This window comes from Sphingobium terrigena (genome assembly GCF_003591655.1).
Taxonomy (GTDB): Bacteria; Pseudomonadota; Alphaproteobacteria; order Sphingomonadales; family Sphingomonadaceae; genus Sphingobium; species Sphingobium terrigena.
Genome location: NZ_QVRA01000010.1, coordinates 1 through 174,432 on the forward strand (window position 1 = coordinate 1; position 174,432 = coordinate 174,432).

At 64.0% G+C, this 174,432-nt stretch carries 164 protein-coding genes, 2 tRNA genes and 1 pseudogene; 89 read left to right on the forward strand and 78 right to left on the reverse strand.

Going from position 1 to position 174,432, the window contains the following annotated elements; translation table 11 throughout:
* A partial coding sequence (locus D0Z70_RS12315) for a ParB/RepB/Spo0J family partition protein (protein ID WP_147418760.1) occupies window positions 1-1,053 on the reverse strand: 1,053 nt, incomplete at its 3' end.
* 502 nt (window positions 1,054-1,555) lie between these two features.
* Between D0Z70_RS12315 and D0Z70_RS12320 the strand changes: the two genes are divergently transcribed.
* A complete protein-coding gene (locus tag D0Z70_RS12320) occupies window positions 1,556-2,239 on the forward strand; it encodes a sce7726 family protein (RefSeq protein ID WP_147418761.1) in 684 nt (227 codons plus the stop codon).
* Here the strand turns inward: D0Z70_RS12320 and D0Z70_RS12325 are convergent.
* The 10 genes from D0Z70_RS12325 to D0Z70_RS12370 all read right to left on the reverse strand — a co-directional run bounded on the left by D0Z70_RS12325 (window position 2,236) and on the right by D0Z70_RS12370 (window position 9,197).
* Window positions 2,236-3,306 (reverse strand): beta family protein, encoded by a 1,071-nt coding sequence (locus D0Z70_RS12325; RefSeq protein WP_119746839.1) that lies wholly within the window; start codon window positions 3,304-3,306, stop codon window positions 2,236-2,238. The genes D0Z70_RS12320 and D0Z70_RS12325 overlap by 4 nt on opposite strands.
* Before the next feature lie 12 nt (window positions 3,307-3,318).
* A complete protein-coding gene (locus tag D0Z70_RS12330) occupies window positions 3,319-3,810 on the reverse strand; it encodes an ImmA/IrrE family metallo-endopeptidase (protein WP_119746841.1) in 492 nt (163 codons plus the stop codon).
* 8 nt (window positions 3,811-3,818) lie between these two features.
* Window positions 3,819-4,286, reverse strand: a complete 468-nt coding sequence (locus D0Z70_RS12335) for a hypothetical protein (RefSeq protein WP_147418762.1) — start codon at window positions 4,284-4,286, stop codon at window positions 3,819-3,821.
* Window positions 4,287-4,364: 78 nt separating this feature from the next.
* Window positions 4,365-5,579 (reverse strand): tyrosine-type recombinase/integrase, encoded by a 1,215-nt coding sequence (locus D0Z70_RS12340; RefSeq protein ID WP_119746846.1) that lies wholly within the window; start codon window positions 5,577-5,579, stop codon window positions 4,365-4,367.
* Between the two features lie 153 nt (window positions 5,580-5,732).
* A tRNA-Phe gene (locus tag D0Z70_RS12345) sits at window positions 5,733-5,808 on the reverse strand.
* Window positions 5,809-5,856: 48 nt separating this feature from the next.
* Window positions 5,857-6,051 carry a DNA gyrase inhibitor YacG gene (locus tag D0Z70_RS12350; RefSeq protein WP_119746848.1) on the reverse strand — a complete coding sequence of 65 codons (195 nt, stop codon included), beginning with the start codon at window positions 6,049-6,051 and terminating at the stop codon, window positions 5,857-5,859.
* The gene (locus tag D0Z70_RS12355) at window positions 6,041-7,030 is read right to left on the reverse strand and encodes a ribonuclease (protein WP_119746850.1); all 990 of its coding nucleotides are present in this window, start codon (window positions 7,028-7,030) and stop codon (window positions 6,041-6,043) included. Before D0Z70_RS12355 ends, D0Z70_RS12350 begins: the two co-directional genes overlap by 11 nt.
* An 8-nt stretch (window positions 7,031-7,038) precedes the next feature.
* Window positions 7,039-7,611 (reverse strand): Maf family protein, encoded by a 573-nt coding sequence (locus D0Z70_RS12360; protein WP_119746852.1) that lies wholly within the window; start codon window positions 7,609-7,611, stop codon window positions 7,039-7,041.
* Window positions 7,612-7,631: 20 nt separating this feature from the next.
* On the reverse strand, window positions 7,632-7,850 hold the full coding sequence (infA, locus tag D0Z70_RS12365; RefSeq protein WP_003049127.1) for a translation initiation factor IF-1: 219 nt from the start codon (window positions 7,848-7,850) through the stop codon (window positions 7,632-7,634).
* A gap of 63 nt (window positions 7,851-7,913) precedes the next feature.
* Window positions 7,914-9,197, reverse strand: coding sequence for an adenosylmethionine--8-amino-7-oxononanoate transaminase (locus tag D0Z70_RS12370; protein ID WP_119746854.1), 1,284 nt, complete (start codon window positions 9,195-9,197; stop codon window positions 7,914-7,916).
* A gap of 123 nt (window positions 9,198-9,320) precedes the next feature.
* Here D0Z70_RS12370 and D0Z70_RS12375 point away from each other — a divergent pair, with 123 nt between their 5' ends.
* The 3 genes from D0Z70_RS12375 to D0Z70_RS12385 are packed head-to-tail and all read left to right on the forward strand — an operon-like array spanning window position 9,321 to window position 11,868.
* Complete coding sequence (locus D0Z70_RS12375; RefSeq protein WP_119747109.1) at window positions 9,321-10,073, forward strand: hypothetical protein; 753 nt, start codon at window positions 9,321-9,323, stop codon at window positions 10,071-10,073.
* Window positions 10,070-11,269, forward strand: coding sequence for a M48 family metallopeptidase (locus D0Z70_RS12380; RefSeq protein ID WP_239018904.1), 1,200 nt, complete (start codon window positions 10,070-10,072; stop codon window positions 11,267-11,269). Before D0Z70_RS12375 ends, D0Z70_RS12380 begins: the two co-directional genes overlap by 4 nt.
* Window positions 11,266-11,868 (forward strand): hypothetical protein, encoded by a 603-nt coding sequence (locus D0Z70_RS12385; protein WP_119746858.1) that lies wholly within the window; start codon window positions 11,266-11,268, stop codon window positions 11,866-11,868. Before D0Z70_RS12380 ends, D0Z70_RS12385 begins: the two co-directional genes overlap by 4 nt.
* 24 nt (window positions 11,869-11,892) lie before the next feature.
* On the opposite strand, the gene D0Z70_RS12390 is transcribed toward D0Z70_RS12385, so the two are convergent.
* The 10 genes and pseudogenes from D0Z70_RS12390 to mnmA form a co-directional block, all read right to left on the reverse strand.
* A complete protein-coding gene (locus D0Z70_RS12390; protein WP_119746861.1) occupies window positions 11,893-13,932 on the reverse strand; it encodes a M13 family metallopeptidase in 2,040 nt (679 codons plus the stop codon).
* A 101-nt stretch (window positions 13,933-14,033) separates the two neighbouring features.
* Window positions 14,034-14,663, reverse strand: a complete 630-nt coding sequence (bioD, locus tag D0Z70_RS12395; RefSeq protein WP_119746863.1) for a dethiobiotin synthase — start codon at window positions 14,661-14,663, stop codon at window positions 14,034-14,036.
* Window positions 14,660-15,784: an 8-amino-7-oxononanoate synthase gene (locus D0Z70_RS12400; protein WP_119746865.1), complete on the reverse strand. Its 1,125-nt coding sequence runs from the start codon at window positions 15,782-15,784 to the stop codon at window positions 14,660-14,662. The genes bioD and D0Z70_RS12400 overlap by 4 nt, the downstream gene beginning before the upstream one ends.
* Window positions 15,785-16,087: 303 nt before the next feature.
* Window positions 16,088-18,044 (reverse strand): annotated as a pseudogene (locus D0Z70_RS12405) (alpha/beta hydrolase family protein).
* A 100-nt stretch (window positions 18,045-18,144) separates the two neighbouring features.
* Window positions 18,145-20,271 carry a sodium-translocating pyrophosphatase gene (locus tag D0Z70_RS12410; protein WP_119746867.1) on the reverse strand — a complete coding sequence of 709 codons (2,127 nt, stop codon included), beginning with the start codon at window positions 20,269-20,271 and terminating at the stop codon, window positions 18,145-18,147.
* Window positions 20,272-20,489: 218 nt separating this feature from the next.
* A complete protein-coding gene (gene thiL / locus D0Z70_RS12415) occupies window positions 20,490-21,404 on the reverse strand; it encodes a thiamine-phosphate kinase (RefSeq protein ID WP_119746869.1) in 915 nt (304 codons plus the stop codon).
* 113 nt (window positions 21,405-21,517) lie between these two features.
* Window positions 21,518-21,964 (reverse strand): transcription antitermination factor NusB, encoded by a 447-nt coding sequence (nusB, locus tag D0Z70_RS12420; RefSeq protein ID WP_119746871.1) that lies wholly within the window; start codon window positions 21,962-21,964, stop codon window positions 21,518-21,520.
* Between the two features lie 115 nt (window positions 21,965-22,079).
* Window positions 22,080-23,369 (reverse strand): histidinol dehydrogenase, encoded by a 1,290-nt coding sequence (gene hisD, locus D0Z70_RS12425; protein WP_119746873.1) that lies wholly within the window; start codon window positions 23,367-23,369, stop codon window positions 22,080-22,082.
* 105 nt (window positions 23,370-23,474) lie between these two features.
* On the reverse strand, window positions 23,475-24,137 hold the full coding sequence (gene hisG / locus D0Z70_RS12430; RefSeq protein ID WP_119746875.1) for an ATP phosphoribosyltransferase: 663 nt from the start codon (window positions 24,135-24,137) through the stop codon (window positions 23,475-23,477).
* A 443-nt stretch (window positions 24,138-24,580) separates the two neighbouring features.
* Window positions 24,581-25,702: a tRNA 2-thiouridine(34) synthase MnmA gene (gene mnmA / locus D0Z70_RS12435; protein ID WP_119746877.1), complete on the reverse strand. Its 1,122-nt coding sequence runs from the start codon at window positions 25,700-25,702 to the stop codon at window positions 24,581-24,583.
* A 107-nt stretch (window positions 25,703-25,809) separates the two neighbouring features.
* Between mnmA and D0Z70_RS12440 the strand changes: the two genes are divergently transcribed.
* The 3 genes from D0Z70_RS12440 to D0Z70_RS12450 all read left to right on the forward strand — a co-directional run bounded on the left by D0Z70_RS12440 (window position 25,810) and on the right by D0Z70_RS12450 (window position 27,020).
* Window positions 25,810-26,106, forward strand: coding sequence for a hypothetical protein (locus tag D0Z70_RS12440; RefSeq protein ID WP_182913948.1), 297 nt, complete (start codon window positions 25,810-25,812; stop codon window positions 26,104-26,106).
* Window positions 26,107-26,212: 106 nt separating this feature from the next.
* Window positions 26,213-26,512 (forward strand): CtrA inhibitor SciP, encoded by a 300-nt coding sequence (gene sciP, locus D0Z70_RS12445; RefSeq protein WP_006952381.1) that lies wholly within the window; start codon window positions 26,213-26,215, stop codon window positions 26,510-26,512.
* A gap of 250 nt (window positions 26,513-26,762) precedes the next feature.
* On the forward strand, window positions 26,763-27,020 hold the full coding sequence (locus D0Z70_RS12450; RefSeq protein WP_119747113.1) for a GlsB/YeaQ/YmgE family stress response membrane protein: 258 nt from the start codon (window positions 26,763-26,765) through the stop codon (window positions 27,018-27,020).
* Between the two features lie 119 nt (window positions 27,021-27,139).
* On the opposite strand, the gene D0Z70_RS12455 is transcribed toward D0Z70_RS12450, so the two are convergent.
* Entirely contained in the window at window positions 27,140-27,388 is a 249-nt protein-coding gene (locus D0Z70_RS12455; RefSeq protein WP_119746879.1) for a GlsB/YeaQ/YmgE family stress response membrane protein, read from the reverse strand.
* A 265-nt stretch (window positions 27,389-27,653) separates the two neighbouring features.
* On the opposite strand from D0Z70_RS12455, the gene D0Z70_RS12460 reads away from it, so the two are divergent.
* The 9 genes from D0Z70_RS12460 (at window position 27,654) to ribH (ending at window position 38,405) form a co-directional block, all read left to right on the forward strand.
* A complete protein-coding gene (locus D0Z70_RS12460) occupies window positions 27,654-28,823 on the forward strand; it encodes an efflux RND transporter periplasmic adaptor subunit (RefSeq protein ID WP_119747115.1) in 1,170 nt (389 codons plus the stop codon).
* An 81-nt stretch (window positions 28,824-28,904) separates the two neighbouring features.
* Window positions 28,905-32,069, forward strand: coding sequence for an efflux RND transporter permease subunit (locus D0Z70_RS12465; protein WP_119746881.1), 3,165 nt, complete (start codon window positions 28,905-28,907; stop codon window positions 32,067-32,069).
* Between the two features lie 59 nt (window positions 32,070-32,128).
* The gene (locus D0Z70_RS12470; RefSeq protein ID WP_119746883.1) at window positions 32,129-33,394 is read left to right on the forward strand and encodes a DUF445 domain-containing protein; all 1,266 of its coding nucleotides are present in this window, start codon (window positions 32,129-32,131) and stop codon (window positions 33,392-33,394) included.
* Window positions 33,395-33,511: 117 nt separating this feature from the next.
* The gene (locus tag D0Z70_RS12475; RefSeq protein WP_119746886.1) at window positions 33,512-34,234 is read left to right on the forward strand and encodes an energy transducer TonB; all 723 of its coding nucleotides are present in this window, start codon (window positions 33,512-33,514) and stop codon (window positions 34,232-34,234) included.
* Window positions 34,235-34,410: 176 nt separating this feature from the next.
* Complete coding sequence (locus D0Z70_RS12480) at window positions 34,411-34,881, forward strand: hypothetical protein (protein WP_119746888.1); 471 nt, start codon at window positions 34,411-34,413, stop codon at window positions 34,879-34,881.
* A gap of 35 nt (window positions 34,882-34,916) precedes the next feature.
* Window positions 34,917-35,870 (forward strand): bifunctional diaminohydroxyphosphoribosylaminopyrimidine deaminase/5-amino-6-(5-phosphoribosylamino)uracil reductase RibD, encoded by a 954-nt coding sequence (gene ribD, locus D0Z70_RS12485; protein WP_119746890.1) that lies wholly within the window; start codon window positions 34,917-34,919, stop codon window positions 35,868-35,870.
* 134 nt (window positions 35,871-36,004) lie between these two features.
* Window positions 36,005-36,619, forward strand: coding sequence for a riboflavin synthase (locus D0Z70_RS12490; RefSeq protein ID WP_119746892.1), 615 nt, complete (start codon window positions 36,005-36,007; stop codon window positions 36,617-36,619).
* 72 nt (window positions 36,620-36,691) lie between these two features.
* On the forward strand, window positions 36,692-37,972 hold the full coding sequence (gene ribB / locus D0Z70_RS12495) for a 3,4-dihydroxy-2-butanone-4-phosphate synthase (RefSeq protein WP_119746894.1): 1,281 nt from the start codon (window positions 36,692-36,694) through the stop codon (window positions 37,970-37,972).
* A gap of 10 nt (window positions 37,973-37,982) precedes the next feature.
* Window positions 37,983-38,405 carry a 6,7-dimethyl-8-ribityllumazine synthase gene (ribH, locus tag D0Z70_RS12500; protein WP_017184317.1) on the forward strand — a complete coding sequence of 141 codons (423 nt, stop codon included), beginning with the start codon at window positions 37,983-37,985 and terminating at the stop codon, window positions 38,403-38,405.
* Window positions 38,406-38,569: 164 nt separating this feature from the next.
* Here the strand turns inward: ribH and D0Z70_RS12505 are convergent, their stop codons facing one another.
* Entirely contained in the window at window positions 38,570-39,664 is a 1,095-nt protein-coding gene (locus D0Z70_RS12505; RefSeq protein ID WP_119747117.1) for an alkene reductase, read from the reverse strand.
* 132 nt (window positions 39,665-39,796) lie between these two features.
* Here D0Z70_RS12505 and D0Z70_RS12510 point away from each other — a divergent pair, with 132 nt between their 5' ends.
* From D0Z70_RS12510 to ssb, 6 genes are all read left to right on the forward strand, one after another.
* Entirely contained in the window at window positions 39,797-40,615 is an 819-nt protein-coding gene (locus D0Z70_RS12510) for a DMT family transporter (protein ID WP_420820380.1), read from the forward strand.
* Between the two features lie 9 nt (window positions 40,616-40,624).
* The gene (locus D0Z70_RS12515; RefSeq protein ID WP_119746898.1) at window positions 40,625-41,287 is read left to right on the forward strand and encodes a COQ9 family protein; all 663 of its coding nucleotides are present in this window, start codon (window positions 40,625-40,627) and stop codon (window positions 41,285-41,287) included.
* Window positions 41,288-41,376: 89 nt separating this feature from the next.
* Complete coding sequence (locus D0Z70_RS12520) at window positions 41,377-41,631, forward strand: FeoA family protein (RefSeq protein ID WP_119746900.1); 255 nt, start codon at window positions 41,377-41,379, stop codon at window positions 41,629-41,631.
* On the forward strand, window positions 41,628-43,490 hold the full coding sequence (gene feoB, locus D0Z70_RS12525) for a ferrous iron transporter B (RefSeq protein ID WP_119746902.1): 1,863 nt from the start codon (window positions 41,628-41,630) through the stop codon (window positions 43,488-43,490). The genes D0Z70_RS12520 and feoB overlap by 4 nt, the downstream gene beginning before the upstream one ends.
* Before the next feature lie 74 nt (window positions 43,491-43,564).
* Entirely contained in the window at window positions 43,565-44,137 is a 573-nt protein-coding gene (locus D0Z70_RS12530) for a LysE family translocator (RefSeq protein WP_119746904.1), read from the forward strand.
* A 73-nt stretch (window positions 44,138-44,210) separates the two neighbouring features.
* Entirely contained in the window at window positions 44,211-44,774 is a 564-nt protein-coding gene (gene ssb / locus D0Z70_RS12535) for a single-stranded DNA-binding protein (RefSeq protein WP_119746906.1), read from the forward strand.
* A 51-nt stretch (window positions 44,775-44,825) separates the two neighbouring features.
* Here ssb and D0Z70_RS12540 read toward each other — a convergent pair whose 3' ends face one another.
* The 3 genes from D0Z70_RS12540 to D0Z70_RS12550 form a co-directional block, all read right to left on the reverse strand.
* A complete protein-coding gene (locus tag D0Z70_RS12540) occupies window positions 44,826-45,704 on the reverse strand; it encodes a UTP--glucose-1-phosphate uridylyltransferase (protein ID WP_119746908.1) in 879 nt (292 codons plus the stop codon).
* A 99-nt stretch (window positions 45,705-45,803) separates the two neighbouring features.
* Complete coding sequence (locus D0Z70_RS12545; RefSeq protein ID WP_182913953.1) at window positions 45,804-46,247, reverse strand: hypothetical protein; 444 nt, start codon at window positions 46,245-46,247, stop codon at window positions 45,804-45,806.
* 161 nt (window positions 46,248-46,408) lie between these two features.
* Entirely contained in the window at window positions 46,409-46,582 is a 174-nt protein-coding gene (locus D0Z70_RS12550) for a DUF1674 domain-containing protein (RefSeq protein WP_119746910.1), read from the reverse strand.
* Between the two features lie 140 nt (window positions 46,583-46,722).
* Here D0Z70_RS12550 and D0Z70_RS12555 point away from each other — a divergent pair, with 140 nt between their 5' ends.
* The 4 genes from D0Z70_RS12555 to D0Z70_RS12570 all read left to right on the forward strand — a co-directional run bounded on the left by D0Z70_RS12555 (window position 46,723) and on the right by D0Z70_RS12570 (window position 51,063).
* Window positions 46,723-48,012: an RsmB/NOP family class I SAM-dependent RNA methyltransferase gene (locus D0Z70_RS12555; protein WP_119746912.1), complete on the forward strand. Its 1,290-nt coding sequence runs from the start codon at window positions 46,723-46,725 to the stop codon at window positions 48,010-48,012.
* 52 nt (window positions 48,013-48,064) lie between these two features.
* Window positions 48,065-48,556 (forward strand): diguanylate cyclase, encoded by a 492-nt coding sequence (locus D0Z70_RS12560; RefSeq protein ID WP_119746914.1) that lies wholly within the window; start codon window positions 48,065-48,067, stop codon window positions 48,554-48,556.
* Window positions 48,557-48,634: 78 nt separating this feature from the next.
* Complete coding sequence (rpe, locus tag D0Z70_RS12565; protein WP_119746916.1) at window positions 48,635-49,297, forward strand: ribulose-phosphate 3-epimerase; 663 nt, start codon at window positions 48,635-48,637, stop codon at window positions 49,295-49,297.
* A 14-nt stretch (window positions 49,298-49,311) separates the two neighbouring features.
* Window positions 49,312-51,063, forward strand: coding sequence for a heparinase II/III family protein (locus D0Z70_RS12570; protein WP_119747121.1), 1,752 nt, complete (start codon window positions 49,312-49,314; stop codon window positions 51,061-51,063).
* A 56-nt stretch (window positions 51,064-51,119) separates the two neighbouring features.
* Here D0Z70_RS12570 and D0Z70_RS24620 read toward each other — a convergent pair whose 3' ends face one another.
* A complete protein-coding gene (locus D0Z70_RS24620; RefSeq protein WP_147418763.1) occupies window positions 51,120-51,626 on the reverse strand; it encodes a hypothetical protein in 507 nt (168 codons plus the stop codon).
* A complete protein-coding gene (locus tag D0Z70_RS12575; protein WP_119746918.1) occupies window positions 51,601-52,104 on the reverse strand; it encodes a Panacea domain-containing protein in 504 nt (167 codons plus the stop codon). Before D0Z70_RS12575 ends, D0Z70_RS24620 begins: the two co-directional genes overlap by 26 nt.
* A 224-nt stretch (window positions 52,105-52,328) precedes the next feature.
* Here D0Z70_RS12575 and purH point away from each other — a divergent pair, with 224 nt between their 5' ends.
* From purH to D0Z70_RS12600, 5 genes are all read left to right on the forward strand, one after another.
* Window positions 52,329-53,930 (forward strand): bifunctional phosphoribosylaminoimidazolecarboxamide formyltransferase/IMP cyclohydrolase, encoded by a 1,602-nt coding sequence (gene purH, locus D0Z70_RS12580; protein ID WP_119746920.1) that lies wholly within the window; start codon window positions 52,329-52,331, stop codon window positions 53,928-53,930.
* 176 nt (window positions 53,931-54,106) lie between these two features.
* A complete protein-coding gene (locus D0Z70_RS12585) occupies window positions 54,107-54,439 on the forward strand; it encodes a UrcA family protein (RefSeq protein WP_119746922.1) in 333 nt (110 codons plus the stop codon).
* Between the two features lie 176 nt (window positions 54,440-54,615).
* Complete coding sequence (locus D0Z70_RS12590; RefSeq protein ID WP_119747123.1) at window positions 54,616-56,139, forward strand: NAD(P)/FAD-dependent oxidoreductase; 1,524 nt, start codon at window positions 54,616-54,618, stop codon at window positions 56,137-56,139.
* A 16-nt stretch (window positions 56,140-56,155) separates the two neighbouring features.
* The gene (locus tag D0Z70_RS12595) at window positions 56,156-56,539 is read left to right on the forward strand and encodes a GtrA family protein (protein ID WP_119746924.1); all 384 of its coding nucleotides are present in this window, start codon (window positions 56,156-56,158) and stop codon (window positions 56,537-56,539) included.
* Window positions 56,517-58,280 carry a hypothetical protein gene (locus D0Z70_RS12600; protein ID WP_182913949.1) on the forward strand — a complete coding sequence of 588 codons (1,764 nt, stop codon included), beginning with the start codon at window positions 56,517-56,519 and terminating at the stop codon, window positions 58,278-58,280. Before D0Z70_RS12595 ends, D0Z70_RS12600 begins: the two co-directional genes overlap by 23 nt.
* Here D0Z70_RS12600 and msrB read toward each other — a convergent pair.
* Genes msrB through D0Z70_RS12615 form a run of 3 tightly spaced genes read right to left on the reverse strand, consistent with a single transcriptional unit; the run spans window position 58,261 to window position 60,908 of the window.
* Window positions 58,261-58,737 carry a peptide-methionine (R)-S-oxide reductase MsrB gene (msrB, locus tag D0Z70_RS12605; protein ID WP_119747125.1) on the reverse strand — a complete coding sequence of 159 codons (477 nt, stop codon included), beginning with the start codon at window positions 58,735-58,737 and terminating at the stop codon, window positions 58,261-58,263. The genes D0Z70_RS12600 and msrB overlap by 20 nt on opposite strands.
* An 18-nt stretch (window positions 58,738-58,755) precedes the next feature.
* Window positions 58,756-59,946, reverse strand: coding sequence for an ABC transporter permease (locus D0Z70_RS12610; protein ID WP_182913950.1), 1,191 nt, complete (start codon window positions 59,944-59,946; stop codon window positions 58,756-58,758).
* Window positions 59,943-60,908, reverse strand: a complete 966-nt coding sequence (locus D0Z70_RS12615; RefSeq protein ID WP_119746930.1) for an ABC transporter ATP-binding protein — start codon at window positions 60,906-60,908, stop codon at window positions 59,943-59,945. Before D0Z70_RS12615 ends, D0Z70_RS12610 begins: the two co-directional genes overlap by 4 nt.
* Before the next feature lie 34 nt (window positions 60,909-60,942).
* On the opposite strand from D0Z70_RS12615, the gene queG reads away from it, so the two are divergent.
* A complete protein-coding gene (gene queG, locus D0Z70_RS12620) occupies window positions 60,943-61,977 on the forward strand; it encodes a tRNA epoxyqueuosine(34) reductase QueG (RefSeq protein ID WP_119746932.1) in 1,035 nt (344 codons plus the stop codon).
* Here queG and D0Z70_RS12625 read toward each other — a convergent pair.
* A complete protein-coding gene (locus tag D0Z70_RS12625) occupies window positions 61,974-62,348 on the reverse strand; it encodes a hypothetical protein (protein WP_119746934.1) in 375 nt (124 codons plus the stop codon). The genes queG and D0Z70_RS12625 overlap by 4 nt on opposite strands.
* On the reverse strand, window positions 62,345-63,013 hold the full coding sequence (locus tag D0Z70_RS12630; protein ID WP_119747127.1) for an EI24 domain-containing protein: 669 nt from the start codon (window positions 63,011-63,013) through the stop codon (window positions 62,345-62,347). The genes D0Z70_RS12625 and D0Z70_RS12630 overlap by 4 nt, the downstream gene beginning before the upstream one ends.
* 111 nt (window positions 63,014-63,124) lie before the next feature.
* Between D0Z70_RS12630 and D0Z70_RS12635 the strand changes: the two genes are divergently transcribed.
* Entirely contained in the window at window positions 63,125-64,138 is a 1,014-nt protein-coding gene (locus tag D0Z70_RS12635; protein ID WP_119746936.1) for an adenosine kinase, read from the forward strand.
* Here the strand turns inward: D0Z70_RS12635 and D0Z70_RS12640 are convergent, their stop codons facing one another.
* Genes D0Z70_RS12640 through tsaD form a run of 3 tightly spaced genes read right to left on the reverse strand, consistent with a single transcriptional unit; the run spans window position 64,139 to window position 67,705 of the window.
* Window positions 64,139-65,680 (reverse strand): lipopolysaccharide biosynthesis protein, encoded by a 1,542-nt coding sequence (locus tag D0Z70_RS12640; protein ID WP_239018905.1) that lies wholly within the window; start codon window positions 65,678-65,680, stop codon window positions 64,139-64,141. It abuts the gene before it with no gap.
* Window positions 65,681-65,702: 22 nt separating this feature from the next.
* Window positions 65,703-66,674, reverse strand: coding sequence for an NAD(P)H-dependent glycerol-3-phosphate dehydrogenase (locus tag D0Z70_RS12645; RefSeq protein ID WP_119746940.1), 972 nt, complete (start codon window positions 66,672-66,674; stop codon window positions 65,703-65,705).
* Entirely contained in the window at window positions 66,671-67,705 is a 1,035-nt protein-coding gene (gene tsaD / locus D0Z70_RS12650) for a tRNA (adenosine(37)-N6)-threonylcarbamoyltransferase complex transferase subunit TsaD (RefSeq protein WP_119747129.1), read from the reverse strand. The genes D0Z70_RS12645 and tsaD overlap by 4 nt, the downstream gene beginning before the upstream one ends.
* Before the next feature lie 44 nt (window positions 67,706-67,749).
* Between tsaD and hemC the strand changes: the two genes are divergently transcribed.
* From hemC to D0Z70_RS12670, 4 genes are all read left to right on the forward strand, one after another.
* Window positions 67,750-68,676 carry a hydroxymethylbilane synthase gene (gene hemC / locus D0Z70_RS12655; protein WP_119746942.1) on the forward strand — a complete coding sequence of 309 codons (927 nt, stop codon included), beginning with the start codon at window positions 67,750-67,752 and terminating at the stop codon, window positions 68,674-68,676.
* A complete protein-coding gene (locus D0Z70_RS12660) occupies window positions 68,673-69,356 on the forward strand; it encodes a uroporphyrinogen-III synthase (protein WP_119746945.1) in 684 nt (227 codons plus the stop codon). Before hemC ends, D0Z70_RS12660 begins: the two co-directional genes overlap by 4 nt.
* Window positions 69,353-70,246 (forward strand): hypothetical protein, encoded by an 894-nt coding sequence (locus D0Z70_RS12665; protein WP_239018906.1) that lies wholly within the window; start codon window positions 69,353-69,355, stop codon window positions 70,244-70,246. The genes D0Z70_RS12660 and D0Z70_RS12665 overlap by 4 nt, the downstream gene beginning before the upstream one ends.
* A 109-nt stretch (window positions 70,247-70,355) precedes the next feature.
* On the forward strand, window positions 70,356-71,102 hold the full coding sequence (locus tag D0Z70_RS12670; protein ID WP_119746947.1) for an esterase/lipase family protein: 747 nt from the start codon (window positions 70,356-70,358) through the stop codon (window positions 71,100-71,102).
* A gap of 16 nt (window positions 71,103-71,118) precedes the next feature.
* Here the strand turns inward: D0Z70_RS12670 and gltX are convergent, their stop codons facing one another.
* Window positions 71,119-72,447 (reverse strand): glutamate--tRNA ligase, encoded by a 1,329-nt coding sequence (gltX, locus tag D0Z70_RS12675; protein WP_119746949.1) that lies wholly within the window; start codon window positions 72,445-72,447, stop codon window positions 71,119-71,121.
* Between the two features lie 117 nt (window positions 72,448-72,564).
* Complete coding sequence (locus D0Z70_RS12680; protein ID WP_119746951.1) at window positions 72,565-74,226, reverse strand: NAD+ synthase; 1,662 nt, start codon at window positions 74,224-74,226, stop codon at window positions 72,565-72,567.
* Between the two features lie 135 nt (window positions 74,227-74,361).
* Between D0Z70_RS12680 and D0Z70_RS12685 the strand changes: the two genes are divergently transcribed.
* On the forward strand, window positions 74,362-75,297 hold the full coding sequence (locus D0Z70_RS12685; protein ID WP_119746953.1) for a ribose-phosphate pyrophosphokinase: 936 nt from the start codon (window positions 74,362-74,364) through the stop codon (window positions 75,295-75,297).
* A 165-nt stretch (window positions 75,298-75,462) separates the two neighbouring features.
* Here D0Z70_RS12685 and D0Z70_RS12690 read toward each other — a convergent pair whose 3' ends face one another.
* Complete coding sequence (locus D0Z70_RS12690; RefSeq protein ID WP_119746955.1) at window positions 75,463-75,699, reverse strand: hypothetical protein; 237 nt, start codon at window positions 75,697-75,699, stop codon at window positions 75,463-75,465.
* A gap of 49 nt (window positions 75,700-75,748) precedes the next feature.
* On the reverse strand, window positions 75,749-76,168 hold the full coding sequence (locus tag D0Z70_RS12695; protein WP_119747133.1) for a VOC family protein: 420 nt from the start codon (window positions 76,166-76,168) through the stop codon (window positions 75,749-75,751).
* Window positions 76,169-76,233: 65 nt separating this feature from the next.
* On the opposite strand from D0Z70_RS12695, the gene D0Z70_RS12700 reads away from it, so the two are divergent.
* Window positions 76,234-77,043: an inositol monophosphatase family protein gene (locus D0Z70_RS12700; protein WP_119746957.1), complete on the forward strand. Its 810-nt coding sequence runs from the start codon at window positions 76,234-76,236 to the stop codon at window positions 77,041-77,043.
* Between the two features lie 18 nt (window positions 77,044-77,061).
* On the opposite strand, the gene D0Z70_RS12705 is transcribed toward D0Z70_RS12700, so the two are convergent.
* On the reverse strand, window positions 77,062-79,224 hold the full coding sequence (locus D0Z70_RS12705) for an AsmA family protein (RefSeq protein ID WP_119746959.1): 2,163 nt from the start codon (window positions 79,222-79,224) through the stop codon (window positions 77,062-77,064).
* A 175-nt stretch (window positions 79,225-79,399) separates the two neighbouring features.
* On the opposite strand from D0Z70_RS12705, the gene rpmI reads away from it, so the two are divergent.
* The 5 genes from rpmI to pheT all read left to right on the forward strand — a co-directional run bounded on the left by rpmI (window position 79,400) and on the right by pheT (window position 84,464).
* Window positions 79,400-79,603 carry a 50S ribosomal protein L35 gene (gene rpmI / locus D0Z70_RS12710; protein ID WP_004208916.1) on the forward strand — a complete coding sequence of 68 codons (204 nt, stop codon included), beginning with the start codon at window positions 79,400-79,402 and terminating at the stop codon, window positions 79,601-79,603.
* 13 nt (window positions 79,604-79,616) lie between these two features.
* Window positions 79,617-79,979: a 50S ribosomal protein L20 gene (gene rplT, locus D0Z70_RS12715; protein WP_006952270.1), complete on the forward strand. Its 363-nt coding sequence runs from the start codon at window positions 79,617-79,619 to the stop codon at window positions 79,977-79,979.
* Window positions 79,980-80,198: 219 nt separating this feature from the next.
* Window positions 80,199-80,813: a LysE family translocator gene (locus D0Z70_RS12720; protein WP_119746961.1), complete on the forward strand. Its 615-nt coding sequence runs from the start codon at window positions 80,199-80,201 to the stop codon at window positions 80,811-80,813.
* A 145-nt stretch (window positions 80,814-80,958) separates the two neighbouring features.
* On the forward strand, window positions 80,959-82,050 hold the full coding sequence (gene pheS / locus D0Z70_RS12725; RefSeq protein WP_119746963.1) for a phenylalanine--tRNA ligase subunit alpha: 1,092 nt from the start codon (window positions 80,959-80,961) through the stop codon (window positions 82,048-82,050).
* Window positions 82,047-84,464 (forward strand): phenylalanine--tRNA ligase subunit beta, encoded by a 2,418-nt coding sequence (gene pheT / locus D0Z70_RS12730; RefSeq protein WP_119746965.1) that lies wholly within the window; start codon window positions 82,047-82,049, stop codon window positions 84,462-84,464. The genes pheS and pheT overlap by 4 nt, the downstream gene beginning before the upstream one ends.
* 22 nt (window positions 84,465-84,486) lie before the next feature.
* Here the strand turns inward: pheT and D0Z70_RS12735 are convergent, their stop codons facing one another.
* On the reverse strand, window positions 84,487-85,386 hold the full coding sequence (locus D0Z70_RS12735; RefSeq protein ID WP_119746967.1) for a DMT family transporter: 900 nt from the start codon (window positions 85,384-85,386) through the stop codon (window positions 84,487-84,489).
* Window positions 85,379-86,398: a threonine aldolase family protein gene (locus D0Z70_RS12740; RefSeq protein ID WP_119746969.1), complete on the reverse strand. Its 1,020-nt coding sequence runs from the start codon at window positions 86,396-86,398 to the stop codon at window positions 85,379-85,381. Before D0Z70_RS12740 ends, D0Z70_RS12735 begins: the two co-directional genes overlap by 8 nt.
* Before the next feature lie 138 nt (window positions 86,399-86,536).
* On the opposite strand from D0Z70_RS12740, the gene D0Z70_RS12745 reads away from it, so the two are divergent.
* The gene (locus D0Z70_RS12745) at window positions 86,537-87,628 is read left to right on the forward strand and encodes a branched-chain amino acid aminotransferase (RefSeq protein WP_119746971.1); all 1,092 of its coding nucleotides are present in this window, start codon (window positions 86,537-86,539) and stop codon (window positions 87,626-87,628) included.
* Between the two features lie 137 nt (window positions 87,629-87,765).
* The gene (locus tag D0Z70_RS12750) at window positions 87,766-88,974 is read left to right on the forward strand and encodes an FAD-dependent monooxygenase (RefSeq protein WP_119746973.1); all 1,209 of its coding nucleotides are present in this window, start codon (window positions 87,766-87,768) and stop codon (window positions 88,972-88,974) included.
* A 190-nt stretch (window positions 88,975-89,164) separates the two neighbouring features.
* Here the strand turns inward: D0Z70_RS12750 and D0Z70_RS12755 are convergent, their stop codons facing one another.
* Window positions 89,165-89,677: a cytochrome b gene (locus D0Z70_RS12755; protein WP_119747135.1), complete on the reverse strand. Its 513-nt coding sequence runs from the start codon at window positions 89,675-89,677 to the stop codon at window positions 89,165-89,167.
* A gap of 25 nt (window positions 89,678-89,702) precedes the next feature.
* Window positions 89,703-91,646 carry an acetate--CoA ligase gene (gene acs / locus D0Z70_RS12760; RefSeq protein ID WP_119746975.1) on the reverse strand — a complete coding sequence of 648 codons (1,944 nt, stop codon included), beginning with the start codon at window positions 91,644-91,646 and terminating at the stop codon, window positions 89,703-89,705.
* 185 nt (window positions 91,647-91,831) lie between these two features.
* On the opposite strand from acs, the gene D0Z70_RS12765 reads away from it, so the two are divergent.
* Window positions 91,832-92,503: a glutathione S-transferase family protein gene (locus D0Z70_RS12765; RefSeq protein WP_119746977.1), complete on the forward strand. Its 672-nt coding sequence runs from the start codon at window positions 91,832-91,834 to the stop codon at window positions 92,501-92,503.
* A gap of 23 nt (window positions 92,504-92,526) precedes the next feature.
* Here D0Z70_RS12765 and D0Z70_RS12770 read toward each other — a convergent pair whose 3' ends face one another.
* Together D0Z70_RS12770 and D0Z70_RS12775 are read right to left on the reverse strand one after the other, a co-directional pair.
* On the reverse strand, window positions 92,527-93,684 hold the full coding sequence (locus tag D0Z70_RS12770) for a GGDEF domain-containing protein (protein WP_119746979.1): 1,158 nt from the start codon (window positions 93,682-93,684) through the stop codon (window positions 92,527-92,529).
* Between the two features lie 93 nt (window positions 93,685-93,777).
* Window positions 93,778-94,656 carry a LysR substrate-binding domain-containing protein gene (locus tag D0Z70_RS12775; protein WP_119746982.1) on the reverse strand — a complete coding sequence of 293 codons (879 nt, stop codon included), beginning with the start codon at window positions 94,654-94,656 and terminating at the stop codon, window positions 93,778-93,780.
* A 335-nt stretch (window positions 94,657-94,991) separates the two neighbouring features.
* Here D0Z70_RS12775 and D0Z70_RS12780 point away from each other — a divergent pair, with 335 nt between their 5' ends.
* The 6 genes from D0Z70_RS12780 to D0Z70_RS12805 all read left to right on the forward strand — a co-directional run bounded on the left by D0Z70_RS12780 (window position 94,992) and on the right by D0Z70_RS12805 (window position 103,377).
* Complete coding sequence (locus D0Z70_RS12780; RefSeq protein ID WP_119746984.1) at window positions 94,992-97,283, forward strand: CDC48 family AAA ATPase; 2,292 nt, start codon at window positions 94,992-94,994, stop codon at window positions 97,281-97,283.
* 127 nt (window positions 97,284-97,410) lie between these two features.
* A complete protein-coding gene (locus tag D0Z70_RS12785) occupies window positions 97,411-98,055 on the forward strand; it encodes a class I SAM-dependent methyltransferase (RefSeq protein ID WP_119746986.1) in 645 nt (214 codons plus the stop codon).
* 116 nt (window positions 98,056-98,171) lie between these two features.
* Window positions 98,172-99,272 carry a helix-turn-helix transcriptional regulator gene (locus tag D0Z70_RS12790; protein ID WP_119746988.1) on the forward strand — a complete coding sequence of 367 codons (1,101 nt, stop codon included), beginning with the start codon at window positions 98,172-98,174 and terminating at the stop codon, window positions 99,270-99,272.
* Between the two features lie 101 nt (window positions 99,273-99,373).
* The gene (locus tag D0Z70_RS12795) at window positions 99,374-101,392 is read left to right on the forward strand and encodes a TonB-dependent receptor (protein WP_119747137.1); all 2,019 of its coding nucleotides are present in this window, start codon (window positions 99,374-99,376) and stop codon (window positions 101,390-101,392) included.
* A 109-nt stretch (window positions 101,393-101,501) separates the two neighbouring features.
* Window positions 101,502-102,278 carry a sterol desaturase family protein gene (locus tag D0Z70_RS12800; protein ID WP_119746990.1) on the forward strand — a complete coding sequence of 259 codons (777 nt, stop codon included), beginning with the start codon at window positions 101,502-101,504 and terminating at the stop codon, window positions 102,276-102,278.
* Window positions 102,279-102,342: 64 nt separating this feature from the next.
* Window positions 102,343-103,377, forward strand: a complete 1,035-nt coding sequence (locus D0Z70_RS12805) for a LacI family DNA-binding transcriptional regulator (protein ID WP_119746992.1) — start codon at window positions 102,343-102,345, stop codon at window positions 103,375-103,377.
* A 54-nt stretch (window positions 103,378-103,431) separates the two neighbouring features.
* Here the strand turns inward: D0Z70_RS12805 and D0Z70_RS12810 are convergent.
* A tRNA-Thr gene (locus D0Z70_RS12810) sits at window positions 103,432-103,506 on the reverse strand.
* Window positions 103,507-103,619: 113 nt separating this feature from the next.
* Here D0Z70_RS12810 and D0Z70_RS25670 point away from each other — a divergent pair.
* A complete protein-coding gene (locus D0Z70_RS25670) occupies window positions 103,620-103,748 on the forward strand; it encodes a hypothetical protein (protein ID WP_275402213.1) in 129 nt (42 codons plus the stop codon).
* Here the strand turns inward: D0Z70_RS25670 and D0Z70_RS12815 are convergent.
* Window positions 103,745-105,526 (reverse strand): aminopeptidase P family protein, encoded by a 1,782-nt coding sequence (locus D0Z70_RS12815; protein ID WP_119746994.1) that lies wholly within the window; start codon window positions 105,524-105,526, stop codon window positions 103,745-103,747. The genes D0Z70_RS25670 and D0Z70_RS12815 overlap by 4 nt on opposite strands.
* A 111-nt stretch (window positions 105,527-105,637) precedes the next feature.
* Between D0Z70_RS12815 and D0Z70_RS12820 the strand changes: the two genes are divergently transcribed.
* Window positions 105,638-107,713, forward strand: coding sequence for a S9 family peptidase (locus D0Z70_RS12820; protein ID WP_119746996.1), 2,076 nt, complete (start codon window positions 105,638-105,640; stop codon window positions 107,711-107,713).
* A gap of 125 nt (window positions 107,714-107,838) precedes the next feature.
* Window positions 107,839-108,234, forward strand: a complete 396-nt coding sequence (locus D0Z70_RS12825) for an acyl-CoA thioesterase (protein WP_119746998.1) — start codon at window positions 107,839-107,841, stop codon at window positions 108,232-108,234.
* Between the two features lie 29 nt (window positions 108,235-108,263).
* Here D0Z70_RS12825 and D0Z70_RS12830 read toward each other — a convergent pair whose 3' ends face one another.
* From D0Z70_RS12830 to D0Z70_RS12845, 4 genes are all read right to left on the reverse strand, one after another.
* Window positions 108,264-110,108 carry an ABCB family ABC transporter ATP-binding protein/permease gene (locus tag D0Z70_RS12830; RefSeq protein ID WP_119747000.1) on the reverse strand — a complete coding sequence of 615 codons (1,845 nt, stop codon included), beginning with the start codon at window positions 110,106-110,108 and terminating at the stop codon, window positions 108,264-108,266.
* Window positions 110,109-110,262: 154 nt separating this feature from the next.
* Window positions 110,263-112,446 (reverse strand): excinuclease ABC subunit UvrB, encoded by a 2,184-nt coding sequence (uvrB, locus tag D0Z70_RS12835; protein WP_119747002.1) that lies wholly within the window; start codon window positions 112,444-112,446, stop codon window positions 110,263-110,265.
* Between the two features lie 40 nt (window positions 112,447-112,486).
* Complete coding sequence (locus D0Z70_RS12840; protein WP_119747004.1) at window positions 112,487-112,915, reverse strand: hypothetical protein; 429 nt, start codon at window positions 112,913-112,915, stop codon at window positions 112,487-112,489.
* Window positions 112,902-113,843, reverse strand: a complete 942-nt coding sequence (locus tag D0Z70_RS12845; protein WP_119747006.1) for a LysM peptidoglycan-binding domain-containing protein — start codon at window positions 113,841-113,843, stop codon at window positions 112,902-112,904. The genes D0Z70_RS12840 and D0Z70_RS12845 overlap by 14 nt, the downstream gene beginning before the upstream one ends.
* Before the next feature lie 247 nt (window positions 113,844-114,090).
* Between D0Z70_RS12845 and D0Z70_RS12850 the strand changes: the two genes are divergently transcribed.
* Entirely contained in the window at window positions 114,091-114,642 is a 552-nt protein-coding gene (locus D0Z70_RS12850) for a DUF3617 domain-containing protein (protein WP_239018908.1), read from the forward strand.
* 82 nt (window positions 114,643-114,724) lie between these two features.
* Entirely contained in the window at window positions 114,725-115,240 is a 516-nt protein-coding gene (locus D0Z70_RS12855) for a DUF3617 domain-containing protein (protein WP_119747010.1), read from the forward strand.
* Window positions 115,241-115,252: 12 nt separating this feature from the next.
* On the opposite strand, the gene D0Z70_RS12860 is transcribed toward D0Z70_RS12855, so the two are convergent.
* The 3 genes from D0Z70_RS12860 to D0Z70_RS12870 form a co-directional block, all read right to left on the reverse strand.
* Window positions 115,253-116,470 carry an MBL fold metallo-hydrolase gene (locus tag D0Z70_RS12860; RefSeq protein ID WP_119747012.1) on the reverse strand — a complete coding sequence of 406 codons (1,218 nt, stop codon included), beginning with the start codon at window positions 116,468-116,470 and terminating at the stop codon, window positions 115,253-115,255.
* A gap of 525 nt (window positions 116,471-116,995) precedes the next feature.
* A complete protein-coding gene (locus tag D0Z70_RS12865; protein ID WP_119747014.1) occupies window positions 116,996-118,045 on the reverse strand; it encodes a ribonucleotide-diphosphate reductase subunit beta in 1,050 nt (349 codons plus the stop codon).
* Window positions 118,046-118,137: 92 nt separating this feature from the next.
* On the reverse strand, window positions 118,138-120,018 hold the full coding sequence (locus tag D0Z70_RS12870; protein ID WP_420820381.1) for a ribonucleoside-diphosphate reductase subunit alpha: 1,881 nt from the start codon (window positions 120,016-120,018) through the stop codon (window positions 118,138-118,140).
* A gap of 527 nt (window positions 120,019-120,545) precedes the next feature.
* Between D0Z70_RS12870 and D0Z70_RS12875 the strand changes: the two genes are divergently transcribed.
* The 8 genes from D0Z70_RS12875 to D0Z70_RS12910 all read left to right on the forward strand — a co-directional run bounded on the left by D0Z70_RS12875 (window position 120,546) and on the right by D0Z70_RS12910 (window position 128,100).
* Complete coding sequence (locus D0Z70_RS12875) at window positions 120,546-121,190, forward strand: glutathione S-transferase family protein (RefSeq protein ID WP_119747018.1); 645 nt, start codon at window positions 120,546-120,548, stop codon at window positions 121,188-121,190.
* A 138-nt stretch (window positions 121,191-121,328) separates the two neighbouring features.
* Entirely contained in the window at window positions 121,329-122,849 is a 1,521-nt protein-coding gene (locus D0Z70_RS12880) for a fumarate hydratase (RefSeq protein WP_119747139.1), read from the forward strand.
* A gap of 74 nt (window positions 122,850-122,923) precedes the next feature.
* On the forward strand, window positions 122,924-123,328 hold the full coding sequence (locus D0Z70_RS12885; RefSeq protein ID WP_119747020.1) for an endonuclease domain-containing protein: 405 nt from the start codon (window positions 122,924-122,926) through the stop codon (window positions 123,326-123,328).
* Window positions 123,329-123,409: 81 nt separating this feature from the next.
* A complete protein-coding gene (locus D0Z70_RS12890) occupies window positions 123,410-123,643 on the forward strand; it encodes a hypothetical protein (protein ID WP_119747022.1) in 234 nt (77 codons plus the stop codon).
* Window positions 123,644-123,850: 207 nt separating this feature from the next.
* Window positions 123,851-124,906, forward strand: coding sequence for a DUF3667 domain-containing protein (locus D0Z70_RS12895; protein WP_119747025.1), 1,056 nt, complete (start codon window positions 123,851-123,853; stop codon window positions 124,904-124,906).
* Window positions 124,907-124,936: 30 nt separating this feature from the next.
* Window positions 124,937-125,854, forward strand: a complete 918-nt coding sequence (locus tag D0Z70_RS12900) for an EamA family transporter (protein WP_119747027.1) — start codon at window positions 124,937-124,939, stop codon at window positions 125,852-125,854.
* An 88-nt stretch (window positions 125,855-125,942) separates the two neighbouring features.
* Window positions 125,943-127,304: a methyl-accepting chemotaxis protein gene (locus tag D0Z70_RS12905; RefSeq protein ID WP_119747029.1), complete on the forward strand. Its 1,362-nt coding sequence runs from the start codon at window positions 125,943-125,945 to the stop codon at window positions 127,302-127,304.
* Window positions 127,305-127,500: 196 nt separating this feature from the next.
* Window positions 127,501-128,100, forward strand: coding sequence for a glycine zipper 2TM domain-containing protein (locus D0Z70_RS12910; protein WP_119747031.1), 600 nt, complete (start codon window positions 127,501-127,503; stop codon window positions 128,098-128,100).
* A 37-nt stretch (window positions 128,101-128,137) separates the two neighbouring features.
* Here D0Z70_RS12910 and D0Z70_RS12915 read toward each other — a convergent pair whose 3' ends face one another.
* A complete protein-coding gene (locus tag D0Z70_RS12915; protein WP_239018909.1) occupies window positions 128,138-128,659 on the reverse strand; it encodes a thermonuclease family protein in 522 nt (173 codons plus the stop codon).
* A 151-nt stretch (window positions 128,660-128,810) separates the two neighbouring features.
* Here D0Z70_RS12915 and D0Z70_RS12920 point away from each other — a divergent pair, with 151 nt between their 5' ends.
* Window positions 128,811-129,224 carry a globin domain-containing protein gene (locus D0Z70_RS12920; protein WP_119747033.1) on the forward strand — a complete coding sequence of 138 codons (414 nt, stop codon included), beginning with the start codon at window positions 128,811-128,813 and terminating at the stop codon, window positions 129,222-129,224.
* 9 nt (window positions 129,225-129,233) lie between these two features.
* Here D0Z70_RS12920 and D0Z70_RS12925 read toward each other — a convergent pair whose 3' ends face one another.
* Window positions 129,234-129,521, reverse strand: coding sequence for a hypothetical protein (locus tag D0Z70_RS12925; protein ID WP_119747035.1), 288 nt, complete (start codon window positions 129,519-129,521; stop codon window positions 129,234-129,236).
* Window positions 129,522-129,668: 147 nt separating this feature from the next.
* On the opposite strand from D0Z70_RS12925, the gene D0Z70_RS12930 reads away from it, so the two are divergent.
* Genes D0Z70_RS12930 through D0Z70_RS12950 form a run of 5 tightly spaced genes read left to right on the forward strand, consistent with a single transcriptional unit; the run spans window position 129,669 to window position 132,621 of the window.
* On the forward strand, window positions 129,669-130,049 hold the full coding sequence (locus tag D0Z70_RS12930; protein WP_119747037.1) for a RidA family protein: 381 nt from the start codon (window positions 129,669-129,671) through the stop codon (window positions 130,047-130,049).
* Between the two features lie 6 nt (window positions 130,050-130,055).
* Entirely contained in the window at window positions 130,056-130,412 is a 357-nt protein-coding gene (locus D0Z70_RS12935) for an ArsC family reductase (protein WP_017181978.1), read from the forward strand.
* Window positions 130,409-131,452, forward strand: a complete 1,044-nt coding sequence (locus tag D0Z70_RS12940; protein WP_119747039.1) for a glycerophosphodiester phosphodiesterase — start codon at window positions 130,409-130,411, stop codon at window positions 131,450-131,452. Before D0Z70_RS12935 ends, D0Z70_RS12940 begins: the two co-directional genes overlap by 4 nt.
* A gap of 36 nt (window positions 131,453-131,488) precedes the next feature.
* Entirely contained in the window at window positions 131,489-131,914 is a 426-nt protein-coding gene (locus D0Z70_RS12945; RefSeq protein ID WP_119747041.1) for an RrF2 family transcriptional regulator, read from the forward strand.
* 38 nt (window positions 131,915-131,952) lie between these two features.
* The gene (locus tag D0Z70_RS12950) at window positions 131,953-132,621 is read left to right on the forward strand and encodes an MBL fold metallo-hydrolase (protein ID WP_119747043.1); all 669 of its coding nucleotides are present in this window, start codon (window positions 131,953-131,955) and stop codon (window positions 132,619-132,621) included.
* A 130-nt stretch (window positions 132,622-132,751) separates the two neighbouring features.
* Here D0Z70_RS12950 and D0Z70_RS12955 read toward each other — a convergent pair whose 3' ends face one another.
* Window positions 132,752-133,183: an MAPEG family protein gene (locus tag D0Z70_RS12955; RefSeq protein ID WP_119747045.1), complete on the reverse strand. Its 432-nt coding sequence runs from the start codon at window positions 133,181-133,183 to the stop codon at window positions 132,752-132,754.
* 208 nt (window positions 133,184-133,391) lie between these two features.
* Between D0Z70_RS12955 and rpmF the strand changes: the two genes are divergently transcribed.
* The 4 genes from rpmF to ihfA all read left to right on the forward strand — a co-directional run bounded on the left by rpmF (window position 133,392) and on the right by ihfA (window position 136,025).
* Window positions 133,392-133,571, forward strand: a complete 180-nt coding sequence (rpmF, locus tag D0Z70_RS12960; protein WP_006957677.1) for a 50S ribosomal protein L32 — start codon at window positions 133,392-133,394, stop codon at window positions 133,569-133,571.
* A 67-nt stretch (window positions 133,572-133,638) separates the two neighbouring features.
* Window positions 133,639-134,661, forward strand: a complete 1,023-nt coding sequence (plsX, locus tag D0Z70_RS12965; RefSeq protein WP_239018913.1) for a phosphate acyltransferase PlsX — start codon at window positions 133,639-133,641, stop codon at window positions 134,659-134,661.
* Window positions 134,658-135,626 (forward strand): beta-ketoacyl-ACP synthase III, encoded by a 969-nt coding sequence (locus D0Z70_RS12970; protein WP_119747049.1) that lies wholly within the window; start codon window positions 134,658-134,660, stop codon window positions 135,624-135,626. The genes plsX and D0Z70_RS12970 overlap by 4 nt, the downstream gene beginning before the upstream one ends.
* A gap of 102 nt (window positions 135,627-135,728) precedes the next feature.
* On the forward strand, window positions 135,729-136,025 hold the full coding sequence (gene ihfA / locus D0Z70_RS12975) for an integration host factor subunit alpha (RefSeq protein ID WP_006957683.1): 297 nt from the start codon (window positions 135,729-135,731) through the stop codon (window positions 136,023-136,025).
* 7 nt (window positions 136,026-136,032) lie between these two features.
* Here ihfA and D0Z70_RS12980 read toward each other — a convergent pair whose 3' ends face one another.
* The gene (locus D0Z70_RS12980; RefSeq protein WP_119747051.1) at window positions 136,033-136,503 is read right to left on the reverse strand and encodes a low molecular weight protein-tyrosine-phosphatase; all 471 of its coding nucleotides are present in this window, start codon (window positions 136,501-136,503) and stop codon (window positions 136,033-136,035) included.
* Window positions 136,500-137,951: a helicase HerA domain-containing protein gene (locus tag D0Z70_RS12985; RefSeq protein WP_119747053.1), complete on the reverse strand. Its 1,452-nt coding sequence runs from the start codon at window positions 137,949-137,951 to the stop codon at window positions 136,500-136,502. Before D0Z70_RS12985 ends, D0Z70_RS12980 begins: the two co-directional genes overlap by 4 nt.
* Window positions 137,952-138,073: 122 nt before the next feature.
* On the opposite strand from D0Z70_RS12985, the gene D0Z70_RS12990 reads away from it, so the two are divergent.
* Both D0Z70_RS12990 and ppc read left to right on the forward strand, forming a co-directional pair.
* On the forward strand, window positions 138,074-139,942 hold the full coding sequence (locus tag D0Z70_RS12990; RefSeq protein WP_119747055.1) for a methyl-accepting chemotaxis protein: 1,869 nt from the start codon (window positions 138,074-138,076) through the stop codon (window positions 139,940-139,942).
* Window positions 139,943-140,005: 63 nt separating this feature from the next.
* Window positions 140,006-142,708 (forward strand): phosphoenolpyruvate carboxylase, encoded by a 2,703-nt coding sequence (gene ppc / locus D0Z70_RS12995; RefSeq protein WP_119747057.1) that lies wholly within the window; start codon window positions 140,006-140,008, stop codon window positions 142,706-142,708.
* Window positions 142,709-142,723: 15 nt separating this feature from the next.
* Here ppc and D0Z70_RS13000 read toward each other — a convergent pair whose 3' ends face one another.
* Window positions 142,724-143,713: an acyltransferase family protein gene (locus D0Z70_RS13000; protein WP_119747059.1), complete on the reverse strand. Its 990-nt coding sequence runs from the start codon at window positions 143,711-143,713 to the stop codon at window positions 142,724-142,726.
* 177 nt (window positions 143,714-143,890) lie between these two features.
* Window positions 143,891-144,442, reverse strand: a complete 552-nt coding sequence (locus tag D0Z70_RS13005; protein WP_119747061.1) for an outer membrane protein — start codon at window positions 144,440-144,442, stop codon at window positions 143,891-143,893.
* A 314-nt stretch (window positions 144,443-144,756) separates the two neighbouring features.
* Here D0Z70_RS13005 and D0Z70_RS13010 point away from each other — a divergent pair, with 314 nt between their 5' ends.
* Both D0Z70_RS13010 and D0Z70_RS13015 read left to right on the forward strand, forming a co-directional pair.
* Entirely contained in the window at window positions 144,757-145,434 is a 678-nt protein-coding gene (locus D0Z70_RS13010; protein WP_119747064.1) for a peptidase, read from the forward strand.
* A complete protein-coding gene (locus D0Z70_RS13015) occupies window positions 145,434-146,120 on the forward strand; it encodes a hypothetical protein (RefSeq protein ID WP_119747066.1) in 687 nt (228 codons plus the stop codon). Before D0Z70_RS13010 ends, D0Z70_RS13015 begins: the two co-directional genes overlap by 1 nt.
* Window positions 146,121-146,364: 244 nt before the next feature.
* Here the strand turns inward: D0Z70_RS13015 and D0Z70_RS13020 are convergent, their stop codons facing one another.
* Window positions 146,365-146,817: a peptidylprolyl isomerase gene (locus D0Z70_RS13020; RefSeq protein WP_119747068.1), complete on the reverse strand. Its 453-nt coding sequence runs from the start codon at window positions 146,815-146,817 to the stop codon at window positions 146,365-146,367.
* Window positions 146,818-146,985: 168 nt separating this feature from the next.
* Here D0Z70_RS13020 and mgtE point away from each other — a divergent pair, with 168 nt between their 5' ends.
* On the forward strand, window positions 146,986-148,419 hold the full coding sequence (gene mgtE / locus D0Z70_RS13025) for a magnesium transporter (RefSeq protein ID WP_119747070.1): 1,434 nt from the start codon (window positions 146,986-146,988) through the stop codon (window positions 148,417-148,419).
* 31 nt (window positions 148,420-148,450) lie between these two features.
* On the forward strand, window positions 148,451-148,849 hold the full coding sequence (locus D0Z70_RS13030) for a DUF1489 family protein (protein ID WP_119747072.1): 399 nt from the start codon (window positions 148,451-148,453) through the stop codon (window positions 148,847-148,849).
* A gap of 288 nt (window positions 148,850-149,137) precedes the next feature.
* Here D0Z70_RS13030 and D0Z70_RS13035 read toward each other — a convergent pair whose 3' ends face one another.
* The 5 genes from D0Z70_RS13035 to D0Z70_RS13055 form a co-directional block, all read right to left on the reverse strand.
* On the reverse strand, window positions 149,138-150,535 hold the full coding sequence (locus D0Z70_RS13035; protein WP_119747074.1) for a UdgX family uracil-DNA binding protein: 1,398 nt from the start codon (window positions 150,533-150,535) through the stop codon (window positions 149,138-149,140).
* A gap of 168 nt (window positions 150,536-150,703) precedes the next feature.
* Window positions 150,704-151,168 carry a hemerythrin domain-containing protein gene (locus D0Z70_RS13040; protein WP_119747076.1) on the reverse strand — a complete coding sequence of 155 codons (465 nt, stop codon included), beginning with the start codon at window positions 151,166-151,168 and terminating at the stop codon, window positions 150,704-150,706.
* A gap of 58 nt (window positions 151,169-151,226) precedes the next feature.
* On the reverse strand, window positions 151,227-151,574 hold the full coding sequence (locus D0Z70_RS13045; protein WP_119747078.1) for a hypothetical protein: 348 nt from the start codon (window positions 151,572-151,574) through the stop codon (window positions 151,227-151,229).
* An 87-nt stretch (window positions 151,575-151,661) separates the two neighbouring features.
* The gene (locus D0Z70_RS13050) at window positions 151,662-152,906 is read right to left on the reverse strand and encodes a putative DNA modification/repair radical SAM protein (RefSeq protein ID WP_119747080.1); all 1,245 of its coding nucleotides are present in this window, start codon (window positions 152,904-152,906) and stop codon (window positions 151,662-151,664) included.
* Window positions 152,907-152,967: 61 nt separating this feature from the next.
* A complete protein-coding gene (locus D0Z70_RS13055; protein ID WP_119747082.1) occupies window positions 152,968-154,827 on the reverse strand; it encodes a CHASE3 domain-containing protein in 1,860 nt (619 codons plus the stop codon).
* A 104-nt stretch (window positions 154,828-154,931) separates the two neighbouring features.
* Between D0Z70_RS13055 and D0Z70_RS13060 the strand changes: the two genes are divergently transcribed.
* Genes D0Z70_RS13060 through D0Z70_RS13070 form a run of 3 tightly spaced genes read left to right on the forward strand, consistent with a single transcriptional unit; the run spans window position 154,932 to window position 160,150 of the window.
* Window positions 154,932-158,519 carry a hydantoinase B/oxoprolinase family protein gene (locus D0Z70_RS13060; RefSeq protein ID WP_119747084.1) on the forward strand — a complete coding sequence of 1,196 codons (3,588 nt, stop codon included), beginning with the start codon at window positions 154,932-154,934 and terminating at the stop codon, window positions 158,517-158,519.
* A gap of 45 nt (window positions 158,520-158,564) precedes the next feature.
* Window positions 158,565-159,560 (forward strand): MlaD family protein, encoded by a 996-nt coding sequence (locus D0Z70_RS13065; RefSeq protein WP_119747086.1) that lies wholly within the window; start codon window positions 158,565-158,567, stop codon window positions 159,558-159,560.
* Window positions 159,557-160,150 carry an ABC-type transport auxiliary lipoprotein family protein gene (locus tag D0Z70_RS13070; protein ID WP_119747088.1) on the forward strand — a complete coding sequence of 198 codons (594 nt, stop codon included), beginning with the start codon at window positions 159,557-159,559 and terminating at the stop codon, window positions 160,148-160,150. Before D0Z70_RS13065 ends, D0Z70_RS13070 begins: the two co-directional genes overlap by 4 nt.
* A 49-nt stretch (window positions 160,151-160,199) precedes the next feature.
* Here the strand turns inward: D0Z70_RS13070 and D0Z70_RS13075 are convergent, their stop codons facing one another.
* The 7 genes from D0Z70_RS13075 to D0Z70_RS13105 all read right to left on the reverse strand — a co-directional run bounded on the left by D0Z70_RS13075 (window position 160,200) and on the right by D0Z70_RS13105 (window position 168,593).
* A complete protein-coding gene (locus D0Z70_RS13075) occupies window positions 160,200-160,856 on the reverse strand; it encodes an ATP-binding cassette domain-containing protein (protein WP_119747090.1) in 657 nt (218 codons plus the stop codon).
* Window positions 160,853-161,620 carry an ABC transporter permease gene (locus D0Z70_RS13080; protein ID WP_119747092.1) on the reverse strand — a complete coding sequence of 256 codons (768 nt, stop codon included), beginning with the start codon at window positions 161,618-161,620 and terminating at the stop codon, window positions 160,853-160,855. The genes D0Z70_RS13075 and D0Z70_RS13080 overlap by 4 nt, the downstream gene beginning before the upstream one ends.
* Entirely contained in the window at window positions 161,608-163,728 is a 2,121-nt protein-coding gene (locus tag D0Z70_RS13085; RefSeq protein WP_119747094.1) for a RyR domain-containing protein, read from the reverse strand. Before D0Z70_RS13085 ends, D0Z70_RS13080 begins: the two co-directional genes overlap by 13 nt.
* A gap of 8 nt (window positions 163,729-163,736) precedes the next feature.
* Window positions 163,737-165,290: a C1 family peptidase gene (locus tag D0Z70_RS13090; RefSeq protein ID WP_119747096.1), complete on the reverse strand. Its 1,554-nt coding sequence runs from the start codon at window positions 165,288-165,290 to the stop codon at window positions 163,737-163,739.
* Window positions 165,291-165,320: 30 nt separating this feature from the next.
* Window positions 165,321-166,235: a hypothetical protein gene (locus D0Z70_RS13095; RefSeq protein WP_119747098.1), complete on the reverse strand. Its 915-nt coding sequence runs from the start codon at window positions 166,233-166,235 to the stop codon at window positions 165,321-165,323.
* 61 nt (window positions 166,236-166,296) lie between these two features.
* The gene (locus D0Z70_RS13100; RefSeq protein ID WP_119747100.1) at window positions 166,297-167,928 is read right to left on the reverse strand and encodes an SUMF1/EgtB/PvdO family nonheme iron enzyme; all 1,632 of its coding nucleotides are present in this window, start codon (window positions 167,926-167,928) and stop codon (window positions 166,297-166,299) included.
* On the reverse strand, window positions 167,925-168,593 hold the full coding sequence (locus D0Z70_RS13105) for a hypothetical protein (protein WP_119747102.1): 669 nt from the start codon (window positions 168,591-168,593) through the stop codon (window positions 167,925-167,927). The genes D0Z70_RS13100 and D0Z70_RS13105 overlap by 4 nt, the downstream gene beginning before the upstream one ends.
* A 211-nt stretch (window positions 168,594-168,804) precedes the next feature.
* Between D0Z70_RS13105 and D0Z70_RS13110 the strand changes: the two genes are divergently transcribed.
* Window positions 168,805-170,418, forward strand: a complete 1,614-nt coding sequence (locus D0Z70_RS13110) for a caspase family protein (RefSeq protein ID WP_239018910.1) — start codon at window positions 168,805-168,807, stop codon at window positions 170,416-170,418.
* A gap of 155 nt (window positions 170,419-170,573) precedes the next feature.
* Here D0Z70_RS13110 and D0Z70_RS13115 read toward each other — a convergent pair whose 3' ends face one another.
* A complete protein-coding gene (locus D0Z70_RS13115) occupies window positions 170,574-171,233 on the reverse strand; it encodes a hypothetical protein (protein ID WP_239018911.1) in 660 nt (219 codons plus the stop codon).
* Between D0Z70_RS13115 and D0Z70_RS13120 the strand changes: the two genes are divergently transcribed.
* On the forward strand, window positions 171,232-172,155 hold the full coding sequence (locus D0Z70_RS13120) for a toll/interleukin-1 receptor domain-containing protein (protein ID WP_119747145.1): 924 nt from the start codon (window positions 171,232-171,234) through the stop codon (window positions 172,153-172,155). The genes D0Z70_RS13115 and D0Z70_RS13120 overlap by 2 nt on opposite strands.
* 95 nt (window positions 172,156-172,250) lie before the next feature.
* Here D0Z70_RS13120 and D0Z70_RS13125 read toward each other — a convergent pair whose 3' ends face one another.
* A complete protein-coding gene (locus D0Z70_RS13125; RefSeq protein WP_119747104.1) occupies window positions 172,251-173,009 on the reverse strand; it encodes a class II aldolase/adducin family protein in 759 nt (252 codons plus the stop codon).
* 226 nt (window positions 173,010-173,235) lie between these two features.
* Here D0Z70_RS13125 and rpsU point away from each other — a divergent pair, with 226 nt between their 5' ends.
* Together rpsU and D0Z70_RS13135 are read left to right on the forward strand one after the other, a co-directional pair.
* Window positions 173,236-173,442, forward strand: a complete 207-nt coding sequence (gene rpsU / locus D0Z70_RS13130) for a 30S ribosomal protein S21 (protein WP_006957190.1) — start codon at window positions 173,236-173,238, stop codon at window positions 173,440-173,442.
* A gap of 72 nt (window positions 173,443-173,514) precedes the next feature.
* Window positions 173,515-174,078: an FKBP-type peptidyl-prolyl cis-trans isomerase gene (locus D0Z70_RS13135; protein WP_119747106.1), complete on the forward strand. Its 564-nt coding sequence runs from the start codon at window positions 173,515-173,517 to the stop codon at window positions 174,076-174,078.
* The last annotated feature ends 354 nt before the right edge of the window (window positions 174,079-174,432 follow it).

The following is a 174,432-nucleotide window of genomic DNA, read 5'->3' on the forward strand; positions in this document are numbered from 1 at the left end:
AGGCGCAGTCGCCACCTTGGCCCGCACGGCGGCATGCCGATGCAGGTCGACATAGCTGGCCAAAGGAGCGGAAAGTTCGGGGCGGACCGTCTTTTCCAGCTCGTCGCCGCGTTCCAGACGCCGTGCTTCCTTCTGGCTGATATAGCCCTCATGGACCGCAACGTCGCCGCCATGGCCGACCGCGATATAGATGCGGCCTCCCTTCTTCTTGGGGCAATGGACATGCTCCCAATGATGGAAGGTCTCGCCGCGGGCCAGGACTAGGACATCGTTCCATCCCGCCTCGCGATAATCATCCGCCAGCGCGGTGATCGCGTCCTCCTGCGCCTGCCAGAACTGCCCTGCATCGGCAAAATAGCTGTCTCCGCCGAACAGGTCGGCGACGATCTCGCCTGTGTAGAGGGACAGGTCGAACAGCGCCTTGCTGGTGGCGATGGCGTGACCGCCCATCAGCCAGCTTTTGAGCGCGTGGCCAATCGGCGTATAGGCGCTGCCATCGTCCAGCAGGGCCAGCCATTCGCGCTGTCTTGGCCGGGACGCGAGGGTCAGGTGCCGGACGGTGACGGCATCGATAGCCCCGTTGCGATAAAGGGTGCGAATACGTGGCAGCAGGTTGCCCAGCGCCAGCGTTCGCTTCACCTGCAGCGAGGTGAGGCCAAAGGTCAGCGCTATGTCTTCGGGCGAACGGCCTTCCCTGACCAGCCGGGTGAAACTCTCCCAGCGCGTCACCTCGTCGGGATCGAGCCGGGCGATATTCTCGATCAGCGAGGCTTCGAGCGCAGCGGCATCGTCGCCCGCTTCCATGACCGCACAGGGTAGCGGATCGATGCCGCCGCTCTCCTGCGCCACGGCAAGGGCGGCATGATAGCGCCGCTTGCCTGCCACGATCTCGTAGGTGGTGGGACTGCCGTTCTGCCGTACGATCAGCGGCACGAGTATGCCCCGTGCCCGCACGGAGGGCAGGATGTTGGTAAGGTCTGGCTGCTTCTTCACGCCGCGCATGTTGGCGGGCGAGACCGAGAGGCAGGCGATGTCGATATGCTTGAGTTCCATGTCTTTCTGCTCCTTCTCTAACAGCGCACCGGCCCCGGACGGCGGGGTGGGCGGCAGGAGCGATCCGGCAGTCCCGCCGAACAAGGCGGGCCGCACCTGAAAGGCCGGAACTCAAGTGGAGGAGCCGCGCACAGCGCGGTTTGCGGCACGCCGCGGCGGGACTAGAGGAGAGGGACGCCCACCCCGCTTGTTCGGAGCCGCAACAGCCTCATCGCGCCCCGCGCGATGGCCGCTGGCCGGTCAGTGACCGGCACGCGTGAGCGATCGTCACCCGGCAGGGACGAGACAAGCGCAGCGCAGGCTCGGTGGCGCGAAGCGACATAGAGCGCGGTCCGGTCAAGGACACGCCATGGACTTTTGTGCTTGTCAGCCCTTGGGCGTGGATATCGATTAGTTGCAAGTCGCAGGAAATGGATCATCATGTTTCAATGATGACGTCTGCATCGCTTGACATACCTCTCGGAATGCATTTGAGGCCGCGTTCATTGCAAGGAGGCTATGGATGGATGAAGCTCAGATCAAAGCAGCTGTTCTCAACCACCTCCGATCCGTTGCCCCGCGAGGAAAAAAGCCAACGGTTACAAGTGAGTTCACTCTAGGAAATGCGTCAGTGCGCGCCGATCTTGCAATTCTGGCGGACGAATTTATCGGTGTTGAGATCAAAAGCGCTACCGATACGCTGAAGCGCGTTCCCTCTCAGATGGCAGGCTATGCGCTGCACTTTGACCAAGTTGTCCTGGTTGTAGCGGAACGGCATCTAAAGCGTTTGGTGGCGGAGGATTTGTGCGGCGCATCGCTTTGGACTGTGACCAAGGACGGCGGCATTGTCCCCGTGCATCACGGGCGCGCTAACAAGATTGCTGCTCCGGCTTACATGAATTTGCTGACCCAGGCTGAAATTGAGCGCTTGGTCTATCGCCCGAACGCTCAGCGTCCAAGCAGTGCAGGTTTAAGCGACGCGGCGATTCGTAACGCTTTCACCAAAGCGTTTGAGCAGCGTTATAATCCGACCAGCGAGACATTCTGGCGTGCTGTGGCTCGGCGCAAGATCCGGGCGCAGGATCTGACGCTGCTCAGCAGGTTCTCGGAAGAGCGAGTTCGGCGCCGTGCTGTCGCACAACAGCAGGCGGATTTCTGGCAAAGCTGGACCGACAACTTTCGATCAAATTTCATGCTGACGGCTTAGAGGTCCCAGTCTTCCTCGGTATCCCTCGCGGCTCCAGGATCACCATAGAAGCACTGCACTTGCAGATGAAGGTTTACCCTGGCCGCAGTCGCTTTGTTCGGGTTTGAAATCGCCGACATGTCTCCGGCGGCGGTTCGCTCGATCATTTGCGTCCCCCACACACGCAACGTCGGGTCCCAACAGCTTGTGTCGCGCATCAAGGCCGAGGCTTGGAACTGATATGCGGCAAATCCAAAGTCATCTGATCGAAAAAATTTCCAGTTATCTTGCAAAGGATAGTCGATGCGCGGGGCGGGAGTTCCGCCACCTCCGAGCTGCTTTTCTGCTCTGACGCTACCTCTATCGCTGTAGATCAGGCTCCTCGTACCGATTTGGCCCCTAACCTCGTTGAACAACAGGCGCTCATAGATCGCCTGCTCTGTCAGGTCTTTGAACCCTTCAGGAAACGAAGAAGCGGAAATTGAAACGCGGGCGGCCGGTGCCCGACTTAGAATGGAATTTATATATCCTACGCAGATTGCGGCAGCCTGCAGATGATCGCGACTGGCCCGGCCGAAATCCAATACGAATATGACGTCCCTCCCGCCGTCGCTATTGGCCGCGATTGTCGCCGCCAAAAGATCAAGCGCTCCAAAAGCTAGTTTTGGTACGATGACAAACAGCCCACGGCCGAGCTTGTGCAGGCACTGCACTTGAGCGGGTAATTCTGCGGTGTGTTGAAGCTGCACAGCTGGAATGAAGTTAGGATGCACTTCAATAAATGCGCACCAGTTGGCATAGGCTTCTGCTGGCTGCCGCAAGGCATTAAGTTGATGATGGACCGGCCTGACTGCGTCCTTGCTGTCTGGATCAGCAAGTGAAATGACGCAGGGCCGCTCTCCATAGGCAAGCGCCAAACGTTCGAGGCCACGATCTAGATTATGGGAACTGCTCCATGGCCTAAGATGGACTATTGGAAGCAATGCATCCTTGGTCTGACCCGGTAGCTCTTCAAGGGCTCGCATTTCTGCGGGATAGAGAGACAAAAGGGGAAGATACGGAATCTCATCCAAATTACGAAGAGCCATGCATCCCCCAGTTTATAGCCCAAGCTTAATTTTCATTGCAGATTCGGATACACCAAATCGCTTTGAAAGATGCAGCGGAATATCATTGATATTCAAGACCTCACTATTCGCCTTGATCCTCTGAACAAGGTGATCTGGCATGAGTATGTCAGCCGCCAGCCTATTCGCTTCAGCTTCTATTTTGCCGGATAAGCTCGATCGGTAGAGAACGTCATCGGTAATACCTTTGCCGATTTCGGATTGGTGAAGCAAAAAATGTGCGATCTCATGCGCCACCGTAAATCTTTGCCGAACTGCCGCATCATGGCGGTTTACACGGATTACAAAGCTATTGCCTTCCGGTCTGATCTCACCTGAAATGCCAGGGGCCAGGGTCGCCGCCTTGACGCTTAGACCGAAGCCTCTTGCCAACGCAGCAAGATCAACGGGTGCCTCCGCTTGATGCTGTTCAACGGCTGCTCGCAATTTCGCAGGCAAATTGCTCCATTCTCGGCTTACAGTCATTTAAGCACCTATCTGCCTTCATCCGACGAACTATCGTCGTCGGCTGCGAGGTCATCATTTCTTCCACCTCCGAAAAGGACGGAATCTACCCGACTCTGTATCAGCTCAGCGATGGTTGCAGAGTCGAGAATTTTCTCAGCCTCCCTCTTCAAATAATCACGAATTTGCGCCTGTTCCATGTGGCGCTCCACCTCTTCGATTGCCACCTTTTTTGCAGCTTTCTTCGCCGCCTTCTCGGATGCGCCCCTGACCTGATCAAACCCCCAGAAGGCTGCGATAGCGAGTCCGACACCTAAAACTGTGATGATCAAAGCTACAGCGGCAAGAAGGGTGGCTGCTAAATCAGGATAGCTCCAGCCCCAAGACTTCAAATTCCCTGCTACAATAAGCGCAATGGCTGCGCCGCCGCCTCCTAACAATGCGCCCAGAAGGCACCAAAGGACGCGGCTGGCCGACGGTTGCGATTGTTCTGTCACCACCCCTCCTCTAAAAGATCAGCCATTCTACGCGGAATCCTGAAAACTCACCACCATGTCTTGGCACACGGTCCGCCATCAACGTCTGCCGAAGCGCGCCTTGATAACCTTTTCAGCCGCACGGAGCTGATCGAGATAGTCACTCCAATATTGCATCATTTTCACCCGCTCGTTCCAATGCTCCCCGCGCAGATAGGCGCGTCGGACATCGTTGTTTTCGACATGGGCCAATTGCCGTTCGACCGCGTCTGGATGCCATTTGCGGCTTTCGTTGAGCAGCGTGCTGGCCGTCGCGCGGAAGCCGTGCCCGGTCATCTGCGTCTTGTCATAGCCCAGCCGCCGAAGCGCGGCGTTGACGGTGTTCTCCGACATAGGCCGTCTCGGGTCGCGAATGCTGGGAAACAGATATTTGGAATGGCCCGTAATGGGGTAGAGTGCTTCGAGCAGATCCATCACCTGGGTCGACAGCGGCACGCGATGCGCACGTCCCATTTTCATCTTCTCCGCCGGGATCGTCCAGATAGCGAGATCCGGGTCGAACTCGGTCCACTCGGCATGACGAAGCTCGCCGGGGCGGACGAAGGTGTGGATGCCAATCTTGAGCGCAATTTCTACAGCGGGCTGGCCCTCATAGCCCCACAGCGCTCGAAGCAGCTCTCCGACCTCACCAGGGTCAGTGATGGCGGCGCGATGTGTGACCTTGGGCGTAATGAGCGCGCCTTGGAGATCAGCGGTGACGTCGCGTTGCGCGCGGCCGGTGGCGATGGCGTAACGTATAATGCTGCCGCAGGTGGTTCGCAGCCGCCTTGCCGATTCGTAACGGCCCTTCACCTCGACCGTGCGCAGGACAGCGAGGACTTCCGGCGCGGTCAGTTCGCCAATCGGCCGCTCGCCGATGATCGGCTCGGCATAGCGCAGCAGCCAGCGCATCTTTTCCATCGTGGCTTTCGAACGCCCTTCGGCTTCCAGCTTGGCAAGCCATTCCTGCGCCACTTCGCCAAAACTCGTTCCGCCATTCAGCGCTAGGGCGCGTGCAAGCTTTTTATGGGTGGATGGGTTTGTGCCACGTTCGAGCAGCTTGCTGGCTTCCGTGCGCTTCTCCCTGGCCTCCTTGAGCGAAACTTCGGGATAAACGCCGAGGGACAGGGTCTGCCGTTTGCCGCGATGCGAGAAGTTCCAGCGCCAGTAGCGGGCGCCATTCGGATTCACGAGCAGATAGAGCCCGTGCATGTCACCGACCTTGAACGGCTTCTCGCGGAGCCCGACTTTGCGAATGGCGGCATCTGTGAGCATGACGATGTTTTCCCGGTTTCAATGCCGTGAAAAATACCGTTGGCGCATCCAGGTGGCAAGGTACGGGCCCGGACGAGGGTGGACCAGATACCGCAAACCGCTAAAAATGTACCGTCGATTCCGGACGGCTATGGACATGAAAAACAAGGGAAATGGTGCCCGGAGACGGATTCGAACCGCCGACACAGCGATTTTCAATCGCTTGCTCTACCAACTGAGCTATCCAGGCACAGCCAACTGCGGATGGCTCCGCCCGATGGAAGCGTGCCTATAGTCGTCAATCTGCGTCGCTGTCTAGCCCATAATCGCTGCTTTTTTGCATCCCTTCTTCCGCCGGCGGACCGGGTACGCGATAGCCCTCGCCCAGCCATTGCAGCAGGTCGCGGTCGCGGCAGGCGGGGCTGCAAAAGGGGCGGGTTTCCGGCTTTGCGGGCTGGCGGCAGACCGGGCAGGCAGCGGATTTAGGCGACATGGCCCGCCCCCAGCGCCAGCGTCGCGCCGGCCGTCAGGGTGATCGCGCCGCCGCGCCGCTTGGCCAGTTGTTCGATCCAGTCACTCTTGCGATAGAGCAGGTCGATGATCGCCGGTGCGGCCGTCAGCGTCGCCGGGCCACCATTGCCATGCCGCTCCGCCCGGCGCAGCAGCGCCAGCGCTGCTGTCTCGACCGGATCGGCGCGCAGCAGTTCGATCAGGTTGGCCCGCTCGCGCTTGCGGATGATCTGGAGGAAGCCGAAGCCGTTGACCGCGGTGCGCTCGAACGGAAGCGGCAGATATTTGTCGATCTGCGCCGCCGCGATCATCCGCTCATCCTTGTTGTTCATGGTCGGCAGGTCGATGCCGATCGACCCTGACAGCCCCATGCGGCGAATCGTCTGCGCCGCAATCTTGGCACCCTTCGGCCCCAGCTGCGCAGGTGGTAGCGATCCGTCGACATCGATCAGCAGCATGGCGGGCGTGACGTAAAGGCGAAGCGCCGCCGCCTCGGTGCCAACATCGCCGCTGATCGCCTCTTCCATCAACTCGGTCCAGCCGACGGCTTCCAGCCGGTCCTCCTCATGCGCGGGGCAGGGGACGACCGGGGTACCGGTGGCGCGCAGCCTTTGGAGCAGGCTTGGCCCGGCATGGGGCTTGCTGCCGGGCTGGGCGATGCGACCCTTGGCGCGTTTGGGACGGCCCTCTTCGGGGATCGCTTCGCGCAATATTTCGACCAGCACGGTCGATCCTTCGGACGTGCGCGGCGGCAGCGGCTCGATCAGCACTTCTTCCTGGCTGATCAGCCGCACGACGCCGCGCTTCTTGGGGATCAGCGTCTGGGTCAGACGACCCTGCGCAACGGCACCTGCGCGCACCCCGCCGGTCTCGCGCTCGATCAGCGCCTCGACCAGGCGGCCCTTTTCCACCAGCGCGGCGCGGGCCTCGCCAATGCCTTCTTCGTAAAGCCATTCGGCCATGTCAGTTCCTAATCGATTGCATAGCCCGCCGCCTTCAACAGCGTGCGGGTTTCATAAAGCGGCAGGCCCATGATCGCGCTGTGGCTGCCCTGAATCGCGCGGATCAGGCCAGCGGCCCGCCCCTGTATGGCATAGCCGCCCGCCTTGCCCCGCCATTCGTCGCTGGCCATATAGCGGTCGATCTCGCTGCGCTCCAGCGGCTTGAAGGTGACGATGTTGGTGGACAGGCGATGTCGTGCCTTGCCTGCGGCATCGATCAGCGTGATCGCGCTCAGTACGCGATGTCGCCGCCCCGACAGCAGGGTAAGGCAGGCGCGTGCCTCCTCCTCGGTCTCTGCCTTGGGCAATATGCGCCGACCCGCCGCAACGACCGTGTCGCCCGACAGGATCAGTGCGCCCGGATGTCGCGCCGCGACGATCGCCGCCTTGTCCGCCGCGACCCGCGCGGCATAGACGGACGGCAATTCGCCCTTGCGCGGGGTTTCGTCGCAATCGGCCGGGGCCACGGCATCGGGCGCAACGCCGATCTGCCCCAGCAGCGCCAGGCGCCGGGGGGATGCGGAAGCAAGAATGAGCCGCATCGGGCCTGACACCCGTTGGCTTATTTGAAGCGGTAGGTGATCCGACCCTTGGTCAGGTCGTAGGGCGTCAGTTCGACCAGCACCTCGTCCCCCACGAGGACGCGGATGCGATTCTTGCGCATTTTACCAGCGGTATGGCCGAGGATCTCATGATCATTCTCAAGCCGGACGCGGAACATGGCGTTGGGGAGAAGCTCCACAACCTGTCCGCGCATTTCAAGCAGTTCTTCTTTGGCCATAATATCCCGAATTCAAAAAATCGCGCCGCCATAGCGCCAATTCATCCAAAATGAAAGGCGGCTTCATGCGCTGAAATGATCGCCCGATGCGACGAGTGCTGCAAAGATGCCATCAAGCTGCTGCGCGTCGGTGCAATAGGGCGGCATCAGATAGATGGTGTTGCCCAATGGCCGCAGCAAGAGGCCGTGTTGCAGGAAGAAAGCGCGCAGCCGCGGTGCAAGATCGGACAGATAGCCTGCGTCGGGCGTGACGATGTCGATCGCCGCGATCGTGCCCAACTGGCGCGGATGGGCGAAGGCGGGGTGCTGCGCCAGCTTTGCGAGTCGCGTGGCAATCCCATCGGCCAGTGCGGCGATTCGCCCGCGTACATCCTCCTCCCGCCAGATGGCGAGATTGGCGACGGCTGCGGCGCAGGCGATGGCGTTGGCGGTGTAGCTGGACGAATGGTAGAAGAGCCGGGCGCGGTCGGTCGACCGGTGCGCCTCGAAAATCCGCGCCGTCGCCAGCGTCGCAGCGAGCGGGATCGCGCCGCCGGTAATGCCCTTGGCCACGGCCATGATGTCCGGCACAACGCCCGCCTGCTCGCAGGCGAACAATGTGCCGGTGCGGCCCCAGCCGGTCATCACTTCATCGGCGATGAACAGCACGTCATGGCGACGGCAGATCGCCGCCATCTCGCGCAGGACATGCGGCGGATAGAGCAGCATCCCGCCAGCCCCCAGCACAAGCGGCTCGACGATGAAGGCGGCGGGCTTGTCGCGACAGGCCGCGTCCAGCGCGTCCAGGCAGGCTTGCTCCTTGCCCGGCGTTGGGAACGGGATGGTGCCGACATCGAACAGCAACGGCGACCAGGCAGCATTATAGACGCCGCGTTCCCCCACCGACATCGTGCCGATCGTGTCGCCATGATAGCCATGTTCCAGCACCAGGATGCGGCTGCGTGGCTCTGCCAGCCCGTCGAGTGCCAGATTGTGCCAGTAGCCCAGCGCCATTTTGAGCGCGACCTCCACCGCCGTCGATCCGCTGTCGGAGAAAAAGACGTGGGCAAGCGGGTCGCAACCCGGCGCATGGGGCGCGATGTCGATCAGGCCGCGCGCCACCGTTTCGGCCGGTTCATGGGTGTAGCCGGCAAAGATCAGCTGATCCAGCTGCCCCGCCTGCTGCGCGATGGCAGCGGCGATGCGCGGATGGCAATGGCCATGCGTCGTCACCCACCAGCTGGAAATCCCGTCGATCAGCGTGCTGCCATCAGCCAGATGCAGCAACGCCCCGTCGGCGCGCACGACATGGGGGATCGGCTCGTTCAGGCCATGCTGGGTGAAGGGGTGCCAGACGGGAGAGGTCATGGGGTGGCTTTAGGCGAGGGGAAGCCGAAGCGATAGCCGCCAAACGGACTTGCGCCGGGAACAGGAGCGTCCTTATGATGGAATGTCATCTGTGGGGCGCAGGTGACAAATGGGGGGATGTCATTGAAACGCTGTTCGTTCTGGCTCGGCCTTGTCCTGAGCATGGGCATTTTCGCGATCGCGCCTGCCGACGCGCAGGAACGCTCCGCTGTCAGGCAGGGATTTCAACTCGCAACGAACAGCAACAAGCGGATTTTGGTCTTTCCGCCTTCGGTTCGCGTGGGCGCGCAATCGACCGGCGGCATGTTTGAGCCCAACGCCGAATGGACCGAGCGGGCCAAGATGAATATCCAGGGCGCGCTCAAGATATTGCAGGCGAAACTGGGCAATCAGGTGATCGTCGCACCGGATGCGGATGGCGATCAGGCGCGCAATCTGCATGAACATATGTCCTTGTTCGCCGCCATCTCCCAAGCCGTGATCGAATATCAGTTCTTCGTGGGCAACCGGCTGCCGACCAAGAAACGCGACAATAAGGCGGAGATATTCGACTGGTCGATGGGCCAAAGTGTCGCGAACCTGCCCGGCGCGGACAGCGCGGACTATGCTTTGTTCATCTACAACAAGGACGCCTACGGATCGACCGGGCGCAAAATGTTGCAGATGGTCGCGATGCTCGGAGGTGTAGGTGTCACGTCGGGTGAACATGTCGGCTATGCGGGCCTCATCGACCTGAAAACCGGCGATCTCCTTTGGCTCAATGCCGATGGCGCAATGGGCGGAGACGTGCGGGAGGTTGACGGGGCAGACAAGCGCGTTGCCCAACTGCTTGAAGATTTCCCCGGCAGCCAGATCGGCAAGGCCGCACAGCAATGAGGCGTATTGTCGCACGGGTTGCAGCCGGACTCGCGTGTCTCCTCGCGCAGGCTGCCGCCGCAGCGCCTGCCCTGCCTCCCCCTTATGCTGGCGCATACCAACCGCAGGGTGTCGATGAGATTGGACTCTGGCGGGAGATGGACGAGGATGAGCAGCGCCTTGCCTCATCCAGTCTGGTCATTCGGGACGAAAAGCTGACCCGCTATTTGACCAAGATCTTGTGCGATACCGTAGGCGCAGACCGGTGCAACTCGGCACGCATCTATGTCGTACGAGAACCGACCGTCAATGCAAGCATGGCACCCAATGGAACCATGCGCATATTCAGCGGCATTCTCCTTCGCTTCCAAAATGAAGCGCAGTTAGGCGCAGTCCTAGGCCATGAGTTTGGCCATTTTGAAGGCCGTCACTCGTTGGTGCATTTCAAGTCGAGGCGGCAAGGCACCGATCTTCTGGCTTGGGCGGCGGTGCTGGCGAGCCTTGCCCCCAGCTATGATGTTCGGCGGTCCTACCAGGATTTGAAATTGTCGGTGTATGGCAACCTGTATCGGTTCGGCAGGGATCAGGAGCGGGAGGCGGACGCCCTGGGAATCAGCTATCTGAACAGGAGTCAATTTCCGCCGCAGGCCGGGTCACAATTCTGGCAGAATATTATGGCGGAATTCGAGGCATCTGCGCGGGCGAGGGGATTGAAAAAGCCGAACTTCGAGCGGATAGCCTTTACTGCATCGCATCCGCCGCACGGCGAGCGCGCGGCGACGCTGGCGAAGCTCGCCCTGCCCGATGCGGCGGCGCGGGATGCGGGTGCTGATCGGTATCGCGCTGCCCTTGCGCCATGGCTGCCACTGTTCCTGGAAGATCAGATCAAACTCAATGATTTTGGTGCGAGCGATTATCTCATTCAATCACTGGCACAGTCTGACTGGACAGCGCCTTTGTGGTTCGCGCGCGGCGAACTCTATCGGTCGCGCGGTGCCCAGCGCGATCTGGTCAACGCTGCCGAATTTTACGCACAGGCCATAGCGGCCGACGGGAGCATGGCTGACGCCTATCGGGGGCTTGGCCTGTCCCTCGTCAAGACCGGTCGTCGCTCCGAAGGCGCGCAGGCGTTGCGGACCTATCTCGAAAAGAAACCGGGCGCGAGCGATGCGTCCATGATTCTGATGATGCTGCCAAAGGAAGGGACGGGCAATTGACCGCAAAAACCCGCATCATGGCGGTTGCGATGATCGCGACTGGCCTCCTCTCGCTCGCATCGCCAAGCCTTGCGCACAAACTCCATGAAAAAGGGGCAGCCGTCGCCGTTGCCAATGCGCCGCTCTGGGTGACGCCCTCGCGCGACTGGAACCAGTTGAGCGGGCGCATCGGCAAATATGCCGAGACCTGGACGCTGGACGGCGGACAACTGAACGACGTTACCTTCTATGGCGGCATTCCCGCAGGTGAGTCGTTGGTAAGGGAGCGGAGCAAGAAGCACGATCCCTTGCCCAAATTCACGGCGGAAACTCTGTTGATTGAAGTGCCCGAACTTGTCGAGCGCACCTATCGTGCGTTCAAGGGCATAGGCACTTTCTCCCTGATCTCAACCGATCCGGCTCCATTTCTGGGCAAGGACGGCGTGCGTTTCACCTATGAATATACGGACGATGACGAACTGACGCGAAAGGGAGAAGCGAGGGCGGCGATCATCGGCGGCAAGCTCTACATGATGACCTTTGATGCGCCGCGCCTCAACTATTTCGGCAAGACAATCGCTGACTATCGAGCGCTGGCAGACTCCGCCACGCTTCGATAGCCGCGATTATCAAGCAGGCGGTCCTTACCAGATCTTCACCCGCTCTTCCGGTTTCAGGCTCAGCTTGCCGTCTGGCGCGGGTTTGAAGGCGTCATACCAGGTGTCGAAATTGCGCACGATGTCGGCGCGATATTGTGATGGGGCGTGCGGGTCGGTGACCAGCCGCTGGCGCAGGTTCGCCTCGCGATAATTGCGCCGCCACACCTGCGCCCAGCCCAGGAAAAAGCGCTGGTCGCCGGTCATGCCGTCGATCACCGGTGCGGGCTTGCCGCCCAGCGATGCGTGATAGGCGTCGAGCGCCACAGCCAGCCCGCCCAGATCGCCGATATTCTCGCCCAGCGTGAACGCCCCCTTCACATGCGCGCCGGGGAAGGGTTCATAGGCATCATATTGCTTGATCAGCTTGTCGGTCAGCCCCTTGAAATTGGCGACGTCGGCATCGGTCCACCACTGGTTGAGCTTGCCGGTCTCGTCATATTTCGCGCCCTGATCGTCGAAATGATGGCTCAGTTCATGGCCGATCACCGCGCCGATGCCGCCATAATTGACGGCCGGGTCGGCATGGGGATCAAAGAAGGGCGGTTGCAGGATGGCGGCAGGGAACACGATCTCGACCATGCCGAAATTAGCGTAAGCGTTGATCTCCATCGGGGTCATGCCCCATTCCCAGCGATAGATGGGCTTGCCGAGCTTGCCGATATTATAGTCGAAATCAAACTGGCTGGCGCGCATCGCATTGCCCAGCAGGTCGTCGCGCTGGATGGTCAGGCCCGTATAGTCGCGCCATTTGTCGGGATAACCGATCTTGGGGGTGAAGGCCGCCAGCTTCTTGTGTGCGCGCGCCTTGGCGGTGTCGCTCATCCAGGGCAGGCCGTCGATGCGGCGGCCCATGGCGGCGATCACATTCTTGACCAGAATGTCCATTGCCGCCTTGGTCTCTGGCGGGAAATATTGCGCGACATAGGCCTTGCCGACTTCCTCGCCGAGCGAGTCCTTGAGGAAATCGACGCCCCGCTTCCAGCGCGCCTCACGCTCCGGCGTGCCGGACAGGGTGGTGCCGTAAAAGGCGAAGTCGGCGTTGGCGATGCTGTCGGGCAGCTTGTCGGCATAGGTGTGCAGGCTGCGCAGCAACAATGCGTCCTTCAGCACGCCGATCGGTGCCTTGGCGATCAGCGCGGCTTCCCCGGTGATCGCCGAAGGCTGGGCGACGAGCAGGTCGGTGGGGGTCAGGCCGTTGGCCTTGAAATAGGCAGCGAAGTCGAAGCCGGGCGCGGCCTTTTGCAGCGCGGCCAGCGTCAGCTTGTTATAGGTCCTGTCAGCGTCGCGGCTGTCAATCTGGGTCCAGTGGACCTTGGCGATTTCCGTTTCGAACGCCATTAGCGCGGCGGCGCGGGCCTGGGCGTCAGCTTCACCCGCCAGCGTCAGCATCGTCTCCAGATGCGCCACATAGGCGGCGCGGATCTTGGCCATTTCCGGCTTTTCATCCAGATAATAGTCGCGGTCGGGCAGGCCAAGGCCGCTCTGGCTCATCGAGAGGATGTAGGTTTCGGGGTCCTTGTCATCCTGCCCGACATAGAAGCGGAACGGGCCGCTGATTCCGCTGCGTGCTGCCTTGGCGGCGACAAGCGCGTACCCGGCCTTGTCCTTCACGCCCTTGATCTCGGCCAGCCAGGGCTTGATCGGGGCCAGTCCCTTCGCCTCGACCGCAGCGGTGTCGAGATAGCTGGCATAGGCCGCGCCGATCTTGCTGTTGGCGTCGCCCTTGGCCGCGTCCAGGATCGCGCGGGTGCGGCTGCGCGACAGTTCGTCCAGCGTGTTGAACGCGCCATAGTTGGACTTGTCGGCGGGAATGGGCGTGTTCTTTGCCCATGTGCCGTTGGCATGGAGGTAGAAATCATCGCCGACCTTTACCGACGGGTCCATGCCCGCGGCGTCGAAGCCATAGCTGCCATAGGTCGGCTTGGCGGGGGCGGTAGCGGTTGGCGTGGCAGGCTGTTGCGCGTGCGCGATGCCGGCGGTCAGCGCGAGCGCGGAGGCGGCAGCGCGCAGGAGGAGGTGGTTCATCAAAGCATCCCTTGCTTGAGTGGGCGCGGCGAACCGCACCCGGCATGACGGGACTTGAACGCCTGTCCAACTATCCTGTCCATGTCGTTGGTCGAATATTATCAGCCGTTGAAAGGATCGGAAAGCCGGATATGCGCGGCAAAGGCGGCGGCCAGCTTGGCGGGACCAAGCGGATCGAGCAAAGGCAGGCGGCCAAGGCTGGGGACTTTCGCCAGCTGCGGGATGATCCGTTCATTTTCTTCATGGCGCTCGCCGATGAAGGCGATGCCCGCGATCGGCACTTTGCGGGTGCGCAGCGCTTCGATGCTGAGCAGGCTGTGGTTGATCGTGCCGAGCGCGGTGCGGGCGCACAATATGACGGGCTGGCCCCAATAAGCGAACAGGTCTGCCATCAGCAGCGTCTCGCTGACCGGCACCAGCACGCCGCCCGCGCCCTCCACGACCAGCGGACCATCGACCTGCGGCAGGGTCAGGCGGTCGAGACTGATCTCTACCCCGTCGATCCGCGCGGCGAGATGGGGGGAGGCGGGGGTAGTCAGGCGATAGGCTTCGGGCAGGATATGCCTGGCGGGCAGGCCGGAGAGGCGGGCGACCTCCTCCTTGTCGCCATCTGGATCGATGCCGGCCTGGATCGGCTTCCAATAATGCGCTCCCAGCATCGCGGCCAAGCCAGCTGCGAATACCGTCTTGCCGATGCCGGTGTCGGTGCCGGTGATGACGAAGATGGTCATTTGACGATCCGCACAAGTTCACGGCCCAGCGCGGCGATGTCGGCGCGGCTGACGTTGAGGGTGAGCGAGATACGCAACCGGCTGGTGCCGGGCGGGACGGTGGGCGGGCGGATGCCGCGCACGTCGAAGCCGGCTTCCTGCAGGGCGGCGGCGGCGGCCATGGTGCGGGCGTCGCCACCCAATATGACCGGCACGATCTGGCTGCGTGGGGCGGGCAGGCCGAGCGGGCCGCAGATGGATTCGGCTGCGTCCTGCCGCAACGTCGTCAGCCGGTCGCGGAGGTCGCTCGCTTCCTCGATCCGGTCGAGCGCGGCAGAGACGGCGACCGCCATCAGCGGCGAGGGCGCGGTGGAAAAGATGAAGGCGCGGGCGCGGTTGATGAGATAATCGATATGGATGCGCTGGCCGCAGATCAGCGCGCCTTCGACCCCCATCGCCTTGCCGCAGGTGTGCAGGGTGATGACATTGTGCAGGCCATCAAGCCCGGCGGAAAGCCCGCGTCCGCCCGGACCGAATACGCCGGTGCCATGGGCTTCGTCCAGGATCAGCATCCCGCCATGTTTGGCCGCCAGCTTGGCGAGATCGGCCAGCGGGGCGATGTCGCCGTCCATCGAATAGAGGGTTTCGACCGCGATCCAGATGCGGCCCTTGCCCCCTTCGGCGCGGAAGGCGGCGATCAGGTCGGCGAAGCTCTGCACGTCGTTGTGGCGGGCGAACATAGCGGCGGCCTTGCTCATGCGGATACCGTCATGGGCGCTGGCATGGATCAGTTCATCGGCGACGATCAGGTCGCCGCGCTGGGGCAGGGTGGCGAACAGGGCGAGGTTGCCTGCATAGCCATTGGCGACGAACAAAGCGGCCTGGGTGCGGAAGAAGTCGGCGGCCTTCGCCTCCAGCCCTTCATGTTCGGGGGCATTGCCGCGTAGCAGGCGCGATCCGCCGGACCCGACCGGCACGCCGCGCCCGATCGCGTCGGCCACAGCACCCGCAATGATCGGATCGCCCGACAGGCCGAGATAGTCGTTGGAGGCAAAATCACGGCCCGACCGGGGGATCAGGCGGCGCAACCGGCCACGCGATTCCAGCGCGGCCAGCTGTCTGGCAAAGGGTTCGGCGGTCATGGCCGGGGCTATAGGCGCGGGGGCGGAACTTCGCAAACTTCGCCCATATCGATATATGTAAATTTTAGGCGAAACTTTGCGCGGCCCCCGGCGCGGCGGCGGGGGCGGGACGGACGATGCGAAAGAGCGGATCGGGCGGGACTGTAGCAGGATGGGGGGATGTAGGACAGGGTGAGGATGGTCGGACATCGGCCCCCTGGTAGGGGTGACTTTTCCTTGATCCATTCGCGTTTCGAGCGGAGCCAATAAACCAATCAAGCCTGCCCGCGACCGACGCCCTATGGGCACTGCTGCCAATGACTGTTACGCCGGATTATGGGCTTTGAGAAATGCGTCCATCTGTTCCAGAAATTCCACCCGATCCGCCTCGCGGGAAAAATGATGATCGGCCAGCGGTTGTTCGACATAGATATAGTCGCGCCCCTGTACCTTGCCGGCGGCCTTTAACTTTTCCGCCATCTCGCGTGATTGGCTGACCTGAACGCGACGGTCCTTCTTGCCGTGCATCAGCAGGATCGGCGTCTCAAATTGCGCGGCGAAATGGACCGGGGAAACGGCCACGAAATCGGGCGCCTGTTCCTTCAGCCAGGCCTTGCGCGTGCCATGGTAGAGGAAGCGACTGTCATAGCGCATCATCGCCGCCAGGTCCGATACACCAGCATAGGAGATAGCGCAGCGATATTTCGCCGGGTCACGCTGGGCCGCGCGCATTGCTGCATAGCCGCCATAGGAAGCGCCCACGATGCAGACGCGTTTCGGGTCGGCAATGCCTTGTTTGACGGCCCAGTCGACCGCATCATTCAGGTCGTCCTGCATGGCAAGGCCCCATTGCCCTTCCCCCTTCCGCAAAGGCGGTGCCATAGCCCGACGAGCCGCGATAATTAGGCTGCAGCACGGCATAGCCGCGCCAGGCCAGGAATTGTACCCACCAGTCCCAATCTTCGCTGTCGCGGGCGAAGGGGCCGCCATGGGGCATCAGGATGAGTGGCAAATCCTTTACTGCCGATCCGACCGGGAGGGTCAGGACGGCAGCGATCTCCAGCCCATCGCGCGCCTTGTAGCGAATGGTCTTGACCGGGCCGAGGCGCGCCTTGGTCGCAAAACGGTCGCTGACCTTGGATAACAGGCTCATCACACCGGCATTAATGTCGTAATAATAATAGGCACCTGGCTGATCAGGCGCGCCGACATGGACGATCATCTTCTGTCGGTCGCGGCTGAGCGATAGGATACGCGCGCGCTGATTGGGGACGGCCTTGTCCAGGTCTGCCTGAATCTGGGCCAGCGTTGCGTCGAACCAATGGACCGATGGCGCGTCGGCGGTATAGCTGACGCCTGCCAGCGCCATGCCGCTGCTGTCGGCGGATATGGATCCTAAATCGAAGCCGGGAACGGAAAAAATCTTCTTTCCTAGTTCCAGCGTGGTCAGGTCCAGTTCATAGAGGGCGTCCGTGCCGTCCCGATCGTCGTCTGCAATCGCCTTGGTCGGATCGGCGGTAAAAAGCACCGGCGAGATAAGCGATTCGTCGCGACGGCGATTGGCGCGATCAATCGTGCGGAAAGAGGCTTTCGCGTCCGGGCGATAGAGCAGCGTCGCTGTCCGATTGGCATCATTATAGCCCACGCCCATCCGAACAGTGCCGGTCGCGTCGGTAAACCAACTCCCGACATGGGGCTTTGGTGCGATGACGCTGCGCATCCGTCCAGTGCTGACGTCGATTTCATCGACCCTGGGCCAGAAGCCGGGTTCGCCATAATATATCGAGGTTTGATAAGAGAGCATGATGCGCGGCGTGCCGTCGCGGGCAATCCAGATGACATCATCGGCATTTTGCGCGGCGAGATTTTTCGCCAGCAGATTTATTTTGCTGCCGTCGCGTTTAATGCTGGCGACGCGGCTGATATACCAAGGCATCCCCTGCACGTTGGTTTCGGTGCCCATCCCTGCAATCAACCAGTCGTCATTGACCCATTGCCACCAGTTGAGGTCGTTTTCGCCCAGTCCTATCGAACGCAGGCCGTCACCCCCCTCAAATATGTCCGCGATGACGAGTCGCTGTACTCCGTTGATCGCCACGCGGCTGGCGACATGCAGGCCATTGGGCGACAGGGCGGGCGCATCCATCAGCGGCAGGGCGGCGAAGTCCTTTAACGTATAGGCGGGTTGAGCAGGCGGGGCCGGTGCAACGGTGGCATTGGTTTGCGCCAGCGCGGCGAAAGGCAGGGCGCTGCCGACAAACCATGCAAAAAGTGCCTTCATTCCTATCCCCCCAAAAAACGATCAACCCCACCCTGAGAAATAGGGCGGGGTTGGCGCTTCGTCACGATATTTTTGTTATCGTTTCAATCCGTTGTGGAGCCTACACCCCCCCATGCGCCAGCGCCGCCAGCAGCAGCAGCGCGACGATGTTGGTGATCTTGATCATCGGGTTGACCGCTGGCCCGGCGGTGTCCTTGTAGGGATCACCCACCGTGTCGCCGGTGACGGCGGCCTTATGGGCTTCGCTGCCCTTGCCGCCATGGTTGCCATCCTCGATATATTTCTTCGCATTGTCCCATGCGCCGCCGCCACTGGTCATGGAGATGGCGACGAACAGGCCCGATACGATGACGCCCAGCAGCAGCGCGCCAAGGGCGGCAAAGCCGTTGGAGACGCCCGCGACGGCGGCGATGACGAAATAGACGATGATGGGTGCCAGGACGGGCAGGAGCGAGGGGATGATCATTTCCTTGATCGCCGCCTTCGTCACCAGATCGACCGTGCGGGCATAGTCGGGCTTGCTGGTGCCGTCCATAATGCCCTTATTTTCCGCAAATTGCGCGCGGACGTCTTTTACCACGTCACCAGCTGCACGGCCCACGGCGGTCATGCCCATCGCCCCGAACAGATAGGGGAGCAGTGCGCCCAGCAGCAGCCCGACGATGACATAGGGGTTGGAGAGGCTGAAATCGACCGGGGCGGTGAGGCCCAGCGCCGAATTGTAGAATTTCAGATCCTCCGTATAGGCGCCGAACAGCACCAGCGCGGCAAGGCCCGCAGAGCCGATGGCATAGCCCTTCGTCACCGCCTTGGTCGTGTTGCCGACCGCGTCCAGTGCATCGGTCTTGACCCGGACGCTGTCATCGAGATGCGCCATTTCGGCGATCCCGCCCGCATTGTCGGTGACAGGGCCATAGGCGTCGAGCGCCACGACCATCCCGGCCAGCGCCAGCATGGCGGTGGCGGCAAAGGCGATGCCGATGAGGCCCGCCAGCTGGTGCGCGACGATGATGCCCGCGACGATCACCAGCGTGGGCAAAGCGGTCGATTCCAGGCTGACGGCCAGCCCCTGAATGACGTTGGTGCCGTGGCCGGTTTCGGATGCCTTGGCGATGGAGCGGACCGGGCGGTAATTGGTGCCGGTATAATATTCGGTGATGACCACGAGCAGCCCGGTGACGGCCAGCCCGACCATCATCGACCAGAACAGGTCTATGCCGGTATAACCGCCGACCCCGTCCAGATCCGCGCCGAACACGGCGTGCATATCGCCCAGCGTGCGCCAGGTGACATAATAGATAGCGGGGATGGAGAGGATCGCGGTGACCCAGAAGCCCTTGTAGAGCGCGCCCATGATCGACTGGCTGGCCCCCAGTCGGACGAAATAGGTGCCGATGATGGAGGTGATGATGCACACGCCGCCCACGATCAGGGGGAGCGACATCAGGTTCATCTTGAAGGCGTTGTCGACGCCCGCGACCAGCAGCGCGATCAGCACCATGGTCGCGCCGACGGTGACGACATAGGTTTCGAACAGGTCGGCGGCCATGCCCGCGCAGTCGCCGACATTGTCGCCGACATTGTCCGCGATGACGGCGGGGTTGCGTGGGTCATCCTCCGGTATCCCGGCCTCGACCTTGCCAACCAGATCCGCGCCGACGTCTGCGGCCTTGGTAAAGATGCCGCCGCCAAGGCGCGCGAAGATGGAGATGAGCGATGCGCCGAACGCCAGCGCGACGAGGCTGTCGATGACGAGGCGGTCGTCAGGCGCATGGCCTGCCGGGCCGGTCAGATACCAGAAGAACAGGCTGATCGCGAGCAGGGCCAGGCCCGCCACGAGCATCCCGGTGATCGCCCCCGCCCGGAAAGCGACCGTCAGCCCGCTTTGCAGCGTGCCGCGACAGGCTTCGGCGGTACGGACATTGGCGCGCACCGAAATATTCATGCCGATGAACCCCGCCGCGCCCGACAGGATCGCGCCGATCAGAAAGCCGACCGCCGAGGTCAGCCCCAGAAAATAGAATACCAGCAGCGCGACGACCGCGCCGACAATGGCGATGGTGGTATATTGGCGGCCGAGATAGGCCTTCGCCCCTTCCTGAATGGCGTCCGCGATGGATTGCATGGTGGCGTTGCCCGCAGGGGCGCTTAGCACCTGGCGGCTGGTGAACAGGCCGTAGAGCACGGCCAGCAGGCCGCACCCTATGGCGATGGTGACGATTGGCATAGATGTTCCTCTCCCCCAATTATGACTTTCATCGGCCGCTCCGCAGGGAATGACGGGCGGACGAAGGGCGCATCGGCGGGCGGCCGGACGGGTGGGGTCCGGCATCTGGCACCGCGTCAATCAGCATCAGGTACACGCACATAAGCGGTCCAACCGGGCTGAGAATAGGGTGAGAGGAAGCTACAGGCCCGACAGCGCGCGTCAAGCGAGTTGGGGGACTATCCGTGTTCCCAGCCAAGTATGGCCGGTAATGGCACGGTTGCGCCGTCGATCATCAGGGTAAGGCCCGCGCCGGTGGCGACATGGCCGATGCGGATGGCGCGCACCGGGGGCGTGGTGCCGCGCGGCAGGGTGAAGAGCAGTTCATAGTCATCGCCCGCTTGGGCCGCGGCGATCTGGACGGCGGTGCTGGCCCCGCGCACGCTTTCGAGCGCTGGGGACAGCGGAATATGGTCGATGGTGATGGCGACGCTGCTGGCCTGCGCCATACGCTGCGCGTCGATCAGCAACCCGTCCGACAGGTCCATCATTGCGGTCGCAAGGGGGGCGATCAGCGCGCCTTCGGACAGGCGGGGCCGGGGGCGGCGATAGGCGTCGACCAGCGGGCCGGCCGCGGCGGGATCGGCGCGGGCGAGGGAGAGGCCGATGCCCGCGTCCCCCACCGGGCCGGTGACGTAGAGCGTGTCGCCGGGCTGTGCGCCGCTACGTGCGGGGATGGGACCGCTCGCCTCGCCGATCGCGGTCAGGCTGTAGCTGCGCGGGGCACCGTCGGGCATCTTCACCGTATCGCCGCCCAGCAATGGCAGGCCGTGCCGGTCAAGCGCTTGGCCCAGCCCGGCGAGAAAGGCGGCGTCCCACGCTTCATCACCCGACAGCGCATAGTTGAGCAGGCAGCCGACCGGCCGCGCGCCCTTGGCCGCGAGGTCGGACAGGTTCACGGCGGCGAGTTTCCAGCCAATGTCGGCGGGCGGATCGGAGGGAAGATAATGGACCCCGTCGACCATCGTGTCGCTGGTGAGGATCAGGCGGGTGCCGCCGACGGGCAGCACCGCGACATCATCCATCAACCCCTGCGCGGCAGGGTGGTTGGCCAGCAGGCGCAGCAGGGTGAGGAAGCGGGATTCGGCGGACATGGCTATACCCTACCGTTCGGGCTGAGCGAAGTCGAAGCCCTACATCGAGCGCAGCGAGATGCCTTCGCTTTGCTCAGGCGTGCCCTTCGACTTCGCTCAGGGCGAACGGAGCTTTATTTCCGCGCGTCCTTGGCCACCGCGTCGAGCAACCCGTTGACGAAGCCGGATTCGCGCTTGTCGTAGAATGCGTGGGCGACGTCGACATATTCGCTGATGATCGTCGCGGTCGCGATGTCGGCGCGGGCGAGCAGTTCATAGGCGCCTGCGCGCAATATCTGGCGCATCGGCTTGTCGAGCCGGTCGAGACTCCAGCCGCTCGACAGGCGGGCGACGATCAGCGCGTCGATCTCGTCGCGGCGCTTGTCCACGCCCGACACGACGTCATCGAAAAAGGGCTGCTCCGCCGGGGCGTAGGTCACATCCTCGATCGTCGCGCCGAGGCGATGGGCATGGAATTCGTGCAGCAGGATATGGACGGGGGTTCCCTCCATTTCGAGCTGGTACAGCGCCTGGACCGCAGCAAGGCGTGCGGCAGAGCGGGATTTGGAGCGTGCGTTCATAATGTCTTCCTTAGCCGTTCGGGCTGAGCTTGTCGAAGCCCTCTGCTGAGCGAAGCGAAGCGGCTTCGCCTTCGGCTCTGCCCAGCCCTTCGACTTCGCTCAGGGCGAACGAAATTTATGTTAAACGGAGAGATACTGAAGCAGCGTGCGCAGGGAGCCCTTCGGCTTCCGCGAGCGCCACCGCCGCCGGGCCGATCGCGCGGATCGCGGCATCGTCGAGGCTGAGGAAGCTGGTGCGCTTCATGAAGTCGAGCACCGACAGGCCCGACGAGAAGCGCGCGCGGCGGCCGGTGGGCAGGACGTGGTTGGGACCGGCGACATAATCGCCGACCGCCTCGGGGGTCATCCGGCCCAGGAATACCGACCCTGCGTGGCGCACCTTGGCGAACAGCGCGTCGGGATCATCAACGGCCAGTTCGAGATGCTCGGCGGCCAGGCGATTGACCAGCGGCATCGCCTCGTCAAAATCGCGCACGACGATGATCGCGCCATTGGCGGTCCAGCTGGCGCGGGCGACCTTTTCCGTGGCGAGCTGGCCAAGCCGACCCTCCACCGCACGTTCGACCGCATCGGCAAAGGCCGCGTCATCGGTGAACAGGATCGACTGGCTGGTCGGGTCATGTTCCGACTGGCTGAGTAGGTCCGCGGCGATCCAGTCCGGGTCGTTCTTAGCGTCGGCGACGACGACGATTTCGGATGGGCCAGCGACCATGTCGATACCGACCACGCCGTAAAGCTGGCGTTTGGCTTCGGCGACCCAGGCGTTGCCGGGACCGGTGATGACGTCCACCGGGGCGATCCGGTCGGTGCCATAGGCGAGCGCGGCAACGGCCTGCGCCCCGCCGACGCGCCAGATTTCCTCGATCCCCGCAATCTGCGCGGCGGCCAGCACCAGCGGGTTGATCTCCCCACCCGGCGTTGGCGTGACCATCGCGATGCGCTGCACGCCCGCGACCTTGGCGGGGATGACGTTCATCAGCAGCGAGCTGGGATAGGCGGCGCGACCGCCCGGCACATAGAGGCCTGCTGCATCCACCGCGCTCCAGCGCGCGCCCAGACGCACGCCCGCGCTGTCCACGCCGTCGCTGTCCACGGGCTTCTGCTTTTCATGATAGGCGGTGATCCGCGCAGCCGCGAGTTCCAGCGCGTCGCGCAGCGGGGTCGAAAGGGCGTCCAGCGCGGCGCGGGTTTCCGCTGGCGTCACCGCCCAGCCGGTGACGTTCAGGTCATGCTGGTCGAAGCGCTGCGTATAGTCCGCCAGCGCTGCGTCGCCGCCAGCGCGCACGGCTTTCAGGATCGCGGTGACGTCGCGCGAGACATCTTCGTCCGCTTCACGGCGCGCATCGACCAGCGTGGTGAAGGCGGCAGCGAAATCGGGGGAGGTGGTGGTGAGGCGCTGGCTCATGGGCGTGGTCCTGGCGCCAAAAAGCTGCGTGCTCCCGCGCAGGCGGGAGCCCAGTCGAGAGGCCAGAACTGAACTCCAGCCTGCGCGGGAGTAGGTGAGTGCCAATCAAGCCGCATCCCGCACCCCCACGGCCTTGCGAAACGCCTCCACCATCGGCGCGAGTTCGGCCGAGCGCATCTTGAACGCGGCGCGGTTGACGATCAGGCGGGCGCTGATTGGCATGATGATGTCGGTTTCAACCAGGCCATTGGCCTTGAGCGTTGCGCCCGACGACACCAGATCGACGATGCGGCGCGACAGGCCGAGCGACGGGGCCAGCTCCATCGCGCCGTTCAGTTTGACGCACTCCGCCTGAAGCCCACGCGCTTCATAATATTTGCGCGTGAGGTGGGGATATTTGGTGGCGACGCGGACATGGCTGATCGCGGCTTCATCTTCGTCGGCCAGGTCGGCTGGTTGCGCGACCGACAGGCGGCAATGGCCGATGTCGAGGTCCACGGGCGCGTAGAGTTCGGAATAGTCGAATTCCTCGACCACGTCGGAGCCGACAATGCCGATCTGGGCCGCGCCATGGGCGACGAAGGTGGCGACGTCGAACGCGCGCACGCGGATGATCGACACGTCGGGGCGATTTGTCGCGAAGCGCAGCGCGCGGCTTTTCTTGTCATGAAACTCCGCCTCCGGCTCGATACCGGCTTTTGCGAGCAAAGGCAGCGCTTCATCGAGGATGCGGCCCTTGGGAATGGCGAAGGTGAGGGTGCGAGTCATGACGCGCGGGCCTTAGCGGGGCCGGGGGGGGAGGGCAAGGATTTGGGCTTCTTCTTATCCCCTCCCCTCCAGGGGAGTGGACCAAGGGGTGGGGGCGAGCCGTAATCGCCAACGCTGGATTTTACTGCAAGCCCCCACCCCAACCCCTCCCCTGAAGGGGAGGGGCTTATAGCGTCATGACCTGCCGATAGCTTGGATAGCAAATGCTTCCGTCAGTGATTCCAAAGGGTCATCATCATGCAGCCAGTATGATTTGATCCCAGTATTCGTATCGAAATGATAAATATGACAGCTATCGTATCGGCTATAATCTACACGCCGAAGCTTCACGGTTTCGCCCTCTTGAAATGGGATTTGAGTTGGTGGTGCGGAAACAGCCCGAAGCACCCTATAGAATGCGCCTGGTTCCATAACTGCCTCTCGGCCATCCCAATCATTCAACATCAGGCGACTTCCACCATCGCGCTCTGCGCGCTGGCGATCCAGCCGCCACCCAGCACATGGTCGCCATCATAGAGCACCGCCGCCTGCCCCGGCGCGACGCCATATTCGGGGGTGTCGAACAGCAATTGCCCGTTCACCAGCCGCGCGGGCACCGGCTTTGCCATCGATCGCACTTTCGCGGTCAGCGGCCCGGCAAAGTCGCGGCCCAGCCAGTTGATGTCGGTGAGGGTCGCGCCCGATACCGCCAGCGCCGCCTTTGGCCCTACGATCACGCGCTTGGCCGGCGCATCCAGGCGGATGACATAGAGCGGGTCGGGCTGGCCGCCAATTTCCAGCCCCTTGCGCTGGCCGACGGTGAAATGGATCATCCCCTTGTGCCGGCCCAGCACCCGGCCATCGATATGGACGATGTCACCGCCTGCATCCGCGTCGGGGCGGAGTTTGCGCACGATCTTGGCATAATCACCGTCGGGAACGAAACAGATGTCCTGGCTGTCGGGCTTCAAGGCTACGGCCAGCCCCAGTTCGGCGGCGATTTCGCGCACCATCGGTTTCGGTAACCCGCCCAACGGAAAGCGAAGATAATCAAGCTGCGCCTGCGTTGTGGCGAACAGGAAATAGCTCTGGTCGCGCGCGGGGTCAGCGGCGCGGTGTAACTCTGCGCCCTGCGGCCCTTCGACCCGGCGGACATAATGGCCGGTGGCGAGGCAATCGGCGCCCAGATCGCGCGCGATCTGGAACAGGTCGGTGAATTTCACCCCCATATTGCATTTGACGCAGGGGATAGGGGTGCGTCCGGCCATATATTCATCAGCAAAGTCGGCGATCACCGACTCGCGGAAGCGGCTTTCATAGTCGAAAACATAATGGGCGATGCCGATGCGGTCGGCGACGGCGCGCGCGTCGCGTATGTCCTGCCCCGCGCAACAGCTGCCGGTGCGGCCTACTGCCGCGCCATGATCATAAAGCTGGAGCGTGACGCCGATCACTTCCGCGCCGGTTTTGGCGGCAAGCGCGGCGACGACGGAAGAATCGACCCCGCCGGACATGGCAACGACAATGCGCCGCGCGTCGAGCGGATCTGCCAACTGGAATTGGGGCAATTGGAACTCAGGCTGCATGGCTGTGCCTATAGGGATGATGGGCGTCGGGTGCCAGTGTTTCAGCTTTGCGACGAAGCGAGCGCCTATTTACCGACCCTTATCCATTGCCGCGTAGAAGCAGCGTCATGGATTTGAGTTTTCTTCGGACAGGCGGGCTGAACCCCGCCAACGCCAGACCCCTAGGCCGCGCACGCGTGCCGGTCTGGCCGTTCCTGCGGGCTGCCTGTGCAGCGCAGCAGGCGGCCAGCCCGACCGCCCAGGCGGTTGCGGGCGTCCTGCGGGGGCAGGATGGAACGGAGGACTGGATCCAGGAACTGGCGGGCATTTTCGCGCCACGTTCCGGCGGCATGATCGAAGCCGTTCGGCTCGCAGGAAGCTTTAATCCGCTGATCGCGAACCGTCTAGCTGTGGGGAAAGGATGATGAAGGTGGCGTTTACCTTGGCGCTTTAGCCGTTCTTCAGGGCTGAACATATATCAAGGTTTCGCTGCTGGATTTGACAACGCCAGCGCCGCTTTTGAGGGTAGTAATGATCGAAAACCAGAAAATACGGCCAGCCCAGGTCGTCGGGCCGCTCGGAGAACCGCTGACGCTGGACAGCCTCCCGCCACCGGACACGACCCGCTGGGTCGTGCGGCGCAAGGCCGAAGTCGTGTCGGCCGTCAATGGCGGTTTGCTGACCGTGGATGAAGCGTGCGCACGCTATAATCTGACGCTGGAAGAATTTGCCGGCTGGCAGCGGGCAGTCGACCGGTCGGGGATGCACGGCCTGCGCGTGACGCGCATCCAATATTATAAATCCCTCTACGAGCGGCAGCAGAAATATTGATTCGCCCGCGCGGGCATCAGTGATGCAGCATGAATGGGGCCCCCGGAGAGCATCCGGCGGCCCCTTTTGCGTAAGAATTCATCCGGGAATGTGCCTTTGGCGCATCTGCACCAACAAAAACCGCCTGTAACGACGCGGGACGGGGATGGTTTCCCGCCCGGAATCATTTTCATCCCATGGAACAGGCTGCCCCTTGCACCGTTAATCCCGCAGCACCCAACCCGCTGGGGGCGTGGTCAAGGAGAGTATCATGGGCATCATTATGTGGCTTATCGTCGGTGGCGTCATTGGCTGGCTTGCCAGCATGGTCATGCGGACGGACGCGCAGCAGGGCATCCTGCTCAATATCGTCGTCGGCATCGTTGGCGCATTCATCGGCGGCATGATTTTCAGCGGTGGTTCGATCAACAATGCGGGCCTGACGCTGTACAGCTTCCTGGTGTCGCTGGTCGGCGCGATCATCCTGCTGGCGATCGTCAATCTGGTCCGTCGCGGATCGGTGCGCTAACCGCACCTGTCACGACTGACCGCCCAAAAGGCCGCGCCTCCAAACGGGGCGCGGTCTTTTTTTGTTGAGTTCCGCACCGGCCCGCTCCAAAAATGCGCTCTTCCGCGCATTTTCAAAAACTATCTCCGCGCGGCGAACCAGCGATAGAGGGCCAGCACGGCGACCGATCCCAGGATCGCAGCGATGAAGCCTGCGCTCTGGCCCGGCGCATAGAAGCCCGCAAGCCGACCGACAAAGCCCGCCAGCAGCGCCCCGGCGATGCCCAGCAACATGGTGACGATACAGCCGCCAGGATCGCGTCCCGGCATGATCAGCTTCGCGATTGCTCCGGCCAGCAGGCCGATCATAATCCAACCCAGCAAATCCATGGCGCGCTCCTCTCCCTCGATGCTTCGCACCCGACACATATAGCGCCATAATCGGGGGCTTTTGGCAAATGAATCCCGTGCCACGCCGCAACCGGTCCCCTTCGCGCCAAACGAGCCACCGTGCTATTTCCTCCGCTCTGGCTTATACAGTTGCGCAATATCGCTTTGCTCTCCCCCTTTGACCCATGATATTGGGGGTTGAGGGCGGTGCTATATTCATATAACACAGTTGCTGGATGGCGAAGCGCCGGAGAGACAGAATCGCATGAATTACGAAACCCAGGTCATGGCCGACTCAACTGTCGTCTTGGACGATGAGGATGCGCGCGCGCGCAAGCGGCGGCTATGGCTGGTCGCCGCGGTGATCGTCGTCGCGCTGGTCGGCAGCGCGGTGTGGATTTCGATACGGGGCGGCGGTGCCGCCGCGCCTGCGGCCACGGCGCAGGTGCCGGTCGTGACTGTCAGCAGTCCGGGCCAGTCGACCGTTGCACGCACGGTGACCGCGACCGGATCGCTTGGCGCGCGGGTTGATATGCCGGTCGGGGTCGTGGGCGAAGGCGGCATGGTCGCCCAAGTCCTGGTGCAGCCGGGCGACTGGGTCCGCGCCGGGCAGGTGCTGGCGGTGATCGAACGGTCGGTGCAGGCGCAGCAGGTCAACTCGCTCGCCGCGCAGGTTGATGTCGCGCGTGCCGACGCGAAGCTGGCGCAGGCGCAGCTGGATCGCGCCAAGGCGCTGGTCGGGCGCGGTTTCATCAGCGCGGCGGACATTGACCAGCGCACCGCAACCCGTGACGCGGCCAATGCGCGCGTCAATGTCGCCATCGCCCAGCTCGCCGAACAGCGCGCCCGCACCGGGCGGCTGGACATTCGTGCGCCCGCCAACGGCCTGGTGCTGACCCGCGCGGTCGAGCCGGGACAGATTGTGGGGTCTGGCAGCGGCGTGTTGTTCCGCATGGCCAAGGATGGCGAGATGGAATTGCTGGCGCAGGTGGCCGAGGGTGATCTGGCGACGCTGCGTCCTGGGAACAGTGCCATTGTGACTCCGGTGGGTGGCAAGGACCAGTTTGCCGGACGGGTGTGGCAGGTATCGCCCGTGGTCGATCCGCAGACACGGCAGGGCATCGCCCGCATCGCGCTCCCCTATCAGCCTGCGATCCGGCCGGGCGGTTTTGCATCCGTCACCATCACCAGCGGATCGGGCAACGCCCCCTTACTGCCGGAATCGGCGGTGCAGAGCGATCCCAAGGGCAATTATGTCTATGTGATCAATGGCAAGAATGAAGTCGAACGGCGCGCCGTGACCGTGGGTCAGGTGTCTGAGGCGGGCGTGGCCGTGACCAGCGGCATTACTGGCAATGAAAAGATTGTGACGTCGGCCGGCGCTTTCCTGACGCCGGGGCAGAAGGTCAAGCCAGAGCGCCTCAAGGCTTCGTAAATATAGGTTGCGCCCTGTATCAGGGCGGCTGTGCGACGGGATGAAGGGACGGATTGCGTCCGGCGAAGGAAGCTGTAGCCCATGAATTTTCGGAATATGTCGGCCTGGGCCATTCGCAATCCGGTGACGCCGCTCGTCATGTTCGCGGCGCTGCTGCTGGCTGGTCTGGTCAGTTTCAGCCGCATGGACATCAACAATAATCCCGACATCAGCTTTCCGATGGTCAGCGTCATCGTCAGCCAGCCGGGCGCGGCCCCGACCGAGCTGGAAACCCAGGTCACCCAGCGGGTCGAGGCGGCGGTGCGCGGCATTAGCGGCGTCGATGAAATCACATCCTTCGTGTCCGAAGGCCGGTCGCTCAGCAACGTCCAGTTCGTGATCGGCACGCCGGTCGACCGGGCCGTCAACGACGTTAAAAACGCGGTCGACCAGATTCGCAGCGACCTGCCCGACGGCATTTTGGAACCGCAGGTCACCCGCATCGACATTGATGGCGGGCCGATCGCCTATTTCAGTGCCGAAGCGACCGACATGACGCTGGAGGAATTGTCCTGGTATGTCGACAATACCGTGGCCAAGCGGTTGCGGTCGATCAGCGGCATGGCGGGGGTCAATCGCGGCGGCGGCGTCAGCCGGGAAATCCGCGTCATTCTGGACCCCGCCAAATTGCAGGCGTTCGGCATCACCGCCGCGCAGGTCAACCAGCAGTTGCAGCAGGTCAACATCAACGCGGCGGGCGGGCGCACCGAAATTGCCGGGGCCGAACAGTCGATCCGCGTGCTGGGCAACGCTGCCAATGCGCGTGATCTGGGCGCGACCCAGATCGCCATCAGCGGCGGCCGCACGGTCAAGCTGGCCGACATTGCCGACGTGCGCGACATGTATGCCGAACAGCGCAACCTGTCGTTGATGAACGGGCGTCAGGTCACCAGTTTCAGCATGGAAAAGGCCAAGGGCGCGTCCGACGTCACCGTCTATGACGAGGCGATGAAGGAACTGGACAAGCTGCGCAAGGAAAACCCCAAGGTCACCTACAAGCAGCTTTACACCAGCGTCGATTATACCAAGGAGCAGTATCACAGCGCGATGGCCGCGATGATCGAGGGCGCGGTGCTGGCTGTCGTTGTCGTGTTCCTGTTCCTGCGCGACTGGCGTGCAACAACGATTTCGGCGCTGGCGATCCCGCTGTCAGCCATCCCGTCCTTCTGGTTCATGGACATGATGGGCTTTACGCTGAATGGTATTTCGCTGCTCGCGCTCAGCCTCGTGGCTGGCGTGCTGGTCGATGATGCGATTGTGGAGATTGAGAATATCGTGCGCCACATGCGCATGGGCAAGAGCGCCTATCAGGCGTCGATCGACGCGGCGGACGAAATTGGCCTGGCCGTGCTGGCGACGACGATGGCGATCGTCGCGGTGTTCCTGCCCGTCGCCTTGATGCCGGGGATTTCGGGGCAGTTCTTCATCCAGTTCGGCATGACCGTGGTGGTGTCCGTGCTCATGAGCCTGGCCGTCGCGCGGCTGATCACACCAATGATCGCGGCCTATTTCCTGAAAGCCCATGGTGCCGAAAGCCATGGTGAAGGCTGGCTGATGGACCGTTATATGGACGTGTTGCGCTGGTCGCTCGATGAGCGCAAGGCGATTGCCCATCGCGCGCGGGGCGGGTGGCGGCGTTTTACCGCGATCTTTCTGGATCACCGGATGTGGACGGTCGGTTTTGGCTTTCTGGCCTTTGTCGCGACGATCATCGCTTTTGCCACATTGCCGATGACGTTCCAGCCGACCACCAATACGGATTTCAGCCAGGTGAAGATCGAAACCGTGCCGGGCAGCACACTTGCCCAGACGACGGCGATCACGCGCAAGGTGGCCGATATGCTTTCGGCTGATACCGACGTGGTCGAAGCCGCCTTTGCCGACATCGAAACCACCAGTGCCGACATTTTCCTGACGCTCAAAAAGGATCGACCCATTTCTTCGGTCGATTGGGAGCGCAAGGTCGCACCGAAATTCCAGACAATTGCCGATGCGCGGGTCAATTTCCAGTCGCAGTCGGGTGGCGGCTTTGGTCGTGACATCATCCTGATGTTCGGGTCTGACGATCCCGAAAAGTTGGATGCAGTGGCCAACCAGCTGGTTGCCGAAATGGCCAAGGTTCGCGAGTTGCGGGCACCCCGTGTGCAGGGCGACATGCAGCGACCTGAAATCATCATCAAGCCCCGCCTGGACCTGGCCGCCAGCATGGGAGTGACCACCGCAGCGCTCAGCCAGACCATCCGTATCGCGACGATCGGCGAGATTGACCAGAATAGTGCGAAATTTTCGCTCTCCGACCGGCAGATCCCGATCCGCGTGTCGATCGCTGAGGATAGCCGCAAGGATATCGGTACGATCGAAAATATGCCGGTGCCCACGATCAACGGCGGATCGGTGCCCTTGAAGGTGGTCGCCGACATCAGCTTTGGGGCCGGGCCGACGCAGATCCGTCGCTATAACCAGATCCGTCGCATCGTCGTGGGCACCGATCTGGCACCGGGCGTCGTGACGAGCGAAGGCATGGCCAAGCTCAACGCGCTGCCGTTGATGAAGGCGATCAACGAAGGCCGCGTCCAGGGCGTGCAGAAGATCAATGCGGGCGACGCCAAATGGCAGCTGGAGATGCTCCAGAATTTTGCCATCGCCGTTGTGTCGGGCATCCTGCTGGTGCTGGCGGTGCTGGTCCTGCTCTACAAGCGGATCATGCCGCCCTTCGTGAATCTGGGATCGTTGCTCCTCGCGCCATTGGGCGGCGCGCTGGCGCTGCATGTCGCGGGGCAGCCACTGTCGATGCCGGTGTTCATCGGCCTGCTGATGCTGCTGGGCATCGTCGCCAAAAACTCGATCCTCGTCATCGACTTCGCCCTGGAGGAGATGGAGAAGGGCGTGCCCAAGTTCGAGGCGATCATGGATGCGGGGCACAAGCGTGCCCAGCCGATCGTCATGACCACGGTGGCGATGGTCGCGGGCATGGTGCCGACCGCCCTGTCACTGTCGGGCGATGGTGCCTGGCGCGCGCCGATGGGCATCACCGTGATCGGTGGCCTGATCCTGTCCACCGTGCTGACGCTGGTGATCGTGCCGGCAACCTTCAGCCTTGCCATCGCGATCGAAAGCTGGGTCGGGCCGCGTTTGGGCCGGGGTCTGCTGACCTACAAGCCGGGCGATGACAAGGATGCGCCGGGGCATGTGCAACCGGCGGAGTGAGGCGGACGGCAAAACAACGCTTTGCCTGAACGAAAGGGCGGCGTAACCGTTGGGGAGCCATGAAGTTGCTCCGCGTCCCCCGGTCGATCGGCGAAAGCCAGCCCAATCCTGCGCGACGGATGCGGTTGCTGGCGACGGGCATGTTGCTGGCGATGGCGGCGCTGTTCGTCGCTGCGCGCAGCACCGCGCATCTGCACCCGGCCATCGGCTTCGTGCAGGCCTTTGCCGAGGCGGCGATGGTCGGTGGGCTGGCTGACTGGTTCGCTGTCACCGCTTTGTTCCGCCATCCGCTGGGCCTGCCTATCCCACATACCGCGATCATCCCGCGCAACAAGGATCGGATCGGCGAGACGCTGGCCATCTTCCTGCGCGACAATTTCCTGACGCCTGCCGTCGTCGCCCGGCGGATGCGCGGCATGGATGTCGCCGCCGCTGCGGGTCGTTTCCTCGCCAGTCCGTCGGCGGGCGACGGACGGTTGCGTGAGGGCGCGTCGCGGCTGATCGCCGATATGCTGGAGGCGCTGGACCAGGAACGGCTGGGCGGCATGGTGAAGGGCGCGATCGGCCAGCGGCTGCGCGGCATCAACATCGGCCCGCTGGTGGGGCAGGCGATCGAAGCAGCGATGCGCGACGGGCGCCATGCCCCGGTGATGGACGGCATCATCCACTGGGCCGACCACACGCTGGAGGCGAATGATCATCTCATTCGCCAGATGGTGCATGACAAGGCGGGCAAGGTGCTGCGCTGGACGGGTCTGGACGAAAATCTGGCCAATGCGATCATCGACGGGCTGCGCAAGATGCTGGCGGAAATGGCCGCCGATCCGGGTCACAGCCTGCGGCTGAAGGCCGAGGAGGGGATGGCGAAGCTGGCCTTCGATCTCCAGTTCGACATTGAGATGCAGGCGAAGGCAGCCCAAATCCGCGACGAGATTCTCGACAATCCGGCGATGCAGCGCTGGATCGACGGATTGTGGGAACAGGCTCGCAGCGGGTTGCTGCGCGCGGTGCGCGATCCGGGCAAGGCGATGGCCGGGCGACTGGGCGAGGCGCTGCGCCAGCTGGGTGGCACGTTGCAGGAGGACGCGCGGCTGCGCCATGTCATCAACCGCTTCGTGCGGCGCGCGGCGGTGGGGGCGACCGCCACCTATGGCGATGCGATCGTCCGGCTGGTCAGCGACACGGTGCGCGGCTGGGACGCGGGCACCATCACCAATCGGCTTGAGGGCGCGGTTGGCCGCGACCTGCAATATATCCGCATCAATGGCACGCTGGTCGGCGGGTTGGTGGGGCTGATCATCCATGCCATCGACACGCTGTTCTGAGCAGCGAAAGCATAGCATCTACGCGACCTGAAAAATGATGTTGCAACATATCATAGAAATATGATGTAACATGTCATGCACCGTCCAACAGCGGACGGGCAGGAGAGGAGTCGGGCAATGCGGATGAGCATGATGCAGGCAGCGATCGGGCATGGGAGAATAGCAGGTGCAGGCGAGAGGCCAGTGCCGTCGGGCTATCGCAGCGGCAACGGATCACCGGTCGGCATTGGTGGGGCCATCGCCGTCCATGCGCTGGTGATCGGGGCGTGGCTGTTGATCCCCAAAGAGGTGATCGACACGGTTTTCACACCACCGCCGTTTGAAACCTATCCGGTGGAAGCCGACAAGACACCCCCGCCTGAACCTGTCGAGCCGACCATCGAGAAACCGATCAAGACTCGCCCGACCGAGCAGCGACCCACTGCTACGGACCCGATTGTGCCGGGCGCGCAGGGCGATCCCGTCCTGACCGGTGGCACCGGGGCGGGGGACGGGATTGATCCTGGCCCCACCATCATCCAGCCGCCTGCCGATCCGCCCCGCACGCCAGTGTTGGTTGATGCCGGTATCGATCCGCGCGCGTTGTTGCAGTTTCAGCCCGATTATCCCGGCGCGATGATCCGTCAGGGACTGGAAGGGGCGGTGACGGTACGGGTGACGATCAACGCGGAAGGGCGCGTCACCGACATTGCAAGAATTTCGGCGACCGACGAGAGTTTCTGGATCGCCACCCAGCGCCACGCCCTGCGCAAATGGCGCTTCCGCCCCGCCACGCGCGATGGCGTACCAGTGGCGACGACGAAACCGCTGACGGTGCGCTTTACACTGACGGACCGGTGACGCCATTCCTCCCCTTTAAGGGGAGGGGGACCGTTCGCGAAGCGAATGGTGGAGGGGTGTCACCCTATCGATAGGGTGACACCCCTCCGTCAGGGCTGCGCCCTGCTACCTCCCCTGCAAGGGGAGGATAGTTCACGCGCATCACCCCTTTTGCATCCGGCCGCGGCCTGCACTATATGGGCGACATGGCGATTTTTCCCCGTCCCGTTTCCCCCAAGAGCGCGCTTGGCGATCTGTGGGGCTATTTCCGCCAGCCGCGCCAGCATAAATGGCCGCTGCTGGGGGTTTCCATGGCGTTCACCTGGGTGATCGTGTGGACCTTCATCACCGACGCCAACACGAACACCATGCCGACGCGCAACAAGATCATCTATTTCCAGAGCTGGGACGCGAATCGCAGCGATGCGGCGATCATCCTGCAACAGAAGATGGATCTGGCCCGGCGCGACGCCATATTGCAAAAAAATCAGGTGGAGATGCAGAAGATCGCCGATGCGTTCGGCATCGACTGGCGCAAGGATGAGGCGCGCAATACCGCCCGGCGCAAGGAAGCGGTCAAGCAGATCAACGCCATGCTCGACCAGCGGCTGGTGAAGGCGGAGGCTGAGAGCAAGCCGGTCGCGCAACCGGAAGTCGCCAAGCCCTGAGCCAGGCGTCGACGCTTGCCGCCGACCGGCGTTTCATGGCTGCGGCCATCGCGCTGTCGGGGCGCGGGCGCGGGCTTTCTACCCCCAATCCCAATGTCGGCTGCCTGATCGTCAAGGACGGCCATGTCGTCGGGAGTGGCTGGACGCAGAAGGGTGGCCGCCCCCATGCCGAGGCGCAGGCGCTGGGGCAGGCGATGGAGCAGGCCCGTGGGGCGACGGCCTATGTGACGCTGGAGCCCTGCTTTCATCTGTCGCCGCGTGGGCCGCGCTGTGCCGACCTGATGGCGCGCGCCGGGGTGGCGCGGGTGGTGATCGCGTTGCGCGATCCTGATCCGCGCACCGACGGGCAGGGCGCGGCCTGGCTGCGCGAACGCGGCATCACGGTCGAGATGGGACTGCTGGCCGACGAAGCCGCGCGCGCCATGGCGGGCTTCGTGCTGCGCCAGACGCGCGGGCGGCCGCATGTGACGCTGAAACTCGGCCTCTCGCTTGATGGACGGATTGCGCTGGCGGACGGCTCTAGCCGCTGGATCACCGGGCCGGATGCGCGCGCCCATGCCCATGTCGAACGCGCGCGGCATGACGCGATACTGGTGGGCGGCGGTACGCTGCGCGCCGATGCGCCGGGGCTGGACGTGCGACTGGCTGGGCTGGAGGATCGCTCGCCGCGCCGGATATTGCTCAGCCGGAGCGATGCGCCCGCCGGCTGGGAACGGATCGGCGCGCCCGACGAGATTGCCGCGCTCGACCGGGTCGATCATCTGCTGGTGGAGGGGGGCGCGGAAACGGCAGCCGCCTTCCTGCGCGCGGGGCTGGTCGACCGATTGCTGCTTTATCGCGCGCCGATCATCATCGGCGCGGGGCTGGCGGGGATCGGCGACATTGGTCTCATGGATCTGGCTCATGCGCATGACCGCTGGCGGTTGACCGACGAGCGACGGCTGGGGGTCGATCGTCTGGAGGTTTACGAGGCGGTGCCGAGCGCTTAGAGGAACGACCAACTCATCCCGTTCGGGCTGAGCGAAGTCGAAGCCCTCGCCTGAGCGCAAGCGAAGGCACCTCACTGCGTTCGGCGCAGCCCTTCGACTTCGCTCAGGGCGAACGGACAATTGGATTTCGACCTATGTTCACTGGCATCATCACCGACATCGGCACCATCCGCCAGGCGGAGCAGCGCGGCGACCTGCGGCTGGTGATCGGCAGCGCCTATGACATGGCGTCGGTCGCGATCGGCGCGTCGATCGCCTGTTCGGGGGCGTGCCTGACCGTGGTGGAAAAGGGCGCGGACTGGTTTGCGGTCGATCTGTCGGCGGAAACCGTCGCGCGCACCGCGCCGGGCCTGTGGGCGCAGGGCGGCCGGCTCAATCTGGAACGCGCGCTCAAGGTCGGCGATGAGCTGGGCGGGCATATTGTCACCGGTCATGTCGATGGCGTCGGCCATCTGGTGTCCGCCACGCCGCAAGGCGATTCGACCCGGCTGGTCATTGCCGCGCCTGCCGCGCTGGCCGCAGCGCTTGCGGCCAAAGGGTCGATCACGCTGGACGGGATTTCGCTGACCGTGAACAGCGTCGAGGATCAGCCCGATGGCAGCGTATATTTCGGCCTGAACATCATCCCGCACACTGCCGCGGAAACGACGCTGGACGCGCTGCCGCAGGGGCGGGCTTTCAATCTGGAGATTGATGTGCTGGCGCGCTATCTCGATCGGATGATGAGTGTTCGTGCCCACACAATGTGATTATCTCTTGAAATAATCACATTGTAGTGTGATACATGACCCATCCCGGCGATCGGGAAGGAGTCGTTCGTCATGTCCTCTGCCCTTGTTGATACCGTCCGCAGCCTCGTCACCGATGGCGGCATGTCGCGATCCGGCCTTGCCCGTGCGGCGGGTCTGCACGCCAATTCGCTGCGCAAGCTGGGAGAGGGCGACTGGAACCCGACCGCCGACACGCTGGGCAAGCTGGAAGCCTATCTGCTCAAGCGCGAGGGCGGCACGGCGCTCGCCTCTCCCGAAGAAATCATCAACGAAGCCCGCAACGGCCGCATGTTCATCCTGGTCGATGATGAAGATCGCGAGAATGAGGGCGATTTGGTGATCCCGGCGCAGATGGCGACCCCCGATGCGATCAATTTCATGGCCACCCATGGCCGCGGCCTGATCTGCCTGGCGCTGACCAAGGACCGGGTCGATGAACTGGGCCTCAGCCTCATGAGCCGCAACAATGGCACCCGGCATGAAACCGCCTTCACCGTGTCGATCGAGGCGCGCGAGGGCGTGACCACCGGGATCAGCGCGGCTGACCGCGCCCGCACCATCTCCGTCGCGATCGACGGGTCTAAGGGCAAGGCGGATATCGTGACGCCCGGCCATGTCTTTCCGCTGGTGGCCAAGGATGGCGGCGTGCTGGTGCGCACCGGCCATACCGAAGCGGCAGTGGACGTCGCGCGACTGGCGGGGCTCAACCCGTCGGGCGTCATCTGTGAAGTCATGAAAGATGATGGCACGATGGCGCGGCTCGATGACCTCATCCCCTTTGCTGCCAAGCACAAGATGAAGATCGGCACGATCCGCGACCTGATCGCCTATCGCCGCCGCCACGACCATATCGTCCAACGCCGCGCCGAAACCGTGTTTCAGAGCCAGTGGGGTGGGGACTGGAAGGCGATAAGCTTTTACAACAAGGCGACCCAGACCGAGCAGTTGGTTATGCAAAAGGGTAATGTCGATCCCGACAAGCCGACACTGGTGCGGATGCATCAGTTCGCGCCGCTGAGCGACACGTTCGGCAAACAGGGGCCGCGCGCCGGTATGCTCGCGCGATGCATGGAAATGATCGGTGAGGAGGGCGCGGGCATCCTTGTCGTCCTGCGCGGCGACGAACCCGATATGCTGACCCGGATGCTGCAACATCATGCCGGGATTGAGCAGGGCGACATGGACGAACTGCGCAATTATGGCGCGGGCGCACAGATATTGTCGGAACTCGGCGTGCATGACATGGTGCTGCTGACCAACAGCCATCACAGCCTGATCGCGCTTGACGGTTATGACCTGGCCGTGGTTGGGCAGCGTCCGATCGAGCTGTAAAGGATTTATCATGGCCAAGTTCCTGATCGTCGAAGCGCGTTTCTACGACCATCTCAACGACCTGCTGATCGAGGGCGCGAAAGCCGCGCTCGATGACGCCGGGCATAAATATGAGGTGGTGACCGTGCCGGGCGCACTGGAAATCCCTGGCGCGATCGCGCTGGCGGCGGAAAGCGGCCGCTATGACGGTTTCATCGCCATCGGCGTGGTGATCCGCGGCGAAACCTATCATTTCGAAGTCGTGTCGAACGAAAGCGCGCGCGGCCTGATGGCGCTCAGCATGGATGCGATCGCGATCGGTAACGGCATTTTGACGGTCGAAAATGAAGCGCAGGCGCTGACCCGCGCGAAGCGCACCGAAAAAGACAAGGGCGGCGAAGCGGCCAAAGCGGCCATCGCCATGCTGGCCCTGCGTGAACGGTTCGGGGCGTAAAAAAGAGAATTCCCCCCTGCAAGGGGAGGATTGTAAGTAGAGCGCCGGAAAATTCGTAAAGCACCCGTCATTCCCGCGCAGGCGGGAACCCATGTTTCGTTACGCAGCTGGATTGGCGGCGGCTCATTGGATCCCCGCTTTCGCGGGGATGACGGGTAATGTGGTTACGCCGTGGCGCTTTGTTCGGCCAGCGCCGGATAGTCAGTATAACCCAACTCACCCGGACTATACCAGGTCTCCATGCCCTTGATCGGGTTGAGCGGCGCATCGCTGCTCAGTCGTTGCACCAGGTCGGGATTGGCCATGAAGGGGCGGCCAAAACTGATCGCATCGGCCAGCCCACTGTCCAGGTCGGCCTGCGCCCGGTCCTTGTCATAGTCGCTGTTCAGGATCAGCGGACCCTTGAAATGCTGGCGGATCAGTGGCGATTGGCGCGGCACGTCGGTTTTGCCGAACGAGCCGTCCGGTCCCGGGTTGCGCAGTTCGAGCGAGGCGATGCCGATCGCGTTCAGCACTTCCGCCGCATGGGCAAACAGCGGCCCAGGGTTGCTGTCATTCACGCCCTGCGCATCGCCATTGGGCGACAGGCGCACCGACACCTTGTCCGCGCCGATCGCATCGGCCACCGCCTGTGTGACTTCAGCCAACAACCGCACACGGTTTTCGATGCTGCCGCCATATTGGTCGGTGCGGAAATTGGCATTGTCGCGCAGGAACTGGTCGATCAGATAGCCATTGGCAGCGTGGATTTGCACCCCGTCAAACCCGGCGCGGATCGCATTGCGCGCGGCGGTGACATAGGTCTCGATCAGGCCGGGAATTTCGTCCGTCGCCAACGGACGCGCCGTTTCAAACGGTTTCTTGCCCTCATAAGTGTGCGCGTCGCCTGCGGTTGCTGTTGCGCTGGACGATACCGGCTGCTCGCCGGTCACGCTCGAATGGACCTGTCGCCCCATATGCCACAGCTGGACGATGATCCGCCCGCCTGCCTCATGCACGGCCTGCGTCACCGGCGTCCAGGCAGCGACCTGCTCGTCCGACCAGATGCCAGGCGCATAGGGCCAGCCCAGCCCCTGGCGCGAAATGCCTGTGGCTTCGGTGATGATCAGGCCCGCGCCCGCGCGTTGGCGATAATAATCCGCCATGATCGGGGTCGGCACATGATCGCGTGTGGCACGGCCACGTGTCAGCGGTGCCATGATGACACGGTTGGAGGCGGTGATGGTGCCGATCTGGAGAGGGTCGAACAGCTTGGACATGGGATCTACCTTGATAAACATTGCGAAATGCAACGGGACTTGGCGAAAAAAGCCAGCTAGGGAGCCGCCATGGCGAGTTCAACCCCGATTGCCCGTGCGGATATGCCCAAATTGGCATTTCCTGCCCTCATATTGGCAAATCTCATCCTGCCGGTTGGCCCGGTGCTGGTGCGGCTGGCCGATGTCGGGCCGGTCGCAGCGGCCTTCTGGCGACTGACGCTGGCCCTGCCTTTCCTCATCCTGCTGGCGCTGCCGGGGCTGCGCCGCACCGCGCCGACGATCCGCGAATGGGGCGCGCTGGTCTGGTCCGGGCTGTTTTTCGCGGGGGATCTGGCCGCCTGGCATATCGGTATCCTCTACACTAAAGTCACCAACGCCACCATATTCGGCAATATGAGCGGGCTGATGCTGCCGATCTGGGGGCTGGTCGTGCTGCGCCAGCGTCCCAAGCGGATGCAGGCGATCGCGCTCACTCTGGCGGCGGCGGGCGCGGCGGTGATGATGGGGGGCAGCTATAACCTATCGCCCCGCTACCTTCACGGCGACCTGCTCTGCCTGCTCGCGGGTGCCCTCTACACCGGCTATCTCTTGATCGTGCAGGGAGTGCGCGGCCGGCTCGACAGCTGGTCGGTGCTGGCGATCTCCAGCGTCGTCAGCGCGCCGCCGCTGCTGCTCTGCGCGCTGTGGCTGGGTGAGCGGATCATGCCGGGCGACTGGACCCCGCTGGTGCTGCTGGCGCTGACCAGCCAGTTGATCGGGCAGGGGCTGCTCACCTATGCGATCGGTTGGTTCACCCCGCTGGTGCTGGGGTTGAGCCTGCTCCTGCAACCCGCTGTCTCGGCCGTGCTGGGCTGGATGCTGTTTGGCGAATGGTTGAGCGTCACCGACATGATAGGGACGATGGCGGTTGCCGCCGCGCTGGTGCTTGTGCGGCTGCCCTCGCGTGCCTAGATTGGTGCCATGAGCGACATTGCCGACATGACCCTCGACGAAATCCGCGCCCTGCTGGCACCCGTGATGGCGCGCCATGCCGCCTTTGATGGCTGGCGCAAGGAAGCCGTCGCGATGGCGGCGGCGGAAAAGGGTGTCGATCCCGACATAGCCGCGCTCGCCTTTGCCGATGGGCCGGTCGACATGATCGACGCCTGGTTTGCCAGCATCGATGCGCGGATGCGGGACGTTCTGCCGACCGAAACGCTCGATACGCTGTCGATCCGGCGCAGGATCATCGCGCTGGTGGAGGCGCGGCTCGACCTGCTAGCGCCCGACCGCGAAGCGCTGCGCCGCGCCATCGCCATCCTCGCCATGCCGACCAATGCGGCTCGCGCGACCCGGTTGGGCTGGCGCGCGGCCGATGTCATGTGGCGTGCGGCAGGCGACAATGCCACCGACCTTGCCCATTATACCAAGCGGATGACGCTGGCCGGTGTCTATGCCGCGACCCTGCTGGTGTTCGTGGACGACGAGAGTGAGGTCCATGCGGACAGCCGCGCCTTTCTCGCCCGGCGGATCGAAGGCGTCATGCGGTTCGAGAAGCTCAAGGCGCAGGTCAAGGGCGTCGGCGGCGGCGAACGGCTCAGCCTGGCGCGTTTCATCGGGCGGCTGCGCTACCCGGCGATATGATCTGCCGTGCCGGACGCTATTTCCTTCTGGTCTTTCCTAATCGGTATTGATAGTCACTCGCAGCGATTGCCCTGTGAGTATCTGTCCCCGTGCGCCTGACCGAATTGCCCCTGCGCCAGCCTGCCTTTGTTGACCTGATCGACTGGTCCGTCCTGTCCCCGTCGGAAGGGCAGCGGCTGCGCGAATTTGGCCTGTGCGAAGGGGCGAGTGTCGAGGCGCTGCACCATGGTGGCCTGTGGGGCAAGGGGCCGATCGCCTGCAAGGTGGGCCGCATGACCATCGCCATGCGCCGCAATCACGCCGCCGCCGTGACCGTCCGCACCGGACCGGACGCCGCGCCATGAGCGTGCTGCCGCTTGTCGCGCTGGTCGGCAATCCCAATGCTGGCAAGAGCGCGCTGTTCAACGCGCTGACCGGCGCACGGCAGAAGCTGGGCAATTATCCTGGCGTCACGGTGGAGCGCAAGGCGGGGCGGCTGGCGCTGGCCGACGGTCGCCCGGTCGAACTGGTCGATCTGCCCGGCACCTACAGCCTCAACGCCGCCAGCCCCGATGAACTGGTGACGCGCGACGTCGTGATGGGCAGGCAGGCGGGCGAAAGACGGCCCGATGCGTTGGTGATCGTCGTCGATGCCTCCAATCTCGACAATCATCTGCGATTCGCGCTGGAACTGATCGCGCTCGGCCTGCCGACGATCGTGGCGCTCAACATGGTCGACCTTGCTACCCGCGACGGGCTGGAACTTGACGCCGCCGTGCTGGCGCGCGAACTGGGCGTGCCGGTGATCGCAACGGTGGCGGTGCGCAAGCGCGGGCTTGACCATCTGCGCGAAGAATTGGGCGGCCTGTTGGGCAGCGCCGCGCCGGAGGCCAAAGCCCTGCCGCCGGAACGCGATTTCGATGTGGTGCGCGGGGAAGCGCGGCGTATTGCCCGCGCCGCGATCGTGCGCGAAACCCCTTCGCGCCGCCTGACCGCCGCCGTCGATCGGGTGGCGTTGCATCCCGTGTTCGGGTTGCTGCTGCTGCTTGGCTTGCTGTTCGTCATGTTTCAGGCGGTCTATGCCTGGTCCGAAGCGCCGATCGCCATGATCGAGGGGCTGGCCGAAGCCGCCGCTACCGCTACTCGCGATGCGCTGCCCGACGGGATGCTGCGATCCTTCCTGGTCGATGGCGTCATCAATGGCGTGGGGTCAGTGGTGGTGTTCCTGCCGCAAATCCTCATCCTCTTCTTCTTCATCCTGATGCTGGAGGCGACCGGCTATATGGTCCGCGCCGCCTTCCTGATGGATGGCATCATGGCGAAGGTCGGCCTGTCGGGCCGCGCCTTCATTCCTTTGCTCTCCTCCTTCGCCTGCGCCATTCCCGGCATCATGGCGACGCGCACGATCGCCGATCCTAAGGACCGGCTGACCACCATCCTCATCGCGCCGCTGATGACCTGTTCGGCGCGGCTGCCGGTCTATGCCGTCATCATTGGCGCCTTCATCCCGGCGCGCGATGTGCTGCCGGGCGTGGGGTTGCAGGGCTTCGTCCTCTTCTGCCTCTATGTCGCGGGTATCATCGGCGCGATGCTGGTGGCGCTGATCCTGCGCATGACCGTGACCAAGGGCGCAAGTGGCGGTTTCCTGATGGAAATGCCCAAATATCAATGGCCCCGGCCGCAGGACATATTGCTTGGCCTGTGGCAGCGCGCGATCATTTTCCTCAAGCGCGCCGGTACGATCATCTTCACCTCCACCGTGATCCTGTGGGTGCTGCTGTCCTATCCCAAGCCACCGGAAGGCAGCGCCATCAGCCAGGTCGATTATTCGATTGCGGGGCGGATAGCGGGTGGTCTCAACGTCATATTGGAGCCGATCGGCTTCAACCGCGATATTTCGCTGGCGTTGATCCCGGCGATGGCGGCGCGCGAAGTCGCCGTGTCGGCGCTGGCCACCGTCTATTCGATCGACGCTGGCGATGACGAGGCGCTGCTGGAACGCAGCCTTGGCGACCGGTTGAAAGACCAGTGGCCGCTGCCCACCGCGCTGGCCTTCCTCGCCTGGTTCATCTTCGCGCCCCAGTGCATCTCGACCATCGCGGTGACGCGGCGCGAAACCAATGGCTGGAAATGGCCCTTGTTCATGCTCGGCTATCTGTTCGTGCTGGCCTATGTCGCGGCGGGCATAACTTTCTGGACCGCGACGGCATTGGGTCTTAGCTGAATTTGCGGCGGATCAAGGTAGGCGCTGCCATGACCGACTAAGCCGGCCGGATAGTCCTTCCTTGGAAACCGGATATGGCCACCGCGCCCTTTCTCATTGCGATCTGGGCCTTGCTGCTGACGCCCGGCCCGACCAATACGCTGATGGCGCTGGCCGGGGCGCAAGGCGGGTGGCGGTCCACACTGCGGCTGGTCCCGGCGGAACTGGCAGCCTATCTGCTGATGGGGCTGCCGGCCGCGTTGATCGGTGCCGATGCCATGGCCCAGTGGCCCGACCTGGCGCGCATCCTGAAATTCGGCGCGGCCTTGTGGATATTCTATCTCGCCATCATCCTGTGGCGGATGCCATCCGGCCGGGTCGCGGCGCAGCCGGTCGGCATCGCCCGACTGTTCATCACGACCCTGCTCAATCCCAAGGGGCTTGTGGTCGGGCTGGTCCTGTTGCCATCGCCGCGTGACCCGCAGTTTGGCCCGCATCTGATGCTGTTCGGCGCATCGGTGATTCTGGCCGCGAGCCTATGGGCAGGGTTGGGCGCGCGGGCGGGGCGGGGCGAAAGTGGTGGTGATGCACGCTGGCTGCGCCATATCGCCGGGTCATGGCTGGCGCTGTTATCGGGCGGTCTGCTACTGGGAGCCATGACGCATTGAGCCGTTCCCCATGTCGCCGCTGGATTTGCCGCCGCGCGTCGCTATAAAGGCCCGCTAATCTCTCGGAGGAATCATGGCAGGCTCGGTCAACAAGGTCATTCTGGTCGGCAATCTGGGGGCCGACCCGGAGGTCAAGAGCTTCCAGAACGGCGGCAAAATCTGCAATTTGCGCATCGCCACGTCCGAAAGCTGGAAGGATCGCAATACGGGCGAAAAGAAGGAGCGCACCGAATGGCACACGGTTGTCATCGGCGGCGAAGGGCTGGTCGGTGTTGCCGAGCGTTTCCTGCGCAAAGGCTCCAAAATCTATATCGAAGGTCAGCTGCGCACCCGCAAATGGCAGGACCAGAGCGGCAATGACCGCTATTCGACCGAAGTCATGGTGCAGGGTCCAGGCGCGGTCCTGACCATGCTGGACGGCGCGCCCGGTGGCGGTGGTCAGGGCGGCGGTCGCTCGCAGCAGGGCGTCAGCGACTGGGGCGCATCGTCGGGCGGCTATGATGATTTTGGCGGCGGCAATAGCGGCGGCGGCTTTGGCGGCGGCCGTTCATCGGGCGGCGGCGCATCGAGCGGCGGCCGCGGCAGCGCAGGCAGCCCCAATTTCGATAATGATCTGGATGACGAAGTGCCGTTCTGATCGGCATGATGCGTTCTAAAAAAGGGGCGGTGGAAACCGCCCCTTTTTTTATCAGCCGCGCGCCAGTTCTTCCATCACAAACGCCCGGATATGGTCGCGCAGGTCGTCCCGCTCCAGCGCCAGCGCCAGATTGGCTTCGACATAGCCGGCCTTTGACCCGCAATCGAACCGGCGGCCATCGAAGGTGACGCCGTGGAAAGGCTGCTTCCCGATCAATGCGGCCATAGCATCCGTCAGCTGGATTTCGCCGCCTGCACCTTTTTCTTGGCGCTCCAATATCTTCATGACCTCAGGCTGGAGGATATAGCGCCCCGGCAGGATCAGGTTGGACGGCGCGGTCCCGGCGGCGGGCTTTTCGACCAGCCCCTTCACCTCCGTCAACACGCCATTGCGGACGCCCGGATCGATCACGCCATAGCTTGGCGTCTGCTCCATCGGGATTTCCAGCGCGCACACCAGATTCCCGCCGACCTTCTCATAGGCGTCGACCATCTGCTTCATGCAGCCATGGCCCGGCGCGCCCTTCAAAAACTCGTCGGGCAGCAGGATCGCAAACGGTTCGTCGCCGATAATGTCGCGCGCGCACCAGATCGCATGGCCCAGGCCCAGCGATTCCTGTTGGCGCAGGAATACCGCATCGCCCGGTGCCAGCCTTGTGCCTTCCAGCGCCGACAGATCCTTGCCGCGGTAGCGCTGCAACGTCTCGCATTCAAAGGCGATGTCGAAATAATCCTCGATCGCGCCCTTGCCGCGCCCGGTGACGAAGATCATCTGCTCGATGCCCGCCTCGCGCGCTTCATCCACCGCATATTGGATCAGCGGGCGGTCGACGATGGGCAGCAATTCCTTGGGCACCGCCTTGGTCGCGGGCAGAAAACGAGTGCCCAGGCCCGCGACGGGAAAAATAGCTTTGCGAATCGGCTTGGTCAAATCGGCGTCCCTTTACCCCTGTTGCCGCAATCCCGAACGGTTTGGCGGCGCAATGAAAAAGGTCAAGCGCGTCGAACGATGGGATGTTCCGGCAGATGACTATACCGCAAGCAGACGGTTTGCGACCGTTTCCAGATCGCCTATTTCGCTGTTCAGTTGCTCAAATGTGACAAATTGATGGATATTGCGTTGATCGCGGCAAATAAATCCGCCCGGCTGGGGCTGATGAAAGCCCTGGATGATCAGCGCGCGAAAGCGGTCGATCCGCTGGATGTCGCGTTCGATCGCCGCGATTTCGGTCAGCGCGCTGGCGTTGCGTCGGTCGCGCATCGCCACCATCGTGCGCAATTCGGTCATCAGCTTGGCCATGGACGGCCGGGTGCGCGCGCCAACGGTGCGAATATCGCCCATCTTCTCGCGCATCAGCCCGATCTTGGTTTCCAGGCTCTGTTCCAGCATTGTCCAGGCACACACCAGCCGCCCGACCGCGCACAGCAACGCCGCATCCTCCGGCGCATAATCCGACACCGTTTTTATACTCATATCCGCAACCAGATGTACGCCCACGCCCCATTCTCCTTATTGCCCCCTGTCCTGCGCAGGCGGGGACGGATAGGCCAGAGCGGCGCGCACCATCGCTCGCGGCGGTGGCACGGCATATCGGAAAACGTGCAATATAGGCGGCGAGCCGAAAGCGTTACCTCTCAGAAATCAATCGCTAAACCCTTGCGCTCCCAATCGCCGTAGCGAACCGGGCTGAGCTCTTCCAAAGACTGCGGCGGGCTGTCGATCGGGTCCGGTTGCGGCACGGGCGGGCTTTTGGAAAGATGAGCGGGCGGCTGCACATGCGCGGGGCGCTTGCCATTATAATGTCCCATAAAGCCGCCTTTCGATTGCGGAGCGCCGCAGCGACGCCCCTGTCCTCAAGCCGCCATTTGGGCGGCAACAGCCCCAAGCGCAAGGGTATGTAGGGGCGGCACGCTTTCTTATCCCTGCAAAATGGCCTAGGCGCGGGCGCATGGCTCAATCTCCCCGCCCCGCTGACGTCCCCGGCCTGCCTGCGCGTCGTTCCGCCCTCAAATTGCTCGACGCCGTGCTGCGGCGTGGCGATCCGCTTGAAATCGCGCTGCATGGTGCCTGTCAGGGTCTGGCCGATCGCGCCGATCGGGCGCTGGTCCATGCCATCGCCGCCGAAGTGCTGCGCCATTTGCCCGATCTCGATGCGCTGATTGACGGCGCGACCCGGCTGCCGCTGCCCGACGATGCCAAGGCGCGCATGGTGCTGCGCATCGCGCTGGTGCAGGTGCTGGTGCTGGGCACCGCGCCCCACGCCGCCATCGCCACTGCGCTGCCGCTGGTCGATGGCGGGCCGCGCAAGCTGGTCCATGGCGTGTTCGGCACGGTGACGCGCAGCGCGCCGGTGCTGCCCGTGCCGCCGACTTTGCCCGCCGCCGTCGCCGACCGCTGGACCGCCCAATGGGGGGCAACGATGGTAGAGGCCGCCGCGCGCGCCTATGCCATCCGCCCGCCCGTGGACGTCAGCCTGCGCGATCCTGCCGCCACCGCTGACTGGGCGACACAGTTGGGCGGCGTCAGCCTGGCACCGGGCCATGTCCGCCTGCCCGATGGCGCGAATATCCCAGATCTGCCGGGCTTTGCCGATGGCGCGTGGTGGGTGCAGGATGTCGCCGCATCCTGCCCCGCGCGCCTGCTGGGGGCAGGGGAGGGCCGCCATGTGCTCGACCTGTGCGCCGCGCCTGGTGGCAAGACGATGCAACTGGCCGCCGCCGGATGGCGCGTCACCGCGATCGACCAGTCGAAAAAGAGGCTGGAGCGGCTGACCGAAAATCTGACCCGCACCGGCCTGCCCGCGGACGTCGTGCAGGCGGACCTGCGCCAGTGGCAACCGGACGAGCCCGTCGATGCGATCCTGCTCGACGCGCCCTGCACCGCGACCGGCATTTATCGCCGCCATCCCGACGTGCTGCACCGCATCGGCCCGCGCCAGATTGCCGAGCTGGCGGAGCTGCAAGGCGAATTGCTCGCCCGTGCTGCCGACTGGCTGAAACCGGGCGGCGTGCTGCTCTACGCCACCTGTTCGCTGGAACAGGCCGAGGGCGAGGACCAGATCGCCCGCTTCCTTAGCCAGCGCACGGACTTCGCGCTTGTCCCGGCGCAGGTCGATGAATTACCCGACGGCATGGCCCCCACGCCGCGGGGCTGGCTGCGCACCCTGCCCGACACATTGGCGGACCAGGGCGGCGCGGACGGATTTTTCATCGCGCGTCTTGCCAAGGCAGCAAACTAAGCCTTAACCATGAAGCACTTAGGATGACCATTCCTCGTCAGGAAAGTGCGCCGTGCGTCCGATCGAACCTTTGCCCCTGCACCATAGCTGGCCGCTCTACGACCTGCGCGAACATCTCGCCCCGGTGATGCTGGACCCGTCGCTGGCGCGCAACGATGCGGCGCTGGCGGAGCGGGGGCTGGGCCTGTGGCATTGCGACCTGACCGATGAAAGCCTGACCTGGACCGCGGGCGTCTATGATATTTTCGGGCTGGAGCGGCATATATCGGTGCCGCGCGCTTTGTCCGTATCGCTTTATGCCCCGGACTCGCGCGAAGCGATGGAGCGCCTGCGTAGCTATGCCATCCGCCACAAGCGTGGCTTCACCCTGGACGTCGATATTCATCAGGCAGACGGCATGGGCCAGTGCGCCATGCGGCTGATCACCGCGCCCGTGCTGAACGATGCGCAAGAGGTGATCGGCCTGCACGGCGTCAAGCAGATGCTCCCCCATGGCGCGGCCCCTTCCCACCGGCTCGATCCAACGATTTTCGTGATGTTATAGCGGTCTGGGTGCGTTCCCTACCCCACCCCCAAATCACCCGTTGCCCTTGGACGGAGGCATAGCTAAGGCGAACGGTTAATGACACCCTCGATCCTCATCTCGCCCTCCATCCTCTCCGCCGACTTCGCCCGTCTGGGTGAGGAGGTGCGCGCCATTGACGAAGCGGGCTGCGACTGGATCCATATCGACGTGATGGACGGCCATTTCGTGCCGAACATCACCATCGGCCCGGCGGTGGTCAAGGCGTTGCGCCCGCACACGAAAAAGACGTTCGACGTCCATCTGATGATCTCGCCGGTCGATCAATATCTCGACGCCTTTGCGCAGGCGGGCGCGGACATATTGACCGTCCATCCCGAAGCAGGACCGCACATCCACCGCTCGATCCAATATATCAAGTCGCTGGGCGTGCAGGCCGGCGTGGTGCTGAATCCCGGCACCCCGGCCAAGATGCTCGATTATCTGATCGACGACGTGGACCTCATCCTGGTCATGAGCGTCAACCCCGGTTTCGGTGGGCAGAGCTTCATCGGGAATCAGCTGCGGAAGATTGAAGCCATCCGCAAGATGATCGACAAGAGCGGCCGCGACATCCGGCTGCAGGTCGATGGCGGCATTGATTTCACCACCGCGCCCAAGGCGATTGCCGCCGGGGCCGACGTGCTCGTTGCAGGCACCGCAACTTTCCGCGGTGGACCATCGGCCTATGCCGATAATATCCGGAAGCTGCGGGGCGGGTGAACGAGGTCCGGCGCATGTCCGCCCGCAAGACGCCCGAACCCACCGCGCCGGAAGGCAGCGATGACGGCATCGAACAGGGCAAGCGTCTCATCCGCGTCGCGGATGACAAGGGGCTGTCGCTGGCGCAGAAGATCGCCAATCATTTCTATCTGCTCAGCTGGAAAACGCCGATCCACGGCCGCAAGCTGCGCGGCAAATATCCGCTCAAGCTGCTCGCGGTCCCCGATGACGAATTGCCCGGTGACACGCGCGCGGGGCAGGCGATCCGCGCGGGCTATTTCCTGTTTCGCGGCAAGAAGCAGATTATCGACACACTCGATTTCGCCCGGATCGACCTCGACCCCGCCTTTGCCGACTATCTGCACAGCTTTCGCTGGCTGCGCGATCTGGCGAGCGCCGCCAGCCGCGAACAGGCGGCGCCGATCGCTGAAAATGTCATGCGCAAATGGCTTGTCGCTCATGCCGAAACCCCCAGCGAACCGGCCTGGCGCGCGGACAATGCGGGCTGGCGGCTGTTCTTCTGGACTGCCCATGCGCCGCTGATCCTCTCGTCGAGCGATCTGGTCTATCGCTCGCTGGTCCTCAATTGCATCGCCCGCACCGCGCGGCATTTGGATCGTATAGCTGACAAGGCACCGATGGGCCTGCCGCGCCTTGTCGGCTGGAGCGCGATCGTCGCGGCCTCGATGCTGATGCCCGGCGGCGCGGCACGCAAATTGTTCGGCGAAGCGGGTCTTAAGCGCGCGATCGACAGCAGCTTCTACCCCGATGGCGGCATCGTCTCCCGATCCCCGCTGGCGCAGGTGGAGGCGGTGATGGCGCTGTCCATGCTGCGCGCCGTCTATGACGTGAGACGCGAAACCGCGCCTGCTTTCCTCAATGACGGGCTGACCCGGATCGTCCCGGCGCTGCTGGGCCTGATCCATGGCGATGGCGGGCTGGGTAGCTGGCAGGGTGCGGGCGCGATCGACCCCCTGATCGTCAATGCCGTGGTCGCGGCCAGCCGGGTGCGTGCCCGGCCGCTGCGGCAGGCGCGCGACTGGGGCTATCAGCGGATCGCGGCAGGCGGGACCGTGGTGCAGATCGACGCCGCCCCGCCACCGGTCGCGCGCCTCGCCGACGCAGGCTGCGCCTCGACGGGTGCGATCGAGATCAGCGATGGCCCCCATCGCCTGATCGTCAATTGCGGCGGCGCAGGGCTGGAGGGGGCATGGATACCGCGCGATCTGGCGCAGGGGCTGCGCACCACTGCCGCGCACAGCACGCTGGTGCTGGACGATTGCAACAGCACCGCGCTGATGCCCGACGGTACGCTGGGGCGCGGCGTTACCGAAGTGGAGCTGAACCGGCAGGAACTGGACAATGGCAGTCGGGTGGACCTGTCCCATGACGGCTATGTCCGCCGCATAGGCTATGTCCACCGCCGCCTGCTGCTGGTCAGCGGCGACGGCAAGGAAATCCGTGGCGAAGATATGCTGACCCCCGCGCAGCGCCGTCGCAAGCCCGCCAAACGCCCGGTCCTGCTGCGCTTCCACCTCGCCCCCGGCGTCGAACCGACGCTGACCGCCGACAATCAGGGCGCGCTGCTGCGTATCGACATGGGCGCGCTCTGGCAATTCCGCACCGGCACCGGCGTGCTGACCGTCGAGGACAGCCTCTGGGTCGACGGCGACGGCAGGCCACATCCGACCAGGCAGTTGGTCGTAACCAGCGAAGCGCTGCCCGGCGGATCGAGCATTGGGTGGCTGTTCAAGCGGGTGGGGTGAGGCGAGGTTTCGACTTCGATTGTGATCGGTTGGGCGCTTTGATAGCGTTGTGAAGTCTAATCAACCTTACCAGTCATTCTGCTATATAATTTCTCAGCTTCGCTCAATGCCGGCGGTAAAAATCCATCGGCATGTCTTTCGACTGTAGATCTGAATACGCCCTTCGCAACGCTGTTGACAATGAACACCATTCCAGAAAGCATTGAAATAATGAAAGCTGCTACCACAGGAGCCGTCGCTTTGAGCAAGGGGCTTTGCCAATGAAAAATTGCTAGAAATAACAGTATCGATATGATGCCAATCACTCCAAGCGCAACGCCACCTACGACGTAGCGTGCTTTGTTAAAAAATTTCTGTTCATCTCTTAAGTCCGAGATGTAATTTGTCAGTGCAGTGCTTAGAGCGGAGTTCGCTTGAGCTTGCTCAAGCAGTGGCTCGATATCAGCTAATCGCTGCTCGATTTTATCTAGGCGCGAATCTGAAGGCGATCTGTTATTTTCCTCATCCATTGCAGCAGCGGCTGCTGCTGCAATGGAATCAAGCTGCGGTGGTGTTTTTGACAAGCCGCGTCTCTTTTAGACTCTCAAAGTGATCTCGCATGTCTTGATCATTTATCGGCGTGTATAGCCCTTTGTCGTACGCCTTGCTCCAAGGAGTGTTTGGTTGATGGGTAAGATTGGATAGAGCGTATGCGGATAGCTTGCCATAAGAAGCTACGACCTCTCGCATTAAATTCTCTTCATCGCTTCCCATTTCTTCCGTTATGGGAACGGATGTTCCTTTTACGTATGCCCGCGTATCCACGGGTCGAGAGCCGATGCCACTGAAAGCCCGATATACGGTCGGATAAACTGGACCATATTGCCAAGCCTGAGGCACTTCTCTCGAAAGCGGTCGACCAAGCAAAGTCAATGCCCAGCCATCGGAAATGTATATTAGTTTTATAAGTTGCATTATCGTCAAAGGCTGACCTGCCTCTGAACGGATATCTAAAATTTTGTTAGCAAGCGCCCGTGGATCATGGGCGTTTTCACGACTCATCGGATTGCCCTTCCTTTATAGAGTGCTGTTAGCGACAACTTAGGTTGTCAATCACAAAATGTCCAGTTTCTTCATTGATAATGATAATCTTTTTCAAACTAATTTCACCAACGCTTGAGTGCTTGAAGATGCAGAGTTGATAGAAGCATCGAGGCTGTATTTTTGCGCTGTCAGCCCTTAAGGGACCGGCGCAAAGTCGTCCTGCAACCAGAAAGCCTTGTCTCATGACCGCCACTCCCGCTGACTATCCCATCAAGCGCGCCCTCTTGTCCGTGTCGGACAAGGCTGGCCTTATCGAACTGGGGCAGGCGCTGGGGAAGCATGGCGTCGAGCTGGTGTCGACCGGCGGCACGGCGAAGGCGCTGCGCGACGCGGGCCTCACCGTCATGGATATTTCCGACCTCACCGGCTTTCCTGAAATGATGGACGGCCGGGTCAAGACGCTGCATCCCAAGGTGCATGGCGGCCTGCTGGCGGTGCGCAGTAACCCGGCGCATGTGGCGTCGATGGACGAACATGCCATCGGCGCGATCGACCTGGTGGTGGTCAATCTCTATCCCTTCGCCGCGACTGTCGCCAAGGGGGCCGAGCGCGCGGAGATTATCGAGAATATCGATATTGGCGGGCCGTCGATGGTGCGCTCTGCCGCCAAGAATCATGAGAGCGTGGCGATCGTCACCGATCCGGCTGACTATGCCCGGCTGATCGCGGAAATGGACGAGAAGGGTGGGGCGACCAGCTACGACTTCCGCCGGATGCTGGCGGCCAAGGCTTATGCCGCGACTGCTGCCTATGATTCGATGATCGCCAGCTGGTTCGCCTTCGCCGATCAGGGCGTGATGTTCCCCGAAACGCTCGCTGTCGCCAGTACGCTGTCGACCACGCTGCGCTATGGCGAAAACCCGCACCAGTCCGCCGCCCTCTACCTGCCGACCGGCCCGTCCGCCAATGGCATCGCGCAGGCGAAACAGATTCAGGGCAAGGAACTGTCCTATAATAATTACAACGATGCCGATGCCGCGCTGGAGTTGGTCAGCGAGTTTCGCGACGGCCCGCCCACCGTCGTCATCGTCAAGCACGCAAACCCCTGCGGCGTGGCGACCGGCGCGACCCTGATCGAGGCCTATGAAGCCGCGCTTGCCTGCGACAGCGTATCGGCATTCGGCGGCATCATCGCGGTCAACCGCCCGCTCGACGGCCCGACCGCCGAAGCGATCAGCGGGATATTCACCGAGGTCGTCGCCGCACCCGACGCCGATGATGCGGCGCGCGCCATCTTTGCCAAGAAGAAGAATCTCCGCCTGCTGCTGACCGGCGACCTGCCCGATCCAGCCCGCCCCGGCCTCCAGCTCAAGACGATCGCTGGCGGCGTGCTGGTGCAGAGCCGTGACAATGGCCAGATCGACCGTGATGCGCTGAAAGTCGTGACCAAAAGGGAGCCGACGGAGCAGGAACTGGCCGACTGCCTCTTTGCCTGGACCGTCGCCAAGCATGTGAAGTCCAACGCTATCGTCTATGCCAAGGGCGGCAGTACCGCGGGCGTCGGCGCAGGCCAGATGAACCGCCTCGAATCCGCGCGCATTGCGGCATGGAAGGCGAAGGACGCCGCGGAAAAAGCTGGCTGGAGTGAACCGCGCACCATCGGTTCGGCGGTCGCTTCCGACGCCTTCTTCCCCTTCGCCGACGGCTTGCTGGCTGCGGTTGAGGCGGGGGCTACCGCTGTCATCCAGCCGGGCGGCTCGATCCGCGACGATGAAGTCATTGCTGCCGCTGACGAAGCGGGTCTCGCCATGATGTTCACCGGGATGCGCCACTTCCGGCATTAATCCTCCGCGGGTGCGAAGTAAAAGCCTTCGCATCCGCAAAATAACGGTTTTCTGCCACTTTTTATCAACTGGCCTCTTTTCAACAACGGCCTGTGCGCTTATTTAGAGCATGACCCTACTTCCACGTCAGACGTGGGGCGGACAATTAGAAAAGCATGTTCGACAGGAGAAACAGGATGACTGCAAAGACGCTGGTGGCACTGGCCGCCGCTATGGCTCTTGCGCTGCCCGGCGTGGCAAGTGCGGGCAATGACAATATGGACGTGATCGTCGATGGCCGTTCGGGTACGGAAACCCGTTCGATCGCCGTATCGGTCGCCGACCTCAACCTTGCCAGCACCGCCGGTTTGCGCCGCGCCGACTATCGCGTCACCCGCGCGGCCAAGCAGGTCTGCGGTTTCGTCAACGGTTCGATCATCCCGGTCAGCGACGATTATCGCAATTGCTTTGGTGAAGCGCTCAACGGCGCGCGCACCGACCTCAACGCCATGGCCCAGCGCCAGGGCTAAGCGTCTGCCCGGTTCCCCTCACGAAGGGGACTGCAGGGGGCCGTTTCGCACCGCGCGGGACGGCCCTTTGTCATGCGGCTCGTTTCGTGTGCGATCCTTACCGCGCGTTAACCAGTCCTTAGAATATTTCCTTCACTCCCATGGCGACGAAAGACCATCCGGGGGAATTGCCTGTCATGCCGCGTATCGACCAAAGCGTGGACGTCGCCATCATCGGCGCAGGCCCGGCGGGCCTGACCGCCGCCTATCTGCTGACCAGGCAGGGCTATAGCGTCACGGTGATCGAAAAAGACCCGGTCTATGTCGGCGGCATCAGCCGGACGGTGGAACTGGACGGCTTCCGCTTCGACATTGGCGGGCATCGCTTCTTTTCTAAATCGCAGCAGGTCGTGGACCTGTGGAATGAAATCCTGCCCGATGACTTCATCCAGCGTCCCCGGATGAGCCGCATCTATTATGAGGGCAAATTCTACTCCTACCCCCTCCGCGCGTTCGAGGCGCTGTGGAATCTGGGCGTCTGGCGCTCGACGCTGTGCATGGCCAGCTTTGCCAAGGCGAAGCTGCTGCCCAACCGCAATGTCCGTTCCTTTCAGGACTGGACCGTCAACGCCTTTGGCCACAAGCTTTTCTCCATCTTCTTCAAAACCTACACCGAGAAAGTGTGGGGGATGCCGTGCGATGAAATGTCGGCCGACTGGGCGGCGCAGCGGATCAAGGGCCTGTCGCTCTGGGGCGCAGTCACTGACGGGCTGAAACGCTCGCTTGGCCTCAACAAGAAACCCAATGACGGCATGGCGACCAAGACGCTGCTCGAAACCTTCCGCTATCCTCGCCTTGGCCCCGGCATGATGTGGGAAAAGGCGCGCGACCATGTGGTCGATGGCGGCAATCAGGTGCTGATGGCGCACAGTTTCAAACGGCTGGAGCAGGATCAGGGGACGAACCGCTGGCGGCTGGTGGCGCAGGGGCCGGAAGGTGAGGTCGTCATCAACGCCGCTCATGTCATTTCGTCCGCTCCCATGCGCGAACTGGCCGGCCGCATCCATCCGCTGCCCGCGACCCTGCCCGAAGCGATGGATCTTAAATATCGCGACTTCCTGACCGTCGCGCTGATGGTGAAGGGGGAGGATATTTTCCCCGACAACTGGATCTATATCCACGACAGCAAGGTGCAGGTCGGCCGCATCCAGAATTTCCGCAGCTGGTCGCCCGAAATGGTGCCGGACCCGACGCTTGCCTGTGTGGGGCTGGAATATTTTTGCTTCGAAGGCGATGGCCTCTGGGCCTCGTCCGACGCGGATCTGGTCGCGCTGGCGACGAAGGAAATGGCGCTGCTGGGCCTCTGCAACCCCGACGATGTCGTTGGCGGCGCGGTGGTGCGGCAGGAAAAGGCCTATCCGGTCTATGATGACGCCTATGCCGCCAATGTGCTGGCGATGCGCACCGAACTGGAGGCGCGCTATCCGACGCTGCACATGGTCGGGCGCAACGGGATGCACCGCTATAATAATCAGGACCATGCGATGATGACGGCGATGCTGACCGTCCGCAATATCGTCGCGGGCGCGCGCGTCCATGACGTCTGGTCGGTCAATGAAGATGCCGAATATCATGAGGCCGGCGAAGAAGGCCAGGATGCCGATGCGCAGACAGCGCTGGCCAGCACCCGCGCCGTGCCGTCCCGCCTGAAGGCCGCCTGATCCCGTGCGCGTATTGATGGTGCTGGTCGCACGACTGATGTTCGCCCGCTATCTGCTGGCCAGCATCTGTGCGCTGTCCAGCGACATGGCGCTTTTCCTGATGCTCGACCATGTCGGCGCGGCCCCGATGCTGGCGGCGTTCGGCGGCTATGCCATCGGCCTCGTCGTCCACTGGACGATCAGCATCCGCTTCGTATTCGATACCGGCACCGGCCCGACCCATGCGCAGCGCGCCGGGTTCGTGGCCAGCGCCCTGCTGGGCATGGGCATTACCCTTGCCATGGTTGGCGGACTGAGCCTGGTCGGCTTTACGCCGACCTTCGCCAAATTGCTGTCCGTGCCGGTCAGCTTCCTCACCGTCTATGCGATCCGCAAATATGGCGTCTTTGCCCGCGCCTGATGGCAGGCGGGTGGCGCTGCTGGCGCTCCTCGCCTGGCTGCTATGCAGCGCGGCGATGCTGTGGCTGTTCCATGGTGATTTCGCCACGCTCGGCTTTCGCGATCCCGATGACGCGATGCGGCTGGCGCAGGTGCGTGACTGGATCGGCGGACAGGCCTTTTGGGACGTCAGCCAGCATAGGGTGAACCCGCCCATCGGCGGCCCGATGCACTGGTCGCGGATCGTCGACATGCCCATCGCAGCGCTGATCCTGCTACTGAGCCCGCTGACAGGCATGGCGACGGCGGAATTGCTGGCCTGCGTGATCGTACCACTCCTGTTGCTGGGCGGGCTGACGAGCGCCTTGTTCATCGCGGCGAAACGGATTGCAGGGGCGGGGATTGCGCTACTGGCGGTCGCATTGCTGCTGACTGCACCCTCAATCCTCGTCCAGTTCACGCCGTTGCGGATCGACCATCATGGCTGGCAGATCATTGCGGCGGCGCTGGCGCTGTGCGGCGCGACGGACGCCCGCGCGGCGCGCGGCGGCATCGTTGGGGGGCTGGCGCTGGCACTCTGGCTCCAGATTTCGAGCGAAGGCCTGCCCTATGCCGCGCTGTTTGCCGCAGTCTTTGCCCTGCGCCACTGGATCGACCGGGCAGAAACGCCGCGCTATGTCGGTTTCACTGTCGCCATTGGCGGTGCCGCGCTGATACCGCTGATGCTGCTGCGTGGTCCCTCTGCGGTTTTGGCGCGCCACTGCGATGCGCTCTCCTTCGTTTATGTCTGGCCCTTGGTAGCGCTGGCCGTTGCAACGCTTCTGGCTGCGCGCCTGATTGGCCCGTCCACCCCGCTGCGCCGCTTCCTTGTCGCCGCAATCGGCGGCGGTGCGGCGCTGGTGACTTTCGCGCTGACTGGCGGGCCTTGCCTGTCGGGCGATCCCTTCGCGGCGCTGGGTCCGCTGGCCTACAAGCTCTGGTATTTGCAGGTCATGGAAGGGCGACCGATCTGGGAACAGAGCTGGTCGATGGCAGGCGTTATCCTGCTGCCGTCTTTGCTCGGCCTGATCGCCACATTGCTGGCAGCGCGCAGTGCAAGCGGCCCGGCGCGGATGCGCTGGCTGACACTCGCGTTATTGCTGACCGGGGCGATGCTGGTGGCGATCATGGTGATGCGCGCCGTATCGGTGGCGCATCTGCTGGCGCTGCCCGGCACCGCCTGGCTGCTGATCGCGCTGTTCAGCCGGGTGCAGGCATCGGCCAGCGCAATCGTGCGGATATTCGGGTCGGTCGCGCTGGTGCTGCTGACCCCGGCGGGCCTGTGCGCGCTCTGGGTCGCGATCGCCGCCACGCCCGAACCGGCGAAGAAGGCCAGCGCAAACTGTCGGGCGGCCAGCGTGCTGGCCCCATTGCGCACCCTGCCGCCCACCACCCTGTTCGCACCGATTGATCTTGGCCCCGACATCCTCGTCCAGACCCGCCACAGCGTTATCGGCACAGCCCATCATCGCAATGCGGCGGGGATTACGGCGGTGATCGAGGGTTTTGCCGATGCGCCCGATCGGTCCCGCGCGGTCATCGGCGCAACCAGCGCGCGCTATGTCGTGATCTGCGACGGCCTCAACGAATATCGCCTCTATGGGCAAGCTAACCGTAAGGGTCTGGCCGCCCAACTGGCGCGCGGCGCGACGCCAAACTGGCTGGAACCACTGCCGACCAAAGGCCCGCTCAAAATCTACCGGATCAGGCCGCCACGAAGCTGAGCGCCACACCGTTCATGCAATAGCGCAGCCCGGTGGGCTTGGGGCCGTCATCGAAAACATGGCCCAAATGCCCGCCGCAGCGCGCGCAATGGACTTCGGTGCGGGGATAGCCCAGGTCGAAGTCGCGGTTGGTGCCGACCGCCTTGGGTAGCGACGCATAGAAGCTCGGCCAGCCAGTGCCGCTGTCAAATTTGGTTTTGGAACTGAGCAGCTTTTGCCCGCATCCGGCACAGGCGAAAATCCCGGCCCGATGCTCTTTGTTGAGCGGACTGGTGAAGGGATGTTCGGTCGCCTGCTTGCGTAGCACATTATAGGCGAGCGGGGAGAGCCGCTTGCGCCACTCCGCATCGCTCAAGGCAAAAGGATAGGCGGCCTCCGCTCGATCAAGGCCCAGCCGCCACCAGCCCAGCGCTACCGCGCCGGTCGTCACGCCACCCAGGAAAAGTCGCCGGTTCATGATGTCCTTGAACACCCCTCAGCCTGTCGTGTTCCTGAACAGATTTTTCCACCAGCGCCCGCCCGACTGCATGACATGACGGCGGAACAGCAGCACGCCCACGCGGATGATCAGCGCCACGAACGCCGCCTGCCAGACCAGCGCCAGCAGATGCGGCCACAGCGCATCATCCTGCGCTGCCCGCGCGATCATCGCGAAGGGCGAACTGAACGGGAATATCGTCGCGGCCACCTCCGCGGGCGATCCCATATGGTCGACGGCGTAGCTCGCAAAGAAGAAGATCAGCATCTGCCCCATGGTCACCGGCATGTTGAGCGTCTGCACCTCCCGCACCGTAGCCGCCTGCGCGCCGATCCCCAGGAACAAAGACCCCAGCAGCGTGTAGGCCATGGCGAAATACAGCACGGCGAGGATCAGGAAGATCGGCCAGCCGACCGCGGGCGCTGGTAGGCCCGAAGCGGACCCATGCAACGCCAGGAAGATCGCAAAGGCCGTCCCGCCCCAAAAGGCGATGCCGACAAAGCTCATCGCCAGCATCGCCATCAGTTTCCCTAGGAAAATCGCGTCGATCGGCACGGCGGCAGCCAATATCTCGATGATCTTGTTGGTCTTTTCCTCGACCAGATTGGACAGGATCATACCCGCCAGCAGGATCGTCAGGAAGAACATGACGACCTGCGCCACCCGGCCGATCAGCAGCCGCGCCTGCGCCTGTGCGCCAAGGCTGGTCGCGACTTCCTGCCGCTCTACCCGCACCAGCCGCAGCGTATGTTCGGCCTGCGCCGCGCTGGCGATCAGGCTGAGATCGCCCTGCATCTTGTCGAGATCGTCGGGCTTGCCGGTCAAGATCGGGTGCGCCACCGAGCCCGAAAGGATCGCCACCACCGCCGAATCGGGCCGTGCCAGTTGCTCGCGCGGTGCCGGGGTCAGCGGCACCCGCCGCACCCGGACCAGCGCCTGATCCCCCATACGTTCGGTCAGGCGCTGGTGCGCGCGTTCCAGCCGTGCCGCCTCGCTCGCGGGCATGGCGATGCCGACCATCGGGCGCAGGTCGGTGCTGGTGATTTTCTCGCCTAAGCCCGCAAACACCATGCCGATCAGGATCGGCAGCAAGGGTCCCAGCAGAAACAGGATGAAGGTGCGCGACAGCACCACCGCGGTGAAATCCCGCCGGGCGATGACCAGAGCGGCGCGTATCATCTCTCTCATGCGTCCTGCTCCCGCGCCTGCGCCTCTTCCATCTGGCGCGCGGTTGCTTCGCCGGCGATGGCGACGAAGGCGTCGTGGAGCCCTGGCCGTTCGATCGAAAGGCTCTCAATCCCCGCCTGCCCGTCCAGCAATGCGCGCAGCAGCGGCTCGATCCCGTCGTCGGGCAGGGCGAAATGCCATGCGCCATCCTCCACCACCGTATCGGCGGGCAAAGCGCGCCGCCACGCCCCGTCGCTTGCCTTGGTACGCAGCCGCACCTGCGGGCGCAGCCGGTCGCGCGCGTCGGCCACCGTCCCCTCGAATCGTATGCGCCCGCCCGCCACGATGGCGATCCGCTCGCATAGGCGTTCGGCATGGGCGATGACATGGGTGGAAAAGAGGATGGTGACGCCCCGCCGCGCCTGTTCGCGGATCAGCGCCTCCAGCTTCTCCTGATTAATCGCGTCCAGCCCGGAAAAGGGTTCGTCCAGCACGATCAGCCGGGGTTCGTGGATGATCGTCCCGAACAATTGCACCGTCTGCGCCATACCCTTGGACAGCTGGCGGATCGGCTTGTCGATCGCGCCGCCCATGCCATGCCCCTCCAGCATCGCCCGCGCCCGTTCGCGCCCTATTTTCAGCGGCAATCCGCGCAGCGCGCCCATGAAGGCAATCGCTTCAAACGCCTTCATCGACGGATACAGCCCGCGTTCCTCCGGCAGATAGCCCACCTGCCGCGCCATCCGCAGCGGCGCAGTGTCGCCCAGCAGCGACCGCACCCCCTCGTCCGGGTCGATAATGCCCAGCAGTGTGCGCAGCAGCGTGGTCTTGCCCGCGCCATTGGGTCCCAGCACGCCATAGATCGACCCGGCAGGCACGGCGATGTCGACGCCGTCGACCGCGCGGAAGCTGCCGAATGTCTTGACAAGGCCATGGCCTTCGAGCGCATAGCGGAGGGGCGGGGCCGGAGTGTCGCCGTTCATCCGCTCCTGATAGTGTTCCCCCATGCCAACGCAAATGGAAAGCTTGGAAACCCGCCTGAAGGTGCAGGCCGCGTCGCTGGGCTTCGCCGCCTGCGCCATTGCGCCCGCCGACGTGGCACCACAGGCCGGGCAGCGTCTGGGCGAATGGCTTGATGCCGGGCATCATGGCGACATGTTGTGGATGGCCGAACGCGCGGGACAACGCGGATCACCGCACGGCCTGTGGCCCGACGTGCGCAGCGTGGTGATGCTGGGGATGAGCTATGCGCCGGGGCGCGATCCGCTGGCACTGGCGGACGTGGGCGACCGGGCGCGCATCTCGGTCTATGCGCAGGGCAGGGACTATCATGATGTCGTCAAAAAGGGGTTGAAGGCGCTGGCCCGCTGGCTGGTGGAGCAGCAGCCCGGCGCGCTCAAGGTGTTCGTCGATACAGCGCCGGTCATGGAAAAGCCGCTGGCGCAGGGGGCCGGGCTGGGCTGGCAGGGCAAGCATAGCAATCTGGTCAGCCGCCAGCATGGCAGCTGGCTGTTCCTGGGCGCGATCTACACCGAAATCGCGCTGCAACCCGACCCGCCGGAGGTCGACCATTGCGGCAGCTGCACCGCCTGCCAGACGGCCTGCCCGACCGACGCTTTCCCGTCGCCCTATGTCGTGGACGCACGGCGCTGCATTTCCTATCTGACGATCGAGCATAAGGGGCCGATCCCGCACGAATTGCGGGAGGGCATCGGCAATCGCATCTATGGCTGCGACGATTGTCTGGCGGTCTGTCCCTGGAATAAATTTGCCGAGGCGGCCGCGGCTAACAAGGCCTTCCTGGGCCGCGCCGAACTCGCCGCCCCAGCCATCGCCGACCTGCTGGCGCTCGACGACGCCGCGTTTCGCGAGATTTTCTCCGGCTCCCCGATCAAACGCATCGGTCGCAATCGGATGGTGCGGAACGCAGCCATTGCAGCGGGGAATAGCGGCGACGGGCGGTTACTGGGACGATTGCAGACGCTGGCGGGCGATGATGATCCGGTGGTGGCCGAAGCGGCGGTGTGGGCGATCGGGCGATTGTCGGCCTAACGCGCCCGCAACGCCGTCGCGCAGGCCGCCGGATCGACGTCGCTGCCAGCGGGCGAGCGCGCATCCACATGGGTCACCACCGGCTCCTTGCCGCGCGCCGGGGCGTAGAGATAGGTGTCGAGGACGCAGCGGCCATTGGCAAATTGCAGCTTGCGCACCGTGGTTTCGCGAATGTCGAGCCGGGGCGTGCCGAACATCTGGGTCAGCGCGCGCGCGTCCGCGCCCATCAGCGGGCCGGGCTTGCCAAAGGCGCTGGCCGGGGGACCGGCGGGCGGCGGCGCGATCCCGGTTTGCGGCACCACGCCGCCCGCACCACAGGCGGCAAGCGGCAGCGCCAGCAGCGCGATCAGGGCAAGGCGGGGGGCGTTCATACAGGCTTCCTTCTGACGCCGTGCAGCATGTGGACCGCCATAGCCGCGCTCCAGATCGGCGCAAGCAGGTTGACCAGCGGGATGAGGAACAGAAGCGCCGAAGCGAGCCCCAGAAGCCACCGGTTGACACGCGGGATCGGCGGATGGTCCGGATGGCGCGGCTCGACCATGTCGGCCAGATCGCGGCCCAGCAGATAGGCGTTGAGCGCCAGAAAAAGCCCGATCGTTCCCACCCCCGTCACCAGCAGCGCGATGTAGGCGGGCAACGCGAGCACGTTCCAGCCGATCGTTCGCGCAACCGACGCCAGCGCACAGCGGATGCTGCGTGCCAGCCCGACCGGGCGCGCGTCCGCCGCTGCATCCGGGTATCGATCCGTTTCTACTGCTGCGATAATGTCGTCGGCGAACAGGCCCATCACTGCCATTGCGGTCGCGCGGAACAGCAGCCAGCCTGCTGCGATAACGATCAGCGCGGTCGCCGCCGCTTCCGCCATGCCGCCGCCGCCCCAGCCATAATGCAGCCGCAGCGCATGGACCCCCGCCCACAGCCCCACCGCCAGCAGGGCAAAGACCAAAAGTGTCAGCAGCAATGTCTTGACCAGCAACCGCCGGGCGGCAGCGTGGAAGATCAGCGGGAAGGCGCGCAGCGCGGCGGTCAGGACCATCGGGTCATTATCCGGCCTGCCGCGACGCCCGTCAATCGCGCGCTGTTGCATGGGCGCACGCGCGCCGATAGAGACGGCAGCCTGACATTCCCCGTACCATAAGGATTTTGCGTGACCGCTTCCGCTCCAGTTTCGGCCCCGACGCTTGACGTCGTCGCCATCGGCAATGCCATTGTCGATGTTCTCGCGCGCAGCGATGACGCCTTCCTTGCCGAACATGCGCTGACCAAGGGCGGGATGCAGTTGATCGACGCCGACATGGCGGAAAGCCTCTATGCCGACATGGGACAGGCCAAGGAAATCAGCGGCGGGTCGGCCGCCAACACGCTGGCGGGCCTCGCCGCGCTGGGCAAGACATGCGGCTTTATCGGCCAGGTGAATGACGATCAGCTGGGCGCGGTGTTCAGCCATGACGTGCGTGCGATCGGCATCCGTTTCGACACGCCCGCCATGACCGGCGATGTGCCGACCGCCCGCTGCCTGATCCTCGTCACGCCAGATGCGCAGCGGACGATGAACACGTTTCTGGGTGCCTCGCAATTTCTGCCGGAGGCCGCGCTGGACCTGGATATGATCCGCTCGGCCGGCATCCTCTATCTCGAAGGCTATTTGTGGGACCCGGAGCAGCCGCGTGCGGCCATGCGGGCGGCGATCGATGCGGCGCGGGGGGCCGGGCGCAAGGTCGCCTTCACCCTGTCCGACAATTTCGTGATCGACCGCCACCGCGCCGACTTCATCGACCTTATCGACCATGGCCAGATCGACATCCTCTTTTCCAATGAGGGCGAAATCCAGTCGCTGGCGCAGATCGACGATTTCGACAAGGCCGTGGCGGCGATTGCGGCCAAGGTGCCGGTGCTGGTCTCGACCCGCAGCGAAAAGGGTGCGGTCGCGATCGTTGATGGCGTGCGTTGCGAAGCGCCTGCTGCGCCGGTCGCGCAAATCATCGACACGACCGGCGCTGGCGACCTGTTCGCCGCCGGCTTCCTCGCTGCCCATATTGACGGGCGCAGCGTGGCCGATTGCCTGGCATTGGGCGCAGCGGCGGCGGCCGAGGTGATTTCGCACTGGGGCGCACGACCGGAGGATGATCTGGGCGTGATCCGCGACAGACTGTTCGCCTGATCAGTCTGCCTTCTGCTTGCGGAACAGGGTGCGGTCATCGGGGCCAAAGCCCCAGCGCCAGATGACCACGCCATAAGCGCCCAATATCGCCCAGACGCCGACGACCAGTTCGACCCATTCGAGGCTGGGCGGCAGGGCAACGAAAGCGGCACCGACGATGCAGGCGACACCTGCCGCGCTCAGCAGGGGCCAGCGCCAGGCGTTGATCGGCGCATCGAGCAGCCGTGCCAGCAGCTTGGCCTTGACGATGGCACCGACCGCTAGCGCCAGGCACAGCGCCAGCGCCGGGGCGGCGGCAACCGCCATGACCGGCAGGTCGAGCCGGCGCGCGAGCAGGATCAGCGCGAAGCTGAATGCGGCCTGGCAGCCGATCATGCCGAGCGAGATCATCAGGTTGCGGTGGCGGGCGATATAGACCAGCGCCGATTCGCTGACGACCGCGGTCGCAGCGATCACTTCGGCCATCAGCAGGAAGGCGAGCGCGCCGGTGCCGCTGACGAAATGCGGGCCGACCAGCCCCATCACCGCTTCGCCCGGTATCCCCAGCGCCAGCGCTATCCCCGCCTGCGCCGCGATGATCCAGAAGCCGACCTGGCTGACCTGCCGCGCAATCGCGGCCATATTCCCCTCCGCCAGATTGCGGGTGATGACCGGACCCAATATCGGGTCGAAGCTGGTCTTGAGTTTCTGCGGCAGCGATGCGACCTGCTGCGCGATATAATAGATGCCGATCACCGCCGGGCTGACGAACAGGCCCAATATCGCCATGTCCAGCCGCCGCGATCCCCATTCCACCCCGTCGGCAGCGGCGAGAGGCAGGTTGCGCCGCGCCAGCCGCCACAGCCGCCCGGCATCGGGCCGCCAGCCGACCGGCAGGCCATAATGGCGCGCCATCGGGATGATCGAGGCGATGAAGGCGGCGATCATCGATACGGCATAGGACAGGATCAGTCCGTCGCGGGTCGAATAAAAGGCAAAGGCAAAGGCACCGATGCTGATCGCCCAGGGTTCGATGATCGACCGCGCCCGCACGGTCGCGCCGACATCGAATTTATAGGCGCAGGCGGCCAGCGCTACGTCCGACCCGGCAACCGCAATGACGATCAGCGCCAGCAGCCGGTCGAGGCCGTTAATGCCGCTATTGGGAAACATCGCCTGGGGAAAGGCGACCAGCAGGCCTGCGCCCAGCAGCGCGGCGATCATCGTCACCAGCATCGCGTCCGTGACGACATGGGCGTGGGGCCGTTCGGTCTGGCTGAGCGCACCCGCCAGCCCGCGTTTCAGGCCGAGCGTCGCCAATTGCGCGACAAATTCGACCACCAGCACGGCGTATGCGAAGCGGCCCAGCGTTTCGGCTCCATAGACCCGGCCTGCGATGAACAGGAAGGGCAGCCGTGCCGCCAGGCGAAGGAGGAAACCGAACACATTGGTCCGCCCGCCCTTGGCCAGGGCGGCGATGTCATCCTCGTCCTTCGACGCAGGAAGCTGTGCGGTCAATCGACTCCCCTCTGTCGTCCCGTCTGATGACTGGAATGTAGCCATGATGGTGCGGGTGCGCGACGGCTTATTCGGGCCGCAACGGACGCGCGAGCAGCGCGTCGATCACGGTGCCGAGCGGCGCGGCATCGGCCAGCAAGGCGCAGACGGCTTCGACCACCGGCATTTCTACCCCCGCTGCCCGCGCGGCATCGCGCAGCACCGGGGCGGTAAACGCGCCTTCGGCCACGGTGCGGCGGTTGGACAGCAGGTCAGCGGCGCTGCGGCCTTCGCCCAGACCCTGGCCCAGCGAGAAGTTGCGCGAATTGGTGGACGAACAGGTCAACACCAGATCGCCCAACCCCGACAGCCCGGCCAGCGTTTCCGCCCTTGCGCCGCGTGCCAGGCCAAAGCGCGTCATTTCGGCAAAGCCCCGGCTGATCAGCGCCGCGCGGGCATTAAGGCCCAGCCCCGCGCCGTCCGCTACGCCGCACGCGATCGCCAGCACATTCTTGACCGCGCCACCAATTTCCGCGCCGGTTACATCGTCGGACAGATAGGGGCGGAAAGCCGGGCGGGCGATCCGCGCTGCCAGTTGTGCGCCCAGCACGGCATTGTCGCACGCCAATGTGATCGCGGTCGGCAATCCTTTGGCCACTTCATGGGCGAAGGTCGGGCCGGACAGGACGGCGATGGGCGATGTCGGCTGCGCTGCACGGGCCACTTCCCCCATCAGCAGGCCGGTGCCCGCCTCTATTCCCTTGGAACAGAGGATCAGCGGCACGCCGGCGGGTGCCTGGGCCACGACGCTCCGCAAATGCTGGGCCGGGCTGACCACCAGCAGCATGTCGCAGTCGCCAAGGTCGGCCATCGCGCTGGTCGCACGGATGGACGGGGCCAGTGTGATGCCGGGCAGATAGAGCGGATTTTCCCGCGCGCCGTTGATCGCATCGACCACATCGGTCTCCAGCGCCCACAGCGTCACGGCCTGCCCGTCGGCGGCCAGCAATTGCGCCAGCGCCGTGCCCCATGCGCCCGCCCCGATGACTCCAGCCTTCATGCTTTCACCCCGGCGCCGCGCGCCTTTTCTGCCGCCGGATCGAGCGGCCAGCGCGGCCGGGCGGGAACGGTCAGGTCGTCGATCAGTCCCACGGCAAAGCGCTCCGCTCCCGCCCAAGCGATCATGGCAGCATTATCGGTGCAGAGCCATAACGGCGGCGCGACAAAGGGCAGGCCATGGTCTGCCGCCAGCTTTTCCAGCGCCCTACGGATCGCCTGATTGGCTGCGACGCCACCGGCCACGACCAGCGCGGTGATGCCGTCCGCCTGCCCAAGCGCACGGCGGGTGCGGTCGATCAGGCAGTCGATGACCGCCTGCTGGAAACTGGCCGCGATGTCGGGGGTCGAATGATGGCCGGACTGGACCGCGCGCATGACCGCGCTTTTGAGGCCTGCAAAGGAGAAATGCGGTTCCGCCGTGCCGAGCAGCGGGCGGGGCAGGGGAACGGCTTTGGGATCGCCCTGCGTCGCGGCCTTCTCCACCTGCGGGCCGCCGGGATAGCCCAGCCCCAGCAGTTTCGCGGTCTTGTCGAACGCCTCGCCCGCCGCATCGTCTATGGTGGTGGCCAGCCGCGCATAGTCGCCGGGGCCGCGGACCAGCAAAATCTGGCAATGGCCGCCCGACACCAGCAGCAGCATATAGGGAAATTGCAGCGTCCGGTCGGACAGGCGCGGCGAGAGGGCGTGGCCCTCCAGATGGTTGACCGCGATCAGCGGCTTGCCCGCCGCATGGGCCAGCGCCTTGGCGGTCACCAGCCCGACCATGACCCCGCCGATCAGGCCCGGCCCCGCGGTCGCGGCGATCACATCGACCTGATCGAGCGTCATCTCCGCATCCGCCAGCGCGGCTTCGATCAGGGGGCTGAGCGCCTCGACATGGGCGCGGGCGGCGATTTCGGGGACGACGCCGCCATAGGGGCGATGCGCCTCCTCCTGCGTGGCGAGGCGATGCGCAAGAATCCGCCCGTCGGCCGTCACCAGCGCCGCTGCGGTTTCATCGCAGCTCGATTCCAGGCCGAGGATGATTGTCATTGTCGCTTCCATCTAATGCCCGTGGTCATTAGAGCAAGCCGCATATGATTTTGTCCGAACGACCGTTGCGCCTCGGCACCAGGGGTTCGCCCCTTGCGCTGGCCCAGGCCCGCATGACCGCCCGCGCCTTGTGCGATGCCCATGGCTGGCCCGATGGCGCCGTGGCGATCGTCACCGTGCAGACCAGTGGCGACCGGATACAGGACCGGGCGCTCGCCGAAATTGGCGGCAAGGCGCTATGGACCAAGGAACTGGACCGGGCGCTGGTCGAGCGCGAGATAGATTTTGCGGTCCACAGCATGAAGGATGTGGAGACGCTGCGCCCCTCCGCGATCCGTATCGCCGCGATGCTGCCGCGCGCCGATGTGCGTGACCGGCTGGTGGGGGCCGACAGTTTCGACGCGTTGCCCGCCAATCCGGTCGTCGGGACCAGCTCGCCGCGCCGCGCCGCGCAGGTGACGCGGCTACGCCCTGACGCCACCATCACGCTGTTCCGGGGCAATGTCGCGACGCGGCTGGCCAAGCTGGCGGCGGGGGATGTCCATGCGACCCTGTTGGCGGCGGCCGGGCTGGACCGGCTGGGGCAGGGCGATGTCGGTGTGACCATCCCGATCGATATGATGCTGCCGGCGCCATCACAAGGAGCCGTGGGGATAGAGGCGCTGGCGGACAATGACGCGGTGCTGGCGGTGCTGGCGGCGATCAGTGATCGTGACACGTTCGATTGCGTCATGGCCGAGCGTAACCTGCTGATGGGGCTGGGCGGCACCTGCCATTCGCCGATCGCGGCGCTGGCGCTGGTGGATGGCGATCGGTTGCACCTGCGCGCGGAGATTATCAGTCCGAACGGGCAGGAAACGGTGAGCGAGGACGCCCGCATCGACCCGCAGGACCGGGATGCCGCGCAGGCGATGGGTCGCCGCCTGCTCGACCGGGCCAGTCCGGCGCTGCGATCCCTGTTCGAGGCGTGAGGCGGGTTCTGATCCTGCGGCCCGAACCGGGGGCGGGCAGGACGGCGCAGGCCATGGCGCGGCTGGGGCTGGAGGCGGTGGTGCATCCGCTGTTCGCGCCGCAGGCATTGGAGTGGAAAGCGCCGCTGGCCGGGAACTTCGACGCGCTGCTGATGACCAGCGCCCATGCGGCGCGGCTGGCGGGGCCAGCGCTGGCGGCGTATCGCGGGTTGCCCGCTTATGCCGTCGGCAGCGCGACGGCGACGGCTTTGCAGGCGCAGGGATTTGATCGCGTGGTCGCGGGCGATGGCGACGCCAGCGCCATCGCGGCACAGATCGCAACTGACGGTCATCGCGCCGTGCTGCATCTGGCAGGCACGACGGTTGCGCCGATGGAGACGGGACAGCTGCATGTCACGCGGATCGCCGTGTATAGCATGACCAGCCTGCCGCCTGACCCGGCCTTGTTGTGTGACGCGGTGCCGGGAACGGTGCTGCTGGTCCATTCGCCGCGTGCGGGGGAGCGGCTGGCGGCGCAAGTCCCGATGGCTGCGCGGGCCGGATTGCATATCGTCGCCATCAGTCCGACGGCTCTGGCGGCGTGCGGCGCGGGCTGGGCCAGCGGGACTGCGCCGGCCCAGCCACGCGATGACGACATGCTGGCCCTTGTCGTTCGTTTGTGCGAAGGATCGGGGCTATGAACGGCGAAAGGGGCAGCATGAGCGACGAGGACGGCCTTGGCAGCATGACCCCGACCCCGCCTCCCGCGCGGCGGCGCAGCATGGTGCCGCTGCTGATCCTGATCCTTCTGGCCTTTGCCGTGGGGGTTGCCGTCACCGTCTGGGCATGGCCGCAGATCCAGCGCCGCTGGGGCGATCCGCAGCCGCAGGCGGCCAGTGTTGCGCCGCTGCTGGGAAGTATCGCGCCCACTCTGGCGCAGCGTCCGCTCAGCGCTGACGCGGCGCAGATGCTCGACGCGCGGGTGGTACAGCTGGAAGAGCGGCTGACCCGCATCACCGTGGAGGCGCAGGCGGCATCGGGCAATGCCGCGCGGGCTGAAGGGCTGCTGGTCGCCTTTGCTGCGCGCCGGGCGCTCGATAGCGGCGCGCCGCTCGGCTATGTCGAGGGGCAGTTGCGGCTGCGCTTTGGCCAGGCCCAGCCGCGCGCGGTTGCGACCATCATCAATGCCGCGCGGGAGCCGGTGACGCTGGCCGACCTGCGCTCCGGGCTGATCGACATTGGCGACCGGGCAACGACCCCGCCTGCCGATGCGAGCTGGTGGACCGCGATTGAGCATGAAGCGCGCGAATTGGTAACGATCCGCCGGGCCTCGACCCCTTCGCCGCGCCCGCAGGAGGGATTTGACCGGGCGATTCATTATCTCGACGGCGGGCGGGTCAATGCCGCGTTGGCGGAGGTGGAGCGGCTGCCGGGCCGTGCGGTCGCGGATCGCTGGATCCAGTTGGCCCGCCGTTATCTGGAGGCGCGCCGTGCGCTTGACCTGATCGAGACGGCGGCCATATTGGAGCCGCGCGTGTTGCGCAGCGCCGAAGGCGCACCGGTCGCGCAGACGTCGCCGCTGGCACCCTGATCCAATATTGCGATAAACAGTTTCTCTGCCGCGATGAAACCGATGGACGCGGACCGCGTTTGTCACGACATTGTCATCTTTGCCTTCGGGTCAAAGGGATTTTGTCGTCGTGCCACCTTATGCTGCCGTCACCACTTTCTGGAAGGATCGCCTCGCGTCTGGCCCGCGTGCTGTCGCCCGGCCATCGGTCCAGCATCTGGTCGGCAATATGGCACTCCCCTTTGATCTGGCACGCACGCGGGCGCAGGCCGATGCGCTGGCGCAGAATATCCGGGGTGATGGTCGCGCGGTACTGCTGATCCCCGGCCTGCTGGCGTCGGACGCGCGGATGGAGCCGATGCGCGCGATCCTGAACAGGGCCGGGTTTGACGCCCATCACTGGGGTCAGGGCCGCAATTACGGGCCGAAGGCGGATAGTCTGGAGGCCATCGACCGCCGGGTAGACGAGATTCGGCGATCGACGGGCAGGCCGGTGACACTGGTCGGCTGGAGTCTGGGCGGGCTTTATGCGCGCGAATATGCCAAATTGTCGGCGGCCAAGGTTGGCGGCGTGGTGACGATGGGCACGCCCTTTTCCGGCGACCCGCGCGCCAACCATGCCTGGCGGCTCTATCAGCTGGTGTCGGGCATGCCGGTCGACCGCCCGCCCTTTCCCTGTACGCGCGAAGCCAAGCCACCCGTGCCGACGGTCGCGCTCTGGTCGCGGCGCGATGGGGTGATCCTGCCCGAATGCGCCAAGGGCCGCAGCGGGGAGCGGGACAGCGCGATCGAGGTCGATTGCACCCATATGGGTTTTGCCGCCGCGCCCGAAGGCATTGCCGCCGTGGGTAAAGCGCTGGAGTCGATGCGCGGCTGAGACGGTCGCGCCGTCCTTAGCCCTGAAGGCGGGCTAGGGCTTCGTCCCGGCCGATCAGCGGGAGCAATTGTCCCATGTCCGGGCCATGATCCAGTCCGGTGAGTGCGCGGCGCAGGGGGAGGAACAGCGTCTTGCCCTTGCGGCCGGTTTCGTCCTTCAGCGCTGATGTCAGGGTGCGCCAGATGTCGGCGTCGAACGGGGCGTCGGTCAGGATGCGGTGGGCGCTGGCGAGGAAGTCGCGATCTTCTGCTTCGGGTGCAGGCGCATCCACGGGGCCGGTGACGATCCGCCACCAGTCGGCGGCACCGGCGACCGTCTCCAGATTGGGGCGGATGGCGTCCCAGGCCGGAGCGTCCATGCCCTCGGGCAGGCGGGTGGCGACCGCCTCATAAGGCAATAGGTGGACGATCTTCTGGTTGAGGGTCGCAAGTTCGCCTTCATCGAAGCGGGCGGGCGCGCGGCCGAAATGAGCAAAGTCGAAACTGTCGATCAGGGGCTGCATGTCCGCAAATGGCTCGATCGGCTGACTGCTCCCCAGCCGCGCCAGCAGCGAGGCGATGGCGGCTGGCTCCAGCCCGATTTCGCGGAAATGGGCGACGCCGAGCGATCCCAGCCGCTTGGACAGCTTGCCCTCGCTGCCCGTCAGCAGCGCTTCATGCGCAAAGGCGGGGAGTGCCGCGCCGAGCGCTGTAAACATCTGGATCTGGGTCGCGGTGTTGGAGACATGATCCTCCCCGCGCAGGACGTGGGTGACGCCCATGTCGACATCATCGATGACCGAGGGGAGCATGTAGAGCCAGCTGCCATCGGCGCGGCGGATGACCGGGTCGGACAGCAATTTGGGGTCGAAACGCTGGTCGCCGCGGATGAGGTCGGTCCAGACGATCGGCTGGTCATGGTCCAGCTTGAATCGCCAGTGGGGCGCGCGGCCTTCGGCCTCGTAAGTGGCGATCTGGTCCGGGGTCAGCGTCAGCGCGGCGCGATCATAGACGGGCGGCAGGCCGCGCCCCAGCAAGACCTTGCGGCGGAGGTCGAGTTCCTGGCTCGTCTCGTAAGCGGGATAGACGTGGCCCGACGCCCTGAGCGCTTCAAACCGGGCTTCGTAGAGGGCGAAGCGGTCTGACTGTTTGGTTTCGGCGTCCCAGTGGAGGCCGAGCCATTGCAGGTCGGCGCGGATCGCATCGGCATATTCGGGGCGCGAGCGTTCAAGATCGGTATCGTCGAGCCGCAGCAGGAACTGCCCGCCGCTCTTTTGCGCCCACAGCCAGTTATGCAGCGCGGCGCGGATATTGCCGACATGGAGGTGGCCAGTGGGTGAGGGGGCGAAGCGGGTGATGACGGTCATGGGTTAATCCTAAATCCGTTCGGGCTGAGCGAAGTCGAAGCCATCCACTGAGCGGAGCGAAGTGGCTTCGCTACGCTCAGCTTGACCCTTCGACTTCGCTCAGGGCGAACGGGGAAATCATAATGTTCTAAACGCATTGGTGATCGGATACCGGCGGTCGCGGCCGAAGTTGCGGCTGCCCAGTTTTACGCCGGGGGGCGACTGGCGGCGTTTATATTCCGCGACATAGAGCAGCCGCTCGATCCGCGCGACCGTCTCGCGCTCGAACCCGCGCGCGACCAGCTGGTCGACCGACAATTCTTCCTCGACCAGGCCGTAGAGGATCGGGTCCAGCACCTCATAGGGTGGCAGGCTGTCATCGTCGCGCTGATCGGGGCGTAGTTCGGCGCTCGGCGGCTTGGTGATGACCCGTTCGGGCATGACCGGGCCGGTGGGGCCAAAGCCTTCGCCCAGCGACGGGACATTCTCGTTACGCCAGCGCGACAGGTCAAACACGGTGGTCTTATAGGCGTCCTTCAGCACCGAATAGCCGCCCGCCATGTCGCCATAGATGGTGGCATAGCCGACCGACATCTCGCTCTTGTTGCCGGTGGTCAGCAGCATGTGGCCGAATTTGTTGGACAGCGCCATCAGCGTCACGCCGCGGATACGCGACTGGATATTCTCCTCGGTCAGGTCGCGCTGCCGCTCCGCAAATACGCTTGCCAGCATCGTGTCGAACGCGCCGACCGCCGGTTCGATGGGGATGGTGTCGTAACGCACACCCAGGAGGCGCGCGCATTCGACCGCATCGTCAAGGCTCTCCTGACTGGTGAAGCGCGACGGCATCATCACGCACCATACCCGGTCTGCGCCCAATGCATCGACCGCGACGGCGGCGGACAGCGCCGAATCGATCCCGCCGGACAGGCCCAGCACCACGCCGGGAAAGCGGTTGCGGTTCACATAGTCGCGCAGGCCCAGGACCATCGCGTTATAGATATCGGCGGGCCGTTCGTCGGGGATATGGCAGTCGCCGGGCAGGCACACCCACTGGCCGTCCCATTTTTCCCACTGGGTCAGCACCAGCGCCTCTTCCCAGTCCGGCAACTGCTGGGCGATGCCGAAATCGGCGTTCATGACGAAGGACGCGCCATCGAACACCAATTCGTCCTGCCCGCCGACGCGGTTGAGATAGACCAGAGGCAGGCCGGTTTCGCGCACCCGCGTGCCGGCCACCATGGTTTGGCGACGATCATCCTTATCAACCTCATAGGGGCTGCCATTGGGGCTGATCAATATTTCCGCGCCCTCGCTTTTCAGATGCGCGGTGACGAAGGGGAACCAGATATCCTCGCAGATCGGCACGCCGATCTTCACGCCGCGAAAGTCGATCGGTGCTGGCAGCGGGCCGGGGGCGAACAGGCGTTTTTCGTCGAACGTGCCGTAATTGGGCAATTCGCGCTTCTGCCGGATCTGCGTCACCGCGCCGTCCTCTAGCAGGGCGACGACGTTGAACAGGACTCCATGCGCGGCAACCACGGTGCCGACCAGCATTGCGGGGCCACCATCGGCGGTCGCCTGCGCCAGCCGGTCCAGTTCCTGATTCGCGCGCTCGACCAAAGCGGGTTTCAGCACCAGATCTTCGGGCGGATAGCCGATCAGCTGCAATTCGGGATAGACGATCAGGTCCGCGCCAACGGCCCTGTCCCGCCATGCCAGCATCGCGTCGGCATTGGCGGCAAGGTCGCCCACCGATTGGGTCATCTGGGCGAGGGCGATCACAAGTTTGTCGGTCATGACCGGGGCCGTTAGAGCATTTTGCCGCCACGCGCAAAAGCGCCTTTCCAGCAGGAACGGACGCGGCTAAAGGGGCGGCGTTTTCACGCAGCGTCATCAATTCGTCACGCCGCCAAATAGCAGGGGGACTTGGCCATGAAGCTCATGACCGGCAATTCCAACAAGCCGCTCGCGGCCGCCATCGCCGACTATATCGAAATCCCCCTGACTGACGCCAGCGTCCGCCGCTTCGCTGATGAGGAAGTGTTCGTGGAAATCCACGAAAATGTCCGGGGCGAAGATGTGTTCGTGATCCAGTCCACCAGCTATCCGACCAACGACAATCTGATGGAATTGCTGATCATGATCGATGCGCTGAAACGCGCATCGGCCAAGCGGATCACCGCCGTCGTCCCCTATTTCGGCTATGCCCGGCAGGACCGCAAGCCCGGCCCGCGCACGCCCATCAGTGCCAAGCTGGTCGCGAACCTGATCACCAAGGCGGGCGCCGACCGCGTCCTGTCGGTCGATCTGCACGCCGGGCAGATCCAGGGTTTCTTCGACATTCCGACCGACAATCTGTTCGGTGCGCCGGTCATGTCGGCGGACATTCAGGCGCGCTTTGGCGATCGCAATATCATGGTCGTGTCGCCCGACGTCGGCGGCGTCGTGCGCGCGCGGGCGCTTGCCAAGCGGCTGGATAATGCGCCGCTCGCCATCGTCGACAAGCGCCGCGAGCGCGCTGGCGAATCGGAAGTAATGAACATCATCGGTGACGTGAAGGGCCGCTTCTGCGTGCTGATCGACGATATCGTCGATTCGGCGGGCACGCTGTGCAACGCGGCGAGTGCGCTGAAGGCCGCCGGTGCCGAGGAAGTGGTCGCCTATGTCAGCCATGGCGTGCTGTCGGGTGGCGCGGTCGCGCGGGTCGAGGCGTCGGACCTGCTGGAACTGGTGATCACCGATTCGATCCAGGGCACCGACGCGGTCAACAATGCCGCACATATCCGCCATTTGCCGATCGCGCCTTTGCTGGGCGAGGCGATAAAGCGGATTGCGGACGAGAGTTCGGTGTCGAGCCTGTTTGATTGACTTTGTTGGCGACTGACGTGGGTTCCGCCGTACCTCATCCTCCCCTTTAAGAGGAGGTGGCAGCACGAAGTGCTGACGGAGGGGTGTCGAGCTATCGTTAGGACGACACCCCTCCGTCTGGCCTGCGGCCCGACACCTCCCCTGCAAGGGGAGGATCAAGAAATGCTAACCCGCTGGCAGCAGCACCAGCGGCACGGACAGGATCATGATCAGCGCGGCCACGACACGCTGGCCGCGCGATATGCCGAGCGGCTTGTCCTGCCAGACCATCGGACAGGCCAGCACCGCCAGCGCGATCAGCAGATTGGACAGGGTGACAGCGCCGCCGACCGGCATGTCCTGCCGCAGCGCAAGGCCCGAAAACAGGGCGACAAAACTCAGGAACCAGCCAATTAGCGCCATGGGCAACCCCCTTGTTCGCGAGTCTTAGCGTGACGGGGTTGCCGAAGGCTTAAACCCAGGGATCGTAGCTGCCAAAACTCCAGACATTGCCTTCCGGGTCGAGCGCGCTGTAGCCGCGGCCCGGATAGCCGTCATTGTCGCGCGGCTCATCGACCACGACCGCGCCTTCATTACGGGCGTGGAGGCAATGGGCATCGACATCGGGCACCACCACATAGACGCATCCGGTGATCCCGCCCAAATCGCGCGCAGTGGACCAGGTGTAGAGCGATTCGGCGGCCATATCCTGCACGCTGCCCAGCATGATCATGCCAGCGCCGAGCACCAGTTGGGCATGATGGATGATGGTCGGGTCGGCATCATCGGCATAGATGGCGTGTCGCACGAAACCGAAGGCGTCGCACAAAAAGTCGATCGCGGCAGGGGCGTCGGCATAGCGCAGGCATGGGATTACAGGCGAACCGGGCATTTTTCCCTCCTTCTCCATTGGCACGCAGTCTAGCGTAAAGGCCGCGCAGCCGCTAGGCGAAGGGGATGACCACCCGCGATGACCTGGCCCTTGCCAACCGCCTTGCCGACGCCGCTGGCGCGGCGATCCGCCCTTTTTTCCGCGCCCGCTATGACATGGAATATAAGGCGGACAAATCGCCGGTGACGGAAGCCGATCGCGCGGCGGAGGCCGCGATCCGCGCGATATTGGAAAAAGAGCGTCCGGGCGACGGCATCATTGGCGAGGAATATGGGTCGGTGCGCGAGGATGCCGAACGGGTGTGGATCCTCGATCCGATCGACGGCACCCGCAGCTTCATTGCCGGTCGGCCGATCTTCGGCACGCTGATCGCGCTGACTCAAGGGGGGTGGCCGACCATCGGTATCATCGACCAGCCGATCGGCAAAGAACGGTGGGCCGGGATGGCGGGGCAGCCGACGACCTTCAATGGCCAGCCGATCCGTACCCGCGCCTGCCGTGCGATCGAGGGTGCAGGCATTGCGACGACCAGCCCGCACCTCTTCGATGATGGCGACGTGCCGCCCTACATGGCGCTGGTCGCGGCGGTCTCCGGCGGATCGCCGCGGCAGGGACCGGTCTATGGCGGGGATTGCTACAATTACGGCCTGGTTGCGTCGGGCTTCCTCGACATCGTGATCGAATCGGGGCTGCAATCCTATGATTTCGCCGCTTTGGTGCCGGTGGTCGAGGGCGCTGGCGGGCTGATGTGCGACTGGCACGGCGAACCGCTGACCGCGGACAGCGACGGCCATGTGCTGGCGCTGGGCGATCCGGCGCGGCTGGAAGATGTGCTGGAGGCGATGGCGAACGCCGCGCATGGCCACAGCCACTAAGTTATAGGGGGAGGGTGGTCAGAAAATCCCCAGAAATTTCTTGTCCTGGCGTTTTTGCTCGCTTTTGCTGCCCTTGCCCTTCTCATCCTTTGCCGTCGTACCCTGGCCGACATCGTCTCGTGGATTGCCGCGCTTGGTGCGCTGGGCGATCGCATTGGCACCGGACAGGATCGGTCCGCACGCCGCGCCCTTCGCGTCGCCCACATCGGCGAAGGCAATGACGGCTGCCAGTGGCGTCCCCACGACCGCCAGTCCCGCGGCAACGCCACTGCGTGCCAGCAGTTCAGGACTGATGACCGACATGCCGGGCCGCGCGAAATAGCCATTGATGCCGATCGGCGACTGGCCGGAAAAGAGGCTGATCTTCTTGCTGTCGGCGCGGAAAGCGATGTCGAGGCTTTCGTTGCGGAAGGAAAAGCCGCCCCGGCCGATCATCACATTCTTCCTCGTGTCGATCAGGATCGGGTCGGCGGCTGCCACGCCATTGCGCACGGTGAAGGCGATAAGGCCGCAATTGATCTGCACGGGATCCTTGAGCTTGCCCGCAAACATCTTGGTAGCGAAGGTGCCGATGTCGAGTTCCGACAGTTGGACGTTGCGCGCCCACATGGTGCCTGCTGGCAGGATCACGGCGATACGGCCATTGGCGGTCGCCAGTGAATCATGCAGCGTGTCGCCCATCCCCGTCATCTGCACCCGGCCCTTGATCGTGCCGGTCGTGCCGGACTGTTCGACACCCCAGCGTGCCAGCAACGTGCCCATGGGCGTGGGGGCAAGGCGAATGTCGTAGCTGGTCCTGACCGGCGTGCCACGCGCGTTGATCTCTATGTCCGACGCGACATGGCCGCCCGACATGTCGAAGGTCAGAGGTGAGAGGGTGAGCAGGCTGCGGTCGAGTTTCAGGGTCAGGGCGATGTCGGAAATGGGGACGCGCTCGGCCCGGACGCGCTTGACGCTGTAGGTTACGTCGGCGTCGAAATTACGGATCGCCTCGACCCGCAGCGGCGTGTCAGGCAGCAGGCGCGGCGTGCCCTGCACCGTCTCGATCACGCCAGCCGCGCCCTGCTGTTCGATCTTTTCAGGATCATAGCCAAAGAAGGGCGCGGCATCGATGATGTCGAGCGTTTGGGTCGCCAGGTCGGCTTTGAGCAACAGGCGGCCATCGGGAAGCGACGCGGTGAAGCCGCCGACCAGGTCGCTGGCGCCAAAGCGTCCCTGCAATTTGGTGAAGCGCCATTCGTCGCCGACCTTGGCCAGGGCCGAAGTGAACCGATAGGCGCGCGTGTCGGGAATGGCTGCACCCAAAAAATCGAACAATAGGCTGAGGTTAGGACCGCGGGTGACAAGGCGCAGGTCGCTGCCTTCCAACTGCGTCGCGCCGGGCAGTGTGCCGGTGACGTCCACGACCGTCGCACCAGCCTGCGCGCGCAGTTGCAGGCTGTTCTTGCCGCGCGAGACCGTGGCGTTCGGGGACAGCAGGCTGCCTTTGAGCGAGAACGGCTTGTTTCGCATAGTGCCGGTGCCGGACAGGCGTATATCGCTGATAAAGCGCGTATCCTTCGCCCGGACCGTCTCGAACCCGATGTCGGCATTCAGTTGTAGGCGCGGATCGCGGTAGCGCAGCGTGGTGCCTGCCAGCCTGGCCTGGGTTATCAGGGGGAACACCATCGGCTTGCCGTCCGCCTTGGGATCACCCAGCGTCCAGGTGTTATGCTTATGGTCGCGCGACCATTCCAGATCGACCGCGCCATTGCGCAACTCCAGCCATGGCAGGCGGACCTTGTCGCCGAAAATCAGGCTGAGCGGCGCGACCCGCGCGTCGATCAGGTCGGCGCGGAACAGGTCGGGCTGGCTCGCCCAGGGCAGATTGGCGATGCGCGCCTTCTCAGCCCGGAACTTGATGCTGATCGGCGCGAAATAGAGCTGGAAATCGCCGCCGACGCTGACTTCGCGCTGGAGCCGGTTGCCCAATATCTGTTCGAAAGGGCTTTTGAGGAAGCGCCCCTTGGTGATGAACAGGATCAGCCAGATCGCGAAGAGAAAGCCGACAATGCCCAGAAGGAGGCGCACGGGCCATGGCAATCTGCGCCACCATTCGCGTAGCGCGGTCGCATGGGCGCGATAGCCTGCGCGGGGCGCGTGGGCCGGGTTTTCCGAAATCTGCGCATCACCATCGACCATGGCGGCCTCAACGCCCCGGCAGGCCAAATGGCTCCGACACGCGCCATGTGCGAATCGCTTGCCTTTCCTTGCCCACCCGCCTATGCGCGCCCTTCGCGATATTCAGTGGGACCGCCCGGCTAACTAGGGCTGCCGGGGCTGTCTGTAATCGTCGCGCTACGCAAAGGAGACGAAAATGCCCAAGCTCAAGACCAAGAGCGGTGTGAAGAAGCGCTTCAAATTCACCGCTTCCGGCAAGGTCAAGCACGGCGTCGCTGGCAAGCGTCACCGTCTGATCAGCCACAACGCCAAATATATTCGCCAGAACCGTGGTACTTCTGTGCTGTCCGATGCCGACGTGGCTCACGTCCGCCTCTGGGCGCCCTACGGCCTCAAGTAAGGAGTAAGGGACAATGGCACGCGTCAAACGGGGTGTTACCACCCGCGCCAAGCATAAGCGGCTTCTGGTACAGGCGAAGGGCTATTATGGCCGTCGCAAGAATACCATCCGCGTCGCCCGTCAGGCGGTCGAAAAGGCTGGCCAGTACGCTTATCGCGATCGCAAGGTCAAGAAGCGCAGCTTCCGTGGCCTGTGGATCCAGCGCATCAACGCGGGTGTCCGCGCTGAAGGCCTGACCTATTCGCAATTCATGCATGGCCTCAAGCTCGCCGGTGTGCAGTTGGATCGCAAGGTTCTGGCCGACATTGCGATGCACGAAGGCGAGGCGTTTAGCGCCATCATCGCCCAGGCCAAGGCTGCGCTGCCCGCAGCATAAGGCCGTCGGTCGCAAGATCGTCAAAAGGGCGCCGGGGCAGATGCTTCCGGCGCCCTTTTTGTTTTCTGGCCACACTAATCCCCGTTCGGGCTGTTCTGACAAGTCACTTGCCTCGTCAGAATGTCGAAGCCCCGCACTTTCTTGAAGGAAAGAACGGCCCTTCGACAGGCTCAGGGCGAACGGATTTTATGATGAGCCGCCATCATGAGGACCAATCCCATGTCGCTGCATCTCTGGTGGCTTTATGTGACCGCCGTGTTCCTGATCTCCGCCACGCCGGGGCCGAACATGCTGCATGTGATGACGCAGAGCATCACCCATGGCCCGCGCCGCGCGCTGGCGACGATGGCTGGGTTGATGAGCGCAGTGCTGCTGTGCCTGATCGCGTCGGCGCTGGGGCTGGGGGCGTTGCTCAAGGCATCGCCGCGTCTGTTTGATGTGCTGCGCTATGCTGGCGTCGCCTATCTGGTCTGGCTGGGGATCAAGGCTTGGCGCGCGCCGGTTGGCAGCGCCGCAGCCGCCGCTCCAGCGCGTTCGCATCATGCGCTTTATGCGACCGGACTGCTGACCGGCCTGTCCAACCCCAAGCTGATCATCTTCGCCGCCGCGCTGTTTCCGCAGTTCATTGACCCTGACCGTCCATTCGGGATGCAGCTGGCGATCCTGGTGATCAGTTTCGTGGTGATCGAGCTCGGCTGGCAGGCTGCTTATGCACTGGGCGGGATCAAGCTGGCCCGTTGGCTGGCACCGGTGAACCGCCAGCGCCTGTTCAACCGCGCGACCGGCGTGATGTTCATCGGCTTTGGCGGCGCTTTGCTGGGCGCGCGGGCGTAAGCTGGAGCTGAAAAACACCTCGTTATGCTGAACTTGTTTCAGCATCCATTGACGCGACGGCTGTTTTCCATTCCTAGGCTGAGCCAATGGATCCTGACTTTCGTCAGGATGAAGTGAATAGTAATCGCCGCGCAGGACAGATGAAATGACAGACATTAGCGCATTGAAAGCCGGGCTGATTGCCGACATTGCTGCCGCCGACACGCTGGACGCAGTCGAAGCGTTGCGCGTTGGCGCGTTGGGCAAGAGCGGGGTCATTACCGGCCTGCTCAAGACGCTGGGCGGCATGTCGCCGGACGAGCGACTGGAAAAAGGCCCGCCCATCCAGGATCTGCGCGAATCCGTGACTGCCGCGATCGCCGCGAAGAAGGCGGCGCTGGAGCAGGCGGCGCTCGACGCGCGGCTGGCGTCTGAGAAGATCGACATGACGCTGCCCGCCGATCTGGGGCCGCAGGGGAGCGTTCACCCGGTTAGCCAGGTGATGGACGAATTGGCGGAAATCTTCGCCGATCTGGGCTTCTCGGTCGCGACCGGACCGGAGATTGAGGACGACTGGCATAATTTCACCGCGCTCAATATTCCTGAAACACACCCGGCGCGCGCGATGCACGACACCTTCTACTTCCCCGACGAGGAGGGGCAGAAGCGGATGCTGCTTCGCACCCATACATCGCCGGTGCAGATTCGCACGATGATGACGACGCCGCCGCCGATCCGCATCATCGCGCCGGGCCGTGTCTATCGCAGCGATAGCGACGCAACCCACACGCCGATGTTCCACCAGATTGAGGGGCTGGTGATCGACAAGGGGATCACGTTGGGGCATCTGAAATGGACGCTGGAGACCTTCCTCAAGGCCTTTTTCGAGCGCGAGGATATCGTCCTGCGGCTGCGCCCCAGCTACTTCCCCTTCACCGAACCCTCTGTCGAGGTTGATGTCGGTTACACGCTGGTGAATGGCCAGCGGGTCATTGGCGGGGACGGCGATGCGGCGGACGGCGGCTGGCTGGAAGTGCTGGGCAGCGGCATGGTCAACCGGCGGGTGATCGAGGCGTGCGGGCTGGACCCGGACGAGTGGCAGGGCTTTGCCTTTGGCACCGGGGTCGACCGGCTCGCCATGCTCAAATATGGGATGAACGACTTGCGGGCCTTCTTCGACGGCGATCTGCGCTGGCTCAAACATTATGGTTTTTCGGCGCTAGACGTGCCGACGCTGAGCGGGGGAGTGGGCGCATGAAGTTCACCCTGAGCTGGCTCAAGACGCATCTCAAGACCGAGGCGGACTTGCCCACGATCCTCAAGACGCTCAACGCCATCGGGCTGGAGGTCGAGGGTGTCGAAAATCCGGCGGAGAAGCTGGGTGGCTTCAAGATCGCGAAGGTGCTGACCGCCGAGCGTCACCCGCAGGCGGACAAGTTGCAGGTGCTGACCGTCGACCATGGCGACGGCACGCCGTTGCAGGTCGTGTGCGGCGCGCCCAATGCGCGTGCGGGGCTGGTCGGCGTATTCGGGACCGAGGGCGCGGTTGTGCCCGCCAACGGCATGGTGCTGAAAAAGACCGCGATCCGCGGTGTCGAATCCAACGGCATGATGTGTTCGACGCGCGAGCTGGAACTGGGCGATGATCATGACGGCATCATCGAACTGGATGCAGGCGCGCCGGTGGGGAAGGTCTATGCCGACTGGGCGGGCCTCAATGATCCGGTCATCGACGTGTCGATCACGCCCAACCGGCAGGATTGCATGGGCGTGCGCGGCATCGCGCGCGATCTGGCAGCGGCGGGGCTGGGGACGCTGAACGCGATCATCGTGCCGGAGATAGCGGGCGTGGGTCCGGGACCGGACGTGCGGACGCAGGATGCGGAAGGCTGTCCGGCCTTCTTCGCGCGGACCGTGCGCGGCGTGACCAATGGCCAGTCACCTGAATGGATGGCCAAGCGCCTGAAGGCGATCGGGCAGAAGCCGATCAGCACTTTGGTCGACATCACCAACTATATCATGATCGACTTGGGCCGGCCGCTGCACGTCTATGACATGGCGAGCCTGAAGGGCGGGCTGGTGGCGCGCAAGGGCAAGCCGGGCGAGCAGGTGCTGGCGCTCAATGGCAAGACCTACACCGTCGATGAGACGATGACCGTCATCGCCGACGATGAAGCGGTCCACGACATTGGCGGCATCATGGGGGGCGAACATTCGGGCGCGCAGGACGGCACGACCGACGTGCTGATCGAATGCGCCTATTTCACGCCCGAACGGATCGCGATGACGGGGCAGAAGCTGACCCTGACCTCGGATGCGCGCGGGCGGTTCGAGCGTGGGGTCGATCCGGCCTTTCTGGACAATGGCCTGTCGATTGCGACCAGCCTGGTGACGCATCTGTGCGGCGGCACGCCCAGCGAGGCGACCCGCGCGGGCGCGCCGCCGGTGACGCCCAAGATCGTAGCCTATACCCCCGACCAGTGCCTGACGCTGGCGGGCGTCTATGTGGCGGCGGATGAGCAGAAGCGCATCCTCGAAAGTCTGGGCTTTGTCGTGGGCGGGCAGGAAAACCGCACCGATTATGAGGATGGCGTGCCGGTGATCGTGCCGGGCACCTGGTCGATCACCGTGCCAAGCTGGCGGCGCGACGTCGATGGTTGGCCCGACATTGTCGAGGAAGTCGTGCGCATCGTCGGGCTGGAGCATGTGCCGTCCACCCCGCTGCCGCGTATGCCGGGCGTTGCCCGTCCGACCGCCACGCCTGAGCAACTGGTCGAGCGCCGGGTGCGTCGGACGGCGGCGGCGCGCGGCCTTGCCGAGGCGATCAACTGGTCCTTCCTGTCGGAAAAGGAGGCCGCTTCCGTGGGCGGGGGGCAATGGACGCTGGCCAATCCGATTTCGGAGGATCTGAAGGTCATGCGGCCTTCGCTGCTGCCCGGCCTGCTGTCGGCCAGCCGTCGCAATATGGATCGCGGCGCGGCATCTGTGCGGCTGTTCGAACTGGGGCGGCGCTATTTCAAACAGGGCGAGCGGGCTACCGTTGGTTTCGTGCTGGCGGGCGAGAAGCAACCGCGCAGCTGGCAGGATGGTAAGGCGCAGCCCTTCACCGCCTATGATGCCAAGGCCGACATCACGGCGCTGCTGGCGGCGGCAGGCGCGCCGGTCGCCAATCTCCAGAGTTTCGGCGAGGCGTCAGCTGCCTATCATCCCGGCCAGTCTGGCACGTTGCGGTTGGGGCCGAAGGTCGTGCTGGCTGAATATGGCGTGCTGCATCCGGGTCTTGCCAAGCAGTTCGGGCTGAGCGGCACGGTGGTGGCGGGCGAAATCTTCCTCGACGCGATACCGGGCAAGCGCAAGGCGGGCTTCATGCGCGCGCCCTATGCGCCGCCCGCCTTGCAGGCGGTGAAGCGCGATTTCGCCTTTGTCGTGGCTGACGCCGTTGAGGCTGATGCGCTGGTCCGGGCGGTCAAGGGCGCGGACAAGAAGGCGATCGTGGACGCGCGCCTGTTCGATGTCTTTACCGGGCCGGGCGTGGACGAAGGCAGCAAATCGCTGGCGATCGAAGTCACGCTCCAGCCGGGCGAGAAGAGCTTTACGCAGGAAGAGCTGGACGCGATCAGCGCGGCGATCGTGAAGGCGGCGCAGAAGCTGGGCGGCGTGTTGCGGGGCTGAACCGACGCGCGGGCGGGGGAATTTACCCCGCCTTCGCCCGCAGCGCGATGGCCATGCCTGCGATCGCCAGCAAGGCGCCACCGGCGGCAAGGCCGGTCCAGCGATAGCCCTCCACCAGCGTGGAAATGAGCATCGCGATGATCGGGATGAGGACGCTGGTGTAAGCCGCGCGGCCCGCGCCCATGCGCTGGATCAGGCGGAAATAGAGGGGGAAGGTGACGACCGACCCGGCCAGCCCCAGCCAGGCGACGCCCAGCCAATAACCCGCGCGCCATTCGGCCACCGGCGGGCCGACCGTGGCAAGCGCATAGGCCGCGTCCACCGCTGCGCCGATCAGCATTGCCCAGGCCAGCACCGCGATCATCGGCAGGCGGCGGGCAATCTCCATCCCCTGCATGACATTGGCGGCAGACGCGCTCAATAATCCGGCGACAGCGAAGCCGACACCCACCAGCACGTCACCCGGCGCGATGCCGGCGGCGCGATATTCATGGGTCAGCATCAACGCAATGCCGGTCATCGCGACCGCCGACCCGGCGATGAAGGCGCGGCCGACCGGCTGGCGGAAGATCAGGAAGGACAGGATGGAGTTGGGGATCAGCAGCATGGCGTAGATCACCGCGACGACGCCCGATGTCAGGGTCAGTTCGGCCCGATAGACGAAGTTGAAATTGAGGACGAATTGCGCCGTCCCCAGCAAGGCGGCAAAGACCAGTCCCGCGCCGCCGATCCGCAAAGACACGCCGCGCATCCGGCAAAAGACGGCCATGGCGACCCCCGCCAGCGCGAAGCGATAGCAGACCGACCAGCTGGCGGGCACGCTGCCAATCTGGTCGCGAATGACGATCCAGGTCGAACTCCAGATCAGCGTGACGAGGATGAAGGGGAAGAGGATGCCGCCCTTGGCTGCGGGTTCAGCCATGGTCGAGCGCCCGCAGAGCGGCGGCGAGCGGCGCGACGCTCGCGGCATCCTGCGACCAGTTGGTGACCAGCCGCGCGGCCCCTTCGCCCCAGTCGTAGAAATCGAAGCTTTGCCCGCGCAGCGTTGCGGCTTCGGCAGCGGTAAGGCGGATGAACAGTTCATTCGCTTCGACCCGGTGGAGCAGGCGATCCGGCGCGGCCTGCGCCAGCGCCTGCGCGGCGGCATTGGCGGCGCGGGCGTTCGTGAGCCACAGATCATCCTCGACCATCGCCAATATCTGCGCGGCGAGATAGCGGCCCTTGGAGAAGAGATGCCCCGACCGCTTGCGCCAGCGGGCGGCCTCAGTGGCGCGCGCATCCGCTTCCGGTCCGAAGAACAGCAAGGCTTCGCCGATCATGCCGCCATTTTTGACGCAGCCAAAGCTGAGCGCATCGACCCCGGCGCGCCAGGTCAGATCGGCAGGCGCGCAACCCAGATGCGCCACCGCATTGGCGAAGCGTGCGCCGTCCATGTGGAAGCCAAGGCCATGGGTGCGGGCGATGTTGCCCAGTGCGGCGACTTCATCGGGGGCATAGACGCGGCCATATTCGGTGGCGTTGGTGATGCTGATCACGCGGGCCGGCACCTGATGCACGTCGGGGCGGATTGTCGCCAGTCGCGCGCTGACCGCTTCGGGGGTGAGTTTCGCGCCGTCGCCCGGCAGCGTCATCAGGCTGGCGCCATGGGTGAAGAATCCGGGCGCGCCACATTCGTCGACGACGATATGCGCTTCGTCATGGCAGATCACCCCGCCATAGGGCGGGCAGAGCGTGGCCAGCGCGATGCTGTTGGCCGCCGTGCCGGTCGCGATCCACAGCGCCCGGACTTGCGTGTCGAACAGGGCGGAGAAGGCGGAGTCCAGCCGGGCGCTCCACTGGTCGCCATCATAACCATGGTCGGCTTGGTCGGCCGCTGCCATGGCCGCCATCACCTGCGGGCAAACCGGGGTCGCATTGTCGGAAAAAAAGTGCATGGGCGAGCGATAGCGGGCGGACAGGGGAGCGCCAAGAGGCCAGCATCGGTCCAATGGCCTGATGGGTCAGTATAGTTGACGTTGTTTCATCCGCCTATTTGTGACATAGGCACGCCGTCCAACCCAAGGAGACAGACTATGGACGTCGAGCAGACATCGCGCTTTACCGTCACCCCAAGCCCCAGGGCTGTGTCGGCGGACGAGCGTGCCGTATTGCTGGCGGACCCCGGTTTCGGGCGGATTTTCACCGATCATATGGTGACGATCCGCTATACCGAGGGGCAGGGCTGGCACAGCCATGCGGTCGGCCCGCGTGAGCCGTTCCAGATCGACCCGGCCTGCGCGGTGCTGCATTATGCGCAGGAAATCTTTGAGGGGATGAAAGCCTATCGGCTGGAAGATGGAAGTATCGCCATGTTCCGCCCGGAGGAAAATGCCCGCCGTTTCGCCGAATCGGCCGAACGCATGGCGATGCCCGCGCTGCCGCAGGACATATTTCTGGAGGCGGTCGAGGCGCTGGTGCAGATCGACGCTGACTGGATTCCGGGCGGGGAGGGCAGCCTCTATTTGCGCCCCTTCCTGTTCGCGAGCGAGAATTTCCTCGGCGTGCGCCCCTCCAACGACTATATTTTCTGCGTCATTGCCTCGCCTGCCGGTGCTTATTTCAAGGGTGGCAAGAAGGCGGTGACTTTGTGGGTGTCGGAACATTTCACCCGCGCGGCGCGCGGCGGCACGGGCGCTGCCAAATGCGGCGGCAATTATGCCGCGTCGCTCGTCGCGCAGAAGGAAGCGACCGGCCATGGCTGCGATCAGGTCGTGTTTCTGGACGCGGCGGAGAATAAATGGGTCGAGGAACTGGGCGGCATGAACGTCTTTTTCGTCATGGACGACGGGTCGATCGTCACGCCGCCGCTGGGGGGCACCATCCTGCCTGGCATCACCCGCGATTCGATCATCACCCTGGCCCGCGCCAAGGGGCATGATGTGCGCGAAGAGCCGTACAGCTTTGCCCAGTGGCGCGCGGATGCGGCCAGCGGCAAGCTGCGCGAGGCGTTCGCCTGCGGCACCGCGGCGGTCGTCACCGCGATCGGCACGGTCAAGAGCGTGGATGGCGACTTTACCATCGGCAATGGCGATGGGGGCATCGTCACTGAAACGCTGCGCGCCGAACTGACTGGCATCCAGCGTGGCACGGTGGCCGATCCAGCGGGATGGGTGCGGAAGGTTTGAGATTTGGGCGCTGCGTGCTCCCGCGTAGGCGGGAGCCCAGTCGATAGGTTTCAACTGGACTCCCGCCTTCGCGGGAGCGCAATGGTATTTGGTTCAGGTCGCTTCCCAATCGCACCCCAAGCGCCTAGATAATGCCCATGGAACGCTTCGACGTCGTGATATTGGGTGGTGGCCTTGTCGGCCTGACCCTTGGCATCGCCCTTTCCGGCCATGGCGTGCGCTGTGCCGTGATTGACCCCGCCGATCCGGTGGATACCACTGCCAGCGGCTTTGATGGCCGCGTGTCGGCGATCAGCTCGACCAGTTTCGCGATGCTCTCGGCGATCGGGGTCGCGCCCTTTCTGGAAGGGAAGGGCTGCCCGATCGATCGCATCTGGGTCAGCGACGGGCTGGAGCCGGGGGCGCTCGATTTCGTGCCGGACGCCGACGATGGCGTGATGGGGACGATGATCCCCAATCGCGACCTGCGCATCGCGCTGGCGCAGGCGGCAGAGGGGCCGAGCAATCTCACCCGTTTCCAGCCTGATCATGCCGTCCATGTCGATCGCAACGCCGATGGCGTGACGCTGACGCTGGCGAGCGGCGCGACGATCCGGGGCGCGCTGCTGGTCGCGGCGGAGGGGCGCAACAGCCCCACGCGCGAGGCCGCTGGCATCCGCACCACGCGCTGGCAATATAAGCATACCGCCATGGTCAGCGCGATCGACCATGAGGTGCCGCACGCCAACACCGCCTATGAGATTTTCTATGTCGGCGGCCCGTTCGCACTGCTGCCGATGCTGCCCGGCACGCGATCGGCGATCGTGTGGACGATGCCGACGGAACAGGCACCCGCGATGCTCAAATTGTCCGAGCGCGCCTGGCTGGCCGAAGCGCAGAAGCGGATCGGTGGTTTTCTGGGCGAGATCAGTCTGGCCGGGCCGCGATCCTCGTACCCCTTGGGCTTTCACCATGCCGCGCGGATCACCGATACGCGGTTGGCGCTGGTCGGCGACAGCGCCCATGCGATCCACCCGATTGCGGGGCAAGGCTTGAACCTGGGCTTCCGCGATGTCGCCGCGCTGGTCGAAGTGCTGGTCGAGGGAAAGCGGCTGGGTCTCGATCCGGGCGATGCGCAACTGCTCGCGCGCTATCAGCGCTGGCGGAGCCTCGATTCGTTGTCGGTCAGCGTGGCGATGGACGGGCTGGTGCGGCTTTTCGACGTGCCGGGGCGCTTGCCCGCGCTGGCGCGGCGCGCGGGGCTGGCGGCGGTGCAGCGCACGTCGCTGCTGAAAGGGCGCTTCATGGCAGAGGCGCGCGGGCAGTCAGGGGCGCTGCCACGGTTGCTGACGGGCGAGATGGTTTAGGGGCTGGTTGCGAGCAGTATTGACCTTATTCCCCCTCCCGCTGGCGGGAGGGGGTTAGGGGGTGGGCAGGCGCAACGTAGCGCAGGCCCACCCCGCTGCGACTAAATTCGCTCCGCTCATTAAGTCTCGCTGCCCCTCCCGCCTGCGGTAGGGGCATCAAAACGAACTGCCGGTTCACCACCAATATCAGTCACATCATCCGCTGCAGCACATTGTCCTTCAGCATGATATGATGGCGTAGCGCAGCAGCGATGTGGAGGATGATCAGCGCGGCCCAGGCGAAGCCCATGAGTTCATGCCCCTCGCCGGAGATATCGACGAGGATATCGCCCTTGGCCACCGCGAATTTAGGCACATCGAACAGGAAAAACCAGTTGAGCGGGCGCGTACCTGCCGATGTCATGATCCAGCCGGTCAGCGGCATCAGGATCATGAAGGCGTAAAAGACGAAATGGGTGGCGTGCGCAGCCGCTTTCTCCCAACCGGGCATGGGGGCCGGAAGCGGCGGCGGGCGGTGGCCCAGCCGCCAGGCCAGTCGCACCAGCGTGAGCGCCAGCACGGTCAGGCCGATCGACTTGTGGACCGGCATCACCGCCCAGTCCTTGGGCAAGGCATCATGGCCGATACCAAGCACCAGATTGACGATGATCAGGACCGCCATGATCCAGTGCAGGGCGCGGGCGACGGAAGTATAGCGGTCCATCATGGCAACTCCTTGGGCTTATGCGTCAACCCTGCCGGTTCGCGACCAGATTGTCGACGACGGAGGGATCGGCCAGCGTACTGGTATCCCCTAACGCCTGCGCCGACACTTCGCCCTCCGCAATTTTACGGAGGATGCGGCGCATGATCTTGCCCGACCGGGTCTTGGGCAGGCCCGGTGCGAACTGGATGGCGTCCGGGGTGGCGATCGGCCCGATTTCGGTGCGGACCCATTTGACCAGCGTCTTGCGCAGTTCGTCCGTAGGTTCTTCATGCGCGTTCAAGGTCACATAGGCGTAGATGCCCTGGCCCTTGATGTCGTGGGGGAAGCCGACGACGGCGGCTTCGGCGACGCTTTCATGCAATACCAGCGCGCTTTCGACTTCCGCCGTGCCCATGCGGTGGCCCGACACGTTGATGACGTCATCAACGCGCCCGGTAATCCAGTAATAGCCCTCGGCGTCGCGCCGCGCGCCGTCGCCGGTGGTATATTTACCGGGGAAGGTGGTGAAATAGGTCTGGAAGAAGCGATCATGATCGCCCCAGACGGTGCGCATCTGACCCGGCCAGCTTTGGGCAATGACGAGATTGCCCTCGGTCGCGCCGTCCAGCACCTGGCCTTCGCTGTCCACGATCTGCGGCACGACGCCCGGCATCGGCAGGGTGGCGGAACCGGGCTTGAGGTCGGTCGCGCCCGGTGTCGGCGCGATCATCGCCGCGCCGGTTTCGGTCTGCCACCATGTATCGATGATCGGGCAGCGGCCTTCGCCCACGACGCTGTGATACCAGCGCCAGGCTTCCGGGTTGATCGGTTCGCCTACGGTGCCGAGCAGGCGGAGCGACTTGCGGCTGGTTGCATGGACGAATTCATCGCCCTCCTTCATCAGTGCGCGCAGCACCGTGGGGGCGGTGAAGATGGTCTGGACCTGATGCCGGTCGACCACTTCCCAGATGCGGGCGGGCGTCGGGTAATTGGGGACGCCTTCATACATCAAAGTCGTCGCGCCGTTCGCCAGCGGGCCATAGACGATATAGCTGTGGCCGGTGACCCAGCCAATGTCGGCGGCGCACCAGTAGATGTCGCCAGGTCGATAGTCGAAGCAGAGTTCGTGGGTCAGCGACGCCCAGAGCAGATAGCCGCCGGTCGTATGCAGCACGCCCTTGGGCTTGCCGGTCGATCCCGACGTGTAGAGAATGAACAGCGGATCCTCCGCATTCATCGGTTCGGGCGGGCAATCGGGGGAGAGTTTGGCCGCTTCCTCGTGCAGCCACAGGTCGCGACCCGGTGCCATGGTCACCGCGCCGCCGGTCGCCTGCACGACGATAACCGTCTTGACGCTGGGGCAATCCTTCAGCGCGGCGTCGACATTGGCCTTGAGCGGCACCGCCTTGCCCGCGCGACGGCCTTCGTCGGCGGTCACCACCAGCGTGGAATCGCAGTCGATGATGCGGCCAGCGAGCGCTTCGGGGGAAAAGCCGCCGAACACGACGCTGTGGACCGCGCCGATCCGCGCGCAGGCTAGCAGGGCGAAGGCGGCCTCCGGGATCATTGGCAGATAGAGGGTGATGCGGTCGCCTTTGCGCGCGCCTGCAGCTTTCAGCACATTGGCGAAGCGGCACACTTGCTCATGCACCTGCGCGTAGCTGTAGCGGCGTGGCTCGGCATCGGGCGAATCGGGTTCCCAGATGATCGCGGCCTGGTCCCCGCGTGTCGCCAGATGGCGGTCGATGCAGTTGGCGCTGACGTTCAGCACGCCGTCGGCAAACCATTTGACGCCAAAATCCGCCTCGACAAAGCTGCTCTCGTTCGCGCGGGTGGGGGGCGTGATCCAGTCGAGCCGCTGCGCCCGTTCCAGCCAATAGGCGTCGGCATCGTCGATCGATCGGGCATAGTCGGCGGCGCGGGCCGCCTTGTCCATCAGCGCATTTTTGGCCCAATCCTCCGGCACCGGGAAAAAATCGTCAGACATCGGGCATCCTTTCCGAAACAAAACCGTTGGTTTGGATGGCCTTCTAACGTCCCGATGCCGCGACCGGAAGCGCTGTCCATGCCGTTATCATCATCCTTTTGGTCGATATGACCGATCTTATCGATCCGCCCATCTGCATTTTGCCGCTTTCCCCCGCGCGCAGGCACGCCTAACAGGAATCGCCTATGTGGCTTCTCTATCAATTTCCGCTCTGCCCTTTCTCTCGCAAGGTCCGCCTGCTGCTGGGGGAGAAGGGCGTCGGCTATGATCTGGTGCGCGAATCGCCCTGGTTGATGCGCGATGAATTTCTCGATCTGAACCCGGCTGGCACCACGCCGGTCATGGTGGAGGAGGAGAAAGGCATCACGTTGATCGACAGCCAGGCGATCTGCGAATATTTCGAGGAGACGGTGGAGAAATTCCCGCTCATTTCCGGCACGGCGGCGGGCCGGGCGGAAGTGCGGCGGCTGACCGCCTTTTTCGACCAAAATTTCTTTGGCGACGTGGTCGGCCCGCTGCTGCACGAGCGGATGAAGAAACGCCTGATCGAGCGCGCGCCGCCTGACGCTCGCATCCTGCGCGAGGCGATGAAGCGGGCGAACGTCCATATGGATTATATGGACTATCTGCTCGACCATCGCAGCTGGATGGCGGGCGGTACGCTCAGCCTCGCCGATATTGCCGCGGCAGCACATCTGTCAGTGGCGGATTATCTGGGTGGCATCGACTGGCAGGGGCATGAGCCGGTGCGGCGCTGGTATGCCGGTTTCAAGTCGCGTCCGTCCTTCCGGCCGCTCCTGTCGGAACGGATGGAGGTCATCACCCCGCCGCCTCATTATGAAAAACCGGATTTTTAAGCGACGCTAAAGCGCCTCCCGTTTCAATCAATTTCCGCCGCCAGATAGACGCGGTTGCGGCCATGTTCCTTGGCCAGGTAGAGCGCGCGGTCGGCGGCCTTGAGGGCGCTGCGCGGATCGTCATAGGCCAGCACATTGGCGACGCCCGCGGAAAAGCTCACGCGCTCCATCCGTTCGCCATTGGTGCGGTTGACGAGGCTGCGGGTGGCCAGATCCTCGCGCACGGCATCCACAGCTTCGCACGCTTCGGCGGCGGTCTTGCCCCGGAACAGCATGACGAATTCCTCGCCGCCATGGCGGGCAACATGGCAATGGTCGTTCGATGCCTTGGCCAGCAGCCCGGCGACGAACTTCAACACCCGGTCACCCGTGTCATGGCCATGGGTGTCGTTGACATGCTTGAAATGGTCGATGTCGCAAAAGGCGACTGACAGCGTCTCGCCATTATCCTGTGCCAGCTTCACTTCTTCCCGCAGCACGCCTTCAAAAGCGCGGCGGTTGGGCAGGCCGGTCAGATGGTCATGCTCGGCAGCGCGGCGGGCATTTTCCAGGCTGGATTTGAGCGCCTGCGTCTGCTTCTGATTGTCGCGCAACTGGGTTTCGACCAGCCGGGTCTTTTCGACCATCGACCGGGTCAGGCCGACAAGGCGCGCCAGCACGGGTTCGGCATCGCTGCCCTCGGCCAGTCCCTTGGCCTGTTCCTGCAATGCTGCGCCATAATCTTTCGCCGAATTGCGCGATTCGTGCATCAGGCCGGTGAACTGGGTCAGATTTTCCTCGACCTTGTCCAGCATAGTGGCAAGCGAATCGGGCGTGACTTCATCGGTGCGCTGATCGGCAGCGACCGATTCGATCCAGCCATTGGTGATTTTGCCGCGCTCCATCAGCACTGCCTTGATCGCCTTTTCCACGCCGATATTCGCGCCGGTCAGATAGTCGAGTGCGACGCTGAAATTGATGGGCGTCAGGTCCAGATCATGGGCGAACAGAAAGTCGCCAATCTCCTCATAGAGGCGGCGGCGGCGCGTTACTTCGCGGCTGGCGACGGAGCCTGCGCGGGGGCGCTGATCTTCTGTGCTACCCTCGTCATCGGGCTTGCCCGACAGGCCCTTCGCCCATCGTGCCAAACGGTCGGTCAGCCCATGTTGCGGGCTAGCGGAAGGTGAAGTGGCCCCGGTCATGATGGCTATAACGGCGGTCGCGAAACAAGGTTAAGAGCCAGGACAGAGAAAATCTGTGAGGGCCGGTGCGGCACGTATGGGCAAAGCCCATTCTCAAATATCAGCCGTTACCAGCCAGTCGCGGAAGATGCGCACGGCGCGGGTCTGGAGCGCGCGGGGGCGGCAGACGAAATAATAGCGATAGGGGCTTTCAACCCGGATCGGAAACAGGCGGACCAGCCGGCTATCGGCCGCTTCCTTGAAATGGCTGGCGTGCATGAAGGCGACACCCAACCCCTGGGCGGCGGCTTCCAGCATCAGCTGGCCCGAATCATAATTGTCGATCGCCAGCGGTTGCAGTTCGGGCAGTCCGACCGCTTCCTTCCAAGCGTCAAACGCGAGCGCCATGTCGCGGTGGAGCAGCACGGTATGTTGGGCCAGTTCCCCCGGTGACGTCAGCGCATGGGGCTGTTCCAGCAGGGAGCGCGCGCCGATGACATAGATTTCGTCATGGTCCAGCTCATGCGCATAGAGCGCTGCGTCGATATCCTTCGCCAGCACGATCGCGGCGTCCAGCCCTTCGCCCAGCCGCGCGACGGCATAGGGAGTGGTTTCGATGTCGATGTGCAGTTGCGGGTGCAACGTGCGCAGCGCGCCAAGATGGGGGAAGAGCCGCTGCGTCGCGAACAGCGGCATGACCGCCAGCCGCAGGCGCAGCTGGTTGCCGCCGCTCTGGATATTTTCCAGCGCCTGGGCGAGGGAATCAAGGGCAGGAGCTATATCGTCGAGCAGCCTCTGCCCCTCGGCATTGATTTCCAGCGCCTGATGCTTCCGATCGAACAGCGGGCGACCGATGAAGCGTTCGAGCGCCTGAACACGGCGGCTGAGCGCGGGAGTCGAGAGCGCGAGTTCTTCCGCCGCCGCCTTGACCGAGCCAAGGCGCGCTACCTGAACAAAGGCCTCCAGGGCCGTAAGTGGCGGCAATCTGCGCATCTCTATTCACTAATCCGAAGCCGGTGCGCTGCGTCGCATCATGTCTTTTTGTCGATCGCAGAGCCAGCCGGTCCCAAGCATCCTGACCGCACTGAGCAGGAAAATCTCCAAAATGGCAAGATGCATTTTCTGCAACTCCTATTTTCTTTTCGCACTTGCAATAATTTCTGCCGCGCTGCACATAGGGGGTGCCTTTCAGGCATCCTCTCCTAAAACTTTACGGGCTGGCCTTTGGGCCGGCCCTTTTTTTGTGCCATTCGTTTCGGGCCTGCCCCCTTTTTCTGGCTCTAGCGTTTCCTATCTCGTTACGGAAGCGACAAGGACAGGACAGCATCATGGCGCAAGAGGACAGCACGGGACGGCGGATTCAGGTCGCCAATGCGCGGCCGGAAGATGCTGGGCGCGGGCTGGCGCGGCTACCCTTGGCGGTCATGGCGGAGTTGAACCTAGCCGAAGGCGATGTGATCGAGATCGTCGGCAAGCGATCGACCGCCGCGCGGGTAGTGCGCCCCTATAAGGAAGATGAAGGACTGGACGTGTTGCGCCTGGACGGGTTGCAGCGCGCCAATGCCGGGGTCGGCTCCGGCGACTTCGTCCACATCGACAAACTGGAATCGCGGGCGGCGCAGCGGGTCGTGTTCGCACCTGCACAAAATAATTTGCGGCTTCAGGGCCATCCCGAAGCCTTGAAGCGCGTATTCTTTCAGCGGCCATTGACCGCAGGGGATGTCGTTGCGACCGCGGGCCAGCAGCAGGTGCCCCCCGGCGACATGCCGCCCCAGTTGCGCCAGATGCTGGCCGCACCCGCTTATGCCTTGCAGGAAATCCGGCTGGTGGTGGTGTCGACCATCCCCAAAGGGATCGTCCATATCGACGCCGAGACCGAGGTTGAGCTGCGCCCCGAATATGAGGAGCCGAAGGAGGCCCGCCGTGCGGACGTGACCTATGACGATGTCGGCGGGATGGCCGACACGATCGACCAGTTGCGCGAGATGGTCGAGCTGCCTTTGCGTTACCCCGAACTATTCCAGCGGCTGGGCGTCGATCCGCCACGCGGCGTGATGCTCCATGGCCCGCCGGGGACAGGCAAGACCCGGCTGGCGCGCGCCGTTGCCAATGAATCGGAAGCCGAATTCTTCCTGATCAACGGGCCGGAAATTGTCGGGTCGGCCTATGGCGAATCCGAAAAGCAGCTGCGCGAGATTTTCGAGGCAGCGGCCAAGGCTGCGCCGTCGATCCTGTTCATCGACGAGATCGATTCGATCGCGCCGAAACGGGGGCAGGTGACAGGCGAGACCGAGAAGCGGCTCGTTGCGCAGTTGCTGACGCTCATGGACGGGCTGGAGCCACGCACCAATCTGGTCGTAATTGCCGCCACGAACCGGCCTGAAGCGATTGACGAGGCGCTGCGGCGTCCCGGCCGCTTCGACCGGGAGATTGTGGTCGGCGTCCCCGACGAGCGGGGGCGGCGCGAGATATTGGGCATCCATACGCGCGGGATGCCGCTGGGCGACACGGTCGACCTGTCGGAACTGGCGCGCATGACCTATGGCTTTGTCGGCGCTGACCTCGCCGCCCTCACCCGCGAGGCTGCGATCGAGACGGTGCGCCGCTTCATGCCGCGCCTCAATCTGGAGGATGGCACGATTCCGCCGGACGTGCTGGAGGAATTGTCGGTCACGCGCGACGATTTCATGGCGGCGATCAAGCGGGTCCAGCCGTCGGCAATGCGCGAAGTGATGGTGCAGGCACCCAATATCGGCTGGTCTGACATTGGCGGTCTGGACGAAGCGCAGATGCGGCTGAAGGAAGGGGTCGAGCTGCCGCTGAAAGACCCCGACGCCTTCCGTCGCATTGGCATCCGCCCGGCCAAGGGCTTCCTGCTCTACGGCCCGCCCGGCACCGGCAAGACCTTGCTGGCCAAGGCGGTCGCGCGGGAGGCGCAGGCCAATTTCATCGCGACCAAATCAAGCGACCTACTGTCCAAATGGTATGGCGAGAGCGAGCAGCAGATTGCCCGGCTGTTCGCCCGTGCGCGGCAGGTGGCGCCGACCGTCATCTTCATCGACGAACTGGACAGCCTGGTCCCCGCGCGCGGCAACGGCATGGGTGAACCGCAGGTGACCGAGCGGGTGGTGAACACGATCTTGGCCGAGATGGACGGGCTGGAGGAACTGCAGTCGGTGGTCGTCATCGGCGCGACCAACCGGCCCACTTTGGTCGATCCAGCCTTGCTGCGGCCGGGGCGGTTCGATGAGCTGATCTATGTGCCAGTCCCCGATCAGGCGGGGCGTCATCGCATCCTGTCGATCCATACGGCCAAGATGCCGCTGGCCGAGAACGTTGATCTGGCATCGCTGGCGGAGCGCACGGAGCGCTTTACCGGCGCGGATCTGGAGGATCTCGCGCGGCGGGCGGGCCTCTTCGCGCTGCGCCAGTCGTTGTCGGTGGACAAGGTGACGATGGCGCATTTCGAGGCGGCGCTGGAGGAAACCCGCGCGTCGGTGACGCCGGAAATGGAGCATGAATATGAAAAGATCCAGGCTACGCTGAAACAGAAGGCGATGCAGGTCGATCCGATCGGCTTTGTCGCGCCGGGCATGTTGCGCGGGCGGGAGCGGGATTAACGGAACGCGCCGGCGGCAGGGAAACCATCTGCCGCCTGCGCGTTCCTTGTCATACGTACGCAAAGCGGCTTGCCAGTCGCGCCGATATTTGCGACGCCCGACCACGACCACAGACAGACGGATAGTGATGGCCTCCATACCCTTGAAAAAGAAAAACATAACTGGCGGCAAGGCAGGCGCAGCCCGGTTCTTCCAGCAATGGGGCATGTTTTTCCGCCAGTTCGTCAAGCATCCCGGCATGATCGGTTCGGTCATCCCCTCGTCCGCCGCACTGGTGAACCGGATGCTGGATCAGGTCGATTGGCAGAACACCCGCCTGTTTGTTGAATATGGTCCGGGTGTGGGCACCTTCACCCAGGCGATCCTTGATCGGCTGCATCCCGACGCGACCCTGCTGGCGATTGATTTGAACCTGGATTTCGTGGCCTATCTGGAGGCGCAGTTCGATGATCCCCGGCTCAAGGTCGTGCACGGATCGGCTGCCGATGTTCGCCGATTTGTTCGCGAAGCGGGTCATGCCCAGGCCGACTATATATTGTCCGGCATCCCCTTTTCGACGTTACCCGATGGCGTGGGTGCCGCGATCTGCGCCGAGACACGCGCTGCGTTGCGGCCGGGCGGGGCGTTTCTGGTCTATCAATATTCGCGCTATGTCCGCCGCTTGCTCGACCCTATATTCGGGCGGGTCAGCGATGAACTGGAATGGCGTAATATTCCCCCCTGCCGGATGTTCTGCGCTGTGCGGGAAGAGGCGCTGGCGCAGGCGGCCTGATCTGGATTAATCCAGATCAACATCGTCAAGAATTATAAGATATTATTCTCGCCGTTTATTTGACTTCACTGGCATATTGCGCAACGGATACCCACCGGACTGTGGGGGTTTTGGGGATGGCGTCATACGCCGTGGATGGGGATAAATGGGCAGACTTGTTTCTGTCCGCCGCGCTTGATTCGCAAAATTGGGACGGGGCGATCAAGGCCATGGCCAACGCGACCGGCTCGCGTCATGGCCAGTTGATCGGCTTTGGTCCCGGTGCCAGCGGCTTCAACTGGATCAGCGACATTGATGACAGCATCATCGCCAAGACCGCCGAGATCGACCAGTCCCGGCCCGACCTGAATTTCCGCGTCGCCGCTGATGGGATGGCGGATAATCCCCCGATCGTTCACGAAACCCATTATGACGTCGCCCGCCAGTCGCTGCGATCGGACGACTATCTCGACCTGTGCGCCGATTTCGACATTTTCGACGGCTGCCAGACCCGCCTTCTGGCCGGACGGGAAGGGATGATCGGGCTGGCGCTGCTGCGGGACAGCAAGGACGGACGCACGACGCAGGAGCAACGCGACCTGTTCGGCGAGATTGCGGGCCACGCCCGCACCGCCGTGCGGCTCCAGCGTGCGATCGAGCAGCAGGGGTTTTCGCTGCTGTCGGGTACGTTCGAGGCGATGGACCGGGCCTGCTGGTTGCTCGACGCGACTGGCCGGGTGGGGGGTATGACCCCGCGTGCCGAAGCGGTGCTGGCGACCAGCCGCATCCGGGTGAGCGACGGTTGGTTAGAGAGCGAACGGGCCGACGAAAGCCGCGCCATCACGCGCGCCGTCCGCACTGTGATCGACCCGCCCGGCCGCGCGGCTGATCCGGTCGCGCTGGGCGACGACGCCGGGGGCGTTGGGATCATGCTTGAAATTTATCCACTGCCCAGCCGCCCATGGTCCCTGCCCTTCGCGCCGCGCGCCATCGTGATCGCACGGGTCGGTGCGCCAAGCGACCGTCATGTCCAGCTGCTGATGCGGACATTCAGCCTGACCCCGGCCGAAGCGGACATCGCCATCCGATTAGCGGCGGGCCAGTCCCGCGCTGATATTGCAACGGCACGATCCGTGTCGGCGGAGACATTGAAGGTGCAGTTGCGCAGCATCTACGACAAAACCGGGTGCCGCCGGGAATCGCAACTGGTGCGCATCGTCGGCCTGATCAGCCACTAGCGTTCACACTGCCCGCGCCAGTCATATCCTGCACCGGATATGGCCTCTTTCCGTTTGCAAAGACGATGGAAAAAAAAGAGAGGGGCGTCGAGGGGATCGCCATGAAAATTATCGTCCTGCCCGCCTTGCTCTTGTCCATTCCAACGGCCGCGCTGGCACAGGCGCCGGACGATGCGGGTGATACGCCGTCCATCATCGTCACTGGCGCAGGCCTGTCGCTGCCGCCCGGCACACCGGCCTATGGATCGGTCGTGATCGAGCGCGCCCGGTTGCAGGACAGCGCGTCGGGTCGGATCGAAAGCGTGCTGGGCGATGTTGCGGGTTTCCAGCAGTTCCGCCGCTCCGACAGCCGATCCGCCAACCCTTCAGCGCAAGGGGCGACCCTGCGCGCGCTGGGCGGCAATGCGTCGAGCCGGACGCTTGTGCTGCTCGACGGCGTGCCGATGGCAGATCCCTTTTTCGGCTATATTCCGTTCAGCGCGCTGGTGCCCGATCGGCTGTCGGTCGTCCGGGTGACGCGCGGCGGCGGAATCGGCGCGTTCGGCGCGGGGGCGGTGGCTGGCACCATCGAGCTGGCCAGCGCGACGCGCGACCAGTTGCCGACCTTTGGTGCGAGCGGCTTTTACGGCAGCCGCAATTCGACCGAATTATCCGCCAGCCTGACCCCCGACCTTGGCAGCGGCTATGTGTCACTGTCCGGCCGATGGGACCGGGGCGACGGGTTCCAGACCACGCCCAAGAACCAGCGCGTCGCTGCGACCGTGCCAGCCGCCTATGATGGCTGGTCCACCAATTTGCGCGCGGTCGCGCCCATTTCCGCCACTGCCGAACTGCAATTTCGTGCGACCCTGTTTCAGGATAACCGCACGCTGCGCTTCGCGGGCGCGGACAGTATGAGCCAGGGGCAGGACGCCAGCATCCGCTATATCAATCGCGGACGCTGGCAGGTCGATGCGCTGGCCTATGTCCAGGCGCGCAACTTCTCCAACATCGTCATGTCGGCCTCGACCTTCCGCAAGTCGCTCGATCAGCGCAACACGCCTTCGACCGGGCTTGGCGGCAAGATCGAACTGCGCCCGCCGGTTGGCGGCAACCATCTGCTGCGGGTCGGCATCGATACCCGCTTTGCCACCGGCGATATGTTCGAGGATGCGTTTAACGCCAATATCGCCAGCAACCCGGCGACCTTCCGCCGCCATGCCGGGGGCGAAGAGCTGACCAGCGGCGTCTTTGTCGAGGATGACTGGACGATTGGTGACTTGGTCCTGACCGGCGGGATAAGGGCCGATCGCTGGTCGATCCGCAATGGCTTCTATCGGGAGGTCAGTGCAACAAGCGGCGTGGCAACGGGAAGAGCCTTTGCCGACCGGTCGGATTGGGAGGTGTCGGGCCGGGTCGGCGCGCTCTATCGGGCGAGCGAAGCCATTGCCGTGCGTGGCGCAGCCTATAGCGGCTTCCGCCTGCCGACGCTCAACGAACTTTATCGACCGTTCGTGGTATTCCCCATCCGAACGGAAGCCAATGATGCGCTGACCCCGGAAAAGCTCAAAGGCGCGGAGGGTGGCATCGACCTGACCCCCGCACCGGGTGTCACCCTGTCCGCCACCGCCTTCTACAACCGGTTGGACGATGCGATCGCCAATGTGACAAATCCTTTGGCCGCCAACACGCGCAAGCGGCAGAATGTCGATCGCATCGTCGCCAAGGGGATCGAACTGACCGCAGCGGCAGCGCTGGGCGATCTGCGGCTGTCGGCCTCCTACGCCTATAGTCACAGCCGCGTCCACGCTCCCGGCGAGGCGTTCAACGGCCTGACCCCGGCGCAAAGCCCGCGCCATGCCGCCAGCGCGACGATCGCCTACAGCCCGGCGCAGGGACCGACCCTGTCCACCACGTTGCGCTATGTCGCCAAACAATATGAGGATGATCTGCAAAGCGATGTCCTGCCCGATGCACTGACGGTCGATGCGATCGCGCGGCTGCCGGTCGGCCATGGCGTGACATTGGTGGCGCGCGGCGAAAATCTCTTCGACAAGGCGGTCGTCACCCGCAACGCGGGCGGGTCGATGGACCTGGGCACGCCGCGTACCCTGTGGATCGGCATCAGCTTCGCGAACTGAAGGTGCAGCGGCAATATTGTCCTTTTTGTCAGGACAGACAAATTTCCCAGCCTGACAGGTGATAGCGCCCGTTTCGCGCTACCAATGGCGCGGGACGGGAAGGCGTGTCATGTTTGCGTGGTTACTCAATGGCGATCATCTGCTGTCGATCTGGCTGGGGCTGTTCGTCGCCAGCGGCGTCGCCGCGGGCGTGGTCAGCGGCTATTTCAAGGCACGCAAGATCCAGCCCAAGGGGTTCAAATGGACGATCTTTCGCAACGAAGCGCTGTTTGCGGTCATCAATCTCGCCATTACCGGCTTTCTGCTTGGCACGCTTCGCAACGGGCTGGAGGCGGCGGGCGCGATCAGCTTTGCCACGGGACCAGCGCTGTGGTGGCGCGTGGGGCTGGAATATGCCCTCTATTTCTTCCTGTTCGACACCTATTTCTACTGGCTGCACCGCTGGATGCACGAGGAACCGGTCTATAGCTGGGTCCACAAGCTGCATCACCGCTCGACATCGCCCAACCTGCTGACTACCCTGTCGGTCAGTCCGCTGAAATCGCTGATCAACGGCGGGTTCGTGCCGCTGTTCCTGGCGGTCTTTACCGTCCATGATGCGACCGTCGCGCTGATCGTGCCGACCAACATCATCATGGGTCTCTATGTCCATTCGGGCTATGAGTTTCTGCCGCGCTGGTGGAACCGCAGCTGGGCGACCAAATGGTTCATATCGACCACCTTCCACGACCAGCATCATCGCTATTTCACCGGCAATTTCGGCGGCTACACCACGATCTGGGACCGGTTGTGCGGTACGATGCGCCCCAAGTTCGAGGCGGATTTCGACAAGATAAAGGAACGGTCGCGCCGTGCGCCGGCGGAAGCCGTGCAAGAGGGCGTATAAAGACAGGCTGATCCCGCCGCCGGCCTGACCTTGCCTGCATCGGCAGACAGGCTATGGCTGCTGCATGACGAAGCAGGGGAATTGGGCGATCGGCGCCGATGTCACGATTGCGGATGTGGCTGCACGGGCGCATGTTTCCATTCGCACCGTGTCCCGTGTCATCAACGGATCGCCCAAGGTCAATGCGGAGACGCGCGCGACGATCCTGAGCGTGATCGAAGCGCTGGGTTTCCGACCCAGCGCGCGGGCGCGGGGGCTGGCGACCGGGCGGTCCTATCTGATTGGCATGATCCATAATGACAGGAATGTGCTGGTGCTGGGCGAGGTGCAGCGCGGCCTGGCGAGCGAAGCGACCGCGCAGGGCTATGAGGTCATCGCCCATGCAACGCCTACGGGCGAGGATGGGTCGATCGAGGATGTGCTGGATTTCGTCCGGCGCTCCCGCGTCGATGGTATCATCATCCTGGCCCCGGTATCGGGCGTGCCGGGGCTGGCCGACGCCCTTCAGGATGTCGGCATCCCGGCTGTGGCGCTCTCGTCCGTCAGCCTTGCCGGATTCGACGCCATGCTGGTGTCCGACGAGCGCGGTGCGGCCGCGCGGGTGGCCGAATATATCGTCGCTCTGGGCCACAGGCGCGTCGGCCATGTGTCAGGCCCGCCGGCCATGCTGTCGGCGCAGGAGCGGCGTGCAGGCTTCCTGTCCGCTTTGACCGCTGCGGGCGGAACGCTGGTGGGTGAGGCGGCTGGCGATTACAGTTTTGAATCGGGCGTCGCAGCGGCGGAACGGCTGCTATCGGGCGATCCGATGCCGACCGCGATCTTTGCGGCCAATGACATCATGGCCGCCGGTGTCATCAAGGTGGCCGCCTCGCGCGGCCTGCTCGTTCCCCGCGACCTGACCGTCATAGGGTTTGATGGCAGCCTGTTGGCCAGGATGATCGTCCCGGCGCTGACGACGGTGCAGCGACCGATGGGGGAGATGGCGCAGATGGCCGCGCGCTGCCTGTTCGACATCATCGCCAAACGGCCCACCGGTACGCTGTTGCAGGTCGATCTGCCGCTGCTGATCGCGGAATCGAGCGCGCCGCCGCCCGCCTGACGGCGTACATGGCCCCGTAGGGCGGGTACATTCGCGAATATGCGGGGGGAGAAATGGTGCTGCCGGTGAGGATTGAACTCACGACCTCAGCCTTACCAAGGATGCGCTCTACCACTGAGCTACGGCAGCACTATTTCATGTCCACGGGCCAGTTCGGCCTGCGGAGCCGGGCCTATGGCTGCGCGCGCCGCCCTTGTCAAGGCGGGTTGCAGCGGATGCCACATTTTGCTTAAGGCCATGCCATGACAAGCGAACAGGATGATCGCAAGGCGCGGCTCGCGCAGGCGCTGCGCAACAATCTGCGCCGCCGCAAGGCGCAGGCGCGCGAAGTCGTGCCGCCCGCGCCTGCGCCGGATAGTCCCAAGGATTAAAGCGGCGCGCAGGCGCTTTCCAGCCACGCCTTTGTGTCGCCATCCAACTGCGCACCCACGACTGACAGTACCTTGGCATGGTAGGCGTCGACCCATGCCCGCTCGTCGGCGCTCAGCAGATCGAGCGCGATCAGATGGCGGTCGATCGGAGCGAAGGTCAGCGTTTCAAAGCCCAGCATCGGCTTTTCCGCGCCTGGCACGGCGCGTTCCTCCACCAGCACCAGATTTTCGATGCGGATGCCATATTCGCCGGTCTTGTAATAGCCCGGCTCGTTGGACAGGATCATGCCTGCCTGCAACGGCTCGTCGCCGCCGCCGAAGGTCGCGATCCGCTGCGGCCCTTCATGCACCGACAGGAAGCTGCCGACGCCATGGCCGGTGCCATGGGCATAATCCAGCCCCTGTGCCCAGAGGAACTGCCGAGCCAATATATCAAGCTGGCCACCGCGCGTCCCGACCGGGAACACCGCGCGCGCCAGTGCGATATGGCCCTTCAGCACCAGCGTGAACCGCTCCTGCATCTCACGGGTGGGAGTGCCGATGGCCAGCGTGCGGGTCACGTCGGTGGTGCCGTCGCGATACTGGCCACCCGAATCGACCAGATAGAGGGTGCCGGTCTCGATCGGGCGGTTGGTCTTTTCCTCGACCCGGTAATGCACCACCGCGCCGTTCGGCCCGGCGCCGCTGATCGTGTCGAAGGACAGATCCTCCAGCAGGCCGGTATCCTCGCGGAACGCCTCCAGCCGGGCGGCGGCGGTCATTTCGGTCTGGCCGCCCTTGGGCGCTTCGACCGATACCCAGTGCAGGAAGCGGCTCAATGCCGCGCCGTCGCGGGCCTGTGCCGATTTATGACCGGCAATCTCGACCGGATTCTTGATCGCCTTGGGCAGGATCGCCGGATCACGCAGCGGCAGCACGGTCGCGCCGCCATTTTCGAGCGCCTCGAAAATCGCGGCTACCGCCCGTTCGGGATCGGCCACCACATTCTTGCCCGCAAAAGCGGCCAGCGCATCGGCAAAGGCAGCGCGATCATGCACGCGCACGGCGTTGCCCAGATGCTTGGCGACCGCCTCGTCCATCTTTTCGGGCGCGACATAGAGATCAGCGGTCGCGTCGGCATGGACGATGGCATAGGCCAGCGCCACCGGCGTCCGGTCCACATCCTTACCACGAATATTGAAGGTCCAGGCGATCGAATCCAGTGCGGACAGCACGGCAGCATCGGCCTTTTTCTCGACCAGCCAATCGGCCATCGCCTGCCGCTTTTCCGCCGCGCTCTGCCCGGCAAAGCGATCGTCATGCACGACCAGCCGGGCGTCGCTGGGGGCAGGGCGGTCTGGCCAGACCAGGTCGATGGGGTTGGTGTCCACAGCGACCAACTCTGCGCCCTTTTCCGCCAGCGCGGCGCTGGCCTGTTCGACCCACGCGCGGGTATGCAGCCACGGGTCATAGCCGATCCGCCCGCCCGCCGGGGCATGGGCTTTCAGCCAGGCCGCAATGGAGGTTTGCGGCACGCTTTCATATTGCCACAATGCGCCATCGACCTGCTCGCGCACCTGCAACGTATAGCGGCCATCAACAAAGATCGCCGCCTGTTCCGGCAGCACCACAGCGCTGCCCGCAGACCCCTGAAATCCGGTCAGCCAGGCGAGGCGCTGGGCATAGGCGCCGACATATTCGCTCATATGTTCGTCGGTCAAAGGCACGACGAAACCGTCCAGCCGGTCGCGCACCAATTGCGCGCGCAGGGCGTTGAGACGGTCTTGATAGGTGGACATTCATACTTCCTTGCGTATCGGCCCCCTTGCGCAGGCCATAAGGACAACAACATAAGCAGGCTGTGGCACATATGCCAGCGCCCGCCTTGCTCCCTTGCAGATGGATAGTGAATGACCGTAAACACCACGCCGCCCGTTGTCGCTCCAGTCGCGCTGGCCAGGCCGCACAGCATCACCCATCATGGCATTACCGTCAGCGATGATTATGCCTGGTTGCGCGATCCGGGCTACCCGGACGTCAGGGACGCGGATGTGCTGGACTATCTGGGCCAGGAAAACGCATTTTTCGAGGCCGCCATGGCCCCGCACAAGGGGCTGACCGACTTGCTGTTTGCCGAGATGAAGGGACGCATCAAGGAGGATGACAGCTCCGTTCCGCAAAAGGATGGCGACTATATCTACTGGCGCGCGTTCGAGACCGGGGCGCAATATCGCAAATGGTATCGCAGGCCCGTGGTCGGCGGCCCGGACCAGCTGATCCTGGACGAACCGGCACTGGCGGAGGGCCATGATTATTTCCGGCTGGGCGCGATGTCGGTCAGCCCCGATGGCCGCTACCTTGCCTATGCGATAGACAATGACGGGTCTGAACGGTTCGAGGCGCGGATCAAGGACCTGTTCACCGGCGAGCTATTGCCGGAATCGATCCCCGACACATTGTCCTCGCTGGTGTGGACGTCCGACAGCAAGGGGCTGCTCTATGGCCTGGCCAATGAAAATTGGCGCACCGACAATGCGCGGCTGCACTGGCTGGGACAGAGCGTCGAGTCCGACGTCGAGCTGTTCCATGAGGATGATGAGGGGTTCCGCGTCTCGATCGGCCTCACTTCATCGGAAAAATGGATCGTCATCGCGACCGGCGATCATGTGACGACCGAAGCCTGGCTGATCCCCGCCGAAAATCCCACTGCGCCGCCGCTGTTGGTGGCTGCGCGGCAGGCGGGGCGCGAATATGATGTCGATGAGCATGATGGCACGCTCTATATCAAGACCAACGACACCCATCCCAATTTCCGGTTAGTGAAGGCGACGCTGGATGCGCCCGACCGGTGGGAGGAAGTCATTGCGCCCGACGCCCATTTCTACCTGACCGATTTCACCCTGTTCAAACATTTCTACGTCACCGAAGGGCGGCTGGATGGCCTCGACCAGATCGAGCTTCGCGATTATGCGACCCACACGCCAAAACGCCTGCCCTTCCCGGAGGCAAGCTATTCCGCGTCGCTGGACGATAATCCCGAATATGATGTGACGGTGCTGCGCATCGGCTATGAATCGATGGTCACGCCCGACACCATCTTCGACTATCATATCGCGCAAGAACGATTCGAGCTGCTCAAGGTGCAGGAGATACCGTCGGGCTATGATGCGAGCCGCTACGCCACCGAGCGGCTGATGATCCCGGCGCGCGACGGCACGCAGATTCCGGTGTCGATCGTCTATCCCGCCGACCTGCCCCGCGACGGCAGCGCGCCGCTGCACCTTTATGGCTATGGTGCCTATGGCATGGCGATGGAGCCGGGCTTTTCGACCGGGCGGCTGTCACTGCTGGATCGCGGCTTTGCCTTCGCCATCGCCCATATTCGCGGCGGCGACGATCTGGGCCAGCAATGGTATCTCGACGGTAAGCTGGACAAGCGCAACAATACCTTCACCGACTTTGTCGATGTGGCCAGGGGGCTGATCGATCTGGGCTATACCAGCAAGGGGCGCATCAGCATTTCGGGCGGATCGGCCGGGGGCGAACTGATGGGAGCGGTGATCAATAGCGATCCCGACCTCTGGGGAGCGGTGGTGGCGCATGTGCCGTTCGTCGATGTGCTGAACACCATGCTGGACGAGACGCTGCCGCTGACGCCGGGCGAATGGCCCGAATGGGGCAACCCGATCGAGGACAAGGCCGCGTTCGAGACGATCCTGGCCTATGACCCTTATGCCAATGTGAAGGCGCAGGATTATCCGCCGCTGATGGTCACGGCAGGGCTGAACGACCCGCGCGTGACCTATTGGGAGCCGGCCAAATGGGTTGCCAAGCTGCGCGCAACCAAGACCGACGACAATGTCCTGCTGCTCAAGACCAATATGGGCGCAGGCCATGGCGGCAAGTCCGGGCGGTTCGAGAGTCTGCACGAAAGCGCGGAGGAATTTGCCTTCATCCTGTGGCAGATGGGGATGGCTGGGGCGTGAGCGGGATAAACCCCCTTCCGTTCGCCCTGAGCCTGTCGAAGGGCCAAGCTGAGCGTAGCGAAGCCACTTCGCTACGCTCAGCAGAAGGCTTCGACTTCGCTCAGCCCGAACGGAGGTAGAGAAGAATGCCCGCCACTTACACCACGCACATCACCGCCCAGCCTGCGGACATCGACATACTCGGCCACGTCAACAACGCGGTCTGGGTCCAGTGGATGGAGCAGGTCGCGACCGAGCATTGGACCCATGATGCAGACCCGGCCCATGTCGATGCCTATGTCTGGGTCGTGACCCGTCACGAAATCGACTATCGCGGCAATGTTGCGGAGGGCGAGACGGTAACGGCGCGCACCTGGATACCCGATGGCCCACGCGGCGCGCGCTTCGACCGGCTGATTGAGTTTACCGGACCCGACGGCAAGGTGAAGGTCACGGCCAGATCGACCTGGGCGATCGTGGACAAGGGCACGGGCCGCATATTGCGCGTGCCGCCGGAGGTGGCGGCGAATTTTGTGGATTGAGGGCGGGCGACCAACGAACGAAAAATGGTTTATTCCCGCACCACCGCAAACACGTCGCTTATCCCCGGCTCGACCGGCATATCCTCCCGCTCGGCGGCCTGCCGGTTCCACATCACGGCATAGAGCCCGTCAGCCCGCACCAAATCGGCGTGGCGGCCGCGTTCGACGATGCGGCCCTGGTCCAGCACGATGATCTCGTCGGCATCGACCACGGTGGACAGGCGGTGCGCGACGATCAGGGTGGTCCGCTTGCGCGCAATGTTGCGCAGCACATCCTGAATCTCATTCTCGGTGCGGCTGTCGAGCGCGCTGGTCGCTTCGTCCAGCACCAGCACCGGCGGGTCTTTCAGCAGCGTGCGGGCAATCGCCACCCGCTGCTTTTCCCCGCCCGACAGTTTTAGACCCCGTTCGCCCACGCGCGTCTCATACCCCTTGGGCAGGCTCAGGATGAAATCGTGGATCGACGCGGCCTTGGCGGCGGCTTCGATCTCCGCCTGGCTCGCACCTTCGCGGCCATAGCCGATATTATAGCCGACCGTGTCGTTGAACAGCACCATGTCCTGCGGCACGATGCCGATCGCCGCGCGCAGCGATGCCTGCGTCACGCTGGCGATATTCTGCCCGTCGATGCTGACCTGGCCCCCCTGAATATCGTAGAAGCGGAACAGGATGCGCGCGATGGTGGACTTGCCCGCGCCGGACGGCCCGACGATCGCCAGAGTCCGCCCTGCCGGCACGGTGAAGCTGACATCGTGCAAAATCTCCCGTTCGGGATCATAGCCAAAGCGCACATGATCGAACCGCACTTCGCCGCCCGACGGGACCAGGGCAGGCGCGCCGTCCGCGTCGGCAATCTCCTGCGGCGTGTCCATCAGCTTGTACATCGCTTCCATGTCGATCAGCCCCTGCCGGATCGTGCGATAGACCATGCCTAGCAGGTCCAATGGCCGGAACAGCTGGGCCAGCAGCGTATTGACCAGCACCACGTCGCCGGTGGTGAACTGCCCCCGGCTCCATCCCCACACGGTATAGCCCATCGCCCCCGCCATCATCAGGTTGGTGATCAGCGACTGGCCGATATTGAGCCAGGCCAAGCTATTCTCGCTCTTGACCGCCGCCTGCGCGTAACGCCGCATCGATGTGCCATAGCGTTTCGCCTCGCGCTTTTCCGCGCCGAAATATTTGACCGTCTCGAAGTTCAGCAGGCTGTCGACCGCATGGGCGACGGCGTTGGTGTCCATATCCACCATGTCGCGGCGCAGCTGGTTGCGCCATTCGGTGACGGTGCGGGTGAACCAGATATAGAGCGCGACCATCGCCAGCGTGACGATGACCAGCCACGCGCCGAACTTCACGAAGAAGATGGCGCAGACCGCGACCAGCTCCAGCACGGTAGGGGCGATGTTGAACAGCAGGAAATAGAGCATCGTGTCGATGCTCTTGGTCCCGCGCTCGACAATCTTGGTGACGGCGCCGGTGCGCCGGTCGAGATGGAAGCGCAGCGACAGGCGGTGGAGATGGACGAACACATCATCGGCCAGCCGCCGCCCGGCTTCCTGCCCGACCTGCTCGAACACCGCATTGCGCAGATTGTCGAATAACACGCTGCCAAAGCGCGCGCCCGCATAGACCGCGACCAGCGCGATGGCGAGGCTGGCGGCGGGTTCCATCCCCGGCACCATCCGGTCGATCGCGGCCTTATAGGCAAAGGGCATGGCCAGGCTGATGGCCTTGGCTGCCAGCACGCACAGCATGGCGACAACCACCCGCCGCCGCAGCGCCGGGGCGTCCGCCGGCCACAAATAGGGCAGGAACCGCCGAAGCGTGGCCCAGACAGGGGGCAAGGGCGCGGATGTGGGCATGTCAGGCGGCATAGGCGCTATGTAGAGCGCGGCGCGGGATTATCCAGCGGTGGTTTTGGGGTGCGATAACACACCACATCCGTTCGTTTCGAGCGAAGTCGAGAAACCGATGCACAGCGTTTCTCGACTTCGCTCGAAACGAACGGCCAAAGTAGAAGCGGCCTTCTTACCGCCCAAATTTCTTCTGCGTTTTGCCGTAGCGCAACTTCCGCGTCCCCGGCTTGCCCTCGGTTGCGCGGCCCCTGGGCGCTGCCACCTGCTGCTCGTGCGGCAACCCCAGTTCCTCGGCCTCCAGCTTGCGGATTTCGTCGCGGATACGGCCCGCTTCCTCAAACTCCAGGTCGGCGGCGGCGGCGCGCATTTTCTTTTCGAGATCCTCGATATAGGCGCGCAGATTGTGGCCGACCATGTGGGGCCGGTCGGCATCGCCGGTTTCGATGAGCACGCTGTCCTTGTTGGACACATGGGCGATGATGTCGCCAATGTTGCGCTTGATCGTGGTCGGCGTGATGCCATGTTCGCGGTTATAGGCTTCCTGTTTCTCGCGCCTGCGCCCGGTTTCGTTGAGCGCGCGCTCCATCGAGCCGGTGATCCGGTCGGCATAGAGGATGACGCGGCCATCGACGTTCCGCGCCGCGCGGCCGATCGTCTGGATCAGGGAGGTTTCGGAACGCAAAAAGCCCTCCTTGTCCGCGTCGAGGATCGCCACCAGCCCGCATTCGGGAATGTCCAGCCCCTCGCGCAAGAGGTTGATGCCGATCAGCACGTCATAGACACCAAGCCGCAAGTCGCGGATCAGCTCGATGCGCTCCAGCGTCTCGACGTCGCTGTGCATGTAGCGGACCTTGATCCCCGCCTCATGCATGAACTCGGTCAGATCCTCCGCCATCCGCTTGGTCAGCGTGGTGACGAGCGTGCGATAGCCGTTGGCCGTGACCTTGCGACATTCGTTGATCAGGTCATCCACCTGATCCTCGACCGGCTTGATCTCGACAGGCGGGTCAATGAGGCCGGTGGGGCGGATCACCTGTTCGCTGAATACGCCGCCGGTCTGCTCCATTTCCCATTTGCCGGGCGTGGCGGAGACGCTGACCGTTTGCGGTCGCATCGCGTCCCATTCGTTGAAGCGCAACGGGCGGTTGTCGATGCAGCTGGGCAGGCGGAAACCATATTCGGCCAGCGTGATCTTGCGCCGGTGATCGCCCCGCGCCATCGCGCCGATCTGCGGCACGGTCTGATGGCTTTCATCGACGAACAGCAGCGCATTTTCGGGCAGATATTCAAACAGGGTCGGCGGCGGCTCTCCCGGCAGGCGGCCGGTCAGGAAGCGGCTGTAATTTTCGATTCCCGCGCAGCTGCCAGTCGCAGCGATCATCTCCAGGTCGAAATTGGTCCGCTGCTCCAGCCGCTGCGCCTCCAGCAGCTTGCCCTCCGCCTCCAGCTCCTTCAGGCGCTCAGTCAGTTCAAAGCGGATCGCCTCCATCGCCTGTTTGAGCGTCGGGCCGGGGGTGACATGGTGGCTGTTGGGGAAGACCTTCACATAGTCGAGGCTGGCGACCTTCTTGCCCGACAGCGGGTCGAACTCGACAATCGCCTCAATCTCATTACCAAAAAAGCTGACGCGCCAGGCGGTATCCTCATAATGGGACGGGAAAATCTCCAGATTATCGCCCTTCACCCGGAAATTGCCGCGCGCAAAGCCTGCATCGTTGCGCTTATATTGGAGCGCGACCAGCTTGCGGATGATCTCGCGCTGATCCTCTATCCCGCCCTTCTTCATAGAGAAGGTCATGGCCGAATAGGTTTCGACCGAGCCGATGCCATAGAGGCAGGAGACCGACGCGACGATGATGCAGTCGTCCCATTCCAGCAGCGATCGGGTGGCCGAATGGCGCATCCGGTCGATGCTCTCGTTTACGCTGCTTTCCTTCTCGATATAGGTGTCCGACCGCGCAACATAGGCTTCGGGCTGGTAATAATCATAATAGCTGACGAAATATTCGACCGCATTGTCAGGAAAGAAGCTCTTGAATTCGCCATAGAGCTGCGCCGCGAGAATCTTGTTGGGGGCCAGGATCAGCGCCGGGCGCTGCAACGCCTCGATCACCTTGGCCATGGTGAAGGTCTTGCCCGATCCGGTGACGCCCAGCAGCACCTGATCGCGCTCTCCCGCCAGCGCCTGTTCCACCAGTTCTGGGATCGCGGTGCGCTGGTCCCCCGACGGCTCATAATCGCTCACCAGCGTGAAGGGCCGCCCCCCCTCGCTCTTGTCCGGCCGCGCAGGCCGGTGCGGCACGAAGCTGGCGTCGGTATCGGGCTCGTCGAGCGTGGTGCGGATCTGGATGGCCATGGGGGTAATATGGGGTCTTTGCGTCAGGGCGCAATTGACGTCAGGGCTTCAACTCGAATGCGCCTTTGGGCATGGGTGGATAGACAACCGGCTTATCGCCGAAACGAGCGCGCAGGGCGGCTTCGCGGCGCGCTGAATCGACGACATCGACATTGACCTCTTCGGGATATTTGAAAGTCGCGTCGAATTTTCCATCATTTATAACATATTCCATGACCGACCACCGCATGTTCGGTCCTTCGGGTTCGGCATACCACGCTTCAAACAGAAGGTCTGAAAGAACCTCACTGTCGGAATCATGATAGCGAACCACATCCCCCTCATCCTTGAATATGCTTGGCCCAACCCACATGTCTCCGATCTCGACGTAAAGAAATACGCCATTTGGCTCTCCCCCGACGATTGCAATTAATTCCTGTCCGATCTCGTCCATGAGTGGACCCAAGATGTCGAATTTATCTTTCGCCATTGGATCGACCTTTCGCTTGGTTGGGGAAATTGTGAAAACTCTTCTGTCCATCGACGTACCAGATGACGTGGACGCTGTTTGGCCGTTTTGAGGTTCCAGCATATTTTGGGGTGATCTCCACAAGCACATTTCGTCCCGCCTGCAAATCCCTTGCCCAGCTATCTTCCATGGCACGATAGGCACCACGGTTGAAGTTGGCATCTTGGGCGAAATGGTTGAAGCTATCGCTGGGACCGTTGAAGCGAGCGGCGATAAAATGGCCGCCATCGTCGCTTGCAAGGCGATCAGGTTTGCCCGCGCTTGCCTGGTTGCGGCGCGATCGGGATGCTTTTGGACCATTTGAAAGCTTGGCGAAGATTTTCCTCGGTCGCGCAATGACATCGATATGGAAATCATAGCCATTTTTCGTCTCCTTGCGCCAGTTCGTGTCGAGGATCTGGCTTTCCAGCGACGGTGGATTGGCCGGGTCGGGTGGCAATTTCCCGCCATGCGTGTCCATATAATGTGCCAGGGCCAGAAACTTGTTCTTGGCCGCACGTCCGGCATCCAGATAGGCCTGATGCGGCAGTTTGATCCGCTGGCCGATGCGGAGCGGCCGGTCGAGCGGATGCTGGTTCAGCCATGCCAGATCGCGCGCGGTCAGTCCCTTGCGCCGCGCCGCAATGGCCGACAGCGTATCGCCCGGCTGCACGATATGGGTCGAATGGTTGCCCGGATGATCGGCGCGCAGATGGCGGCGATCCGGCACGCCATCGCTATCCGGCCGGGCTGGTCTCCGCACCTGTCCGCTAGCCCCGGCTCCACCTGCCTGCGCGCGATTGCCACCGCCGCGCGGAAAGTAACGGCCTTGCCCTGCAAAGGTGAACCGTCCGTCTTTTTCATCATGCCACGGGTTGAATTTCACTTCGACCTGCACGGGCGGGACCATGGCGGTTCGCCTGCCCGTGCGCAGATAAAGGTTGAAGGCTGTAAGTTCTGGCTGTCGGCTCGACTCATTCCCCGGCATTTGCGCATCCCCCGATTTGCGGGAAGTGACGTACCATAACGATTAGAACAAAACAAGAACAAAATGCTCAATCCCATCCATTTCGGCGACAATTTTGCAATGTCGCACCGGCTTGATATGCTCCGCTATCCACGGCCCAGCCCATGCCGACGCGATGAGGGGATAAGCGATGATCAGAGCTGTATTTGCCGCCGCCACCATGACCCTGCTGCTCGCTGCCTGCGGCGATAAGCCCGGCGACGCGCCGGCCAACGGCTCGATGAGCAAGGCGGAGGTCAAGGCCGCGGTCGACAAGGTGCAGTTGAAGCCGGGCCAGTGGGAGGGGCGCTTCACCGTGCAGGATATCGACCTGTCCAATATGCCGGGCGCGCCTGCTGGCATGAAGGACCAGATGAAGAGCATGATGAGCCAGACTTCGCTCAAATATTGCGTCACCCCCGAAGAAGCGGCCAATCCCAGCGGCGAGATGTTTTCCGGTCAGGAGAATAAGGATTGCACCTATCAGGGCTTTGCCGTCAGCGGCGGCAGCGTGAAGGGGCAAGTGTCGTGCAAGGCGGAGGGCGGCACGATGACGGCCGCCATGTCCGGCACTTATGGCGGGGAAGCCTATGCGATGGATATGGACATGAAGATGGCAGGCGGCCCTAACGGCGCGGCCATGGCGATGAAGGCGCGGTCCGAAGGCAAGTGGATCGGGCCGACCTGCACCACGGCGGAATAAGTCCCGCGCATTTCCGCTTGCGCTTTGGCCGCGACGGGTAGAGCCTTGCCCCCGTTCCGATTGAGAGAACGGGGGAGAGGATATGCAAAAGACCGTGCTGGCGGCGATCCCGCTTGCGATGATGCCGCTTGTAACGATTTTGGCCCTTGGCGGCTGTAGCGAACCGGCCCCCGCGCCGCAGGCGGAGGAGGCGCCGATCCTGATGCAGGCGGGCGAGTGGGTGCTGACCCGCAAGACCACCGGTTACAACACCCCCACCGTCACCCCGGCGCAATATCAGGCGGCGCTCAAACAGGTGAGCGAGGACAAGATCTGCCTCACCGTCGATGCCGAAGGAATGCCGGACGCCGCGGCCCTGGCGGGCAAGGATGGTACGGCCTGCGCCTATAAGGACAAGATGGCGCGCAAGGGCCGCCTGATCGCGACGCTGGCCTGCACGGCGGGCAAGGGCACGTCGGAAATCGCGGTGGAGGGCAATTATACCGCCGATACGCTCACGCTGGGCGAAACCATGACGCAATCGGAAGGCGGCGGCGCAGTGCTGCGCGCAACCTATGACCTCTCTGGCAAGCGGGTGGGGGATTGTCCCAAGGGGTGATGCGGGCGTGCGCTACTCCAGCGCCCTGATCGCGCGCCGGTCACATCGTCCCTTGCCCCGCGGCACGGCGGAATAGCCCGGCACCAGCAGCGACTGGCCGATCCGCAGCGGGGCGAAGCGCTGGCGGTCGATGCCCTCGCACGCCAGGAACAGGTCGAGCATCCGGGGCGGCGTATCCCATTGTTCGTAGGACAGGCGGAACGTCCCCCAGTGGATCGGGATCGCGGTCGATGCGCCCAGCCGTTTGAACACGTCCACGGCCTGTTGCGGGCCGATATGCGCGTCCGACGCCATCTGCCCCTTCCAGAAGCGAAAAGCGCCGATCGGGATCAGCGCCAGCCGGATCGGGCCAAAGCGCGTGGCCTCATAGGGCCAGCCCATGTCGCCCGCGCCAGTGTCGCCGGCAAAGAAGATATTGCCCGCGCGCGTCTCGATCAAAAAGCTCGACCAGAGCGCCCGGTTGCGATCCGCGCCCCAACGGCTGCCCCAATGATGGTTGCGGGTCACATGGACGCGATAGTCGGGGCAATGTTCGTAATTGCCGCACTGGATCACCGCTTGCGGGGCAAGGCCATTGAGCGCCGCACCGCTGACCGACTGGCCCCAGTCGAGCGCGGTCGACGGAATGCCATGCGCCTGCAATATCGTGTCATTGCCCAGGCTGGTGACGATCCTGGGCCGGTCGCGGTCCCATAATTTTTTCAGCGTCGGCAGGTCCATATGGTCGTAATGATTGTGGCTCAGCACGACCAGGTCGATCTTGGGCAGATCGTCGAAGCGGATGCCCGGCTGCGCGACCCGTTTGGGGCCGAAGGGGGGCAGGGGGCTGGCATGGTCCGACCAGATCGGGTCGGTCAAGATATTGATGCCCGCAGCCTGCACCAGCACCGTGGCATGGCCCACCCATGTCGCCACCATCCCGCGCGGCGCGGCGAAGGGGGCGGGGCGGGCTGGCTTGACCGCGATCGCGTCGGGCCATGGCGGCCGGTCGTCATTGCCCAGCAGCCAGCGGGCGATAAAGCCCTGTCGGCTCGTCCCCGGCGGGGCCGGCACATCGATCACGCCATCGGGATTGAAGAAATGCGCGCCATCATAATGGCGGCTTTCCGGTCCTTCATAATAGATGCGATCGAGGAAGGGCGGCACGATCGTCACAGCGAGGCACAGGGCGACCATTGCAAACAGCAAGGCTATTCCCGTGGCTTTGGCGATGCTGATGAGGCGGCCCATGCCTGCTCCTGTTCCGACTATGTCCCAGCGACATAGCGCAGGCTGACGGCGGGGCAAGGGGGAGCGGGTGTCTGGCCTCGTATCACATCGACAAAAGAATTTTCTAGCCCGATGGATAGGCGGTTTCCCGCCTATCCCCGGTTCGAATTTTAGGTAAAGGCTAGGTCAGAGCGGATTAGATATGTTGCATTATCTAAATCATACTGAGCTTCATGCTTTTGCATGAATGAACGTTCCGATCTTAGATATACTCCATTTCTATCCAATACTTCCCAAGTCCATAGACCAATCCGATCCTTATAAATGCGGCCGATGCGCATGTGGCGAATCCTTTATGGTATTGCCACCTACAAATTATCGGGATCGTCGCATATGTAACATCAAAAATCTGGCGGCATTATTAGCCTCTATCCGTCAGAAAGAGGGGTTAAGGAATTGAGCGATCCGGGTTTTTCGGTGGCATTTGAACGGATTTGGATGTTTCATCGCTACGTCATGTCATTCTCCCATTTTTGAAATTAGAAATCACTCCGCCGCGATGCCCGCCGCCTTGAACATGTCGGGGTCGGTGACGTCGTCTGCATTGGCCGGTGCCGCGCGGGTCTTGCGGCGGTCGAAGGCGTCCCAGACTTCGTTCCACTGGCCCCGCGTCGCGCCCTTTGAATATTCGGTCGCGCGGGTTTCGAAGAAATTGGCATGTTCGACACCGTTCAGCATCGGGGCGAGCCAGGGCAGCGGATGCTCATCGATCATGTAGATGGGCTTCAAACCCAGCTGGCCCAGCCGCCAGTCTGCAATGTAGCGGACATATTTTTTGATGTCCTTGGGCGTCATGCCGGGGACCGGACCCATTTCGAACACCAGATCGACGAACGCATCCTCGATGCGGACGGTTTTCTGACACATGTCCATGATGTCGTCCTTGACCGCGGGGGTCAGGCACTGGCGTTCGGCGCAGAAGGCGTGGAACAGCTTGATGATGCCCTCGCAATGCAGCGTCTCGTCGCGGATCGACCAGGTGACGATCTGCCCCATGCCCTTCATCTTGTTGAAGCGCGGGAAGTTCATCAGCATCGCGAAGGACGCGAACAATTGCAGCCCTTCGGTAAAGCCGCCGAACATGGCGAGGGTGCGGGCGATATCCTCGTCCGTGTCGACGCCGAACTGTTGCAGATAGTCGTGCTTGTCCTTCATCTCCTTATATTGGAGGAAGGCCGAATATTCGCTTTCAGGCATCCCGATCGTGTCGAGCAGGTGGCTGTAGGCCGCGATATGGACGGTTTCCATGTTGCTGAACGCGGTCAGCATCATCTTGACCTCGGTCGGCTTGAACACGCGGCCATATTTTTCGTGGTAGCAATCCTGCACTTCCACGTCGGCCTGGGTGAAGAAGCGGAAAATCTGCGTCAGCAGGTTGCGCTCATGATCGGACAGCTTCTGCGCCCAGTCGCGGCAATCCTCGCCCAAAGGCACTTCTTCGGGCAGCCAGTGCAGCTGCTGCTGGCGCTTCCAATATTCATAGGCCCATGGATATTCGAACGGCTTGTAGACTTTGGAGGCTTGGAGAAGGGACATAGGGGTTACTCCTGCGGCAATGACCGCAAATTAAAAAACGGTATGATCGACCAGAACGCGCCTGGGCGCATCAACCGGCCGATCACAATATGTCACTGGCAGGCCAGACACTCGTCATAATCGGTGCTGCCGCCGGCCAGTTCGAATTTGGGCGCGTCGATCGTGTTGTCGGCTTCCACGCCGCCAGCGAAACCGGCGCGCTGCACGCTCTTGGACCGCAGATAGTAAAGCGACTTGATGCCCAGTTCCCATGCGCGGAAGTGAAGCATGAGCAGGTCCCATTTTTCCACATCGGCGGGGATGAACAGATTGAGCGACTGCGCCTGGTCGATATAGGGGGTGCGGTCCGCGGCCAGCTCGAGCAGCCAGCGCTGATCGATCTCGAAACTGGTCTTGAACGTGTCCTTTTCTTCCTGGCTCAGAAAGTCGAGATGCTGGACCGAGCCGCCATGCTCCAGGATCGAGTTCCAGACATTGGTCGAATCCTTGGCCTTTTCGACCAGCAGCTTTTCCAGATAGGGATTCTTGATCGAAAAGCTGCCCGATAGCGTCTTGTGGGTGTAGATGTTCGCCGGGATCGGCTCGATGCAGGCCGACGTGCCGCCGCAAATAATAGAAATCGACGCGGTCGGCGCGATCGCCATCTTGCAGGAGAAACGCTCCATCACGCCCTGATCGGCAGCATCGGGGCAGGGGCCGCGCTCGATCGCGAGTTGCATGGAGGCTTCGTCCACCTGGCTCTTGATATGCTTGAACATGCGCAGGTTCCACGACTTGGCCATGGCTCCTTCGAACGGGATGCCGCGGGCCTGGAGGAAGCTGTGGAAGCCCATGACGCCAAGCCCGACCGAGCGTTCGCGCATCGCACTATATTTGGCGCGCGCCATTTCGGGCGGGGCGCGGTCGATATAGTCCTGCAATACATTGTCGAGGAAACGCATGATATCCTCGGCAAACAGCTTTTCATCCTTCCACTCGTCCCAGGTTTCCAGGTTCATCGAGGAAAGGCAGCACACGGCGGTGCGGTCATTGCCGAGATGGTCGCGACCCGTCGGCAGGGTGATTTCGGAGCAGAGGTTGGAGGTCGAGACTTTCAGTCCCAGATCGCGATGATGCTTGGGCATCATGCGGTTCACCGTGTCGTTGAACACGATATAGGGCTCACCGGTGGCCAGGCGGGTTTCGACCAGCTTCTGGAACAGGGCGCGGGCGTTGACGGTGCCGCGGATCGACTGATCCTTGGGGCTGCGCAGGTGGAAGTCAGCACCGTCGCGCACCGCTTCCATAAACTCGTCGGTCAGCAGCACGCCATGATGCAGGTTGAGCGCCTTGCGGTTGAAGTCGCCGCTGGGCTTGCGGATTTCGAGGAATTCTTCGATTTCCGGGTGCGACACGTCGAGATAGCAGGCGGCAGAGCCACGGCGCAGGCTGCCCTGGCTGATGGCCAGGGTGAGCGAATCCATGACGCGCACGAACGGAATGATGCCTGAGGTCTTGCCGTTCAGGCCGACCGGCTCACCAATGCCGCGCACGCTGCCCCAATAGGTGCCGATGCCGCCGCCGCGCGAAGCCAGCCAGACATTCTCGTTCCAGGTGTTGACGATGCCTTCCAGGCTGTCGTCCACGCTGTTCAGATAGCAGCTGATCGGCAGGCCGCGTCCGGTGCCGCCATTGGACAGCACCGGGGTGGCGGGCATGAACCAGAGGCGCGAAATATAGTCATAGACGCGCTGGGCGTGGCCCTGATCATCGGCATAGGCCGCCGCGACGCGGGCGAACAGATCCTGATAGCTTTCGCCGGGCAACAGATAGCGGTCGTTGAGCGTATCCTTGCCAAACTCGGTCAGCAGTGCGTCGCGCGACCGGTCGGTCACGACGTCGAAGCGCCGTTCCAGCACCGCGGACGAGGATAAAGGCTCGGCCTTGGTCGGCGCGGCAGGCTGTTCGCTCACCCGGTCCATCACATCATCCATCACAGTCGCCACGTCGTTTGTTCCACCCTGTCCGCTATCACGAAAATCCATATGCGCCCCCGAATGTTCCTGTTCCGTTCGATTCGGTCAAGCTGGTTCGGCAGGTGCCGACACCTTAGCAGATACCGTATCGCGACGGGGCGGAAATGGGACCAACTGACACGATTGCAGGGACAAAAGCCCCCTGGCGCTGAAAACCGGTCCAGCGACACAATCACAATCTGTTGGGTGACCCCCGTTTACCCGATACCACAGATAGTGCCATAGCCTGTTTTACGCGCAAGAGGGTAAATGACGGTTTAGGGACTCAGCTCGTCGCTGTTCCGATTCCTTTCGTCGCTGTTTTTGCCCATTGCAACGCAGCGACGCACGGACTTTCCTCGCTCCCCGGAAAGACAAGAGGGAAAAGCGGCATAAAAAATAATTTTGCCTTGCCACGCAAATGCGTTGGCGCGCGCAAAAGGCGCTATGACGGTGCCTCCAGCAGACCGCCGCCCGCCCCGTTCACCCGACGCAAAGGCCGACCGATGATTCTCTATTATCACCCGCTCTCTTCCTATTGCTGGAAGGTGCTGATCGCCTTTTACGAAAATGGCACGCCCTTCACGCCGCGGATGATGGAGGAGGAGGGGGTCGCGCAGGAATGGCTGGCGCTGTGGCCGATCGGCAAGTTCCCGCTGCTGCGCGATTCGACCCGCGACACGATCGTTGCCGAAGCCAGCATCATCATCGAATATCTGATGAACCATGAACCGGGCACGTTCCGGCCGATTCCGCTCAACCCCGACGCGGCGTTGCAGGTGCGGATGATGGACCGGCTGTTCGACAATTATGTCATGACCCCGATGCAGGCGATCGTCGCCGACCGGCTGCGCCCAGCCGACTCGCGCGACCCTTATGGCGTAGAACAGGCCTGCGCGCTGATCGCGAAAGCCTATGCCCTGCTGGAAACACGGATCGGGACTCATGGCTGGGCGGTGGGGGAAAATTTCACCCTGGCCGATTGTGCGGCGGCCCCCGCGCTCTTCTATGCCGACAAGATCGTGCCGATCGGCAGCGATTATCCGCGCCTTGCGGCCTATCTCGCCCGACTGGTGGCGCGGCCCAGCTTTGCGCGGGTGCTGGCAGAGAAGGAACCGTGGTGGCCGATGTTCCCCTTTGCGGGTGGGTAAGAGATGCGCCAACGGCGCATTTCTACACAAACTCCAAACTGCGCCTCTCTGGACAGGCGGGCGATTCCTGACTAGCCGCTGCCCGTGCAGGAACCCGCCGTGCAGGGCCGGGCCGCAGACATAAGGGATCTGGGTAAGATGACGCTCATCAAGACCGCCGACCTGATAGAGAGCGTCGCCGACGCGCTTCAGTTCATCAGCTATTATCACCCGATGGATTACATCCGCGCGCTGGGCAAAGCCTATGAGGCGGAGCAAAGCCCGGCGGCCAAGGACGCCATCGCCCAGATACTGACCAACAGCCGCATGTGCGCGGAGGGGCATCGCCCGATCTGCCAGGATACCGGCATCGTCAATGTGTTCGTCAAATGGGGCATGGAGTGCCGGCTGGATGACAATAGCCGCTCCATGCAGGACGTCATCGACGAAGGCGTGCGCCGCGCCTACCTCAACCCCGAAAACCGCCTGCGCGCGTCCATCCTGCGCGATCCCGCGTTCAGCCGTCAGAATACCAAGGACAATACCCCTTGCGTCCTGTCGGTCGAGATGGTGCCGGGCAACAAGGTCGTCATCGACGTCGCGGCCAAGGGCGGCGGCAGCGAGAACAAGACCAAGTTCAAGATGATGAACCCCAGCGATTCGATCGTCGACTGGGTGCTGGAGATGATCCCGCAAATGGGCGCTGGCTGGTGCCCGCCTGGCATGTTGGGCATCGGCATTGGCGGCACTGCGGAAAAGGCGGTGGCGTTGGCCAAGGAAAGCCTGATGGACGCGATCGACATGGGCGAACTCAAGGCACGCGGGCCGCAGACCGAGATTGAGAAGATGCGGGTCGAGATTTTCGACAAGGTCAACGCGCTGGGCATCGGCGCGCAGGGTCTGGGTGGCCTCTCCACCATCCTTGATGTCAAGATTTACGACTATCCCTGCCATGCGGCGGGCAAGCCCGTGGCGATGATCCCCAATTGCGCCGCCACCCGCCACGCCCATTTCACGCTGGATGGCTCCGGCCCCGCCTATCTGGAAGCGCCCAAGCTGTCCGAATGGCCCGACGTCAACTGGACGCCGAGCAAGGAGGCGATCCGGGTCGACCTCAACACGCTGACGCCGGACATCGTCCAGAGCTGGAAGCATGGCGACCGGCTGCTCTTGAACGGCAAGATGCTGACCGGGCGCGACGCCGCGCACAAGCGGATCAAGGACATGCTGAGCCGGGGCGAGAGCCTGCCGGTCGATTTCAAGGGCCGCGTCATCTATTATGTCGGCCCGGTCGATCCGGTCGGCGACGAAGTGGTTGGCCCCGCTGGTCCCACTACCGCGACGCGCATGGACAGCTTCATGGACATGATGCTGGAGCAGGGCCTGCTGGGCTGCGTCGGCAAGGCTGAACGCGGCGTGGCGGCGACCAAAGCCATCGCCAAGCATAAGAGTGCTTATCTGATGGCGGTCGGCGGCGCGGCCTATCTGGTCGCCCGCGCGATCAAGGGGGCCAAGGTCGTGGGCTTTGAGGATCTGGGCATGGAAGCCATTTACGAATTCGACGTGCAGGACATGCCCGTGACCGTAGCGGTCGATAGCGAAGGCCAGAATGTCCACCACCTCGCCCCGCTGGTCTGGCAGGAGAAGATCAAGCGCGAAGGGCTGCTGGAGGGCGTGTGAGTTTTCGATCCTCCCCAAGCTTGCTTGGGGAGGGGGACCGCTCGCGAAGCGAGTGGTGGAGGGGAGATGCGCAAATGCCTCCGAATAGAAAAACCGTCGAGAAAGCGCGCAAGTTCAGACGCGCCCTGACACCACCCGAAGTCATATTATGGCAATGGATGCGCGGCCGACCGCAAGGACTAAAGTTTCGGCGGCAGCATCCCCTTGGCTTTTATGTGCTGGATTTCTATTATGCCGCCGCGCGGATCGCGATCGAGGTTGACGGCGCTGTGCATGACGACCCCCGCCAGATGGCGCATGATGCGCAACGCGATGCATGGATCGCGGCGCAGGGCGTAAGGATCATACGGATCAGGGCGGCCGATGTGCTGGCTGATCTGGACGCGGTTGCGCGGCATATACTCGACCGTTGCGCATTTCCCCTCCACCAGCCTTCGGCTGGTCCCCCTCCCCATGCTGCGCATGGGGAGGAGTTATAATCGCACCAACCTGCATCAAGCCCCCGGAACCCTGGCCTCTACTTGGCATTGTCTCCCTATTCTTATCCCGGAGCCAGTCCCATGTCCTTCACCCAACTCGACCCACCCCTGCCTGTTCATGTTGAGGGCAAGGGGAAGGGCTATGCCCTGGCCGTCATCGATTATGGGCAGGAACATAATCTGATCTGGGTGACGGGCCTGTCCGACAGCGGCGAAATCTGGTGCGCGCCCAATCCGCTGGTGCGGCTGGAGGCGAACTGGACGATGGGGCGGGACTGGTCGCGCCATGGACTGCCCGGCGTCAAGCCCAGCTAAGAGTTTGTTTCGAAATGCGCCTTTGGCGCATCCGCACCGGCCCACACCCCCACCCGACCTCCCATTCAGGATACACTCTGTGGGCGGTCGGTTGGGGGTGTGGGCCGGTGCGGCAACCGAAATGCGCTCTTTCGCGCATTTCGCGACAGACTCTCAGCGCAAACAACCGTCTGGCAAGCGTCATACACCGCTGTTATCCTGTTCCCCATGACGGGGGAAATAGACGCGGCGGGGGACGCTATCACCGGAGGCATGATCGCGCGCGCGGTCGAGCCAGGGCATGGCGAGTCAGAGCATGAAGGCCATGGCGCCTGCCTCAATTGCGGCGCGACGCTCACCGGTGCCTATTGCGCGCAATGCGGGCAGGCGACGCATGTTCACCGCAGTTTCAGCGCAATCGGGCATGATCTGGCCCATGGCGTGCTGCATTTTGAGGGCAAGATATTCAGGACATTGCCCGAATTGGCGCTGCGGCCGGGCAAGCTGACGCGGCGCTACATCCATGGCGAGCGGGCGAAATTCGTGTCGCCCTTCGCCCTGTTCCTGTTCAGCGCTTTCCTGATGTACGCCATCTTCTCGCTGACCAGCGGCCATGGCGCCAGCGCGGGCAAGATGGTGCAGATGGACGATGGCGCGATCGCTGAATTGCGCGCCGAAGAGGCGAAGGCCGACGCGCAGATTGCGAAGATCGAGGCACGGCTGAAAGCACCCGGTCTGACCCCGGCGCAGCGCGCGACGCTGAACGAGGATCTGGGCGAGGCGCGCGAGGAGCGAAAGGGCATCTCGCTCGCCGCCAATATGACTGAAAGTCTGCGCGGTGAAGGCATGAATGGCGGAGTCGCCGCGACAGTGGGCGAAGTCGTCAGCGCCGCTGCGAAAGACCCGGAACTGGCCTATTACAAGCTCAAGGCCAATGCCTATAAATTCTCCTGGGCGCTGATCCTGTTTTCCATGCCGTTCGTGTGGCTGCTCTTCCCGTTCAGCCGCCGCTTCAAAATATATGATCATGCGATCTATGTGACCTATTCGATCGCCTTCATGTCCTTGCTCTTTTCGCTGTCGATGCTGCTGTCGGCGCTGCATGTCACCGCCGGTCTGGTGACGACCGCACTGTTGCTCTATGCCGCCTGGCACATGTACCGGCAGATGAAGGACGCCTACAGCCTGTCACGCCTTGGCGCGCTGTGGCGGCTGCCTTTGCTCTATATGTTCGCCTGCCTCGCGCTGGTACTGTTCTTCACCATGCTGGTGATGATGGGATGACGCAGGGCGCCGAGCAGTTATAGCAACGCGATGATCAGTTCCCCGATCTGGCTGCCCGCAACGCTGATGGCAGGTGGGGTGCAGGCATGGCGCACTGCCGTCCAGCGGCGGCTGAGCCAGAGCCTGTCGCTCAATGCGGCTGGGCTGGTACGCTATCTCTACGGCCTGCCCTTCGCGCTGCTTCTGCTGGGCGGATATTGGCTGGCCTTTCCCGTGCCTGTCCCCTCCCTTGGTCCGCTCTTCCCGCTCTTCTGCATCGGCGGCGGGCTGGCGCAGATCATCGCGACCAACCTGCTCATCCTGGCGTTCGGGCATCGTAATTTCGTCGTCGGCACCGCTTACTCAAAGACAGAGGCAGTGCAGGGCGCGCTCCTGTCCTTCCTGCTCATGGGCGAGCGCTTGTCGCCGCTCGCCTGGGCCGGGATCGGCTGCGGCGTGGCGGGGGTAATGCTGCTTTCGACCGGTGGCAGGCGCATGGGGCCAATGGATTTCATCCGCGCGCTGGGCCAGCCTGCCGCGTTATGCGGCATCGCGTCGGGCTTGTTTTTCGCGCTGACCGCGATCGGCATCCGCCGCGCGACGCAGCAGGTGGAAACGGGCGATCCGATTCTGGCAGCGCTGGTCGTGCTGGCGGTGACGGTCGCGCTCCAGACGATGATGCAGGGGGGCTGGTTGCTGGCACGCGAACCGGGCGAGATGCGGCGGGTGTTCGCCACCTGGCGGGTGTCGGGACAGGTCGGAATGCTCTCGGCGCTGGGGTCGGCCTGCTGGTTCACCGGCTTTGCCACCGCGCCGGTCGCGCTGGTGCGGATCGTCGGGCAGGTCGAGGTCGCCTTCACCATGGGCTTTGCCCATTTTTACCTCAAGGAACAGATGCAGCGCAGCGAGGCTATCGGGCTGCTGCTGGTCGTGACGGGCGTGGTGCTGGCGCTCGCGGGATCGCTCTGACGCCCCGCTAATCTTTCCTTTACCATGTTGGATTAGCCCTCAATCCGTGGGTAGCGAAGCGAAATCCGAAACCGTTGCAAGAGCGGTGATGAAGGTGGCCAAATTGTCGGGCGACCTGGGGATACGCACGCTCGATTTACAGGCCGATATCAGCGAACTGGCCGACCGGGTGACGCATCAGGCGCGCACGATCGAGGCGATCAGCGGCGCGGCAACGCAATTGTCGCACGATGGCGAAAGCGTGGCATATGCCGGGCAGGACGCGCGCGCCAAGGCGATTGCCGCCCGTTCCATCATCGACGATTCGGGCCGGCAATTGTCCGCCGCCAACCATGTGTTTGTCGACCTGATCGATCAGGTCAGCCGCATCCATGAGCGGCTGGACGGCTTTGGCGAAGCGCTCAAGACCGTCGCCCATGTCACCAATGTGATCAGCGGCATTGCCAGCCAGACCAATTTGCTGGCGCTCAACGCCACGATCGAGGCGGCGCGCGCGGGGGATGCCGGGCGCGGCTTTGCCGTTGTGGCTGCTGAAGTGAAGAAGCTGGCGCAGGAAACGGGGGCAGCGACCCACACGATCGAACAGTCGATCGCGGCGCTGACCGGCGAAGCAGGCGGGATGCTCGACAGTATCAACCGCGGCGCGCAGACCGCGCGCACCGCGCAATCGGACACGCGCAACATAGAGGCGCTGGTCGAACGGCTTGGCTCCTTGATGGTCGACCTGTCGAGCAACAGCGAGGGCGTCGCCGAACGGATCGCGTCGATCGTGGGATCGGCGGGTGAAATCCGCTCCGGCCTGGCTGCGCTCGCCAGCACATCGGCGGACAATGCGGGCGGGCTGCAACGGCTGTCGGGGCGCGTATCGACCGCCAGCGACGATACCAACATGCTGCTGCAATATCTGGCCGAAAGCGGGGTCGCCATCCCCGATTCGCCCTATATCGGTTTCAGCCTGGAATCAGCCGAGATCGTCAGTCGCGCGATGGAACAGGCGATCGACAGCGGACAGATCAGCGAAGCCGCACTGTTCAGCGACTATCCCACGCCCATCCCCGGCACCAATCCGCAACAATATAGCCATCCTGTGCAGGATGTGATGCTGCCCGCCGCGCGTGTGCAGCAGGACAAGGCCCGCGCCTTCACCGGCCTGTTCGGCATGACCTTTACCGACCGCAACGCCTTTGGTGCGATCGCCATGCCCGAACGCGCCCATCCCCAGCGGTCGGGCGATGACCCATGGAATGCGGAATATTCGCGCCAGGGGCTGATCTTCGATTTCCCCGATACGCGCGAACAATGTCGCACGACCCAGCCCTTTTGTATCAAGGCCTATCGCCGCCTGACCGCGACCGGCGACGTCATCCTGCTGAAACAGGTGATCGCGTCGATCCATGTGAAGGGGCGGCACTGGGGCATACTCCAGATGGCCTATCAGGATCAGGGCTGACGGGCCGACCATGGGGTTGTGCTGGTGCATCACCCAATTTCATCAAACAGCTTTGGTTTGCGTCGATCCTGTCGCCATCCCGTTCCCCGCTCATCCTGCTCCACGATGAACGGACGGTTTTATATCGTTCATGCAACATCCTCTATTGTCGGTGGTTCTGACATTCAAGACTGCACCCACGCGAAGGACCCCGCCCATGACATTCTCTTTCAGACAGGCCATTGCCGCGCTGTCGCTCGGCGCGATGACGCTGACCGGGCTTGCGGCCACGCCCGCCTTTGCCCAGCCGGGCCACGACAAGCATGAACGGCGCGATGATCGCCAGGACCGCAGGGCGGACCGTCGGGATGACCGCCAGGACCGACGCGCAGACCGCCGCGACGACCGGCAGGAGCGTCGCGCCGACCGCCGTTATGATCGCCGCGACTGGCGCCAGGACCGCCGGGACGACCGCCGCGTCACATACCGTCAGCCTGGCCGCCCGGTGTACAGCTATGACTGGAACCGCCCTGATCCGCGCTACGGCCGCAGCTATCGGCCCGACCGCTATTATCGCACCGGCTATCAACCGATCCGTGTCGATCGCCGCACCCGCATCTATCGCGGCTATGACGACCGCTATTATTGCCGCCGTTCGGACGGCACGACCGGCCTGATCATCGGCGCGGCGCTCGGCGGCCTGCTCGGCAGCCAGATCGACCGTGGCCAGTCCAATGTCGCGGGCATTTTGATCGGCGGCGGCGCAGGCGCGCTGCTGGGCCGTGAAATCGACCGTGGCAGCCTGAACTGCCGCTAAGTTGAACGAAGGGGCGGGCGCTGCGCGTCCGCCTTTTTCAGCACCAGTCCCGTCGCGCCCCGTCCCATTCGCGCGCCAATCCTTCGGCCACCAGCATCCCGCCGATCGATTCGCCCCCGCGCGTCACGACCCTAAGCGCCCGACCATAGCGGTCGGTATCCCGATCGCCGCTTTCCAGCGAAAAGGCGCCTTCATTCATCAGCGCCTGCAACCGCTCCGTCGCCCGTGCGCCCAATGCGCCCTCGGCAGCACAGCGCGGTCCATGGGTTTCGGGCGTGTCGATATCCGCGATCCGGTATTTTTCGCCGCTGAACCAGAATGTGTCGCCATCCACCACGCAATTGACCCCGCCGCCGCTATGGCAAAAGCCAAATTGAGCGGACAGGCTATCGGTCGGGACGCTCTGCCGGGGCACTTCCAGCGGCGGCCACGCGCCGCGCTCCATCCATACCGGCCCGTACCAGCCAACCAGCAGCCCCAGGCACAGCGCGTAGATGATCGCCGGACCGCTAAAGCCCGCGCTGCGCCGTTGCGTTCGTCCATATCTCTGTCTCGCCATGCCGCCAGGATAGGCGGCCATTGGCAAAGAGGGCGTTAAAGCCGGTCCATCCTCTCGCCGATCCGGTGAGGATCGGATTTGACGCGGATCAATGACGCGCGCTTCCCATGCGTCATGCTGGCTCCTCCTTCATCCGAAATGGAGCCAGTCGATGAACGCCGCCGCACCGCCCAGCCCTTATGTCCGCATCGGCGGCGAACCGGTGGTCGCGGCGATCGTCAACCGCTTCTACGACCTCATTGAACAGGACAGCCTCTATGCTGACCTGCGCGCGCTCCATGCCGCGGACCTGGGACCAGTGCGCCATGGCCTGACCCGTTTTCTGTCGGGCTGGCTGGGTGGTCCGCGCGACTGGTTCGGGCGCGGCCAGTGCGTCATGTCGCTCCACCGCGCCTTCCCGATCACCCCCGCACTGGCCGACGACTGGGCGCTGGCGATGACCTGCGCCATAGCGGGTCAGCAGGATATGGACCCCGCCATTGGCGATGCGATGGCGCAGGCGCTGGGACATATGGCGCGCGGCATGATCAATTTCGCGCTGGACGGCGGCAGCGCCGCCGCCTGATCGAAGGCTTCAGTCCTCGTCGCTTTCCACCCCGTCCTCGTCATCCATTGCCGGTTCCCCGGCATAAGCGTCCATGTCGATCCGGCCTGACCGGTTCATGGCATTCATCGTGTCGACCAGGTCCGGCACGTCATCGGGGATGATCTGCGCCGGATTGCTGTGTCCGCCGCGTTCGCTATCCTCACTCAGGTCGGTAGCCCGCGTCCGTGCGGACTCCGCCACATCCTGCGCCTGCGTTCCCGCCTCGCTCTGTTCGGCATTATCGTCGATATCATTGTCGGGGATAGGGTGGGCCATGGACGCTCTCCTGTAACAGGTTCAATCCCTCTCCAACGGTCCGCATCGCCCGCCGTTCCGCTTGGGCGTAGCTGAATCCACTGGACAGCATCGGGCCAAGGGGGCAAGGGCGGCCGCGATCCTTTCGCACTGCAGCAGGAATCCGTCATGTCCCGCCAGCTTATTTCGTCCGGCTCGCCCTTTGAGGCGCAGGTCGGCTATTCCCGTGCCGTCGTCCAGGGCGACTGGTGCTTCGTCGCCGGCACCACCGGCACCGATCCCGAAACCAAGACCATGCCCGACAGCGTCGCCGATCAGGCCGCCAACGCGCTCAAGGTCATTGGCGCGGCACTGGACGAAGCGGGCTTTGCCTTTGCCGACGTGGTGCGCGTCACATATTATATCACCGACCCCGCTTATTGGGACGAACTGGGTCAGGCGACCGCGCCGGTGTTCGGCACCATCCGCCCCGCCGCCAGCTGCGTCGTGGCCGGGCTGATCAAGCCGAACATGAAAATCGAAATCGAAGTCACCGCATTCAAAGGGTAAGTCGCCATGATCACGATGTACGGCATCAAAAATTGCGACACGATCAAGAAGGCGCGCAATTTCCTCGACAATGAACGCGTCTCCTACAGCTTCCACGACTATAAAGTGTCGGGCGTGGACAAGGCGAAGCTGGAGGAATGGGTGATGGAGCATGGCTGGGAAACCATCCTCAATCGTTCCGGCACCACCTTCAAGGCGCTGGACGCCGGGGACAAGGCGCATATCGACGCGGACAAGGCTATCCTGCTGATGATGACCAACCCTTCGATGATCAAGCGGCCGATCCTGGACACGGGCAAGCAGACCATCGTCGGTTTCAAGGCCACGACCTACGAGAATGCGTTGGCAGGTGCCATAGCATGATCGGGCGGCGCCTGATCCGCGCCTGCCTGACGCTCCTGTTCTTCCTTTTGCCGGTAGAGATCGCCATGGCCGAACCCTTGTTGATCGCCCATCGCGGGGCCAGCGGCGAACGGCCCGAACATACGCTCGCGTCCTATGAGCGGGCGATTGACGAAGGCGCGGACTTTATCGAGCCGGATCTGGTCCTGACGAAGGACGGCGTGCTGGTCGCCCGGCATGAAAATGAAATCAGCGGCACGACCGACGTCGCTGATCATCCCGAATTTGCCGATCGCAAGGCGACCAAGACGATCGACGGCGCGGCGGTCACCGGCTGGTTCACCGAAGATTTCACCCTCGCTGAACTGCGCACCCTGCGCGCGCGCGAACGGCTGCCCTTGCTGCGCCCCGCCAACACCCGCTTCAACGACCTTTATCTCATCCCGACGTTCGAGGAGATATTGAAGCTCGTCCGCGCCAAGGAGGCGGAAATAGGCCGCCGCATCGGCCTCTATCCCGAAACCAAGCATCCCAGCTATTTCGCCGGTGTCGGCCTGCCGCATCAGGCGCCGATGCTCGCGCTGCTGGAACAATATGGCTATCTGACAGAGGCCGACCCGGTTTTTATCCAGTCGTTCGAGGTCGGCAATCTCCAGGCTCTGCGCGCGGTCACCCGGCTGCGGCTGATCCAGTTGATTGACAGCAGTGGCGGGCCGGCCGACCGGCCTGACCTGACCTATGACGCAATGATGAGCGTGGAAGGGTTACGGGCCATCGCGGACTATGCCGATGGCATCGGCCCCTCGACCAGCCGGGTGTTGGCCGATAACGGCGCAACCGCACTGGTAGGGCAGGCGCATGATGCCGGGCTACAGGTCCATATCTGGACGCTGCGGATGGAAAATTTCTTCCTGCCCGCCCAATATCAGCGCCCTGACGACGCGCAGGGCCGGGGCGATTTTGCCGGCTATGTCCGCGCGGTGGCGGCGACCGGCGTGGACGCGGTCTTTACCGATTTCCCCGCCCAGACTCGCGCCACGCTGGAGAAAGCCGCGCCTTGACTTGTCAAACGCATCGCCTGAGCGAATAACGCCAATATGCTGTCCCAAAAGACCCGTTATGCCATCCGCGCGCTCCAGCATCTTGCCGACCGCTATCGTCAGGGACCGGTGCCATTGAACGAGATCGCCACGCGCCAGAATATTCCGGGCAAATTCCTGACGGTCATCCTGTCCGAACTGTCGCGCGAAGGGCTGGTGGCGACGCAGCGGGGCAGGGACGGGGGCTATTGGCTCGCGCTCGCCCCGGTCGATATCAGCTATGGCGATATTGTCCGCCTGACCCGCGGCTCGCTCGCGCTCACCCCCTGCGCCAGCCGCTTCGCCCATGAAAGCTGCACCAACTGCCTGCCCGAATCGGAATGTCGCCTGCATCGTGTGATGCTGCGGGTGCGCGACGAAACCGCGCGGGTGCTGGACAGCATCAGCCTGGCGGAGCCGTTTGCTGCGCTGGACGAGGCATAGGTCTTGCGTCCGTCCCGCCGCTTCGCCACATCGGGCGGATGACGACATCCCTCCAAGACCGCCCACTCAGGGCCACGCTGATCCCGGTCACCCCGCTCCAGCAGAACTGCACCCTCTTCTGGTGTACCGCCACCATGCGCGGGGCGTTTGTCGATCCGGGCGGCGATCTGCCGATGTTGAAACAGGCAGCGTCGCAGCATGGCGTGACCATCGAAAAGCTGCTCGTCACCCATGGCCATATCGACCATTGCGGCCAGGCAGGCGTTCTGGCCCGCGACCTGGGCGTACCGATCGAGGGGCCGCATGAGGATGACCGTTTCTGGATCGACAAGCTGGCGGAGGATGGCAAGCGCTGGGGCGTGCCGGGCGAAAGTTTTGAGCCGGATCGCTGGCTGGTCGATGGCGATCAGGTAACGGTCGGCAACCTCACCCTCGACGTCCTCCACTGCCCCGGCCACACGCCCGGCCATGTCGTGTTCCACCACGCCCCCAGCAAGCTCGCCATCGTCGGCGACGTGCTGTTCCAGGGGTCGATCGGCCGCACCGACTTTCCGCGCGGCAATCACCAGCAATTGATTGACGCGATCACCGGCAAGCTCTGGCCACTGGGTGGCGATACCGCCTTCGTCCCCGGCCATGGCCAGATGAGCAATTTCGCCCACGAACGCCGCACCAACCCCTTCGTCGCCGATTCGGTGCTGGGGTGAGTTTGTTTGCTTAAGGCCGCACCGGCCCGCACCCCCACCCGACCACCCACAGTATATCCTGAACGGGTGGTCGGGTGGGGGTGCGGGCCGGTGCGGCATGATGTGCGAACGCACATCATCAAAAGACTCTTCACACCTGCGCCGACAGCGCCGGTGGCGCAGGCACCTCGCGCGTGGCGGTATAGGCGATCGTCAGCGCCGTTATCGCCATGGCGACCATCACCAGCCATGTCAGCAGCGCCCCGCCGCCGCGCCACACCGTGGGCGCATCTGCATCCATGCCGAACGCATGGGCGACCCGCGCGACGATATAGACCAGCGCCCCGATCCACAGCCATAGCGATGCGCCGATCGCCAGTTCGACCACCAGGAACAGGATCAGCACGATCGGCGTATATTCGACATAATTGGCGTGCGCCCGCATCCGACGCGCCAGCAGCGCATTGCCCGCATCCCCATGTATCACCTTGTCCGAAATGCGAATCCGAGCGCACCGCGTCGCGATCCACAGGTTGAGCAGTGCGCAGGCGGCAGCGAAGGTCAGTGTGATCGGCAGCAGCATCGGTATTCCCCTCATTTCTATGGCGTGCACCCTAACCGCCCTGGCCGGGCGGGCAAGGAAGGACTTGCACCCCGATCAAAAAGCGCTATAGGCGCAGGGCTTCGCGATCACCCAGGGCCGCATGGGTCTGCGGCGCCTGTGGCGTCAGCTTTCATGTTGGATCTGGCCGTTCGCACAACCTGATAGATTTACGGAACAAGGTGCCGACATGGCTGTCCCCAAAAGGAAAACGTCCCCCTCCAAGCGCGGTATGCGCCGCAGCCACGATTCGCTGCGCGTCGAAGCATTCCAGGAATGCTCCAACTGCGGTGAACTCAAGCGTCCTCACAATCTGTGCGGCGCCTGTGGCCATTATAACGGCCGCGAAATCGTCGCCGTCGGGGCGTAACGACTTTTCGATCTCCGCAAAGGGGTGATCTAGGGTGTCCAGCCAACCGCGAATCGCCATAGACGCGATGGGCGGGGATGAAGGCGTGCGCGTGATGATGGCGGGTGTGGCGCTCGCCCGTCACCGCCACGAAGGGCTGCGCTTCACCCTGTTCGGCGACGAAACCCGCATCAAGGCGGCGCTCGACAGCCATCCCAATTTGCGCGCGGCGTCGGACGTCGTCCATGCCGACACCGTCGTCGATGGTGCCGACAAGCCCAGCGTCGCGATTCGCAAGAAAAGCAGCTCGATGAGCATGGCCATAGCGGCCGTCAAATCGGGTCAAGCGGGGGCTGCGGTTTCGGCCGGCAATACTGGTGCGCTGATGGCCATGGCCAAGCTGGCGCTCCGTACCATGCCCGGCATTGATCGGCCCGCGCTGGCCGCGCTGTTGCCTACGCTCGGCAACAATGATGTGGTCATGCTCGATCTGGGCGCGAACACGGAATGTGACGCCCGCAATCTCGTCCAGTTCGCGGTGATGGGGGCAGCCTATGCCCGCATCGCGTTCGACCTGGAACGGCCCCGCGTGCGCCTGCTCAACATCGGCACCGAAGAACTCAAGGGTACGGATGAAATCCGCGACGCCGCGGCCATCCTGCGCGCCGCGCACGCCCTGCCGATGAGCTTTGACGGTTTTACCGAAGGCGACAAGATCAGCCGGGGCGATACCGATGTCATCGTGTGCGATGGCTTTTCCGGCAATGTCGCGCTCAAAACGATCGAGGGCACGGCCCGCTTCGTCACCGACGTGCTGCGCAACGCCTTCACCAGCTCGATCCGCTCGAAGATCGGCTTCCTGATCTCCAAGCCTGCGATGCACCTGCTCAAGCATCACCTCGATCCCAACAACCATAATGGCGCGGTGTTCCTGGGTCTCAACGGCGTGGTCGTCAAAAGCCATGGCAGCGCCGACGCCAAGGGCATTGCCAATGCGGTCCATGTCGCCGCGCGCCTGCTGGAAGAAGATATCACCCGCCGCATCGCCGCCGACATGGCCGCTGTGCAGGCGCTCACCGCCTCGTCGAAGCAGGAGCAGCCCGTCAAGTGATCCGTCGTGCGATTCTCCTGGGGACCGGATCGGCCCTGCCTGTCCGCGCGGTCAGCAACGCTGAACTGGCGCAGACGGTCGACACCAGCGACGAATGGATTGTCGAGCGCACCGGTATTCGCAATCGCTATATTGCGGGCGACCATGAAACCACCGCCTCGCTGGCCACCGACGCCGCCCGTGCTGCGCTCGACGCCGCCGGTATCGTCGCGCAGGACATCGACCTCATCATCCTGGCAACGGCAACCCCGGACCAGACCTTCCCGGCGTCCGCCACCAAAGTGCAGGCAGCGCTTGGCATCAATGATTGCGTCGCGTTCGACGTGGCTGCCGTCTGTTCGGGCTTCCTCTACGCCATCACCGTCGCCGACAGCATGATCCGCTCCGGCGCGGCGCAGCGCGCGCTGGTGATCGGATCGGAAACCTTCAGCCGCATCCTCGACTGGGAGGATCGCACCACCTGCGTCCTGTTCGGCGATGGCGCGGGCGCCGTCGTGCTGGGCGCAGAAGAGAGCGCCGACGGCGCGCGCGGCATCCTGGCCAGCAAGCTCCACGCCGATGGCCGCCACAACGGCCTTCTCTATGTCGATGGCGGGCCGTCCACGACGCAGACCGTGGGCAAGTTGCGGATGAAGGGTCAGGAAGTGTTCCGCCACGCGGTGGTCAACCTTGCCTCGGTCCTGAACGAAGTCATGGGCATGGCAGGTCTGTCCAACAGCGACATTGACTGGCTGGTCCCGCACCAGGCCAATGCCCGCATCCTGGACGCCACGGCGCGCAAGCTCAAACTCTCGCCCGACCGGGTGATCGTGATGGTCGATCAACACGCCAACACTTCGGCGGCCTCGGTTCCGCTGGCGCTCGATTGCGCCGTGCGCGACGGCCGGATCAAGCCAGGCGACCTCATCGTGCTGGAAGCGATGGGCGGTGGCTTCACCTGGGGCGCTTGCGTCCTGCGGGTCTGATCCCGTACTATCAGTCAACCTTGCCAACGCCCTGCAAATCCCGCACATTCCTGTGGAGGCCATCTGACCGCGATGGTTCATGGGGTGGAAATGGGGAATCTGATGACGGGGACAGGCACTTTAACGCGGGCAGACCTTGCTGAAAGCGTCAACCGCCATGTCGGCCTGTCGCGGGCGGAGGCGGCAGCGCTGATCGAATCGATCCTGGATCATATGTCCGACGCGCTCGGACGTGGTGAAAATGTGAAGATTTCCAGCTTTGGCACGTTCGTCCTGCGGGACAAGACCCAGCGCATGGGCCGCAATCCCAAGACCGGGGTCGAAGTGCCGATCGAACCGCGCCGCGTCCTGACGTTCCGTGCCAGCCAGACGATGCGGGATCGCGTCGCAGGCGACTGATCGGGGACTATTGGCGAATCGTGCCGAATGCCGCGACGATCGCCCGCGCCGCGCGGGTCACATCGTCCCATGTCTGTGCAAATCCGGCCTCGTCGCCATAATAGGGATCGGTCACGCCGCGCCCCTCGCACCCCGGCACCATGTCCATCAGCAGCGCCAGCCTGGCCGTCCCGTCGGCAGGGCGGATGCGGCGCAGATTTTTGAGATTCTCGCCATCCAGCGCAAAGATGTGGGTGAAGCGATGAAAATCGGCGGCGCTCACCTGCCGTCCGCGATAGGTCGATATGTCGATGCCATGGCGCTGCGCCTGCCGGATCGCGCGCGCGTCGGGCGGGCAATCGACATGCCAGTCGCTCGTCCCCGCCGAATCGACCAGCACATCCAGCCCGGCCCGCTCTGCCTCCGCCCGCAACGCCGCTTCGGCCAGCGGCGACCGGCAGATATTGCCCAGGCACACGAAAAGGATAGCAGGCGTCATCCCTCCGCCACCGCCGTCGACAGGCCCAGCCCCGGCACGCCGATGGAGCGCTTGCCCGAAAAATCGGTCCGCGCGACGATGACGCCCAATTTCTCCATATAGTCGATCAGCCGCCGCACCCGGCCGGGCGAGCTGGTGCCATAGGCCCGCGCCAGCGCCGCGTCGTCAGGGCAGGGGTGGCCCTGCATTGCGGCGCGCGCGATCAGCAGGAATGGGGCCAGCATATCTTCCGGCAACGGCTCTGCCGCGCGCATCGCCGGTTCCCAGCGGACATCGGCGGCGTCCATCATCCCCGCCTGCGCCATGGCAAAGCGCTTGCGGAAGGCGGGCAGGTCGAGCGGCGGGGTGCGCAGCCCCTTCATCCGGCAACGCACGCCAAAATCCTGATAGAGGGTCGATATGCTGGGCGCGGCATCGCCCAGATCGGCGACGATCTCCTCCAGCACCGCCATCACCACCGGCTCATTCTGGCCGAAATCCAATTCCGGCGCGGCGGGCTTGGCTTGGGGCGAATCGGCCAGCGCGCGGATGATATCCTCGGCAGCGCGGGGTGGGGGGTCGGCGCGCGGCGGTGCGACCGGCGCTGCATCCGTTGCTTCCGGCGCGAACAGCAATTCCTGAAAATCCTCGCCGCTCGTCACCGGCGGGGCCATCAGCTTGTGCGTGCCGCCGCGCGTGCTGGTCTTGACCGCGCCGATCTTCACCGCGACCGGACGGCGGCAGATCGCCGGACCCAGCGCCAGAAAACGCCCGCGCTCCAGATCGCGAATCTGCTCCGCCTGCCGCCGCTCCATCCCCAGCAGGTCGGCGGCGCGCGCCATGTCGATGTCCAGAAAGGTGCGCCCCATCAGGAAGTTGGAGGCTTCCGCCGCGACATTCTTGGCCAGCTTCGCCAGCCGCTGCGTCGCGATGACGCCTGCCAACCCGCGCTTGCGCCCCCGGCACATCAAATTGGTCATTGCCGCCAGCGATACCCGGCGCGCCTCGTCGGACACGTCGCCAGCAGCGGCGGGCGCGAACATCTGCGCCTCGTCCACCACCACGAGGGCGGGATACCAATGGTCGCGCGGCGCATCGAACAGGGCGTTCAGGAAAGACGCGGCGCATTTCATCTGCGCGTCAATCTCCAGCGCCTCCAGGCTCAGCACCACTGACGCGCGATGTTCGCGAATCCGCGTCGCCATCTTGACGATCTCGCGCTCATTATAGTCGCCAGCATCAATCACCACATGGCCGTAATTATCGGCCAGCGTGACGAAATCCCCCTCCGGGTCGATCACCACCTGCTGCACCAGCGGGGCGCTTTCCTCCAGCAGGCGGCGCAGCAGATGCGACTTGCCCGACCCCGAATTGCCCTGGACGAGCAGCCGGGTGGCAAGCAATTCCTCCACGTCGACCAGCACGTCCTTGCCGTGGCTGTCGGTTCCTATGCTGATGCTGGCGGTCACGCTCGTCCTTTGGCCCAGTGAGCCGGGTTGGCGCAAGAAGAAGCTTGCTCACCAATTTTCAACCAGTCTGCGTTAACCGTGAGAAGATGGTAAAGAAGTCCCTCATCTTTCAGCTCCGACACATGATGCGCAGGCGCGCGCTGCTGGCGGGCAACAACAATCTGGGGGACACGATGGTGCCGCTTGGCGGCGTCATCCTGTTGGCCATCATCGGCACCGCCATCCTCCTTGGCCTGCTCAGCGCGCAGATCGAACGCAATGCCGACGCCTACCTCCATCGCGTCGTCAATGGCGCATTGCTGCGTGAGCGCGCTGCACTGGCCGATGCCGTCATGGCGTCGGCACGCTGGGACGATGCGGTCGACCATGTTTATGGCGGCTTCGACAGGGAATGGGCCGAAAGCAACCTGGCCACGGAATCGGCTGATGCCTATGTGCTTGATGTCCGTGGGCGCACCGTCTGGGCGGCGGCGGGCAGCGAATTGCCTCGCCGCACGCCCCGCCTGCCGCTGGACCAGGCGCTGGCCCTGCCTGTCTTGCATGATGTGATGGCGGCGCTGCCGCGCAGCCATCGCGCCGCGCTGGACGAGCGCCAGGCGGTCGTGCGTTTTGCCCGGTTGCAGGGGCAGGCGGTGATCCTGGCCGTCCGCGCGATCACGCCATGGAAAGATGTCGCCCGCCTGCCGTCCGGGGATTTGCGCTATCTGGTTTTGACCAAGCCGATCGATGCGAGCCTTCTGGCGGATATGAGCCGCACCAATCAATTGTCGCTGAAATGGAATGTCGGCACCACCGGGGACAGCGAAAACGGGATTCGGGTCAAGGATATTACCGGCCAGGTGCTGGGGCAGGTGGAATGGCGCCGATCATCGGCTGGGGCCAAGGCGCTGCGCCAGATCATCCCTGCTATGGCCTCCATCATCCTGACATTCCTCGCCATGTCGGGCTGGCTGGCGTGGCGGCTGGTGGCGGCGCATGGTGCCCTGCGCAAGCAGGTGCAGCACTCGCGCGATGCCGAAAGTGAAGCGCGCAGCGCCGCCGAACGGGCCAACGATGCGCTGGTGCAGGCAGAAGCTGCCCGGCGGGCATTGGCCGCCAGCGCCGATCAGGTCGCGACCGAGGAGCGGCGGCATCAGGAAGAATTGCGGCGGAACGGGCGCGGGATAGCGGAGGCGCTGGAGCGGTCCATGGCCGTGTTGGTGACCCGATTGTTCGAAACCGCCGCCGCGTTGGAACATAGCGCCGACGATACGATGCGCACGATCGACGAGCAGCAGCGTCATGTCGATACCGTAACCGCGCGTGCGCGCGATACCGCCGGATCGGCGCAGGCGATTACCGCGACCATCGACGAACTGACCGCATTGATCGGTGCTTTCACCGGCACCGCCTATGACATTCGCGAATCGGCCGCGACCGCCAGCGGCCAATCGGCCGCCGCGCACCACGCCAATGATAATTTGCGCCGCCATGTCGGCAGCGTCAACGAAGCCACGAAGCTGATCGCGGAGATTACCGGCCAGACCAATCTTCTCGCGCTCAATGCGACGATCGAGGCGGCCCGCGCCGGGGAAGCGGGACGAGGCTTCGTGATCGTCGCCAATGAAGTCAAGGCGCTGGCCGCCCAGACGGCCCAGACCACACGGGAAATTCAGGCGCGCGCGGACGGGATCGAACAGGCAGCGGAGCAGACGTTCGCGCTGGTCGGCTCGGTTGATACCGTCCTCGCCAGTCTGGTCGAGGCGATCGGGATGGCCGCATCCTCTGCCCAGCAACAGCTTGCCTCGGTCGAGGATATTCAGCGGGTTTCCCGTTCGGTCGCGCTGGATGCCGGCGCGACCAATCAGGCGGTCGATGCGATTTCCGATGCACTGCGTCATTCGGCGCAGGCCGCCGCCACGACCCGTGCGCAGGGCGCAGCCGTGCGACAGGGGGTCGAACAGGTGCAGGCTGAGTTCGGACGGCTGATCGAGGCGCTCAAGGCGGCCTGAACCCGGCTGTATAGCGATGGGAACTGCTTGACCCATTCCCTGTTGCAATGCAGCATCGTTACCATGGCGACTCTCTCCTCCACACCGTCCGCTCCTGCGATCACGCAGAACCCCGACATCCGCTATCTGGGTCGCCTGCTGGGCGACGTGATCCGGGCCTATGGCGGGGAAAGCCTCTATCGCCAGACCGAATATATCCGCTCCGCCTCGGTCGACCGGGCGCGGGGGATTCAGGGCGCGGACTTTGTCGACACCGGGCTGGATGCGCTCAGCCTCGACGACACGCTCAATTTCGTGCGCGGCTTCATGCTTTTTTCGATGCTCGCGAATCTGGCCGAGGACCGGCAGGGGATCGCCGCCGAACCGGGGGCCGATGTCGCGTCAGCCATCGCCCGGCTGGACTCGCACGGCATTGATCGCGACGCCGTGCTGGGTCTGTTGTCGCACTCGCTGATCGTCCCCGTCCTTACCGCCCACCCGACCGAGGTGCGGCGCAAGAGCATGATCGACCACAAGAACCGCATCGCCGACCTGATGCTGCTCAAGGATGCAGGCCGCGAAGAAACGGACGATGGCGAAAATCTGGATGAGGCGATCTTCCGCCAGATCGCCCTGCTGTGGCAGACCCGTCCGTTGCGCCGGGAAAAATTGTTCGTCGCGGATGAGATCGACAATGTCCTCGCCTATTTCCGCGACACCTTCCTGCCGGTGCTGCCCGCCCTCTATGCGCGGTGGGAGCGGGTGCTGGGCGCGCGCCCGCAAAGTTTCCTGCGTGTGGGCAGCTGGATCGGCGGCGACCGCGACGGCAATCCCTTCGTGCAGGCGCCCCAGCTCCAGTTCGCGCTGAAACGCGGCGCGCAGGCGGCGCTGGCTTATTATCTCGATGCGCTCCATGCGCTGGGCGCGGAGCTGTCGCTCTCGACCGAACTCGCCCATGTGCCGCAGGCGGTGCTGGATATTGCCGACGCCAGCGGCGACACGTCGCCCAGTCGGCAGGACGAACCCTATCGCCGCGCCCTGTCGGGCATTTACGCTCGATTGGCCGCGACCTATGCGACGCTGACCGGTGGCCAGCCGCCACGCCCCTCCAGCCTCAAAGGGGCGGCCTATGCCAGCCCCGCCGATTTCCGCCGCGATCTCGTCACCGTGGCGCAGGGTCTGGCGAGCGAGGGCAATGGCGCGCTGGCAAGCGGCGGCGCGCTTGGTCGCCTGATCCGCGCGGTCGAGACATTCGGCTTCCATCTCGCCACGCTCGACATGCGCCAGAATAGCGATGTGCATCAGCGCGTCGTCGCCGAACTGCTGAAAGTCGCCGGGGTCGAGCCGGACTATGCCGCGCTGGACGAATATGCCCGCATCGCGCTGCTGCGCCGGGAATTGGCGAATAACCGCCCGCTGGGATCGCGCTTTGCCGATTATTCGGAGGAAACCGCGTCCGAACTGGCAATCGTCCATGCCGCCGCCGAAGCGCACCGCATCTACGGCCCCGCCTGCATCACCCATTATATCATTTCCAAGGCGGAAAGCGTGTCGGACCTGCTGGAGGTCAATATCCTGCTCAAGGAAGCGGGGCTGTGGCGCGCCGGTGTCGATGGCGCGCCGCCACAGGCGTCGATCATGTCGATCCCGCTGTTCGAAACCATCGCCGACTTGGAAGCCGCGCCGCAAATCATGTCCGCCTATTTCGGCCTGCCCGAAATTGCCGGGGTGGTGAAGCAGCGCGGCCATCAGGAAGTGATGATCGGCTATTCGGACAGTAACAAGGATGGCGGCTACATCACATCGACCTGGAGCCTGTTCAAGGCAAGCAAGGCGCTGGAGCCGGTCTTTGCCGATGCGGGCGCGGCGATGCAGCTGTTTCATGGGCGCGGCGGCGCGGTCGGGCGGGGCGGCGGATCCGCCTTCGCCGCGATCCAGGCGCAGCCGCGTGGCACGGTGCAGGGGCGCATCCGCATCACCGAACAGGGAGAGATGATCGCGGCGAAATTCGGATCGCGCGATGTCGCCATGACCAATTTGGAGGCAATGACGAGCGCCACCCTGCTCGCCAGTCTGGAGCCGGAAGGCATTTCGGACAAGGACGCCGCGCGCTTTGCAGGCGCGATGGACGAGCTGTCCAAAAGCGCCTTCAACGCCTATCGCGACCTGGTTTACGGGACGGAGGAGTTCAAGGAATTTTTCCGCCAGCTGACCCCGATCCAGGAAATCTCCGGCCTCAAGATCGGGTCGCGGCCCGCCAGCCGCACCAAGAGCACGGCAATCGAGGATCTGCGGGCGATCCCGTGGGTGTTCAGCTGGGCGCAGGCGCGGGTGATGCTGCCGGGCTGGTACGGCGTGGGTCATGCGATCGCCACGTTTGAGGACAAGGCGCTACTGGCCGATATGGCGCAAAGCTGGTCGTTCCTGAAATCCGCGATGGGCAATCTGGAAATGGTGCTGGCCAAGTCGGACTTGGGCATCGCCGCCCATTATCTGCCGCTGGTGGAGGATCAGGCCCTTGCCGAGCGCTTGTTCGGCCGCATTCGCGAGGGCTGGGCGCAGACCCATGACGGGCTGCTGGCCGCAACTGGCCAGAGCCGTTTGCTGGAAAAGAATCCGACGCTGGAAACCTCGATCCGGCTGCGCCTGCCCTATATCGAGCCGCTCAATCTGCTCCAGGTCGAACTTTTGAAGCGCCACCGCGCGGGTGAGGATGATCCGCGGATCAAGGAAGGCATCGAACTGTCGATCAATGCCATCGCAACGGCGCTGCGGAACAGCGGCTAGGGGCACGGCAGGATATCAGGCCAAGGCACGCGCCCTTTTCCATTGCACAATATGGCGGATGACGCCGAAATTCGGTCGGGTAAACAGATAAGCGGCAGCAAATGTCGGCAGGATGCCCCAGGCGACCGGCCATCCCGCCATGGTCACGGTCATGCAGATCGGGGTGTGTAATGCGTAGACCGGAAAGGACATGGCCCCGCCCCATGTCATCGCGCGTGCCGTTGGTTCATGCGCTGGTCCTGACCAGCGCAGGCCCCCTGCCAGCATGAGTGGACAGGCCACTAGGATGAACAGAAATCCGCTTTGCCACGAATCGACATCGAACCACGTCGCCACGCTGAAAAATAAGGGCATGATCAAAAAGGCGAGAGCAGGCGGGACCGCTATGCTTGGCCGGTCGCGCCACCAGCGCCAAAGGATGATCCCGATCATATAGGAAAAGGTCACACGCATCAAAGCTGGCAAAAAGGCTGCGGTCATCGCGCCTATGTCGAATGAAATCCGGCTCACGGACATCGCCAACAGTGGCGCCATCGCTATCACAGTGATGACCAAAGTGGTTGTTGACAGGCGACGGAGCACCAGCGTGTGAAGCAAATTGGCGAACAGTTCCAGCAGGATCGACCATGCAGGACTGTTCAGGGGATAGAGACGAACAAATTGGAATGTGGGGATGAGCAGCAGATTGAGTGCCGCAATGCCCCATTGATCGACGCCAAAGCTGACAAGGAACCAGGGCAGTCCGATCAGGCCAGCCACGAACAGGGTCGGCCAGAAGCGGCAAAACCTGCCATAAAGAAAGGTCGCGGGCGAAAGGGACGTCGCCAGCTTATCCTCATACGTGCGGGCCATGACATAGCCACTGAGCATGAAAAAGAAATCGACGGCCAGATAGGCGTTGCCGCGCTGGGCGCCGCTTTGCCACGCCAACGCATGAAACAGGATGACGCTCAGCGCGGCGATCGCGCGCAATCCGTCAAGTCCAGTCAGGCGTTGTCCGTGCATGACGTTCTGTTGGCACGAAAAACTTAAGAAACAGACCGGTTGAGGCTCGGCTCCGTTTTAAGGCGAATCCGGGACGGCGGCAGTCCAATGCGCCGTCCCGGACCCCAGTCCCTGATCAGGGCGGACCCTGAGCGGGGATTGGCCGGTGGGGCGGGCCGCTACAGCCCGCCGAACCTTTTAAAACTTCGCGACGACACCAGCCATCGGGCGGATCGATCGGAAATTGCCCATCGTATCGGCCTGCACCCGGAAACGGATGTTGCTGCTGGCGGCTGAACCGCCCATGTCTGCGGCCGACAATTCGACGCCCGCGCCATAGGTGGTGCCATGATAGTCCGGGCTATCGGGGCCAAGCGCGTCGAAATTGACCCACTTGTAACCGACCTTGCCGAAGATCAGGCTGTCCTTGCCCGCCTTCACGCCGACCCGGCCCGCGGCATTATATTCCCAGTCGATATCGCCCGACACGCCCTTGGACGCGCCACCTTCGACGCCGACGACCAGCGGGCCGGCGACATTATAGTTCACGCCTGCGACGCCTTCGACCATGCGGCCCTTATAGCCGACCGGCGGGATGCCTTCCTTGCCGGTTTCGCTGTCGAAATTATGCACGCCGCCCATCACGCCGACATAAGGCTCGATGCGACTGGTAGAGCCAGCCTGATCCTGCGCCATGGCGGCAGGAACGAAGGACGCGGCAGCAACTGCCGTCAAAAGCAGTGTCTTCATGGGTATGACCCTTTTTCTGTTGTGGATTTGTGCGACGGTGTGGACCCGCCGGGTCGCACGAACGAGCGCTGCAAGCGGCTCAGGCGACGGGTGATAAATGACCGGCCCCGTCCGAAGGTTTCCTGAACGGATCACAAAAATCGGGCAAAGGGCGATTATGTGACGGAAACAACACGCTTTCTGTCGCCCAGATGAACAAGACCCGGCTTGTCTGAACCTGCGATAAACGCTGGACGCGGCGCCCCAAATCCATTCACAACCAATTCAACCGCCGGGCGTTACGCCAGTATCAGATGGAGAAGAGGAGAAAGACGATGACGGGCTTCCGACATCGGATTGTGGCCATGATGGGACTGGCAGGCGCGCTGGCACTGGGCGGCTGCGCCTATGATGATGGCTATGGCTATGGCGGCGTGAGCGTCGGCACCGGTTATTATGGCGGTGGTGGCTATTATGGCGACGGCTATTATGGCCCGACCGGCTATTATCAGCCCGGCCTCTATAATGGCTGGTATGATAATGTTTATTATCCCGGCACCGGCTACTATGTGTACGACCGCGCCGGACGCCGACAGCGCTGGAATGATGGTCAGCGCCGCTATTGGGAAGGCCGCCGGGCAGAGCGTCGCGATGATCGACGGGACGACCGGAACTATGGCCAGTGGCGCGGCCGCGATCGTGACGGTCGCGATGGCCGGGGTGATCGAGATGGGCGCTGGCAGGGCCGCGATGGCCAGCCCGGCAATGGCCAGAACTGGACCAATCGCCCCCGCCCGCCGCAGGGGACGGACGGGCCACGCGGTCGCGGCAACTGGCGCGGCAATGACGCGGTGCGCCCGACGCCCCAGCCGGGCCTGCGGCAACCCCAGGGCAACCGCCCGCAAATGAACCAGCCTCGCCCGCAGCGCGACTGGAGCGCCCGCCCGGCCCCGTCGGAACGTGCCGTCCGCTCGCGCGCGCCCGGTGCCTCGCGGCAGGAACGCCCTGACTGATGCGGGGACCGCTCACGGCTACCGCCTTGCTCTCCCTCCTGCTGGTCGCGGCCTGCGACGGGCGGGAGGAGAGCGCGATCGACAATCTCGCCAATGGCGCCAATGCGGTGCAGGTGGAAAATAACGTCCGCGCCGAAGCGATGGCGGTCATGGAACCACTCACCCCGCCAGCCCCCGGCACGCCCGGCGGCCTGCCCGATGACCGCACCCCGCTGGCGGAAGGCACGATCGACCCCGACAGCGCACAGGGCGCGGCGCAGGTGGTGCAGGGCTATTATGGCCTGCTGGAGGAAAAAAGGTTCGAGGACGCGCAGGATCTGTGGAACCCGACCGGCGCGATCGGCCAGCAGGATGACGCCCATTTCGCCGCGCGCTTCCGGGGCTTCAGCGAAATCCACGCCAATATCGGCGGACCCAGCGAGCCGGAGGGGGCGGCAGGGTCGCTCTATGTCAGCGTGCCGGTGCAGATTTACGGACGTCTGGCCGCCAACGGCAAGCCTTGGTACGCGCTGCGGCAGGTGATATTGCGCCGGGTGAACGACGTCCCCGGCTCAACCGCCGAACAGCGCCGCTGGCATATCGAGAGGATCGGGCCATACACCGCGCCGGTTGTCGAGGCGGCGGACAATGGGACGGAAGCGGAACAGGCTGTTTCAGCGACCGATGGGCTGGCGGGCAGGCGCTAATTTGCGATGACGTGATGTCACCAGCCTCCGTTCGTGCTGAGTAGAGACTGAGCCTGTCGAAGGCTTGTATCGAAGCATGTGGCGCTTGTCCTTCGATATGCCGCTTCGACTTCGCTCAGCGGCTACTCAGAGCCTGCCCCCGCGAAGGCGGGGGACGAACGGTGATAGCTAATGTCATCGCCCAAACAAAAAGGCCCGCCTCCATGCTCTGGAGGCGGGCCTTTTTGTGCAGCCTTTCAGCCAATCAGGCGACGGTCGCCTTGACGATCTTGCCCGGCGTGCGCGGCGGCTCGCCCTTTGGCAGGGCGTCGACATGCTCCATGCCCGACGTCACTTCGCCCCAGACGGTATATTGGCCGTCCAGGAAGGTGGCGTCGTCGAAGCAGATGAAGAACTGGCTGTTGGCGCTGTTCGGGTTGGACGAACGCGCCATCGAGCAGACGCCGCGGATATGCTTTTCGCGGCTGAATTCGGCCTTGATGTCGGGCAGCTTGGACCCGCCCATGCCGGTGCCGGTCGGGTCGCCGCCCTGCGCCATGAAGCCGGGGATGACGCGGTGGAACACGACGCCGTCGTAGAAACCGTCCTTCGCCAGCGTGGTGATGCGCTCGACATGGCCGGGGGCCAGGTCGGGCCGCAGCTTGATGACGACGTCGCCGCCACTGTCGAGGCTAAGGGTCAGGGTATCGTCAGCCATGAAAAATCCTCTCATTGGGGGATGGGGTAGTGCTGGCACCCATATAGAGGCTGCAAGTCACGATGGAAGCCCGTGTTTTGGGCTTCCGGTCCCTCTGCGCCATTGCAATTATATTGTGCATGGGCGAAAGGATCGCAATGCAACAGGAACCGGACAGTAGGGGGCGCCATGAGCGAGCGCGGCGACACAGCCCAGCCCCTGTTGGACGGGGATGACGCAGACGAAGCGATCGCTGCCGCGGCAGAATCGCGCCATGATGAGGATGACCGGCTAAAGCCCGCCTTCGTCTCCGCCGTGCTGGACGCGGTGGAGGAGGGTGACGCCGAACGTGCGCGCGAACTCGTCTCGCCGTTGCACCCCGCCGACATTGCCGACCTTCTGGAACTGACGCCTGCCGACAGGCGTGGCGAAGTCGCGGCGGCGCTGGGCGATCTGGTCGGCGCGGAAGTGCTGTCCGAGCTTAATGACTATGTCCGCGACGACCTGATCGGCGATCTCGCGCCCGAACAGGTCGCCGAATTCGCGTCCGAACTCGATACCGACGACGCCGTCGCCATGATCGAGGATATGGACGATGCCGACCAGCAGGCCGTCCTCGACGCGCTCGACCCGGAAGATCGCGCCGCGATCGAAAGCGCCTTGTCCTACCCGGAAGAATCCGCCGGTCGCCTGATGCAGCGCGATCTGGTCGCGGTGCCCGAACATATGACCGTGGGTCAGGTGATCGACTATCTGCGCGACCATGGCGACCTGACCACCGATTTCTGGGAAATCTACGTCGTCGATGCCAAGCATCGGCCGATCGGCTATTGCCAGCTCAGCTGGATACTCACTTGCCCGCGCAGCGTCGCCATGGCCGACCTGATGAAGCGCGAACAGACGCTGATCCCGGTCGACATGGATCAGGAAGAAGTCGCGCTGCGCTTCCAGAAATATGCGCTCATCTCCGCTGCCGTGGTCGATGGCAGCGGGCGACTGGTCGGCATGATCACCGTCGATGACGTCGTCCACATCATTTCCGAAGAAGCAGGCGAGGATATTCTCCGCCTGTCCGGCGCGGGTGAGGGCGACATTAACGAACCGATCCTGATGACGGTGCGTGCGCGCCTGACCTGGCTGGTCGTGAACCTTGGCACTGCGATGCTTGCCGCCTCGGTCGTCGGCCTGTTTGAAGGGACGATCGAGCGGTTTGCGATGCTGGCCGCTTTGATGGGCATCGTGTCGGGCATGGGTGGCAATGCGGGGACGCAGACGCTGGCCGTCGTCGTGCGCGCGCTCGCCACCAATCAACTGACCAGTTCCAACACTGCGCGGATGATCGGCCGCGAATTCCGCATCGCCGCCACCAATGGGGCGACTCTCGGCACGCTGATCGGCATCGGCTCCTATGTGATTTACGGGCGGATGGACCTGTCGCTGGTGTTCGGCACGGCGATCCTGACCAATAATCTGGTCGCGGGGCTGGCGGGTGTGCTGGTGCCGATCACGCTGGAACGCAATAATGTCGATCCCGCCGTGTCCTCCGCCGTATTCGTGACGATGATGACCGATTCATTGGGCTTTTTCAGCTTCCTGGGGCTGGCCACCCTGTTCCTGCGTTGAACCGCGACGCGCGCGTCCCCAGATCGCCGCCATGCCGCTGCACATGACCAAGATCGCCTTCCAGAGCGAAAGCCCCGCCACCTTAAAAGCCTGGCTGGAAAGCCATGCCGGTGAAGCGCGGCTGACCACCCGCTATCTGCCCAAGCGGGTCGAGGAAATGGCAGGCGGATCGCTCTACTGGATCCACGGCCACCGCATCGTCGGCCGCAGCCCGATCCTGGGCTTCGCCGAAACCGGGCAGGGCCGCCACTGGATCCGCCTCGCGCCGACGCTGATTCCCGTCCACCCGATGCCAAAGCGCGCCCATCAGGGCTGGCGCTATCTGGCGGCGGAGGACGCCCCGCTCGATCTGGGCGAGGGGGAAGAGGATGCCACCGCCGCCATGCCCGCCGCGATGCTGGGGGAATTGGCAAAGCTGGGCTTGGTGTAGGCGGTTACACGCGACCTTCTCCCCGTCGGGAAGAAGGATATGAAGCCTTGCCGCACGCAGTGCGGTTAGGCGCAGTTGGAAGAGGGGGAGCGTCCGCTACGACCATTGGCTGACCTTATTCCCCCTCCCGCTGGCGGGAGGGGGTTAGGGGGTGGGCCAGCGCGAGGTGGCGCAGGCCCACCCCGCTGCGACTAAGAGTCTGCTTCGCAGCCTCAAGTCTCGCTGCCCCTCCCGCAAGCGGGAGGGGAATAGAAAGCCGTCTTTCCGCATCCACCCCATGCAACCCTTTCACCCCAACCCCCGCACCCTCTCCCCGACCACGCGCAACTCCTCTACAAACCGCGCCCGCTCCACCGCCGCTTTCGTCGCGTCGGGCAGCCGCAGCAAATAGCTCGGATGCACCGTGACCCAGGCTTCCGCGCCGTCCGCCAGCGGGATCGCCGCGCCGCGAACCTTGCCGATCGCCACCGCCTTGCCCAGCAGGGCGCGCGCGGCGGTTGCGCCCAGCGCGACAATCACGCGCGGGCGCACCAGCGCCAGTTCCTGTTCCAGCCACCATCGGCACGCCTGCACCTCGCCCGCCTGCGGGGTCTGGTGGATACGGCGCTTGCCGCGCGGCTCATATTTGAAATGTTTGACTGCATTGGTGACATAGGCCCGCGCCCGATCCACCCCGGCTTCGGCCAGCGCAGCGTCGAACAATTGTCCCGCCGGGCCGACAAAGGGCCGCCCGGCCAGATCCTCCTGTTCGCCGGGCTGCTCGCCGATGAACAGCAGGGGCGCATTGACTGGCCCTTCGCCAAACACCGTTTGGGTCGCGGGGCCGTGGAGCGGGCAGCGGGTGCAGCCGCGCGCCTCCTCGCGCAGCGCGGTCCAGGCGGCCATCGCATTGCCGGTCCGTTTGGTGGGGGCAGGGGCGGTGGCGATCATCGCCGCCTCGCGCGCCTGCGCCCCTGCGACCAGGCCGGGAATGAGCGCCGCTTCGGGCAGGTTGCGCCAATATTTTTTCGGCATTTCGGACAGCATCGCGCCCACTTTCAGCCGCGCGGGGTTGAAGATGGCGGCATAATAGCCCTTCCATATCTCCTCGACCGGATCGTCCCCCGGCGCGTCGCTGCGCGCTGCGCCCGGCCCCTGCGTCAACGTCTCGCCATCCCAATGGATGCTCGCCTCCGGCGTCAGGATCGACCAGCGCATCGTCGCAAAGCGCCGGACGAAAAAGTCAGCATTGGCGCGCACGATATGCTGTTCCGGCTCGAACCAGGCGACAAAGCGCGTGCCGTCCGCATCCTCCAGCGCGCGGAACCGGACGAAGGCGCGCATCTTGTGGATGTCGCGCCGCACCGCCTTGGCCAGCCCCTCGATCCGGCGCAGCAACGGATCGGCCTTGTCCTCCATCGTGCCGGGCCGATCGCGCAGCTGCACCAGCAGCGCATAGAGCAGCGAAAAACGCTGCGGATCGCGATGCAGGATCGCGCTTTGGGCCAGATCGACAAAGGCGCGCGGCACCGCAAACGCCGCTTCTGGTGCGACCGGCGGTGGGGCATCGCTGGCGAACAGGTCGCCGCCTTCGTCCCCGACCTGCCACACGATATCGGCCGGATCGATCCCCGCCAACGCCAACCCACGCGCCGCCGCCCGCCAGCCGTCAAAATCATCCGGGACGGCCAGCGACGCGCGATACATGGAGGTTATACCGATATGCAATGAATGTGCCTCATCTCCCCTCCCCGGCGGGGAGGGGTCGGGGGAGCGAGGCGAAGCTGAGCGTCTGCGCTGGCGGCAGCGCACCCCCACCCAACCTCCCCCTCAAGGGGGAGGAGAATTATGGATCAAGATTATCGCACTTTGATATTAGCTGTCGGCCTCGGCACGCGCCAGTTCGGCGGGCTTGCGCTTGGCGAAGGTGGCGGCGAGTTTCTTTTCCTCATCCGCCGTCAATTCCTTGGCGGCGTCGGGGAACATCTCTTCCTCTTCCTCCTCGATATGGTGGAGGTAGCGCTTCTTCATCTCGGCAAATTTCTTGCGCCACGCTTCGCCGTCGAATTTCAACTCGTCCAGCTCTTCGAGATAATCGTCGATTTCCTTATGCTCGGACACGCTATGCTGCGCATCCTCGCGCAGGTCCGGGCGCGCCAGCATGGTGGCGTAGAGGGTCTCTTCCTCAGCGGCGGCATGAGCCGACACTTCGATCTTGAATTGGTCGAACAGCTTTTTCAGTTGATCCGTATCATCTTTGGCATCCGCCATTTTCGCGAACATGTCGCGATGGACGTCATGATCCTGTTTCAGACGGTCGAAAATCGTCGCGTTGGCCATGGCAATGTCTCCTCCAGATATGGGGAGGAGAACGATGGGACCGGCAATTAGGTCCGTGTCAGCCGAACAGGAAGCGGAAGATGATCGCGACCGGTATCCACAGCAATGCGCCAACCAGGCTGGCACCCCATAATTGCACGACATCGCGGCGGAACCGCAGCGCCAGTCCGCTGTGCGACAGGTCGCTCCGTTCCAGCAGCTGCCAGCGCCGTTCCAGCCCGCGCGCGGCGACGGCAAAGCCGCCGATCGCGACGATGATGCCCAGATGCAGCACCAGTGATCCGCCCATCTTGGCGACGATGAAGATCTGCAACAGGCAGAAGGTGACAAGCGCCGCCGCCAGATGCGTGCTGATACGCTTTGCGAAACCGACATTGCGGCTGCCAATGGCATGACTGTCGAACATTGCCGCCAAGACCCTGACCCCCTTGGATGACCTAGCCCTGAGAGTTTCACGAACCAGCCCCACGATCAACCGCAAAATGCGTCTTTTTCATGAAAAAAGATCGAGCTGGGCGGGGGCCAGGGTCATCTGGGCGCGCAGGTCCGCCTGGTCGGCGAGTTGCACCGGTCGCCAGTCGCTGGCGATCAGGAAGGGGCGCAGCTTCTTGATTGACGTCGTCAGCCGCGCCACATCGTCCAGCCGCAACCGGCGATGGCGGCGGCTGGCGAGGATGCGGTTGACCGCCTTCACCCCCAACCCCGGCACGCGCAGCAGCATTTCGCGCGGGGCGCGGTTCACATCGACCGGGAAAATCCCGCGATGCCGCAGCGCCCAGGCGAGCTTGGGGTCGATGTCGAGCGGCAAGCATCCCGTCACCGGATCGGTCGCGCTCGCCACCTCATCCGCGCCATAGCCGTAAAAGCGCATCATCCAGTCTGACTGATAAAGCCGATGTTCGCGCAGCAATGGCGGGCGCTTGAGCGGCAACACGGCGCTCGGCGACGGGATGGGTGAGAAAGCGCTGTAATAGACCCGCCGCAGCCGGTGCCGGTCATAAAGGCTGCTGGCGCGGGTGATGATCGCGCTGTCGCTGGCATCGTCCGCACCGACGATCATCTGGGTCGATTGGCCGGCAGGGGCAAAGCGCGGCGCATGGCGATATTTGCGCCGCGCCTCGCCCATATCCTCCATCGCGCTCCGCATGTCCGCCATCGCGCCCTCGATCCGCCCGCCATCCTTTTCCGGCGCCAGCCGTTCCAGCCCGGCCTGCGTCGGCAATTCGACATTGATCGACAGACGGTCGGCAAACAGCCCCGCCTGATGCGACAGTTCGGGGTCAGCGTCGGGAATGGTCTTGAGGTGGATATAGCCGCGAAAATCATGCTCCTCGCGCAGGCTGCGGGCCACCGCCACCATCTGCTCCATCGTATAGTCGGACGAAGCGATGATGCCCGACGAGAGGAACAGCCCCTCGATATAATTGCGGCGATAGAAGCTGAGCGTCAGGTCGACCACCTCCTGCACCGTGAAGCGCGCGCGCCGCACATCGCTCGACCGGCGGTTGATGCAATAATGGCAGTCGAAAATGCAGCTGTTGGTCAGCAGTATCTTGAGCAGCGATATGCAGCGCCCGTCCGGGGCATAGGCATGACAGATGCCCATCCCCTCGGTCGATCCGATCCCCTTGCCCCCGCGCGAATCCCGCTTGGCTGTGCCGGACGAGGCGCAGGACGCATCATATTTGGCCGCATCGGCGAGGATTTCGAGTTTCTGACGGGTGGAAAGGGCGACCATATCGTTCCTGATATGTTCTAAAACTCGCCCTGTCTACAACCTCGATCAGTGAGTGGGCCGATCAGCCCTCGCCATCCAGCACCTGCCGCACCTTGGTCGCCAGCTGGTCCAGCGTGAACGGCTTGGCCAGGAAGGAGACACCGGGGTCCAGCATCCCGTTATGGACGATGGCGTTGCGGGTATAGCCGGTGGTGTAGAGGACTTTCAGCCCCGGCCGCGCCTCCCGCGCCCGGTCGGCCAATATCCGACCGTTGATGCCCGGCATGACGATGTCGGTGAACAACATGTCGATGCGCGGCTGGATCGTCAGCATTTCCAGCGCCTGTTCGCCGTCCGATGCCTGCACCACGGTATAGCCCAGCTCGCGCAGCGAATCGACCGACATATGCCGCACCCGCTCCTCATCCTCGACCAGCAGGATGATTTCCTCACCCTGCGCGCGGGGCAGGCTGTCGGCGGCGGGGACGATATAGCTGCCCGTCGCATCCGGGCCATAATGGCGCGGCAGGTAGATTTTGATGATCGTCCCCTGGCCCGGCTCGGAATAGATTTTCACATGGCCATGCGATTGTTTGACGAAGCCGAATACCTGGCTGAGGCCAAGTCCCGTGCCCTTGCCCACGCCCTTGGTGGTGAAGAAGGGGTCGAACGCGCGCGCCACGACATCGGGCGGCATCCCGGTGCCGCTGTCGGCGACCGACACCATGATATATTGGCCCGGCGTCACTTCATCATGGGTCGTGGCATAGGCGTCGTCCAGATGGGCGTTACCCGTCTCGATCGTCAGCTTGCCGCCACCCGGCATCGCGTCGCGCGCATTGACGCACAGGTTGATGATCGCATTTTCCAGCTGGTTGGCGTCGATGCTCGCCCGCCACAGCCCGCCCGCCAGCACCGATTCCACCCGCACATCTTCACCGATCGTTCGGCGCAGCAGTTCGGACATGCCGCCGACCAGCTTGTTGACGTCGGTCGGCTGCGGGTCGAGCGGCTGCTGGCGCGAGAAAGCGAGCAGTCGCGCGGTCAGTTGCGCCGCGCGTTGCGCCCCTTCGGTTGCATTGTCGATGCCCTTGACCACGCGCGGGTCGCCATCCTCGCCCAGCCGCCGCCGCGCCATGTCCAGCGATCCGATGACGATGGCCAGCATATTATTGAAATCATGGGCAATGCCGCCGGTCAGCTGGCCGATGGATTCCATCTTGTGCATCTGGCGCAGCTGCGCTTCGGCCGCCTCGCGTTCCTGCGCTTCGGTGATCAGTTGCTCATTGGCTTGCTCCAGCGCCCGGCTGTGCGCGAGTGCTTCGACCATCCGCCGCTGCGCGGTGCGCAGCGCCATCAGGCCCAGCAGGATGACCAGCGCCGCACTGACCGCCAGCCCGCCCGACACCAACATGCTCAGCCACCCGTTGCGTGCCGTGCGATCGCGCAGCAATCGCTCCTCGCGGGCCTTCATCGTGGCGACCTGCGCCCGGATGGCGGTCATCAATATATGGCCAGGCGCAAAGATGGCGGAATCAATCGCCAGTCCCGCGCGCTTGCGCGCCACGCCCCGCTCCAGATAGGTGCCGCGCCTGGCGATCAGCCCGCCCAGCCGGTCAACCGCCTGCACCTGCGCAGGATTGTCGTTCACCTCTTGGCGCAAAGCCGCCAGGTCACCCTGCCACTGGCGGTCGAAGTCATTATAGGCGGCCAGGAAATCGGGTTGCCCGGTCAGCATATAGCCACGCTGGCTGCTTTCCGCCGCCTGCACCCGCGCCAGCATCACCGACAGCCGGTTTTCCACCCGCAACGTATGCTGAATCCAGTCCGCGCCGGCCTGCTGGCTGCGATACAGCCAGAATGTGCCGCTGACCGCCACCATGACGATCAGCAACGCGAGCAATAACAAAAGGATCGACCGTTCGGGGCGGGTGGCGGGCATGGCGCCCCTCATGGGAAAATGCAGCGCGCAGGGCAAGTCCCCTGCGACGAGTGTCGTCGCGCACGCCCTTGCCATAGCGCCGCGCTCCCGCCATCACCCCCGCCATGGACTGGCAATTCTGGATCGATCGCGGCGGCACCTTTACCGACGTGGTGGCGCGCGACCCCGACGGGCGGCTGCACACCGCCAAATTGCTGTCGAGCGACCCTGAACGCTATGCCGACGCGGCGGTGGAGGCGGTGCGGCGGCTGACCGGCGCAGCAGAGGGCATGATCCCGCCCTGTTCGTTGCGGATCGGCACCACCATCGCCACCAACGCCCTGCTGGAGCGCAAGGGCGAACCGACCCTGCTTGCGATCACGCGCGGTTTTCGCGACGCGCTGCGCATCGGCTATCAGGACCGGCCCGACCTGTTCGCGCGGCACATCATCCTGCCCGACCCACTATATACGCAGGTGGCGGAAATGGACGAACGGGTCATGGCCGATGGCTCGGTGCTGACACCACTGGACCAGGAGCCGGCCCGCTCCGCGCTGCAATCGGGCTATGACAGCGGCCTGCGCGCGATCGCCATCGTGCTGATGCACGGCTATCGCTATCCGGCCCATGAACGGGCGATCGCCGCGCTGGCCGCCGATATCGGCTTCACCCAGATTTCGACCAGCCATGATGTCGCCCCCCTCATCAAGCTGATCGGGCGCGGCGACACTTGCACTGCCGATGCCTATCTCTCCCCCGTGCTGCGCGCCTATGTCGATGGGCTGCGCGACGCGCTGGGCGATCAGGCGGACATGCTGTTCATGCAGTCGAACGGCGGCCTGATCGACGGCAGCCTGTTCCGGGGCAAGGATGCGATATTGTCCGGCCCGGCGGGCGGCATTGTCGGCCTTGCCCGGACGGCGGAACAGGCCGGTTTCCGGGAGGTGATCGGCTTCGACATGGGCGGCACATCGACCGATGTGTCGCATTATGCCGGAGCCTATGAGCGCGACAATGAGGCGCGGGTCGCGGGCGTCCGACTGCGCGCGCCGATGATGCGCATCCACACCATCGCGGCGGGCGGCGGCTCGATCTGCTCCTTCGTCGATGGCCGCTTCCGCGTCGGCCCGGAATCGGCAGGCGCGGTGCCGGGGCCGGCCTGCTACCGGCGCGGCGGGCCGCTCACCATCACCGACTGCAACCTGCTGCTCGGCAAGATTCAGCCCGATCATTTTCCCAGCCTGTTCGGCCCGAATGGCGACCAGCCGCTCGATCCCGCCGCGGCGCAGGCGCGCATCGCCACGATCTGCGCGCAGGTGCAGGCAGAGACCGGTCGGACCCTTACTGTCCGCGACGCAGCCCAGGGTTTCATCGCCGTCGCTGTCGCCAGCATGGCCAATGCGATCAAGCGCATCTCGGTCGCGCGCGGCCATGATGTGACACGCTATACGCTGGCCAGCTTCGGCGGGGCAGGCGGGCAACATGCCTGCCTGGTCGCCGACGCGCTCGGCATGGACCGGGTGATGATCCATCCACTGGGCGGGGTATTGTCTGCCTATGGCATGGGGCTGGCCGATCGTCGCGCGGTGCGGGAGCGCACGCTGGCGCTGCCGCTTGATGCGCAGGGGATGGCGCAACTCGATCAGGCGCTGGCGGCCCTTGCTGCCGACGCCCGCGCCGACCTGCCCCAGGCCGGCCGGATCGAAACCCTGCTGCGGCTGCGCTATGATGGCACCGACAGCCTGTTCGACGTGCCGCTGGCGGATATCGACGCGATGCGCGCCGATTTCCTGACCCAGCATAGCGCCCGCTTCGGTTTTGTCGGGCAGGGCCGCATCCTCATCGACATGGCGCGGGTCGAGGCGATTGCCGACACCAGCGAAGCGATGAGCGCGATCGCCACCATCGCCGCGCAACCCGCCGCCCCGCTGGCCCATATCGACTATGCAGGCGAAACCGCCCCGGTCCACGACCGCGCAGGCCTGGCCGCCACCAGCATCATCGACGGCCCAGCGCTGATCATCGACCCCGTCTCCACCACCGTCGTGGAACCCGGCTGGCGCGCGCGGCTGGACGCGATCGGCAATCTGATCCTCACCCGCCACAGCCCGCGCCCTGCGCCGCAGACCGGGGACGCCAGCGCGGTCGATCCCGTTCGGCTCGAAGTCATGGGTGGTCTCTTCATGGCCATTGCCGAGGAAATGGGGGCCGCGCTCCAGAACAGCGCGTCGTCGGTGAATATCCGCGAACGGCTCGATTTTTCCTGCGCTCTGTTCGACGCAGCGGGCAATCTGGTCGCCAACGCCCCGCATATGCCGGTGCATCTGGGCAGCATGGGCGACAGCATCCGCACGATCATGGCGCGGCGCGGGACCGGGCCGGACAGGCAGCCGATCGACGGGCGCGGGATGCAGCCGGGCGATGTCTATGCCCTCAACGCGCCCTATGATGGTGGCACCCATCTGCCCGACGTCACCGTCGTCATGCCGGTGTTCGTCGATCAGGACGCTGCGCCTGCCTATTATGTCGCGGCGCGCGGCCATCATGCCGATATTGGCGGCATCACCCCCGGCTCCATGCCGCCGGGCAGCGTTTCGGTTGAGGAAGAAGGGGCCATCCTCGATAATGTCCTGCTGGTTGATCGCGGGCGTTTTCTTGAAACCGATATGCGCGCATTGCTCGCATCGGGACCATGGCCTGCGCGCAATATCGATCAGAATGTCGCCGATCTCACCGCCCAGATCGCCGCCTGCGCGCGGGGCAGTCAGGAATTGTTACGGATAAGCAACGATTATGGCGCGGCCACCGTCGCCGCCTATATGTCCCATGTCCAGGACCAGGCCGAAGCCGCCGTCCGCCGCCTCATGACCCGCCTGTCCGACGGCAAATTCAGCTATGCGATGGATAATGGTGCTATTGTCCAGGTCACTGTCCGGCTTGACCATGCGAGCTGTTCCGCGACCGTCGATTTCGCCGGATCGTCGCCCCAGCTTCCTGGCAATTTCAACGCCCCCGTCTCGGTCGTCCGCGCCGCCGTCCTCTACGTCGTCCGCACCCTGATCGACGAGGCGGTGCCAATGAATGACGGCTGTTTGAAGCCCATCACCATCATCGTCCCCGAAGGCTCGATGCTCCGCCCCCGCCACCCCGCCGCCGTGGTCGCGGGCAATGTCGAAACCAGTCAAGTCGTCACCGACGCCCTATTCGGCGCGCTCGGCGTCATGGCAGGCGCGCAGGGGACGATGAATAACTTCACCTTCGGCAATGCCCGCCACCAATATTATGAAACGATCGCGGGCGGCTCCGGCGCTGGTCCGGACTTTGACGGCGCGCCGGTGGTGCAGACGCATATGACCAACAGCCGCCTGACCGATCCCGAAATCCTCGAAACCCGTTTCCCGGTGCTGCTCGAAGAATTTTCGATCCGTCCCGGCTCCGGCGGGCAGGGCGTTCATAAGGGCGGCGACGGCGCGTTGCGCCGCATCCGCTTTCTGGAAGATATGACTGCAGGCATCCTCTCCAACCGCCGTATCGTCCCGCCCTTCGGCCTGGCGGGCGGCGCACCCGGTAGCGCCGGCCGCAACATGATCGAACGCGCTGACGGCAATATCGAACAGCTCGGACCTACCGCCACCGTCGATATGCAGGCTGGCGATATGTTCGTCATCGAAACGCCGGGCGGTGGCGGCTTCGGCACCGCCGATCCCGCTTGACAAGACCCCCGCGCGGGTCTGTTGTGACCGGCAGGGGAGGGGTCGATGACGCCGGACGCAGCAACGCAGATCAGATGGGGCGTCGGGGCCGCGATCCTCGCCGTGGCGCTGGTTGGAATCGTGGCGCTGGTCCCCGATCCCTTCTTCCGCCAGCGGGTCATCGCCACCACGCTCGATGATGTCGAGGGTGTCTCGCCCGGCGTGCAAGTCTATTTTCGCGGCGCGCCCATTGGTCAGGTTCGCTCGGTCGAACTGGACGGGGCCAGCCGCACCTTTGCGGTCCATATGGGCGTGGCGAAGGACTGGCGGCCCTCCCCCTGCGCCTTCGCCACCGTCGCCGCCGCCAATCCGCTGACGGCCCCGCGCATCGAACTGGTCGCGCTGGAAACCGCAAGCGCGCAGTGCGCCACCGCCCGCCGCGCTTATGGTTGCGACACGATCGCCGGGCCACAGACGACCGACGCCATCGCCGGATGCCGCCGCCCCGCCGACCTGTTCGAGACCGCCTCGATCGCGATTGGTGAAGCCGCCGCCGTCGCCCGCACCGCCAACGCGATGGCGCAGCGGCTCGCCACCATGTTGCAGGGCGACGGATCGGGCAGCGCGGTCGACATGGCGCAGGTCGCCCGCAACGCAACCGAGACTCTTGCGGCGCTCAACTCGCTCAGCACCCAGCTCGACCGCAGCTTCACGCCGGGGCAGGGCGATATTGCGCTGACCCTCTCTCACGTCCGCAAGGCAACCGGTCGCGCGTCGGAAATCGACATTGCCGCGCTCAACGGCATATTGCGCGAAACCCAGGCGATGGTCGCGCAGAACCAGACCAGCATCGCCGGGCTGCTCGCCGAAGGAAAGGGCAGCGCCAGCGAAGCGCGGATGATCCTGGAGGGGGCGTCCGCCTCGCTGATCGCCACCAGCGCCAATCTGGAACGCACCAGCGCCAGCCTCGGCAATTTGAGCGAAAGGCTGGCGGGCGACCCGACCTTCGCGATCCGGGGCCAGCGCTACGCCGATCCGCCACCGCCGGGAGGGAAAAAATGATGCGCCTCGCCTCGATCCTCCTGCTCCTTGCGCTCCCGGCCTGCGCCGCGCTGAAGGGCGGCGACGTGCCCGTCACCATGCGCCTGTCGCCCCGCTTCACCCCCGGCCCAGTCCAGCCTGCGCCGACGCTGACGGTCGCCCCGGTGCAGGCGCGGGGATTGAGCGGTGGGCTGCGCTACGCCTATGTCGATGCCGCCACACCCGGCGAAATCCGGCAGGCCGCGACTCTCTTCTGGGAAGAACCGCCCGCCACCATGCTCGCCCGCGCTCTGGTCGCCGGGCTGCGCACCCGCTTTGCCGCCGTAACCGGGCCGGACCTGTCGCTGGTTGCCGACCGCCGGGTCGTGGCGACGCTCGGCCGGTTCGAGGAAGTGACCGGCGCTGGCAGCGCGCAAGCGGTCGTCGCCTTCGACGTGACCCAGGTGGCGCAGGGCAAGGCCATCTGGACCGGCCGCTATTGCGCCACCCAGCCGATCGCCGCGGCGGCCGGCACGGCACGGGCTGCGGCATTTCAGGGCGCGATCGAACAGGCGGTTGAGGCCTTCGTTCAGGACGCCGTATCGGGGAAAGTCAGCGCTGCTTCCTGTTGAAGCATCGAGATCCAAATACCCCCGTTCGCTCAGCCGGAACGGAGGTAGGCTACACCAACCGCCCAGCCTCCAGCCGATACACCCGCTCGCACAATCGCCCCGCCAGCGCCGCATCCTGCGTCAGCAGCAGCAGCGCCCGGCCATGCGGCACGATCCGCCGTCGCACCTGCTCCTCCAGCGCTGCGCTACGCGCATAGGCGCCCTCGAACGGCTCGTCCAGAATCAGCAGGTCAGGATCACGCATGAAGGCGCGCGCCAGTTCCGCCCGCCGCCGCTCACCGATGGAGAGCATGTCGGCGCGGATGCTCGCCGCCTGCTCCAGCCCATATTCCAGCAGCAGCCGGTCGATCCGCCGTCCCGCCTGCGCGTCACGCCCGCCCATGCGCCCCAGCGCCAGCCGCATATTCTCCTCGACGGTCAGGTCGCCCAGTAATGACCCGCCCTGCATCGCCAGCCCGCAACGTGCGCGCAGCAACCGGCGCGCGTCGGTATCGGCTTCGTCCAGCGCCACCCCCATCAGCCGCACCGTGCCGCTACCCGGCTCCGCCAGCCCGACCGCCAGCCGCAACAGCCAGCCCTTGCCCGATCCGCTCTCGCCCACAATCGCGACCCGCTCACCCGCCGCGATGGTCAGGTCGATCCGGTCCAGCAACCGCACCCCGCCCAGGATTAAACTGACGCCCTCAAAGGTCAGCAGATCGCTCATGCCAAGGCAGTCCAGATCGCCGCTGCCGTGAAAATCCCCAGCAGCCCGGCGGTAAAGGCGGTGGTCGCGCGGCGGCCAATGTCGGCGGGCGATCGCACCGGCTTGGCTCCCACAGCGCCGCCCACGCCAAAGGCGATCAGCGCATAGACCAGCACCTTGCCCATGCCGGTCAGCATCGCCCCCGCCGCCTCGTGCGAAAAGGCAAAGCCCGCCCATTGCGCCCAGTCGATATTGGCCATCAACCCCAGCGGCAGGGCGCAGCCGACCAGCGCGGCCAACCCTGCCAGCATCATATGGATCGGCACTGACAGCAGCACCGCGACCAGTGCCGGACCCAAAGCATGGCCGACCGGGTCGCGCCCCAACGCCTCCAGCGCGTCAATCTCCCGGTTGAGCGACATCGCCCCCAGCCGCGATGATAGCGCCACGGACACGCTGCCCGACGCGAACAGCCCCACCAGCAACGGCACGATGTCGCGCAACAGCGTTTCCGCCAGCGCCGCCTGAACCGGAATCTGCGCATTATACAATGCCAGCAGCCGCGCCGCGCCGATCCCGGCGATCATTCCCGCCAGCGCCGCCAGCGGCAGCAACGTGCGCAAGGGTCGCCAGACATGCAGCGGCAGGCCATCGGCCAATTGCCGCTGCGCCAGCCGATCGCCTGCCACCAACCGCCGCGCCATGCCGCGCGTCGCGCGCCCGATCAGCCACAGCCCGGCCCCCAGCGCGGCAAGGATTTTGCGGCTGCCCTTCAGCGCGCCCATGGCGCCCGGACAATCGCGCCGTCGCTGCCCAGTTGCACGGCGCGGGCGTCGTCGACCGGACCCGGCGTCAGGACCAGTTGTGCATCAGGCAGGACCGCCGGATCGGCCATGGCGCAAATGCCGTCCGCCGCCCGCACCAACTCCGCCGCCATCCGCGCGTCGCCGCCATGCAGCCTGTCGATGATTGCCTGGACATGGCTCACCAGCACCAGTTGAATCAACCGCCCCCGCTGATGCAGCGCCGCCATCATCGCCCGCGACCAGCCATCGGCAAGATCGCCCGCAAACAGCGGCACCCGGTCGGGATAATGCGCGTCCAGCGCCCCCAGCAGCGCCCCCGGATCGGGCGGCGCGGCTTGCCCACCCGACAGGATCGCCACGGTCAGCACCCGGAGCGCCCGCCGCCCAGACGCGCCCAGCAACCGCGCCATGATCCGCACCTGCTCCCGGTCCAGATCTTTGATCGCTTCGCTCAAATCATCATAGGGGATGATGTCGGGGTGCAGCCGCTTGGCGTCATCGCGCACCACGCCGAACGTCCATCCCTGCACCAGCTTCGCCGCCATCCAGCGGTCATGCTCGGCGCGCGACAATTCCTCCAGTTCATCGGGCGTCAGCAGCAGCGACGGTCCGCTGCCCTCCACCAGCCGCGCGCCAATGTCGCGCAGTTTCAACTGATAGCAGTCGGCGACCAGCCGGTTATCGTCGCGGAAGCTTTCGGGCAGATTTTCCCATTCCTGCATCGACGCCCGCACGCCGATTCGCTCCCCTTCTGCAAAGCGCCCCTCCAGATAGAAATCATGGATCGACCGGGCCAGCGCATCATGCCGGTCCTGCAACAGCATGTCGGGATCGGCCAGATCGGCGAGCGCCCCGAATGGCAAAATCCCCGCGCCCAGCCGCGTATCATGCCCGCCATCCATCCGCACATGGATCGGCGGCGCGACTAGCGCGGCAGCGCGATAGCGCGCATCGACCGCCAGCGCGATCGCCAGCGCCCTGTCATCTTCGCCCGCGTCGATCAGGATTGCGACCGGCTCACCCTGTGCCGCGACATGCAGGTCGATTAGCGCGCCGATCCCCGCAGGGTCAGGCCGCGCTTCGACAAAGCGCACAGGCGACAGGCTGTCTGCCCCCGGATTGCGCGCCCGGAAACCTGCCTCAGCCGTTGCCGCATCGGCCAGATGAATGAAAAAGGACGGCTTGCCCCCGTCGCGATAATGGCCGCCCGCCAATGTCCGCAGCACATAGCGCTCGACCAGCGGGGTAAAGCCGATCACCAGCACGCCGCGCCCCGCCTGTCCCGTGCGACTGAAACCGTCGATCGGCCGGGCCAGCGCCAGCTGCCGCGCGGCAATGTCGGGCAGCGCCGCCAGCCGCACCCGCGCGGTCTTGCGGTCGCCCTGCTCGAACCGCTGCTCGACGCTGCGCCGCAGGTCGAGGTCATCGACGCGCAGGATGACGTCCAGCGGATCGCCAGCGGCACGCACCTGCGCCGCCTGCCCCATAACGGCGGAGGCGAGGGCAATATTGGTCCGCGCCTCGCGGCTCAGCAGCAGCACGGCCCGCGCCTTGTCCAGCGCCAGTGCCTGCACGCTGTCGTCTGTTTCCGCCTGCTCGACCTCCGCCGCCCCGGCCTCGATCGCGTCTGCGACCCAGACGGTGCGCCGGTCCCCCGGCCACAGCAGCACCCGCCGCCCGTCATCCAGCGCGCCGCGCGCCGCCTGCGCCGCCAGCCCGCTATCGGCATCGCCCGCAATCACCAGATGGTCGCCCCGCGCCCGGATCACCGCCAGCCGCCAGGGATTGCGTAATTGCTCCCACGCCAGCGCGACGGTGGACCAGAAGGTCAGCAACGGCAGCGCCCAGCGTGCGATATGCAGCGCGATCGGCAAATCGCGCCCCTCCAGCGCCTGCGGAAAATTGCCGACGATCAGCCGCAGCGACCGGAACGCATCCTGCGCCAGGGTGGAGGCGATTCCCGCCTGACCATAGGCTTGGCTAAAGCCCCATGTGCCAAGCAGGAAAGCGACCCCCATCGCCCCGAACCGCACGATCGGCGCGACCGGCGGCAGCCTTAGTCCCTTGCCCCGCTTGCCCCCGGTCATCGCGGGGGTCAGTTGCTGGTGTGCAGGCGGACGAAGGCGGCGGACACGCCGTCACCGGGATGGCCGACCAGCTTGGCGCGCAGCCGCGTCAGAAATTGCCGTTCAGTGCCATTGACCACCTCATCATCACCAAACAGCGGCTTGTCGGACGCCAGCGCGACGATCAGTTCCGGGCCGAAGGGCGGGGCGACGGCATAGCGTTGCGCGGTCTTGGACAGGCCGATCATCACCTGCCGCACCCCCTTGCGATCGGGTTCGGGATGGCCGCGATGCAGTTCCACCGCGCTGCCATCGGCCTGCAGATAGATGATGCTGAGATAGGGCCGCGCCGCCGTGGTGGTCGCGCTGACGCCGAAAATCTCATTCTCCTTCATCGTCACCGGATCGCCCTCACGCGGAGCGCCTGCCTCGGTCAGCGCCGCGATCCGCGTCCCCGCCCGTGCCATCGGGCCGGCCAGCGTCAGCGCCGCCTCGCATTGCGGCCAGGGCAGATGACGCACCTCGAACTTCGTTTTGGGGTCGGCCTTCAGCGCGGCCTCGCGCAAGGCGGCAATTGCGTTCAGGTCGCCGGAAAAGCCCGATACCGCGCCGCCCTTCACGCTGACGGCACCGCAGGGCATGGCGGCGGCCTGTTCGCTCACCATCTGCGCCGCGCTCTTGGGCGCTGGCGGCGAGGCGCCGGGCGCGGCCGGAACCACCGGCGCTTCAAGCGAATAGGCTTCCCCGGTCAACAGCCGGAAGGTCGCATAGTCGATCCAGGCATAGCCCTTGTCGCCCCAGATCGGACCCCAGCTGTTCATGATGCGCAGCGCCTGCCGCTCCTCATCATAGCCCACGATCGCCATGGCGTGATAATTGGCCTTGGCCGGGACTTCGCCGCGGCGGTAAACGCCATCGCCGCGATGCGCCTTGAAATCGGCAGGGACAGGCATGGCGAAGATCACCGGCGCGCCACGCGCCAGCGCACCCTTTACGTCATCCAGGATGATCGGTGTGCGCCAGTCATCCTTCACCTCGCGGTCGACCGCGCGCCAGTCCAGCAGGCGATAATTGCCCGCCTTGGCTTTCAGCGCTTCGGGCGCGGGGATCGCGCATTTGGTCATGTCGTCGGGGAAGTCGGCCAGGCTGACCGTCCCCTCATTCTTGAGCAAGGTCAGCGCCTCGACGATGCTGATCGTCCCGCTGCACGGCGTGCCGGCAGGGCGCAGCCGGTTATAGACATAGGCCGGGCTCATCTGGTCGGCAGGCGCGGCGGGCTGCACATCCTTGTCACGAAAGTTCAGGAAAGTGCGTGCCGCATAAGTGGTGGCCCAGGCGACGCAATTGGGTTGCGGTCCCTGCGATCCGGGCGGCGGATAGGCGTTGGACAGATCCACTCGCTTGGGCAGATAGGCGCGAAACCGCCCCTGTTTGGGCAGTTTCGCATAATCTTCGGGAGAAACGGGTTCCGCACCTGTCATGAATTGCGGATCGTCCGCCTCCTGCGCGGATAACGCCGAAAGGCCGACCCCTGACAGCGCCAGCAATGCCGGGATGCCCCAGCTTATGGCCCGATGCGTCATCGCCCGTTCCTCCCCTTGGATGTGCCGTTCTTAGAAGCGATAGCCGATGGTCAGCGTCAGCGCGTCATAATCGAAATCATGCGAAAAGCTGTTGGTGCCATGGGTGTAGATCAGCCCGATGCGCAACTGTTCGGCCTTGCTCTTCTGTTCCGCCTCGCGGGTGCGGATGCCGATGCTCAGCGCCGCTTCATGCACATCCTCATAGGATTGCGGATCGTCGGTCAGCTTGGTCCAGGTGTAACTGGCGCGCAGCGACCCCTGCCGTCCGCCGAACATCCGCCCCTTGAACGGCAGCTGATAGGCCACGCCATTGCGGAAGGTGAAGACATTTTCCTTCACATAGAAAGCCGGATCGCGCCCCAGACCCCAATTGGTGGTTGTGGACCAGCCGATCATGTTGCCAATGGTCAGGTCGCCGCGCCCGACCTGGGCGATCTTGTAGCGGCTGCTCGCCGACAGAGTGATGAGGTCGCTGCTGGTCGAACCGAAAAAGGCTCCTGCGTCAGTGACGCCATAGGCGATGCGCGGGGTGATCAGCCAGTTGGGCTGGACCGGTATCTCGATCCCGGTGGACAGCGTCCCCATTGTTGCGGTCGCGCCGTTATTGACGTGCAGGACGTTGAGCACCGGGTCGATCAGCACGCGGGCGCGGCTGCCCTCGAACGGACGCAGCGCCTTTTGATAGCGCAGCTCGTAGCGCTGGCCCTCCACGCCTGCCGATCCCCAATAGCTGATCGCCGCGCCGATCGTGTCGGCATCGCCTTCCATGTCGAATCCGGGCGTGTCCGGGTCATCGTCATAGTCCAGGTCGTTAAGGTTCAGCGCCGTAGTCACCGCGCCATGTTGCAGACTGTTGGGACTGCCCACCGTCGCCAGATAGGCCGAAGCCTGCGCCGTACCCGGCACACATGCCATCAGTGCCGCCGTTGCCAGATATTTTTTCATTGTCTCACCCCTGTTGCGGAACCGGCTTCCCTCTCCGGTTCCTGATCCTCATTGAAAATAGTCAGGACGCGCCGAGTATCTCGTCGGGGTCCAGATCCCGCACCACCCGCAGGCCGGCATCCTGCCGCCGTTTGGTCGGCGCGACCGTTAACCGGTTGGCCGATCGCAGCGCGCCGGGTGCACTCTCGAACGATCCGCCACGGATCACCCGCGTCCGGCACGACTGGTCGGTGCAGCCCGCCGTCCATTCCCACACATTGCCCTGCATCTGGTTAAGACCAAAGGCATTGGCAGGATAGGCGTTCACATTTTCGGGATAGCCGCGATAGGGGGCGGTGTCCGATCCGCGATAGCGCGCGGTATGATCATAATTGGCCTGGCTCGGCCCGATATCGTCGCCCCATGGAAAGGCACTCGGCGTGCCGCCCCGGCTGGCATATTCCCACTCCGCCTCGGTCGGCAGGCGATAGGTGCGCCCGGACTTGACCGTCAGCCAGGCCAGGAACGCCTGTGCATCCTCATAACTGATGTCGGTCGCCGGGATTAGCGGGTTGGGATTTTCCTTCGCCCAATTGCCCAGCTTCGTACAGGCATTGTCGCGCACGCAGCCATTCCATTCCGCGATCGTCACTTCATAGACGCCGATCGCAAAGGGCCGCTCGATCCGTACATTGGCCTGCACCGGCTCATCGCTGCCGCGTCCCGGCTCCGATGGGGGCGACCCGAACGGGGTAGTGCCGGCGGGGATGGCCCGCATCCATGGGCAGTTGGCGCAATCATAAAAACGGTCGTTGGCTGCCCGGTCGCAGGAAATGAAGCAGGGCGGCGCGCCTTGCAGGCCATAGTCGAACGTCGGCTTCTGGAAATTCTTGCCTGCCGAAAGCGCGACACGATCCGATACGCGCTTCAAGGCATCGGCGATATTCTGTTGCGGGCGGCGGATTTCCTCGGCCAGCACCTTGGAGAAGATACCATCATCGAACGCGAACTGGTCGGCACTGGTGGAAAAGGCGACCAGATAGCCCTGATCGGGCCGGATCGCGGCAGCGGGCGCGCGCACCATGCGGCGCAGCCCCTTGCTCCCGGCCAGCTCGCCCACGGCGCTGGTTTCCACCCCGGTTTCGTCCGCAATCATCTGCGTCAGCGATGGCGGCGGCGCGGCCAGCACGTTGCGGCACATGTCCAGCACGATCAGCATGGTTTTCGCGCCAGACCCCAGCAGATTGCGGGTCAGCGCCGCACGGGTCAGCGTCGCCGTCTCCGCCGTCACATCGCGCCCGGCATCGACCGGCAGCAGCATGACATCGCCATAGCTGCCCAGCGCCGCGCCATGGCCGGAAAAATAGAGCATCCCGAACGCCTTGGGTCCGGCGGCGGCCAGTTTCGCGCGAAAATCAGCAATTGCGGTCAGCATCGCGTCACGCGACAGGTCACGGCGCACCTGCACTGGTCCCTCGCCGCTCGCATCGACAAAGCCGGTGGCGTTGAGCGCGGTGGTGATCTTGTCGCCATCGGCATAGGTGGACGCAAGCTTGTCGAACGACTGATAGGCACCGTTAACGATCACCAGCGCCAGCCGGGGTTCGTCGGCGGCGTGCGCCGCGCCGCCGCCAGCCAGCAGCGCGACCAGCAGGCCCAGCGCGGCCATGGCGCGGAACAGGGGCGCCAGCGACAAAGCAGCGCGCGTGATCATTTCGTGGCCTTGCGCGGCGCGAATTCCACTTGAGTGACGATCTGGTCGACCGCATCGACATGCAGCACCGCGTCATAGGTCCGCGCGGCCTTGTACGGCTCGGCCGGACCGCCGCCGAACAGCTTGGCGAAGAAGCCGCCAAAGCCGCGCCCCTTCTGGCAATAGGGGCTGACCGTGACCATGCCGCCGCTTTTTTCAATTTCGTTCAGCCAGGCACCCAGCGGGGCGGGCGCTTCATTGGCGACCGGATAGGGCGAGTCGATATCGACCACCACTGTCCGTCCCCGCCGCAGCTTGCCTTTGAGCGCGCGGTCGAACCGTGCGGGGTCGGCGAAGCGAAGCGTTGGTTTGGCGACCGGCCGATCACAGGCTTTCAGTACCGCCGGGGCCGCAGCCGGGGTGGCAACGGGCGCTGGTCGCGTGCCGACAGGTTCGGCCGGGCGCAGCTTCACCGGCGCGATGGCATTAGCTGCGGGCGCGCTGGTAGCGGGCAGGGGTGTCGCATTCGGAGCGGCTTGTTGCCCATTCGCAACAACATTGGCGGGCGGTGCTTCCGGCGCGATGATGCGCACGCCCCGTCCTGCGGCACCATCGGTCGTGTCGCCTGGCTGGCTTTGCGGCGGGGTTGCGGGGACGGGGGCCTGCGCCAGCCCGGTGGACGCCATGCCCAGCGAAAGTCCCGCAGAAGCAATGGCTAAGATACCTCTCACTATTATCATCGTTCTACCCTGAGTCATGATATAGTTATTGCTCCCCCAACCATTATGAGATTATGGGGTTATGACTGATCAGGCAACAAAAAAGCGCGGGAGATTCCAAGTGGCGAAGGGGCGTCGTGGACTCTGGGCAACAGTATTAACGACTTTTGTCACAATATTGGCATCCCCGTCGGCTGTCCATGCCGAAACCCGCGCCCTGCTGGTCGGTGCCTGGCAGTTCCGCTCCTCCCTGATCATGGATCTGGCTGGTCCCGAAAATGATCTTCAAGCCATGGAGACAGTGATTCGCGGTCAGGGTGCCAGCGATGTCACAGTGTTGCGTAATGACGGTGTCAGTCGCACCACGGTCGAAACCGCGCTCCATGCTCTGGGGCTTCGCTCCAAACCGGGCGACTGGATCTTCCTTTATTATACCGGCCATGGCGCGCTGGCCGAAGCCAGCCTAAAGGGGACGCGCGACGGCGATACCGACCAGTTCCTGCCGCTGCCCGGTTTCGATCCCGACAGCAAGGACGCTGAACGCTTCATCGTCGACAAGGATTTCTACACCTGGCTCGCCCTGTACATCCCGCGCGGGGTGCAGGTGCTGATGATGGCCGACACCTGTCATTCCGGCACGCTACACCGCTCAGTCGATCCGCGCGCCATGGGCATGACCCCGCGCCTGACGCTGGGCGGGCGTAATGTCGAGCTGGGGTCGCGTCCCGCGCCGCGCTTCGCCAGCACGCTGGCTTCCGTCGAGGGCGCGGCGCTTACCGCCACGCGGGAGGATCTGCCCAACCTCTTCTATATCAGCGCCGCGCGCGACGATCAGGTCGCCTGGGAAAATGCCTTGCCGGTCGAGGGTGCACCGACGCGCGGTTTCCTTACCTGGTCGTTCGAGCAGGGGCTGACCACGCCGCGCGCCGATGGCAAAGGCATGGCGGCGGATCAGGACGGCGATGGCAAGCTGACCATCGGCGAACTGGGCACTTACCTGAATGTCCAGGTCCGCATGTTGAGCGGCCAGCGGCAGGAAAGCAGCAGTATCATTCCGCCGGGCCGCGAAGGGCAGGGGCTGTTCGCCACCGTGCCGCCGCCCCCCGCGCCCCCGGTCGCCCCGCCGCTGCCGGGCCTCTATGTCGCAGACGTGAAGGCGCGCGCCAGCGTCACCGGCGACCATCCCTGGCGCATCCTGACCGATGGCAAGGGCGCAGATTTCGTCTGGGACACTGTCCGTCAGGTCATGCTCCGCCGCACCGGCGACATGGTCGCGCAAAATGTCAAAACCATGCCGCAGTTGCGCGGCGTCATCGACAAATGGGCCGCGGTCGAGGCGCTGCGCCCGCTCCTGTCCGAACAGCGCACCCGGCTGATGATCGGCCCGCTCGAAAATGGCGCGCGCTACCCCACGGGTGCGCCGGTCACGCTGGCGCTGGCGCAGCAGGGCGCGGATCAACTTGGCACCGCCCCTCAATATGCGACAGTGTTCAACATAGCGTCGGACGGAACGGTCCAGCGCCTCTTCCCGGCCGCGCCCTCGGATGGCGACGGTCGCCTGGCACCCGGCCAGTCGCTCCCCGTCCTCGAAAGCCAGGTCATTGCCCCCTATGGCACGGACCATGTCGTGGCCCTAGTGACACCCCAGCCGCCGGAAACCTTCCGCTTGCTGTTGCGCACGGTTGAAAATCAGCGTGCCGCCGCCCGGCTGGTCGCGCCGATCCGCGACCTGCTGGCCAAGGCGCAGGGGCAGGCCAGCCTGTCGATCGGCGAACTTTATACCGGCAATTGACGATGCCGGTGTTAATTACCCTTTTGGCGAAATGCGCGAAAGAGCGCATTTCGGTTGCCGCACCGGCCCACCCCCCCACCCGACCGCCCACAGAGTGTATCCTGAATGGGAGGTCGGGTAGGGGTGTGGGCCGGTGCGGATGCGCCAGTAGCGCCTCAATTACTCAAAATCACCGTCCGGCTCTTGGCTGCGCTCTTGTTACCGATGTCGATGCGATATTGCCCCGACGCGCGCGGCGTTACGGCACAGACCGGCGCATAATCGGCATTATCGTCCAGGCACAATTGCCTGCCCGACGCATCGAGCAGGCGGATATACATGTTCGTGCCAATGTCGCCGATAGCGCCGATCCGCAGCGGCTCGCCCCCCTTGGCCGTCACGGTGAAGCGATAGGCGTTGCGCGCGCCGACATCCTGCACCCGCCGCACCAGCCCCTTGCCGAAAGCCGAAGCGGTCACGCCGCGCCCCGATGCCGACTGGGCCAGCCGAATCTGCAACAGCAAGGCCTGATCGTCACGCGCCAGCGCCTTGGCCTCGGCAAACAGGGCGTCGGGCGAAAAGGCAGCGTCGCCTTCCGCCGGAGTCGCGCCATCGGTCATCGGCACTTGCTTCAGCATCCTTGCGGCGGTCAGCATCGCATGGGGGTCACCCTCGCGCCGGGCAAAGTCGGCAACCTGCCGCGCGGCGATCGCCTGCGCGAACGGGTCGGCGGGCTTGATCGGTGCCGGCTTGGCGACAGGCGCGGTGTCCTGCGCCATCACCCCGCTGGCCGCCAATATCATCGCCCCGCTTGCGATTAGGATTTTGCGCTTCATGTCCAACCCTTTCAGCAAGATCATCTCCATACCCGTGGATACTGCTGCCATGGTCGGAAAGCCAGTGCTGAGCGGTGGCGCGGACCTGGCCAAGCAATTGACCGCGCTGGTCGGCGGGGCGGGGGCAGGGCGCTATGCCGCCTTCATCAGCTACAGCCATGCCGATATGAAGGTCGCCCGCTGGCTGCACCGCGCGATCGAAAATTATCGCGTGCCCAAGGGGCTGGTCGGCACACCGGGCGATCGCGGGCCGATCCCCGCCCGGCTGCGGCCGATTTTCCGCGACGAGGATGAACTGGCCGGGGCCGCCGAACTCGGCCCCAAATTGCAGGGCGCGCTCGCCCGGTCCGACGCGCTGATCGTCATCTGCTCACCCAGCGCCGCCCGATCGGTCTGGGTCGACAAGGAAATTCGCAGCTTCAAGACGATCAACCCGGACGCCCCGGTATTCGCGCTGATCGCGGCGGGCAAGCCCGGCGATCCCGACACGGACTGTTTCCCCGCGCCCCTGCTGTTTGCGCTGGATGCGGACGGCGAACTGGACCGCAGCCAGCCGCTCGAACCGCTCGCGCCCGATCTCCAGAAGAACGACCGCAATATCGTCAAGCTCAAGCTGATCGCCGGACTGCTCGGCACGCCCTATGCCAGTCTCTACCGCCGCGACCAGCGCCGCAGCCGCCGCATCGCCGCCGCGCTGGGGGCCTTCGCCTTCCTGCTGATCGTCGTGCTGAGCGGCCTCTCGATCGCCGCCTTCACCTATGCCCGCATGGCAGTGCAGCAGCGCAACGAGGCGCAGGCTGCGCGCAAACTGGCGGAGGAAAATGCCGACAAGGCCGAACGCCGCGCCTGGCTCGCCCAGGTCGCCGCGCAGGAGGTGCGACGGCTGGCGGATGAGGGGGCGAGCTGTCCTCCGCCGTTATGAAACCCCACTCCGTTCGGGCTGAGCCTGTCGAAGCCTTGTCCTTCACTTCAAGAAGGACGGCCCTTCGACAAGCTCAGGGCGAACGGAGGAGGGGGCTAATCCCGCCAGCTCTGGTCCACCCGGTCGATCAGCCGCACCATCGCCTGAAAATCCGGCACCCCCGGCCCGACCGGCAATGTGACGCCCGCCAGATCGCGCTGATGCACCGCGATCACCGCCTCGCTCAGTTCCACCGGCGTCCCCGCCGCGCCCGCTGCCACCTGAATCTCGCAGGCGCGCTGGAGCATCCATTGCTTGAGGAACGCTTCGGGCAAAGTCTCCGCCATCACCAGCGTGCCATGGTTGCGCAGCATCATCACCCGCCTGTCGCCCAGATTGGCGATCAGCCGTTCGCCTTCCTCGCCGCGAATCGTGACGCCTTCAAAATCATGATAGGCGATTCGCCCGGCAAAGGCGGCGGCGTAGAAGCTGATCGGGCGCAGTCCCTCGGCGCAGGCACTCACCGCCATCCCCGCCGTCGTATGGGTGTGGATGATGCAATGGGCGTCGGGCAGATGGCGGTGGAACACGCTATGCTGGACAAAGCCCGCACGGTTGACCGGATAGGGGCTGCCGTCCAGCACCGTGCCATCAATGTCGATCTTGACCAGATTGGACGCGGTCACCTCATGATAACCAAGCCCGAACGGGTTGATCAGGAAGGCGCTGTCCTCCCCCGGCACGCGCACGGTGATATGGTTATAGATGAGTTCGGACCAGCCCAGATGGTCGAAGATGCGGTAGCAGGCGGCCAGTTGCTGGCGCGCCTCCCATTCGGCGGGGGATATGTCGGGGTGTTTTGCGGCGCTGGCCATGGGCGATCCTCTCTTATATAGTGGCAAACATCATCTACTTTCCGCGCACGTAAGTCTAGAGCGCGGGCTTTAGGGTTGAATTGCCGCGACTCTGCTGGTAGGGCGCGCCCCACACGGCGTAGGGTGACCTGCGACGACTCACAGGCTTTGCTATTGCGACGGGCTGTCGGGACGGATTGGAAAATCCCGGCAAAACGCTCGTTTTCGATTGGAGATTGACGGACTTATGCAGATCATCGTTCGCGACAACAATGTCGACCAGGCCCTCCGCGCGCTCAAGAAGAAGCTGCAGCGTGAAGGCGTGTATCGCGAAATGAAGCTGCGTCGTCACTACGAGAAGCCCTCGGAAAAGCGCGCCCGTGAAAAGGCCGCTGCCGTGCGCCGCGCCCGCAAGATGGACCGCAAGCGCGCCGAGCGCGACGGCGCGAAGTAAGCGCCGCCGGGGCGGCCTGCGCCGTCCCGCTATCCTGCTGCCTGCCCGCTCATAATTGCGAGAAGCTTCGCCATGTCCACAACGGCCGTTCCCCTTCGTCCTATCGCCAGGGGGTCTTTGACGCGCCTCTGGATTGGTGTCGCCGCGCTTGCGCTCGCGGCTGGCGGTCTGGCCTGGGCCGGGCAGCAGGGCATCGAAGCCTCGCCGTCCACCTTCATGGCGCAGAATGCCGACGTTGACGGCGTGATCACCACGCCATCGGGTCTGCAATATCAGGTGCTGACTGAAGGCACCGGACCCAGCCCGACCACCGCCGACGTGGCGCTGGTGGGGTATAAGGGTACGCTGCTCGACGGCACCGTGTTCGACGAAAATCCGCAGGCGCCGATGCCGATCGACGGCGTCGTGCCCGGCTTCTCCGAAGGCCTGCAAAAGATGAAGAAGGGCGGCAAATACCGCCTCTGGATCCCGCCGCAGCTTGGCTATGGCGATCAGGCCGCAGGGCCAATCCCCGCCGGCTCTATCCTGATCTTCGACGTCACCCTCCACGACTTCAAATCCCGCGCCGAAATCATGCAGATGCAGCAGATGATGCAGCAACAGCAAGGCGCAGCAGGGGCACAGCCGCCCCGCTAAGCGCGCGCAAAGCCGGATGAGACAAAAGGGGCCGCCCAGTCGGCCCCTTTGTGCGCTGGATAGGATGACGGCGAGAAGCAACACGCCCTTCTCCCTTGGGGGGAGAAGGATACGAAGCCTTGGCGACGAAGTCGTCTAGGCGGAGTTGGATGAGGGGGTTCGACGCTGATGGCGCGCGCTCGCGTGAGGCCGTGACACCCTCACCCAGCTACGACTAAGGCTGCAAGCTGCCAAGTCTGCGCACCCCCTCTCCCTTTAAGGAGACCTTTGCGTAAGCGGCGATTTGGCCGGGCGGGTTGGTTATGGTTGTTGGTTGCGCGCGGCTATGCGGTGATTGAGCCATCATGGGCAGGG

Coding starts and splice junctions, on each gene's coding strand:
- D0Z70_RS12320 (WP_147418761.1), top strand. CDS start 1,556: ATGGATGAAGCTCAGATCAAAGCAGCTGTTCTCAACCACCTCCGATCC.
- D0Z70_RS12325 (WP_119746839.1), bottom strand. CDS start 3,306: ATGGCTCTTCGTAATTTGGATGAGATTCCGTATCTTCCCCTTTTGTCT.
- D0Z70_RS12330 (WP_119746841.1), bottom strand. CDS start 3,810: ATGACTGTAAGCCGAGAATGGAGCAATTTGCCTGCGAAATTGCGAGCA.
- D0Z70_RS12340 (WP_119746846.1), bottom strand. CDS start 5,579: ATGCTCACAGATGCCGCCATTCGCAAAGTCGGGCTCCGCGAGAAGCCG.
- D0Z70_RS12350 (WP_119746848.1), bottom strand. CDS start 6,051: ATGTCGCCTAAATCCGCTGCCTGCCCGGTCTGCCGCCAGCCCGCAAAG.
- D0Z70_RS12355 (WP_119746850.1), bottom strand. CDS start 7,030: ATGGCCGAATGGCTTTACGAAGAAGGCATTGGCGAGGCCCGCGCCGCG.
- D0Z70_RS12360 (WP_119746852.1), bottom strand. CDS start 7,611: ATGCGGCTCATTCTTGCTTCCGCATCCCCCCGGCGCCTGGCGCTGCTG.
- infA (WP_003049127.1), bottom strand. CDS start 7,850: ATGGCCAAAGAAGAACTGCTTGAAATGCGCGGACAGGTTGTGGAGCTT.
- D0Z70_RS12370 (WP_119746854.1), bottom strand. CDS start 9,197: ATGACCTCTCCCGTCTGGCACCCCTTCACCCAGCATGGCCTGAACGAG.
- D0Z70_RS12380 (WP_239018904.1), top strand. CDS start 10,070: ATGAGGCGTATTGTCGCACGGGTTGCAGCCGGACTCGCGTGTCTCCTC.
- D0Z70_RS12390 (WP_119746861.1), bottom strand. CDS start 13,932: ATGAACCACCTCCTCCTGCGCGCTGCCGCCTCCGCGCTCGCGCTGACC.
- bioD (WP_119746863.1), bottom strand. CDS start 14,663: ATGACCATCTTCGTCATCACCGGCACCGACACCGGCATCGGCAAGACG.
- D0Z70_RS12400 (WP_119746865.1), bottom strand. CDS start 15,784: ATGACCGCCGAACCCTTTGCCAGACAGCTGGCCGCGCTGGAATCGCGT.
- D0Z70_RS12410 (WP_119746867.1), bottom strand. CDS start 20,271: ATGCCAATCGTCACCATCGCCATAGGGTGCGGCCTGCTGGCCGTGCTC.
- thiL (WP_119746869.1), bottom strand. CDS start 21,404: ATGTCCGCCGAATCCCGCTTCCTCACCCTGCTGCGCCTGCTGGCCAAC.
- nusB (WP_119746871.1), bottom strand. CDS start 21,964: ATGAACGCACGCTCCAAATCCCGCTCTGCCGCACGCCTTGCTGCGGTC.
- hisD (WP_119746873.1), bottom strand. CDS start 23,369: ATGAGCCAGCGCCTCACCACCACCTCCCCCGATTTCGCTGCCGCCTTC.
- hisG (WP_119746875.1), bottom strand. CDS start 24,137: ATGACTCGCACCCTCACCTTCGCCATTCCCAAGGGCCGCATCCTCGAT.
- mnmA (WP_119746877.1), bottom strand. CDS start 25,702: ATGCAGCCTGAGTTCCAATTGCCCCAATTCCAGTTGGCAGATCCGCTC.
- D0Z70_RS12440 (WP_182913948.1), top strand. CDS start 25,810: ATGGATTTGAGTTTTCTTCGGACAGGCGGGCTGAACCCCGCCAACGCC.
- sciP (WP_006952381.1), top strand. CDS start 26,213: ATGATCGAAAACCAGAAAATACGGCCAGCCCAGGTCGTCGGGCCGCTC.
- D0Z70_RS12450 (WP_119747113.1), top strand. CDS start 26,763: ATGGGCATCATTATGTGGCTTATCGTCGGTGGCGTCATTGGCTGGCTT.
- D0Z70_RS12455 (WP_119746879.1), bottom strand. CDS start 27,388: ATGGATTTGCTGGGTTGGATTATGATCGGCCTGCTGGCCGGAGCAATC.
- D0Z70_RS12460 (WP_119747115.1), top strand. CDS start 27,654: ATGAATTACGAAACCCAGGTCATGGCCGACTCAACTGTCGTCTTGGAC.
- D0Z70_RS12465 (WP_119746881.1), top strand. CDS start 28,905: ATGAATTTTCGGAATATGTCGGCCTGGGCCATTCGCAATCCGGTGACG.
- D0Z70_RS12470 (WP_119746883.1), top strand. CDS start 32,129: ATGAAGTTGCTCCGCGTCCCCCGGTCGATCGGCGAAAGCCAGCCCAAT.
- D0Z70_RS12475 (WP_119746886.1), top strand. CDS start 33,512: ATGCGGATGAGCATGATGCAGGCAGCGATCGGGCATGGGAGAATAGCA.
- D0Z70_RS12480 (WP_119746888.1), top strand. CDS start 34,411: ATGGGCGACATGGCGATTTTTCCCCGTCCCGTTTCCCCCAAGAGCGCG.
- ribD (WP_119746890.1), top strand. CDS start 34,917: ATGGCTGCGGCCATCGCGCTGTCGGGGCGCGGGCGCGGGCTTTCTACC.
- D0Z70_RS12490 (WP_119746892.1), top strand. CDS start 36,005: ATGTTCACTGGCATCATCACCGACATCGGCACCATCCGCCAGGCGGAG.
- ribB (WP_119746894.1), top strand. CDS start 36,692: ATGTCCTCTGCCCTTGTTGATACCGTCCGCAGCCTCGTCACCGATGGC.
- ribH (WP_017184317.1), top strand. CDS start 37,983: ATGGCCAAGTTCCTGATCGTCGAAGCGCGTTTCTACGACCATCTCAAC.
- D0Z70_RS12505 (WP_119747117.1), bottom strand. CDS start 39,664: ATGTCCAAGCTGTTCGACCCTCTCCAGATCGGCACCATCACCGCCTCC.
- D0Z70_RS12515 (WP_119746898.1), top strand. CDS start 40,625: ATGAGCGACATTGCCGACATGACCCTCGACGAAATCCGCGCCCTGCTG.
- feoB (WP_119746902.1), top strand. CDS start 41,628: ATGAGCGTGCTGCCGCTTGTCGCGCTGGTCGGCAATCCCAATGCTGGC.
- D0Z70_RS12530 (WP_119746904.1), top strand. CDS start 43,565: ATGGCCACCGCGCCCTTTCTCATTGCGATCTGGGCCTTGCTGCTGACG.
- ssb (WP_119746906.1), top strand. CDS start 44,211: ATGGCAGGCTCGGTCAACAAGGTCATTCTGGTCGGCAATCTGGGGGCC.
- D0Z70_RS12545 (WP_182913953.1), bottom strand. CDS start 46,247: ATGAGTATAAAAACGGTGTCGGATTATGCGCCGGAGGATGCGGCGTTG.
- D0Z70_RS12550 (WP_119746910.1), bottom strand. CDS start 46,582: ATGGGACATTATAATGGCAAGCGCCCCGCGCATGTGCAGCCGCCCGCT.
- D0Z70_RS12555 (WP_119746912.1), top strand. CDS start 46,723: ATGGCTCAATCTCCCCGCCCCGCTGACGTCCCCGGCCTGCCTGCGCGT.
- rpe (WP_119746916.1), top strand. CDS start 48,635: ATGACACCCTCGATCCTCATCTCGCCCTCCATCCTCTCCGCCGACTTC.
- D0Z70_RS12570 (WP_119747121.1), top strand. CDS start 49,312: ATGTCCGCCCGCAAGACGCCCGAACCCACCGCGCCGGAAGGCAGCGAT.
- D0Z70_RS12575 (WP_119746918.1), bottom strand. CDS start 52,104: ATGAGTCGTGAAAACGCCCATGATCCACGGGCGCTTGCTAACAAAATT.
- purH (WP_119746920.1), top strand. CDS start 52,329: ATGACCGCCACTCCCGCTGACTATCCCATCAAGCGCGCCCTCTTGTCC.
- D0Z70_RS12585 (WP_119746922.1), top strand. CDS start 54,107: ATGACTGCAAAGACGCTGGTGGCACTGGCCGCCGCTATGGCTCTTGCG.
- D0Z70_RS12590 (WP_119747123.1), top strand. CDS start 54,616: ATGCCGCGTATCGACCAAAGCGTGGACGTCGCCATCATCGGCGCAGGC.
- D0Z70_RS12595 (WP_119746924.1), top strand. CDS start 56,156: ATGGTGCTGGTCGCACGACTGATGTTCGCCCGCTATCTGCTGGCCAGC.
- D0Z70_RS12600 (WP_182913949.1), top strand. CDS start 56,517: ATGGCGTCTTTGCCCGCGCCTGATGGCAGGCGGGTGGCGCTGCTGGCG.
- msrB (WP_119747125.1), bottom strand. CDS start 58,737: ATGAACCGGCGACTTTTCCTGGGTGGCGTGACGACCGGCGCGGTAGCG.
- D0Z70_RS12610 (WP_182913950.1), bottom strand. CDS start 59,946: ATGAGAGAGATGATACGCGCCGCTCTGGTCATCGCCCGGCGGGATTTC.
- D0Z70_RS12615 (WP_119746930.1), bottom strand. CDS start 60,908: ATGAACGGCGACACTCCGGCCCCGCCCCTCCGCTATGCGCTCGAAGGC.
- queG (WP_119746932.1), top strand. CDS start 60,943: ATGGAAAGCTTGGAAACCCGCCTGAAGGTGCAGGCCGCGTCGCTGGGC.
- D0Z70_RS12625 (WP_119746934.1), bottom strand. CDS start 62,348: ATGAACGCCCCCCGCCTTGCCCTGATCGCGCTGCTGGCGCTGCCGCTT.
- D0Z70_RS12630 (WP_119747127.1), bottom strand. CDS start 63,013: ATGGTCCTGACCGCCGCGCTGCGCGCCTTCCCGCTGATCTTCCACGCT.
- D0Z70_RS12640 (WP_239018905.1), bottom strand. CDS start 65,680: ATGGCTACATTCCAGTCATCAGACGGGACGACAGAGGGGAGTCGATTG.
- D0Z70_RS12645 (WP_119746940.1), bottom strand. CDS start 66,674: ATGAAGGCTGGAGTCATCGGGGCGGGCGCATGGGGCACGGCGCTGGCG.
- tsaD (WP_119747129.1), bottom strand. CDS start 67,705: ATGACAATCATCCTCGGCCTGGAATCGAGCTGCGATGAAACCGCAGCG.
- hemC (WP_119746942.1), top strand. CDS start 67,750: ATGATTTTGTCCGAACGACCGTTGCGCCTCGGCACCAGGGGTTCGCCC.
- D0Z70_RS12665 (WP_239018906.1), top strand. CDS start 69,353: ATGAACGGCGAAAGGGGCAGCATGAGCGACGAGGACGGCCTTGGCAGC.
- gltX (WP_119746949.1), bottom strand. CDS start 72,447: ATGACCGTCATCACCCGCTTCGCCCCCTCACCCACTGGCCACCTCCAT.
- D0Z70_RS12680 (WP_119746951.1), bottom strand. CDS start 74,226: ATGACCGACAAACTTGTGATCGCCCTCGCCCAGATGACCCAATCGGTG.
- D0Z70_RS12685 (WP_119746953.1), top strand. CDS start 74,362: ATGAAGCTCATGACCGGCAATTCCAACAAGCCGCTCGCGGCCGCCATC.
- D0Z70_RS12690 (WP_119746955.1), bottom strand. CDS start 75,699: ATGGCGCTAATTGGCTGGTTCCTGAGTTTTGTCGCCCTGTTTTCGGGC.
- D0Z70_RS12695 (WP_119747133.1), bottom strand. CDS start 76,168: ATGCCCGGTTCGCCTGTAATCCCATGCCTGCGCTATGCCGACGCCCCT.
- D0Z70_RS12700 (WP_119746957.1), top strand. CDS start 76,234: ATGACCACCCGCGATGACCTGGCCCTTGCCAACCGCCTTGCCGACGCC.
- D0Z70_RS12705 (WP_119746959.1), bottom strand. CDS start 79,224: ATGGTCGATGGTGATGCGCAGATTTCGGAAAACCCGGCCCACGCGCCC.
- rpmI (WP_004208916.1), top strand. CDS start 79,400: ATGCCCAAGCTCAAGACCAAGAGCGGTGTGAAGAAGCGCTTCAAATTC.
- rplT (WP_006952270.1), top strand. CDS start 79,617: ATGGCACGCGTCAAACGGGGTGTTACCACCCGCGCCAAGCATAAGCGG.
- D0Z70_RS12720 (WP_119746961.1), top strand. CDS start 80,199: ATGTCGCTGCATCTCTGGTGGCTTTATGTGACCGCCGTGTTCCTGATC.
- pheS (WP_119746963.1), top strand. CDS start 80,959: ATGACAGACATTAGCGCATTGAAAGCCGGGCTGATTGCCGACATTGCT.
- pheT (WP_119746965.1), top strand. CDS start 82,047: ATGAAGTTCACCCTGAGCTGGCTCAAGACGCATCTCAAGACCGAGGCG.
- D0Z70_RS12735 (WP_119746967.1), bottom strand. CDS start 85,386: ATGGCTGAACCCGCAGCCAAGGGCGGCATCCTCTTCCCCTTCATCCTC.
- D0Z70_RS12740 (WP_119746969.1), bottom strand. CDS start 86,398: ATGCACTTTTTTTCCGACAATGCGACCCCGGTTTGCCCGCAGGTGATG.
- D0Z70_RS12745 (WP_119746971.1), top strand. CDS start 86,537: ATGGACGTCGAGCAGACATCGCGCTTTACCGTCACCCCAAGCCCCAGG.
- D0Z70_RS12750 (WP_119746973.1), top strand. CDS start 87,766: ATGGAACGCTTCGACGTCGTGATATTGGGTGGTGGCCTTGTCGGCCTG.
- D0Z70_RS12755 (WP_119747135.1), bottom strand. CDS start 89,677: ATGGACCGCTATACTTCCGTCGCCCGCGCCCTGCACTGGATCATGGCG.
- acs (WP_119746975.1), bottom strand. CDS start 91,646: ATGTCTGACGATTTTTTCCCGGTGCCGGAGGATTGGGCCAAAAATGCG.
- D0Z70_RS12765 (WP_119746977.1), top strand. CDS start 91,832: ATGTGGCTTCTCTATCAATTTCCGCTCTGCCCTTTCTCTCGCAAGGTC.
- D0Z70_RS12770 (WP_119746979.1), bottom strand. CDS start 93,684: ATGACCGGGGCCACTTCACCTTCCGCTAGCCCGCAACATGGGCTGACC.
- D0Z70_RS12775 (WP_119746982.1), bottom strand. CDS start 94,656: ATGCGCAGATTGCCGCCACTTACGGCCCTGGAGGCCTTTGTTCAGGTA.
- D0Z70_RS12780 (WP_119746984.1), top strand. CDS start 94,992: ATGGCGCAAGAGGACAGCACGGGACGGCGGATTCAGGTCGCCAATGCG.
- D0Z70_RS12785 (WP_119746986.1), top strand. CDS start 97,411: ATGGCCTCCATACCCTTGAAAAAGAAAAACATAACTGGCGGCAAGGCA.
- D0Z70_RS12790 (WP_119746988.1), top strand. CDS start 98,172: ATGGCGTCATACGCCGTGGATGGGGATAAATGGGCAGACTTGTTTCTG.
- D0Z70_RS12795 (WP_119747137.1), top strand. CDS start 99,374: ATGAAAATTATCGTCCTGCCCGCCTTGCTCTTGTCCATTCCAACGGCC.
- D0Z70_RS12800 (WP_119746990.1), top strand. CDS start 101,502: ATGTTTGCGTGGTTACTCAATGGCGATCATCTGCTGTCGATCTGGCTG.
- D0Z70_RS12805 (WP_119746992.1), top strand. CDS start 102,343: ATGACGAAGCAGGGGAATTGGGCGATCGGCGCCGATGTCACGATTGCG.
- D0Z70_RS25670 (WP_275402213.1), top strand. CDS start 103,620: ATGACAAGCGAACAGGATGATCGCAAGGCGCGGCTCGCGCAGGCGCTG.
- D0Z70_RS12815 (WP_119746994.1), bottom strand. CDS start 105,526: ATGTCCACCTATCAAGACCGTCTCAACGCCCTGCGCGCGCAATTGGTG.
- D0Z70_RS12820 (WP_119746996.1), top strand. CDS start 105,638: ATGACCGTAAACACCACGCCGCCCGTTGTCGCTCCAGTCGCGCTGGCC.
- D0Z70_RS12825 (WP_119746998.1), top strand. CDS start 107,839: ATGCCCGCCACTTACACCACGCACATCACCGCCCAGCCTGCGGACATC.
- D0Z70_RS12830 (WP_119747000.1), bottom strand. CDS start 110,108: ATGCCGCCTGACATGCCCACATCCGCGCCCTTGCCCCCTGTCTGGGCC.
- uvrB (WP_119747002.1), bottom strand. CDS start 112,446: ATGGCCATCCAGATCCGCACCACGCTCGACGAGCCCGATACCGACGCC.
- D0Z70_RS12840 (WP_119747004.1), bottom strand. CDS start 112,915: ATGGCGAAAGATAAATTCGACATCTTGGGTCCACTCATGGACGAGATC.
- D0Z70_RS12845 (WP_119747006.1), bottom strand. CDS start 113,843: ATGGTCCCGCCCGTGCAGGTCGAAGTGAAATTCAACCCGTGGCATGAT.
- D0Z70_RS12850 (WP_239018908.1), top strand. CDS start 114,091: ATGATCAGAGCTGTATTTGCCGCCGCCACCATGACCCTGCTGCTCGCT.
- D0Z70_RS12855 (WP_119747010.1), top strand. CDS start 114,725: ATGCAAAAGACCGTGCTGGCGGCGATCCCGCTTGCGATGATGCCGCTT.
- D0Z70_RS12860 (WP_119747012.1), bottom strand. CDS start 116,470: ATGGGCCGCCTCATCAGCATCGCCAAAGCCACGGGAATAGCCTTGCTG.
- D0Z70_RS12865 (WP_119747014.1), bottom strand. CDS start 118,045: ATGTCCCTTCTCCAAGCCTCCAAAGTCTACAAGCCGTTCGAATATCCA.
- D0Z70_RS12870 (WP_420820381.1), bottom strand. CDS start 120,018: ATGGATGATGTGATGGACCGGGTGAGCGAACAGCCTGCCGCGCCGACC.
- D0Z70_RS12875 (WP_119747018.1), top strand. CDS start 120,546: ATGATTCTCTATTATCACCCGCTCTCTTCCTATTGCTGGAAGGTGCTG.
- D0Z70_RS12880 (WP_119747139.1), top strand. CDS start 121,329: ATGACGCTCATCAAGACCGCCGACCTGATAGAGAGCGTCGCCGACGCG.
- D0Z70_RS12885 (WP_119747020.1), top strand. CDS start 122,924: ATGCCTCCGAATAGAAAAACCGTCGAGAAAGCGCGCAAGTTCAGACGC.
- D0Z70_RS12890 (WP_119747022.1), top strand. CDS start 123,410: ATGTCCTTCACCCAACTCGACCCACCCCTGCCTGTTCATGTTGAGGGC.
- D0Z70_RS12895 (WP_119747025.1), top strand. CDS start 123,851: ATGACGGGGGAAATAGACGCGGCGGGGGACGCTATCACCGGAGGCATG.
- D0Z70_RS12900 (WP_119747027.1), top strand. CDS start 124,937: ATGATCAGTTCCCCGATCTGGCTGCCCGCAACGCTGATGGCAGGTGGG.
- D0Z70_RS12905 (WP_119747029.1), top strand. CDS start 125,943: ATGAAGGTGGCCAAATTGTCGGGCGACCTGGGGATACGCACGCTCGAT.
- D0Z70_RS12910 (WP_119747031.1), top strand. CDS start 127,501: ATGACATTCTCTTTCAGACAGGCCATTGCCGCGCTGTCGCTCGGCGCG.
- D0Z70_RS12915 (WP_239018909.1), bottom strand. CDS start 128,659: ATGGCGAGACAGAGATATGGACGAACGCAACGGCGCAGCGCGGGCTTT.
- D0Z70_RS12920 (WP_119747033.1), top strand. CDS start 128,811: ATGAACGCCGCCGCACCGCCCAGCCCTTATGTCCGCATCGGCGGCGAA.
- D0Z70_RS12925 (WP_119747035.1), bottom strand. CDS start 129,521: ATGGCCCACCCTATCCCCGACAATGATATCGACGATAATGCCGAACAG.
- D0Z70_RS12930 (WP_119747037.1), top strand. CDS start 129,669: ATGTCCCGCCAGCTTATTTCGTCCGGCTCGCCCTTTGAGGCGCAGGTC.
- D0Z70_RS12935 (WP_017181978.1), top strand. CDS start 130,056: ATGATCACGATGTACGGCATCAAAAATTGCGACACGATCAAGAAGGCG.
- D0Z70_RS12940 (WP_119747039.1), top strand. CDS start 130,409: ATGATCGGGCGGCGCCTGATCCGCGCCTGCCTGACGCTCCTGTTCTTC.
- D0Z70_RS12945 (WP_119747041.1), top strand. CDS start 131,489: ATGCTGTCCCAAAAGACCCGTTATGCCATCCGCGCGCTCCAGCATCTT.
- D0Z70_RS12950 (WP_119747043.1), top strand. CDS start 131,953: ATGACGACATCCCTCCAAGACCGCCCACTCAGGGCCACGCTGATCCCG.
- D0Z70_RS12955 (WP_119747045.1), bottom strand. CDS start 133,183: ATGCTGCTGCCGATCACACTGACCTTCGCTGCCGCCTGCGCACTGCTC.
- rpmF (WP_006957677.1), top strand. CDS start 133,392: ATGGCTGTCCCCAAAAGGAAAACGTCCCCCTCCAAGCGCGGTATGCGC.
- plsX (WP_239018913.1), top strand. CDS start 133,639: ATGGGCGGGGATGAAGGCGTGCGCGTGATGATGGCGGGTGTGGCGCTC.
- ihfA (WP_006957683.1), top strand. CDS start 135,729: ATGACGGGGACAGGCACTTTAACGCGGGCAGACCTTGCTGAAAGCGTC.
- D0Z70_RS12980 (WP_119747051.1), bottom strand. CDS start 136,503: ATGACGCCTGCTATCCTTTTCGTGTGCCTGGGCAATATCTGCCGGTCG.
- D0Z70_RS12990 (WP_119747055.1), top strand. CDS start 138,074: ATGATGCGCAGGCGCGCGCTGCTGGCGGGCAACAACAATCTGGGGGAC.
- ppc (WP_119747057.1), top strand. CDS start 140,006: ATGGCGACTCTCTCCTCCACACCGTCCGCTCCTGCGATCACGCAGAAC.
- D0Z70_RS13000 (WP_119747059.1), bottom strand. CDS start 143,713: ATGCACGGACAACGCCTGACTGGACTTGACGGATTGCGCGCGATCGCC.
- D0Z70_RS13005 (WP_119747061.1), bottom strand. CDS start 144,442: ATGAAGACACTGCTTTTGACGGCAGTTGCTGCCGCGTCCTTCGTTCCT.
- D0Z70_RS13010 (WP_119747064.1), top strand. CDS start 144,757: ATGACGGGCTTCCGACATCGGATTGTGGCCATGATGGGACTGGCAGGC.
- D0Z70_RS13015 (WP_119747066.1), top strand. CDS start 145,434: ATGCGGGGACCGCTCACGGCTACCGCCTTGCTCTCCCTCCTGCTGGTC.
- D0Z70_RS13020 (WP_119747068.1), bottom strand. CDS start 146,817: ATGGCTGACGATACCCTGACCCTTAGCCTCGACAGTGGCGGCGACGTC.
- mgtE (WP_119747070.1), top strand. CDS start 146,986: ATGAGCGAGCGCGGCGACACAGCCCAGCCCCTGTTGGACGGGGATGAC.
- D0Z70_RS13030 (WP_119747072.1), top strand. CDS start 148,451: ATGCCGCTGCACATGACCAAGATCGCCTTCCAGAGCGAAAGCCCCGCC.
- D0Z70_RS13035 (WP_119747074.1), bottom strand. CDS start 150,535: ATGTATCGCGCGTCGCTGGCCGTCCCGGATGATTTTGACGGCTGGCGG.
- D0Z70_RS13040 (WP_119747076.1), bottom strand. CDS start 151,168: ATGGCCAACGCGACGATTTTCGACCGTCTGAAACAGGATCATGACGTC.
- D0Z70_RS13045 (WP_119747078.1), bottom strand. CDS start 151,574: ATGTTCGACAGTCATGCCATTGGCAGCCGCAATGTCGGTTTCGCAAAG.
- D0Z70_RS13050 (WP_119747080.1), bottom strand. CDS start 152,906: ATGGTCGCCCTTTCCACCCGTCAGAAACTCGAAATCCTCGCCGATGCG.
- D0Z70_RS13055 (WP_119747082.1), bottom strand. CDS start 154,827: ATGCCCGCCACCCGCCCCGAACGGTCGATCCTTTTGTTATTGCTCGCG.
- D0Z70_RS13060 (WP_119747084.1), top strand. CDS start 154,932: ATGGACTGGCAATTCTGGATCGATCGCGGCGGCACCTTTACCGACGTG.
- D0Z70_RS13065 (WP_119747086.1), top strand. CDS start 158,565: ATGACGCCGGACGCAGCAACGCAGATCAGATGGGGCGTCGGGGCCGCG.
- D0Z70_RS13070 (WP_119747088.1), top strand. CDS start 159,557: ATGATGCGCCTCGCCTCGATCCTCCTGCTCCTTGCGCTCCCGGCCTGC.
- D0Z70_RS13075 (WP_119747090.1), bottom strand. CDS start 160,856: ATGAGCGATCTGCTGACCTTTGAGGGCGTCAGTTTAATCCTGGGCGGG.
- D0Z70_RS13080 (WP_119747092.1), bottom strand. CDS start 161,620: ATGGGCGCGCTGAAGGGCAGCCGCAAAATCCTTGCCGCGCTGGGGGCC.
- D0Z70_RS13085 (WP_119747094.1), bottom strand. CDS start 163,728: ATGACCGGGGGCAAGCGGGGCAAGGGACTAAGGCTGCCGCCGGTCGCG.
- D0Z70_RS13090 (WP_119747096.1), bottom strand. CDS start 165,290: ATGACGCATCGGGCCATAAGCTGGGGCATCCCGGCATTGCTGGCGCTG.
- D0Z70_RS13095 (WP_119747098.1), bottom strand. CDS start 166,235: ATGAAAAAATATCTGGCAACGGCGGCACTGATGGCATGTGTGCCGGGT.
- D0Z70_RS13100 (WP_119747100.1), bottom strand. CDS start 167,928: ATGATCACGCGCGCTGCTTTGTCGCTGGCGCCCCTGTTCCGCGCCATG.
- D0Z70_RS13105 (WP_119747102.1), bottom strand. CDS start 168,593: ATGGCGTCCACCGGGCTGGCGCAGGCCCCCGTCCCCGCAACCCCGCCG.
- D0Z70_RS13120 (WP_119747145.1), top strand. CDS start 171,232: ATGTCCAACCCTTTCAGCAAGATCATCTCCATACCCGTGGATACTGCT.
- D0Z70_RS13115 (WP_239018911.1), bottom strand. CDS start 171,233: ATGAAGCGCAAAATCCTAATCGCAAGCGGGGCGATGATATTGGCGGCC.
- D0Z70_RS13125 (WP_119747104.1), bottom strand. CDS start 173,009: ATGGCCAGCGCCGCAAAACACCCCGACATATCCCCCGCCGAATGGGAG.
- rpsU (WP_006957190.1), top strand. CDS start 173,236: ATGCAGATCATCGTTCGCGACAACAATGTCGACCAGGCCCTCCGCGCG.
- D0Z70_RS13135 (WP_119747106.1), top strand. CDS start 173,515: ATGTCCACAACGGCCGTTCCCCTTCGTCCTATCGCCAGGGGGTCTTTG.